The following is a 230686-nucleotide window of genomic DNA, read 5'->3' as shown; positions in this document are numbered from 1 at the left end:
TCTATGCACATGGCCTCCTATAACAAATAATGAGAGTGGTGTTAAATCTCTCCTATCTATCTAAAAAATTCAGCCTGATAATATTTCCTATTCTGAATTTTATTTATATAATAAAAAGTGGATTAATTATATATGAACTGGTTTTGACAAGGGTTTTGACACTTGTATGGGATGTTATTATATTTTTACCTGGGAGTGAAATTGACAACAATGGAATTAAAGAATATTGAAGCATTCCTAATGGTAATAGAAAAAGGTAGTTTTTCTGCTGCAGCTGATGCCCTGTATATTACCCAACCATCTATCAGCGTTCGGATTCAACAACTTGAAAAAGAATTAAATAGTATTTTATTTAAAAGAGAAAATGGGAGGAAAACAACAGAGTTAACCTATTCTGGCAGGGAAATTTATCCCTGTTTTCATGAGGCCTTTCAACTTATCGAGAAGGGAAAAAATATACTTGTAGATAAACCAGTAACTCCCAAGCAAATAAAAATATCTTGTACCCATCATATGGGTGTAGAGATCATGCCAGAAATATTGAAAATCTTATATGAATGCTTTCCCGGGATTGAATTCCCTATAGAAATTAGATCGACAGAACAAATAATTGAGGATATTAAAACTGGTGAAATTGATATTGGATTTGCTAACCTAGATCCGAAAGAGAATCATCCTGATCTTTCAGTAATTAAGATGGCCGAGGTGCAAAATATTCTTGTTTGTGCACCTGATCATCCTCTTACAAAACTAGATAAAATTCTACCGTCTGATTTGGAGAACCAACGTATTATTGTGTACAATCGAGAATTTGTTACCTCAAAGATTTTAGGTGAATTTCTAGAGAAAAATCATTTAAGAGAATATAAAGAAGTGGAGATTAGTAATGTAGGCTGGTTAAAAATGATGGTTCGTAAGGGATTGGGGATTGCATTCTTACAAGAGATTATAGTAAAAGAAGAACTAAAGAATGGAAAACTTAAAAAAGTTTCTCTTCGTAAATCTCTTCCATCAACCTCTATTTACTTTTTTTCACATTCTAAAGTACCTCAAAATATCATAGAATCGATTATACAAACTTCGAACAGAATTTTTTAATAACATTGATATTTTGCAAACGAATTCAGTAGTCAAAAAATGTTGCCAAGTTCACACTTTCAGGATCGACCTGTAAACAAGCTTCACAATGCTAAAGGCGGACTAATTTTGTTGCTTGGCAACGATTATGAAAACTTAGATGCACCCATATTTAGCATAGAGTGTATATGATCAACCTAGGCCAGATATATCCTTCACTTGTTCCTCAAAATATCGACCACAACCATTATTTATTGTGTGTACCCCGTACTCATCCTCGATTCTGACACCATAAAAAACCTCTAATTCCGTTAGATATTTCATAACATTATATAGGTGGACCTGTTATAGAAGATTTATATAAAGTATATAAATAAATTCAATTTGAAAATCAAAAATATTATCCATATACTGATTGAGAATTATCAAAGTATTATTACATTTATGAGGACAAAGGATAGTGAGTAAATCATGTATATGGTAAAGTTACTGCGACTTTCAAGAGCATTTATTTTCAATCTACTATTTTTGGTTTATATTATTCAACTATTTATATCTTTTAAACAATCAGGATTAATTTTGAGTATTTGCAGTTTGTTTGCATTTTTATTCTCTTTATCAGGTCTTCAAGTTTTTTATCAATTAATCATATGTTTATCTTTTTCAATTTCTCTAATCGTGATGTATTTAAATGATATGTTTACATGGCAAGCTTTAACTTATTTTTCTGGGATGACAAATATTCTTGTCCTACTAACGTACTCCTCATTTTTTGCCATTCCAGTAATATTAGGTGAGTATCCGCAAAAAATATATAGTTTTTTTAAAACAAAACTAACTTCATTTAAAGGTTTGTATACAACATTTTCAGTCGTTACTTTTATTATATGTTCCGTGATGGCAGCTTCGGCTATTCCTACTATACAGACATCATTATCTAATTTCTTAAAAAAACTCCCTCCTTCATTTGTTAATAAATTTCAATCTATTACTTTTGTTAGACCATTTATTATGACATTATTTTGGACTCCTATTGCTGCTGCCCCGACAATTGCTATTTCCGGAACAGGAGCTAAGGCATCAGTTGTATTACCAATTACTTTTTCTTTGGCGATTCTACTTTTATTATTAGATATTTCAACTAGTTATTTTCGATTAAGAGGCGAGGTTAATAAAGAGTTTTCAGTTGATGAGAGTGATCGAGAGCACTTAATTACAAAGAAGGAAAAAACAAGTTTATTATACTTTCTTTTAAATTTTTTGATTTTTATTGGATTGATTTTATTTATAAGCCATTGGTTTTCTTATTCCATACTTGATTCGGTGATTATGATAATTATCCCTTATTCCTTTATTTGGTCGTTGACATTAAAAAAAGGGGCACAATATTTCAGAAATCTAAAGATTCGATTACTAGTAAATGTTCCTCAAGTTTATCCACAGGTAGCACTTTTTATCGCAATTTCTGTCTTAATCAATATTATTGATCATTCGGATGTAAGTCATATGATTAATAATATTGTACAAATAATATGCCTATCGATTGGACCATTTTTTTTATTATTTATTAGTTTCATTGTATTTATTTTGACTTGGACTGGTATTATCCCTCAATTAGTCGTTGTTTTAGTAACACAGACATTGAATTTACACTTTATGAATGTTTCACCGGAATGGTTAGCGTTAGCGATACTTGGTGGTGCTTTAGCGGGGTCAGCTTCAAGTCCGTTTACAATGAATGCAAACATAGTAGCAGTAACAATAAATGAAAGTCCGATGAATGTAGTAAGGCATAATTTGATATTTGCTTTACTTATATTCTTTGTAACTTCCTTTTTGGCTGTTTTTTTACAAATATATTTCGGATAATTATTAATAGAGTGAGGAATTTTTAGATAAAGTTAAAATCCAAAAACGTTAACAATGAATGCAATACGGGGAGTATTATCCTTAAAAATAAAAATGCATGTAGAGGAAAAATATCATTTCTCTACATGCAGTGTTGAGTAACAAAAATTGACCTTAAAGTTATTTTGTAATATCCAACCTTACCAGACTTGAGCTACCTGGGCCAATTCCGCTGCCTCCCAAACCGGTAAAACAGTGAAACCATCTTGTTTTGCCAACTCCCAATTTTCATCACCAAGTCGAAGACCAATAACTACATCAATTCCATGACTTCTAAGGAAATTTGCTCGTTGCTGTCCCCCATTTTCTTGATAACCAAGAATCGCAACTGTTTTGTTGCTATAACATTTTAAAATTAATTGTTCATGTTCTTTATTATTCATATACTTTAACCTTCCTTCCTAAATATTTTTAAAAATAAAATGACAAATTAACATTTTTGAATTTTCTTTTAATTATATAGTTGAAACTACCAGTAGACAAATTGATGATTTTAATTCAACCTATAAAGAATATTAATAAGTTAATACTATTAGTAAGCTATTAATGTTTTCTATGTTTCAGATAAAAAGAATCAATTTGAAAACGCTTTATTTATATATGAAAATATAAAATATAAATGAAACCTAGGAGGGGCATCATATGTTATCTACTAAAGATAATGAGTTATTAACAAGAACTGGACCTGAAACATCGATGGGGAATTTGCTTAGACAATACTGGATCCCAGCACTTTTAGCAGAGGAGCTTCCTCACCCGGATTGTCCGCCGGTACGAGTTAAGCTTTTAGGTGAGGAATTAATCGCGTTTCGTGATACAAATGGAAAACTAGGAATCGTGGATGAATTCTGCCCACACCGTAAAGTGTCTCTCTTTTTTGGCCGCAACGAAGAATGTGGACTTAGATGCGCATACCATGGGTGGAAGTTCGACACTAACGGAAATTGTGTAGACTTGCCTTCTGAACCACCAGAAAGTAAGTTTAAGGATAAAGTTAAAATTAAGTCCTATCCTTCTGAAGAACGTGGTGGAGTTATTTGGACATATATGGGACCACCTGAATCTAAACCGGGATTACCAGAACAAGAGTGGATGCTAGTTTCTGATAGTCAACGCTATCTTTCTAGAAAAAAGCAAGAATGTAATTTTTTCCAGGCGTTGGAGGGTGGAATTGATTCTAGTCATGTATCTATTCTTCACTCTGGTTCCGTGGGTGGTTTAGGAGTTTCTAAAAAAAGTAACAGCACATCACTCTTAGCGAAGGATTCTGCTCCACGCTTTGAAGTAGCGGATACAGATTATGGATTATTAATCGGTGCAAGAAGAGAAGCGGATGAGGACCACTTTTATTGGAGGATTACACAGTTTCTAATGCCATTCTATACAATGATCCCTCCGTTTGGGGGAGCTCCACGAGGAGGGCATGCCTGGGTGCCTATTGATGACGAAAACTGTTGGGTATGGAGCTGGAGTTGGACACCTGATCGTGATTTGACAGAAGAGGAAATTGAGCAAATGAAGTCTGGAGCTGGAATTCACCCATTATTGATCCCTGGTACATTCCGTACACAAGCGAACAAAGAAAATGATTACCTTATTGATCGAGAAATGCAAAAAAGGGGCGAATCGTTTGCGGGAATATTTGGGGTAGGAATGGAAGATCATGCCGTTCAAGTAAGTGCGGGATCTATCGTTGATCGATCTCAAGAAAAGTTAGGTACTAGTGATACAGCTATTATTAAAGCAAGACAATGTTTGTTAAAAGCAGTAAGGGCTTTAGAAAATGGAGAAAAGTTACCGGCTCTGGATCCTATTAGCCATAGAATTCGTTCTGCTTCTGTTTTACTTCCAAAGGGTATGCCATTTCAAGAAGGTGCAAAGGAAGCTTTTGAATTAAGAGAAAAGGACTTTGAGGCTGTATAACAGGAAACGTAACAATCAATATTTACAATTCTAAAAAATTTTGAGTAGAAAAATTCCATTTGAATCAAGTTTTTGATAAATATTATTTTATATAAAATAATAGGAGGAATAAGAAAAGATGAATCCAAAGTTGAAAACAGCTTTTATCGCCTTATCGATTGCATGGTTGGCATATTTACTTTCATATGTAAGTAGAGTGTCGTGGTCTCCGATTATTCCTCTAGCGTCTGGTGACTTGGGTATAAACGCTGCTCAAGCGGGAAGTTACATGACAGCTTTTTATATCGGATATGTTGTTACACAAATTCCTGGTGGTTTTTTAATTGACCGATTTGGTTATCGGAAAGTTTTATTAGGATGCTTTTCTATACTTGGCGTGTCTACACTTCTAACAGGAGCTGCACCTAGTTACGAAATGGGAATGGTAACTAGGATAATTTCAGGGATTGGTTCAGGGGCTATTTTTTCTGCTGGAATTGTTGTAATAAATGATTGGTTTCCTGAGAAGAGACGTGGACTTGCTAATGGGATATTTATGACATCTACTTCTTTTGCTGTTTCATTGGTAAACTTGTATGTCCCTGCCATTTCTAGTGGATTTGGGTGGAGATCTGCATTTTATGTTTCAGGTATTCTTCCTTTGATAGGACTAGTGGTCGCATTCTTTTATTTAAAGGAATTCACTCCCGCTTCTCAAAAGGTAAAAGAAGGTAATAGGGATAAGGCATCCGGTCGTGAGATTTTGTCACTATTGAAAAATAAGAATCTCATTTTAACAGGCCTAGCTGGTTTTGGCGGGCAATGGGCCACTACCGCAACTTTCACATGGGCAAATTCGTATTTAAATAAATCATTGCATCTTTCTCTTGTACAAGCTGGTCTATTTATGTCTATCTTTGGATTTGCAGCATTACTATCTAAACCAGTTACAGGAATTTTGTCGGACTATCTTGATCGTAAAATTCTCACATGTTGGATTCTAATATTATTAGGCCCAGTGTTACTATGGTTTGGACTTAATGAAAATGTATCGTTGTTATATTTGATCATTCCAATGATGGGGATTTTAGGCTACGCATTTTATCCTGTTTTGAATACCGTAATTGGACAATCGGTAGAAAAAAGACTATTGGGAACAGCATCAGGATTAGTAAATGCAATTTGGCAATTAGGTGCTATGCTATCACCATTAGCTGTTGGTGCTGTAATTGATACGACGGGTAATTACTTTTATTGTTTTGCTACAATGGCTATTGGTCCATTTTTAGGAGGTTTAGTATTCTTATTTGTTAAATTAGAGAAAAAGACTGTTAGGATTAAGAAAAATACTGTAGAAGAAGTTCCAATGGTCAATGCAAAATAAAACAATCGCTGGTAGATTAATGAGGGTGATCCTGTTGTCATGAGGAGTATATCCCTTTTGCCAATGTGTACTTTGTGGGAACGCTTTATACTGTTCTTTGGGTCTAGTGATGGACTTTCTTACAGTCTCACAACAAGCAGCGATTGCCGCTTATCCTTGGATCGGTAAGGGATATAAAATCGTGGCTGATGGGGCTGGCACGATTGCGATGCGTGACCGCATGAACCTTATTGATATGCAAGGAATAATTGTCATCGGTGAAGGCGAAATGGATGAAGCTCCAATGCTGTACATTAATGAAGAGCTCGGAACCGGAATGGGCCCGGCGGTTGATATCGCTGTCGCCCCTGTTGAAGGAACTACACTAATGTCAAAGGGTCAAGAAAATTCACTTGCAGTTATCGCTGTTGCCGAGCGAGGAAGTCTATTACATGCCCCAGATATGTACATGAAAAAGATTGCTGTCGGCCCGAAAGCAAAAGGGCGTATCGATATTGAGTTATCGTTAACGGAAAACATGAAAGCTGTAGCGAGCGCACTTGGTAAGGATATAAATGATTTAACCGTCATGATTCAGGACCGGCCGCGTCATGAAGGGTTAATGAATGAGGTAATGGCAGCTGGTGCCCGTTTGAAGTTGTTTTCGGATGTCGATATTACAGGTGCTATTGGAACCGCTATTGATGAAATTGATGTTGATATATTAGTAGGAACAGGTGGTGCACAAGAAGGAGTCATTGCTGCCACAGCCTTAAAATGCCTTAATAGCCATAATTGTTTTATCTGTCACTTCCCATATTGCTCCTAAACTTTTTGTTGAAACGTGAAATGGATCCTTTTTGTCAGCCAAACCATTCTAGGGATCTTTATTGTCGACAAATTAATGATGACGAATATGGCAATCTTGGAGACCGAAAAAGCTAGGGCATTAGTTAATCCAGAATTTATCCAAAACCAAACCATTCGGCAATATGCAATTATGATTCAAGTAGCCATAACGATTTTCATTTTCTGCATCTCAGTATTCAAGCCTTGGAAAAAGAAGAAACTTGTAGTGAAGCGCTCTAGTTAAGGTAAGTAGGCAACCTCTAAAAAGATTTACTCCAGTTAACTAGAGATATAAACAAGGGATACTGTTATTTCGACAGTACCCCTTGTTTTATAACATCCATCTTCCCTTTTGTTTTCTACTGGAACCTATCCAAGTTCTTAAAAACAATGTTTACAGTTGTCCAAATACAACTTTTCCTTTAAAAATAACTGCTTCGCGCTCTGGTGTTCTAGCAACTGCTTCAGCAGAACATGATGCTTTTACAAGAACAAAATTTGCTTCATCGCCTACCAGAGGCCAGGTCACTTCACCGTCTTTCGTTAATGGGGTAGGTCCCCCAGTAGCATACTTTAGTGTCTGAGCTAATGCACGTTCGTCACTTTTCCGGTACAGCTCACTATATCGGGTTACCTTTTCTAAAACATCTCCTGTTCCATATGGCCCCCAAGAGTCATAGAACCCATCACACCCTAAATACACGTTTACTCCCCTTCGATCTAATAAATCAATTGGAGGCAGAGTTTTTGTAATTGGAATTGTAGACATAACCGAAATTCCTAACTTGCTCAATTTATCGGCGATTTCTTCCTGTTGTGGAACTGGTACTTCTCCTAGACTAAATGCATGGCTTACAGCCACGCGATTGTGCCATTTCGCTTCTTCTACCATTTCTGTCAATTTATCTATCGTATAAAAACCAACATGGCCGCTGTCATGCAAATGGATATCTACATCTGCATCAAATTCTGTTGCTAGATTCATCACTTCATAGAGTGATTTTTCGATATTGCGGTCAATTCCAGCTGGGTCTAACCCACCAACTAATTGGGCACCTGATCTCATTGCCTCTTTCATAAGTGGAATGACATTTTCAGTTAATAATCCATGCTGCGGGAAAGCAACAATCTCGTAGGTTAGCTTATCAGTGTAATCCTCCAACGCTGCTTTTACGCCTTCTAAATTTTTCAGACCAATATAAGGGTCAATATTTACATGGGTGCGGATGTGTGTGGATCCTTGTGAAAGCAGTAAGTCAATCATGGTACTAGCACGCTGTTTTGTTGTTGGCGCCAATTCCTCAAGTTCCATTGCCTCCATACGTAATCGGTCCTTCAAATTTTTTGCAGGTATAGGAGCCTTCCAATCAAGTGAAAGATAGGTTTTATCCAAATGGTTGTGCATTTCTTTAAAGGTAGGTAACGCCAAACAACATTTTCCGTCCACAGTATACTCGCCCGATGGAATGTTATAACGCAGCTTTTGCTTTTCAGCAATTTTCCCACCCTGAATTTTCAAATGGAAAAGCTCTGTCTTTGTTTCATAGACTCCTTTTTCATCTTGTACATAGCCTGTCTCTAACCGAACATTTGTCAACCAATATGAGGTAGTCATTCTTTCTCCTCCTTTATAAGTTTAAACACTCACTAGGTCTGTGTCTTCTAGTTTACTTTCAACCTTTTTTCCTTTAAAAAACAAAGCTTCTACCGGTGCTCTTCTTGCGACTGCTTCTGCTGAACAAGTTGCCTTTACTAGCATCATCGTTGCATCATCGCCAACCTTTGGCCAGACACGCTCACCTTTTTCATTCAGTGGTGTTACACCGCCAGTGCCGTATTTTAGGGCAGCTGATAATGAATATTCGTCACTCATGCGGAATCTTTCAGCAAGAACCCCTAGCTTTTGGATCGAGTTTCCAGTTCCAAATGGAGACCAGTGGTCTGTAATACTGTCATGTCCAACAGATACTTGAATCCCTAATTTATCAAGAGTTGGTATCGGAATTGTCGCCCGATTTATAGGAACAGTGGTGGTAACATCCATCTCTTGTTCTTTTAGAATAGCAGTGATTTCATTAAGTTCCTCACCATCCAGGTCACCTAATGCAATCCCATGGCTAATCGTGGCTCTACCTTTAAGTCCAGATTCCTTCGTATAATAAGCCATGCGTTCAAATGTAAATGCTCCTAATGTATTCGGATCATGTAAATGAATATCTACGCCCTTATTGTTTTCAACAGCAATATCAAAAATAGTGCTTAAAGATTTTTCAATGTTCCGATCCACAGTCGCAGGGTCGACGCCTCCAACTAATGTCGCGCCATTCTTCATCGCATCACGAATGAGCTGAACTGAGTCACTTTTTAATAAACCGTGCTGTGGAAAGGCAACAATCTCATAGGTAAGAACATCCTCATATTTTTTCAATGCATTGACGGTTACCTCAAGATTTTTAAGTCCAATCACTGGGTCAACATTACAATGGGTGCGAATATGGGTATGGCCGTTTTTAATAAATAGTTCAATCATTTTCTCTGCACGCTCTTGGGCTGTCGGCAGGAGCTTTGGCAGCAGTTCTTTTTCTTCTTCTAATCTGGTAAAAATGCCTTTTGTGATGGGCGTACATGCTTTCCATGGTCCACCATAATAGGTTTTATCGATATGAATATGCATATCCCTTAAGGATGGCAGCAATAGCTGACAATAAGCATCATGCTGCTTAACCTTTGTATTAGGAATTTCATTTGTAATTTCAGTAATTTTACCGCCTTCAATTTTCAAGTGGCAAATTTCTGTCTTGGTTGCGACAATTCGATCATTTTCATAAATGAAACCTTTTTCTAAGCAGACATTCGTTAACCAAAAAATTGTCATTCCTATTCCCTCCTAAGTTATAGAACTAGGAAAAGTACTTTTTTCACAAAAGTACTTTTCCTCCTTGAACACTATTCATTTCTTCATAAAATCACTTATTTAATTACTACATCATCAATCATTAGATAGTTGGCAGCATTTAACCAAAAACCACTTACATTTTTACTATAGGCAGCCAAATGTTCATAATTTCGGATTGGAACATAAACCGCATCGTCAATCTCTTTCTGCATTACATCTTCATATAGCTTTAATCGTTTTTGCTCATCTGTTTCTTTTCGTGCTGATTCAATCATTTTGTCTACATCTGGATTACTATAGTAGAAATGGTTCCCTGCAGCTCCCTGTGATGCTGAATGGAATAAGTTATACTGGTTGTAATCTCCGTCGCCGGTTGCATTTCCCCATCCACCAATAGCCATATCGTGCTCACCTTTTTCAATCATGTCGATATAAGCACCATATTCCATTACCTGGATTTTCACATTTACTCCAATCCCTTTTAATTGCGATTGCATCACTTCAGCCATGTTAATACGTTCTTTTCGGTCACTTGTTAATAAGGTGACATTTAATCCTTTTTCATAGCCAGCTTCCTTTAACAATTTCTTTGCTTCGTTCAAATCATAGTCATATGCTTTAACCTTATCACTGTATCCAAGCACCTTAGGGCTCATTGCTACATTGGCAAGGGTACCAACGTTATTATAAACGCCTTTAATAATTGCTTCTCTTTCAATGCCGTGGCTGATTGCCTTACGAACTCTTACATCATCAAACGGTTTTTTCTTTGTGTTAAATCCAAGATATTCAACAGCTAGTCCTTCTGTACGATAGAGTCCCATTTTGTCAGAAGCTTCAATGCGCTCAATCTCGGTTACAGGCACTTGGTCATTAATATGCGCCTCACCTGTTTCAATCATAGCTAGGCGGGTTGCATCTTCAGGAACGACTTTGAATACTACTCTATCAATATTAGGTTTCTTCCCCCAATAGTTTTCATTTCTCTTTAATGAAATTTCTTGTCCAGTCTTCCATGATTCAAACACAAATGGACCTGTACCAACTGGGTGCTGTGATAATGTATCCGGGTTTTCTGTAAGTGCTTTGGGACTAATAATACTACCTTCTTGGCTGGCCAAAATAGATAGCAGTGGAGCATAAGGATATTCAAGTAATAATTGAACTGTATAATCATCCACAACTTTTACTTCCTTAATCATGGAGAACTTCTCGCGTTGCGGTGATTCTGTTTTCGGATCTAACATACGATCAAATGTTGTTTTAACAGCTTCAGCATTGAATGGTGCTCCATCATGGAATTTAACGCCCTCTTGTAATTTAAATTCCCAAGTTGTGTCATTTACGACTTTCCATTCTTTCGCTAACAGTGGTTGAATTTTGAAGTCTTTATCTGGTGCAATTAGTGTTTGATAAACTTTTTGATAAATGATATTCGCAGAAGGAATATCTGTGATAAAATGCGGATCAAGTTTTGTAGCATCTGAAAGTCTTACAACTGTTAATGTACCGCCTTGTTTGGATGCTTCCTTTTTGCTTGCCGTATCAGTTGAAGAAGTTGATTTTGTAGAACAAGCTTGAGCAAAAATCATCATTAAGCCGATTAGAACAAATAGTAGTCCCCTATTAATACTGCGTCCTTTTTTCTCCATTTTTTTATGCTCCCTTATTTTGTTATTTTGTAAATTCTGACCTTTCATTCGTGTATCCACCTTCCCTCCGCTAGTACATATCTGCATTATAAAAGACAATCGACAATAATATTTACAGAATATTTACTTAAATTTTAACTATATTGACATATTATTTAAAAAATATTTACTTTTCACCTAATTTTGATAATTTGTACTTAACCCAATAAAAAGTCTGAAGGTTTAGAAGGGGGTCCACAGCAACGATAAATTACACCTTATCTTTCAAAAAAATTAAAATAAGGAGGGTTTTACATGTCAGTTGAAGTAAACACTGAAAAACCAATTGTAATCACACAAACAATTAATCTACCGAAACAATCTAAATTAAAAGACTTCCTTTCTATTTTAATGGTTAATAAAGCAGCGATGGTCGGTGCAATTATTATCCTCTTTTACATTTTTATCGGATTATTTGCACCGCTCTTAGCCCCATACAATCCATATGAAATTATATTAGAAGATAAATTACTGCCTCCATCGAGTGATCACTGGATGGGAACCGATGATAAAGGGAGAGATATATTAAGTCGTATTCTGTATGGCTCGAGACTTTCGATGGGTGTCGGTTTTGCTGCTGTAGCCTTTGGCTCATTCTTCGGAATCATTTTTGGACTAGTTGCTGGCTATTATGGAAAATGGGTTGACTCGTTCATTATGCGATTGATGGACGTCATGCTCGCCTTTCCTGGAATCTTACTAGCATTAGCCATCATAAGTGCTCTAGGACCAGGTCTGATTAATGTTACGATTGCGGTTGGAGCATTTTCAGTTCCTTTATTTGCACGAATTGTCCGCGGTTCTACATTGGAAGTGAAACGTCTCGAGTATATCGACGCCATTCGGTCGCTTGGCGCAAATGATTTTACAATTATTTTCAAACATATTTTACCGAATATTCTTTCTCCAATTATTGTCCAAGGGACATTACGTCTTGCGACGGCGATTTTATCAGCTGCTGGCTTATCGTTTCTTGGTCTTGGCGCACAGCCTCCTTCTCCGGAATGGGGAACGATGCTAAGTAATGGAAGGGATTTCTTATTCTCTGCGCCATACATTGCGATTTTTCCAGGTTTAGCGATTTCTATCCTCGTTTTAGGTTTTAATATCTTTGGTGATGGATTACGCGATGCTTTTGATCCAAGAATGAAAAAGTAAAATTTAAGGAGGTTAGCAGATGTTGATGTTTATTTTACGCCGTTTAATACAAACGATCCCAGTAGTAATTGGGGTAACTTTTGTCGTATTTTTTATCATGCAACTAGTTCCCGGTGATCCTGCTGTTTTGCTTGCAGGTGAAGGAGCATCAAAAGAAACAGTTAATGCCCTTCGCGAGCAATTGGGGTTAAACCGGCCATTACTGGTTCAATATTTTGACTACCTTTTGAATGTTTTTCAAGGAGACTTTGGTAATTCACTTAAGAATAGCCAGCCAGTACTTGATGAAATAATGGTTAGACTACCGATCACAATGGAGTTAGCATTTTTTAGTATCATTATCACAATCGTTTTAGGTATGGCAGCGGGAATTATTTCAGCGGTTAAACCTTATTCACTTACAGACACAAGTGTTATGTTAGTTGCCTTACTTGGAATTTCCTTACCGAGCTTTTGGTTTGGTTTAATGATGATGTATTTCTTCTCCGTAAAACTGCAAATTCTTCCGGTTGCAGGATGGGATAGTATCCTTCACGTCATCCTTCCTGCTCTAACATTAGGAGCAGGAGGTGCAGCAATTGTTGCCCGGATGACTCGTTCCAGTATGCTTGAAGTCATCAGGCAAGATTATATCCGTACAGCGCGAGCAAAAGGACTGCGTGAACATGTCATTATTTATAAGCACGCATTACGGAATGCCTTAATTCCAGTAATAACGGTTGTTGGTTTACAGTTTGGTGCTCTGCTTGGCGGAACTGTATTAGTTGAATCCATCTTTGCGATTAACGGACTTGGCAGAATGATAGTTGATGCTATCCGAATGCGGGATTTACCAGTGGTTCAAGGGGGAGTTTTAGCTGCCTCGCTAATCTTTGTTATCGTGAACTTATTTGTGGACGTATTCTATCGGTTCTTTAATAAACGAATTGAACTAAATTAACGGGTGGTGAATAATGGTGAGAGAGAAAAACAATCCAATTTTAGAAGTAAAAGGATTAAAAACACATTTCTTTACAAAACATGGTGTAAGTAAAGCCGTCGACGGTATTGATTTTACCCTTCGAAAGGGAGAGACTTTAGGTATTGTCGGAGAATCAGGCTGTGGAAAAAGTATGACATCTCTTTCCATATTACGACTAATCCCCTCCCCTCCAGGGAAAATTGCCGGCGGGCAGGTGCTTTATAAAGGGAAAGATTTAGTAACACTCTCAGAGGATGAAATGAGGAAAATCCGAGGAAACGAAATCTCGATGATTTTCCAAGAACCGATGACATCATTAAATCCGGTAATTCCTGTCGGAGAACAAATTGCTGAAGCATTAAGATTGCATCAAGGTATGAGAAAAAAGGAAGCGTGGATTAAGGCCGTTGAAATGCTTAAGCTTGTGGGAATACCATCTCCTGAAAAAAGGGCAAAACAAGAACCATTCCAATTAAGTGGCGGTATGCGCCAGCGTGTAATGATTGCGATGGCACTTGCCTGTACTCCAGAAGTGTTAATTGCCGATGAACCAACAACAGCCTTAGATGTAACCATTCAAGCACAAATATTAGAGCTGATTAAAGATTTACAAAAAAAGATAGGTATGGGCGTTATTATGATTACACATGATTTAGGAGTTGTTTCTGAAACATGTGATAAAGTTGCAGTTATGTATGCTGGCAATATAATTGAACATGCGCCTACTGAAAAGATTTTTACAAATCCAAGGCACCCCTATACACAAGGATTGTTAAATTCTTTACCGAAGATCCATGAGGACCAAGAAGAATTGCAAACGATCGAAGGGAGTGTACCAAGTCCGTATAATTTGCCGACAGGCTGCCGTTTTGCTTCAAGGTGCCCCTATCAGAAACCTTTGTGTCACTTGCAGAAGCCTGATTTAATTGAACAAAATGATGGTGTTAAAGTACGTTGTTGGATGTACACGGACGAATGGACGAGACCTGTGGAAAAAGTGGGGGCTGTTAAATAATGGTGACTGCTACAGAGAAAAAAGTATTATTAAAAGTGGACCATTTGAAACAATATTTCCCTGTTAAATCAGAATCCATTTTTAAACCTAAGGCATTTGTAAAAGCAGTTGACGACATTTCTTTTCACCTATACGAAGGAGAAACACTAAGTATTGTTGGTGAATCTGGCTGCGGTAAATCAACTACAGGACGAGCGATTTTACGGCTCGATGAACCAACAGACGGGAATGTATACTACTCTGGTAAAGACATTTTAAGCCTTAATAATAAAGAGATGAGAAAGCTTAGAGGAGACTTGCAAGTAATTTTCCAAGATCCTTTTGCCTCACTTAACCCCCGTCAAACGGTAAAGCATATTCTAAATGAAGCAATGGCCATTCAAAATGTCGTTGAAAAACCGAAAAGGATGGAAAGAATGTTAGAATTACTGGGGTATGTCGGACTACCCCAAGAAGCACTTGATCGCTATCCCCATGAATTTAGTGGAGGGCAGCGTCAGCGAATTGGGATTGCCCGTGCACTTGCAGTCGATCCTAAATTAATTATTTGTGACGAAGCAGTATCTGCTTTGGATGTTTCCATCCAAGCCCAAATCCTAAATCTATTAAAAAAACTACAAAATCAGTTTCAGCTTACCTTTTTATTCATCTCACACGATTTGAGTGTAGTAAGGCATATCTCTGACCGGGTAATGGTTATGTATTTAGGAAAGATCGTTGAGATTGCTGACAAAAAGGAGCTATTCGATTCACCGCTTCATCCATATACAAAGGCATTGTTATCATCAATTCCGGTACCTAATCCAGTCCTAAAAAGGGAACGTGTTATTTTAAAAGGAGATGTCCCTTCCCCTATTGACCCTCCCAGCGGATGCCGTTTCCATACACGCTGTCCATTTGCGACGGAGAAGTGTAAATTAGAGGAACCTGCCTTAAGAGAATTAGCTGAGAATCATTTTGTCAGCTGCCATTTTGCAGAGCAACTTTCGCAATAAAGTTATATTAGAAATAAAAAACTTTATAAAATATCATATTAATAAAGGGAGTATTTATAGACTCCCTTTTTCTACATCTAAAGGAGAATCTCGTTTAATGCTTAATATTGAAGCTTTCTCCATCTACATTATGCTATGTGTCTTAGCCCCTTTACTAGGTGCATTTACTTTGCTGTTTTTATTTATATTTGAAAAACGAATTGATCTTTTAGAAAAGCAAACACGGGAAATTGCTCTCGAGAAAGAACTGCAAACAGCCCTTTATAATCAATTAAATCAGGAAATCCAACCACATTTCCTCTTTAATACATTAAATTCCATTTTAAGCCTTGCAAGATTAGAGAGAAAAACAGAATTAATTCACTCGATTGAAACCCTTTCAAGATTGCTTAAGTTTAAATATAAGACAAATACACCTTTAATAACAATTAATGAGGAATTATCCTATATAAATTATTATTTGGAAATACAAAAAATAAGGTTCCGAGACAGACTTCATTACGAAATATCCATAGATTCAACAGTAGGACAGGCTGTTATCATCCCTTTTTTAATTCAAACTCTTGTCGAGAACGCCTTTAAGCATTCATTTGACAGACATATTGGTGAGGCTTTTTTAAAAATAATCATTGAAAAGAACGAGAAGGAAGTTTATGTAACTGTCTGGAACAATGCCTTAGAAGGGCAGGTGGTCCAATCTCATAAAGATGGACTTGGTTTAGATAATATTGCAAAAAGGCTTGATCTTCTCTTTCAAGGGGATCGGACTTCAGTAAACTTAATACCTTCAGAAGATGGTACCAGTGTTTTAGCTGTTTTCCCATTTGTACTAGGATAGGAGGTGCATCCAAATGAATATTCTTTTAGTAGATGATGAACCACTTGAATTAGAACTGCTCGAATATTTAATTCAAAAAAAGTTTCCAAACTGGAAGTTTTTTAAGGCTCTAGATGCTTCACAAGCCATTCAAATCATCAAACAACATGAAATCTTTCTAGCATTTCTTGATATCCAACTCCCAGGTAAATCAGGTTTGGAATTAGCGATGGAACTCACACGCTCTTATTCAATGGATATTATCATGGTTACTGCTTTTCAGAATTTTGAATATGCTCAAATCTCGATAAGAATTGGGGTTGTTGATTATATTACGAAGCCTGTCATTGAAGAAGAGCTTTTGAACGTATTAAGCAGGTATGAGCGATTGGGACGATATACGGAGCAAATCGTAAACGCCTTACAAATTATACATCAGGAATATAGTGAAAAATTAACATTAAATTATTTAGCTTCAAAGATTCACATAAACCCTGCATATTTAAGCAGAAAATTTCACGAAGAAGTAGGGATGGGCTTCTCTGAATATTTAAATGATTATCGTTTAAAGGAAGCTCAAAAAATGTTAATTAATAATCCTGATTTAAGCATTAGCACGATTTCAGAAAGATGTGGATTCAATAGCCAGCATTACTTTAGTCAAATCTTTCGGAAATTGACTGGACAATCACCGAGTGACTATCGATTAAAGGAGACATACCGTTGAATAGAAGTTCTTATCAATTATATATAAGCGGTGCGATAAAATTGGGGGTAAGCTTTGGGGTTGTTAGTCTATTAGCGAGGTGGATAACTGGCAATACGATCCTCTCTTCTCCAGAAACATTAATTAAATACGGATTAACTGGTGGAATTGGCTATTCTTTAATGGGGGCTTTAGCGCTCATATTGTTTGGATTTTTAGCCAAAGTCATTAGAGAAAAATTTCCCGATGAGCAAACGATTGGAGATGTACTGAGAAAAAAATTATCACCAAGCGGCTACTGGTATGTCATTACAATTCTTCTCATTACCAGCCTGCATTCCTTATTTATCCAAGCAATGGGAGCGGGAATCCTCATTCATATCCTGTTCCCTATGCCTGTTTTTATAGGAATGCTATTGTTTTTAGGCTTTTGTTTTTTTGTAGGCGGTGTTGGTGGAATGCAGCGGCTGCACCAGTTATCAGGTGTTAATGTCTCATTGATCTTCGGCGCTGTTTTAGTCATTCCTGTCTATTTTTATATTCAGGAAGGTGTCCACCCTGTTTATGAAGGAATTAAACTTTTTCATCCTTATATTTTATTCTATAAAAATACAGATTCGATTTGGTTTATTTTCACAGCGATTTTGATTGGCTTTGGACAGGTCATAATTGATCGAGCAACATGGCAGAGATTATTTATCATCAAAAAGGAAAAAGTTCAAATGACCTTTACTCTAGCAGGAGTAATATGGGCCACAATCCCATTAGCTCTAACCTCCCTGCTAATGATTATTATGTTTGGCAGAAGCTATAAAGATATTTATTCGTTACTGTTTGAACTTGTTGATAAAATACAATCAACCATGCTAATTGTTTTATTTGTTTTATTTTGCTTTAGTGCGATTTCGTCAGCAATTAGTGCAGAACTACATGCGACGACTACCTTGGTTGTAAAAAATATTATTGAATTATTTCGTCCTTTATCTGACCATGAAAGATGGAAATTCACTTATATTTTTTCAGGAAGTATTTGTATATGTTTACTAATAATCGTGAGTATTTTTAAACCTACTCCGCTGCAATTATTGTTTTTCTCTGGGAATATTTACGCTGCCATCATTGTTCCGATGTTATTTATTATTCTAAGTAACAAATCGATTCCAGCAATCATCCCCTTTTCCTCTTTGATTGGCGCCTTGGGGGGCTTTATATTTATTCCGATGAATAATAACTTAACGATCATCTGGATAAGCTTCATAATTTCTGGTGTTGTTTGTCTATTGGTTTTTATTTTCCAAACAGTATCCACTAGGATAACGCATTAATAGAAGATTGGAGGGAAGCAACATTGGGAGAAAAGCAAGTCATCCTTGATGATTCATTCTCGGATAACACAGATTTATTACCAACAAAACTGGAAGCTAGAACATGGAAGTTTAGCCATTACTTCTCCATTTGGATAGGTTCGGTTCATAATGTGCCATCCTATGTTACCATTGGCGGTTTCTTTGCGTTAGGATTATCCATATGGCAGGTATTTTTCATCATTATGATTTCATCGATAATACTCGCCGGAATGATGGCATTGAATGGTCATGCAGGGGGGAAATATGGAATCCCTTTCTCAATCCTACTCCGTACCAGTTTTGGTCGCAAAGGAGCAATTATTCCAGGGGTATTAAGGGGGATAATCGCAGCCATTATGTGGTTCGGTCTGCAAACGTATGCTGGAAGCCTTGCCGTAACTATTTTAATTGCAGAATTTTGGGAGCCCTATCCAACGTTAGGAGCAGATTGGAGTTTTTTAGGATTATCTTTAGCCAACCTTATATCCCTTCTCCTCTTTTGGATGATTAATGTCTTTTTTATTTTTGCAGGGGTAGATGCCTTAGGAAAGTTAACTAAGCTACTCTCTCCATTGGTATTTGTCGTTTTTGGCGGAATGTCCATTTGGGCCATTAATTTAGCCGGTGGAATCATCCCAATCTTAAACTTTAGCGAGAAAGGTGTAGAAGGAAATAGTATTTTGATTATCCTAAGCTGTATTTCAGCAATATTAGCAACATGGGTGGCACAAATACTAAGCGTTTCTGATGTTACAAGGTATTCTCGCACCAATAAAGGCCAGTCATGCGGACAAATTGTTGGACTTCTAATTACCTATTTATTGTTTGCTGTTGCAAGTATTACCATCATCGTTGGGTCTGAAATTGCTTTCGGAGTTCCAATCTGGAATGTACTTGAAGTGATTAATCGATTTGATAGCAAATTTGCCATTATCCTTTCTCTACTTACCATTTGTTTAACGACATTATCTGTAAACATTGTAGGTAACATTATCCCTGCAGGGTATCAGCTGGCCTCCTTATCCCCGAAAAGATTAAACTTTAAATCTGGTGCCTTCATTGGTACCATTATTGGATTACTGATTATGCCCTGGAAGCTGATGGAGAGCCCTACAAGCATTTTTACTTTTTTAAATATGATTGGTGGAATGTTAAGCCCTGTAATTGGTGTGATGCTTGCGGATTATTTTATTATCAAGAAAAGAGAAATCAATTTACAAGAATTATATTTTCCAAATAGTAAGGGCCGTTTCTCAAACGGAGTAAACTGGCCTGCGCTGCTTACCACTCTATTCGCTGGGTGTATTAGCATGATTGGTAGATTTATTGATATCCTTGAGCCGATTTATAATATTTCGTGGTTTACTGGGATAATCGTTTCAGTCGTCCTGTATTTACTATTTATTTATTTGAGCAAACTGTTACACATCGGTAGAACAGATAAGGATTTGGCAAGTATATCAAAAGGGGGATGATATTTTCATCCCCCTTTTCTATTAATATCTAGCTAATGGAACCTGAAACCAAGTTACCTTGATAAAAGACTGCCTTACGGTTTGAACGTCTGGCAACTACTTCGGCAGAACAACTTGCTTCTACTAAAATCATATTGGCCGGATCCCCTTCTTTTGGCCATTGCTTTCTGCCATCTTTGTCTAAAGGTGTCAAACCACCAGTAATATATTTTAATGCTTGAGAGAGAGAAACTTCATCTGTCCATCGACACCGTTCAATTAGTCGGCCAACCCTTTCAAGAACGTCTCCATTTCCAGTCGGCCACCACGAATCAAAAATATTATCGTTTCCTACGGCCACATTAACACCACATTCTGATAGCAGGCTTACTGGAGGTATGTTTCTACCAATTGGGAGGCTCGTAACAATCGAAATACCTGCCTCCCTTAATAACTCTGCCATTTCTATGGCCTCTTCCCTTGATACATCTCCAAGCCCAAAGGCATGACTGATTGCTACTCTTCCTTCCCAGCCTGCTTGCTTCGTTAAATAGGCAAGACGTTTCATTGTAAAAGTACCTAAGTGACCAGGATCATGTAAATGCAAATCAATATCGGCATCACCTTCAACTGCTAAATCCATTAACTGTACCAATGATGCTTCAATATTATTGTCGACCGTTGCTGGATCGACAGCTCCGACAATCCCTGCTCCATTTCTCAAGGCTTCCCTTACAAGCTCTACTGTTCCTGGACGGAGCAAGCCATGCTGGGCAAACGCAACAATTTCAGAGCTTATTTTATTGGAATAAGATTCTAGAGCGTGCTGAACACCTTCTAAATTCTGCAATTTCACCTCAGGATATATATCAACATGCGTTCTGACATGGGTGGATCCGTATGATAGTAATACTTCAAGCAAGGCTTCAGCACGTTTTTGTGTGCTAGATGAGATAGAAGCTAGGATATTCTTTTCAATATCACAGCGTTCAATTACGCCTGAAGCAGGGATACAAGCCCGCCATTTATCACCCATATAGGTTTTATCGAGGTGAACATGCTTTTCGATGAAAGAAGGAAGCAAAAGCATTCCTTTTGCATCTATTACAGGTAACCCAAATTCAAATGGCTCAGAAGGTTTTATTATTTTTGAAATTTTCCCATCCTCTATTAATAAATGACACATCTCAGTCATAGTTCCTACAACTCTTCCATTTTCTTCATTGTACCCTGTTTCTATATGTGCATTCTTTAACCAATACTTGTTATTCATTTCAATTCATCCTTTCATTGTTAACTACCACGATAAAAGAGGTTACCCAAAATGGATATCCCTCTTGTAAGCTGTATCTTATTGGATTGACACATCATTTATTTCTAAATAGCCTGATGGACTAATAGAAAAACCTTTTACGTCTTTTCCAACAGCCGCTAAATTTTCAATAACTCGAACAGGAATATAAACTGCCTCTTTCATTTCTATTTCTTGTGACTGCGCATATAGTTCTTTTCGTTTTTCTTGGTCTTTTTCACTGCGTGCATCTTCTATTAAACTATCGACCTCTTTATTACTATAAAAGAAGGTATTCCCCGCTCCACCCTGCGAGCTTGTATGGAAAAGGTTATACTGATTATAATCAGCATCACCGGTAGCATTTCTCCAGCTAAGGATAAACATCTCAGAGTCACCCTTATTTACTTGGTCAACAAACGTACCGTACTCCAACACCTGTATTTTTATTTTGACACCAATACCTTTTAACTGTGATTGCAGTACTTCAGCCATGTTCACTCTTTCTTTGCTATCCATCGTTTTAAGTGTAACTTCAAAACCATTTGGATAACCTGCTTCAGCCAGTAATCTCTTTGCTTCATTTAGGTTATATTTATACGATTCCATATTAGGATGGTAACCGAAAACCTTTGAGCCTAATAAGGAATTAGCCCTTTTTCCCACATTATTATAGACACCTTTCATAATGGAATCCATTTCAACCGCATGAGCGATGGCCTTTCGAACCTTTTCATCATTAAATGGTTTCTTTTGAACATTAAAGCCAATATACTCTGTTCCATATCCTTCACTACGGTAAACATCGATTGCTTGGGAAGCCTTTACGGTATCCATCATTGGTACAGAAAGGGGTTCAGCTATTTGAGCTTCACCTGTTTCTAGCATGGAGATTCTAGTTGTTTCCTCAGGTACAACCTTAAATACGACTTTATCGACCTTCGCCTTATCTCCCCAATAACTATTGTTGTTTGTTAATACAATTTCTTGTCCAGGTGTCCATGATTTGAAAACAAATGGACCTGTCCCATTTGGTTCTTTAATAATGCTTTTCCCGTATTTCTCGATCGTTTTTGAACTAATAATCCCGCCTTCATGACTAGCCAAAATAGAGAGTAATGGAGCAAACGGCTCTGTTAAAATAAAATGAACGGTGTAGTCATCAATTACCTTTACTTCTTTTACCATTTTAAAAACAATAGCTCTAGGAGATGCCACCTTTGGATCTAAAAGTCGATCAAAGGTAGCTTTTACAGCATTGGCATTAAAAGCTGACCCATCATGAAATTTAACACCTTTTCGTAATTTAAACTCCCATGTCGTATCATCCAGTTGTTCCCACTTTTCCGCCAGCAATGGCTGGATTTCAGCATTATGATCACGACCAACTAACCCTTCATAGATTTTGCGATGGGTCACACTTGCGGCATTGATGGTTGACATAAACTGTTGGTCTAAGTTTTCAGCATCTGACAATCGGGCAATCACTAATGTACCCCCATCCTTAGACTCTGTGTTTTTACCATTGCTTTTTGTGCTGACATCTTTACTTGTCGAACAGCCGGTAATGACAAACACCATCAATATTACTAAAAATAATCGTCCAAGCCCCTGCCTAGCTTTCATAATCACTACCCCCTGAATATTTTTATTATTTTACATCTGTTTGTCTAATTATAAAAAATATTCAGATAATTTTATTTCGAAAATTTTTACTTTATTTTTCAATATCTTTACTACTTTTGTTGATTTCAGATAGAATCCACTATTTTGAAGGACGGAGGAAATAATTCTCTTTCTGTCAATTGCTGATAATCTCTTTCTAAATATCCTTTTCTCATTTTGTTAAAATATTGTTGTCCCTTGGTTTTCATTTCTTCTAAATCAAAATTAGGTATTTTTTGATCCTTCATTACAACCCTTCCATTAATAATGGATAGTTTCACGTCTCTTCCTGTTCCGCTCACAATCATAGTTCGGATTGGATCGTCGAGAACTCCCAGATGATATCCACTTAAGTCAATTGCAATAATATCTGCTTTCGCTCCAACAGCTAAACGGCCGAGGTCATTTCTCCCTAGGAACGTAGCTGCCCCAAGTGTCGCCGCCCGGAAGAAATCGGCGTATGTTGAACCCTCTACTTTTTTTTCAATGAATCGGGAAAACATGCTGCCTGTTCGAATGTTTTGAAATATGTCTGGAGGATAGGTATCTGTTCCTAACGCTAAATTAATACCTGCCCGTTTATATTTAGCAAATGATTCTAATGCCGAAGCATGCCTGCCAATGATTAAAGGACAATGAATGACCGTTGTATTTGTTTCTTTCAGAAGTGCTATATCATCACCTTTACCTGAATGTGCTTCACTATATCCAGCAATAAAGTGAGCATGCGGAATTCCTGTTTTTGACCCTAAAAAACCAAGGTCATATAAATAGCGAATAGGAGTTACACCGTGCTTTTCAACAATAGTATGATATTCATAGGTTCCTTGTGCTGCATGAAGTTTAATTGGCACTCCTAATTTATCACTATAGTATTTTGTTTGTATCAAACTTTCTGACGTTTGACACTCAATTCGTTCGGGTGCCAGCATCCCCCTAACTAATCCATCATAAGCTCCGTCAAATTCTTCTACAAACCTTACAGCATCATTTAATCCAGCTTTTCCTGCTTCTTCATCCCAGTACAGCTGGATAGTACCATCAGGTTTTACCACCCTGATTCCAGATTGGTAGCTTGGCCCAAGATAGATTCTTAATCCCAAACTTCCAGCATGGTTTACTGCAGCAGCAAGCTCCTCATACGTTTCTGCCCATTCTTTATAAAGTACCGAAGTAATTGGCATCGCAGTAGTAACACCATGGAGAATCAGTTGTGAGTAGGCATAAAGGGATTTGAAATTTTCTTCTTTAGCTGTCATTACTTCATGATGTCCGTTTTTTATATATTGTTCAGACCAAAGCAGGTTATTCTGTCTGTTTGTCCTTGCCTCTAAATGTAAAATATCATGGTCAATATCACCTAATGCATTTAAATCGATAAACCCTGGACTAATGACGGAGTTCCCCATATCGATTACCTTATTCACTGTGCCAAGGTAATTTTTGCCGACAAAGATTATCTTATCATTTTCAAAAACAACTTCCGCGTTTTCAATTAAGACGTGGTCTTCTCCATCGTAACCAATAACGTACCTTCCCTTTAATTTGGTTTTCAATTCAATTAACTCCTTTCATTATTCAGAAGTAAGCTTATTTAGACTCCCATAAGTATCATTATAAAAAAAATTACTATTTTATATATTCGAAATCATTACCCTTTTTTATAATATTTCTACTTCTTAGTGATTAAATAAAGATAGTAAGCTACAATTTTTTTTATAAACTTCGTCTTGCAATCTCCATTTTAATTTATTTTCACTGACAAAAAAATTTCGTCCACCGCATACGTAGACGAAACTTTTGGGGTATCGTGTAAATTTAGCTATTTCTAATCAACAAAATTAGGCTGATTCTTCAATAGTTGTGGTGTTTTTGTCCTCTTTTGCTTTAGCCTTATAATCCATCATATATTTTATGATAAATAATCCTCCTACCATGAGATAAGAATAGAAGAACGGCATTAATGCAGGCTGAGCGAATCCGACTGCCCCTGAATGGATAATTCCAAATAGAGACAATAGAGCCGCAATTCCAGCAGCAATGGCAGCACGGATTGGTTGATCTTTAATGGAAAATATCGCTAAACATCCCCACAACAAACTACTTATTGGAGCACCGTTACCTAAGTGAATCATACCGTTATAATACACACCGTGGTGAGACATAGCTTCAGCGGTAACTTTAGCTCCTGTAGTTCCTGCGGAAGTTAAAACATTATTTGCAAGGGATAATGCCCAGTTTCCGATCCATGGGAACAAACAAACAAATATTACTGGGACTTCGAGTTTAGGTGTTTCACGAACAACTTGGTTTGCTGTTACGATACCAACATATACCAATATTGGTACAATTGCAGCGACAGGAATGATAGCTAATAAGAATGAGCCTAATCCAAAGAGAGAAATAATTAACATTGATAAACCAGTGGCGATAGAGTAACCAAGTCCTGCTCCCATTGACTTCCAGCCTGCATGTCCAATATATACAGTTACTGGATATGGATTACCAAAACAAGCTCCAATCGAAGAGGAAATACCATTTGCTAACATTACTTGACGAGTTTTATATGGGTCCCCCGCCGCGTGAGCACTTTCAATATTTTCTAAATCAAAAATATAGTTTGCTAGTCCAAGTGGGACAGCAGATGCTAAATAAGGAAGCGCATGTGGAATGCCAGAAATCCAACTATCAATATGCAAGGTAGGAGGATTAAATCCTAAACCGTGCAATGATGCGGTAATCGCTTCAGGACTTTGTAATCCAAAGACCCAGGCCAAAATTGTACCAGCAGCTAATAAAAGAAAACCGGTAGGGATTTTTGCGAATATTGGCGATTTACCAAACCAGTTAATAAAAATGATAATAAGTACAACAAAAGCTACCAACGGAGTTTCAAAAGATTGTAACATCGGGTTCATGGCAAGCAATAATAAACCAAGACCAGATAAACACGATAAAAGTACCGTTCTTGGAATAATTCTTCGAAGTGTATCGCCTAAAAACGCGCCAATAATTAAGATCATTGCTTCAAATAAGCACCAAACAAGTGCAAGTGAGAAGGCAAATTCCGCATTCTGTGTTTCCGTAAATACTGGAAGGATTACTAAAAAAGTAACCGTAAAGATGGAAGGCGCACTAGGGCCTGACGGCAAAGCAGTTATGTCATTTCTACCTGTCTTTTTAGCTAAAAAATATCCAAAGACAAAGTAACAACAGCTTGCTAAGAAGATGCCAAGACCAAAACCTGGAACGATTCTTCCGTATACAATTTCTTCAGGAAAACCAACTACAAAAAGTAATAATGATATCATTGTTAAAAGATTTGTTAAATTGTTAGCAAGTAAACCAAAGTATGCAGCCCAGTCACCCTTATACCATAATTTTAGACTTTGATCCATTTCGTTTCACCTCTTATTTTTTGTAATAGACTGTTGGCTATAATATTTATCGATTACCTCACAATATGAGTTCCTGCGCCTTCATTGATTGCTTCTTTTAAGCTTTCTGGGTTTGTGATAATGACCCTCGAACCATTTTTTTCTAAAAAGCTTAAGCTAGCCTCAATTTTAGGAAGCATGCTTCCTGGAGGAAAGTGGTTTTCAAGTACATATTGTTTGGTTTCTTCAACCGTAATCTTTTCAAGTGCCTTTTGATTTGGCTTGCCAAAGTTAATACAAACTCTTGAAACACCCGTGGTAATGATCAATGTTTCCGCTTGAACCTGTTCTGCGAGTAGACTCGTTGCAAAATCCTTATCAATGACAGCGTCAATTCCCTCAAACGCATTGTTATTGTTCCTTACTACAGGTATCCCGCCGCCTCCAACAGCGATGACCACAAACCCAGCTTCGATTAATGTTTTAATCGCATCTTTTTCAACAATGTTAATTGGTTTTGGTGAAGGGACCACTCTTCGATAGCCGCGGCCTGAATCTTCTATGAAACTCCAGTCTGGATGTTCTTTTTTCATTTCTTCAGCCTGTTCTAGTGTAAAAAATGCCCCTACAGGTTTTGTCGGATTTTTGAAATTGGGGTCATCAATACTCACTTCTACCTGTGTAATAACCGTAGCGACCTTTTTGTTAATACCCCTTCTGGCAAATTCATTGGTTAAGGCCTGTTGAATTTGATAGCCAATCCCACCTTGCGTATCTGCTCCACAATTGACCAGCGGTATCACCGGCATACCGGCTACTTCGTTGGCAATTTCCGATCTTCTTAGGCCAAAGCCTACCTGTGGTCCATTGCCGTGTGTGACTACAACATTGAAACCTTCTGCTACCATATCTGCAATATTAACTGCGGTTTCACATACTGCTTCATATTGGTCATTGACAGAGTCAAGACCATTTTCTCGGACTAATGAGTTTCCTCCAATTGCAACAATCACTAATTTTTTCATCATTTTTTCCCCTTGGTTTAATTTGCTTATTTCTTTAGCAATTCAAGAGATTGGTCCTTATGCAAATGATATAACGGGTTAGCTGGATCATTTGCAATCGCATTCTCTATTGCTTCAATTGCTTCTTGATGTTTACCAAGCGACCTAAGGCTATTTGCCTTATGAAATGAAAAATCGTAGCGATTTGGCTTTAGTGCCAGCAATTTATCCATTTCAATAACTGCTTCTTCGTGTCTGCCTAGTTCTCTTAAGTAATTTGATTTATGATAACGATAAAAAGTCTCAACAGGGTTTAATTCACAGGCTTTATCGTATTCTGATAGAGCCTCATCTGGTTTCCTCATTGCTCTTAAACAGTTGGCTGTATAGAAATAGAAGTCTAGATCAATAGGGTCTTGTGATAATGCTTTGTAGTACTCCTCTAGCGCTTCCTCGTATCTCTTTTGTTCTTGTAAGAAATAGCCTTTGTAGTAAATCAAATCAAGGTTATGATTATCATCTTCTAGACCTTTTTCTATTTCTGAGATGGCCTCTTCATACTTATCAACTCTGGCAAGTTTTTTTGCCTTTTTGATAGATTCACTTTTTACGATATATTCTTTATTCAAGATGTTTACAATCTTTTGGTGCCCCATTTCTTGAGCATGCTCCAGCGCTGACTTCCCGTCCCTATCTGGAAGATTTACATCTGCTCCTGCTTCCACGAGCTCTTGAATAATATCAGAATAAAGCCTGCCGCCATTACCTAATATCACAGACTCTAGAAGGGCGGACCAGCCTAAATTGTTCACATGATTTACTGGAACCCCAGCATCTAAGCAGACTTGGACCGTCTTTAAATAGCCTTTTTCACTAGAAGGTAACAATGCCGTACCCCCAAATCGATTAACACTGTTTAGGTCTGCACCAAACTTAAGCATCATACTTAAAATTTCATGAAATCCGTTCGCACCAGAACATATAAATGGAGTTAATTGGGTAATATCTCTCGTATTGACTTCGCTTCCAGCCTCTAGTAACAATTTCACTACAACAATTTGGTTTTTTTGTACAGCCGCCATTAAGGCTGTCCGGCCGGCCGCATCCTTATAATCAATGCTGGCTCCTTCATGTAAGAGCTTTTCTACAGCAACATAATCCCCCTGCTCACTTGCATGAATAAGTTCTCTGTCCATGGTATTACTTTCCAAGTTCATTCTCTCCTTTAGCTGTATTTAAACAGGAAGTTATTAAAATACTAAAGTATCAGTTCTGGTCCCAAACAAATTAGGACCAGAATTAATTATTGAATGTTTTGACTTAAAGTAAGCAGTGCCTTTTCAAAAGCTTCAACTGGAGGATTAGTGATTCCTGCTCCAATCATTCCAATTCCAGCTTCCTTATGGGCTATTGCTGTATTAATGATTGGCATGATTCCAGTTTGAACAACCTTCCGAACATCGATTCCAGTCGGAATACCCATGAAATTTAGCAATGGAATCGTTACGTTTGGATTTTCTGCTGTTGTAATTTCTTTCATCTTTTTAGAGTAGCCTATTGCATCATCTATTGTTCCGCCTACAAGGGCAACAATTGCAGGAGCTGTAGCCATTGCAAATCCACCAATGCCATATGTTTCTGTGATTGCGCTATCCCCAATATCCAATCCAGAATCTTCAGGTTTATACCCGGCAAACATTGGACCAATTACTTTTTGCGCCGGACCTGTAAACCATGTATTCCCTGGAATTCCACTTACACGGATACCGAATTCAGTACCATTACGTGCCATAGTTGTCACAATCGTACTATTTTCAATGCCATGTGCTGCGTCAAGAGCACATTTTGCAAGGGCCATCCAAGTTGGACCAGAGAAATAATCACTGCTCGCAACAAACTCAAAAACTTCTCGCTTTTGTTCAAGTGTAAAATCTGTTTGAATAATAAAAGGTGTTAACGCTTGGATTAAAAGCGTTGTTCCGGCAACGTTACGGTTATGACACTCATCACCCATATGAAGGGCTTGTGCCAGCATTAAACGCAAGTCAATTCCATTCGGATTTAACTTCATCGCTGCGCTTAGGATTGGACCGAAAACATCACGCATCCAAACTAAACGGTCAATAACACTTTGGTCATTAGCACCCATTCGAAGGATTTTTGACAGCTGCTCACTTAAGTTTGTGTAGGCAATATTGCCATAGGTTTTATTCTCTACAATGTGCATGTACATCGAAGCAGATGTTACACCAGCCATAGAGCCGACACAGTTGTGCTCATGACACGGGGAGAAGGTAATTTCGCCAGATGCAGCAAGCTCAGCAGCTTCTTCTAAATCCCTTGCAAGGCCTTCAAACAAGATTGCCCCAGTCACAGCCCCCCTCATTGGACCATTCATTTTATCCCAAGTTATTGGAGGTCCTGCATGAAGAATCGTTGTTTTCGTCATACCTGGTACACAATCAATTGCTTTTTCAAAACCAATTAATACTGGTTGTGATTTAATAATTCTTTCGACAGCTACCTTATTTGCCACTTCAATCTTTTCAAGAATTGTTGGATCCTCAAGCATGTCTAATGCTGCAATAAGTTCTGTGTTCCCTCTGCCTGGCGGAGTCCACTCTAGATGAGTTACTTCTGTATTTTGCTTTACTAAATCACCCTTAAAGGACTCGATTCCCACATTAATAACATTAAGTTTTTGATTAAAAAGCTCATTTATTTTACTCATTGATTATTCTCCCTTCACGACAAATTCTCTTGCCAAAAGACCTGCATTCTGACTGCTGCTGGCATGTGTTGCACCTGCAGCTAACAGCTTTTCTACCTGTTCATCAAGGTTTTGAGGATCCAGTTCAGTTCCAAGAACGTATCCGATAATTTCAAGATGTCTTCCTTCTTGTTCGGCATTTTGCTTTGCTTCTATTATTGCAGGAAGCATTGCCCCAACTGGATCTTCGTGTGCACCATACCCTAAAACAAAGTCCATGACGATTACACCAACGGATGGATCTTTCGCTTCTTGGATAAATCTCGAAATTCTTGTGGACGGATCAATCATTGGATGTGGCTTCCCTTGTGTGAACTCATCATCACCAAAATCAATAAATGTGTGTTCTTGGCTTATATTTTTATCTTTTAAGCGATAGTTAGGGTCTCTTTGGATATTGCTATAGACATTATCGAACTTCTCCATTGCGGCATGCATAGCCTCATCACAAAGGGTACCGCCGCTGAATAGTCCGCGAATATATTTTTGTTCTGGTGTTAATTTGGTGCGAACCTCTTCAATTAGTGGAATGTTTAATGCCCGTTTATTAATTTTGCTTTCATCGGCACCAGCCAATAATACCGCTTTAAGTGCAGCCTCTTTAGACATTTTCGCAAAATGGCCGCCAGCTTGTCTGACCTTCCCTTCATCTCCGCCAACAAACCAAACAACTACAGGTTTCTTGCATTGTTTGATTTGCGCTAATACTTTCTCTTCAACACTTGCAGCAGGTGGCTTAGAAATAAGGACTATCACTTTAGTTGCCTCATCGTCTTCCAGAGCCTTGATTCCATCAAGCATCATGATTCCGCCAATTTCCTCTTTTAGATCTCTGCCGCCAGTTCCAATCATCTGTGTGATTCCGCCGCCGAATTCATGAATGCGGACACTTACCTCTTGACTCCCGGTTCCAGATGCACCCACAATACCAATGCTGCCTTTTCTTACAGCATTGGCAAAGCATAAAGCAACATTGCCAATAATCGCTGTCCCGCAATCCGGACCCATCATTAATAAGCCTTTTTCATGGGCCAATTTCTTTAATTCGATTTCATCTTCTATGCTTACATTGTCGCTAAATAGCATGACATGGAGATTGTTTTCAAGAGCTTTTCTCGCTTCTCTAGGTGCATACGCTCCGTTTACGGCAATCACCGCTAGGTTAGCTTCAGGAATACCTTGGGCAGCTGAAGCAATCGTTGAATACTTGACTTCACCTTTCTCAGTGGAGGTATCCTTTTTTGTCAATAATTCATCAATACCAATGAACGCGCTTTCACATATCTCAAGATTAGCAGCATTAACAACAATGATTAAATCACTTGAGTTTGCCTCTTCCACTTCTGGTGTTATTAATCCAACATTTTTCATTACCTCTTTATTCATTTCTGTACCCATTGTGATAATGGCCTGTTCAACGCCCTCTATTTGGTTCGCTTTTGTTGATAGTGACATCAAAGATACAGAATCGAAATAGGTGTTCTCTTTTACAATAGCTTTTACAGTCATAATTGACCTCCTACTTTAAGATTGGCTTTCACCCCAGAGACAAGACCTAAGGCTATATCTGTTCCTGATGAAGAGCCGATATTTAGTACTTTATTTAAAGAGAGATATAAGTCGTCTTCTTCTCCATTAAGTATGGAATGAACTAAGTGAATGATTGACTCTCTTACTTGACCAATGGATGCCTTTTTTAATGCCATATAGCTTATTTCATTCGTTAAGGTTTTTGCTTTCTGCAGCACTTCTCCACAAAATGATTGATGTGAATAGAAAGGGCTATTCCTCAAATTAATGATCGTAAATAATCCAACTAGGTAGTCATCTCCAGAGGGAGTTAGTCCTGGACCAAGACCTATTAACGAAACAGCATGATGCAAGGCACTGGTCATTCGATTACTTAATAATTCGTTTAATAATAACTTGGTTCGTTCTTCGAGCATTCTAGACATTTCTATGTCAAAAAGACTTGGGGCATCTACTTTCTTTTTCATTCCCCCAGCTTTTCCGTGGATATCGATGTATTCTATCATTCTTTTTAAATTTCGAGAGATGTTTTCGGTGTTTGCAGGGTACTCCGGTAAAATACCTGCCCATTTCTCAGCTTGATTCGTAGATATGGCAAGTTTATTTGAAATGTGCAGCATTTTACTTTTTACATACACCACATCATTGACATCGATATTTAATTCCTCAAGGCTGGCAGAATTAATCAAAAGCGTATTAGGTCCATTATCAATTTGGCTGCTGGCAATCGTAAATAATTCGCCATTTTCATTACAATGAATATTAATTGTATTTTTAAATGTGCTATGAACAAAACCAGTTAGGACAGAATTATTAATTCTTTCAATAAGCTCAAGATCACCAGAAATTGCATTCCTCAATTGTGATACATCATTGATCTGGAACGTCTGTACATGCAGCCCCTTTCAAAGGATAAATTTGTAAGGTACAGTATAAATAAAGCACCAACTTCTGTTCATTTCTGTGAAAGGAAAAATTCGTTTAACCCTTATTTTAGTTTGACAAGATATGACCTTACATGTTTATTTTAGATAAATTGCATAAAAGCATCATCGTTTAAGCAAACCAAAAAAAATAGATATCATTTGTGCATGTTATACAATTAAATGTGTAGATTTTTTGACAAAGGAGTGATAATCTTGCTGACCGTTAAGGATTTATTTGAAATACAAGCGATTGATGGATTAAAGATTGTTGCTGGGGAAAAAGGAATTGATAATGAAATCTCAATAGTCAATATCATCGAAAATCCCGAGGCATTTGACTGGCTTTCACCTAATGAACTCCTATTATCAACGGGTTATATTTTTAAAGATAACGAGGATTTGCAAATTAGAATACTTAACGAACTTTCAGCTATTAATTGTGCAGGACTAGTTGTCAAAATGAAACGATACTTTGAAAAACTCCCACAGAAAATGATTGATCATGCAAATGAATTGGGTTTTCCACTGATTGAGTTACCCTTTGAATATACCCTATCAAAGGTCATTTCTATTATTAATGAGAAAGCATCTGGCCGTTATGATTTATTAAATAGAAAGACCTTAGACATGCATAATTTATTTTTTCGAATTACACTTGAAGGCGGCGGGATTGAAAGGATTTCTTCCATGTTATCGGGATCTATTAATAATCCAATTATTTTCGTTGACCAGGATTGGAAGCTGCTTCACTTTACAGAACACCTAAATAATAAGGTACCACTTTCATACTGCTTTACTCTGGTTAAAAATCGACCTATTTTCAATAAAGAGTTTATTAATTCTGTCCCTAAAGAAATAAATGAAATGAAAAAGAGTATTCAACGCATTTATTACTTAGAAGGAATGGAAATAAAATGCCGCATCCTTCCTGTCGCAGTTGCAAATAATATTTATGGATATATTGTTGTATGGCAGACTGTCCAAGATTTAACGGAGTTTGACTTACTTATTTTAGAGCAGGCGTCAACTAATATGGCACTGGAACGTATAAAAGCAAAGGACATCGAGGAGGTAAAATTAAAAATCAAACAGGATTTCTTTGATGATTTGCTGACTGGAAAAATAACATCCGTCGATACAATTCACACCTTTAGTGAATTGCATGGATTAAATCCAAGTTACAGTTACTACTGTATAGTCATTAATTTAGAATCGGAGGAAGATGACGGTTATGATGATATGGTAGCAAGGAGGGTTCGACTGGAGAACAAAACCAGAAAATGTGTGGACTTAGTCTATAATCTTTCGAACTATTCAAACGCTGAGGTCACATGCTTTCATAGAAACAATCGTATAATTATAATGATTGGTCAAAATGACAATAAACCTTCTCTATCGGTAAATGAGGTAAAACAATACGGAAATACAATTTACAATGCATTTGAAAAGGAAATAAATAACACAACCTTCTTAATTGGAATTGGCCGTCAGTACGAAACCATTCATTCCCTTCACAAAAGCTTTTCTGAAGCAAATGAATCTATTCGACTCATGGATAAATTTAATATCCGAGGGGGAGTATCTCACTATGAAGATCATTCCATCTATCACTTTTTAGACAGTAATATCAAAGACATAGAATTAGAAGAGTTTTTCATGAAAAGCCTTGGGAAAATCTATGAGCATGACCATTTGCATGGGACGAGTTATATCATTACTTTAGAGAACTATTTTATTAATAACCTTAATATTAGTGAAACAGCAAAAGCGATGTTTTTACACAGAAATACGCTTATTTATCGAATCGATAAAATCAAGGAAATCTTAAATACTGATTTAAAAAACTCGGAGGAATTGCTGCAAATCCAATTAGCTTTAAAGATATTTAGACTCTTAAATAAAAAACTTCCAATCAATTCTTAAATCAGATGGGTCCCGTTCTCTATGAAACCTCGGGACCCGTCTATTTTATGTGAAAAGAAATCGATAAGCCCTTATTCCGTTAAATGATATTGAAGGAATTCAATCACTTGTTTCAATGCATTTTGGATAACTGGATTATCAAAATCCTTATCAAACACATGCTCTCCATTTGGAATTGTGATTAACCTGGTTTCAACCTTTTCTTTTATCAATGCACCTCTCATAAATACTGATTGTTCATAGGGAACATCCTCATCCTTTGTCCCGTGTAACAGTAAGGTTGGTGGATAATCGCTAGTGATATTTTGCTTTGGGCAAAACTTTAAGAGTGCATCCTTATGCATTATTGGATTTATCCCCGTAATCTCTTGGATCCATACCCCTTGCTGTCTAGCATAAACATAATAAAGAAACCGCTGATCAATCGATGCCTCTGTAATCACTTGGTCGGAGATAAGCCTTCTAGCAAGTTCTTTAGGGACATTGTCCTTTTGTAAATAGAAACTGCTTGGATTTGTTGCCCATTTACCAATGATATCTCCATATCCGTAAAAAGAGACAATTGCACGTGGCTTATTAGTAAATGAACCCGTACAAAGCGCCAAAAAACCACCTGCAGAACTACCTACAACAGCTATTCTTTTTGGATCAATGGAAAATTCCTGTGGCCCTTCTGATTTTAACCACTGAAGTGCGTCTTGAACATCCTCTAGGATCTCTGGCAATTTTGTCTCGGGTGCTAGCCTATAGTCAATTGAAAAAACTGCAAATCCATTATCATTATAGAGTTTTATCATCTCTTCACTTATTTCTTCTCTTGTTCCCCAAACAAGCCCACCACCATGAATATAAACTATAACAGGTGCATTATGATTGCTATTTCCATAAAAATCAGCCTTTATGGAAAAACAATCATTATTCTTATAAATAACTGTTTTCTTCATTTGTACTCTGCACGTCCTTCATGAAATTAAATTCGAATTGTTAGTTTGTAGATAAAGTTATTGTTTTTTAGTCTAACAAAACCCAAAGGGTAAACCATTAACTTGAACGAGATATTCCCTACTCTAATTTACGACATATTTTGCGCATATTGAATTGTACAACATGCCTAATTAATACCCTATATCTTTGGTATTGGTAAACAATAAAGTTATTAGAGTTTCCTACAAAGTAATAATATGGAAATTATAAAGGTGCACCATAATGAGAAATAGAACCTAAGACTTAGAGTAAATTACATCTGCGGATGATATTTAATAACCTATTATCTTGATAAACTATAAAAGCGGGATATTCCAAAACAACCCCAAGATAATAGGAGGTACATCAGTGAAAAAGCTAGGTCCAGTTGGGATGAAGTGGTTAAAGATCATTCATATTATATTAGTTGCTCTATTTTTTGGCGGAATCATGAGCTCCTTAGCCTTAAATTTCGGGGTTAAGCTAGCGACCTATGATGAAACGTTTGAAACATATAAAAGGATCATTATTATTAGTGATCAAATCATTAGAATCGGCGCTGTCGGAACGTTACTCGTTGGGTTTTTATATGGAATGTTTACCAATTGGAGGTTTTTTAAGCATCGATGGGTTACGGTGAAATGGATTCTTTTTGTCGGCCAAACCATTCTAGGGATCTTTATTGTCGACAAATTAATGATGGCGAATATGGCAATCTTGGAGACCGAAAAAGCTAGGGCATTAGTTAATCCAGAATTTATCCAAAACCAAACCATACGGCAATATGCAATTATTATTCAAGTAGCCATAACGATTTTCATATTCTGCATCTCAGTATTTAAGCCTTGGAAAAAGAAGAAACTTGTTGCGAAGCACTCTAGTTAAGGCAAGTATGCTACCCTTAGTATAATTTTGTATAAACACTTGAAATTTTCCAACTATTTGTTTACCCTTTTGAAGAGTAAGGGGGAATTCGATATGATTAGAAAGCTTACAGACCAAGATCATGATCAGGTATTCGCTTTTTTAAGTGAGGAACCTTCTATTAATCTATTTATCATAGGGGATATAGAGGCCTTTGGATACACTTCGGAGTCTCAGGAAATTTGGGCCGAATTTGATGAACACAACACGATTAAAGCCGTTCTCCTAAGGTTTCATCAATCCTTTATTCCTTATGCAAAGGGAGAATTCGATACAAGCGGTTTTGTATCGATTATGAAACACTACAGACAGCCCATTCTTCTATCCGGTAAATCCGATATTGTAGCAAAATTCGAAGCTTATGATGACCTGCATCTTGGTAAAAAGCAAGTTACTTACTTTGCTGAATGTAACACGGATGAATTCCTGTCTCCGGATGATGTCGTATATAAAAAGGCTAGTCTGGAAGATATAGATCAAATTTTACAACTCCGCCAAACCATTGAGGAATTTCATGTCAGAAGTGATGCCAGGGACGTATTAATACAGTCAATGGAATCCAATACATCTAGAACCTATTTTACTGAGGAAAATGGTATCATTACTTCTTGTGTTTCAACCGCAGCGGAAAATTCTATTTCAGCGATGATTGTTGGGGTTTGCACAAGGAAGGAATATCGCAGTAAAGGCCTGGCAACTTCCATCATGCAAAATCTTTTTCAGGATGTCCTAAACGAAGGGAAAACTCTCTGTCTTTTTTATGATAACCCTGAAGCTGGACGAATTTATAAGCGCCTTGGCTTTAAAAATATAGGAATGTGGACCATGCATCGCTGATGGTCCACAGGCGTTGGACTACTAAATTATATTGAAGAATGCATAAAAGGGCATTCCCAAAGGCGAACAGTAACAGTTGCTGTTCGCCATTTTAAAATAATGGCGATCCGGAGTTACCCTTTCGATCAATGCTCATCCCGCCGGTTGAATGATCAGCTGTCGCAACCACAATCGTATCCTCTCTATTGAAGGCGAATTGAATTGCATCTTTAAATGCGATTTCAAAGTCTTTAATCTCACTCATTGCCCTACAATATCATTGTCATGTCATGTCATGCCCTGCCCTGCCCAATCAGCGTTTTTTTTACTATACAGAATCTTTACATTTTATTAACAGAATCTTAAGAAGATTGGTTTCCTTTATTTAATACAATAAAGGGGAGTTTATAATTTGGAGGGAGTAGATGAGAGTGACGTTTAAGTATCTAAAGTATCCCCAATACGGTAGTTCAATATTGGTCAGAGAGGAAAGGTTATGAGGATCGCCATTTTCACTGATACCTATGACCCGGATATCAATGGAGTTGCTCGGACGCTTAAATATTTCATTCACTACTTGGATAATAAAAAAATCTCTTACAAAGTCTTTGCACCTGATTCACTTTCAAACGAATATGTTTCTTCAAACGTTCGCCGCATTAAAAGTCTCTCTTTTTTCTTATATCCTGAGTGTCGCCTGGCTTTTCCCAATCTTTCTCGTATTAAATCAGAATTAGAAGAATTTTCCCCGGATATCATCCATGTCGCTACACCATTTAACATGGGACTTTGTGGTGTCTATCTTGCAAAAAAACTAACTATTCCACTTGTCGGCTCCTATCACACTGATTTTGACCATTATTTGAAATTTTATGATCTTAGATTTTTTTCAAAAATCCTTTGGAAATATATGAATTGGTTTCATAAACCCTTTAAAAAATTATTTGTCCCTTCTAATGAAACGTTAACTCAACTCAAATGCCAGGGATTTGTTTAATTTAGAAGTTTGGCCCGGTGGAGTTGACTGTCAGCTTTTTCACCCTTATTACGAAAAACAAGCTATTCGTGAGCAATGGGGGATTTCAAAAAAGTACCTCTTAACCTATGTAGGCAGGTTAGCCCCAGAAAAAGATGTAAAGACACTCTTAGCTGTAGCAAAAGCACTGCCGGCTGAGATCAATGAAGAAGTTCAATGGTTTGTTATCGGGGACGGTCCCCAAAGGGAAGAACTTCAAATAGAAGCGCCTGCGAACATGACATTAACAGGATACTTAACTGGCGAACAATTAGCGGAAATCTACTCTGCATCAGACTTATTCGTTTTTCCCTCTCCTACTGAAACGTTTGGAAATGTTGTGATTGAAGCACTTGCAAGTGGTACACCCGCAATTACCGCCAATTCCGGAGGCGTAAAAAATATTATTAAGGCAGGAGTAACAGGTTATTTGTGTGAAACCGGCAATGTAATGGAGTTTACGAACGCCATCTTGAAGTTATTAGAAAATGATGACCTGAGAAAGCAATTGGGGATAGAAGGGAGAAATTATGCGCTAACACAAAGCTGGGATAAAATCTTTTCCAATTTACTTTGGCATTATCGAGCCGTTATCGATGAACCAAAGATACAAAAATATGCATGATTTGTTGTACGATTTTTCCCCAATATATTAATAAAGTAGAGGAGTGATAGAGTGGATACTTTTTCGCATATTGTTATAGGGTTTGGCATTGGTGCTCTTGCTCAAATCGACCCTGCCGTATCATCTAATCAGACCCTATCACAGGCGGTCATGTTAGGGGTGGTAATAGGTTCAATTGCTCCTGATTTTGATATCATTTACAGATTAAAAGGAAAAGGTAGCTATTTCAGGAATCACAGAGGCCTGTCACATTCCCTTCCAGCTCTTCCTTTATGGGGATTACTGGTTTCAGGCTTACTTTACCCACTCTTCCCCGTTTCAGAATTTCTTCCTCTCTTTTTATGGACGTTCTTAGCAGTAATTCTTCATGTCTTTTTTGATTTATTCAATGTCCATGGAACGCAAATCCTTCTGCCTTTTTCCCAAAAATGGATTGCCTTTGACGCTATCCCATTATTGGACCCTTACATTTTAACACTCCATTTTCTAGGGTTTGGATTACTCTTTTTCTACCAGGCAGGGATTATCTTTTTAATCATTTATGTATTCATATTTTTATACCTTGCTGTTCGAACTCTGTCAGCATTATTAACCAAAAGGCACCTACAGCAACATTTTATTAGAGCTGACCGTATAAAACTAATCCCGCGCATCACCCTATTTAAATGGGATATTTTTATCGAGACGAGGGAGGACTTTTTATTTGGAGTTTATTCAGATAATACACTCGACATAGAACATACTCTTGCCAAAAATAATGACTTTCCAGTATTGGTTTCTGAGAGTACAAATGACGAGTCCGTGTCAGACTTTCTTGCCAGTACATCGTTCGCTTATCCTTTTGTTGCTGTTAGAAAAAACGGCTACTTTGTTTATTGGAAGGACCTTCGTTTTCGTACCAAAAAATTCTTCCCGTCCCTTGCCATCCTGTTTATTTCCTCTGATTTCAAAAGAAAGAATAGCTATATAGGCAAGGTAAGCTCTTTAAAACAATACAAAAAAGTGCTTCGCAGCTTAACGAATTCCTCGTCATCAATCAAATAAAAGTTTATAAAAAATGACCACGGTTCAAATACCGTGGTCATCTTTTAATATAAGGGGACGCATTTATTTCTTAGTTGCATCTTACCTGAACGATTCGGAGGTCAACGAAACAATAACGTTTGCATAAAATAAGGATCCCTCCGTGAAGGGATTCCAAGCTAACTACATTACTTCCTTCTCTTTCCTAATGGTAGGAGAAGCAACGGTGATCCCTGTTGTCTCTTCAAAATTAAATAGGCTAGTTGGGATATCGGTAAAACGCTCTAATTCATTGTAAGCAGGAATACCGTGATAAGACATATCTAAGCCCTCGTCCTCTTCCCGTTCTGTTGCTCGGAAACCAACTGTCTTTGTGCATACCTTCGCAATAAAAGTTCCAGCAATTAACCCCCAGACAATGACCACCACCGCACCCAGTAGCTGCACCTTTAGAAGCGAGAAATCACCAGTCGTTAAAAAGCCTTGGGACCGATCAAACAATCCAACAGCAATCGTTCCAAACACTCCGCCGAATCCATGAACAGCCACAGCGCCTACAGGATCATCCACCTTTAAATAATCGACTAACAGAGTAGCATAAATAACGAGCAAGCCACTTAAAGCTCCAATCAGGATTGCGCTCCATTCAGAAACATAAGCACAGCCTGCCGTTATTGCTACCAAACCAGCTAATACACCATTTATCGTCATACTCGGATCGGCTTTTCCGAACTTTCGCATCGTCAAAAAGAGAGCTGCCGACCCACCGCTTGCTCCAGCCAACATTGTATTAATAGCAATAGGCGCTAGCGCTGAGCTAGAAGCATCTAATGTACTTCCTGCATTAAAAGCAAACCAACCGAACCACAATATAAATGCTCCTGCTGATGCTAAAGGAATGTTACTTGGGGCAAAAACATTAACGCTGCCATCCGAATTAAACCTTCCTTTTCTCGGTCCCAATAGCTTTGCCATAGCCAAAGCAGTAAACCCACCAAGTGCATGAATTGCGGCTGAACCCGCAAAATCCTTCATTCCTAACTTTGCTAACCATCCTTCGCTGTTCCAAATCCAATGTCCAGAAAGAGGATAGATAATCATACAAATGAGCGCCGCAGTGACTACATAGGCTTTAAAATTCATCCGTTCTGCTACTGCACCCGAAATAATCGAGACACATGCCACAGCAAACCCCATTTGAAAAAGAACAAAAGCAACACTTGGCAATTCAAGAGAAAGTACAATTTTCTCTGGACTTCCAAGAAGGCTGGTCCCAATGAACCCAAAGGCATCTTTTCCAAACATTACCCCAAATCCGATAATCCAAAACGCCAAAGCTCCAATCGTTAAGTCCACAAAAATTTTCATTGTAACATTAACCGCATTTTTCGTTCGGACAAATCCAGCTTCCAGTAAACTAAATCCACCTTCCATAAACAAAACCATAGCTGCAGCAAGGACAACCCATACAGTATTTATATACATTAGCTCCATAAGATCACCCCTTATCATTCGCTAGATCATCAATATCATAGTCAATTGTCCCGGTCCGAATATTATAAGCTTCCAGAATTGGATAAATATATATTTTGCCATCTCCATCTTCACCGGTCTGGGCAGAATGAACGATGGTCTGGATCGTAGACTCTACCAAATAGTCCGAAAGAACAATCTCCATTTTTACTTTTGGATGGAGTGTCACTTGATAATTTTTTCCGCGATACACACCTTGCGTATCTTTTTGTTTCCCTCTTCCAACCACCTGTGAAACAGTAAAACCCGTAATTCCTAATTTTTTCAAACCCTTAATCGTATCTGTGAGCCTCTCCGGTCGAATGATTGCCTCAATCTTTTTCAAAGAATCAGCTCCTCGTGTCATATTTCCTAACATCAATATGTTAAAATATATAACAGCTAGGTATTCTCCGTCAATATTAATTTTTGGAAATCGGAAAATTCTAAAAAGATTCGGATTTATAAAAAAAGAAGGAGGCGGTTACATAACCGGCATCCTTCTTTTTCTAGACTTATAATTTTAATTTAGCCTGAGCCATTTTACGTTTTTTATTTCATTTCCCTCTTAGATTCCGTTAATTCCTTTATCTTAACAATCCAATCCTTGAAACTCCCATATTCACTTGAATCGAAGCCAAAGTACGACTTTATGAATTGGATGGTTTCGCTTTCTTGATCATGAAAAACTCCGTCTGAATAGATGAGTTGAAGGAGTTCGGTTAAGACGATGTTTTTTGAGCGTTCATTCTTAAATACTTTAAGGATTTCCCCAATTTCGAGACCCTTTATTTTATAATCCTCAAGTCCCATTTCCTTTTGGTACCTGATAAGTACGGAATTCTCAAATATAGATATTTTTCCATCAATTTTGGCAATCAGAGCAGCAAGTTCAAGAAACGCCTTCCTCTCCTCTGGCTGAAGTTCTGCTAGGAACATTCCTTCACATCTCCTTTAAGGGTTTGTTCTAAGTATACGAAAAAAGTAGGAGAAAGTTTCAAATTGTTGTTTCTCCATTGAATAATTACATCCATACTACATATACTACTCTTTGTGTTTAGGAGGTGAAGATCATGCCAAATCAACAAAACGACCAGCAAAAAGGGAAATCCAATCCTAATCAACAAGGTTCAGGGTCACAGTATCACAAAGAGCATGCGAGCAATGTTCCAGATTACGGAGCAAACACGGTCGACCCTAATGCATTTACTAATACCACTGAAAACAATGAACAGTAATTATGAATTTTTTAGACGCCCTATTGTGGCGTTTTTCTTTTTTACCACCCTTTAATTCACTTTTTTAGTGATTCAAGGATCTCCTTAATCTTTTTTAAATCTTTCATGTTTGCTCGCTTCATCATTGGAGCCATAAACGGTGCAAATACTTTTGAAAAACCGGTTGGATTTCCTTTGTTCCTTAAGGTCATTCGTGTTTGATTGCCTTCTAACGCTTCCCAAGTATAGGTCGTTTCCATTGGAAAAGGTCCCTGTGCGGTCTTCATAACCAGCTTTTTTTCTGGAATAAACTCTGTAATTTCATAGATATAGGCAAGTTCTCTCCCGAGGAATTGTGCTTTAAAGGCCACTCTTGAACCCAAGGTTAATGGTTTTTCGGTTTGCCATTCGGCTGATTGAATATTAACATACCATTCTGGGGCGTTGTCAGGATTGGCTGCATATTTTGAGACCTGCACAACTGGGCGTTCGATAATTATTTCTGTAAAAACATCAACCACATGTTTGACCTCCGTAACCTTCAACTTTTAGGATCTATTTTTTTCTTCTTTTTTTGAGCAACGTACCAAGCAAGTAATTCCATCTCTCGGTAGGGGGTAGTTAATTCTCCTCCAGTTTACATTTAGTTAAATATTACCACAATCATTTTTCCTTTAGTCGTGCCCATTTTAAATAGGTTCCATTACCCAAGATTTTGTTCATCTTAATCTTAGAGGATGGAAGTTTGTACTACTTAAGTGGTATAGTTAGATAATACAGTTAATTTCAATTCGGCTTCCCCATTTGGAAAACTTTGCTTTCAAAAGTTCAAAATAGCCTACTTTTCAACAATGTAAAGTAGAGAATCGACTAGAGGTGTAACCATGAAACAAGAAATTGGATTTGTTCAAAGAGAAGTTTTAAAAGAAAAGCCTGATTTTGCTTCACTTGGTTTTGGTAAGTATTTTAGCGATTATATGTTTGTTATGGATTATCAACATGAAATCGGATGGTATGACCCGAGAATTACTCCATACGAGCCATTAACACTCGATCCTTCTGCGATGGTTTTTCACTATGGACAAGCAATCTTTGAGGGGATGAAAGCCTATAAGGCAGCAGATGGAACGATCCAGCTCTTCCGCCCTGAAAAAAACATGAGGCGATTAAATGATTCATGCGAAAGACTGTGCATTCCCCAAATTGATGAGGATTTCTTATTGAATGCCATTAAACAATTGATTTTAACAGAAAAGGATTGGATTCCTGATGGAGAAGGGACTTCTCTATACATTCGTCCGTTTATTTTCTCAACCGAACCTTATCTTGGTGTTCGTCCTGCGAAACAATATAAATTGCTAGTCATTCTCTCTCCATCGGGTGCATATTATGGTGACCAATTAAGTCCTGTGAAGATTTATGTGGAAGAACAGTATGTTCGGGCGGTTATTGGCGGAGTGGGCCATGTGAAAACTGCTGGAAATTATGCGGCTAGTCTTAAGGCACAGGAAAAAGCCGATGAAAATGGATTTGCTCAAATCCTCTGGCTTGATGCAAAAGAGAAGAAATATGTCGAAGAAGTTGGCAGCATGAATATCTTCTTCAAGATCAATGGCGAAGTGGTAACACCAAGATTAAACGGAAGCATTTTACCAGGTGTTACCCGTGATTCGGTTATTGAATTACTAAAATATTGGAATATTCCTGTACGCGAAGAGAAAATTTCAATTGAAGAGGTTTTTGCAGCACATGCGCGCGGTGAGCTTGAAGAAGTTTTTGGTGCAGGAACAGCTGCTGTTATCTCCCCTGTTGGCGAATTAACTTGGAATGACCAAGCGATTACAATAAATGACCATCAAATTGGTGAACTCTCTCAGCGCCTCTATGATGAAATGACCGGAATCCAACTTGGAAAAAAAGAAGATCCATTTAACTGGACAGTGAAAGTTGCCCAGGTGGAAGTTTAAGAATAAAAACCGGGCACAGCCCGGTTCTTTTTTGTCTACTGAATTTACCTCTTCACGGACATCAGTCAATTCCTCTAGTTACCACCAAACTGTTTTTTCCCTCTTCAAGAGCACTATACGCTTCCTATGATTACCGCTGAACCTTTTTTCCACTGTCTCGGGCTCTATACGCTTCCTATGATTACCGCCAAACCGTTTTTTCACCTTCTCGGGCTCTATACACTTCCTACGATTACCGCCAAACCGTTTTTTTCACCTTATCGGGCACTATACGCTTCCTATGGTTACCGCCAAACCGTTTTTTTCACCTTCTCGGGCACCATACGCTTCCTATGGTTACCGCCAAACCGTTTTTTCCACCTTCTCGAGCACTATACGCTTCCTATGGTTACCGCCAAACCGTTTTTTTCACCTTCTCGGGCACCATACGCTTCCTATGATTACCGCTGAAACGTTTTTTCCACCTTCTCGGGCACCATACGCTTCCTGTCCTTACTACCGAACCAATTTTGGCGGACAGTGCCATTCACTGTTCGCTTATTTTTTTAAAAAAAGTGAAATTACTCTCTTTAAAGTGTTGAAAAATATCTTTGTTACACAAAATACTTAGGAGAGGAGACATGAAATGGAATTTTTTCTACTTACACTTTTATTACTCGCTGTTATCGGCTTATCTAGTTTCATCCATCATTTTATGCCATACATACCAGTGCCGCTGGTTCAAATTGCACTAGGGGTTTTACTTGCGGCACTCCCAATAGGAATTCATATCCCGATGGAGCCGGAATTGTTCTTCGTTCTATTTATCGCTCCCCTGCTTTTTCATGATGGAAAAAATGTTTCACGACACGCATTATGGAAATTACGAAAACCAATCCTATTGCTAGCTCTTGGGCTTGTGTTTGTCACCGTATTCGCAATTGGATACTTAATCTATTGGCTCATCCCGTCGATTCCATTGCCTGCTGCTTTTGCGTTAGCGGCCATCCTTTCTCCTACTGATGTCGTTGCAGTGAGTGCCATTTCAAGCAGGGTAAAGATACCGCAAACAATTATGCATGTCCTTGAAGGAGAAGGACTCATGAATGATGCCTCCGGTTTAGTAGCGTTTAAATTTGCCGTAGCCGCCACTGTGACGGGCGTTTTTTCATTGGCTGAGGCAAGCTGGAGCTTTTTAGTTATTTCCATTGGAGGTTTAGTAGGTGGTGCCATTCTTGCCGTCCTTATTATCCAATTGAAAATCTTTATTCGACGGCTGGGAATGGAGGATGTAACGATTCACATGCTCATCCAACTCCTCACCCCTTTTGTGATTTTTTACCTGGTTGAGCACTTCCATCTCTCTGGCATTTTATCTGTCGTAGCCGCAGGCATTGTTCATACCATCTATCGCGATCGTGACCAATCCCCTGCAATGCAATTGCAAGTGGTTTCTCAAAGTACCTGGACCGTACTTATCTATATTCTAAACGGATTGGTATTTGTGCTGTTGGGCTTACAAATACCAAGTGTCATTAGTGAAATTTTTCAAGACCCATTGTTTAATAATTGGGAAGTGAGTAAGTATATTTTCATCATTTCTGTTTCACTTTTCGTCCTTCGCTTCTTGTGGATCGGGGCTGCCTGGCATTGGGGCTGGCTGAAAAAGCAAATCCAAATGCCTTCGATGAGAGCGATTGGCATCATTACGATTTCAGGTGTACGAGGGGCTGTTACACTAGCCGGTGCATTTACGATTCCCTATGTACTGGCGGATGGAAGTCCCTTTCCTCAGCGCTCGTTATTTATCTTTATTGCTGCCGGGGTGATACTTGTAACACTAGTAGCAGCGAGCATTTTCTTGCCGATTCTCGCCAAGCCGGATAAAGGAAATACGGATAAACTTAAGGAGGAAATGGAACAGGTTGCTATGCTCCGGACAATTGACTCCGCGATTCGTTCGATTCGAGAATTGATGAATGATGAAAATCGTGGAGCAGCTGTCTCCGTTATTTCAGCATACACTCAAATTCGGAATCGCCTTACTAATCTAAGTGATGAAAACTCCGAGCGACTAAAATTAGTAGAAAATGAAATTCGGATGAAGGCCCTTGATGCCGAAGCCAACTACATCGAAAAATTGAAAAAAGAGGGACAAATTGACCGTGAAATGACTTATATGTCTGAAGAACATATCCATCGGATGAGGCTCGCGGTTACAAACCGAATCCACTACCGTAGGTTATTTATTTGGACCTTGGTTAAAAGAAGTTTGTACCAGGTTGTTCATCTTTTTCTGCCAAATAACAAAGAACGGCTTAAACATCGCCAAGCACAAATAAAAAAGATCATCCGACTAAAAGTAAACATGGCGAAAGCAGCTATTCAGTATTTGAAGAATCAAATGACTTCTGAAAATGCCAATATTTATTTAGTCATTATCGGAGAATATAGCGAATTGATCATGAAATTAAAACTAGCCAAAAAAGGCGCAGATTCTACTCACTACACACAATTACAAAGAGAATTACGAGTGAAAGCATTTCAAGCAGAAAGAGATGAAATTCAGAACTTGTACGAAGAAGGTGAAATCACTATTGATGTCACCCGGAAAATTCGTAAGCAGATCAATATACGGGAAGCTTATTGGATAGAAGAAAGTAGTTTGCATTCTCATTAACGGTACAGAACATATGCTAAGGCGGCAGGAACCATATCCCTGCCGCCTCTTTCTTTGGAAAACAAAAATTATCCACCTAATCCGGAGTAATAATCTCCAGCTTACCTTCCTCATCGGTTACCACGATCAACTTTTCTGCATAGAGATAAGGAGTATCAAACCTGTCGTACTTTTTGAAATCAACATAGCTATTATTGGCAGTCGATACCGGGAAGAATGCGAACAGTTTCAGTCACTATTCGCCGATCTACCACATTTCCCTTTTTTGGTATTTTTCTCCAAAAATGACTTCTTCTTGAGGAAAACAACACCTAAGGTAAAAAAGTGACAGGCACCACGTATGGACAAATGTCCTTTTGTGGTGCCTGTCACTTCTTTGTGTGGATAAGTATATTATGTGAAATAACAAGTAAACTGGCTTGATGCCTATTCTTTATCAATGGGTGAAATAATATGGTCCTTGTATGTATCAACATAAATATTACCATTAGCAGCCAGAACAGCATAAACTACCTCTTTTTTGCTTAATTTACGTTTATCTAATTCTAATTGCAACCATTTATGTGAAAGATTATTTTGTTTTAGATTTTGCTCCATCACTTCTCCATCCATTATTAGTTCAATAGCTAGCCTTTGTTCTTGCATTTCCGGAATCATTAAATCTTGTCTTGTAACGTACCGATATTGTGGTTTCTTTAATACGGTTAATGTTCCATTTGTCTCTATAATTGCATATAGAACCTCTTCAATATTAAATATATCTTTTTCTCTTAATTGTTGGTTTAAATAATCTAAAGTATAGCGCATCTTCCTCATGTTATTTTCTAATATTTTTCCATTTTGTAAAACGATCGTTGGATCTCCTGCAAAAAATTTTCTACCTCGTTTACTTTTTAGCGAAATAACCGCAGTCAAGAATACCACAGCAACAAATATGCTAAATGAAAGGAGAGTAAGATGAAATGTTATAGAAGTATTAAAGGCTAAGTTTGCTGCAATTGCTCCCATTGTAATGGAAGCAATAAAATCAAACATGGTCATTTTTGAGATAGTTTGTTTGCCTAATATCCGCGCACCGATAAGTAAAAGACCAAAGGAAGTGATTGACCTAAGAATTACTTCATATTGTTCAGGCATATTCACACCCCTTTCAAACCTGTTTTTATTATTTTTATCTTTTACTTGTTAGCTTTAGAAAATTCTTTTTTAGAGTGAATGAATATTTATAGAACCGCAATTAATTCGTTATATGAGATGATGTTGAGTTTACGTCTAATCGCTAAATAATACGAAATAAAGTTACTTCAATTTGTAAGAAAACATCAAAAGAAGCCTTTGCAATTGATAAATTTTGTATATAGGATGGCTTAATACCACACCCCATCATGCCTTATTTTGAATAACTGATTTAATAAATTGTCTAACTCTTGACTACATTGAATGGTTTTGGAATGAAGAAATCCATACCACTTATTAATATCAAATAATTCATTTCTCTATTCCTCTATCTCTTTTGTTACCTGTTTTAATAAAGTAGCCATCCCTTTACCTCTCCATTCGAATAACTCTCCAGTAAGAATTCTATCTTGATGTGACTGCCGAAATTAGCGGCCCTAACCACCTTTGTATGCATCCTTTAAATCAGGGTGATTATAGTCAATCCCAGTATCAAGAACAGCTACTTTTACGCCTTCTCCGGTAATGCTTTCCTTATGTAACTTTTCAATCTTAAAATAAGGAATACTCTCAACAGAAGTTGTGATTTCTCTATCAACATCTGTTGGAAGATCTTGCTTAATAGGATCAACAATAGGATCAACCTTACTTTTCTTAAAATTCTGAATTTACAACCCTGACCATGCCTCTTTTTTAGAGTAATATTATCAGTATGTCCAAGAGTTAGAGATTCATTGCAATTGCTCTAAAGTTATTGCACCAGAACCTGTTCCACCTGTCATAACGTTACCTCCCCACTAATAACGGTGTAATATCACTACTAAAAGAATATCGTTCGGCTTTGTTACTCCATAGTAGAAATGCTATTCCAAATTTTTTGGATTACATTAATAAAAGATTGAATTGTTACTACGTTTTCTTTTTCCTTCAACGTAATGATAGAGGTTTTTACTTTTACCTTGTTCTCAGTAACTAGGATCGGGACTAAATCACCATTGCTAATTTCTTTTTTTATGCAGCACTGATTCCCAACCCTACCCCGATTTTATTCAATACGGCCTTTTTGATACCATCTAAACTTCCAAATTCTATTACGTTTTGTGATGAGAGATTCGTTTGCCTCAAATATTTACTCATCATCGTTTCAAAATATCCGTCAGCTTGATATTTAATTAAAGGAAATTTCGTCAGTAATTGGTCTTCCGGGTATCTAGCATATAAATCTTTAGAAACCACTAGAACCATGTCGTCCTCTGCAATCACGATGTTTGTCATTCCATTTTTACTTAGCTCGCCCGAAATAATCCCTATATCGTATTTGTTTGATTCTATCCCTTTTATAATTTCATCCCTTTTGCAGGAAATCAACTTAATCTGTACATGGGGATATAGCTTCAGGTACTCAGATATGACATAAGGAAAATAATTCGCACAATAGCTTTCACCAGCTGCAATCGTTACATTGCCATACGAATTTGAAAATTCGGTGAATGATGATTCAATCTCCTCTACTATGGAAAAAAGCTGATCCGTATATGTTTTAAGGATTTCACCTGCAGGTGTCAAAAAGTTCTTCTTTCCAATCCGTATAAATAGCTCCTGATTCAATTCTTGTTCGAGCGTCTGAATTTGTACAGTTACAGCAGGTTGAGTAAAGTTTAACTTTTGCGCAGCCTTTGTAAAATTTAAGTACTCTGCTGCGAATTTGAAAGTTTTCAGATGTCTTAATTCCATAATAGTTGCTCTCCATACTATCAAATTTTTTTGGACTGGTGCATATTAGTATAGTGCTGAATATCAATAAAATAATGTTATGGTTACCATAATGTCTTTTGATTTTACATTAAAATCCCCTTCATTAGTATTTTGGGAATGTTATTACAATCTTGTACTGTTTGTATCACTTTTGGCGGTTTGTAATATTTAGTTAATAATAGAGTTACAACAAGACCAACGCCTCCGATATTATAAAACATAACGCGCCAGCCCCAAGTATCTGCTTTTAAACCAGTAAAGTATAAAGTGAGAGCCGACCCTATTAACTGAGCAACAAATAAAATTGACTTCGCTCTTGCATGAACTTCTCTTTTGAAAATTTCTGTAATAGCTACACCAAAAAAAGGGTGTTTAAATTGACAATCCTCAATTTTAACACCCTCCATTTGAGTGGCTTTTTATAATAATTAATTGTTAAATTCGATAACTGCTCTTCCTACATTTACACAATTGCAGTCATGGAAAGAATCAAATGCTTGATTAATATTTTCTAATGCAATCCGATCCAACACGAGATCATCCAATTTGAATTTTCCATCTAAATACATTTGAGCAATGATTGGGAAGTCACGGAATGGTTTTGCATTACCGTAAAAGCTTCCTTTCAATACTTTTCCGACTCGATGGAATCCTCCCGCTGGAATATTTAACGTTTTTTCAGGATTGAACGCTCCAACCACAACGACAGTTCCACCTTTTCTAGTACTCTTCCATGCACTTTCTGTCGCAACGGTATGACCTGAACAATCGATTGCAAAATGAACTCCAACGCCATTTGTCAGTTCTTTTAGTGCTGCTTCTACATCAACTTCAGAGGAATTGATTGTATGGGTTGCGCCAAACTGTTTGGCAATGTCCAAATTAGCAGGTTTTACGTCACAAGCAATAATTTTAGAAGCACCAGCAATACGCGCTCCTTGAATCGCATTTACGCCCACTCCGCCAATGCCGAAGATCGCGACGGTAGAGCCAGGTGTCACACCTGCCGCATTCACTGCTGCCCCATAGCCTGTTGCAACGCCGCATCCAATCAAGGAAGCTTGTGCCAAAGGCATTTCATCCGGCAGCTTTATACATGACATTTCCGGAACAACTGAATACTCTGCAAAAGTGGATAATAAAGAATTGTGATAGACTCTTTCTCCATTTTGGCTCAATCTGGTAGTACCATCTAACAGCGTTCCTTCAAACATTGGACCAAATGCAGATTCGCATAAGTGAACTTCCCCGGTCACACAAAACTCACATGTCCCGCAATATGGAACCCAGCTTAAAGCTACTTTATCGCCTACTTTGACGTTGGTGACATTAGCCCCAACGGCTTCAACAATTCCCGCTCCCTCATGTCCAAGAATCGTTGGTGTCGGCGTAGTCGGATCATTTAAAGAGTTTAAATCACTGTGGCACACACCCGTTGCTTTAATTTTCACTAGAACTTCATTCGCTTTTGGTTCACTAAGTTCCACTTGTTGAATGGATAAAGGTTCGCCGATTTCAGTCATTACTGCTGCGTTCATTTTCATTGTCTTTTCCCTCTTTCTGGTGAATTTTTAATATGCAAACCAAATGGCTTTTGATTTTGTAAATGCTTGTAATGAATGAATCGCATACTCTTTGCCCCAGCCGCTTTGCTTTAATCCTCCAAATGGACTGGCAAAATCATAGCATCCATATCGATTGACGAAGACCATGCCCGCTTCAAGCTGATTGGCTACACGATGAGCACGGGAAGTATCTCCGGTCCACAGCCCTGCTCCAAGACCATAAATCGTATCGTTGGCCATCTTGATTACTTCTTCTTCTGTATCGAATGGAATGATGGATAGAACAGGCCCAAAAATCTCTTCCTGTGCAATTTTCATGTTATTATCCACATCGGCAAAAATCGTCGGTTCGACAAAATAGCCTTTCGCATTGTCACCCGTTGTGTCCCGTTTTCCACCGGCGACGATACGTGCACCTTGATTTTTACCGCTCTCAATGTAATTTAATATGGATTCCATATGCTGCTTGGATACCTGCGCCCCTTGATCACTGGCAGGATCAAACGGATCACCGCACTTATAATTTTTCGCGTACTCCGCTATTTTCTCGACCACTTCATCATAGATTTCACGTTGCGCAAATAACCGGGTCGGTGCTGAACATTTTTCACCCTTATGGGTAAATAATCCGTAAAAAGAACGCTCAATAGCGGCATCTAAATTTGGGAAATCACTAAAAATAATGTTCGGCGACTTACCGCCCAGTTCTAATGTGACTGGTTTTAAATTGCTATCAGCTGAGTCTCGGATTAATTGTTTTCCGACATGTGTACTGCCTGTGAATGATAGTTTATCAATGTCCATATGACGGCTAATATAAGAACCAACCGTACCATCACCTAAGACCAGGTTAATAACACCCTTTGGTAATACTCCAGCTTCGTCAATGATTTCGAATAATCGAATCGCGGAAAAAGAAGTTTTATCAGCTGGCTTTAAGATGACCGTGTTCCCCATCGCTAAGGCAGGTGCTAGTTTTAAAACAGCCATTTGAATCGGGAAGTTAAATGGCACAATTTGCCCGCATACACCGATAGGGTCCCTTGTTGTGACACTTAAGAAATTGCCTTCTACTGGATTGTTTTCGCCGTAATATTTATCTGTCCAGCCTGCGTAATATTCGAATAAGTCTGCTGCTTCTTGCACATCATCGTTGTACGCTTCTTTATATAATTTTCCGTTATCAAGAGCCTCTAATGTGGCAAGCTCCGCATGATGTTCATGGATAAGTGCGCTAATTTTCCGTAAAGCCTTTCCTCTATCCTTGCGGCTCATCTCTTTCCATGGACCCTGTGTGAAAGCAATCCTTGCTGCTTGGATGGCCGCATCTACATCTTGCTCTTCCGCACAATGGAAATTCCCGATAGCTCCTCCATTCGCTGGATTGATAGAATCGATTACTTTATCTCCAGAACTGTCTACCCATTCGCCATTGATATAGAGATTTTTCGTAGTTTTAAGCCATTCATGGGCCCACTGTAATTTGGGCTGTTCAATGCCCTCAAAATGCTTGGTTTCTAAGGTCACGATCCATACCTCCATTATTCTAGTAAGTTTTTGATAGATTCACGATCATGTTCTTTCATTAATTTTGAAACGGCCGAATACCCCATTCGCTCCTTCAATTCCACGACAACCGGAATCAAGGTATTTGAGAGTGATTCACATCTTTCTTCATTCGGCGTGATATCCTTAAGGCATCTTTCTGTAAAGGAATGAGCAGAGTTCGCCAGCATATGTAATCCGTTTAAGATATTGGCACCTGCTAAACCTTCAAAGACATTTAAGTCAAGCTCACCATGTTCTAGTGCTGCTTGAACAGCGCGGTCACACCCGAGGACTTGAAAACAGCTTTGTATCATGGTTTCAGGGATAACTGGATTCACTTTTCCTGGAAAAAAGGAAGAACCAGCCTGAACAGATGGCAAAGTAATTTCAGAAAATCCTGCTTCGGGTCCGGATGAAAGCAATCTTAAATCCTTCGCCACTTTGATGAGTGATGTTGCTAATAAGCTGATTTCCTTTGACACATGTGCTAAGTCATCGATGTTTTGTGCAGCATCAAATAAATTGTTACGTAAGGTCACATTCATTTGCGATACTTCACGGAGCTTCTCCATGATTACCGCTCTATATTTTTCAGGTGCTCCAACGCCGTTTCCAATAACGGTCCCGCCTAGGTTAACGTTAAGTAATGACAGGACTGCTTCCTTTAATGAACGGTGGCGCCTTTTCAGTAAAGCTGCATATCCACTGAAGACTTCTCCAAGCTGTACTCTCATTGCATCCTGTAAACACGTTCTGGAGATTGTCGTTATGCCCATAAACTCTTGAGATTTTTTCTCAAGGATGTTAGCCATTTTTATCAACTCTTGATCTAATTGATCAAAACAACGGACAATCGCGAGACGAATAGCTGTATGGCATACATCCGAAGTCGATTGAGAAGCATTTACATGGTCTACGGGATGAACTGACATGTAGGTGCCTAGAGAACCTCCTAAAGTTTGATTAGCTAAATTTGCTAACACTTCATTTACATTCATATTTGTACCGATACCACCGCCGCCATGCAGAATATCGACAATGAACTGGTCCTGGTAATTCCCTTGTATTAATTGACCACAAGCATTTAAAATAGCGTTTCCAATAGAGTCATCGAAAACATTGGCTTCAAGATTCGCCAGCGCTGCCGCTTTTTTCACCAGCGCTAAAGCCATGATATATTCGGGATAATTTTTTAATGGCTGGCCCGAAAAGGAAAGATTTTGTACCGTTCGAACGGTTTGAATTCCGTATAAAGCAAATTGAGGAATCGTAATTTTACCGAAGTTGTCTACTTCTGTCCGTGTTCCAACCTGGTTTTCCTGGCTAATTGAAATCCCTCCTACCATACTTATAAAAGCAAAATGCATCATCATCTCCATAGCCTCTATTCCATGAAGATTGCGATCATTAATTTGTTCACATTACGAACGTAATGTTCACATAAAGAACTTACAGTTATTATACGACCGAAAAAAATAGGAATCAATACAATTTTCAAAATTTTTTCGGAAAGGGTGAATTGACATTTAATGATTTGATTACGATATAATAAAAACATGGAAAATAATAATCAAATCACATCAAAACAATCGATAAATAAAGATAGTTCTTCTGTACAAGCCGTTGACCGTGCGTTGATGCTCCTAAAGCTGATTGGGGAAAGTGCGACACCCATTTCGGTGGGCGATCTGGCCAAACAAGCGGATTTGAACCGTACCACAGCTTGGCGTTTGATCGGAAGTCTCGAAAATCAAGGATTTGTTGAAAAAGACCCTGTATCAAAGGGGTATCAACTCGGATATGCCATTCATATTTTGAGTACGCAAACTGGTGATCCATACGGGTCACTCAAACGAAGGGCCTACCGGACATTGGAAGAACTAAAAGGTGAAATCGGTGAAACTGTCCTGCTTAGTGTTCCGAAGTATGACGGAACACTTACGATTGATCAAATAGACACCGATCATAGTGTAAGATTAAGAGACTATTCCAATACGATTTCACCTTTACATTGCACATCTAACGGAAAAATATGGTTAAGCTTGCTGTCCGAGAAGGAGTTGGATATTTTTTTAGAGCAGCCGCTTAAATCGTATTCCAAGTATACAATTACAGATCCCGAAGAACTGCGTAAGGAACTGCTTAATATCCGTGTTCAAAAGGTGGGAACAGCGATTGGCGAACTAGATGAAAGTGAAAATGCGATTTCAGCTCCTATCTTCGATAAGAAGAAGAATTTAGTCGCATTTGTTACGGTCGGCGGCCCAAGTTTCCGCCTGCCAGAGGAAGCCACTTTGGCATTACGTAATCGAATGCTGGAAGCAGCAAAAAAGATCGAAGAACAGTTAGACTAATCTAAAAAAACATTTGGATAAAAAAAAAGAGGATAACATTTTACGATGCTATCCTCTTTTTTTGTGTGTAATCGATTCTACAACAAATTAAAAAAATGGTTTGACAATAACTAAAATAATAGATAATAATTAAATAACATTCACATAATGGACAATAAGTTCACAATAAGAACAATCCTTGTTTCACCCAAAATGAAATCGCTTTCCTCTATAAGCAGTTTCATACATGTAGATTAGGCTATAAGTATCCTTAAGGCGGAACAAATTATGGAGGAGGTTTTACTTTGGAAAATTTAAAGATGGTAAGTACCAATAATAGAAATACAATTAAGTTAGATGACGCTCCCTTAAACAAATTTCATATCAAAATTGCGGGTCTGACATTCGGTGCTCATTTCACTGACGGATATATTTTAGGTATTATCGGATTTGCCCTTTCATTGCTGACACCGCAAATGCACTTATCCCCTTTCTGGGTCGGGCTCATTGGAAGCTCTGCTCTCATTGGTCTTTTCCTAGGCAGCCTCGTTTTAGGATGGGTATCTGATTATGTAGGCAGGCAGAAGATCTTTGTATTCAGTTTTATCGTCATAACGGCTGCATCTGTTTTACAGTTTTTTGTTACCAGCCCTTTAGAACTTGCCTTATGCAGAATTTTGCTTGGCATTGGGCTTGGCGGCGATTACAGCGTTGGGCATACGATGCTGGCTGAATTTTCGCCTCGTAAACATCGCGGAGTATTATTAGGGTCATTTAGCGTCATCTGGACGTTTGGTTATGTAGCAGCAAACTTGATTGGAATATTATTCACTGATTCTTCTCCTGATGCTTGGCGATGGATGTTAGCCTCATCAGCTATTCCAGCTGTCATTATATTATTCGCGCGAATGGGTACACCTGAGTCACCTAGATGGCTCATTAATAAAGGTCGAAAAGAAGAGGCACTTGCCATTGTCCAAAAACATGTCGGTCCAAATATCGTTCTTGATGATGAAGCACCAAAGCAAGTAAAAAACAGTTTTGCCACATTATTTAGTAAGGAATTAAGAAAACGCACTGCATTCAATTGTATATTCTTTGTTTGTCTCGTTATCCCTTATTTCGCTATTTACACGTTCCTGCCTGATATTTTGAAAGCAATCGGATTAAGCGAAGGGTTTGGAACAGATTTACTATTAAATGGACTTCTTATTGTTGGTGCACTTCTTGGCATTTGGTTCACGATTAAATTTTCTCGAAGGGGATTTTTGATCAATTCTTTTATCGTATTGATCATTACACTCGCTCTTCTCAGCTTTTTACCTAGCGGTGCCAAAGTACCGATGATTCTTTCTTTTGCGGTCTTTACTTTGATTATGTCTGCTGTTAGTAATCTAGTTGGTGTGTTTCCTGCTGAAAGTTTCCCGACCGAAATTCGTTCTTCTGGAGTTGGACTTGCTACGGCTGTAAGTCGATTTGGTTCGGCGATTGGTACATTCTTACTTCCAATAGGGATTGCCAATATAGGGGTACAATCTACTATGCTTTTAATCACCGTCGTACTTGTTATCGGAGCTGTCGTATCCTACGCCTGGGCTCCAGAAACGAAGTCACTATCGCTTAGTGAAGCAAGTCATACTAAAAATAAGAAATAAAAGATCTTTCGTTAAGTAAAAGGTTTATTAACGAAATGAATCAAGAGATAAAAAGAAGCCAAGCTCAAAAGCCTGGCTTCTTTTCATGTTTATAATTCTCGTATTCTAAGAGTAGACAAGAATTCAGCTTATCCTGTAGCGGTTGCTTTTTAAAAAACCACCCCTGAAGTACTTTGGTTCGTAACTGACAATAAAAGCTTGCGGGTCTGCTAATAATATATCTTGATATAACCGGGATTGCAGCTTTCTGGCGATTATAATAGTAAGTATGAACCTCTCACCTTCCAACCCCTCAGCCAGCCAGCCTGTTACACCGTAGCCTTTTTGACGAAGCCCTGCAGCCATATCTGCATTATTTCCATTTGTAGTAACCTGAACAGTGACGAATCCAAGTGCCAGCCATTCTTCGATTTTTATTCCTATAAGGATACCGATTCCATAACTTAAACAATAAACTAAAAGGTTTATGGGTTTATCCAGGTTATCAAGGACAAGCTTAAGTCCAATCACATAAATCATTATATCGATACAACTTACAACCGCAGCAACATATCGGTAGCCCTTTACTGTCAGGATCATGCGAATGGTTATTAACGAGACATAACAAATCTGCAGTAAAAAGATTGTGCATATTGTCAATAACATATTTTCCACCCGATATTTTCTGTTATAGGATAAGAATCTCCCCGCAAATTCAGATTTTACCTGTATTCACTGGAAGATTCCTTGTTTCTAGATTATTCACCTATTAAACGATGACGGTCGAACTTTCACCAACATAAAAATGATTAATTTCATATTTTTTCAATGCCTCTTCATCTAATTCAATACCTAGCCCAGGTTTTTCAGGAGCAACTAAATAACCTTCAGAATCGATCATTAAGTGTTCTTTTTGGATATAGTCACGACGGTCGGTGGACCATGCCGGCGGGTCATACGGGAACTCCAAGTACGGACAATGACTAACGGCTGCTGCAAGATGCAGGTTTGCAAGTAACCCGATTCCGTTTGACCAGGTATGCGGACTAAACCATGCGCCGCTTCCCTGTACAAGCTCAGCAATTTTCTTCACTTGTGTAATTCCCCCTGACAGGGCAACATCTGGTTGGTATACGTCAAGAGCATTCACTTTATTCATTTCTCTAAAATCGTACCAGTTACGATTCATTTCTCCACCTGCAATGCGGATTCCAGCCATGTCACGCAATTTTGCCATTAATTCAAATTGGTGTGATGGGAGGGGCTCCTCAAGCCAGAAAACATTTAACTGTTCCAGCTCTTTCGCTACTTGAAACGCCATTTTCAAATCCCATGTACATTCAACGTCCCATGGCATCTTCCATCCCTGGTTAGCATCGACCATAATCTCAAGTTTATCGCCAACGGCTTTTCTTACAGCTTCAACGACTTTTATATCATCCTTTACATCTTCGTGATGAAAACGAATTTTCATCGCCTTAAATCCTTGATCCACAAATCGTAGTGCACGCTCAGCTCGTTCTTCAGGAGTTACGATTTCACCAGTTGATGCGTAAGCAAGAATTTTATTCGATTTGCCACCTAGTAATTTATACACAGGCTGCCCTGTCGCTTTCCCCATTAAATCCCAAAGGGCTAAATCAAGTGGCCAGCAGCGGCCATAATGGAAGTTGATATTGTCTATAACCTGTGCATGTCGTTCAATAGCAAACGGATCATGCCCAATAAATAAATTCTCATGACCTTCTAATCCCATTAACAAATCGCCCGAGCCAACTCCTGTGATGCCTTCATCTGTATGAACGTAAACGACAGTTGAAGCAAAGTTCTTCCTTGGCTGAGGGTCCCATGCCGCTTTGAATGGCGGCTCCAGTGGTTTTAAATACTGTTTAATTTCAATGGAAGTAATCTTCATTTTTATGTGCTCCTCACCTTAATTTATTTGTTAATCAAACCTGTTTTTTCTAGGAATTCCTTGGCTACATCAGCCGTATTTTTCTTATCCTCATCTACTTTGGCATTTAATTCCGCCATCGTTTTATCATCAAGCTTCCCTGAAAGTTGGTTTAGGAAGTCAGCTATTTCTGGGTGTTTCTTCACAAGATCTTTCGAAACAATTGGAGCAGCAAAATACGGAGGGAAATATCCCTTATCATCTTTTAAAGGAACTAAATGAAGGGCAGGTATATTTCCAGCTGTAATATACGTTACATAAACATCAATATTTCCTTCAGCAACTGCGGAAAAGCCTAATGCGATATCCATTTCTTTATGATCTTTAAACTCAAATCCGTACACTTTTGCTAATGGTTTATATCCGTCTACACGATCATAGAAGGCTGGGTCCATCCCAATAACAAGTTTATCTGCATGGGGGACCAAATCTGAGTATGTTTTGATGTTAAGCTTTTTTGCCATATCTTCTTTCATAACTAAAGTAAACGTATTGTTGAATCCGAAAGGCTTAAGCCATGTAAGTCCTAATTCTTTTTCATACCCTTTTTTCGTCTTCTCATAAACTGATTCAGGCGTATCATTTGGTTGTAATGTGTTTTTCAGTACATTCATATACCCTGTTCCTGTATAATCAGCTGCTACTTGTAAATCCCCATCTTTTAAGCCTTGATTTAGTATAGCGGAGGTTGCAAAGCCTCCTTCTTTAATGGTAATGTTGTGATCCGTTTTATTCTGAAGTAGTTGACCCATAATTTGGGCAAGCAGATACTGCTCTGTGAAGTTTTTGCTTGCTACCACTAAATCGAGTTTTTCTTTTGAACCACCAGAGGTTTGTGATGAGTTACTCGAGCATGCAGCTAAAAGCACGATAAATATTGAAATACTTATCAACCAAATTTTCTTCATCTTATATTCTCCTTTTATATAATTTTTGTTTATGCAACTTTGTCTTTTTTATTGGAATCATTCTGTTTCACTTTCTTCGTATGGCTCTTCTGGTTAAAAGGAGTAACTTTTCTTTCCAGTTTCTTTAATAAGAATTCTGTTAGGATTGCTAAAAATGCTGCCGGAATAGCTCCCGCTAACACTAATTCAGGACGCATCAAAGCTACACCACGGAATATGATTTCCCCTAATCCTCCAGCTCCAATAAATGCCGCAATCGTAGTAATACCAATGGTCCATACAGTTGCAGTTCGGATTCCGGCCATAATAACCGGAAGAGCAAGTGGGATCTCAATAATCCATAAAATTTGCCAGCTAGTCATCCCCATGCCACGACCTGCATCGACGACAGATTGATTCACTTCCACAATTCCCGTATATACATTTCGGATGATGGGGGCTAATGCATAGAGAACCAAGGCTATCACTGTAGGTTTCACTCCAATCCCTACAAACGGCATTAGAAAACCGAATAGGGCAATACTAGGTATCGTTTGAAATACACCTGCAAACCCTATGATGCTATCAGCCAATTTCTTATTTCTACTGAGGTAAATTCCCAAAGGAATAGAGATGAATAAGGCAATGATGATCGAGAGGAGTGAGATGTAGATGTGTTGCCCTAAACTCACTAAAATCATATCCCAGCGATCCGTATAGATTTCTAATAAACTAGTAAATAAATTTGATTGTTGAGTCACATGAATACCTCCTTTAATCGCGATTTAAAGCGCTCTCATTACGAACAAACCCTGTCTCTTTGTTAAAAACAAATCGGCCGGCCAAGCTTTGCAAAACTAGCAGAATTACAATTTTGCAAAAAGTGACATTCCTGCATTTAATCGCTTTTCTCCAATAAACCCTTTAACAAAAGAATTGGCTGGCTTTTCAATGATTGCTGTTGGAGTATCGTATTGAATAATTCTTCCTTCGTTCATGATGACAATTCGATCAGAAATCTTTAACGCCTCATCAATATCATGAGTTACAAAAACGATTGTTTTATTGATCTCCTTCTGCAACCGAACTAGTTCTTCTTGTAGTTGTTCACGAGAAATTGGATCCAATGCACTGAATGGTTCATCCATTAAAATAATAGGAGGCTCTGCAGCCAATGCCCTTATTACCCCTACACGTTGTTGCTGTCCACCACTTAATTCGAATGGGTACCGATTCCGAAAAATCTTAGGTTCCAATCCAACCATGCGCAGCAATTCGTCAATCCTATTGGAGTATTCCTCTAACTTCTGTCCCTTTAATTTTGGAACTAATCCGATATTTTTTCCAATGGTCATGTGTGGCAACAAACCAACTTGTTGAATGACATAGCCAATATTTCGCCGTAGTTCGACCGGGTCTGTTTTAGAAATATCCTGACCATCAATCAATATCTTTCCAGAATTAGGATCAATAAGGCGATTAATCATCCGCAACGTAGTTGTTTTCCCACATCCACTTGGTCCAATAAGAGCTACTAACTCTCCTTTTTGAACCTCAAAGTTAAGATTGTATAGCGTTTGTACATCCCCATACACCTTGTTTACATTTTCAAAACGGATCATATCTATACCCCCTCTTTTGATGATTTGTTTTACTAAGTAATATTGCAAGAACCATGCCAACCGTAATAGCGGGATAAAAAGGTTGAATATTAGCAGTTTTGCTAATCTTTTCAGGGCGAAACTGTACAAAAATTCTCTAATTTGGTAGAGAATTTTTGTACAGTTTCTTAAAAAGCCTCAAAAAAAAGAACATCTAAAAGATGCTCTTTCTTTTCAATTCCTTCTTATTTACTCTTAATCAATCCAGTGTCAATCAAAAATTCCTGTGCTACAACAGAAACATCTTTATGTTCCATTTCGACTTGATCTATCATTTCCATAATATTCTTCTCATTTATCTTTTCAACTAGGCGATTGAGCAGCTTTGATATTTTCGGATAACGTTCTAATGTTTCTTCATCTACCACCGGCGTAGGATTATATGGGGGAAAAACATGCTTATCATCCTCCAATATAGTTAAATTGTATTCTTTTATATAGCTATCCGATGCGACCCCTACGGCAGCATCTACTCTGGAGTCCTTTACCGCTTGGGGCAGGAGCATAGACTCGACGGAAATAATATTTTTTTTATTAATTGCAAAATGATAGATTTGTTGTACATGTTCCAAACCATCTTTTCGAACCAAAAATTCCTCATTAGTGGCCAATTTAATATCGTGTTTGTTAGCATATTGGACGAAATCACTAATCGTCTTTATTCTGTTTTGCTTTGCCAGTTCACTTTTTATAAGAATTGCCCACGTACTATTTAGGTCTAGACTTTTAAGCCATTTCACACCCTTTTTTTCATCCTCTTTAGAAGCACTTTGAAGAGCTAATTTTGAATCATATATCGGTGGCTGATGATGATAAAACACCCTTGCCGTATTAGGGTACTCCCAATATTGATCGATGATTCCTTCTTCGAGGGCAGCACGAATGTTTAAGCTTCCTCTAAAGCTAATCTCATTGACAGAAAATCCATTTTCACTTAATAGTAAAGATGTCATTTTCATAAGCAGCCGCTGCTCGGTTGGAGATTTAGAACCAATGGTTATTTCTGGCTTGGCTGAGGATTCCGGTGAACTACGTGTTATTTCTTTCTCCTCCTTTTCACATGAAGCCAGAATAAAAATGAACTGGAAAAGGACCAGGAATATAACCGTTCTGCTCATAGAGATACCTGCCCTCACTTCTCTGTCCCCATTTGTATTTTCTTGATTTTATAAACAAGTGTATGCCTAGCGATTCCAAGCATATCCGCAGCCTTAGAACGGTTTCCTTTCGTTGCTTCCAACGCTTTCTTAATTAATTGCTCTTCCACATTTTCTAAAGCTTTTTTTAAATTGACCTCTGACAGGCTAAACAGGGGGTCATCTTTTTGATCTAGGTTTTCACTGAAATAAAATAACTCTCGGTTTAAGTCCGATTCTTCAATTTTTCCATTCATTTTCAATATATGTAACCGTTCTATGACATTCAACATCTCACGGATGTTCCCAGGCCATTCATAAGAGGAAAGTAATTGGATCATATCTTCGGAAATACTTACATCTTTAGTATATTTCGAATTTAACGATTCAATAGATTGTTTAATGATAATCGGAATATCTTCCTTTCGTTCTCGTAAAGGGGGGATTTCAACCTCGACTAAGTTTAATCGATAATATAGATCTTTGCGAAACTTCCCTTCATTAACTAACTGTTTGATATCCTTATTGGTGGCTGAAATAATCCGTACATCAACTTTACGGTAAGTATTACTCCCCAGTCTCATAAAGCTTTTCTCCTCAATAACATGGAGAAGCTTAGCTTGCATCGATAAAGAGATTTCTCCAATTTCATCTAGAAATATCGTACCCTTATCTGCCGATTCAAATTTACCCACTCTTGTTTCGGTTGCACCTGTAAATGCTCCTTTTTTATAGCCAAATAATTCACTTTCTAACAGATTCTCAGGTATTGCAGCACAATTGATGGATACAAACGGCTTCTCACTTCTTTTGCCTCTCTTATGAATCCACTTCGCCATTGCTGTTTTTCCCACACCACTCTCACCAAGAAGCAGTATACTTGCATCAGTGTCTACTACTTTTTCAAGGAAATCGAAGATAGATTTCATTTTCTTATTTTCATAAATCAGTTCTTCCTGTGAACAGTTTTGTCTAGCTTGATATTTTAACAACTGATTTTCTTGTTTTACTCGCTTGTTTTCGCAAATCTTTGCGACAATCTCCTTTAAAATAGCCAATTCAACTGGTTTATTCAGATAGTCTGCAGCCCCTAATTTCATAGAGTTTACAGCGCTCTCCACATTCCCGTAAGCAGTCAACATAATAACCGATATGTTTGAAGACTCTTCTTTTACCTTCTTTAACACATCTAGTCCAGTCATATCTGATAACATATAATCCAGAATCATAACATCGATCGGCTCCCTCTTAAGCAAATCGATGGCATCTTGTCCTGTATGGGCTTGATGAGTGATAAAGCCTTCACTTTTAAGCCACAAGCTTATATTCCTACATAATTTCACTTCATCATCTACAACTAATACAGAATAGCTCATAATTAGTTCCCCCTATATTCCTATTTTTGTAGTGATTGGAAACTTGCATTGAATAGATGTTCCTGCATGAATCGTGCTTTGGATCTCCATCTCCCCGTTATGTTCATTAACGATATCCTTGGCTATTGTTAATCCAAGCCCAGAGCCATTTGGCTTGGTCGAAAAAAATGGATTAAATAGCCAGTCAAGATCCTGTCTAGAGATTCCCTGACCGCTATCTTTTATTTCCACTACCAGCCATTCCTGGCCCCCTGAGTTTTTTTCATAAATATGTATTTGCAATATTCCCCCTGCAGGCATCGCTTCAATACTATTTAAAATTAAATTAAGGAACACTTGCATTAGTTTTTCGGGCTTAACTTTGATTTTTCTACTATTAACTTGGTATTCTTTTAAAACCTCTACTTTTGCTTCATTTAATTTAATTCGAAGAAGATGAAGAACTTTATCAACTAATTTGTTCATTTCTGTCCATTTTTCTTCTTCATTTTTCATTCGTGTAAAGGATAAAAATTCACTTACAATTCCACTCATGCGTTTTACTTCATCATATATATCGTTAGACAACATATCTACCAGTTCATGGTTAGCAGGTTCTTGTAACACCTTTTTTAACAATTCAGCAGAACTTGACAGGATTGCAAGCGGATTTTTCAATTCATGAGCAATACCTGTTGTAACTTGTCCGATTGAGGCAAGTTTTTCACTCTGTCTAATCTGCTCCTCGAACAACTTTAGTTGTGAGATATCTTGGAGAACAGAAATATAACCAATACTTTCTTTTTTTTCATTATAAAATTTAGAAGTAACCACCTTAACAATCCTTTTTCGACAATCGGCATCAATAATGTAGGTTTCCATTTCTTCAATGGGATTGTCTATATGTAAACGATTTAATGATAGAAAATCAGCTTGCCCGTATTTAAGCGGTAATGAAGACATATGTTTTCCCTTAAGTTCTTCACGAGATATCCCTGTTAATCTTTCAAAATTGATATTAGGATGGGTAATGATGCCGTCATTATCTAGTGTGAGTATGGCATATGGAATACCTTCAATGACATCATATAAATACCTTTCCTTTTCCTCGAGTATCTTCTTTTTCTCAATGTTGCTAATCCCTAAATCAATCATCTTTTTCATCAATATTCCCAATTCATCCTGAGAGTCAACTTTTACCCACTTCAATTCTTCAATTGACTGTTTTTCATAGAAGTGACTAGCTAATTGTGTTAATCGGACAATCGGAGTAAGAAGTTTTTTCGTACCTAAAACGATTAAAAATATAGATAGGGCAAGAATTCCGATAAAACTTATCGTTAAAGCAATAGAAAGTTTGGAAATGGGCAGGAATGCGATCTTTTCTGGAACCCCTAACACTAATCCCCATTGATCCCAAAGTGCTTTATAAGAGAGGATGCTTGTTTCTCCCGAGATTTCCTCTTTTATATATCCTGAAAGACCCTTGGATAATCTTAATGCAGCAGGATGAACTGAAAAATTCTTGCCTATATCTCGTACATTTGCTGAGGAGATAACATATCCATTTTTGTCTAGAATAAAGCTAAATCCACTTCGTGTGGTACTTATGCCCTTGATAATAGACGAAAGATATTCTCTACTTATTTCTGCCACCAATACGCCTTTTAACCCCTTTTCCCCATCAATAACTGGAACGGAGACGGTTACAACTTTCTTTCCTTGAAAATTTGTAGCCATATTGGAAACCACATAGTTATTGCTAACACGTGCCTGATTAAATTCGGGATAAAAATAATATTGCGATTTAAGATTTGGCGAAAAGGGAGCTTCAAAAAGGACCTGGTGGCTTTTGTCGATAAAATAAATCGATTGTACAATAGCGCTTCTAGAAATGATTCGTTCTGCACGATTGTACATTTTGGAGTTGCTTATTTCGGATTCTTCATCATTTCCCGCAATTAACTGCAGCTGTAAGACGACATCCGATAATTCAGAATTAATACGTTCAGCCAACGCATTGGTACTTAGCATATTCTTTTTCAAAATATCTTCTTCAATGAGCTTATTTGCGTAACCAACAATGATTTGAAAAATGATGAGGATAGGGATAATAAGAATAATAGAAAACCAGATAAGATATTTTTTGGTGATACTTTTAGAAATAGAATGTCGTATTCCACGGATAAAAAGTAAAAACTTCATCTGACCTCCAACTTTTTGAATAGCATGATTACAATATCTCCTCCTATTATACTAATATTCAAATTATTTTAATTAAAAAAATATTCACCTTTTTTATTTAAAAACACTAATCAAACGTTTGATTAGATCAAGTTGCTCCCCTCTAATAAAAAAGAGTGACTCAAAAATCGTTTGATGTCACGATCTTTGAGCACCCTTATCACAATAATCTATTATGCGTTTTTTGCAATGAATTCTTCTGCTTTAATGGATTTTCTAGCTTCCTTATTCACTGACATTCTAAAGATTAACGTCATGAAGATTGCGAGGATAGCCGCGCAGGCACAAAATATGAAGTACCCATTATAACCACCGTTCGGTCCGAATGTTTTAAACAACTCAATATTGACGAGAGGCATTAAAATATCTGGTAAATAGCCAATAAAGGATACCACTCCGATTGCCAGACCGAGTATCTTTTCATCGATCTTACAATCTCCGAGAAGCGACCAGTAAAGACCCCTAACGGTATAAATCATTAAGCCAATCAGTACGACTTGGATTTTAAAGTACATGTGAGGCATCGTAATCGGTAAGGTTGATATCGCAATTAAAAAAGTGGCAGCTAACCCTAAGGCGATCATTAGGATCCTGCTCTTTCCAAACTTATCCCCTAAAAATCCGCCTAACAGCCCGCCAATCGGCCGCATCCAAAGCATTAATACCGTTACTTTACCTACAGTTGCCGCATCAATTTTAATGTTTGTTTGTAAAAAGCCGCCTTGATAATATACGGCCCAGGTTACAATATAGGACATAAAGATGATGCCGCCTAACAGCCAAATAAACTTATTACTAAAGATTTGTTTGAAAGCTTGCGCATTTAATTTTTTACTGGTTCCTGCCGCTTTAGCAGAAGATTCTTCTTTAATAGAAGCTTTGTCTTCTTTAACAAAAAGTAAAATAAGTACGGACACCAATATAAGCGAACCGGAGTACATGTAAACAACAAATTGTAAGGCTTCTTTCTTATGAGCCAATGCTGTACTGTCTCCCAATACGTTTGTAAAAATAAATAATGCGATACTTGCTAAGATTGCCTCTACTAACCCACGGCCGCCATCTAAAGCACCGAAAAATCGTCCTTCTTCTTCCTTTTTAGCAATTAACTTTACAAGCTTTAAATGAGCTGCCCAAAAGGTGAAGACAGAGAAAAAGCCCCAAATCCCAAATATCACCAAAACCATTGAATAGCTAGGAACTTGAGCAAACCATAGTCCGGTCAGTCCACAAACCAAGAGTGAAATGAATAAAAGTTTTTTTGCGGAAAATCGATCAGCAAGCCAGCCACTTGGAGAATATCCTATGAGATAGGCCACACCCAAAACGGAAAATATGCCATTTAACTGTTTAAGAGTTATTCCGTAAACTTCCAAAATCGTTTCTTGATAATTTGTTTTTAAATAGATAAGTGGAAATATCGATCCTGCTGCTAAAATAATGAGGAAAAATTGAAAATACCTTTTATAATTTTTCTCTGCCACAAAATCACTCTTTTCTTAACTAAAAATAGGATAAGATAGTTTTAATATTTCATCAGTGTGAACTCTCACATTTTTAACAACAGTATCGTTAATGGTAATGTAGAGTACGTGATTTTTTTGGTTCGGTATAAACGTTTGTTGCGTTTTAACCATTTTACTTGCAGCCTCATAAAAATCTTTGTAAATCGATAGATGTTGGCAGACACATATAGCAGCTCCTAAACACGCACTACTGCTGCCTGCACGTCTGTGAACTGGCAATCCAAAAAGATCGGCAATCATTTGCATTATCACATCGCTCTTGGAGCCCCCGCCTATTACGACTAATTCTTTTAACTTTACATCAATTTCCGCTAACATATCATCGATATTGTTCTTAATATTAAAAGCAATCGCTTCCAAAATTGAGCGGTAAATATGGAATTTTGTATGGCGCTGATCAAAACCGATCATGATCCCTTTTCGATACGGTAGAGATGCTGTCGATAACCAGTCAAGGATGGTTATCAGGCCGTCACTGCCGACTGGAACATCCTGCGCTTTCCTATTCAAGTATTCCTCTTCCGATACCCCCAGCTTTGCAGCCTCTGTGACAAGTTCTTCACCGATCAGTTTTTTAAACCAGCTTACTGTCCACATACCACGTCGTATTCCATTTGATTCATACACATATTTAAAGGGAATACATGCAAGCGTTGGAAAGAAATTAACAGCATTTTCCTTATATTCATTTCTTAACAGCATGGACGAAATGAATGTTCCAAGAGAAATCATGATGGTCCCTTCATCCTTCATTCCGGAGCCCAACGCCTCTACAGCTTTATCATTGGCTGTTGCAACTACTGGTATATCTTGCTTCAAACCAAACTCATCAGCAAGTTCCGGTCTCAGTGTCCCCAGCTTTTCGCCCGGTTTGACAAGATCAAAGACCATCTCTCTTTTCAGTCCATGAGCTTTAAATACTTCCACGTCCTTGGACCAATCTAACGTTTCGCGGTCCAATGGCCAGTGAACTTCATAATTGGAGGCAGTGTCCTTGAATTCCCCTGTCAACCGAAATCCTAGATAACCGGAAGTAGTCGTTATATATTTTACTTGATCATCAGAATGGACATATGGTTTGTCCAGTCTGGAATCCATCCAGCTTATCACGGGATAAGCTAGATGGCCATCTTCCTTTAATAAAACACGACAACATCTAATGGTGCAAAGTCCAATTCCAGCAATGTCTTTAGGATTGCCCGAAAAATTGGCTAGACAATTTTTAATGGCTCCATACACACTGGCCCATAAATCATCATCGGGATGGATGACAACCCCTGGCTCAGGTGATAACGTTTCTTTTAATTGAAAGGATCCGAAAGCCACTTCATTTCCTTCAACATCATAAATGGCTACTTTTGTACTCTGCGAGCCATTATCAATCCCCATTACATACCTGCTCATATGATCACCTTATATTACCCTTTAATATATTTTAGGCCTTCTTCTTGAGGGAAGATTGTACCAAAATTCATGATCCCATTAGGGTCAAAAGCTTCTTTTAATTTTTCGAGCATATAGTAAGCAGAGCCATGCTCTTCCTCTGTCCACTCGGTACGATATTTTCCAATACCATGGTGATGACACATAGAACCGCCAAGCTTCAATGTTTCTTCAATAATAATAGAATGGATTGGGTGATGATAAATTCTCATTTCATCTTCTGGTGCACAATTAATAGTATAGTTATATACAAAGTACATATTTGTTCCATTTAGATAGCTATGAGATGAGTGTCCGCCAAGCATCGTGATATCTTCGATTCTGTCGAACTCTTCTTTAACCCTTTTGATTACATTGTGATAAATCTTTGTAATGTTTTCCCAGTCAGCTGATACTTCTGTTGTAAAACCATCATGCTTAGAGTGGTCAACCATTGTTTGGAATTCACGATCAAGATGTCCTTGCGTCCAATTCAGGTTATTAAACCAATTTTCGATTAGTTGGTCTTCTACTTTTTCAACAATTCCTTCTTGGAATTTAGCAACCGCTTCTTCAATCGCTTCATTCGTCGCTTTAACAATGCCTGCAGGTCCTTCTGCCATAAAAATCAACACACATTTGTCTTTATAGAAATGAGAGAAATGCTGTCTTGCATCTTCTTCCGAATAGACACGGGCTACGGATGGTCTAAAGCCGTTCGTAATCACTTCTCTTAAAACCTTAATACCTGTATCAACATCTTTTAGTAAATAACCATGGAAAACATTGTTTTCAGGATAGTATTTAAAAATTTTAATCGTCACTTCGGTGATGTAACATAGTGTTCCTTCATTACCGATGACAATGTGTCTGATATCCGGTCCACCGGCTCTTCTCGGAACATTTTTTATTCTAGAGATATGTCCGTTCGGAAATACACATTCTAATCCAACAACCATGTCTTCAATCGCACCGTATAAAGTGGAGAATTGTCCAATACTTCTTGTTGCCAATAATCCACCATACTGTGCAACCGGTTTTGACTGTGGAGAGTGGCCTGTAGTGTAGCCGATTTTACGCAGCTCATCTTCTAGTGTTTGCAGTTTAACGCCTGCTTGGACTGTAGCTTGCATATTATATGGATCGATTTTAATAATTTGATTCATTCTTGACCCATCGATAACCATAGCAATTTCCTTCCAGTTTTCAAGACCGCCTTCAGTAGCTGTTTTTCCACTTCTAGGAATCACATTGATCTTGTGTTTGTTACAGAACTGCAGAAGTGACTGGACTTCTTCCGTAGAGTGCGGGTATACAATCGCCATTGGCATTGGAACGTCAAGGACCTTTTTCGCCTTAGCATATTTTTTATAACGATCTGCTGATGCATCATATAGTGCTTCAAGCTCGGTATTGATTTGTTCTACTGAAATAATTGTCTGTAATTCTTTTAATAACTGTTCTTTCACCATCGTAGTTTCTTCTTTTAATAATTGTTCATTCGTCATCGCAGCATTTCTCCTTTTATCGGTTTCTATATTCCGTTATCGTACTAAGTATCCACCGTCAACATTTACGAGAGTTCCATTTACATAATTTGAAGCGTTTGAAGCTAAAAAGACAACAGTACCCATTAAATCTGTGATATTGCCCCATCTATTGGCAGGAATATGATCTAAAATTCGTTGATTCGCTGCAGGATTCGCTCTTGTCTCTGCTGTAACCGCAGTAGCAAAATAGCCAGGTGCAATACCGTTAACTTGAATATTGAATTGGGCTAATTCATCACAATATGCTTTTGTAAAACCTGCTAAGCCGTGTTTTGTTGCCGCATATGCGGGTGACCATTGACCTCCAAGGTATGAAAACAAGGAACAAGTATTAATGATTTTCCCGCTTTTTTGTGGAATCATATACTTCGCCACTTCATGTGATAATTCAAAAGCAGCCGTTAAATTGATTGAGACCATTTTATCCCATTGAAGTCGAGTAAACTTCGTCACATCAGGTTCATTGATGCAAATACCCGCGTTATTCATGAGGATATCTATTTTTCCAAATGTATCGATACATTCTTCTGCAATTTTTTGGCAAGCGCCTTCTTGCGTAACGTCTGTAACCATTAGATGGTAGCGAACACCTTCTGCTTCAATCATGTTTTTCGTTTCGCCATTGTCATCAGCGATGCTGACTGCAAAAATGTCCGCCCCTGCTTTTGCAAGTGCTAAGGCAAACCCTTGCCCTAATCCTGAATTTCCTCCAGTGATAATGGCTACTTTTCCTTTTAAGCTAAAAAAATTCATTGAGAAATCTTTTATATCGTTTTTATGAGTAGTCATGTTAACCCTCCTCTTAAATGTTTTTTATTATTTACAACGTTAATTTACTATAAATATCTCCAAATGTAAACGGATTCTTAAGAAAATTTTCTATTTTTTTTAAAAAAAAATTATATTGTGGAAAATTTTCCACTATGGTATACTTTCATTAAGCACTAAAATGAGAAGAGAGGGAAAGACCATAAATATTAATTTAAATAAATTAAATGAGCTGGAGCTTTCGGTTCATAATAAACTTTCTGAAATTATTAAAGAAAAGGATCATTTAAAAATATTAGAGGCCGCTGAGTATTGTAATGTGTCTTCTTCAAAAGTATCCAAACTTGTAAGAAAACTTGGGTTTGAAAGTTTTAAACAATATAAACAATTTTTTGGCGGTCAGCCAATCATTCAGGAAGACAAAAAAACTTCAAGTGAGCTTGAACGATTAAAACACTTTATAGATAATTTTGACCCTACATTAGTGGATGAGTTTTTAACTCTTTATAAGAAGTACAACAGAATTGTGCTATTTGGATTGGGTCCATCCTTTATTTGTGTAGAATACTTTGCTTATAAGCTTGCTCTTGTTTCTGGAAAACATATTTTAGTGAGCCAGGGAGAAGATCATGCGAAGCATTTAGTGGATGAGGACACGCTTTTAATTGTTTTTTCCGTAACCGGCAAATTCGCCTCTTTTGAAAACCTTTTCAACGGAGCAAAGTCTAAAGGGGCTGAAATATTGTTGATTTTGGAGGAATATGACAATTCTCAAACTTTACAAGTAGATAATATATTTTACTTAACCAAATCTGCTCAAAATGGAAAATTGTTACCTTATGAAAAAACTCGAACTGTATTCTTTATTTTTATTGAAGAAATTATTGTAAAATTAATGGCAGAACGAGATGCATTAAAAAAGGATGAATAAAAGAACAGACCGTCTGGCAATGAGACGGTCTGTTTTCTTATTTTATATAGTTAATAGACTGTCAGACGTATCTGCTAGTTCCTTTTGTTCTTGTGATGAAAACTCAACCACTGTTCTGCCAACGTTGATGCAATTGCAGTCATGGAAGCTGTCGAATGCTTTATTAATGTCATTTAGCTGGATACGATCAAGGACGAGTCAGGCTTCGATGAAAAGTGCAAATCTGTAAGTTTATGGTAAAAGTAGTACATACACAACTCTAAGATGATCATTTTCGCTCGTGGAATCCGGTCTTTGAAACTGCACATGTGCTGAGTGTGGAATCAAATTCTCTAATTGCAATCACCAAAAATTTCAACCCAAAAACCTCATTTACTTATGGCACGGTTCACCCTATCATAGAAAGAAAATTTTAGTAGGGACTCCAACATGGATAAAATAAAGAAAAGAATGAGCTAAAGAATACACTCACTCTCAACGATATTTATCAGCTGCTTCAATTGTTTTACACTTTGATTTAAAGAAAGTGAATAATAGCGCTGTGTACCTTTTTGTTCAATTTCCACAAGATGATTGTCGCGCATAATTTTTAAATGATGGGAAATTGCCGGGCGCGACAGGTTAGACTGTTCGGCAATTTCATTAACACTTAACCGCTCATGCTCTGCCAGCAAAAGGATAATATCCTGCCTTGCTGGATCACTAAGTGCGGTAAATAACGGTATACATGCTCTAAATACATCAATAGCTTGCTGTGCCATAAAAAGATTATCTCCTTTTTCAAAACCTAGTAATTACTTATCCCCTGCGACATACTTGGCTATTTTAGCTGCAATGTTTCTTGGCATAAATTTAGCTCCAAGTGCACCTGCCTTATTTAATCCTCCCGTAATAATTACACGTTTCCCCCTCATCAATGCTTCATAACCGCTTTTTGCTACTAGATCTGAAGCCATTGCCTTGCTGAACATTTTCGTGCCCTCGACACTTGCAACAGAACCAAAATTAGTTTTCGTTGCACCTGGACAAAGAGTTGTTACAGTAATGGAGCTGCCGGATAGCTCTTCAACAAGTGCTTCTGAAAACGAGAGGACAAAAGCCTTCGTTGCATAATACACAGCCATTAGTGGACCAGGTTGGAATGCCGCAGTACTAGCAACATTTAAAATTTTGCCGCTGTTCCTTTGTTTCATTTTTTGTAAACAGTAATAAGTTAATTCAGTCAGTGCGGATATGTTTAATTGAATCATATTTAATTCTTTTTGGATATCCAGTTCATCAAACTTACCCATTAGTCCGAAACCGGCATTATTAACCAGCACATCTATGGTTATTCCTAGATTTTCAAGTTTTTCAAATACCTCTTTAGGAGCACCAAGGACACTCAAATCCTTAGGGATGACAGTAACTTCTATATTCGTAAAAGTTCGCTTGATTTCCTCCAGTTTTTTTCCGTTCCTAGCAACTAGGACAAGATTGTAACCATCATTTGCGAACAGTTTTACAAACTCATATCCTAAACCGCTTGTTGCCCCTGTAATCAATGCCGTCTTCATCACTTATGTTCCTCCAATATTTTTTTCTATTTAAGTGTTTTCTAATTTTTATGTTTAAATAATTAAACGTTTAAATGTTTAAATGCTTAAACATATAATAATTAAAAATGCAACCAATGTCAACAGATGTAACAGAATGAACCGTAGTCGTTAAGCACTTTGTGAAATTGGACATAGTTTACTTTTCCCGGTACATCCTAAGTAAAAGACCATGTGTATGTAGGAGGAGTAACTTTGAACATCGATGATATCATCATTGCACGGGATAAAATGAAGGAAATTGTCCATATGACACCCCTTGATTATTCCAAAACTTTTAGTCATCTCGCTCACAATGAAGTTTATTTAAAGCTTGAAAATCTTCAAAAAACAGGCTCCTTTAAAGTAAGGGGCTCTTACAATAGGCTCAATTCGCTCTCAAAGGAAGAACTGACAAAGGGAGTAATCGCTGCCTCTGCTGGAAACCATGCTCAAGGAGTAGCGTATTCGAGTCAAATGCTAGGTGTACCATGCAAAATTGTGATGCCTAAAGGCGCTCCACTTAGTAAAATCCTAGCCACAAAACAATATGGGGCTGAAGTAATTTTAGAGGGGGCCACATTCGATGATGCTCTCTCCTATGCATTAAAACTGAAAGAGGAACTCGATGCGACCTTTATTCATGCTTTTGACGATGAGGCTATCATGACAGGACAAGGTACGGTCGGATTAGAAATCCTCGACCAGCTTCCAGATGTTGAGGCGGTTATTTGCCCAATTGGCGGTGGCGGACTCATTGCTGGTGTTGCTATGGCAGTAAAGGAAAAAAATCCTCATATTTCTGTTTACGGCGTTCAAGCCCTTGCCTGCCCAAGTATGAAGCAGTCCTTGTTTGAAAATAAACCTGTAATGGTTGACTCCACACCTACAATGGCTGATGGAATTGCCGTTAAAAAACCAGGGTTGAGGCCCTTTGAAATCGTTCAAAAATACGTGGATGATGTTTTTTGCGTCGATGAAATGGAAATTGCCAGGACCATGCTAATGGTTTTGGAGAGGAATAAGCTTTTAGTTGAGGGGTCGGGCGCCGTCTCACTTGCTTCCTTACTATATGAAAAATTGAATATTAAGGAGAAAAAAGTGGTTGCTGTGTTAAGCGGCGGAAACGTCGATATGAATTTTATTTCAAGAATAATTGAACGGGGCTTGGTTGAGTCTGGAAGATATGCCAATTTTACGATTACCTTAAAAGACAAACCTGGTGAACTGCAACGAGTATTGAGTTCGATAACCGAATTAGACGCCAACGTTCAATCCGTTAATCTCCACCGGATTGGCAAAGATATTTATCCCGGCTATGCCCAAATTGAAATTTCAGTCGAAACAAAAAATCACGATCATATTGACCAGCTGCATAAAGCTCTTAACGAGAAAAACTATCAAGTGGAAATGGGGAATTTCTAAAGTCATCTAGCAAGTAAGGAAACAGAGCTTGGAATAACCCAAGCTCTTTAACATTTTTTATAAAACCAAGTAATCAATAATACCCTTGTTCGTACCTTGCAAAGAAACTGGGAGATCCTCGCGATTTGAAGTTAATTGAAAATAATAAGTGACGTCTTTTTCCTGATATGATTGATAGCGTAATATGCTCTGATCACCTTCAAGTTTACTAATGACCTGTTCAAAAAATTGTCCCTGCGCCATGCTATCCTTCGTACCTAAGTGAATGATCCCTTTTAGATTATGTTCAATAATGGATCGTAGTTGTTTTGCTAACTGAACATCCAAAAGATTGTTACATACCAAATTGCTATAGACATCTATCACTTTATTATTTTTTATGCTTTCTCTAATTAAATTCAATCTTGGGGAATTCTTCCCCCAAATCGCTGGGATTCGGATCATCATCACCCGATCATCCAAAACTTCTTTTAGCATATTTTCACATGCAATTTTGAATTTCCCATAATCTGATTCAGCAATAGGCAGATCTGTTTCTGTGTGAGGTCTTGAAAAGTCCCCATCAAATACATTTGTCGTAGAAAAGTAATAGACCCGGCTGCTAGTATGTTGTAATTCCAGGGCCAATTCTTTATGAAACTTCAACTGCGGATCAAAATCTCCTCTTAGGCAAGAAATCACAATGTCTGGCTTAATTGATCTTATAATTTCCTTCAACTTATCGATTTGCTGAACTTCCAATTGGAACTGCTTCTCATTAGGAAGACTGGTTAACGAAGAAGAATATGTCCCGTAAAGGTCAAATCGATCTTTAAATTCATCGAGTAAAGCTCTTCCTACAAGTCCGCTTGCACCAAGAATAAGTACCTTTTCCATCACTATTTCCCCTTTGGATTGGTTTTCATCTCTAAACGAAATCAGTAGCTACTTTTCTCTATGAAAACAGCTAGGCTTTATACCTAGCTGTTTTCATTATTAGCCACTATAACTTCTTAACAAATTCAGATTTTAAACTCATCGCGCCAAAACCATCAATTTTACAATCAATATTATGATCTCCATCAACTAAACGGATATTTTTTACCTTTGTACCTGCTTTCAAGACTGATGAACTTCCTTTTACTTTCAGGTCCTTGATGACTGTGATAGAGTCCCCATCGGTTAAAACATTTCCATTTGAATCTTTAACAATATTTTGGTCTTCATTCTCTGTATCTGATTCTACATTCCATTCATGAGCACATTCTGGGCAAACAAAAAGACTTCCATCCTCGTACGTGTATCCGGAATTACATTTAGGGCAATTTGGCAAATTAGACATATGTTTGTTTCCTCCATTCATCCCTGTTATTCTAATACATACGTGGGTTTCTAGTCTAGGCGGTTATAATTGGTTTTAAAACACTTTCAAAAAAAGAGTGCCTGACACCAATTCGGGGATGACCGAATTGGTGTCAGGCACCATCCATTTTTCCTATTCTAAATTGCTATGTCGGCCGAAAGCTAGGGTGTGATCCACTTCGTTTAGCTTGCTGAAAAGCAGGCATAAGGTATCAAATAGTATATGAGCGCATTGATCGAATAAAGATCCAAGCGGTTGGATCGTTTTTAACTCATTCTCGCGCCGATATTTTGTCGCTGCGGGTACATGAAGAATCTGCGTTGCCGCCATAGCTAATGGAGACTCTGGGTTTGTGGTTACCGCTATTACCGAACAGCCAAGTGAATGCGTTTTTTCAGCCGTCCAAACCACATTTTTCGTTGCACCTGAACCTGAAATCGCCACTAAAAGGTCACCTTCAGCAATGGACGGAGTGATCGTTTCTCCTACAACAAAGACCGTTGCTCCCAAATGCATTAAACGCATCGCAAATGATTTTGCCATTAACCCGGACCGGCCTTCCCCAATGACAAAAATCCGCTTTGCTTTTTGCAATTGAATCGCTAACTCTTGAAGCTGCTCCTCTTCCACTTGGCTAAGGACCGTTTCCACCTCTTTTAATATAGTAGGAATGACTAACATGTTTTATTTCCCCTCCGTTTGTAAAATAAGTTGTTTAAACTGTGCTGCTGCCGCCGACGGATTATCCGCTTTCGTAATCGCTGAGCCAATAATCACAACCGATGGGTTTAAAGACCGTACGAGGTCTTCCATCGAATCTAGGGTAATCCCACCAGCTGCCGCTACCTGAAATTCTGAAAAATCACTTTGCTTTGTGCCATGATTTTGACTGCCTAATTCTTCTTGTTGGTCCTTACTCACGTGCTCGCAAAATATGGCGTCCTTGTATTTCCGTAATTCTCTTTTTTGTTGATCAGACGTATTTAACAGATCAATCATGACCTTTTTTTGATAACGATGGGCTACTTCCAGACAGGTATCAATTGTTACAAGGGGAGAGACTCCCATGACGGTAGCAACATCTGCCCCAGCATCAAAACACAGTTCAAATTCATAACGGGCATTATCAATCGTTTTTATATCAGCTACTATTTGTTTATTTGGAAATGCTTGTTTCATCTCTTTTATGCTAGCCACACCGAATTCTTTGATTAGAGAAGTACCAACCTCAATCCAATCAATGGAATCCTCTACTTTCTTTGTTAACTCGATGGCTTCAGCTATTTCCATCCGATCCAAAGCAAGTTGTATTTTCATAATCAAACTCCTTTACATGGGGTTTAGATAAATCGGTTTACTAAATCGGTTTATGAATTAATTATACTTCATTTGTAAGCGTTTTTCAATGAACAAAGTGTGCCCGAACCAGTTTTGGTGTCAGGCACTAATGAATCGTTTCTACACCAACTTGCTTGGAAAAACAAACACTCCCGGAGAAGTGTTTTCTTTATTAATCTGTTCAAATAACAGCTCTGCAGCCTTGTGTCCCATTTCTGATGCCGGCTGACTAATGAAGGAAATGGGGTCCTCTAGTAAATGAGCAAATGGAATATTATCAAATACTATCAACTCAAGCTCTTTCCCTAGCTTAATTCCCTTTTCCTTAATAAATTCTGCAACCGCGAGAAAAACACGATCATTTGCTGCAAAGATTGCTGTTGGTTTAACCTCTAATGAAAAAAGCTTTTCTAATTTGCTTTTCATCTCCGTAATACTAGCTTCTATAATGAAATCTGGATTAACCTTTATACCGGCATCCGTTAATGCCCTTTTATAGCCCTCCAGTCTATCTATTCGGGGACTAACTGTAAGTGGCTGTACCGCAAAGGCAATATTTTGATGGCCCCTCTCAATGAAACTTTGCACGGCCATGGAAGTGGAATGAGTATTATCCGTAATTACTGAAAACACATCAAGATTCTCGACTCTTCTATCTACAAACACAACAGGATAGCCTTGACGCACCATGGTTTTATATAAATCATTATTTTGTCCAGTAGGAAAAATGATCAGACCATCGACCTGCTTTGCTCTCAACATTTCAATATATTTCTTCTCTTTTTCGGGATCATCATCCGCGTTACAGACGATGGCATGCAAATCATGTTGATGACAAAAATCCTCAATGGCACGGCTGATTTCAGTTGAAAAAAAATGCGTAATATTGGCAACAATGATTCCAACCATAGAGGTCCGCTTTTGCTTTAGACTTCTTGCGATAAAATTGGGTTGGTAGCCAAGTTCTTCAATCGCTGCTTCAATTTTAAGCTTGGTTTTTTCCCCCATATATTCAAACCGTTTATTTAAGTATTGAGAAACGGTACTTTTTGACACGCCTGCCGCTTTTGCTACATCGGCCATTGTTACTTTTTCCATGCCTATCTTCCTCTTTCCTCTTGGTTCACTGACTTCATTTTAGCGGCAAATCTACTAATTATCCAGTAATGATCGATTCAAAGTCGCCCACATGTAAACGAAAGGAGGATGACCCCCTAAATGACAAAGCACTTGTTTATAACCAAGTACTCGCCACTTATGGTCATCCTCCCATTCTGCTTACCGCGCTGACTGGACTTCTTCCATTAACTTCCTTGCATTCTCGGTTATCAACCTTAGATACTCATCGGTTAATGCTTTTTTCGAATCAACCAACGAACTTCCGACACCCACAGCAACCGCTCCAGCACGGATATAATCCTTGGCATTTTCCATATCAATCCCGCCTGTCGGCATTAACGGAATATGCGGCAGCGGACCCGCTAGATTTTTAAAGTAACCAGGTCCTACACTTCCTGCAGGGAATACTTTAATTACATCGGCACCATACTCATAGGCAGTTAGAATTTCGGTTGCGGTAAATGCACCTGGGACACTAATGACCCCATACCGTTTCGTCATCTCGATCGTTTCCTTCCGTACAGTCGGTGAAAAAACAAACTTTGCTCCCGACAAAATGGCTGCACGGGCAGTCTCAGCGTCCAAAACCGTTCCGGCCCCTACAAAAATCTCATCACCAAACACATCGGCCGCTTTTTCAATAATCGCTAATGCTTTTGGGGTTTCCATCGTAATTTCAAGCGCTGTGACTCCGCCATCTTTAAGGGCATGAGCCATTGGAATGATGGTTTCCATATTAGCCCCCCGAATGACCGCAACAACCGCCCGTTTTTTAATTTCTTCTACTCCCATTTTAAAAACTCCTCTTCTCTCTATTTTATTTAAATTAGTAACAGCCTTGGAGAAATCCCAAAGCTGTTGACAGTTTTTTATGCACTTATTTTTGCATCAGCTGGTTTCTTACTTTCCTTTTTTGCCGCTTTTACCGCCCAAATGGTTAAAATAGCGGAAAGGAATAAAGATCCTGCCATGAAGATGTAAGAAGCACCGAATCCACCAGTCGAATCATTCAAATACCCTACGATATAAGAGCCAACAAACGATCCTAATGCACCCATGCTGTTAATAAGGGCCATTGCGCCGCCAGCCACGTTACGAGGGAGGATTTCAGGAATGATCGCAAAGAATGGACCATATGGAGCATACATCGCACCACCGGCAATGACTAATAAGACAAATGAAATCCAGAAATGGTCCGTTCCAATGGCATAAGAGGCATAAAATGCGATTGCACCAATTAATAGGAATGGCCAAACAAAGGCGTTTCTGTTCAATGTTTTATCAGAGAAATAAGAAGCTACTAACATAAGAATAATGGCTAAAATATAAGGTACAGATGACAACCAGCCTGTTTTTACAATATCCATATTTGGCGCGGCTTTAATAATAGAAGGAAGCCACATTACAAACCCATACACACCAATGCTCCAAAGGAAATATTGAGCGCTTAACAAAATAACTGGTTTCGATTTAAAAGCTTCGCCGTAATTTTTTACTGGCTTGATCCCTTCTTGTTCTTTTGCTAATTGTTGTTCAAAATCATTCTTTTCCTGTTCAGTTAACCATTTTGCATCTCTTGGTTTGTCATTTACAACTTTCCACCAAATAAATGCCCAAATAACGGCAGGAAGACCTTCGGCAATAAACATCCATCTCCAGCCCACAGAGTTAACTAAATAACCAGAAACAATTGACATCCATAACACGGTTGCAGGGTTTCCTAAGATTAAGAACGTATTCGCACGAGAACGCTCTGCTTTCGTAAACCAGTTACTTAAGAGTACAAGCATAGACGGCATTACCGCACTTTCCACTACCCCGAGTGCAAAGCGTATCACAAATAATAATTTAATATTGGTGATCATCCCTGTGAAAGAAGCTAATAACCCCCAAGCAATCAATGACCAGAAAATAAGGACTTTTGCACTCTTTTTCTCGGCAAAAGCAGCACCAGGCACTTGGAAAAAGAAATAACCTAAGAAGAATAGCGAACCAAGTAAGGAAGAAGTACCCGCTGTAATGTGAAGGTCCTCAGCTAATCCTGAGGCTGCACCGAACCCATAGTTAGCACGGTCAAGGTAGGCAAGACTGTAAGTGATAAAAGCAATTGGAATCAGACGTAACCATCGTTGTTTGGCAATCGTTTGTTTCATGTTATTTCACTCCCTGTAAGTTTTTTTCTATATATTTTGCTAACTCTTCTTTGGTTGGATAGCCATCGTTATCACCGGGTGATTGAACTGCTAACGAACCAATTGCATTTCCCCTTGAAACCGCATCAAGAACGTGGAGACCTTCGAGTAATCCACTGATTACCCCAACTGCAAAGCCATCGCCCGCACCAACGGTATCAACAACCTTTTCGACATGGAAACCGCGAACGGTTCCTTCTTCTGTTGCTGTTTTATAAAATGCTCCCTCTGCACCAAGCTTAATGACGACAAGCTCTACACCCTTTTCCAAGTAAAAGGAAGCGATTTCACGCGGCTCCTTGAAACCGGTTAAGATTTCACCCTCAGCGATTCCCGGTAACACGTAATCAGCTAGGAACGCCGCTTCATTAATTTCCTTCACCATTTCTTCTTGTGATTTCCAAAGAGTCGGCCTTAAATTCGGGTCAAAGGAAATCTTTTTCCCATTCTTTTTCATAAATGATAGAGCGTGTCTTGCAAAGGCTCTTGCACTTTCCGAGAGGGCTAAAGGTATCCCTGTCATATGCAAGTGCCTTGCCGCTTGAAAATACTCTTCATTAAAATCTTCGCTAGTTAGATGGCTCGCTGCCGAACCCTTGCGGAAATATTGGACCTCTGGGTCGCCTTCTACTACCATTGACTTCAATTGAAATCCAGTCGGATATTTTTTGTCGATCAACACATGGTCAATGTCAACGTTTTCATTTTTGAGCCTTTCGATAATAAATTTTCCAAAGGCATCATTTCCGACTTTACTTGCCCAACCCGAGCGAAGGCCCAGCCTGGCAAGCCCAATTGCCACATTGGTTTCTGCACCGGCAAGCTCCCGGGTAAATTGGTCAACTTCGTGTAAGGAACCCGGATGATTAGCCATAAACATTGCCATCGCTTCTCCAAATGTAATCACATCTAACTGTTGCATGATAAAGCCTCACTTTCTGTTATCATCTGAATAAACTCTTTTGTTTTCTCCTTTGGCTCGATAGGAAACTCAAGCGCCTTTGCGATTTCAGATGGCAAACTATTCATAACCTTCTCCCAGCTGTGACTCCCATCATTTTGAAGAGGCACCGTGATGAACTCGCCATGATCATCTTCTACTTGTTTCAAATGCAGATAATGGACATATGGTGAAAGCTTACTTAATGCTTCGTCCACATCCTGACCGGAATAATACCAGTTCCCTGCGTCAAATGTCATTTTTACTGGTGTGTCCTGCTCGGAGGCGCTTTCAAAAAAGGACGTTAATTGATTGATATTCCCGCCATGAAGCGTCTGGTCATTTTCAACTAGCAATTGAATTCCTTGGTGCTGGTTCAAAAAAGCATCGAGCTCCCTGATATTTGATTGACCTTTGTGAAAATGCCCTAGTGATACTTTTATCCATTTAGCTCCAAGTGCTATTCCCTCATGAAAGATCTCGTTTAATTTCTTTTCATTTAAACCGTGATCCTTTTTCCATAGCTCAATCGGAGCCGAGTACACGGTAAAAAGTTGATATTGTTCAATTTCTTTTCTCATACTATCCAGTGGAGGATCCTGCTCCGACAATAATTCACGGCGAATCTCAATTCCAAAAGCACCGGACTCGGCAATGAGTCTAATGAATGAAGTTTGCCCCTTCTTCAACACTTCAAATCTATCAAAAGCATTTATCGGGACAATTACATTTTGCATAACGAAGACTCCTTTTTAAAAAGTATTTCTGATAAACCGTTTTAGTAAATCGGTTTAGTAAATCGATTTATTCATATTATAAACCCAATGAAAGCGCTTTTGCAAGAAAAACTTTTTTCTTTAATTGATAATCCATTGTGGTGCCTGACACCATAAAAAATAGATAATCTACTCTGGTGCCTAACACCATAAAAAATAGGTAATCTACTCTGGTGCCTGACACCATAAAATGGATTCAAATTACTTTGAGGAAAATGTAGAAAAGGTAAAAGGTATGGAACCCATAAGTATAGAATCCAAAAAAAAGACCCCATATAGGAGTTAGAGACCGAAGCTTTTCAACTTCGACTTGTCGATAGATTTTTCTAGTTTCATTTCTACCTTTTCATATTCTTTACGAATGAATCCGACACCCTGTTCCATATCTCGTTGGATCAGGCGTTTGATATATGTCGCAAAGTGAATGTACTGGTTACAATGTTCTAGAAGCTCTCTTTCATAAGGGTCATCGAGGTTGAAAGGGACGGACTTGATCTTTCGATTCAGTTCATTCATCAACAAAGACCACTTTCCCCATAGAATAAAATCCGAAAGCATTGGCATATTGCGGACTGTATGCTTTGTGTCCGTTTGTCCGGTAGAGGACGGGTCTGATTAGCTTGATATTACTAAAATGCTCCTTAATATATGGCAGAAGATATTCAGCAATTCCTCCGCAAAGATAGGTCGGTTCGTATAAGTTCCACTTGCCCCGAAGTTCCGCCAGGATGGCTACTGCCATTTGTTTTTCTGTCATTTCCATGTCTGTTTCAGCACCGAAAGCAAGGGTCCCGCTTTTCCTGTCAATAAAGTAGCCATCTTCCACTCTTAAATAGTTGAAGGTACCACTTCCAGCGTCGATGATGTTCGCAATGTCCTCCGGCCTGTCTTCCATGCTGAAGTATGCCCCAGACCCTTCAGGAGCGACTTTTACTTCCTCGATGTTAAACGTCTTCCTAACATTGTTTACCGTGATCGTGTGTTCCCCTTTCAGCATGGTCTCCATACTTTCCCTGTCTTTATTCACCATTCCACGGATCGGCTGCCCAATCACTACACAGTTCCCTTCCGTTTTACCATACTGATGAACTGCCACCAGTACCCTGATCTTTGTTTCTTCGTGCGCCTTCGAAATATCTCTCGGCTCTCTTATTGCATGACATTCCCGCCATGCGATATTCCCCACAAACAGCTTCTCGTCCCCGTACTCGACGATGTAGTCGCCGGCTTCCATTTGGCTGCTATCTGCATTCACCAAATGAAGATGGCGGTAAGGTCCAATTGTTGACCTAAACTTAAACACATCGTCCCTTGTTCTTCCTTTCACCTCGTATGCGCCGGCATCAATCGCTAATATCCATTTGTGATTCATTTTTTCTACCCCTTTTAACAATATTTTGAAAGTGCACATATGTCATACAACTAATCTTTTTTCAAACTTAGTATATGAGTGAAGGCCCAAATGTGACACACACAAGTCATACAATACTGTTAATTGGAAAAAGAAAAAACAATAAAGCAGGATATCCCTCAATCATGAAAGGCTTAGATTCTTACAGCTTTGAAATACCGAAAAGGAATCTTAAAACTTAAAATTTTAACATAATCTTCCTATATAACGCGCAAAAAACAGTGTGATTCATCTGAGAAACACACTGCTTTTATAGTTGTTTTTATATTCGTCTTTTCCTATGTGGGTACCTCAAAAGATTACAGCTTACCCACAATTGTAGAGGCTCTCGTTTGAGGTGCTTCTGATTAAATTACATTAGAAATTGCAGGTAAAGGAAATCATTGTACTCCTTATGGTTACCGTTACCGTCCTTTTTCACGGTTGACGGGCATCATAGTGCTCCTATGGTTACCGTTCCAACCATTTTTCGCTGCTGGCGGGCATCATAGTGCTCCTATGGTTACAGTTACAGCCCTTTTTCATGATTGACGGGCATCATAGTGCTCCTATGGTTACCGTTACAGCCCTTTTTCATGATTGACGGGCATCATAGTGCTCCTTTTGGCGCCAGTTCCGATTGCGGAAGCCAGTTTGGTGCACAAGAACAACACCTTCTCTTTATGGAATTAATAAAATTTTCCCCATGCTCTTACGGCCTTCTAGATAGCGGTGTGCTTCTTGGCCATCCTGCAACGGGAAGACTGTTGGTTCTGAAACTACTAATTTTCCTGCCTCCACCCACCGAAACAGCTCATTTGAACGAGCTATTCGTTCTTCTCGGGACGTCAGCACATTCCATAGGTCCCCGCCTGCGAGGGTTTTTGATGTATCCATTAACATTCTCGGGTCAACCAATGCTGGGTCGCCCCCTGCCATTCCGTAAAATACGACCGTTCCACCGGTGCGAGTAACCTCAAAGCTATCCTGAAGAGTAGAACCTACTGATTCGTAGACCACATCTACGCCCTTGCCATTCGTCTCCTCGAGTACTTGTTCCTTCCAATTATCCTTATATAAAAAGACTTGGTCCGCACCCGCCTTTACTGCAGCAGCTCTTTTTTCAAAGGAAGAAGTTAAGCCAATTGCCGTGCCTCCAAGTAATTTTACAATTTGAACAAGAAGCTGCCCCACACCGCCTGCTGCAGCATGCACCAACACGGTATCATTCTTTTTCACCGCATAGCTATCCTTCGTTAAATAATGAGCCGTTAATCCTTGAAGCAATACGGATGCCGCATCTGCAAATGAAATGGTGTCAGGCACTGGTATAGCTTTTTCAACTGGAACGGCTACTTGCTCGGCGTTTGCATAAGGTACATCGGCAAATGCCATCCGGTCACCAATGCTGATACCATGGACATTGGATCCCGTCTTTGCTACGATTCCAGCCCCTTCATACCCTAAGATATAGGGTGGCTCTCCGGCTAGATGATAGTTTCCTTTTCTTCTATATATATCGGCAAAATTCAGACCAATTGCTTTCATGCTTAGCAGTATTTCGTCCGGACCAATCACAGGTTCCGCAATATCACCATATTCGAGGACTTCCGGGCCGCCAAATGTTTTAAACATAAGTGCTTTCAAATGAATTACCTCATTCTTATTTAAATTTTTATGACTCGCTTTTATTAAATAAGATAGTGAAGGGTAATGCAAATAATCGTTACCGTTATTTCTAATTTTCCGCGCTCAGGAGCACAATTACTCCCTAATTTTTACCGCTGACCCTATTTTTCCGCACTCAAGGGCACAATTACTCCCTAATTGTTACCGCTGACCTTATTTTTCCGCACTCAAGGGCACAATTACTTCCCAATCGAGTGCTTGGTTTATTATAGTTGAAAATAAACTTCAAGGGGTTCGATGTCTTCAATAACAAAAAGATTACATTAATATGTTGACATTCAAGGGATAAAGATAATAAATGAAATAGGAAAGCGTTAGGTAGAATCCACATCCACTTGTCGTAGAAAAGGAGACATTATCCATGAATAGAAACAAATTTTCAGCTATTGCCCATCGTAATCATGCATTTAGTAATCCAATCAGCGAGGCAAAAATTATGAAGATGCTCGGAATTGTATCGCCTAAAGCATCAGATAAGGTGATTGATATTGGGGCTGGTAAATGCGAATTGTTAATTCGGTTGGTGGAAAACTACCAGGTTACCTCCACTGCAATAGAATTGTATGACGGGTCCATTGAGGAAGCGAAGCGGAATGCAAGCACTAGAATTCCTGAAGGCAGTATTGAGTTTATCGTGGAAGATGCCAGCACGGCGGTTGAGAGATGTGATCCAGACGGGTATGATTTTGGGATTTGTATCGGATCTACCCATGCCTTGGGCGGACTGGAACCTACACTAAAAACACTAAAACGTCTTGTAAAGAAAAATGGCCACATTTTAATAGGTGAAGGCTATTGGAAGCAGACTCCCAGTCCTGAATATTTAGAGGCGCTTGGCGGTGCAGACGAGTCGGAATGTAAAAGCCATGCGGATACCGTTAAGGCTGGTGAAGAATTAGGTTTAATCCCACTTTGGTCTTATGTTGCTAATGCAGATGACTGGGATGATTACGAATGGCTTTATTCGATGTCAGTCGAGAATTATTGTCTTGAAAATCCAGATGACCCCGATTGTGAAGCGATGCTGCAGCGAATTCGCACATGGCGCCGGACCTATTTGACATGGGGCAGAGATACCTTAGGATTTGGTCTGTATTTGTATCGAAATAACTAATAGGAAAAAATAGAGCAATACCAAGGCTTCATCCACATTTAATCAAACGTTTGATTAGTTTTTTTTCATAAAAAATTACCCACCTCATAAAAACCTTATACACCAAGGACTCAGGCCCTTTTAATCAATCGTTTGATTATATTATCCAGAAAAAGTCTTTACCCCAAAAATCCATATACACCAAGGCCTCATCCCGTCCCAATCAAACGTTTGATTAGTATCACCCCACCTCTAACATTAGACATTTTATTATCATTTCTGTTATACTATAATAGTTACCCAAGGTAATTATTACTCTAACTAACCATTTAACAAGGGGTGTTTCAAATAAATACTTCTCAAAAATTTTTCCACCAATTACTGATGTTGTACCGTCCGTTCGAGAATAAACTTAATATTCATCTCGCCGAGCATCATCTCCATAGAGCGCAATGGTCGATTTTTTACTACTTATTCAATAATGGCTCAGCAACGCTAGTGGAACTCTCTCATTATTTATATGTAGAGAAGCCCACTGTCACCCGGACCATGAACCGCTTGGAAGAATTGGGCTATGTCGAGCAGGTTCCGAGCAATGATAAACGTGAAAAGAGAACACAGCTGACAGAGCTTGGGAGAAAAGTATATACGGAAGTCCGTGTGACGATTGATCAGTATGAAACGGACATTTTAAAAGGCATCTCAGAGCATGAACAGCTCGAGGCCATCCGCATTATGGGGGAAATTCGTAAAAATATTATTAAATAAGGGGTTTTAATAAGTGACTCAACCTAGAGCTAAACTGTGGACAAAGGATTTCACCATTGTTTCCACGGTCAATTTTTTCGTAACTTTAGTCTTTTATTTATTAATCGTAATCATCGGTGTTTATGCAGTCGATGAATTTGGTGCTTCTACAAGTCAAGCAGGGCTTGTAACAGGAATATTTATTGTCGGGTCTTTAATTGGCCGGTTGGTGATTGGCCGGTTTATTGAGTCAATTGGCCGAAAGAAAACGTTATTCATTGGTATCATTTTATTTATTTTGACGCTTCTTTTGTATTTTGTGAACTTCGGGATTACCTTCCTGCTTATTACCCGCTTACTCCACGGGATTGCAGGGGGAATGGTGGGGACTGCTACAGGTACGATTGTGGCCCAGATTATCCCGGCTGCTCGAAAAGCGGAAGGGATCGGCTACTTCAGCATGAGTGCGACACTCGCTACTGCTATCGGGCCATTCATCGGACTCTATATGACCCAACATACAGATTTCCAAATGATTTTTATATTCTCCCTTGCTTTAGGGGTAATTAGTTTAATCACAGCATTCTTTGTTGATGTGCCTCCATTAGTTGTATCTGTAAAAATAGCTGAAGTAAAAGGATTTAAGCTTTCCAACTATATTGAGCCAAAGGCACTGCCCATCGCTGTCATTACACTGGTAGTAGCTTTTTGTTATTCCAGCGTTCTATCTTTTATTAACTTCTATGCTATCGAAATTGACTTAGTTAGTACGGCGAGTTTCTTCTTCCTAGTCTATTCTATCGCAGTATTGATATCACGCCCGATCACAGGCCGCTTAATGGACCTGAAGGGTGCAAACTTTATTATGTATCCGGGCTTTGTCCTCTTAGCAGTCGGCTTGTTTCTGTTAAGTTCAGCTAGTATCAGCATCACTTTATTGCTAGCAGGTGTTCTAATTGGCCTTGGTTTCGGTAACATGCAGTCAAGCACCCAAGCAGTGGCCGTTAAAGTAACGCCTCCCCATCGGATGGGTTTGGCGACATCGACTTTCTTTATCTTTCTTGATGCAGGACTTGGATTCGGTCCATATATCCTTGGATTTATTATTCCATTAACCGGCTTTAGCAACCTGTATGTCATCTTAGGTATTGTCGCTCTGGCAACCTCAATTCTTTACTATTTTTTACACGGCAAGAAAGAACGTTCAGGAAGGACGATTATGACTGGACCAACCCCCGACCCTAATTGACTTCAGGTAACCGGCCAATCGAAGGCACGCATAAAACCGGTTTATAGCAAATATGATAAACATAAGAATCCTAATTAAAGGGGTCGGTAGACATGATAATTTTTAATAAAATTGCATTATCATTTGTTGTCTTTTTTTCCTTCAGTATTATCATAAATACTTATTTGGGAGAAAAGGAACGGGTCCAATCTAATGTTATTTATTTTGTTATGAACGGGTTTGCTTATATTGTATCTGCCTTAGAAGTTGAAAAGGATAAACTGAGTTTAGAAACGGCAGAAATATAGTGTGAATTTTAAAATAAAGTTCCAATTGCCCTTGAACCAAAGGGAATATTCTGATATATTTACTATCAATTATATATTTTCTTACTTCACGTTTTTTGAAGTGAGGATAGAGGCGCAAAGACCATGAGTACACAATAGGAGGATAATGAGGTCCAATGATGATTGTGAAAAGGGGAATTTGCCGAAGCTTCAATGAATCTCATTGGTCTTGAAGCTGGTTCTGCTATTGAAAAAATACAGAACTGTCATATAGGAAACTATATGGAGGGCTATCTTACGCACGGGAACTTATTTTTTTTATGTTTCTACTGCAACAGCGAACCCTCGTTGTTGCTTTTTTGCGTTAAATTATGAATGGCCTTACCCACCTCTAAATTTTAAAAAAAATTTTAATTAAAGGGTGAGAAATGATGAATTTTGGCCAAGTTTTAACCGCTATGGTTACACCATTTGATCAAAATGGTGAAATAGATTTTAACGCGACTAGAACACTTGTTGATTATTTAATTGAAAATGGTACCGATGGAATCGTAGTTGCTGGTACAACCGGAGAATCTCCTACATTAACAACGGAAGAAAAAGTCGCTTTATTTAAATTTGTTGTCGACGCTGTCAATGGAAGAGTTCCGGTTATCGCTGGAACTGGCTCCAATAACACGAGAGCTTCCATCAGCTTAACAAAGCTGGCTGAAGAAACAGGAGTCGATGGGATTATGCTTGTTGCTCCTTATTACAACAAACCATCCCAAGAGGGCATGTATCAGCACTTCAAAGCGATTGCTGAATCTACACCATTACCGATTATGCTTTATAATATCCCCGGCCGAAGTGTGGTCAACCTGTCGGTAGAGACCATTGTTCGACTTTCACAGATTCCAAATATTGTCGCCTTAAAAGAAGCAAGCGGTAACTTAGATGCTATGGCTGAAATTATTAGCCAAGCACCAAGTGATTTTACCCTTTATAGTGGTGATGATGGCTTAGCATTGCCGGTTTTAGCCATTGGTGGAGCTGGAGTGGTTTCCGTTGCTTCCCATGTCATTGGTAATGAAATACAAGAAATGATTAATCATTTTAAAAATGGGAATGTCCAAGATGCAGCTAGTGCCCATCGCCGTCTTCTCCCGATTATGAAAGCATTATTTGCGGCACCAAACCCAGCACCGGTAAAAGCCGCATTGAATATGAATGGAGTGAACGTTGGAGGTCTTCGCCTGCCATTGCTCCCATTAACCACCGAAGAGCAAAGAGCACTACAAGGTGTTCTACCAGCGAGCAATGTTAAAGTATTAATATAATTAATCCACCGATAAAAACAAGCTGCCACAAACCTCAATAAAACAGGGTTTGTGGCAGTTTTTTTTGATGGTCGACAAAAGTTTTACCTCTCTCCTTCCGATAAAGTAAATCCAAAGGGGCATACTATTCTTATTTACTTGGGTTAAGGAGGATTTTACTTTGCGAACGAATGATAGTACATTATCCATTTTCTCTTTAGGCGGCATAAATGAAATCGGTAAAAATATGTATGTGGTTCAATACGCTGAAGATATCTTTATAGTTGACTGCGGCGGTAAATTTCCAGATGAAAGTTTGTTAGGCATTGATTTGATTATCCCCGATATTACTTACTTGGAAGAAAATCAGGAGAAGATCCGTGCTCTAATTGTGACCCATGGGCACGAAGATCATATTGGCGGTATTCCTTATATCTTAAGAAAATTGAATATCCCTATCTACGCTACCCATTTTACACTTGGGCTAATTGAATTAAAAATTGACGAGCATCGACTTCACGGAAACACGAAGCTCATGACGATTGATTCTAATTCAAAACTTGAGTTTGGAGAAACCACTGTATCCTTTTTCAGGGTAAGCCATAGTATTCCTGATTGTCTCGGTATTGTCTTTCATACACCTGAAGGTAATGTCGTTCATACCGGTGACTTCAAATTTGACTTAACACCTGTGAATAATCAACATTCAGATATTCATAAAATGGCCGATATTGGTCAGCAAGGTGTGTTAGTTTTATTATCTGAAAGTACCAATGCTGAGCGTAAGGGACTAACACCGTCTGAGCAAATGATTGGTGACAATTTGGATGAGGCCTTTATGAAAGCTGACGGGAAAATCTTTATCTCCACTTTTGCATCGAATGTGAATCGTGTTCAACAAGTGGTTGCCGCGGCGATAAAGGCCAATAGAAAGATCGCGCTCCTTGGCCGGAGTATGGTAAATGTGGTCTCAGTTGCGATTGAGCGTGGTTATTTAACCATTCCTGATGGGATGATCATTGAACCACGCGAAGTTGATCGACTTTCTCCTGAAAAGGTGGTCATCCTTTGTACGGGTAGTCAAGGGGAGCAAATGGCTGCCCTTGCTCGTCTCGCTAGCGGAAATTTCCGCGATGTATCCGTTTATCCTGGAGACACGGTTATTTTAGCAGCATCTCCAATACCGGGAAATGAAAAGGACGTTTCTCGGATCATTGACAATTTATTTCAACTGGGCGCCAAAGTTATCTATGGATCCGGAAGTTCAACGGGTATGCATGTGTCCGGTCATGGCTATCAGGAAGATTTAAAACTGATGCTTACCTTAATGAAGCCGACCTATTTCATTCCGATTCACGGTGAATATCGAATGCTGCATCACCACCGGTTGTTAGCCGAGTCCGTTGGAGTTGAGAAGGGAAATACCTTCATTATCAAAAATGGTGATGTCGTCGATGTTGAAAACCAGGTGGCCCGTCAGACTCGGTCGATTCCAGCAGGAGATACCTATGTGGACGGGATGGGCGTTGGCGATGTCGGGGACATTGTGCTACGAGACCGTAAACAGCTTTCTGAGGATGGCATGCTCGTAATTGTAATAACCATTAATAAAGGTGACCGAAGGATTATATCCGGACCTGACACCATTACACGTGGTTTCGTGTACGCAAGAAATTCGGATGAACTCCTAAAAGAGATTAACCGCCTTGCTAAGAAAACCATAAATGACCTGCAAAGTGAGAATATCCGGCAATGGAATGTAATCAAACAAAACATAAAAAAATCAGTCGGACAATATGTATTCACCCAAACAAAGAGAAAGCCAATGATCCTCCCTATTATTATTGAAATTTAAAACAAAAAAATGGTGTCAGGCACCATGTGAAGATTTCACATGGTGCCTGACACCTTATTTTTTAACCTGTTGGTAATTTTATTCTATCTAGGATGGTTGTCAGGTAATTTCTGACTGTGCTAATTTTTGTCTTTCTCTCGGCTAGCGGTTGGAACTCTTCGATGTTCTGTTCGTTTTGGTTTGAGTCTTCATCGATTAGTTCGGGGCAGTATATTCGCTGTCCATTGATGATGCTGCGAATCGATCCTGCTAATTCCTCACTCGGGCTATCCTTCAATAAATACCCGCTTACATCCGCTTGTAAGGCCCTTCCATAATACCCACTCCTGGCAAAGGTTGTTAGGATTATAACCTTACAACCAAATGCCTTTAAAGACTCAGCTGCCTCAAGACCGCTCATTTCAGGCATCTCAATATCCATGATACAAACATCCGGCTGCAACCGGTGCACTAGTGCAAGGGCCTCTTCCCCATTGCTCGCCTGCCCGACTACTTCCATATCCTCTTCCAAATTGAGGAGAGAACCAATTGCCCCTAGCAGCATTTCCTGATCCTCAGCAATCACAATTCGAATCATATAAGTTCCCTCCTTATCTGTCAGCTTTTATGTAAGTAACAACTCCCCTTAAATTAAGGGGAGCAAGCCTTTATTGATCTAGTTAGATTTCAGGTTTAACTTGTACGGAAAACCTCTTTTTAGCTAAAGCTTTGACTTCTCTAAAGCTCACAAAATTCTTTCTTTCCTCATCCCACAAACGGAAACGTAGTGACTTTAAGCTTGTAGCAAGAGAAATGGTTGGTACGTTTTGTAACGGAGGCGTATTATTATGTGCTTCCTCCAATTTATAGTTAGGCACCCGTGGGCTTAAATGATGAACATGGTGGAAACCAATATTCCCAGTGAGCCATTGCAAAACTTTTGGAAGCTTATAGAAAGAGCTACCCTCTACTGCCGCTTTTACATATTCCCACTCTTTGTCCTCTTCAAAATAAGAATCTTCAAAAGTGTGCTGTACGTAAAACAACCAAATACCAGCAGCTCCGGAAATCATAAAAATTGAACCTTGTACTAGTAGAAACGCCTGCCATCCGATTGCCCAACAAAGCAAGGCAATCAAAGCAACGATTAGAACATTCGTTAAATAAGTGTTGTTACGTTCCTTCTGTTTTGCACCTTTCCGGTTAAATCGATTTTTAAGAAGGAACACATATATCGGACCTAATCCAAGCATTACCAGTGGATTACGATAAAAACGATAGGCTAGACGAAGTCTAAGTGGTGCAGCTAAATATTCATCTACTGTAAGGGTCCAAATATCACCTGTTCCGCGTTTATCCAAGTTTCCACTTGTCGCATGATGGACAGAATGCTCATGTCCCCATTGATCAAATGGGAAGACCGTTAACACACCCATGGCAGTCCCGACGATTCGATTAGCACGACGGCTTTTAAAGAATGAATGATGGGTACAATCATGAAATATGATGAAAATCCTCGTTAAAAATCCTGCGGCTATCACAATGGGAACTAATGCTAACCAATAGGAAACGGATAGGCTTAAATAGGCTAGGTACCACAAGCCAATAAATGGCACGACAGTATTTATTATCTGCCATACACTTTCTTTTGAAGTTGATTGTTCAAAGGGAGCAACTTGTTTTTTTAGAGTTTTCGTATTTTGTGTGGTCATTTTATTGAATTCCCTTCCTTCGTTTCATTAATAACCAAAGTATAACTGAAGGAATTTGTCCTTGTTAGTAGCAGGTGTCATGTACAGGGTATGACAAATGTCACATTTCATGTTATTTTTTTAAAATGCAATTTGCGTTACTGATTTTTGTCTGCTATAAAAGATGGTGGCTTTGTGATAATATAATCTATTTCAAGAAACTTTATAGATATATCCATCCTAAAAATCAATTACAAGCAGGTGTACATATTGGATATCAAACATTTACAATATTTTATTGAAGTGTCGAATTTCAACAGTTTTTCCCGAGCAGCTGATCATTTATTTATTACCCAACCAACCATTAGTAAAATGATTAAAAACCTTGAGTCGGAGTTGGGCGTTGCTCTTTTTGATCGTTCCCGTAAGCAATTAGCCTTGACCGATGCAGGTCTAATCATATTGGAACAAGCAAAGTTAATTGACAAAGCATTTAAAAATTTAGAAACGGAATTGGACAACCTTACAGGATTAAAAAAGGGGCATATTCGTATTGGATTGCCTCCCATATTTAATGCGCACGATTTCCTCAAAATTGTTGGCAGCTTCCACGAAAAGTACCCTGGGATTACTTTTCAATTAGTAGAAGATGGTTCAAAGAAAATAGAAGAAGATGTGGGCAAAAATCTTCTGGATGTTGGAATCATTGTTCTTCCGACTAAGAACGAACTCTTCAACCATTTCTCTTTTATGGAAGAAGACCTAAAGCTCATCCTTCACCCATCACACCCACTAGCAGAAAGAGAGGAAGTCCAGTTAGCTGAATTGGCTAACGAATCCTTTATTTTGTTTAATAAGGACTTTGTCTTAAACGATCGAATTATTCATTCTTGTAACAATGTGGGCTTTAATCCACACATTATATCTGAAAGTTCACAGCAGTCTTTTATTGAAGAAATGGTTTCGTTCAAACTTGGAATTTCCCTTTTGCCGGAGAGTATTTGCAATAATCTAAATAAAAATATAAAGTCAGTTAAAGTAGTAAACCCGTCCATCAGTTGGAACCTAGCCATTATTTGGAGCAAAGATCAATACTTCTCCTTTGCTGCAAAAGAATGGCTGAAGTTCACTAAAGAACAGCTTACAAAGGGATTTCAAGATTAATTTTATATGCCCTATACTAGTCAGACGGTTCATAATAATGGAACCGTCTTTTATTATCTAAAAATTCACTATTTATATAATGCATAATTGAAAGCATTTACATAGATAAAAGCTATGCTATAGATAAAATATAACCATTTTACTAACTCAACAATGCGGCGTACACTTGTTTCAGGCAAGAAAACACCTTTTAACAACGTGGATATAGTATTAAATAGCTAGAATCCAATCATGAAAGGAAGCAACTTAATGAAAGCAAAAAAAGCGAAAGAAAGCCGCATTATTAATACAGCTCAAGTATTATCATGTGATTTAAATAATTACAATACATTGTTTGGCGGCGTTTTGATGAAAAAACTGGATGATGCCGCAACGTTATCAGCCCGCAGGCATTCTCGAGTTAAAGAATGCGTAACTGCATCTACTGACCATATCGACTTCTTATGCCCTATCCATCAAACTGATTCAGTCTGTGTCGAATCGTTTGTAACATATACAGGTAGAACTTCTATGGAAGTTTTTTGTAAAGTTATTGCTGAAGATATGATGAATGGCGAGCGCCGCATTGCAGCTACGGCATTTTTGACTTTTGTAGCTTTAGATGAAAATAAGCGGCCTGTTGAAGTTCCAAGTATTATCCCTGAAACCGAGGAAGAAGAATTCCTCTACACAACAGGCAAAGAAAGAGCAGAAATTCGTAAATTAAAAAGACAAAAAAGTAAAGAATTAGCTGAGTTTATTTCACTAGAAAAACCTTGGGACAATTAAGAGGAGGAAGAATTTATGATGATAACATTATCTAGCATTGATGAATTAAAAGCTGCCAACGAAGCCCTTGAGAAATTTCAAAAAGACTATCCAAATCTTTTTAAAAAACTGTTGGATATTGTGAATCTTACCCGAGCATTCCAATTTAAATATCAATACATGGGATGTTTAATTATGGATGAGGATCCTGGTCAAAATACCCCTAATTTTGTGTACGGATCTGTTCTGCGTTTGTATAAAAAGGAATTACAAAAATTAAAAGATGACCAAAATTCCCAAGTATTGAAACAAACTTTTTCTGAAATCAAAAATATCGGTTACGCAAAAATCAGCCTTTTAGTATCCGGTATGACACCAGAATCATTAGTAGGAGCTTCTAGTATTAAGTAGATTAGTCGATAGCCTTTCAACTGCCATTAATAACCTAATATTAGAAGTTACTATATATTGTCACTAACGTCTCCCCCATTACGCCACTTTTACAGAAGAAGCAGAAATCATTTTCATGGTTCCTGCTTCTTCTTTTTGCATTAATGGTGCGAACAGTGCTAGTCACTGTTCGTTTTTTACATTATATCAAGTATAATGGAGCATATTCAGATTATGCATACGATATTTCTTTGCGAGAAATCCTATAGATAAGCCGGATAATACAAAAAAACGAGGTTAATACATGAGCGAAAAAAGTTTTACGGATTATAATTTAAGTGAAGAAATCACCAGAGCACTTTCCATTTTAAAATACGACACTCCTACCGAGGTTCAAACGGAAGTCATTCCATTAGCTTTGAATAATCAGGACCTAGTCGTGAAGTCGCAAACAGGCAGCGGCAAGACCGCCTCCTTTGCGATACCTATTTGTGACATGATGGAATGGGAAGAAAGAAAGCCACAGGCCTTAATTCTTACCCCAACTAGAGAGCTTGCAGTACAAGTTCGTGAAGATGTAACCAACATCGGCCGGTTTAAGCGAATTAAAGCGATGGCCGTTTATGGAAAAGAACCCTTTTCGAAGCAAAAAGAAGAATTGCAGCAAAAAACGCATGTCGTGGTTGGTACACCAGGACGTGTCATGGATCATATCGACAGAGAAACTCTCGTTCTAGACGAAATAAAGTATCTTATTATTGATGAAGCGGATGAGATGCTGAATATGGGTTTTATCGACGAAGTGGAAGCCATCATAAAAGAACTTCCTTCAGACAGAGTCACGATGGTATTCTCGGCTACCTTACCAAAGGATGTTGAAAACCTATGCCATAAATATATGAACAATCCTGTGAATGTCGAGATTGCCTCTACTGGAGTCACGACAGATACGATTGAGCATCTGTTAATTGAAGGAAAAGAAGAAGACAAGCTATCGCTTCTCAAAGATGTGACGATCGTTGAAAATCCAGACAGCTGTCTTATTTTTTGCCGAACAAAAGAACATGTCGATACCGTGTATTCGGAATTGGAAAGCTCCAATTATTCTTGTGAACGACTCCATGGTGGATTGGAACAGCAAGATCGATTTGCGGTTATGGATGGCTTCAAAATGGGGAATTTTCGCTACCTCATCGCAACGGATGTTGCCGCACGAGGAATTGATATAGATAATGTAACCCTGGTCATCAATTATGACGTCCCTATGGAAAAAGAAAGCTATGTGCACCGAACAGGAAGAACCGGCCGTGCGGGTAATGAAGGAAAAGCGATTACGTTCGCCACACCGTATGAAGGAAAATTTGTCCGAGCAATTGAAAGATATATTGGCTTTGAGATTCCTAAAATGGAGGCTCCAAAACCGGCTGAAGTGGCTAGAGCAAAAGAAGCCTTCGAGGAAAAAATCAGCGGCAGACGTGTTGTGAGAAATAATAAAACGGCCCGGATTAACCAAGGCATCACGAAACTCCATTTCAACGGTGGAAAAAGGAAGAAGATGCGCGCGGTTGACTTTGTTGGAACGATCGCAAAAATCCCAGGAGTCACAGCCGATGATATTGGCATTATCACCATCCAGGATCAAATGACCTATGTCGATATTCTTAATGGCAAGGGTTCACTCGTATTACAGGCGATGGAGAATGCAACGATTAAAGGAAAAAAGCTAAAGGTTAGCAAGGCGCTTAAATAATGATGATTAAAACACAGGACGATTATAGTTATCATAATCGTCCTGTGTTTTATATTTGACCAATTGTACCCCTTTTTTTAGTAGGCATTGTTATGTTTTCATTTACCGCGACGGAACTTTTTTTCTCTTATCGGTAAATGAGGCACTCGTTCATTTAATAGACCCCTGGAAAGGCCTTGTGTCTCCAGACTTCAAGTCAATTCAATCAAACGTTTGATTAGTTTTTTATCGAATCAGCCATTCAGGAGATTATACACAGAATTTCTTCAAATGCGGAGGAAGAAAATAGACATCGAGAAACAGTAAAGATGAACTTGAAAAATGCATCACTAAAATAAAGGAAAAAATGATAAAAGGAATAATTATGTTAACTTCTCCAGCAAATGAAGACTTTTTCAAACAATTAGATGTTTTTAACATTCCAATTGTAGTGATCGGAAAAGTAGACGGGGAATATACCAATATTTTGTGGATACGAATAACTACCAAGATAGTTATAATTTAACTAAATTTTTAATTGAGCAAGGACATAGAGATAATGCTTGTCTTCACTCACCACTTGATTACCATATTTCAATCGATCGATTAGAAGGATATAAAGACTGTATAAAGGAATATTGACTACCATTAAGAGAAGAATGGATCATTTAATAGTGGCTACACAGTAAATACTGCATACGAATCAGCTACGAGCCTGCTTCTTTCTCCTAACCGACCCTCTGCTGTTTTTGCGACAGACGATTTAAAGGTATTGAGTCTTTATAAATCGTCGTCAGATCATGGTATTTCTATTCCAAACGACATATCCATTGTTGGATACAGTAATTCTAACATTTCAGCATTTCTGTCACCATCGTTAACAAGGATAGAAATCCCAGTAAAAAAATTAGGTGATGCTGGTACTAAACTTCTTTTTGATAAAATTAAAGAAAACAAAGCCATAAATAGTCCAATAATAGTGCACTCGAAATGATCATTCAGAACTCCGCAGCAAATGTTATCGAGTCTAATAAATAGTGAAATGGGATACCGTTATCAGACGGTATCCTTTTTTTACAGGTCACAATTAGTTACTTTCCTATTTTGTAAACCACAATTTCATCTCTAAATACTACCAGTAACACATACAGGTAAAGGTACACATCGAAAACCCTGTCCATTATAAACATAAAAAAATTATAGGGTCTATTGAAGTGAGTAAATATTAAAGAGTAGATATTGGAAGAATATATGGTAAAGGAATAAAAAGTTAGGAGGTTAGGTATGCAGAGAAGATCTTTCTTCAAATCACCCTTGATTGTAATGTTTCTATTTGTTGTGCTTATAACCACTAGCGAACAAAGTAAAGACGTACAAGCATTCACAAGCCAAGTGTTGCAAAGAGGTTCCACTGGCGATGACGTGATTGAGTTGCAGTCACGGCTCAAATATAACGGTTTTTATACGAGTCAGGTAGACGGTGTATTTGGCTGGAATACATACTGGGCCGTACGCAATTTTCAAGATCAATTCGGTCTGCCTGTTGATGGTGTTGTCGGGGCAAAAACAAAAGCAGCTATTGTTAAAGCGACTAAGTATGAGCCAGGATCATCAGGTAATAATAACAATTCCGCTAATGTACCTAACGGTTATTCTCAAAATGATATTCAATTGATGTCAAACGCTGTATACGGGGAATCACGCGGAGAGGAATACATGGGGCAAGTCGCTGTTGCAGCTGTTATTTTAAACCGAGTCAGCCACACATCGTTCCCAGATACGGTTGCAGGTGTCATCTATCAACCGGGGGCCTTTACTGCGGTTGCGGATGGACAGATTAATTTAACTCCAAATGCAACTGCGAAAAAAGCGGTCCTAGATGCCATTAACGGCTGGGATCCTAGCGGTGAAGCCATTTACTATTTTAATCCTGATACCGCGACAAGTAGTTGGATCTGGAGCCGGCCACAGATCAAAAGAATTGGTAAACATATCTTTTGTAAATAGTTGTTTTATCTATAACAAAAAAAGACTTGAAAGCTATTTAAAGCTTTCAAGTCTTTTTTTATGGATGTATTTGTGATGGGCCTAAATGGACTCGAACCATCGACCTCACGCTTATCAGGCGTGCGCTCTAACCAGCTGAGCTATAGGCCCAAAATGAATTGAATTGGAGCGGGTGAAGAGAATCGAACTCTCATCATCAGCTTGGAAGGCTGAGGTTTTACCACTAAACTACACCCGCGTTGAAAAAAATAAACAAAATGGCTGGGCTAGCTGGATTTGAACCAACGCATGTCGCAGTCAAAGTGCGATGCCTTACCGCTTGGCTATAGCCCAATATTAAAAATAAATGGGGCGACTGATGGGAATCGAACCCACGAATGCCTGAACCACAATCAGGTGCGTTAACCACTTCGCCACAATCGCCAAAATCTATAAATTAATAGCAGGTACTCTACTAGAAAAAAATGGCGGTCCGGACGGGACTCGAACCCGCGACCTCCTGCGTGACAGGCAGGCATTCTAACCAACTGAACTACCGGACCATATTGCGGGGACAGGATTTGAACCTGCGACCTTCGGGTTATGAGCCCGACGAGCTACCGGACTGCTCCACCCCGCGACAATAGAAATAATATAGTTTTGTCCATGCTCAATGTTCCATGGACTGTATCAATCTCAGTAAGCATATACAAGCAGCAGCTCGATTGATACAACTCGCAGATTATTCATGAAGCAATGCTCGTTGCTCCACCCCGCGACAATAGAAATAAAGTAATACTATGGAGGAGGAAGAGGGATTCGAACCCCCGCGCGGTATGACCCGCCTGTCGGTTTTCAAGACCGATCCCTTCAGCCAAACTTGGGTATTCCTCCAGATAAAAATTAGCAAAAACATTTGGTAGCGGCGAAGGGAGTCGAACCCCCGACCTTTCGGGTATGAACCGAACGCTCTAGCCAGCTGAGCTACACCGCCAAAAAACAAATATTATAATGGTGGAGGATGACGGGCTCGAACCGCCGACCCTCTGCTTGTAAGGCAGATGCTCTCCCAGCTGAGCTAATCCTCCACTATATTGAAAGTATTGAAAGTTATTTTACGCAAACTCGTAAAAAACTTTGGTGACCCCTACGGGACTCGAACCCGTGTTACCTCCGTGAAAGGGAGGTGTCTTAACCGCTTGACCAAGGGGCCATCTATTAATATTAAGCAAAAATAATAGCCCCAATTGGGGCTAGCCCGGCAACGTCCTACTCTCACAGGGACGCGTGTCCCAACTACCATCGGCGCTGAGAAGCTTAACTTCCGTGTTCGGTATGGGAACGGGTGTGACCTTCTCGCCATTGCTGCCAGACTATATGAGGGTTTCATTCCCTCAAAACTAGATAACTGACAATCATCATATAAAATTTTGGTTAAGTCCTCGAACGATTAGTATCAGTCAGCTCCACATGTTACCACGCTTCCACCTCTGACCTATCAACCTGATCATCTTTCAGGGTTCTTACTAGCTTGCGCTATGGGAAATCTCATCTTGAGGGGGGCTTCATGCTTAGATGCTTTCAGCACTTATCCCGTCCGCACATAGCTACCCAGCGATGCCCTTGGCAGAACAACTGGTACACCAGCGGTGCGTCCATCCCGGTCCTCTCGTACTAAGGACAGCTCCTCTCAAATTTCCTGCGCCCACGACGGATAGGGACCGAACTGTCTCACGACGTTCTGAACCCAGCTCGCGTACCGCTTTAATGGGCGAACAGCCCAACCCTTGGGACCGACTACAGCCCCAGGATGCGATGAGCCGACATCGAGGTGCCAAACCTCCCCGTCGATGTGGACTCTTGGGGGAGATAAGCCTGTTATCCCCGGGGTAGCTTTTATCCGTTGAGCGATGGCCCTTCCATGCGGAACCACCGGATCACTAAGCCCGACTTTCGTCCCTGCTCGACTTGTAGGTCTCGCAGTCAAGCTCCCTTGTGCCTTTACACTCTGCGAATGATTTCCAACCATTCTGAGGGAACCTTTGGGCGCCTCCGTTACTCTTTAGGAGGCGACCGCCCCAGTCAAACTGCCCACCTGACACTGTCTCCCACCCCGATCAGGGGTGCGGGTTAGAATTTCAATACAGCCAGGGTAGTATCCCACCGACGCCTCCACCGAAGCTAGCGCTCCGGCTTCTCAGGCTCCTACCTATCCTGTACAAGCTGTACCAAAATTCAATATCAGGCTACAGTAAAGCTCCACGGGGTCTTTCCGTCCTGTCGCGGGTAACCTGCATCTTCACAGGTACTATAATTTCACCGAGTCTCTCGTTGAGACAGTGCCCAGATCGTTACGCCTTTCGTGCGGGTCGGAACTTACCCGACAAGGAATTTCGCTACCTTAGGACCGTTATAGTTACGGCCGCCGTTTACTGGGGCTTCGATTCAGAGCTTCGCTTGCGCTAACCCCTCCTCTTAACCTTCCAGCACCGGGCAGGCGTCAGCCCCTATACTTCGCCTTGCGGCTTCGCAGAGACCTGTGTTTTTGCTAAACAGTCGCCTGGGCCTATTCACTGCGGCTCTTCGAGGCTATTCACCTCAAAAAGCACCCCTTCTCCCGAAGTTACGGGGTCATTTTGCCGAGTTCCTTAACGAGAGTTCTCTCGCTCACCTTAGGATTCTCTCCTCGCCTACCTGTGTCGGTTTGCGGTACGGGCACCTTTTATCTCGCTAGAGGCTTTTCTTGGCAGTGTGGAATCAGGAACTTCGGTACTAAATTTCCCTCGCTATCACAGCTCAGCCTTCGCGAGAAGCGGATTTGCCTACTTCTCAGCCTAACTGCTTAGACGCGCATATCCAACAGCGCGCTTACCCTATCCTCCTGCGTCCCCCCATTGCTCAAACGATAAAGAGGTGGTACAGGAATATCAACCTGTTGTCCATCGCCTACGCCTTTCGGCCTCGGCTTAGGTCCCGACTAACCCTGAGCGGACGAGCCTTCCTCAGGAAACCTTAGGCATTCGGTGGATGAGATTCTCACTCATCTTTCGCTACTCATACCGGCATTCTCACTTCTAAGCGCTCCACCAGTCCTTACGGTCTAGCTTCAACGCCCTTAGAACGCTCTCCTACCACTGACATCTACGATGTCAATCCACAGCTTCGGTGATACGTTTAGCCCCGGTACATTTTCGGCGCAGAGTCATTCGACCAGTGAGCTATTACGCACTCTTTAAATGGTGGCTGCTTCTAAGCCAACATCCTGGTTGTCTAAACAACTCCACATCCTTTTCCACTTAACGTATACTTTGGGACCTTAGCTGGTGGTCTGGGCTGTTTCCCTTTTGACTACGGATCTTATCACTCGCAGTCTGACTCCCACGGATAAGTCTTTGGCATTCGGAGTTTGTCTGAATTCGGTAACCCGATGAGGGCCCCTAGTCCAAACAGTGCTCTACCTCCAAGACTCTTACTACGTGAGGCTAGCCCTAAAGCTATTTCGGAGAGAACCAGCTATCTCCAAGTTCGATTGGAATTTCTCCGCTACCCACACCTCATCCCCGCACTTTTCAACGTGCGTGGGTTCGGGCCTCCATCCAGTGTTACCTGGACTTCACCCTGGACATGGGTAGATCACCTGGTTTCGGGTCTACGACCACATACTCATACGCCCTATTCAGACTCGCTTTCGCTGCGGCTCCGTCTCTTCAACTTAACCTTGCATGGGATCGTAACTCGCCGGTTCATTCTACAAAAGGCACGCTATCACCCATTAACGGGCTCTAACTACTTGTAGGCACACGGTTTCAGGAACTATTTCACTCCCCTTCCGGGGTGCTTTTCACCTTTCCCTCACGGTACTGGTTCACTATCGGTCACTAGGGAGTATTTAGCCTTGGGAGATGGTCCTCCCTGCTTCCGACCGGATTTCTCGTGTCCGGCCGTACTCAGGATCCACTCAGGAGGGAACGAAGTTTCGACTACAGGGTTTTTACCTTCTATGACGGACCTTTCCAGATCGCTTCATCTACCCCGTTCCTTTGTAACTCCATGTTGAGTGTCCTACAACCCCAAGAGGCAAGCCTCTTGGTTTGGGCTATGTCCCGTTTCGCTCGCCGCTACTCAGGGAATCGCGTTTGCTTTCTCTTCCTCCGGGTACTTAGATGTTTCAGTTCCCCGGGTATGCCTTCCATACCCTATGTATTCAGGTAAAGATACTGTTCCATTACGAACAGTGGGTTCCCCCATTCGGAAATCTCCGGATCAAAGCTTACTTACAGCTCCCCGAAGCATATCGGTGTTAGTCCCGTCCTTCATCGGCTCCTAGTGCCAAGGCATTCACCGTGCGCCCTTTCTAACTTAACCGAAGTTAATTAGTAAAAGAACTTACTTGTTTATATGATGTCTTGTCAATTGCTATCTAGTTTTCAAGGAACAAGTTTCGAGAGATAATTCTCTCAAAACTAAACAAATACAGAAACGTCATTTTAATGAAGTATCTAGTACCTCATATTATCCTTAGAAAGGAGGTGATCCAGCCGCACCTTCCGATACGGCTACCTTGTTACGACTTCACCCCAATCATCTGTCCCACCTTAGGCGGCTGGCTCCTTACGGTTACCCCACCGACTTCGGGTGTTACAAACTCTCGTGGTGTGACGGGCGGTGTGTACAAGGCCCGGGAACGTATTCACCGCGGCATGCTGATCCGCGATTACTAGCGATTCCGGCTTCATGCAGGCGAGTTGCAGCCTGCAATCCGAACTGAGAATGGTTTTATGGGATTGGCTAAACCTCGCGGTCTTGCAGCCCTTTGTACCATCCATTGTAGCACGTGTGTAGCCCAGGTCATAAGGGGCATGATGATTTGACGTCATCCCCACCTTCCTCCGGTTTGTCACCGGCAGTCACCTTAGAGTGCCCAACTGAATGCTGGCAACTAAGATCAAGGGTTGCGCTCGTTGCGGGACTTAACCCAACATCTCACGACACGAGCTGACGACAACCATGCACCACCTGTCACTCTGTCCCCCGAAGGGGAACGTCCTATCTCTAGGAGTGTCAGAGGATGTCAAGACCTGGTAAGGTTCTTCGCGTTGCTTCGAATTAAACCACATGCTCCACCGCTTGTGCGGGCCCCCGTCAATTCCTTTGAGTTTCAGCCTTGCGGCCGTACTCCCCAGGCGGAGTGCTTAATGCGTTAGCTGCAGCACTAAGGGGCGGAAACCCCCTAACACTTAGCACTCATCGTTTACGGCGTGGACTACCAGGGTATCTAATCCTGTTTGCTCCCCACGCTTTCGCGCCTCAGCGTCAGTTACAGACCAGAAAGCCGCCTTCGCCACTGGTGTTCCTCCACATCTCTACGCATTTCACCGCTACACGTGGAATTCCGCTTTCCTCTTCTGCACTCAAGTCCCCCAGTTTCCAATGACCCTCCACGGTTGAGCCGTGGGCTTTCACATCAGACTTAAAGGACCGCCTGCGCGCGCTTTACGCCCAATAATTCCGGACAACGCTTGCCACCTACGTATTACCGCGGCTGCTGGCACGTAGTTAGCCGTGGCTTTCTGGTTAGGTACCGTCAAGGTACCGGCAGTTACTCCGGTACTTGTTCTTCCCTAACAACAGAGCTTTACGACCCGAAGGCCTTCATCGCTCACGCGGCGTTGCTCCATCAGACTTTCGTCCATTGTGGAAGATTCCCTACTGCTGCCTCCCGTAGGAGTCTGGGCCGTGTCTCAGTCCCAGTGTGGCCGATCACCCTCTCAGGTCGGCTACGCATCGTCGCCTTGGTGAGCCGTTACCTCACCAACTAGCTAATGCGCCGCGGGCCCATCTGTAAGTGCCAGCCGAAACCGACTTTCAGCTTTTCCTCATGAGAGGAAAAGGATTATCCGGTATTAGCACCGGTTTCCCGGTGTTATCCCAGTCTTACAGGCAGGTTGCCCACGTGTTACTCACCCGTCCGCCGCTAACCAACAGGAGCAAGCTCCTATTGATTCGCTCGACTTGCATGTATTAGGCACGCCGCCAGCGTTCGTCCTGAGCCAGGATCAAACTCTCCAAGAAAGTTGATTAGCTCATTTTGTTACGTTGGCTTAGCTTCACTTTCTGACGAAAGATTCACTAATAAAAAATTTGTTGACGTTTCTGCTTTGTTTAGTTTTCAAAGAACTATTTCGTGACAGAATAACATTGTATCATCTCGCTTCGATAAAGTCAAATATTATTTTGAAATAATTTTATTTGAATCAGCGAGGTTTTTATCATATCAATCTATATCATTTTTGTCAACTGGTGAAGGATTATTTTTTAAGAAGATCATATCCTCTTTCGCAATGCCCTCATCAGATTTACTATATTACTATCGTATCCTTCCAAAGTCAACTACTATTCTACTAAAAATCTAATTAATTATTTAGATCATGAAAATACCACCTCCCTGTTACTTAGTCGATTAGCATTTGGCTAATCAGGTGTCAGGTACCTTTCGTTATTATAGTGATTCCATCAATGCACTTGTTGTCGTCCACTGATACTACAAAACATCCTGGTTATATTATACAATTATGCAAAGATTAACTGAAAAACGCGGGATTGCAATGGTGTCAGGCACCGCTAAGGAAGGTACTTGTATGACAAACATTAAAGATGTGGCGAAGATGGCAGGCGTATCTGTAACAACTGTTTCTCGAGTGTTAAATAATCATCCTTATGTAAGTGAAGAAAAACGGGGTGCAGTTTTAGAAGCGATTAAACAGAGTAACTACCAACAAAATATTAATGCCGTCCATTTAAGTATGGGGAAAACCTTTCTTGTTGGTGTGGTTGTTCCTTTTATCGATCACCCTTATTTTGCACTATTAATTAAAGGGATAGCGAATGAAGCGTTACAAAACAACTACAAGTTGGTTTTATTTCAGACCAATTACGTGGAGACCAGGGAATTAGAAGCCCTTCAAATGCTCAAACAAAAGCAGATTGATGCGTTAATTATTTGTTCGAGAATATGTACTTGGTCAACAATCGAAGCGTATTTGCCTTTTGGGCCCATTGTTTTATGCGAAGATACTAGAGGGAAAAACGTATCCTCCATATTTGTGGATCACTATAAAAGTTTCCATTTCGCCTTAGATTACTTGCATCAAAAAGGTCATCATAAAATCGGTTATTGCATCGGACGGAAATCAGGAACAAATAGTAGAAACAGGGAATTAGCGTATATGCATTTTATCAAGAACTATCATTTGCCTTTTGACCCTTCCTATATTTTCGAGGATTGTCTTCACTTTGAGGATGGAGAAAAGGTAATAAATCGGATTAAACAAATGTCTAATCCTCCGACAGCATTGCTAGTGACGAGCGATGAGGTCGCGGCAGGGATTGTAACCTGTGCGCAAAATTTAGATGTTAGGATACCAGACGACCTCGCACTAATTGGTTTCAATAATCAGCCCATTGCTAAAATGATGAATATCACGACAATTGAAATCCCCCTTGAGGATATCGGCAGGAAATTATTTTTACAAGGAATCATCAAAAATGAAGAGATTGCACAAAATGAAATTCCTGTGAAATTAATTGAGCGAAAAACGGTGTAATCTCAAGTATCAATTGTCCTCTCCCTTCGAATTCTTACATTAAAGGAACTGCTAAAACAGAATTTTTTTTACAAACCACTTGACCTGAAACGCGTTTCATAAAATATTCTGTTTTTGCAGGAACTCACAACACGATGTCGGCGTGATCGGAATCCTCTGAGCGTAACGACCGTGTTGTGTTTTAACGGAGGGGTAGAAAATGACAAAGCCTATTGTTTTTTTTGATATTGATGGTATGCTGCTTGACGAGGATAAAGTGATTCCGGATTCTACAAAGAAGGCCGTTCGTTTACTTCAGGAAAAAGGAGTTCACACAGTTATCGCCACTGGTCGTGTACCGAAAATGTTTTATTGGATTCAAAAAGAATTAAATATCGACTCTTTTATTTCCATGAATGGACAATATGTCGTGTTTGAAGGGCAAGAAATATACGCGAATCCAATCAATGATGAGCTGCTTCAATCCATCACCACTATGACAGCAAGTAAAGGGCATGCCCTTGCTTACTGCAGCCACGATGATTATAGGGTCAGCGAAGGAAACCATCCACTAATTGAATCTAGTTTTGATTCATTGATGATGTCCTATCCTAAAGTTGATGAAGGATTTTATAAAAATAGGCCTATATATCAAGGACATCTTTACTGTAATAGCGGGGACGAGGATCTATATATCGACCGTTTCCCTGATTTCCACTTCGTCAAATGGCATGATCATGCTTATGATTTCCTTCCAAAAGGCGCCTCAAAAGCGGTCGGTATTCACAAACTGCAAGAGTACTTAGATATCAATAATGAGAATTGTTTTGCGTTTGGAGATGGTTTGAATGACTTGGAGATGTTAACAATGATTGGAACGGGGATTGCTATGTGTAATGGGGTTCCTGAAGCAAAGGCTGCAGCCGATTTAATCACGACGAATTCTTCTAATCACGGGATTCTCAATGGTCTTATCCAGGTGGGTCTTTTAGAAAAAGAGGCAGCCGATGAGTATGAAAACAAAGGATAGCAGCCGTTGAAATTGGTAGTTTTTTAGAAAGTTAGAAGTCATTCAAATATCTTATGAGGGACAGTGTCAAGCACTGTCCCCCATAAATCTATTCTTTATATACTAGTGGGATATGAATCATAAATGTACTTCCTTTGCCAAGTTCACTCGAAACTTTAATGGTTCCTTTATGTGTGTCAACGATCCACTTGGCGATGGAAAGCCCCAAACCATGCCCTCCCATTTGCCGGGAACGAGATTTATCGGACCTGTAAAAACGTTCGAAAATACGCTGATAATCCTCTGGCCTAATTCCGATTCCTGTGTCCTGAACAGAGATACAAAGCTGTTGTCCTACTATTGATAATGAGAGCTTAACTTCACCGCCCTGCGGGGTGTATTTTATCGCATTGTCTAAAAGTATATATAATAGCTGTGATAGTCTTTGCGGATCGCCGACTGTAATCAGCGAACCAAGTGTATTCAAGTGGAGCTTGATTTGCTTGGAAACTGCCAGCGGACGAACGGACTCAATTGCAGTTTCTGCCTGAGGACGGAAGTCAAAGGTCTCTAGACTAAGTTGGATTGTATTTGAGTCGGAACGGGCTAAGGTTAATAGATCGCTCACCAAATGTGTCATCCGCCTCACTTCTTGCCTCATATTCGAAAGTATTTTCTCTACCATGTCTCTCTGTTGAGGTTCGATTGTCATTTCCACCGCATCGATCGATGAGAGCAAGACACTTAATGGTGTTCGTAATTCATGTGAGGCATCTGCCACGAATTCGCGCTGCCTTGTAAATGCGCCGCTAATCGGAATCATCGCTCTTTTTGACATTACCACACTCATATAGATGGCAATACCCAAAAACAAGATGCCTATTGCTATCAGAATCAGCAATAGAGAACGGAATAGCTGATAAGTAAATGTAATGTCTTTTCCCACATACAACTGCCCAATAAATTGACCTTTGTCGTAAATGGCTCGACTTGTAATTATTAGCCGAATATCTTTAGGTGCCTCACGCGGATGAAAGCCCCCCTTCATTCCCCTTCCGTTTGAATTTCCTTCATCATGCAGTGTTTCCTTTCGAATTTCTCTTTCGCTTTGAAATCTTCCATTTATTAGCTGCAGTAAATCAGAGCGCAAGCGGGGATCCGATTCATTCCCCATGATGATTTCTCCCTTAGAATTAACCACATAATAAAAGAACTGATTGACTCCAGCAAACACCAACTCCTGGTCATCCATTCCTTGGAGATCATTCTGTTCATCTTTTAATAAATAACTCTCAATGAAGTTTGCTTCCTGATTCACTAATGATTGAAGTTCTCGTTCCTGATTGTTTAGGATAACAACGTGTAGGACGATATAAACGATCGCAATAAAAAAGACAAGAAAGAGCATGAGCAGTCCACTATACATGCGTGTTAATCGGCCTTGTGTGCTCTTAAAAATATCTTTTTCACCTAGGTTCGTGAATGTCTGTATGAATGAGCTGAATTTAGTTACCAAACTTATACCCTACCCCTCTGATGCTTTGAAGCAAATTTTGTTTTCCGAAAGATTGGAGTTTCTTTCGGATTAATTTGACTGTCGCATCTATGGTTTTAGGGGCTACCTCTGAATCAAAGCCCCAGATTCGCTCAAGAATTACCTCACGCGGCAGGACCTGTCCCTTATTTTTCACCATTAAATCTAATAACTGAAATTCACGAGGGCTCATTTGAATTTCCTCTCGATCCAAACGTACAATATGGCTCTTCCGATTCAGAACCAATCCATGAATTTGGATCTCGTCCTCCAAAATTGGTGCATAATTCCGTCGGGAAAGTGCACGCAGCCGAGCTAAAAGTTCGTCAATTTCGAAAGGTTTGACAAGGTAATCATCCGCACCAGAATCTAATCCCTCGATTCGGTCACCAACGGTATCTTTGGCGGTTAACATCAGAATCGCCCCCGAATAACCCTGTTTCCGCAATCGGCTGCAAATTTCTACACCTGTCCCATTTGGCATCATCCAGTCCATGATTACTACATCGTAGTGAGCAGAGGTGGCGTAATAGTAGGCATCTTCCCCGTCTACTACCCACTCAACCTGGTATCCGCCCTTCTTTTTTAGCATATAAACAATCAGCTCTCCGAGACGTATATCATCTTCTGCTAATAATATATTCATGGTATGAACCCCTTTTGAGATTGATTTTTAGATGAATCTATTCATCTCTAGTAACACAAATCTAGCATCGTAATCTTAAAGTTTGCTTAAGAAAAGATAATGATATAAAAAAAGAAGCACCATAAATAAATGGGTGCTCCTTTCTCGTCCTATTTTACGATTTCTTCTAATTGCATTACTTTTTCATTTTTTAGCTTTTCAAGTTCCTTATTCAATTCTTCTTCGTTTACAAAGTTGCTGTACGCCGCATCATTCTGAGCTAACGGTGCGGAAAACTGCTGACAAGCATGTACCTCTGCTTCTATCATTAAAATCCGTTCTTCCGCACGGGCCACACCTCTTGTAATGTTGTCAGTTTGGAAGGACACTGTTGCATTTTGAATCTGCTTCATCGACTGCGCCACATTCGCACGGGATGCTAAAAGGATTTTCTTATGCTGCATTTGGTTATAGGTCTCTTTCAGCTCATTTAATTTTTCGATAAGAATTTGAGTTTGAGCTTTAACCGCTTCATATTGTTGCTTGTAAAGCTCTAGCTGCTTTTCATGGACTAGTTTCTCTTGCACCGCTAACTTCGCGATTCCATCCTCACCCTGTTCAATCGCTAGTTTCGCTTGACGCGTACGCTTTGCTACCAATCCTTCGGTTTCCAAAATGATAGCAGCTTGTTTATTCTCCACAAAAATTTGACGAGACAAGGCTTTCTGGCCTTTTAGAATTTCTTGCTCCATTTCTCGTGAATATTCATTTAACATTGCAATTGGATCCTCGATTCCATCTAGTAACCCATTGATTTCTGCCATCGTTATCGTCTTCACTCTTTTAAAAATACCCATTTTACACATTCTCCTTTTTATTGGTTAAATTTTTTTCCCATGTATCTAAAATACTTGTATTTTGATTTATTACCGGTATATGTGAACCCACTGGTGTGTTAATAAATTGTTTCATCGATGAGGCCTTTGCCTTCTTTCTAAACCATCTTACTAAGAGAACCACAACAGCTAGTCCAATGAGAAGACCGAGCCAAGGAAATCCTCCGCCGTGGTGCGGTCTGTTCATAACCTGGTGAGAACCAAAACCACCTTGTTGCCCCACAGCGCTTCCTGGGCCATGGCCATGGCCATGCTGTCCGGCTGCATAACTACTATGACCTCCAAATAAATAGTGGAGTACATTGACCACCAAGATCATGACGGCGATTGTCGCGCCCCAGAAAATACCTTTTTTCACTTTCGTATTCATCTCTCTTTCCTCCTTTCTACTTGATACCTGAAGTCTAATAGAGAATAGTGAAAACTTGGTGAAAGCCTGTCCTGTTATTTAAAATTTCTCAAAAAAATAGAAAAGGTGTCAGGCACCATGTGAATTTTTCACATGGTGCCTGACACCTTTCATTCTACTTTTTTATCAGGGCATAAATTTTTTTAGCATTTCCTTTGTTTCGGAATCGGCAAAGCTTGCTTCGACACTATTAAGGTAAATTTGCTTATAGTCATTTTCATTAATATTAAATTCTTTAAATACGATGTTACATTCATTCGCCATTGTAGTATCTGAAACGGTTCGGTTGTCCGTATTAACTGTTACCTTGATTCCATCCTTATGAAACTGGTAGATTGGATGTTCACTAAACTGGTCCACTGCTTTTGTTTGTACATTACTGGTTGGGCACATTTCAAGGACGACATGTTTTTCCTTCACAATGTTGTATGCTTCAGCACAATCCTTTATGAATACGCCGTGTCCAATTCTCTCTGCACCTAAAAGCTCAACTGCCTCTAATACGTTTTTCCCTATGCCTGTTTCACCCGCATGGATCGTTACTCTATAACCATATTCTCTAGCTAAGGCGATCGGTTCTACGAATCTTCCACAAAATCCTTCCTCTTCCGATGCGCATAAATCGATGGCCACTACACCTACTCCAAGGAATTTCTTCCCCTTCTCAACGACCTCAAAAGCACGGTCAGCAGGCATCGTTCTCATACAAGAAAGAATCAAATTTCCCTTTATCTCATATTGCTTTTCGGCATCCTTCATTCCAGATAAGACGCTTTGAATGATTTCTTCAACGTCTAATCCCCCTGCTGTATGAAGGAGTGGCGCAAATCTTACTTCCATGTATTTTACATTTTCCCGGGCTGCATCCTCAAAAAGTTCAAAGGTAATTCTTCTTAGATTTTCCTCTGACTGCATAACTAAATTAGGAATAGAAAATTTCTCTAAATATTCATCCAGGGATTTGCAATCTAATGGAGCAATCAGCTCCCTTTTAATCTCGTCTATTTTCATAGAGGGTAAACTGATACTCTCTCTCTTTGCGATATCAATGATTGTTTCAGGTCTTAGACTCCCATCTAAATGGCAGTGAAGTTCAATTTTGGGTAAGGTTGCGAAATTCATGTTGGATCTTTCCCTCCTAATTTTTGTTTGGTAAAAAAGTGAAAAAAAAAATTCCTGATTACGAAGAAAATACACATCCATGTATCTTCTTCGTAATCAGGAATTATTGGTTCCTGGTAGAGACCTCCAAACCATATCATTGGAGTTATACGAAATTTTTATTAAGTTACTATTGCTCAAGAATAATAAATCCTATTTTTATTGTCAAGAGTTTAAGTTTCGATTAAACCGGCAATATTCCCCTTTTTATTTGGAAGTACCTTATTTATTTTTATAAAAACGATCTCTTACTCTTTTCAACCGGGCGTGATAATTTAGAATGTCCAGTCTAGCTTTTTCTGCTTCTGGTGCAATCGGTCTTAATTTTTCCAATTCCCAATAATCAACAATCACATCTAGAACTTGATCAAAATATTCCAATGGGCCGTAGTTTGCCTCTTTTGCAATAATGGCCATGCGATCTTCAAAATCAGGCATTACTGTACCAGGCATTTGAAAATTCTTAATGACATGTCCTAAATGATAACAGTAATTGGGTTCCAATTGGAGATGAAATTTAATCACATCTCGATAAAAGGCATAATGCAACGTTTCATCCTTTGCCAGACGGCGAAGCAGACTAGCTAAATCCTTATCATGCGAACCAGCTACTTTGGCAACATTATTATAAAAAACCATGGTTGCGAGTTCTTGTAACGAGGTATAAACCATGGTTTCAAAAGGCGTATGGTAATCAGGATTCCAGCCATTCTCAACCGTTTGTTTGTGTAATTGGTGGAGTCGCTTCGGATCTACATTGCGTGTAATTAATAAATACGTTTCAATCAGGTTTGAATGCTGATCTTCTTCCGCAGTCCAAGTATGGACAAAATCTTTAATAACCGTTAAAGAACCTTTAAACGTTTGATCGAGATGAGAGGTAAACCATGGCAGGTTTACTTCGGTTAAAAGAGCCGTTTCAACCGCAGTAATAATGGATGGAGGCAGTGCGACCTGGCTTTCATCCCAGGGAACACGTCGAAAATCCATTGCCTTATCCCATGGTAAGAAATCATGGTAACCCCAATCTATTTTTTCAGACCGTTTTTTATGTTCTTCGTATAAATCAATAAGTTTAGGCTCTAACCTAAAGTCCAAATCATTTGTTAACATCATAATCCCCCGTTGTTGTAAAAGTTTGTTTAGGTTTCCTGACAAGCGCTCATTCCAAATTCGAAAAATAGGACCACTTATAAATCACTTATAAAATCTGGAAAAACAGTTATTTTAATATCTGATATTAGTACCTACTACCAACCAAATTATAGCACACTATTCTGAATTTATCTAATGAAGGGATTTTTAATATTCTCAGGTGTCAGGCACTCTATTCATGATGAAGATGCTGAATCTTACAATTTCTTTACATTCTTTTAACACCAGCTTAAGAAAAAATTCTCTATTCCCTTATACAATAAAGTAAATAATATCAATTGGAGGGATTGGATGAAGATTACCGTTGCTGGAGCAGGATATGCAGGGCTGGTCACAAGTGCTTGCTTAGCAGAATTAGGGCATATGGTGACATGTATAGACATTAAGAAAGAGAAAATTGACATGCTCCAAAATGGTCGTTCTCCAATTTTTGAGCCTGGTCTTGAGTCTCTTTTAGAAAAAAATCTCCATAACGGTCAACTGAAATTTACAGTGAGCCATCATCAAGCCTATTCAGAGGCTGAAGTCATTTTTATCGCGGTCGGAGCACCAAAAAAACATGATGGGTCACGGGATCTAAAATACATCCATGTAGTTTCACACACGATTGCTCACTATATCGAAAATGATGTAACCATTTGTACAATAAGCAAAGTCCCAGTCGGCACAAACGATCTTATCCAACAAATTATTAATAGAAGCAAGCCCCCTAACCTACTCGCAAACGTTGTCACCAATTCCGGGTTTCTTCGGGAAGGTTCTGCAATCCAAGATTTTTTCCACGGTGACCTAATCGTAATTGGAACCAATCATCCTGAAGCAGCAACAATAATCGAAAAAATTTATCAACCATTGAAAATCCCAATAATAATAACGGACATCCGAAGTGCTGAAATAATTATATAAGCATCGAATGCAAAGGGGAATAGACAATGATAAAAATGCTACATGTATTTTATGGTTTTGAATGCAGGGTCCTGCAAAAGGTAAACAGCCATTTTGATAAAAAGCTATTAAATCTTTTTTTCCGCACGGTTACACACCTTGGTGGAGCTAGAATAACTATTGCGGCCACACTTTTTCTCTTAATCTTCTCGCCAAGGGAAATCAGATTGATTGCCATTGCTAGCGCACTTGCTTTATCAGCCAGTCATATACCTGTGCATTTTGTAAAGTTGCTATTTCCTCGTAAAAGACCCTATTTAATGATTGAAAAAACAAAGTTTCCTGCTAACCCATTACAAGATCATTCTTTTCCTTCAGGGCATACGACGGCAATATTTTCTCTTGTGACGCCATATGTCTTATTCATACCTCTACTTTCTTATGTCCTAATCCCTTTAGGGCTATGTGTAGGCATATCTAGAATTTACTTAGGTCTTCACTATCCTTCCGATGTGATTGCGGGAGGAATTCTAGGGACCCTATCCGGGAGCCTATTCTTTTATTTATTGTGGGTTTGAGAGTTCAATTAGGAGGGATTATATGAAAATTGCTATTTTCACAGATACCTTTTATCCAGACACCAACGGGGTTGCTGGGACCCTTAAACGATTGACTACCTATTTTGAAGATCAGAATATTGATTTTAAAATTTTTGCACCCGATTCAAATTCTAACGACTATAGTTCTACGAATATTCATCTTTTTAAAAGCCGTTCCTTTTTCTTATACCCAGAATGCCGCTTAGCTTTTCCAAACCTTCTTCAAATCAAGTCAGAGTTACAACATTTCTCTCCTGATTTAATTCATGTTGCAACCCCTTTTAATATCGGCCTTTGTGGTATTTATTTTTCTAAGAAATTAAACATTCCCCTTGTTGGTTCCTATCACACCAATTTTGATCATTATTTACACTATTATGACCTTCATTTTCTTTCAAAAATCCACTGGAAATACATGCTCTGGTTCCATCGAACATGCAGCAAACTTTTTGTCCCCTCAACTGAAACATTCCTACAGCTTAAGCACCATGGATTTTCAAACTTAGAACTATGGCCTAGAGGTGTGGACTGCCAGCTTTATCACCCCTATTATGATAAAAACGCTGTTCAAAGACATTACAGCACACAAGGAAAATACCTGCTTACCTATGTTGGCAGATTGGCACCAGAGAAAGATATCAAAACACTATTTGCCGTCGCAAAATCAATCCCAGCTGAAATAAATGAAAAATTACATTGGTTAATCGTCGGTGATGGCCCATTACGCGAGGAACTGCAAGCCCAAGCAGGAGCTAATATGACCTTTACAGGATACTTATATGGAAAAAGCTTAGCCGAAGTCTATTCAGCATCTGATCTATTAGTTTTTCCCTCACCAACTGAGACCTTTGGAAATGTTGTTCTAGAGTCCCTTGCGAGTGGAACACCTGTCATTGGTGCAAAGTCTGGAGGTGTTAAGAATATAATTAAAGCAGGGATTACAGGTGAATTATGTAAACCAGGTAATGTTCAGGAATTTAGAGATGCCATTATTCAGATTTTAACGGATGATGGATTGCGAGAACAGATGGGAAACGCCGGAAGAGATTACGCCTTAACACAGAGATGGGATCGGATTTTTGAAAATCTGACTTGGCATTATACGAATGTAATCGAAGAACAAAACGGGCAAAAGTATGCATGATTAAGAAAAATAAAAAAAGTGAAATGGAAGGCCCGTCCTTCCATTTCACTTTTCGCAATTTTATGGATTAACTTTAGTGTTAAACACTTGCTTACCGTCTTTATATTCTAAAACAGTTGCTGATTTAATTGGATTGTGGTCTTTATCGATAGTGATCTTACCTGTAATCCTAGACAAATCTTTTGTTTTCTCTAATGCTTCTTTAATTTTTGTAGTATCCGTACCGCCAGCACGCTCAATCGCATCAGCTAATAGATAAACAGTGTCATAGCCAAGTGCATTAAATGCATTAGGTGATTCACCATTGAACTTTTCTTTGTAAGTCGTTACGAATTTTTGAATATTTTTATCTGGATCTTCAGATGTGTAATGGTTCGTGATAAATGTATTGTTTAATGCGTCCGCTCCAGCCAATTCCACTAACTTCGGTGAATCCCAGCCGTCTGCACCCATTAATGGAACAGTGATACCCATTTCACGAGCTTGTTTCACGATTAAACCAACTTCTTCATAGTATCCAGGAATAAAAATGAATTCTGGATTTTTGGCTTTAATTCGAGTTAAGGTTGCACGGAAATCAGTATCTTTCGCAACATATGCCTCTTCGGCAACCACTTTACCGCCAGCCTTTTCATATGTCTCTTTGAATGAAGCTGCTAAACCTTTCGCATAATCACTAGCACTATCTGCAAAAATAGCTGCATTTTTTAAATTTAATTCCTTCGTAGCGAAATTCGCTGCAACGATCCCTTGGAATGGATCAATAAAGGAAGTACGGAAGACGAATTCGTTCAATTTTCCATTATCGCCCACGGTTACGTTTGGACTTGTTCCCGAAGGAGTTAAAAGAATTGTTTTTGTATCATTCGCGATTTGAGCCTGTGCCACCGTATCACCACTTGTAGCTGCACCAATAATGGCTGTTACTTTGTCTTGACTTGTTAATTTAATGGCACCGTTTGTAGCTTCTGCTGCTTCGGATTTGTTATCCACTTTAATAATCTCTAGCTTTTTACCCTTTACTCCACCAGCTTTATTAATCTCATCAACTGCAATATCGATACCGTTTTCGAGTGACTCCCCGTAAGAAGCAACCCCACCGGATAACTCTAAGTTAACTCCAACTTTAATCGTTTTACTGTCACTGCCTGAACTCTTTGGTGCTCCTGAACAACCTGCAAGTATTCCAGCTAATAAAGTGGAAGCCATAAACATTTTTGCCCATTTTTTCTTCATTATAATGACCTCTTTCTTTTTTTCTGATTTTTCTGACATAACAAAGCGTAGATTGATAGCCTTTTATGATTCAAAATACTTTTGTTTACTGTCTTAACTAATTGATAAATATTATTTTAAAACAATTTTCTCGATTCGTCTAGTATATTATTCGATTTATTTAAATATTTCTGATTTTTTTGATTAATATTGTTTTTGGTATCGCTTTCTTTTGCGTATCACCAATAAATGCTATTCAAATCATGTTTTTTGGTTCACAAAACATTATACTTAAATTTTATCGACGTATGAATAATCCGATTATGGTTCTTATTATTCATTCGAAAAAATAATATGGTATATGAGGTCTCATTCTAAAGGTTATGGGGGTGCTTGCTCTGAAAATATTACGGCTTGGCCATGCCATGTACGTTCTAAAAAGTAAGGTTGGGAAAAAGTATCTTATTGATCCGTTCTTTGATTTAAATCCTGGCTTTCCTCCGCAATTAAATACTGCTGATTTCTACCAATCTATTGATTGTGTATTTTTAACCCATGGCCATTTTGATCATACAAGCGGTCTTACGAAGTTGGTTGAACATAAACCTGATATTATGATTGTGGCACAATACGAGCTGGCACTCATCCTTTTGCAGCAAGGAATTAAAAATGTCCTTCCCATTAATTTAGGAGGTTCTGTTTCCTTTGAGGATGTAAATGTAACCATGGTCCAGGCAAAACATACATCTTCTTACGGTGAAACCCAAGGCCAACCAGTATATGCCGGTGAGTCAGCAGGTTATATTTTTGACTTTAAAGATGATTATACCCTTTACCACTCTGGTGATACGGCATTAATGTCAGATATAAAGTTGATTCAAGATGTATATGAGCCGGAAATTGCAATCCTTTCTTCAAGCGGCCATTTTACAATGGGACCAAAAGAAGCCGCCTATGCTGTAAAAAATTTATTAAAAGTTAAATATGTGATTCCCAGTCATACCTTTCCGACACATGAAACAGCTGCCTCTCCTGAATCATTAACCCAATTATTAAAGGCCTTCCCTGTTGTTGATTTTATGATTGATAAAGATAACGAGTTAAAGGAATTATTAAAGGATTATCCAAAGACAGCCGTGATTACACTCTCTTATGGAGAAGAAACAGAGTTCGATAAAAACCTTTGGTCAGAAGCTTTAGTTAATAAGGAATTCTCATGATGAGACGGGGCACCCTTTGAGAGGGTGCCTCCTTTTTAAATAAAAGAGTGTCAGGCACCGTTCGTGGACAAATGTCCACGGGTGGTGCCTGACACCTTTAGCTCTGTTCTCTTCCAAGCACTACAGCTGTGGTATTTTTAGTATTGAAGGAAGAAATCCGAAATGAAAGGGTAAAGTCTTCGAATTTACAGCGATATTTTTCGAGCTGGTCTTGGCCGCAGGAGTTGCTGCCGAGACCATTTTGTTTGTAGTCTATATTCAAGACTACGTAGTCACGCGGCTTTAAATCGACCGTATGCTTGGCAAGTTCTAGGTCACTAACTTCATAGTGTGAAGCACTGAAGTCAAATTGGTCATCAGCGATGAAAATGAGGCCATTAGACTGACGATCTGTTATGCTTACCCAGTCACAATCAGAACGGTTGCCGTTTTCTTGCGGTTTCACGTAGTTTGTGAACAACTCATCAACTGTTTGACGGTAAACACCTAAGTGATTTGCTTGCTTCGAATCCACATAACTTTCACCAGGTCCTCGGCCGCGCCACTGACTATTGGTAAACTCCTTATTCAAGCGCATATTCACACCGAGACGCGGAATCATGACCGGTGCATTTTCTTTCATACCGGATGCAATTCCATTTATGCTGCAAAGAATATCACCATCCGGATAGATTCTATATTGATAGTTTAATTGATAGTACCAAGAACTGTTTGTTGTACCGTACAGTGCATCTGTATCCCATTCGAATACTCCGTTTTTCAACTCATAGCGGATATCCTCAACAATTTCATGTCCGAGATGCATAAAGTATTTTGTTCGATAATCATTTAGCAAGTACATATCATTGTCAATCGGTGCACGCCAGAAGTTGAACTTCGGACCCTTTTCAATCTGGATTTTCCCATTTCGGGTAACTTGTTTTAGTGTTCCTTTGACGCAATCGAACGTGATGGTAAAATCAGTGCCACTAACGTTTAGTAGCGCTCCCTCTTTTTTAATGAGGAGCTCGCCATCACCGTGAGCTTTTGGTGATTTTGACTTTCCTGGGAGCACAAAGGAAGCGATCGCTAATTCATGTCCTTTCGGTGCCCAAGGTGTATCCTGATTTAATTTATATGAAAATACAAAATAGTAATGGGCTCCACTAACTTTTTCTATGTCCTGTCCAACTGGCAAATGAATCTCTGCTGTTTCACGCCCAGCTAGTTTTGGAAGCTCTACATCAAAGGAATCAACCAATCGATCATCCTCAAATAACGAACATGTTAAATCCAAATGAGCTAATGATAAGAAATCATATCGATTCATCAGACGGAAAAGGCCCTTCTCGATATCAATACATTCTGTTTGAACTGGTTCAATCACTTTTTTATACTCATATAGACTTGGGGAAAGTGAACCATCCGGCATGATTAACCCATCGATACAGAAGTTTCCATTCGTCGGGTCATCACCAAAATCACCGCCATACTGATAGTAAACTGTACCATCCTCTGCTACAGCTTCAATTCCGTGGTCAAACCATTCCCAAACAAATCCGCCTTGGAGTTTATCATACTTATAAAATAAGTCTTGATATTCTTTGAGATTTCCAGGCCCGTTCCCCATAGCATGGGCATATTCACAAAGAATATGTGGTTTTTTAGACTTTTCAATAACCTGATCCATTGTCCTTCTTTCCTTATGTTCAAGCCATGTATACATCGTGCTGTATACATCGGTCACCTCTGCTTCAAAATCTCCCTCATAATGAACAAGGCGCGTTGGATCCATTTCCTTTGCTCGCTTGGCCATAGCTCGGAAATTATCACCAAATCCAGACTCATTCCCTAGCGACCACATGATAATACAAGGATGGTTTTTATCACGCTTAATCATCCGCTCAATCCTCGAAACATATGCCGTTTCCCAGTCTGAATCATTACTGATCCAATCATACCTTCCTGTCAATTCAAACCCGTGACATTCTAAATCCGTTTCATCAATCACATACAGCCCGTATTGATCACAAAGATCATAAAGGTATGGGGCATTCGGATAATGAGCCGTACGTATGGCGTTGATATTGTTTTGCTTCATTATCTTGATGTCGCGCTCAATTTCCTCTCTCGTCACCACTCGGCCTGTCCTCGGGTTGTAGTCATGACGATTCACGCCCTTGAACTTAATGGCCACATCATTTACGAGGAATGTATCCTCTGCCATGACTATCGAGCGGAATCCTACATGCTGATGTACCACCTCAATAATTTTTCCATCTTCCATTACTGTCATATAGAGGTTGTATAAATAGGGCTGCTCTGCACTCCATTTTAAAGGTGACACTATATACCTGCTTAAAGGCTCGTTTGCCTTTTTTTCCTCGATAAAAACTGGCTTACCTTCTGGATCAATTAATTCATAAGTAATGATTTGGTTGCGCTGTTCCGTCAGTTCAGCCAAAACAGTTAAGGTCGCATTCTTCCATTCTCTATCAAACTCTGTCGTTACGGTAAAGTCATATACGCCAGAAACCGGCCGGGTATATAGTTCAACATCACGGAAGATCCCGCTCAGCCACCACATATCCTGGTCTTCAAGATAGGACCCATCTGACCACTGGACGACGCGGACAGTCATGGTGTTTGCACCTTGTCTGCATAGTTTCGTAATATCAAATTCTGATTGAATCCGAGCCCCCTTACTATAACCAGCAAATTCTCCATTTACATACAATTCGAAAGCAGAATCGACACCATTAAAACGAAGGATTAATTGTTCTTCATCCAAATTCCGATCGAACTCAAACTCTCGACGATAAATGCCCGTTGGGTTTTCGGTTAGGACACGGGGCGGAATAATCGGAAAATTGTACCACAGATCAGAATAATGCATCTTCCCGTAGCCTTGCATTTGCCAGTTGCCAGGAACAGCAATTTCGTCCCAAACTTTCGTATCCAAATCATCATCATAAAAGCCATCCGGCCAATATTCGGGAGCTTCGAGGAATACAAATTTCCATATTCCGTTAAGGTTTTGATAGTAGTGACTATTGGCCACATCATGTGTTTCAGCCGCACTAAGTGAAGGATAGCTGATAAAATGAGCACGGGCACTTAAACGGTTTATGCCATCTGTATGGATGTTTTCCCATCTTTTTAGTTTTTTCATCATTTAACCTCTCAATCGTTAATATGTTTTTATTACAAAACGCTGTGCTTTGAGATGTAGTCGACTTACCTTCTCTTTATTCCTTTATTGAATCCTCTTGACTAAGATGTTGTCCAAGAATAAGGAATACGCTCGAGGTCCATGTAAATGCCGGATCACGAAGTCCAGATCCAGTTAGAGCGTCATAGTTTTCCGCCATGCCTGACTTGGTTGCCATTGAACAGAATTTCTCTGCCACCTCGAGAGCTAGTTTCTTTTCACCGGATGAGACCAAACCATCTACTAGAAGCATAGTTGTTGGTGCCCAGATTGGGCCGCGCCAATAACCATCTTCCCTGTAAAATGGACTGTTTGGCAGCTCGGTTGCCAATCCATATTCTGTTAAAAACCCCTTGGTCTTTATATCTTCTACCAATTTCTTTAAGATTTCCGGCGGAAGCCTATCTCCAAGAATCAGAGGAACATACAAAACTAGACTGTCAGATTCGATGATTTCATGTGTGCCTGACCGTTTTGCTACAAATCGTTGCCCGTTCCAAAAATGTTCAATCATTCTATTTAACAATGCTTGCGACTCATCCATCCATTTTCTAGCTTCCTCATTTTTTCCAAGCTTACAGGCTATTTCCGACAAAACTTCCATTTGCAGCACTAGAAAGGATGAAAGGTCGGGACTTTCAACCGGAGTCCCTTTGTGGAAAATTGTACTATTATCCCAACCACTGTCATTTCCGTGATTGTATTGCGGAATCCCGTCTTTGTCACTGTCCTGGAAAGTCAGCCACCACTCCGTCCATTTAACAAGCGGCTGATAAACTTCTAGCAGTTTCTCCGCTGAAACAAAATCGTTTTGTTCCCACATACGCCTTAGTGTCCAGCCATGGATAGGCGGTTTTGTGAAATTCCACAACGCAGACCTGTTATTGACAAAGTCTGGAAGCATTCCGGATTTATCCTGCAAATCAAAAAAGATCATAAGCTGGTCCCAGGCGAGGTCGGGGTTATTTTTTGCTAACGCCAGGGCATTAAAGCAGTGATCCCAGCTCCAAATATTTGTCATCCAGTTCTTCGACATGTACATCGCAGGCCTAGTCAGCATTCCTTCAGGCGCCACCACGCATGACCAGGTAACATAGGCCGCCATTTCTTTCCCTCGGACATACTTTTCAGGTATCTCAAGGGTATTATCGACCCATGATTCATATTCCTTTAAAACGTTATCGTGCCCTTCTGTAAAAGCCGAGTAGGAACGGGCTGTGTAAACCGTCATAAACTCCTCAATCACACCTTCCATTTCCCCCATGTCCGACTCTGGAAGAAAGTCGACAATAATTTTTTCACAACGCTGTTCAATAAAAGGTGCATCTACGACGAGGCGTCCTTTTATCGAAGTAAGCATATACCGCATTTCCTGACGGGAGTGATTAACTTCCCAACGATCATCTTCCACAGGAACCGCATAATCATAAGCTCCGGTAATTCCTGTCAGTCTGACCCCCACGCTATGACTTCTTATCTGTAAAACTCGGGCTTCTGTTATACAAAATTCTGCATAACCTTCCGCATTTTCGAGCCGGAGCATGCTCGGACTTAGTACTGCCTTATATGGCACGAGGTTCCCCTCATGAATAAGATCAATACGGAATACCTCGCCAAACTCATTGTCCCCATTTCGGATATTACGGAGGTAGAGGGGGCTGTCACCCTCCTCTTGGTGATTTCGCGAAATTGTAATAAATGAACCATAACGGCTGAAGGGAATTTTTTTTATATCAAACATAAGCTTCACTCTCTTTCAACATTCATTTGTTATCCCTTCCTGGGTGTTCTTCTGAAATTCTTGATCTGCTTCAAAGAATTTCGGTCTGATAATATAAGTAAAGTACGCATATCCGAGCAAGAGAAGCAGTCCTGCCAAAATAAATGGAAGTGTATAGTTCTTTCCAGCTAGGATGGTTCCGACTAGAAATGCGGCTAAAGCGGATCCAATGCTACGGAATACGGCTCTCATTCCCGCATACAAATCACGTTCCTCATCTTTAAATGATGACATCGATAGACTGTCAACCAGATTGGTCAGCATGGTAAAAACACCACCCCTTACTAATAAAAGTGTCGAAAAGAAATAAGGATGGATGTTTAAAAATAAAATAAAACAAAGAAGGATATTCACCATGTAAATATAAAGAAATGTCTTTTTCACCCCGAAGCGGTCAATCAATGAAGGTGAGAAAATAGAACCTATAAACAATGCCAGACCATTTAGAGCCAGCAGCATCGACACAGCCTCATTCGAGAAATCGAAACGGAACTTAATAAATAAATTCAGGTAAGGCTGGAGGCAAGATACTGCACCGCCAGTAATCAGTGCGAAGACAGCAAATAACAGCAATTTTTGCTGAAAATCACTCGAATGCTTACCTTGCCTTTGAAGGAAAGCATTCGGTTCAGAACCTGTTTCCCTTCGCTGGTTTAAATCCTCCCGTGTAACTTTTTTCCTTCGCTGCTCTGCAGGAAGCAGGCCTCCTCTTACACAGGCTAATAATAGAAACAATATTGAGGTAGTAATTAATGTATTTTGGTAGCCCTTCTCTGAAAGTTCAATCCAATTAGGCAAAAAACCGCCAATTAGTGTTCCCGCTCCCGAAAACGCAGTAAAGACTGCGAATAAAAAGCTATAGGCTTGGGTTTCTTCCCTTTTTGAACGGCTATAATGGAACAACAACTGTATTTCCGTCGTTTCCACAAGTGTTAGGCCAATGGAAACCACAAATTGAGCCAAAAAAAAGAATCCAAAGCCTTCTGCAAAAGCAAAAATGCTGCATCCAATGGCAATACTTGTTATCCCTGTAACGAGCAGCTTTTTCCGACCTGCTTTTTTAGCCAAGATGCTCACAGGAATTGCAAAGATTCCCATTACTAAGATCCCCATCGATGTGATGAGTCCAATTTGCTTTTCTGTAATACCCATTTCAATTAAATGAAGATTCAAGATCAAGGTAAACATTCCAATGCTCAGCCCGTACAGTGATTCAGTGGCCAAGAAACGTTTCACACCAGACGGCATAGTAAGAAATCTTAATGACTGTATCATAGAGTGTTTCAACCTTTCATTTTCAAAAAAATTTCTGAGGAATCTCCCCTTCAATAAACTAATCAGAAGGTGCTTATCCCTTCTGATTAGTTCCTGTTTTGCGAAACAAATAAATACTTGTTATCCCTTTACCCCTGACTTAGAAACATCCTCCACTATATAGCGCTGTGCCGCGAAGAAGAGAACAAGCGGTGGTATGCTGATTAGGAAGGTTATTGCCATGATTCCTTCCATATCAACGCCAAACATTCCTTTGAACTGCGCAAGTCCAAGCGTTAGTGTATATTTGCTCTGATCATTCAAAAACACAAGCGGTCCTAGGTAATCGTTCCAGCAATTCAACATGCTGAACACCCCAACTAAAATTAATACCGGTTTCATGAGCGGAAGGTAAATTTTATAAAAAATTTGAAAAGAGTTGGCACCATCTATTCTTGCTGCTTCATCCAGTTCTTTTGGTATGCCCATGATAAACTGGCGCATCAAGAAGATATAAAATGGGGCACCAAACCAGGCAGGAACAATCAACGGTTTCAACGTGTTAATCCAGCCAAGGAAGTTAAATTCCATATATAAAGGAATCATCGTTACTTCCCATGGAATCATCATTGTGGCAAGTAGCACCATAAATAAGAAATCTCTTCCCTTAAAAGTAAATCTTGCAAATCCATAGGCCACCAGCGATGATGAAACAATTTGGCCAAGAGTTGCCAAGATTGTTACCGTTAGTGAATTCATCAGGAATTGCGTAAATGGCTGAGAAATCCATGCTTCCTTAAAATTCTCAAAGTGAAGACTGGAAGGAATCCACTTTGGCGGGAACAGATAGAGCTCTTCTGGTGATTTTAACGATGTCGTCACCATCCAAAATAATGGTGCCAAAAATAATAGCGAGAAAAAGATTAAGAGACCGTATATAAAGGTTTTTTCAACCCTGCTTTTCATTTTCATTGTAAACCCCCAGTATCAATAGATTGGCTGCAGTTTTATTTCTTCTTCACTTCTCCTTCGTAGTACACCCAGGCAGACGAGGATTTAAACACAAGCATTGTTAAACCTAAAACAATCAAGAACATAAACCACGCATTTGCAGAAGAATAGCCCATTTTAAAATATTTAAAGGCATTTTCATAAACATACATTGCGTAAAAATAAGTTGAATTGAGCGGCCCTCCGCCCGTTAATAACAGGGCTAACGTCAATTGTTGAAAGGCAGCAATAATCGTTGTGATGACATTAAATAGAATGGTTGGCGTCAAGAGCGGTAAGGTTATTTTGAAAAACTGAGTTATTTTATTAGCTCCATCGATGGATGCAGCTTCATAAAGTTCACCCGAAATGCCTTTTAAACCTGCCAGGAAGATTAACATCATCGTACCCTGACCCCAAAGGCTTGCTATCACCATCGCGATAAGTGCCCAGCCCGTCTCATTGAGCCAGTTAGGACCTGTGATATCAACCAAGGAAAGAAAGTAATTTAGAATACCGTATTCACCGTTGAAAACCCAAGCCCAAATCATCGCAAGGGCTACGCCGGAAATGACGGATGGAAGGTAGAAAAAGGTTCGGAAAAAGGAGTGGCCTTTTACGTTTTGATTCAACAAAATAGCTAAAACTAGGGCTACAATGATATTTAAAGGGACGAACAATGCGGCGAATTTCACCGTTACCCCTAGTGATTTCCAAAACAGGGGATCATCCATAAACATGGTCTTATAGTTATCAAGTCCGATAAATGTCGCCTCACCGACAACCGGCCAATCATAAAAACTGATAAATAGTGAATATAATAAAGGTCCTAGCGTGAAGGCAAGAAACCCGATTACCCATGGGGAGATAAATAGAAGTGGGACAATCTTGTCCCACTTTATTTTCTTTTTCTTATTTATTTCCACATAGGGTGTGGGAGAAGCAGGTAAAGAATTCAACATGAACACCCCATTTATTTAGTCTACTTCTTCATGTATTTCTCAGAATCGTGAACAGCTTTATTTAGTAGTTTATCAGCATCTTGCCCAAGCATCACCGCATTTACGGCTGCAGACAGGTTACGGTTGATTTCATTCCAATTCTTATTCAAAAGAAATGCTGGTGTATCGTCAGATCGTTCAAGCATTTTATAGAACGGACTGATCAATGAGTCCTGCTCCATATTCATTTCTTTTACAACACTGATTCGAACTGGCAAATCGGCTGTACGCATTTTAATTGCTTCTGTAGAGGAATAAAACTTTACAAATTCATAAGCAAGATCTTTATGTTTAGAATCCTTCGCTACCGAAACAGCTGATGAAGCAATAACCCCTTTTGCAGGCTTGTCGCCAAATGACGGAACTTCGACCGTTCCGAAATTAATCTTAGCTTCTTTAAAGCCTTCTAATGGCCAAATCCCGCTTTCCCACATGGCGATTTTTCCAGCTTTGAAAATATCATCGCCGCTTTGCTGATTTTTCCCGCCAACAAGAACAGCGCTTTTCTCTTTAAGAAGATTACTTAAAATTTGAATGGATTCAATTGTTTCAGGGCTGTTCATATAGCCCTTAACTTCTTTCCCGTCATTACTTATGAAGCTCCCGCCATTGCTCCATACCAGCCCTTGTAGATCATAGGTATCTGGTTCTGGTACAATTCCAACACCGTATTGCTTTTTGCTTGGATCAGATAGTTTTTTGGAAATTTCTTTAAAATCATCCCATGACCAGCCATCCTTTGGATAAGGGATGTTTGCTGCATCAAATAAATCTTTGTTATAATACACAACTCGTGTTGTAAATCCAGCAGGCATTCCATAAATTTTTCCATTCATGCTCGAATAATTAAATAAACCTTGGTAAAAATCATCCATATCCATTTCTGGATCGCCTTCGATATACTGATCAAGCGGCTCGAGCGACTCATAATATGCTGGGAAATTCCACATATACATCATATCCGGTGGATTTTTCGCCCCAAAGGAGGCAGCCAACTTCTGATCAAAGCCATCACCGTAAGCTTCCACTTGAACCTTAACACCTGGATTCTTTTCCTCGAACTTTTTGGCAATATCCTGTTGAATTTTCAAGGCCTCTCCAGAGTCCCAGGTAGCAAAGCGAAGTGTAATATTGTCTTTTCCGTCCTTCTCTTCTCCAGTTCCTCCAGAAGTATTTTCCCCTGAACTGCTGTTGGAACAAGCTGCCAAGGCGAAGACGCTAACTAATAATAAAATCATTGCTAAGATACTGATTTTCTTCATTCTGAATTTCCCCCTCTGTAGAAAAAAATTAACCGCCTTCATTGTACTTCTAATGAAAGCGGTCTCATACTGAAATTCATCTTAAATTGTTCGTGATAATGTTTTAATTTTCTGTGAAGTTTATGGAATAGGGGTAAAATCGTCCGGGTGGATTCTCCTTTTTGTTTGACGATAATCAGATGGTGTTTGTCCGGTACATTTTTTAAACCATTTACTAAAATATTTACCGTCATGTACTCCGACTTTCTCCCCTATTTCCTGTAAGGTGAGAGAAGTGGTTTCAAGCAATTCGCTAGCAGCATGGAGCTTTAATTTTTCTGTAAATGTATAGAAACTTTCACCAACTGACTTACTAAAAAGGGTGCTAAAGTGGCTTCTACTAAGGCCGACCTCATAGGCAATATCAACTGAAGAGTGGGATTGTGATAAGTCTCTCGTAATCAGTTGAACGGCTTTTTGAATCGGTTCCGGCCATTTTTCATTAACCTCATTTATTACGGCTTCAGCTAGACTAGAGTCTTGTTCTTTACGTTGTGATTTTTCTATTTCATCAGAGAATTGCTTTAGGTATTCTTCAAATTCATCATCTTGAAAGGCCGTTTTTAAAATATAACCTGAAGCACCCAACCTAATGCCTTCCTGGGCATATTCGAAATCCCGGTGGCAGCTTAATAGCAGGATTTTTGTGTCAGGGGCTGCTTGTTTAATTTTCCGGGCCAGTTCTATGCCATTTTGTTCTGGCATGACAATGTCTGTAATGACTACCTCAGGGGAATGCTCTAGAAACACTTCCCAGCCTTTCTGACCATTGGAGGCATCCGCAACTACTTCCATATTGTATTTCTTCCAATTCACCGTTGCCATTAACCCTTTACGGACGATATATTCATCATCAACTACCATGACTTTGATCACTGCTCAACCTCCTTTTTGGCCAGCGTATTTTAAAAGTTGTTCCACTCTTCGGTTTTGATTCTATTGTAAGACCATATTCACTTCCAAAATGAAGCTTTAGGCGTTGATCAACATTAAACACGCCTATTCCACGGACTTTATCCTTAGGCGACTGTTCATTAAGTAAGTTTAAGGCCGTTTGTTCACTCATTCCTTTACCATTATCACTCAAGGTAAGTTCAAGTAAGTCTGATTTATCCTCAATAGTTAATTCAATTATTCCCTGTCCGTCTTCAAAGGCATGGAAAAAAATATTTTCAAATAATGGCTGCAGAGACAACCTGGGAATTAAATAATCGGAGCATTCTGGGCTGACCTTTTCATTGTAATCAAACATATGTCCATAACGGATTTCCTGCACCTTCAAATAGTGGCTTATCGTAGCCAGCTCTTTTTTTAACGGAATCAATTCATCAGAAAAATTAAGGTTTTCATGAAGAACCTCCGTCAGATGGTAAATCATTTGCTGAACTTCCTTGGCATTACTTAACCTTGCCTTCCACTGAATGGAGTTTAGTGTATTAAACAACAAATGGGGATTTATTTGGTAATGAAACGCCCTTAACTCTGCTTTCCTTTTTAACCGTTCCGTCTCACCGATTTCATCAATTAATTCATTAATTTGCTGGACCATCTGATTAAAGCTGATTGTTAATTTCCCAATTTCGTCATGTTCTTTAACAGGAATCTGAGTCTGCAGTTCGCCCACACTTACCAGTTCCATCGATTCCTTCAGCTTTCTGATTCGTTTTGCCAACGGTGCTGAAAAGACCAAAGCTAGTAGGATTGCGAGAATAATTAAAAAGAAAATGCCTAACATAGTATAGTTAAAAATAACCTCAGAGGATTGGTAAAATAGTTTTTCAGGGACTCGGATTTCAATGTTCCAGCCATAGGCTTCAATATTTTTCACCCTAACAATATCACTTGAAAGCCTCTCCACTTTTGCTTTTGTTCGGTAAAGGACTTTATTCTTTTCATTATGAATGGTTACAAAGGCGTGGACGTCTTTTTCAAGGTAGTTAATATATGAAAAAAGCTCCTCGGCATTTGTCTCAATTAACAACTTGCTTCCTTTTAAAATCCCATATTGGCTCTGGATCGGCAATACTAGACCAATCATTGGTTCAGGCGGTTTGCTGTTATCATGATGATCAGCTTTATAAAATCCGATCCATCGCTCCCCTTGTTTGATTTTACTTGCTTCCTTCCAAAACGGCATTTGAAACAGTTTTTGTGAATTAAGATGGTTTCCCCCGTAATAATAGCCAGAACTCGTTATTAGGTAGATTCCTTTTGTATTAAAAGTTCTATGGGCTTCAAGGAATCTTTCAAAGTTCTTTTTCTCTATGAATCCTTCATAGGTTCTTGGAATCTCTTCTTGAATAACAATTAAGGTAGGGTCGGATAAATATTGATGAATATCGTTTGAGACGACAAACATCTGATTAATCGTATTTTCTAATTGCTTTTCAAGCTGTGATACAGCAAAGTTTTCATAATCATTAAATTGCTTATTCACAATCGTGGATGACTTTTGATAGGAGAGATAGCCAAATAGTAGGAGAGGTATCAGTGCCACCACGATGAAAAACAGCATCAACTTGGTACGAAAGCTTCCATACAATTGATTCTTAAGATTTAAGGTAATATTTTTAATAACTTCGATCATCCTATCCCTCTTCAAGACTAGTGGTTTTCGTATGTTATCACTTTGTGCTTAACTGCAAGTCTTTTCCTTTTTATTCGTAATCGTTTTCATAAATCTCCCTAATCATAAACCAGAGTTGTTCCAATTTCCATAGACATCTCCGGAGTTTTTAGATGGTAGTTACGACCACTTTTATGAAAATAAAGGCTCTTTTAAACTTGCCTGTTGATTTCCGCTCCAGGCGCTTCGCTTTCCGCGGGCGGTCCGGGGAGCCTCCTCGTCGCTGCGCTCCTGCGGGGTCTCCCCTGCCCCGTCCTCCCGCAGGAGTCTTCGCGCCTTCCACTCCAAACAACAGGGTGCCAAAATAAAAAATGAAGCATCAAAGAGAGAAAACTTCCCTTGATCCTTCATTTAGATTCAAAAAGTTTCTATAATTCAATCCTATATTGCTGATCACTTATGCCATCCTTAGTGAAGACTCTCTCCACGTATTGAATTTCTTTATCTGACATCAACATGACGGTCGAGCTCCTCGTCCCGTAGTTTCCGCTTTTGATAAACAATGGCGAAAGCATCCTTTCCCATTCTAAAGAAACGCCTGTGTGCGGAAGAAGTTCGTCTGGAGCTTGATCTGCATTTTGAAGGACACTCAAAAGGCATTCTACAAGTTCTACCTGTTCCCCGTTAATGATTTTGGACATGCCTTCCTTGCCTTTTTGCACCTTGGGCCATTCAGTATTTAATAAATGGTTGCTGACTCCATAAATTCCTGGCTCCACCTTCAAAAGCTCCTGCCCTTTATTTGAATAATAATATAGTTCCGTTCCATCCCCTGCTAGTAAGTTATAGCCAGGATACAGATCCTTTTTCTTTACAAGACTTTGCATATAATCCTTTATATTTCCTTTATGTTTCAAGGCATCGGCCACCAACTCACCTCTCGAACGCTTTCCTTCCGTTACTTCCTTTGGGTCGCGATAATTGGTCAAAGCCGCAAAACGTCCAGATGTGGTAACTCCCATCCAAGTGCCCATTTTTTCTAAATCTCTACCGGCAAGGATGTCAGGTCTTTCTTCCCAATAATGAGCAGGAGTAGTAGGCCGCCCGTAAAATTCATCTCGGTTTGCCGCTACAAGGAGCTTGTAGACCGGATGGACTCTGTAGGCAAAAACGATTAAACACATATACAATCACAGCCTTAAAAATAATTTAACCGGGGGTTTTTTATTGGATTAATGTCGTTCATCATCGAAACTAATTTACTAACCTCCAGGCCCAAACCGTCTTTTTGATCTATTAGTTATAATGTATCCAAATTCACTCCACAACCTCCATATGGAAAAATAAACCACAAGGTATTATTCGCCATGTCTCTAGAAAATCCTTTTAACATAGTGGAATCCCGAAGCGTTTTGTATCTTTTAAGTGCTAAAATGCATAAGGAAAATAAATCTAATCCTGATTTTAATCGCAAGGTTGGAAATAATAATAGCTACGACCTAATTTAATTTTGGAGGTGTGTTTCCATGTCAGAATTAGAGCCTTTAGAATACGAAACAGGGACTGCTATCCGCGAATATGACATTATTGATATTACCCAAACAGCCAACGGGTATGAAGTAGTGCTTGATATAGAATTAGACAGCGGCTATTCCTTAGCAAGAACCAAATTAGAAGTTACCAATGAGGACTTATTAGGGTATGAAACAAATGAAATTGAGGAAGGGATTAAATTTGCGTTAGGGTTTTTCAATCATTAACAACAAACTAATATTTTTGAGGGCAAATCACCATGAACTGTGGTAAACTAACCAACGACGTTAGAAGAACGTACATTAATAGTGGAGTGGTTAAATGAGTAGTGCGAAAGGGAAAGGCGGAACAGGCAGAGGAACCGGCAAGAAGGGCTGGACTCGTTGGCAAGCAGGTGTCAAAAAAGCGAAAAGCGCCAAACCATATGTCAGTAAAGGTGTTAAAAAAGCAAATGACGGAAACAACACCAGCAATAATAAAGGTGACACATCCGAAAAATAATAATAATAATAATAATACAAAGACTCAGGGGCCCCCATCCCCCGAGTCTTTTTTCCCAGCAAACGACCTTTTCAAAAAAAATGGTAGTCCACCACAGGAGGACAAATGTCCACGAGTGGTGCCTGACACCTTATAGCATCTTTATCCCTTCCTATTTGCTGGTTTCCCTCCGAACGACTGGTGCTACTTCTGTTGCTAATCGCTCGATGCTTTCGGCGACTTGTTTAAAGGGCATTCCGCCGATGTCCATTTGGGCGATAAATCGCTGGTGTCCGTAAAGCTCGTATTGTTGGAGGATTTTTTCAATGATCTGCTGGGAACTGCCAACAAATAAAGCCGTTTCTGGTCCGGCCATCTGTTCAAAATCTGCTCTGGACATTCTTGTATTCATCCCACGCTGGCGATTAAAGTATCCCCAATAATTAGAATGATACGGATAGAACTCATCCTTTGCCTTTTGGGTTGTTTCCGAAATAAATGCATGACCAGTCACTGCAACCTTCATCGACTCAGGATCATGGCCAGCTTGACTGGCGGCCTGGCGGTATATATCTACAAGCGGCTTAAACCGAATATGTTCGCCTCCAAGTATCGCTATTGCTAAGTTAGTCCCTAATCTTCCTGCTCGTGCTGCGCTTGACGGAGTGCCCCCAACACCTACCCACAATGGAATATTTTCCTGTAAAGGTCGTGGAGCAATTTCCGCATCCTGCAACGGAGAACGAAATTGACCATTCCAGGTCACTCGATCCTGTGCATTCAGCTGCTGAAAGAGCTTGATATTCTCTTCAAAAAGCTGGTCATAATCGTCTAACTCATATCCGAACAGCGGGAAAGATTCTATAAATGCTCCGCGCCCCGCAATAATTTCTGCCCGTCCGTTTGACAGGAGATCAAGTGTCGCAAAATCCTCAAAAAGACGAACGGGATCGACGGTGCTTAAGACAGTTGTAGCACTTGCCAGTTTAATTCGCTTTGTAACTTGTGAAATGGCGGACAAGACAACGGGCGGTGCTGACACCGCATAGTCGAGGCGGTGATGCTCACCAACGCCCACTACATCTAATCCTGCCTCATCAGCCATTTTCGCTGCTTCAATAATTTCTTCAAGTCGTTGTCTTGCGCTGATTGTCTTCCCTGTTCCCCAATCCGGAACTAAATCCCCCAATGTATAGATCCCTATTTCCATACCTGAATGTTCGTCTTTGGAATCTGGCTTCATCTTCATATCCTCCCTCAATCATTATAAAACTAATCGAATTTGATTTCCTGAAGGATCTTCCGTTACAAAGAAATCAGCTTCTTCCGATATCTGCGCACCTAATTGCTTTAGCTGTTTCATCACATTCTCTCTTGCTGCTTCATCAGGGAAAACGAGCGAGTACCAATTTAAGCCGACACTATTTTTCGGTGGCGTCGCTGCCCCTTCACCTTGCCAAGTGTTGATAGCAATATGATGATGATAACGGCCCGTGGAAAGGAAGGCCGCTTGTGGATAGTAACTAACAATTTCAAAACCAAGCCCTTTTGTGTAAAATTCTTCTGCTTTTTTCAAATTAGATACGTGAAGGTGAATGTGGCCCATAACTGTGCCCGCCGGGAGACCGCTCAATTCCGCATCACTCTCCGCGATAATTCCATTTCCATCAAGCTCTTCTGTTGCCATTTCTACTAAACCGTTGTTCCATCTCCATTCTGAAGAAGGGCGATCTCGGTACACTTCAATCCCATTTCCGTCTGGATCGTTAAGGTATAACGCCTCACTTACATAATGATCTGCAGCACCGAGTGGATATCCCGTTTGAATCATATGCCGTAAAAAGACAGATAAATCAGCCCGTGATGGGAGCAAGATCGCAAAATGATACAAACCTGAACTACGTCCTGTTTTCGCAACCACATCTTTCGGCTGCTCTAGCGTTAATAATGGGTTTTTTCCGTCTGTCGTTAAGACTGCTTTACGATCTGATTTCTCCAATATTTGAAAGCCCATTATATTTTGATAAAACGTGAGCGCATAATCTAGGTTTTTTACTTTTATATTGACCTCACCGACATATATATTTGGTGCGTGATGAAATTTATCCATTTTCTCCTCATCCCTTCATTATTCATTTGTAAACGAATGTTATAAAAATTAATCTTTTTATTAATATGGTTATTTTACATTCCATTAAACCGATTACTATTTCCTATGCTTACAGTGTACCTCTAATTTATCTTGAATTCAAGCATTTTAAATTCATAGTATATGGAAGACCAGCCTATTTTTTACCCTTGCAACAGAAAAAGGACTCTTCCGCTAAGCGAAAAAGCCCTTGAACCTTGCTCCTCGTTTTTTATGCTTCGACGATATTAGGCTGCTCGTAAACCTCGTTTTCAAACTCGCCTGTTACTTTACTAGTAAGTATGCCTGATGTCATCGCTCCGCTGACATTTAGGGCTGTACGTCCCATGTCAATGAGAGGCTCAACTGAAATAAGCAGACCAACAATCGCAATTGGGAGATTCATCACTGATAAAACGATTAAGGCTGCGAAGGTTGCACCGCCACCTACACCAGCAACACCAAACGAACTAATCGCAACCACAAGAATGAGCGTTAGAATAAAGGATATACTTGTTGGATCCACACCTGCCGCTGGAGCTACCATCACAGCTAACATCGCAGGATAAACGCCTGCACATCCGTTTTGACCGATTGTTAGCCCAAACGAACCCGCGAAGTTGGCGATCCCTTCGGATACACCAAAGTCCTTTGTTTGTGTTTTAATGGTCATTGGCAAGGTTCCTGCACTTGTCCGGGAGGTGAAAGCAAAGGTTAAGGTTGGCAGCCCTTTTTTTACATAATTTATAGGACTTAGTTTCGCAAATGATAAAAGAAGAAGATGGACAATAAACACAATAATGAGCGCCACATACGATGCAATCACAAATTTACCTAGTTTTGCTATCGCGGCATAGTCACTCGTTGCTGTCACCCTGGCTATGATTGCTAAAATACCATATGGCGTTAAACGAAGAATCAGTGTGACGACCCTCATGACAACAGAGTAGAAGGTATCAATGATCTTTGCAAAAAATTCACCATGCTCTGGGTCCTTCCGCTTCACTCCAAGATAAGCAATACCGATAAATACGGCAAAAATAACAACCGCAATCGTCGATGTTGCGCGGGCCCCTGTTAAATCCTGAAACGGATTGCTTGGGATTAACTCAATGATTTGCTGTGGGAGTGTCATATTTTCGATCCCTGCAGCTCTTTCCTCTAACTGGGCATTCCGGGCTGCTTCTGCATCTCCTTCAGTTAGCTGAACCCCGTCAAGACCAAATCCTAAAGCTGAGCCAATGCCAACCGCGGCAGAAACGGCCGTCGTTGCAAGAAGGATGCCGATGACAAGAAAACTGATTTTCCCTATATTTTTCGTTAATTTTAGTTTTGTAAAGGCCCCGACAATCGAAACAAAAATGAGTGGCATAACGACCATTTGTAATAGCTTTACATAGCCATTCCCGACTATGTTAAACCAATCAATCGAACCTGTCGTTACTTCATGTGTCGTACCATAAATGAGATGAATAATAAAACCAAATAAAATTCCTAAACCCAACGCACTAAAAACACGCTTGGAAAAAGAAACATGCTTTTTTTGCATCGTAAATAAACCAAACATGAGTAATAGAAGCACCGCGACATTTACAATGATAAGAAAGGTATTCATGGAATTCCTCCTCTTTATTTTTCGGAAAAATTGAAAACCAAATATTCCAATGCATTAAGTCGGAATTAAATTTGTCTTCGTCTTCATCGTCATCGGTAATTTCTGTACCTTTATACTTTAAAACAATCAAACGTTTGATATGGTAAATAATATGACATGGCGACCCTATATATTCCAAGCCCATAAATTATTCAATCAAACGTTTGATTAGTTTTTCAATCTTCCAAAATGTTACGGGTACTATTAGGACTGCAAGTCAGATAAATTCATATCATTTCATTCGGAATCGGATGGATAGCATCCTTTAGTGCGGTTTCTAATTCGACTTTGAAAGCGGCCTTCTCCTCCAATGTCCATCCAAGAGCATCTTCCATAAAGCCAATGATTGGTTCCTTCCACTCAAGTACCCATTGAATATCAAAAAATAAAGCTCCCGTTCGACGGATAAAAAAGTCCACTGGTTTTACTGCCATTTCTTCCTCTAGGGAATAAACGATTTGAACATACACCTCCAGCGGCAAGGCAAATTTGTTATTTGGGTCATACGTTTTTGCAATTTCAAAAATACGATCAATATTGGAACCATAGCGATGGACTAATTTTCGGAATTGGTCCTTTGAAAATCCACTTAACTTGCCTTCCTTTTCCTTTTTTTCTATAAATGAAGCAAAGTTACGAGACCCATCAATATGACCTCCTGAAATAGGTAAATGTTTTGTTCGGCAAGATCCAAAATGGCGTGCTTCGCCGCACTGTTTCGCGATCAAGTCTACCACCGTTTCTGCCATTTTTCTGTATCCGGTCAGTTTCCCGCCCGCGATTGTAATCATGCCAGAATTTGATACCCAAATTTCATCTTTTCGCGAAATTTCAGAGGGATCCTTGTCTTCCTCATAAATAAGTGGTCTTACCCCTGCCCAGCTTGATTCAATCTCCTCCGCCTTAATAGCAACGGTTGGAAACATATAATGAATTGCATTAATAATATAATCTCGGTCAGCTGCCGTCATTTTCGGATGAATCGGATCGTTGCCATAATAGGTGTCTGTTGTCCCCACATACGTTTTCCCATCCCTTGGAATCGCAAATACCATGCGGCCATCAGGTGTATCAAAATACACCGCCTGTTTAAGGGGAAATCTCGACTGATCCATAACCAAATGGACCCCTTTGGTAAGCCGCAGTTTTTTTCCAGATAACGACTGATCTTTGTCTCGGAGCGAATCGACCCAAGGGCCAGTGGCATTAATGATGTGTTTTGCGTAAATATCATAAACGGTACCAGTTAATAGATCCTCAACTTTAGCACCAATCACCTTACCATCATGATAAAGAAGCTCAATCATTTTTGAATAGTTTACAGCTTTGACACCATGAGCGACTGCTTCTTTTATAACTTCGATGGTTAACCGGGCATCATCGGTCCGATATTCCACATAATATCCGCCGCCTTTTAATCCCTCTCTTTTAATCAGCGGCTCTTTCTGAATGGTATCATCCGGAGAAAGCATTTTTCTTCGTTCACTTTTTTTTACGCCTGCTAAAAAGTCATAGACTCGTAGTCCAATTGATGTACCGAATTTCCCAAACGTTCCACCTTTATGCATTGGCAGGAGCATCCATTCTGGTGTAGTTACATGCGGGCCATTTTCATAAACAATCGACCGTTCCTTCCCTACTTCCGCGACCATCTTCACTTCAAATTGTTTTAAATACCTGAGACCACCGTGAACAAGCTTCGTTGATCGGCTTGATGTCCCAGCAGCAAAATCTTGCATTTCGACTAATGCCGTTTTCATTCCCCTTGTTACGGCATCTAATGCGATTCCAGCTCCTGTAATTCCCCCACCGATGACAAGTACATCAAATTCTTCTGCGGCCATTTCCTTTAGGATTGTGTTTCTATTTGAACTCGAGAATTTTAACATTTCCACTATGGTTACCTCCATTGGGGATAAAAAGAGAGTACAATTATTTAAAAGCCCTTGCTGCGTTTACAGCCTTTTTCCAACCTGAATATAAATTGTCTCTATCCTCTTCAGCCATATTTGGTGTAAATGCTTGATCCATATTCCATTGAGTCGCGATTTCTTCTTGGCTTTCCCAATAACCTACCGCTAATCCTGCTAAATAAGCAGCTCCTAATGCTGTCGTTTCTTTTATTTCTGAACGTTCCACTGGAACAGCTAACATATCGCTTTGGAATTGCATTAAGAAGTTATTAGCAACAGCGCCGCCGTCTACACGCAAGGCTTTAAGCGAAATACCTGAATCCGCTTCCATAGACGTTAAGACATCCTTTGTTTGATATGCTAGCGATTCTAACGTTGCGCGAACAAAGTGTTCTTTCGTAGTACCACGTGTTAAGCCAAAGACCGAACCGCGTACATCACTATCCCAATAAGGTGTTCCTAAGCCGACGAATGCTGGAACGACATAAACACCGTCTGTAGATGTTACACTAGTAGCAAATTTCTCGCTCTCTTCAGCGCTTCTAAACATACGGAGCCCATCACGAAGCCATTGGATTGCAGACCCTGCAACAAAGATACTTCCTTCTAATGCATATTCCACTTTTCCGTTAATACCCCATGCAATTGTTGTTAACAAACCGTGCTCTGATTTTACTGCTTGTTCTCCCGTATTCATTAACATAAAGCAGCCAGTTCCATAAGTATTTTTCGCCATCCCTTTTTCATAACACGCCTGACCGAATAATGCTGCTTGCTGGTCACCTGCAACTCCGGCAATTGGCACATTATAGCCAAAGAAATGGGAATCAACTGTTTCTGCGTATACTTGTGATGATGGGCGTACTTCTGGAAGCATCGAAGCAGGAACTGAAAGAATTTCTAATAACTCTTCATCCCATTTAAGGTCATGAATATTGTACATCAATGTTCTCGATGCATTGGAGTAATCTGTTACATGGGCTTTTCCACCAGATAGTTTCCAAATAAGCCATGTATCAATTGTTCCAAAAAGCAGTTCTCCACGGTCTGCTTTTTCTCTCGCGCCTTCTACATTATCTAAAATCCATTTCACTTTTGTTCCAGAGAAATATGCATCAATTAAAAGGCCTGTTTTATCCCTAAATAATTGATCATGTCCTTTTGCTTTTAATTCTTCACAAATCGCTGCTGTTTGACGGGATTGCCAAACAATCGCATGATATATCGGTTGGCCTGTTTCCTTATCCCATACAACGGCTGTTTCCCGTTGGTTTGTAATACCGATTCCGGCCACTTGTTCTGGTATTACGTTAGCCCCTGCCAAACAGGAAGCCATTACCGCTAGGATCGAACCCCAAATTTCATTTGCATTATGTTCTACCCAACCTGGTTGAGGGAAGAATTGTTGAAATTCCTGCTGAGCGACTTGGACAATCTTTCCTTCTTTATTAAAAAGAATGGCACGTGAACTTGTTGTACCTTGATCTAAGGATAAAATGTATTTTTCCATATATGAACTCTCCCTTTAATTAAAATTATGCACTGATTTTTCTACCCGGACCATTTTCCTGAGGTTTCTTTCTAATTACGGAAGTTATTGCAAGAACAACTACTATTGCCCCTATTATAAACTAAAGACTCGTTTCTGTTTCACCTAGGAAGGCAGCTTTATAAAACAAGGCTCAAACCGATACTCACAATCAGGACGCCTACAACAAGTGGATATAGTCTATCTGTAAATTTATTTGTACCAATCGCTATTATTCCTACAACAAGAATAATTTTCGCAAAAAAAAACCATAAAAACGCATAGGAATAGTAATAATCATTCCCAAGGGTTTTTATGGCTTTCTCCAAGTCTCTAAGCCTGCTATTATATTTTCTACATAAGCATATGCCAAAAATATTTCTTTGCAGAGAAATGGCATGTCAAAATTGAGAATTTTATTGAGGTATCTGAGGTAAAAGCTCGTATTTTTTATTTGATTACTTTTCTAATGCTTGGATGTGGTAAATACTCGAGGTGAAATCTCTTTTTATCAGTGGCAGCATTAATCCAATTTTCATTAGCTCATCGCCCACATATTCCTGTTCTCCTCTATTTACTCTATATATCTCATCCGACTTTAGCCCACGCAACTTCAGCCGGAAAAACGGTGGATTTGGTGTTGCCAACGTTTTAAAGTAAAAAATAGCAGCCCTTTCCTGATTCGGTGAAACATACATCCACGCCGAATCCATTCCATCAAACGGACTTAACAGCCTGAATAAGTCACCAAAACAGACGATATCCTTGATTTGATGATATCGTTTGATTTGCTCCATTACCACCTCCTTATCATCACTACTCAGCTTGTCGATATTTAATTCAAACCCCAAATTTGCAGCCATCGCCACATGGCATCTCATTAAAAGCGGTGTGGTTCTACCGACCTGGTGATTCGGCACATCTGATACATGTGCTCCCATTGTAATGGCAGGATAAATGAGACTTGTTCCGTATTGAATTTTAAGCCGTTCAACAGCATCAGTATCATCACTCGTCCAGGTTTGCGGCATATAATAGAGCATTCCAGGATCAAAGCGACCGCCTCCTCCGGAACAGCTTTCAAATAAAATCTTAGGAAATCGTTCGGTCAGTTTTTCTAGAATTCGGTACAAGCCAAGCATATAACGGTGCGCGGTTTCTTTTTGCCTGCGAGGTGAAAGCGCAGCCGAACCCACCTCCGTCATATTTCGATTCATATCCCATTTCACATAGGAGATCTTAGCACTTCTAAAGACTTCGGTCAGCGTTTCGATTAAAAAATTACATACGTCTTCCCGGCTTAAATCAAGAATTAATTGATTTCTGGACTGTGTTCGGTTCCGTCCCGGCACATGGATACACCAATCGGGATGCTTCCGATACAAATTACTGTCAGGAGAAACCATTTCCGGCTCGACCCATAACCCAAATTGCATCCCCTTTTTTTGGATATAATCAGCCAATCCGTTTAAACCATTCGGAAGTTTTTTCTTAAAAACAAACCAATCACCCAACGAACTTTTATCATTGTCACGATGCCCAAACCAGCCATCATCCAATACAAACAGTTCGATACCCAACTCTTTTGCTGCATCCGCAAGGTCGATAAGTTTTTTTTCATTAAAATGAAAATAGGTGGCTTCCCAATTATTAATGAGAATTGGGCGTGTTTTGTCACGGTATACCCCACGACAAATCCTTTCCCTCAGAAATTTATGATAAGTCCTGGACATTCCTCCAAGCCCGTCCGAGGAATAAACCATTAAAGCCTCAGGAGTTTGAAACGTTTCCCCCGGCTTCAGCACCCATGTAAAATCAAAGGGGTTTATGCCGATGCTAAGTCTGGAAGTTTGATAAGGGTCCACTTCGATGGAAGCTTGAAAATTCCCACTGTAGACCAAACTGATGCCAAATACATCCCCATATTCTTCGTTGGTGTCTTTTGAAAGCAGCGCAACAAAAGGATTATGTTGATGGCTGCTTGAACCCCGAGCTGATGAAATCGTTTGAGTCCCGTGGTTGAGTGGCTGCCTTTCGATGTGACGCTCACGCCCCCATGTTCCATAAAGGTGCAGCCAATCCCAATCTGATTGATGAATGTCGACTGACATACTCATACACTTATGTATTTCCACATCATGGCTGCCAAGGTGCTCAAAGGAGACCGATCTCGTTATCACATCAAAATCACGATAAATTGTATAATGTAGATTCATCCCGATCCCAAGCATGGAATCTACCAGTGTTAGCACTAATGTTTCAGCATCAGAATTATCCTCGACATAAGCAGACGGTAATCCCTCAAGCGTATGTTTTCCTTGAAAAATTTCATGAGAATCAAAGACAAAGTCCGTTACCGTATTTCCGTCAGCAGAACGGATTTGATAAGCCGGCGAACGAAAGTCCCCGTTCCCAAAAGCAGGATATTCCTGTGGTAGCGTATCAAGTGAAAATTGCGGAAGAGAAGGTTGGGTAGTCGGCGAAAAAGCCCTGCCTTTAAACGCCAGAATGGAAGAAGGATGCAGCGTCTTAACCATCTTGCCCCAATACAAATGAGCAGGATATTTACCATGGACAATTTGAATCAAATAACTAATCTTGCCATTGTATAAATGAAAAATCCTATCCTTTCCATCCCAATCAATTGGCACGAGCGCTCATTCCTCCATTGTTAGATAACTTAAATTACTTACTTATCTTTCTATAAATATGATTTTCCCTATGTATATCAGAACAATAAATTTAAAAAGGGTGTCAGGCACCGTTCGTGGACAGTTGTCCACGAGCGGTGCCTGACACCCAAAACAACACAAAAATGGCTTTTATAGTGTAATGGTGAAGGTGGTCCCCTTCCCTTCTTCGCTGTCAACACAGATGGTTCCTTCGTGCATTTCGATGATTTTTTTTACGATGGATAGTCCTAAACCGCTGCCGCCTTTTGACCGGTCCCTTGCCTTATCTGCTTTGTAGAATCGTTCAAATACATGGACCTGGTCTTTTTTCGAGATGCCAATCCCCGTATCGGAAATTTTCACGATCGTTTTGTCATCGACCTGCTGGAGATGGACACGAATCCTTCCGCGCTTTTCAGTAAATTTAATACTATTGTGAATCAGATTGGTCCATACCTGGCTCATCAAATCTTCATCCGCAATGATAATGACCTTCTCTAGGGACACATCCAGTTCCAGTTCCTTTTCTATCCAATGCGGTTCACAGGCCAAAATAATCGTTCGTAATTGTTGGTCTAACCGATAGCTATGTCGCTCAAAGGGATGATGCTTGGATTCTAGGGAGGTTAGTTTTAAAAGATTATCACTTAATTTCGATAATCTTTTGCTTTCTGTTTCAATAATACTGAGATAATGACTTCTTTCATCGCTCGAAAGCTGGCCATATTGAAGTGCTCTTGCAAAACCCATGATCGACGTCAGCGGCGACTGAATTTCATGTGAGACGTTAGAAATAAACTCCTGCCGCATCTCTTCCAATTGCTTTAATTGCTTAGCCATATGATTAATATGGTCAATCAGACTTGTGAATTGATTTCTTTTACCAGCCTTTAAATCGAGGTATACATTAAAATCACCTTTAGAAATCCTACTTAACGCATCCAGTACTTCATGAAAGAGATTGCGTCGCCTTGAACGAGTGAATAAAGATATAAGAAAACCAACTAAGCTCATCGTCAATAAACCAGTAATTACCGATGCCATATGACGAAGGTAATCGGATGTATGAAAATCGAAAAATCGATAAGTTCCGGAGACAATGAAATAACCTGCTGAAAAACCAAAAGAGACAAATACAAAGAAAAAGACAATCCCAAATAGATGTTGGAAAAAGTGCTTGATTTTCATGATTTTACCTCAAAGCGGTAGCCTAATCCCCATATCGTCTGAATCCGGAACGGGAATTCTCCTTCTGGAAAACGCTCTCTTAACCTTTTAATATGAACATCGACCGTTCGTTCGTCTCCTTCATAGTCATAGCCCCAAATGTCTTCAATGAGTACCTCTCGTGAAAACGTTTTTCCAGGATAGCTGGCCAGTTTAAACAACAGCTCGAATTCTTTCAACGGAATCGTATATTCCTTATTTTTAAAAGAAATTTCATGTGTTTTTCGATTCAACTTAAATTCATTAATCGTAATCGTTTGTGAAACCGTTATATTATACCGTTTTAATAATGCTTTAACTCGAGCGGTTAACTCCATTGGGTCAAAGGGTTTAACTAGATAATCGTCCGCTCCCAACTCGAATCCTTTCAGCTTTTGTGAGGTTTCCCCTTTGGCGGTCAGCATTAAGATGGGAATATCACTAAACTCCCGCAGCTCTTTGCATAATTCCCAGCCATCCATATTTGGCATCATAATATCAATGATCGCTAAATCCATCTTTACTTTTTCCATCAGTTGTAATGCCATTACACCATCTGATGCATCATAAAGTTCGAATCCTTCTTTTTTTAAAAAAAGTTGGATTAGTTCGCGAATATTGGCATCATCATCGACCATTAGAACTTTTGTCATTCATCCTCATTCCTTTCCTTCTATCTAAGCAGGTTCGTTGATCCGTAATTGCTGCTCGGCAAATTCACGATACAAGGAGTGAGTTCTTAAAAGTTGTTCATGTGTACCGCTTCCGGTAATTTTCCCTTTATCCAAAAAGATAATTTGATCAGAATCGATCACCGTTGACAGACGATGCGCAATTACGAGGGTGGTTCTTCCCTTCATTAAATTTTGCAATGCCTGTTGAACAACACGTTCTGATTTGCTATCAAGACTGGAAGTTGCTTCATCTAACATTAATATTTTGGGATCCCTTAAAAAGGCACGAGCAATCGCAATCCGCTGACGCTGCCCACCCGATAACTTTATTCCTCTTTCACCAACTTCTGTATCATACCCGTTTGGCAGCTCCGCAATAAATTGGTCCGCATAGGCCATTTTTGCCACCCTTTCGATATCTGCTTGCTCAATTTTTTTATCCATTCCGTAACAAATATTATCACGAATCGTTCCCACAACAATCGGGCTTTCCTGTGATACATAGCCAATTTGACTTCTCCAGGAAAACAGGGAGAATTGATTAATCGGTTCTTGCCCCAGACGAATAGCGCCTTGTTGCGGTTGATAATAACGCTCCAATAAAGAAAATAGGGTCGTTTTTCCGCTCCCGCTTGGACCGACAATCGCAGTCACCTTGCCTGCTTCAGCGGAAAAGCTAATATTCTTAAGTACGTCTTCCCCATTTTTATAAGAATAGTTCAGATCCTCTACAGTGATCGATTGATTCACATTATGAATATCCTGATTTGAATGGTCTTCTTCCTCGTTCATATCCATGATGGCGATAATTCGTTCTGTGGCACCGGTTGCTTTTTGAAATTGGGTAAAGAAGGCGGCTAATTGCCCCATTGGCATGACGATTTGAAACAGATACATAATAAATGCAACTAAATCACCCGCCATTAATGCACCTGATGATACCCTCATTCCACCGTAACCTAGAATGACGACTAGTAATACCATGATCACTAAACCAATCAGGGGAGTGATTAATGCTTGAATCTTTGCCTCTTTGAACCCATATTGAAACAATTGGGTGATCCCGTTTTTACCATTCTTATACTCGATAGCCTCGGCGTTGGAAGCTTTGACTAATCGTATTTCTGATAAAACTTGCTGGAGAACTGAGGTAAAACGTGCTGTTTCGGTTTGCATCCCTTTTGACACCTGATGCATCTTTCTTCCAAGTGTCATTAATATTACTGCTGCAAGCGGCAGTGCTATAAACATGAGCAAAGCCATTTTCCAATCCAATAGCAGCAAAACAACAATCGAACCAATGATGGAAATCGTTCCTGATAAGAAATTGGCGAGATGATCGGTAATTAATCCTTTGACCACGGCTGTATCATTGGTCATTCTACTGACGGTTTCGCCGGTTTGATTTTCATCATAAAACGGTACCGGTAAGACGAGCAGCTTTTTCCATAAACGGTCTCGAATCCCGGCCACAACTGATTGGCCGAGATGATTTAATAAATAGATGGATATTCCGCTAGCCACTGCTTGTAGTAAAAGCGCAGTAACAAGAAGAATAATCCTACCCGTACTTAAAGAACTAATCGAAAAATCATTAATAAGATTTTTTGTAAACAGCGGGACCAATAGCCCCACTAATGTGGTACCTACACTTAATAAAAGGGCGAAACCAAGGAGCAATTTAGATGGATTGGTATGTTGGACCAATCGAATAAATTGGCGCCAACCCTTTTGACTCTTTACTTCAGACATTTATATTTACATCCCTTCTATAGGTCACGTTAATTTCAAGTCTACATTCTCGATTACAAACTCGATTATATAAAGAATATATGAATTGAATATGAACTATCGAAAAGCGGAAACGCATAAAAAGGTGTCAGGCACCGCTCGTGGACAAATGTCCACGGGTGGTGCCTGACACCCAAATAATCATACTCAACTTGCAGATGGTAATTTTATTTCGACCATAGTACCTTTTATGCCATTACTTATAAAAGTAAGACTTCCTTGGTGTTGTTTGATAATTTTATGACTAATCATAAGTCCGAGGCCTGTTCCCTTTTCTTTCAATGTATAAAACGGCTCTCCTAATCGAGGCAGGAGTTCTTCTGGAATCCCGCAGCCTTGGTCCTGAACAGTTATTATACACTCATCTTCTGGCCCTTTTCGAAGTTGGATTTGAATTTCTCCCCCTTCTTTCATAGCCTCCATGGCATTCTTTAGGATATTAAGGAAGACTTGCTTTAATTGATTTTTCTCACATGTAATAAAGTAAGAGCATTCTTCAAACTTGAGTTTAAATTGGATATTACTCATCATCCCCTCAGGGGCTAAAAGCACAAGTGTCTCTTCAATCAATTCTAAGACATTCGTCCGGTTTAACTCCACTGCTTGTGGTTTTCCCAGCGTAAGCAGTTGGCTTGTAATGGTTTCAATGCGATCCAGTTCACTTAGAAGCAATTCATCAATCGAACTATCGTCTCTTTTATAAAGCTGCATGAAGCCTTTTATGGTTGTTAGAGGATTTCGTATTTCATGAGCCACACCTGCTGCTAATTCCCCGACAACCGATAACTTCTCAGAGCGCAAAAGAATGTCTTCCGCCTTTTTCCGTTCAGAGACATCCCTGCTAATAATAACAATATTCTTAATAGAATCGTGTTCTCCTTTAACAGGCATACAGCGTGACTCAAATTCAATCCAATGCTCTTCTTTGTGTTTTAAGCGGAATTCCATCGATTGTGATTCTTTATTTTCATACATCATTTGGATTTTACTTCTGAACATATTCACATCGTCCGGATGTACTAGCGAGTCTAATTCGAAACTTTCAAGCTCACAGCTTTTGTACCCTAAAACAAGCTCGTGTGAAGGGGAGAAGTAACTGATCGCCTGCTTTTTATCGATAACCAGGATGAGGTCTGAAGTATTCTCAGCAATGAGGCGGTATTTTGATTCACTTGCCTCTACCATCTTATACATATCTGTTAAACGATTATTCAATCTATGGAGATTTACATAAGACTCAATAAGTAATCCTCCTATGAATACTCCTATCATTACAAACACTATATATTGAAAATGAAAGATAGGTTCATTCATAAATATTTTGAACGTGAGAACAGTGATCCCATAAATCACCATATAGGCAGCAAATAAAATAAAACTTCTTTTTAAAGCTGTGAGACGTTTAATATAGAAGTGGATTACTGAAAAACCAATCATCAAACTTACCCACCCGATAATGGCCGGGTACCAATGACCACTTGTCATCAGTCTTGCGAGTAATGAAATCAGCCCAGTAATGAATCCTGCGAGTGGTCCAAGATAGGCAAAAACAAGAATAACAGGGGCATACCTAATATCGTATGAATACCCCTGTTGTTGAAATGACAGCATAACGAGGAGAAAGGAAACCACTCCCGCATACACGGATCCCCAAAGGCGAACTTGCTTAAATGGTTTATGCTTGATGAACGAGAAGATGACTAAAGGTGTACTTACCAGCAGTGAAAAAATTGCGAGATTAACAATATAGTCTAACAGGATCAAGTTACTTCCACCCATTCTAAACAGTTTTCTTAATATTCTATCTTATCATAAACTAGTGTTATGCCTATTACCATAGTAATAATTTTCATTTTAAAATAGGAATTTTAAATAGTTTTATATAGATAATTTTTACTATTTAATTGAATACAATTTACATTTCTCATAGAAGCTAGTTTTCCCAATTTCCAGTAGTTTAGCGGCCTCCTGCTTATTGCCATTTGTCACCTCTAATGCATTTAAAATGGCTTTCTTCTCGGCATGAGCAAGTGTTTCTTTTAATGAGAATATCGGTAATAGCGGTTTTGGCGTCGTCTCAAGATTCTGGGTATTAGCTCCCTTAACAAAGTTAGTCTCCGGTTCCATGTCACGTAAGTATAATGGCAGGTGGACCATTTCAATCGTTTTCCCATCCAGAATATTGATGGATCGTTCCAAGACATTCTCAAGTTCCCGGATGTTTCCCGGCCATGAATGCTCCATTAGTCTCTCTTCTACCACAGTAGATAGCTCAATTCCTTTGCGGTAAAATTTCCCCTCTAATTTTTTCAATAAGCTTTGAGAGATTAGCGGAATATCCTCTTTTCGTTCTCTAAGAGGGGGAATTTCTATTTTGATGACATTTAATCGATAATACAAATCCTGACGAAACTTTCCTTCTTCCACCAGCTTCTCTAAATCCCGGTGTGTTGCTGCAATGATTCGCACATCTACTGCAATAGACTTTTGACCTCCGATTCGCTGAATCTCTTTTTCCTGCAACACCCTCAAAAGCTTACTTTGCATCGAAAGTGGCATGTCGCCTATTTCATCTAGAAAAATTGAACCATTATTGGCAATTTCGAACTGCCCCTTCTTTCCGCCTTTCTTTGCTCCTGTAAACGCACCGTCATCATAACCAAACAGTTCCGATTCTAGTAAATGTTCAGGTATTGAAGCACAATTTATCGCAACAAAGGGTAAGGAGGCACGCATGCTGCTATTATGAATGGCATGAGCGAATAATTCCTTACCCGTGCCAGAATCCCCGATCAGTAAAACGGATGAGTTGCTTCCTGATATTCTTTCTGCTAGTTTTTTGGTTGCTAGAAAAGTAGAGCTTTTTCCAATTAAATCCTTGAATTGGTACTTACTTTTCAGTTCTTTTTCCAGTTTGGTTTTATAGTACTTTAATTCTTCTACTAGACCCTGTATTTTTGTTCTATACATTCGCCATTCCTCAGGGGAACGAAACATGACTGTTCCCACCGCTCCGACGATTTTACCATCCTCAATTATCGGGAAACGGTTTGCTATCATTTCACTTCCATTAATCGGATGAAGAGCAGCAAGCTCTTTTTGTCCTGTTTTGGCAACGATGTGCATGCGGGTATTTTCGATGACATCCTGTACAGGCCGGTTGATCGCATCTTTAATCGTCGTTCCTAAAAACTGGCAATACGCCTCATTTATATAAAGAATAATACCATTATCATCGACGACTATGATTCGTTCCGCTAATAGATGAATCATTTGTTCATGCCAATTTTGGGGGATCTTCTCAAATCCTTGGTACATTCTTTTCCCACCTTTGCACATTAGATATTCAAATTATACCAAATTTAGACGTTTGTTTGAGCGACTGGGAGCATTTTCATACAATAATAAAATCCTATTCGATCAATCGAATAGGATTCTCTTTGGAATTATTGTGCAGTGTAGCCGCCATCTAGAATAACTGCTTGACCTGTAACGCCTCTTCCTTTATCACTTGCTAAAAAAACCGCATAATCCGCAATTTCTGTTACGGATAATAGCCTTCTTTGTGGAACCAGCGGGAAGAGTACTTCTTCAATTACACTGTCTAAGCTGACATTCCTTGTTTTAGCCAAATCTCCCAATTGGTTTCTTACGAGCGGGGTATCAACGTAGCCAGGACATAAAGCATTAACGGTGATTCCGTCGGCGGCGCCTTCCAATGCCGCAACCTTTGTCAAACCAATGACGCCGTGTTTGGCACTATTGTAGGCAGCCTTGCCAGCAAATCCGATTACCCCATTAATGGAAGCCATATTGATTACTCTTCCAAAGCCTTGTTTCTTCATGATTGGAAATACATGTTTAATCCCGATAAATGGTGCGGTTAACATGATTTTTACCAGCAATTCAAATTTCTCTGTCGGAAACTCCTCAATTGGTGATACAAACTGCATACCTGCATTATTGACTAAAATATCAATACTGCCAAACGCTTTATAAGCTGACTGAAGACTATTTTTAAATGCTTCCTCGTCGGTCACATCACATGGCGCCGATAATGCTTCAAATCCTTGCTCCCTTAATTCAGCAGCCACTTCTTCGCTTTTACTAGCATTTAGATCTGAGATCACCACTTTTGCGCCTTCCTGCGCAAAGGTCTTCGCGATTTCTAATCCAATCCCACTTGCAGACCCTGTAATAAATGCTGTTTTTCCTTCTAATGACTTGCTCATACGAGCATCCTCCTTAATAATTAGAAACCTATTTTTCTATATTTATACGCAACGATTTTAGATAATCCCAAATAAGGTGTAGATACCAATGATGACGAAAACGGCTAATGTTTTAATAACTGTAATAGCAAAAATGTCACGGTATGATTGTTTGTGCGTTAAACCTGTGACTGCAAGCAAGGTAATGACGGCTCCGTTATGTGGAAGTGTATCCATACCACCTGATGCCATCGCGACGACACGGTGCATTACTTCTGGTGGAATATTCGCTGCTGCAATCGCCTGATTGTATTTATCAGCCATCGCTCCTAGCGCAATCCCCATACCACCTGAGGCGGACCCAGTAATACCTGCAAGGGAACTAGTTGTAACCGCACCATTTACAAGTGGATTCGTAAAGGTACTAGAAATTCCATCGCTGATTTTTGCAAAACCCGGAAGTGAGGAAATAACTCCGCCAAATCCGTATTCGGCCCCTGTATTCATCGTTGCAAGCAAGGCTCCGGCAATACTTAGGTTTAATCCTTCTTTAAAGTTTACCGTTACTCGCTTCCAATCAAAGGCAAGTGATGTGATAATTCCAACGACTAGCGCCATTTCAATTGCCCAAATCGCTGCAACAACCGGTACATCTACTGTATATGCTTTTAAGCCAATCGCAGAAAAATCAAATCCATTCGGATACCATTTTGGTATATAAGTAATGAAGAGTTTATTCGTAACCGCTACCAATACAAGCGGCACAAACGCCATAATTTGTTTTAAAACAGATTGATTAGTTGTTAAATCTGGAACAGCTGCGTCCTTTTGATTTGATTCGGCCAGGTCTAAAGCAGCGGCAGTTTCGGCTTCAAACCCATAATAACCTTCACCTGCTTTTGCTGCCTTCTTCCTTCTCATCTCTAAATAAAGCAAGCCTAGCGTTAAGACGAAAATAGCCCCGATAATTCCAAGAGTTGGAGCCGCATAAATATCTGTTTTAAAGAACGGAATTGGAATAACGTTTTGAATTTGCGGTGTTCCCGGTAAAGCATCCATTGTGAACGTGAATGCACCAAGGGCAATCGTTCCTGGAATAAGGCGTTTTGGGATATTTGCTTCTCTAAACATTTGAGCTGCAAATGGGTAAATAGCAAATACAGCTACGAATAAGCTTACGCCGCTATAAGTTAAAATGGCGCCCAATAGGATGATGGTTAGCATCGCACGTTTCGCACCGAGCAGACGGACGATCGTTTTCGCAATCGATTCTGCAATCCCTGACATTTCAACCACTTTTCCAAAAATGGCTCCTAATAAGAAAACTGGGAAGTATGATTTAATAAATCCGACCATTTTTTCCATGAACACGCCGGAAAAGAACGGTAATACATGGCTCGGGTCTGTTAGTAAAACAGCTAAAAGAGCACAGAGTGGAGCAAATAAGATAACAGAAAAACCACGGTAGGCAACAAACATTAACAGGCCAAGCGACAAAAGAATAATTAATAATTGCATTTAAATCCCCCTTTTTATTTTTTGTATGAGCTTCAGCATCCCCCTTAGTAAGCGTTTACAGGCTGAAGTTCACTTAATAAAAATGCAAGTTCCGTGCCAAAATCGGTTATTAATTTCTCAAAAATGTAAATTTCCTTTATTATCATACAAGTATTATACTAAATTAAAAGTTTATAACTATACCTTGCCAAAAACCACCTTTTATTCTCTCGTTTATGATTCCGTAAATTCGGAAAATTCAGTGCGATCAGATTCCGAGTATCCGGAATTTTCCGTTTTTTCGGAATCGGTTTATTTAAAACACTAGCTTTAACAGCATTTGATAAATGCCTAATCCCTCGGAATCTATGAAACTCGATTTACTTTTCATTTTCTATCATCAGAACTAGGGCAGCCGCGCCATCGAAGAAACTTCAATAGGCAAACCCGCTTTGATGGAAGCTTGACGGGCAGGACCTTGACCAAGACCAGCTTGAAGCACGTTTCCCATGGTGACTTCATCCACTTGTTCACCGGTTACACCTGCACGATTTAAGGCTTCTTTGATCACAATTGCACCTAATTCTGGGGCGGGGTGTTACTTAATGCCCCCATAAAACTACCAATCGCTGTACGAACAGCACTTACAATTACAACATCACGCATAAACCTTTCCATCCTGAACTAATAAGTTGTAGGTTGCTTTATTTGCAAAAAATCGAATACTTTTCCGCATTAATTAACCGTTTTTTGCTTTTAAGATAGCTGGATTGATCGTAAACGCAGCTTCTGTTTTTTCCTTAACGGTATCAAGTTTGACACCATCTTGAAGTTCTTCAAGCACCAATCCCTCAGCTGTTACACGAAAGACCGCTAGTTCCGTCACAATCAGGTCCACTACGCCCTTTCCAGTCAAAGGCAATCGACATTGTTCTAATATTTTGGATGATCCGTTTTTGGCCATATGTTCCATTGCTACAATAACTTTCTTGGCTCCAGTAACTAAATCCATTGCTCCACCCATACCAGGCACCATTTTTCCAGGAACCATCCAGTTAGCAAGGTTGCCTTTCGCATCAACCTCTAGTCCTCCTAGAACCGTTACATCCACATGTCCTCCACGGATCAATTCGAATGAAAAAAGGCTATCGAAGAATGCACCTCCTGGATTAATACCCGAAGGCTGCCCACCCGCATTAACCAAATCCGGATCAATATCTCCGTCTACAGGCCCGAGTCCAATATATCCATTTTCAGATTGGAGAATGACGTTAACATTTTCAGGCAGGTAGTTTGGGACCATAGTCGGCAGTCCAATCCCCAGGTTAACTACATCTCCATCTTGCAATTCCCTCGCAACACGAGCAGCGATCACTTGTTTTGGATTCACGAGTGTATTAATCATTATCGACTACCTCCCTGAACGAAAATTTTATCAACCAAGATTCCGGGTGTCATTACTTCATCCGGGTCAATTTCTCCAACTTCAACGATTTGTTCTACTTGAACAATCACGAGATCTGCTGCTAGGGCCATCAATGGGTTAAAATTCCGGGCCGAACGATGATAAATCAAATTGCCTGCTTTATCTGCTTTAAATGCTTTAAGAAGGGCAACTTCAGCGCGAAGCGGTTTTTCGAGTAAATATTCTCGGCCATCGACGATGATTTTTTCTTTACCTTCTTCGACAACAGTTCCAACACCGGTGGGAGTCAACACTCCGCCAAGGCCAGACCCTCCGGCACGAACACGTTCAGCAAGTGTTCCCTGGGGAACTAGTTCCACTTCCAGTTCACCTGCAATCATTTGTTTGCCGGTTTCAGGGTTTGTGCCAATATGTGATGCAATTACTTTCTTTACTCGTTTGTTTACAATTAATGGTCCTACACCCGTTTCGACGAAAGCGGTATCATTTGCGATTAGCGTTAAATCCTTCACATCTGCTTCAAGCATGGCAGTTACCAGTTCTTGTGGTGTACCTACCCCCATAAACCCACCTGCCATAATGGTCATTCCATCTGTCAGAATGGAGGAAATTTCCTCTATTGAAATAATTTTATTCACTTTGATGCACCTCCTGAAAGAATTAAATGAAATTAGTGTTAGTTACACTCATTTAATATGCAAGAAGTGTGCCAAAATTAGAGTCCTAAGGCGATATCCGAAGTTTTTTGAAAATCAAAATTACGAGGAGCAAAATAAAAAGCGAAGTGCATCCAAGTGCCCCTCACTTTTTGTCCAAACTGTAATATTATTCCTATAAATTAACGATAAGTGTCCACACAGGGTGGATAAATCGAGGAAGTGTCCACGGACGGTGCCTGACACCCTATTTTAATACCCTATTCCTTCCCAACTTTAATATAGCCAATCTCTTCAACGAGCTCCTGCCCTTGTGGCCCCTGCATCCATTTCAGGAACGGTTGGATTGTTCGCATTTTTTTGTTGTCCTTCACTGTGATTGCGTAAAGGGAGGCGGTGAATGGGTATTTACCGCTCGCGATGTTTTCAGGAGTTGGTTCAATCCCATTAATAGCAAGTAGTTTAATGTCAGTGTTCGCCTTCATTCCGGTTGCAAAGAAGCGAAATGAAAAACCAATCGAGTTGTCGTAGTTTCGGTAATCAGCAACCTGTTCAATAATCCCGCCCATCCCTTCAGGTACATCTTCTTTCAGGGGCTTCATAATTGGCGTATCGCCCATTATTTTCTCCAACAGGGTTTGGCTTCCTGAATTTTCGGGGCGTTGAAAGGCAATAATTTTTTCGTTCTTGCCGCCGAATTTTGACCAGTTTTTTATTTTTCCCGAGTAGATGTCTTTAATCTCTGAAACAGCTAAGCTATCAATCTTATTGTAGTGATTAACAAAGAAGACAAACGCTTCCTTACCAATCGGGGTCATAACCAGTTCTTTTCCTGCCTCTTTCGCCATTTGCTGCTGTTGTTTCGATGGCTCTGCTCCAAAGTATATATCGACATCTCCTGTTATAAGCCGTTCATAAGCATAAATCGTATTGGTGAAGGTGACGACCTCCCCGTATTCTTGATAAACCTTTTCGATATTTTCATAGGCTGCATTGGCAAAGGCAGAATAAACCGGGAACGCCGCTTCCGCTCCATCTAAAATAGGCATTTCACTCGGGTTTTTGATTGTAAAGGTTGAGGCAGTTTTCAGCTTTGGCAGGATATTATCTGGGTTGTTAACATCATAAGGATAGAGATCCGTACTAGAATATCCCCCTCCATATTTAAAACCATACGATGGCAGGACCGTTTGACTACGGTGCCATTGAACAGCCGCACCCGTACCCATTGCAAGCACAAACACCAACACTACAGACAGAAGTTGCTTTTTATTAAAGGCTGGGCGCGTCCTCCTTTTCAACACGGCAAACAATACTCCTAAAACAAAGGAAAATTCATAGGCTAACGGTGCCCACAGAAATAATCTTCCTTCCCCCAAAAGGATGGCCATAAAATAGATTGGTGCGAAGGCCAGATGAAAAACACTATAGTACAACCAAGCATCACCTCCGTAAAACCCGCTGCTTATCAGCATAAATACAGCCCACAATACTGCTGTATAGGCAAGAGGAACAAGGACAAGGATCAGATAGTCTTTCAAGTTGGCCTGCTTAAGGAGTTTTTTACTAGCTAGAAACCCAGCAAGGCATCCGAAGATAATCAAGACAGGCAATGATGCTAAAAGGATATGATCAAACTCCATCAGTATTGCTAATTCTCCAAATGAAACTACAAGCGGCACAATCCCAAAATACAACAATATGAACTTTACTTTTTTCCCCATATCAACGCTCCTTTTTACCAACAAAGTAGTTACACCGTTAATATATAATAGTGTAATTTTACACTTTACTGGCAAATTTTACAATACAGAACTTTTTTAAAAAAAGATCACCAAAAAAAAAAGAGACCCTTCCGCATCACGAAAAGGTCCCTTTAAAGCTAGCTTATTTAATTAAAAACTATTTTGCTAACATCGTTAAAACCGTATCTAATAAAACATTGATCCCTTTTTCGCAATCTTCCCAAGTGGTTAACTCTTCTTCACAATGGCTTTTGCCGTTAATACTAGGGACAAATAGCATAGCCGTTGGAACAAAGCTAGCAATGAATTGTGCATCATGGCCGGCACCACTTACCATTCTTCTATTAGAGTAGCCGAGCGACCGTGCCGATTCTTCTAAAAGTTGGCAGACTTCTGGTTCGAACCAAACCGTGTCCCGATCCCATAATTTTGTTGTTTTTACCTCACAGCCTTCAATTAACGACTTTAAATTCGGAAGTGCTTCGATGATGTTTTTAACCGTGCGGACAATTTCCATGTCCTTGTGGCGTGCTTCAAGAGTAAAGACCACCTTGTTCGGAATGACCGTATGGATGCTTGGGTACACGTTTACTCTGCCAATCGTGAAGACTAAATCTTCATCTAAAACTCCTAACCGCCTGCGGATTTCATTGATTAAGTTATTAGTGGCAAACAAGGCATCTTTTCTCATATTCATTGGAGTTGTGCCAGCATGGTCAGATTCCCCTGTTACTTCAATCTCATAGCAAGCCATTCCCACTACACATTCGACGACACCGATTGTGAGTGCTTCCTTTTCAAGGATTGGGCCTTGCTCAATGTGGAGCTCTAAAAGGGCCGATGCCTCTTTCAATCGATTCTCCACATCGCCTTCGTACCCGCTCGACTTTAAAGCCTCCCCAAAAGTAACTCCCTCTGAATCTACCTTTTTTAACATAACTGACTTCTCAAATTTACCAGAGAGTACACCAGAAGCCATCATTGAAGGCTCAAACCGCGCACCTTCTTCATTCGTAAAGTTAACAATCGTGACTGGAATTTGTGGTTTAATTTGATTCTCGACCAACGTTCGAACCACTTCTAAACCTGCCACAACCCCTAAGACGCCATCGAAACGGCCGCCTTTTTTCACCGAATCCAAATGGGATCCAATAAGAATTGGAGGCTTATCTTCTGTTCCAGCCAGTGTCGCATACATGCAGCCCATATCATCAACCTTGACAGTTAACCCTAATTCCTCGCAGCAGGAACGGAAGTAATCTCTTACCCGAATATCTTCCTTTGATAAAGACAACCTTGTGACCCCATTGTTTTCTGTCCGGCCAAAGTTTGCAAATTGTTCCAATGTCGTCTTCAGTCTTTCTCCATTAATCACTAATTTTTGTCGTTGCATGATTAAACACTCCCTTTTTTATCTGAGATTAAGTGCATAATTCATTGTTAAAAATCTCGTGGAGGATAAAAACAGAAATTTGCGGACTTTTGATTTTTAAGCTGTTCTGGGGTCCAAAGTAAGCTTATTGCTAAATTTATGTAAATATTCAGTCAATAACCTAATTATACACCACTGCCTAGACCTGTCATTAGACAAAACATCAAATCTTACACACAAAATGTTTTATAGTTTGTATGTATTGGTAACATCACAAAATATAAAAAGGTGTCAGGCACCGTTCGTGGACATTTGTCCACGAACGGTGCCTGACACCAAATTTTTAATACTAATCTACTTATTTTTTCTTTGCGTGTTTGCGCATGTCGAAGGCTACTGCGACGATGATGATTAAGCCTTTTACGATGAATTGAATGTATGGGCTTACGCCAAGGAAGGCTAAACCGTAGTTGATGACTTGGAAAATCAGTACCCCTGTGATAACACCAGGGACGGTTCCAATTCCACCTGATAGTGATACACCGCCGACTACGCAGGCTGCGATTGCATCTAGTTCATACATGTTACCTGTGTTGTTTGTTGCACTACCTACACGTCCAGCTTCCAGCGTACCTGTTAAGCCGTATAGAAGACCTGCGATCGTGTAGATGATAATCAGGTTTCTTGCTACGTTTACACCCGAAACCTTAGCAGCTTCTGGGTTTCCACCAATGGCATACATATTTTTTCCTAGCTGTGTTTTATTCCAAATCACCCAAATGATAAGTGATACTACAATGGCATAAATAATGAGATATGGAAATTCATATTGGCCAATTTTTATTCCGCGTTGCGCAAAAGTTGTAAAAGCTTGGCTTAATCCGCCAATTGGCTGCGCACCATATGGCGGGCGGTCAAAATAAATCGAAGTTAGTCCGTAAACACCAATCATCATACCTAAGGTAGCAATGAATGGAGGAACGTGAAATTTTGCTACAATGACACCGTTTAATGCTGAAATGAGACCTGTTGCTACCATCGCAATGACAATCGGAACAATTAACGGTAATTCCGGCAGGTTTGGATACATTCGATAAGCATAATCCCCTGCTTGCAGCATCGAGGCTGATATGACGGCTGCAAGTCCAACCATCCGGCCCGCTGAAAGGTCAGTACCTGCAGTAATTAAGATACCAGCTACCCCAAGTGCGATAATAATACGTGAGGATGATTGACTTAAGATATTAATTAAGTTCGTCATCGATAAAAAGTCCGGAGAAGCAGCGACAATCCCGACGACAAGAAGGATTAAAACTACATAAATTACGTTATCAACAAGCCATTTTGATACGCTTGATTTTTTTGAAGCTTGAGTATTCATATCCATTCCTCCTAATACAAAGCTGCTAATTGCATAATTTCTTCCTGAGATGTTGCGTGAGTCTCAACAATTCCAGCTGCTTTTCCATTACTCATGACTAAAATTCGGTCGGTTACACCCAAAAGCTCAGGCATTTCGGAAGAAATCATGATAATTCCTTTTCCTTCCGCAGCTAATTGGTTAATGAGTTGATAAATTTCAAACTTTGCCCCGACATCAATTCCCCTAGTTGGTTCATCAAGCAATAAAATATCTGGTTTTGTTAGCAGCCATCGGCCAATAATTACCTTTTGTTGGTTACCACCTGATAGACTTCCAATCGATGTCTTTTGAGAAGGTGTCTTTACCTTCATGGAGTCAATTACCCACTGGGTATCATCGGCGACTTTGCGGTCAGATAAGAATCCGCTTTTTGTTTTATATTGCTTCATGTTAGAAATGATTGAGTTAAAGCTAATGCTTAGTTCTGGGAAAATACCGGTTGATCTTCTTTCTTCCGTCACAAGGGCAAATCCATTTTTGATGGCTTGCTGCGGTGAATGGTTTTTAACTACCTTGCCATTTAATTCAATCGTTCCTGATGTTAGCGCCCTCATCCCGAATAATGCTTCAACCACCTCGGTACGTTTCGAGCCAACCAATCCGGCAATACCTAAGATTTCGCCTTTTCTTAACTCGAAGCCGACATTAGAAAAAGAAGGCTGTGTTTCTGCAGTCAAATCAGATACTTTCAATATTAATTCCCCTGGTTTGTTTATTTTTTCAGGGAACCGTTGTGAAAGGTCACGTCCTACCATCAATTTAATAATTTCATCGGTTGTTAGGTCCTTCGAACTTTTTGTTCCTATATACTGACCATCACGCATGATTGTTACTTCGTCAGAAATCTTTAAGATTTCCTCCATTTTGTGTGAAATATAGATAATCGCAACGTTCTCACTTTGAAGCCTTTTGATGATTCTGAACAGATGATTTACTTCCGTCTCTGTTAGAGAGGAGGTTGGTTCGTCCATTACTATAATTTTAGAATGATAGGAAACAGCTTTTGCAATTTCCACCATCTGCATTTCGGAAACAGAAAGCGTGCTCACCTTACTACGTGGATTAATACTGATATCAAGACTTTTAAAAATAGCTGCAGTATCTTCGTACATTTTCTTCTCATCGATGAAAATGCCCTTTTTCGGATAACGCCCCAGCCAAATATTGTCCATAACATTCTGTTGACGTACCTGATTTAGTTCTTGGTGCACCATGGAAACTCCGTTTTCGAGGGCTTGCTTCGAATTGGCAAAGGAAACTTCTTTCCCACCAAAGAGAATTTTTCCTTCATCCATCGAATAAATGCCGAATAAGCATTTCATTAACGTCGATTTTCCTGCACCGTTTTCGCCCATTAAGGCATGTACCGATCCAGGCTTTACTTTTAGGGAAACATTGTCTAAAGCGAGTACCCCTGGGAACCTTTTTGTTATATTCAGCATTTCTAGTAAATTCGTTGTACTTGATTCTGACATGAGCGAACCTCCTCTGAAACCATTTAAAAAAGGATGAGAGCTCCATGGGATGCTTCTCAAACTTTTAAAGAGAGTAATAATTATTTTACGGTATCCAGCTCCAAATATTTGGAGTCTTACCCCGAACGAAGGAAAAGCGTCCGCTTTTCCTTTGTTCGAAGAGCGCCTAAGGGCTGATTCCAGCCCCTGGACAAGGCGCTTCTGCTTTTCTTACTGTCTAGCTCCAGCGCCTAGGGGCTCGGGGTCATATGCCAATCCGTCAAGAAGGGCAAAGAGCAACCTTCTCGCCGGCTCGTCTTATGCCTGTCGCCCCTGGACAGGCGCTTCTGCTTTTCTTACTTATAAGCGTCTCTACCAACTTGGATATTATCTTTTGTTACTTCGATGTAAGGAACACGAACTGCTTTATTATCGTCTAGCTTCCACTCAGTTCCGTCTAGTACATCTTTGCCATTTGCTGCATTTGCTGCTAGCTCGATCGTTGCGCTACCTTGGTTTTTCGCATCATTTAAGATGGAACCAACCATTTTACCATTTTCAATCATTTCAAGTGCTTCTGGAATCGCGTCAACACCTACAACAGGCATGAACTTGTCGCCGGAGAAGTAGCCTGCTTTTTCAAGAGATGCAATTGCACCTAATGCCATACCATCGTTGTTGGCAATAACAAATTCGATTTTGTCATTGTATTTTGCAAGCCAAGCATCCATTTTTTCAGTTGCTTTCATTGCATCCCACATCGCCGTATCCATAGCTAATTCTTCCACTTGAATTCCTTTTTCTTTGACAGTATCCACTGCAAATTTTGTACGAGCTTCTGCATCTGGGTGTCCTGGTTCACCTTTTAGTAAAACGTATTGAAGCTTGCCATCTTTGTTTTTGTCATATTTATCTTTGTTAGCTTCCCAAGCTTTTGCAATCAGTTCACCTTGAAGTACACCTGATTCTGAAGATGTTGTTCCAACATAATAAGCTTTATCATAGCCTTTTAATACACTTGCATCAGGCTCTTTATTAAAGAAGATAACAGGAAGATCTTTTGCTTTTGCTTTGTCCACAATGGTTTGCGCTGCTTTTGGATCAACCAGGTTAATTGCTAGAGATTTTGCTCCTTTAGCAATTAGGGTATCAACTTGTTCAATCTGTTTTGCTTGGTCGTTTTGGGAGTCATTTAGCATGAGCTTTACTTTATCTTTTGCTGAAGTCTCCATTGCACGGCGAACATAGGACATGAAGTTGTCATCAAATTTGTAAATAGTTGCGCCAACTGCTGGAAGACTGTTGTCCTTGCTCTTTCCAGAATCTGTACCGCTTGTTGAATCACTGCATCCTGTTGCTAATAGAATACTAGATGCAACTGTTAAAGATAGAATTAGACCTTTTTTCTTTTTAAACATGTTGTCATTCTCCTTTTACTATTTAGTAAAGACTCTGGTAAGGCAGCAGAACCGCTCCACTTAACCTTGGTGTAAGCCCTTACACTTATGTTAGCATGGGGGGATTCGCTTCAATAGGTCAAAAGTCTAGCATTAATTTGTGATTACCTAGACTTTTTTGCAAACGCTTTATTTTTTATAAAAAAAATGAGAACAATCCACTACGACGGATTGATCCCATTAGAGAAATAATATTAACCTACTGTTACTTTACGAAATTCTGTTGGCGATAAGCCTGTATGCTTTTTAAACACGCGGCTAAAATAGTTTGGATCCTTGTAGCCAATCGAATAGCATATTTCCTTCAAGCTTTTTCCTGGGTCAACCATTTCAGCTTTGGCATGCTTGATTCTTATTTCCGTCACATAATCAATAAAGGTCATCCCAAAACGATCTTTAAATAATTTGCTAAAATAATAGGGACTAAGCTCCACATATTCTGCCACTAATTCCAATGTAATCGAAGCTGCATAATGGTTTTCGATATATTCCTTTGCCTTATGGAGCATGCCCTTAGCGTGATTGTTTCGCCACACCTGGACATGTTGAACGACGGCTAATAAATGGGCCTTTCCTTTTTCAAAAATCGCCATAATATCCTCAGACTCATCCACTGCAGGTGTTCGTTCATAGCTTATACCTAAATCATGGAGCATTCGGGAAATAAGAATAAACAATTCATCAAATGACTTTTTAACTAGTGACCCTTTTATTTTCTTATCATCTGCCAGCATCGTTGCAAACGATTCAAAGATGAATAAGACCTGATTGACATCTCCCTGCCGGACAGCTTCTAATAGTTTCTTCTCAATCTCTAACACCCCTGATTGAGAAGGGAGTTCAGTAGACCCTTGTTTAACTGCAAATAAATATTTTCGATTTGGAGTTTTTACAAGGTGCTGCAGGGCCATTAGCGCTTCATGATAAGATTTATTTAGTTCATGTGCATGGTTATAAGGAAGACCGACCCCAATCCTTAGGTCCGCAGCCAAGTATTTCTTTTCAAAAAGACTGTTCAGACCATCGATGACCGCCTGCGCATTGGTTTTAAATTGGACCTTTTCCGTCGCTTTTTTACAGAGGAACAAAACAGGTACCTGTGCGTCAGTTAACGGCCCAACCATCATTTCCTGTTTCTTCACGACAGAATTAAGGGTATCCTTAAGCCATAAATACCAGTTCTGTTTTTCAACTGCTGAAAATTCCGGCATGCCTCGAGGCCGCAGTGAGAAAAGCATGATATACCCTGAAGTAATTTCAACCCCAAGCAGCTGCCCCCATTCATCAAAGGTAATATCCTGGACTTGATTAACTAATACCGATGATACCCATTCTTTTTGCGCGATCGATACGGCACGGTCCAGGTTTTGGCGCAAATTTTGCTGCTCTTCCCGCTGTTTACTCTCCTCTAGGATTTCACTAGAAACGCGCTCTAATGCGGCAAGAATATCTTGTTTTCTGCTGGGTTTTAAGATGTATTCCTTAACCCCCTGCTGCATTACTTCCTTTGCATATTCAAACGTATTAAAGGCGGAGACCATAATAAACCGAATTCCAGGGTCGATTTTTTTTATCGCTTTGACAGCTTGAACGCCATCTATTCCCGGCATTTTTATATCCATAAAAATGATATCAGGCCGACGTTCCATGGCCATTTCAATTGCCTTTCTCCCATTAGGGGCTTCTCCAATGACGATTACGTCCATGGATGAACGGTTAATGATCTTCGTTAATGCCGTCCGCTCCAAGACTTCATCATCCACAATAAGAATTTTCAACAAGGCCTTTTCCCCCTTTGGTAACGTCAGGAATCGTAAGTCTAAAATTGGTTCCATGGTCCACTTCTGATTCAATTTCAACAATGTCATTTCTTTGATAAAAGAGCTGCAGCCTTCTGATCACATTTTTCACACCAATACCCGTTGACTGACCTTTTGATTTTTCAGCTTCGTATCGTTCTTCTGGTTCGATACACTCTACATATTTGAGCAATCTATTCTTGGTGATATCGTCCATTCCCGTACCGTTATCAATGACTTCGACGTAAATCTGATGATTATGCCTGTATATATGAAGACGGATGATCCCATTTTCTTCGTAGGATTCTACCCCATGCATGAAAGCGTTTTCGATTAACGGCTGAAGAATTAAACTAGGAATTTCAATATCTAAACAATCATCCTCGATGTCGGTCACAAATTGAATCCGTTCCCCAAAACGTGTTTGTTGGATATAAAAATACTCTTGAACAATTCTCACTTCTTCTCTTAGCGTTGAGGCCTTGTCGAAATCACTCAAGTTATACCTTAGTATGGCAGCAACAGCTTCTATTAATCTTGTAGTCTGCTCCGCTTCTTCCAAATAGGCCATTTTTGAAACTGTATTCAATGTATTGAATAGGAAATGAGGATTGATTTGATTTTGGAGACTCTTTAACTCCAATTCTTTTAAGAGCTTATCTAATTCCGACTTTTGTTTAATTTCTGTAACGAGCTGCCGTAAGTTTGTACGCATTTGGTTGAAAGTTTCCGTTAAAGGCTTTAACTCATCTTTTGTCGTGATTTTAATATCTTCTCCAGTTAAATTCCCTTTCGAAATTTGCTTTGCCGCTTCTGATAACAGGCTAATTGGTTTAGTAATCCCGCCCGAAATCCACAAAGCGATTAGCGTACTAAGAAAAAATGCTGCTGCAAATAGAGAGATGGACAATAACTTATAGTAATGATTTTGCGTTTCCATTTGTTCATAGAAATTTTGATAATCAGTCAGTTTATTATTTAACAGTGCTAGGGTACTTTCTTGTAGGAAGGCAGCGATTTTCAAGACTCCATTAAAATGATTGGAATAGCTGTTAATATCGTCCTTTTGGAATGCCCCTACGGTTGCATCGCACTCGTCTAAGAAGCTGTCAATCATATTTTTATAATTCGTAAGTGTGATATCATTGCTGTTCAATTCTTCATTAAGTCGCTTTTGGTCATTAATTAACTTAAGCTTTTGTTTTTTATAATCTTTTAGATAGGAAGTTTCCTTATCTAAGAGATAGCCACGAAGATTTTCTGTAACTAAATTGGTCCTCTTTGAAATATCATTCAGCAGCAGAAATCGTTCAAAGCTATCCTCATATTCAGTGACTAGCTTTTCACTGCTGTTATAGAAAAAGAATCCAACCGATGTTAACAAAACAACCAGGACGATAAAATAAAGGAGTAGTTTCGATTTAATTCTAAATAATATCAATTACTCTCCTCCATTCTGTACAGATGGCTTACGGGTAAATCCCCGATCCTCATAATTCTGGTGTTCGTGTGGACGATGGGTTCGACAGGTTTCCCTTGGATGAGGTTTATCATCATTTTTACCGCACGATACCCCATTTCATAGGGCTCCTGAACCACTGTAGCCTGGATGGTTCCCTTCCGAATGTACTCAAGTGATTCCGGTAATGTATCAAATCCAACAATATAAATCTTTCCTGGTTTAACAAATCTATCGACCACTTGGGCAATGCCAATTCCGTCTAACGCACTTGTCCCGTAAAAGGCATTAACCTCTGGATGATCCTTTATGATCTGGTAGGCCTTTTCTGCTGCTCGGACTCTACTAATTTCGGATTCTACAATATCGATAATATGGATTCCTTTTTCACCTTTAACCGCATCCTGAAATCCCTTTACCCGCTGCTGCTGATGGTTTGCATAAAAACTACCAGTAATGATCGCCACATTGGCTTGTCCCTTTGTATCTTGAATCAATGCCTTACCTGCTAAAAATCCAGAATAATAATTATCCGTTCCAATATAGGCCATCCGTTTACTATTCGCAGCATCGGTATCGACGGTAATCACTGGAATCCCACTCGCTACGACACGATCAATTAATGGTGTAAATTGTTCATCACTCAATCCCTGTGTCAGGATTCCATCGACTTTGGACGCCGCTGACATTTCAATAGTCTTTAAATGATCATCAATATTTGCTTGCTTAGGACCGGCATATTCTAACATCACACCATAGTCCTTGGCAGCTGCCTTTGCCCCTTGCTCTACAAGTCGCCAATATTCATTATCGAGTTCTTCTGGGACTAGAACAAAATGATAATCATACTTTTCAACTGGCTTATTTTCTACAGGCAAATCATGAGTAAGGACCTTATATCCGTAAAATACTGCAAAAGAGCAACTTACAAGAAAAAAGACAGCACCAAAAATATACGCCATAACCGATAACCTGCTCATAAAACCGCTCCAATCCCTACAACACACTAGATAAGGATATTATACGAAACATCCCATTATTCGACAATGGGATATGGTGTCAATGGTGTCAGGCACCACAAAAATACACTTCCGTCATTTTGTCTACTCCAGGCGTACACACGCCGAAAAAACTCACCAAATTTTTTTGGTGAGTTTGCTTTAAAAACTACTATTTCTTATCACTAACTCTGTTGCAATGAATATTTTTTTGGCTGTTTTTCTGCCTGCGATTCTCTCCAAAAGGGTGTCAACGGCGGTTTCTCCCATGATTTCGGTATACACCTTAACCGTGCTTAACGCTGGATAGACATATTTGGAGATACTGATGTCATTCACACCGATGATGTTAACCCGTTCTGGAACAGAAATTCCTGCCTCCAGTAAAGCCCGCAATGCCCCAACTGCAATCGAATCATTACCTGCAAAAAAGGCGGTTGGCAGGTTGTCCCCATGTTCATCAATCGCCTTTTTCATCATGGCATGACCATCATCGGCTGAGAAGGTTCCTACGTACATAAAAGTTTCATAGGGCATCCCTTTACCTGTTAAATAGCGCTTGAACGCCAATTCCCTTGGGTCTTCTATGATGGAAGTTTTATCTTTAAACACTTCTCTTCCGCCGATATAGCCGATTTTCTTATGACCCTTCTTCATAAAATGATCAAGTACCTTTATTGTTGCCCTTTCAAAGTCAATGACGATCGAATCAAACCGATCTTCGTCTGGTGAGGTGTCCACAAAGACAATATTTTTGGTTATCTTAAGCAGCTCATTCACTTGCTTCTTGCTAAATTTCCCAATCGCAATCAGCCCTTGAATATCGTCTTCCTTCAAATCCTCATAGTTGTCTTGAAAATATTTGGCCACTTGAATCCCTTGCTGTCGGCATTGGTTTTCAACCCCAAGCCGGATCGACATGTAATACAAATCTTCCAGTTCTTCTTTTTCGGTATACCATTGCAGGAGAGCAATTTTCCCCGACTCCTGCTTGCGGGCTGGTTTCTTTTTATACGATAATTCCTCTGCCACTTCGAAAATTCTTTTTTTGGTTTCATCGCTGACAGAAAGTGTCGTATCATAATTCAAAACACGGGATACAGTGGCGATCGATACCCCTGCCATTTGTGCAATATCTTTGATGGTAGCCATAAATCAATCTCCTAATGTATTAGCAAAAAACCGATATACTGTTTTGGAATAGTATACTTCCTCCGGGTTTAAAATGACAGAGGGGAACGCCGGATGATGGATAGCATCAGGAAATCCTTGCGTTTCGAGACAGACACCCAAATAGTTTCTTGACCTGACACCTGCTATAGAATAGGGACCTTCTAATTGGTTCCCTGTATAAAGGACGACGCATGGCTGGTCTGTCGAAACAAGCAGCGAACGGCCGCTTTCCTCATCGCTAAGCATGATGGTATTTTCTCCCTTTTTGGTAAAAACAAGTGGGTGGTCATACCCATTACCAACAAGCACATTTTGTGGATGAGTCGAAACCATCCCAGAGCGTAACCTTCTGCCATGCTTAAAATCAAATGGGGTATTTTTGGTATCTATCATTTTACCAGAAGGGATAAAACCTTGGCCCAGTTCTAAAAACTGATCACTTTCTAATTGGAGAATGTGTTCAGAACAATCTCTTTTTACATTTCCACTCAAGTTAAAATACGAGTGATTCGTTAAGTTGACAACTGTTTTTTGATCCGTTTTTCCTTCAAAAGTAATATCGAGTTCATTTTTATTGTTTAGAATATAGGTCACAGTGGTGTCTAAATTACCAGGATAGCCTTCGTCTCCGTCTGGACTATGATAAAAAAACTTCAAACCGACTGAATTTTCTTCCTCTATTATTTCGGTTTTCCAAATCACAGAGTTAAAGCCCTTCTTGCCCCCGTGTATATGATTGGGATAATCATTGTCTGCAAGATGGTATTCTTTTCCGTCCAACTCAAAGCTGGCACCATTAATTCTTCCGGCTACTCGTCCCACAACTGCGCCAAAGTACGGGGACCATTCTGTGTAATCTTCGAAGTTTTCAAATCCAAGCACTACATTTTCAAAGTTTCCATGACGGTCAGGGACGATGATTTTAGTAATCACACAACCATAATTAAGGCAAGAGATCATCATGCCGTAATCATTGACTAAGGTATACTCAGTAACGGACTCGCCCTCGTAACTGCCAAATATTCTATCTACTATTTTCATCGATTTATCACTCCATATTTTTCAGAAGGTATCTAATTTATTTCTTTTTAAAAAGCTCGGGCAATCAACAAAGTTCTCGGCCTATTATGTTTTTATAACGTACTGATAAACCGCTGGAACCCAGCTGCACCCACTTCATTCCGCTTAAACACTCCTGCATCTTCCAAGCACCTTAAAAACTTCTTTCCTACTTCTTCTCTTACCAGACCATGCACATTCGCTTCATTGGCAATAGCTTGATAGCGTGTTTTTAACGCTTCCGCCCAGTCTAAATGATAGTCTGCCACTGCCGATGATCGACCTAGGATGAAATTTTCCACTTCTCCTAGTTCATCCTTTAACCGTGCTGGTAAAACCGCCAGCCCCATCACTTCAATCAGGCCAATATTTTCCTTCTTAATATGATGTACATCGGCGTGAGGATGGAAAATGCCAAGCGGATGCTCATCACTCGTCCGGTTGTTACGCAGTACCAAATCTAGTTCATATACATCCCCATTTTTGCGTGCAATGGGTGTAATTGTATTGTGCGGGGTTTCGCCAGTCCTCGCCTCAATTCCTAAATCTTCATCACTGTACTTTTTCCAATTGTCTAAAATATGTGAACCGGCTTCAACGAGCGTACTAATTTGATCGGAACGCAGGCGAATAACGGACATAGGCCATTTAACAACCGCACACTCTACATCCGGATATCCAGCCATTTTAAATGCCCAGTCATCCCCTGCCTTCGCCATCGCAAATTGATAATTCCCGCCTTGATAATGATCATGGGATAAAATTGAGCCCCCTACAATCGGCAGGTCCGCATTAGAGCCGACAAAATAATGTGGAAATTGCTCAACAAAGCTTAACAGCCGTAAGAAAGTCGTTGGACTAATAACCATATCGGTATGTTTTTCTGCTAACACGATACAATGCTCGTTGTAATAGACATATGGTGAATACTGCAAGTACCATGTGTTTTCTAATAGATTTACACGAATCATGCGGTGATTGGAGCGGGCAGGGTGCCCGATTCTTCCCGCATATCCTTCATTCTCCACACAGAGCAAGCATTTCGGGTAGTCCGTTTGCTTCACCGATCGCTCGAGTTCAATACTTTTGGGATCTTTTTCTGGTTTGGATAGATTAATGGTAATATCAAGTTCACCATATTCTGTGGCGGTTTTATATTCAATGTTATTGCGAATGCGTTTCATCTGAATGTAGTTGCTATTTTTACATAACTCATAAAAATACTGTGTTGCTGCTTTTGGATCCTGTTTATATTTTCCATAAAAAACTTGATTAACAGCTGATGGCCGGGCGATGAAACAGTTCATAATTTTACTTGAAAAAATCTCTTTTTCATCAAATAATTCTTCAATAATCCCTTGATTGCAGGCATAATCTACAATTAAATCGAGTAAATCAGGGATATCAAAGTTACTTTCCCCTGCTGCGTCCACTTCCTTAAACTCCGTTAGATGGAGAAGTGACAATATTTGATTGCGTGCATAGATTTCATCTTCCCGCTCAATTAATTGAGTGGCTATTGCTTGATTGATTAATTGTTGTATTAGTTGATAAATCATCATGTTCACCTCTATTTTTGATATCCATTCGGGTGGTGCTGATGCCAGTTCCAGGCATTGCTAATCATTTGATGAATCGATGTTCTCGTTGGATTCCATCCCAATATCTTTTTTGCTTTTTCCGAAGAAGCAATTAATGTACTTGGGTCTCCAGCTCGTCGTTCACCGATTTTTACCGGGATATCAATTCCTGTAACCTCTTTAGCTGTCTCAACAATTTCTTTTACTGAGAATCCTTGACTTGAGCCAAGATTGAAATGATTACTCTCCCCGCCATTTTGTAGATAACGGAGGGCTAATATATGGGCATCAATTAAGTCTTCTACATGAATATAATCACGAACACAAGTACCATCTGCTGTATCATAATCTTCCCCAAATATCGTAACGGCAGGCCTTTTGCCTAATGCTGCTTCTAATACAACAGGGATGAGATGCGTTTCTGGGTTATGGTCCTCGCCAATTTGTCCGTCGCTTCTTGCCGAAGCTACGTTAAAATAGCGAAGGGAAACATAGTGAAGATCAAAGGCTTTTTCGCACCAAGCCATCATTTTTTCCATTGCTAGCTTGGTCTCGCCATAGGTATTCGTTGGAATTGTTGCCGCATCCTCTGTAATCGGTACAACCTTCTGCTCCCCATAAACAGCTGCTGTCGAAGAAAAAACGATGTGCTTGACGCTAAATTCCTTCATCATTTCAAGGACAACTTGTGTCCCATAAACGTTGTTATCAAAGTATTTTAACGGTTCAACCATTGATTCCCCGACAAGGGAATTGGCGGCAAAATGCAAGATTGCTTCAATGTTTTCTTTTTCAAAAACAGAGCGCATAAACTCACGACTGCGGATATCCCCTTCATAAAAACTTGCCTTTGGATGAATTGCAGCGCTATGGCCTGTTTGCAAATTATCAATCACAACCACCGTAAACCCCTGATCAATCAACTGGTAAACAGCGTGCGAACCGACATAGCCCGCTCCACCTAATACAAGGATACTCATTTAGATCGCCGCCTCCATTTGAATTTCTTTTGCCCCGTCACCAATGCTCGCTGCATAAAATTCTGCCTTGTAGCCAATTTTCTCGAGATAGGCTGACCCAACATTTGCAATAAAGTTTTCAACCTCGTCATTTTCTACGATTGCAATAGCACAGCCGCCGAATCCTGCACCAGTCATCCGCGCCCCTAGAACTCCCGGTTGTTTCCATGCAGCCTCTACTAAACTGTCAAGTTCCACTCCAGTCACTTCATAATCATCCCGTAAAGATACGTGTGATTGGTTAATCAATTGTCCAAATGCCTCTAAATTTCCTGCCTTCAGCTCTTTTAGAGCCTTAATTGTTCGCACGTTTTCATAGACAGCGTGCTTTGCACGTTTGCGGACCGTTTCATTGGTAATTAGGTATTGATTTTCATCAAACTCCGCTTCAGATAACTGACCTAGAGCCTCAATCGGAAGTTTTTGTTGCAGTTCCGCTAGCGCCTCTTCGCATTCTCCTCTTCGCTCATTGTATTTCGAATCAGCTAATTCCCTGCGCTTGTTCGTATTCATGATTAAAATTTTGTAATTATCAAGATGTATGGGTGCGTATTCATAGCTTAGAGTCTGGCAATCTAGTAAAATTCCAGCATCTTTCTTCCCCATGCCAATCGCAAACTGGTCCATGATGCCGCTGTTCACACCAATAAATTCATTCTCTACCTTCTTACCAAGCTTGATGAGATCAAGCCGAGGAATTTCTAATTCAAATAGGCCGTTTACTAGCACTCCGGTTAACAGCTCAATGGAGGCTGACGAAGAAAGTCCTGCACCATTCGGTATATTGCCTTGAATAGCACAATCAAATCCCGATGGAATTTCATATCCCGCCTCGATAATGTAACGAATCATCCCTTTCGGATAATTGGCCCAATTGTGTTCTTTCTCATAATTTAGCTGGTTTAAATCTAATTCAATGATTCCTTTTTCAGGGAAGTTCGTTGAGTACAGGCGAATAACTTGGTCTTCCCGCTTCCTTGCTACAGCATAGGTACCGTATGTGATTGCACATGGAAAGACATGACCGCCATTATAATCGGTATGCTCGCCAATTAAATTAATCCTTCCAGGAGCAAAAAAGGCTTTTCTAGGTAAAATATGAAACATATCTAAAAATACTTTATTAAGTGTGGTAACGTTCATTTTAATTCCTCCAGAAATTCTGTTTCTTGTAAGTAAATTATTAATTTCAACTTAATTTTATAACGGTTAGTAAAAATATTCAACTATTTTTACTAAAAGTTTACTTAAAAATATTAAGAAAAGCGCATGAGATTTTCATGCGCTTTCACAGCTCCCTTTCTTTCATCGAGAGAAGCCTTATTTTTTCGAATTATCATGCTTTACAATAATCCGATTGGATTGGATAACCGAAATTCCGGCATGATCCCATGCCTCATAGGTTACAGTATAAACCCTGTCACCGCTGCCACTTCTCTCTGCTCTTAGCAGAAAATCAGTATCAAAGGTTTCAAAGTCTGCTCTCTGTATATCATCGACTGTGTTCCCATCAGCTTTTCCATTTTCGGGTTGATTACTTTCGATTGATATTAGTTCTACTCTATTAATCCCTGAAAGGGTGTCTTCACCATCAACCGCAGCTTTAATTGGAATGAGGGCATGGTTACGATCGATTAGGACGCTCGAGTTAAACGAAACATTCAAGGTCGGAGCCGTTTTATCAATTTTTATTGAAACAGATTTTGCCTCCTCAATGTTCCCTACGTGGTCTATACTTCTGTACTGAACCACATTTTCCCCTTCAGCCGTTACATCAAATGGCCCTTGATAGGTTTGCCAACTACCGTCAATAACTTTATATTCTGTTTTTGCTACACCCGATTTACTCTCCAACTGAGATAAAGGAACCACGGAGAGCGTAAGCGCATTCGTGCTTGACACTTATCGTAGGGCGGAGAGCGAAGTACACTAGCCGCTGGGCGCTGGAGCTGGATTCAAAGAACTATTTCAAAGTTATCCACAATTAATTATTTTATAATTTCCTAATCGATAAAAAAAGGTATACTACCTTCCAATTAGGAGAGGTACTATACCTTTTTCTCTAGTGGACTTCTTCAATGACTAATCGTTTCCCGTCCTGATTTTATTCTATTAACCTTCGGTCTTTTGCAAATAAAAAACCTGGGACTGGAAGTCGCCGCCACGCTCGGCGCTCCCGCCATTGACACCGTTAAACTCCGTTGGAAGCGGCAGCCCCACGTTCATGAGCTCGTCGCCATAATACGTTCGTTCGCTTCCAGCCACTTTATACATATTCGATTCAGCTAGTCCACTGAGACGAAGCGTTTGCTTCTTCTTAGGATTCGGCGTCGCCAATACCTTATACCAGCCAATTAAGGCTTCTGATTGGTCTTGGCTCACGACCATCCACGCCGTTTCATTATTCGAAAACGGGCTTAAGCAGCGATAAAAGTGACCATCACGAATCAACGCGCGATGTTGTTTATAAAAAACTACCTGCTCTTTAATTTCTGCGCGCTCTTCTTCGGTTAATTTCAGTGGATCTAATTCATAGCCAAATGTCCCAAAATAAGCAGTATTCGCCCTGGTTTGTAATGGTGTAGTCCGCAATGTTTGGTGATTCGGAACTGCCGATACATGAGATCCCATGCTATAGACTGGATATGCAAAGGATGTGCCGTATTGAATTTTTAACCTCTCAATCGCATCCGTATCATCACTTGTCCATGCTTGCGGTGCATAATACATCATCCCTGGGTCGAATCTTCCCCCGCCTCCTGCACATGATTCAAACAACACATGCGGGAATTCACCTGTTAACCGTTCATAGAGATCATAGACCCCTAAAATATAGCGATGGAAGAACTCTCCTTGCTGATGAACGGCTAGTTTTTGTGAGAATGCTTCGGTAATGTTCCGATTCATATCCCATTTAATATAAGCAAGGTTTGTTTTTTTAATAATTGCGGACATTTTTTCATAAAGATAATCAACAATTTCTGGTCTTGAAAAATCAAGAACCAGCTGATTGCGTCCCAATGTATAGTGCTGACCTGGAACACCAACGGCCCAATCTGGGTGTTCGCTAAATAATTCACTGTTCGGACTGATCATCTCCGGCTCAAACCAAAGCCCAAATTTCATTCCAGTTGCAGATATTTTCTGGGCTAAGCTTTCTAAGCCACCCGGAAGTTTATCTAAGTCTACATGCCAATCTCCAAGGGAGGAGGTATCATCATTCCGTTTTCCAAACCAGCCATCATCAAGGACCAGCAGTTCGATTCCTAATTCACTTGCTGATTTCGCAATATTGACGAGTTTCTCCTCATTAAAATCAAAGTAAGTAGCTTCCCAGTTGTTTATCAAAATTGGGCGCACGGCCTGCTTCCATTGCGCTTGAATCAGGTGCTCGCGATAAAGACTATGAAAGGCCTGACTCATCCCATTTAAGCCTTGGTCGGAATACACCATCACCACTTCCGGGGTTTGAAATGCAGCTTGCGGCTTTAAATTCCACTTGAAACCAAACGGATGAATACCAACCGTAAGTCTTGCCGTGTCGTAATGATCCACTTCTATTTGCATCAAAAAATTACTGCTATATATAAAATTAAAGCCATATACTTCACCTGTATGTTCCGTTACATCAGGACGCTTTAGTGCCAAGAACGGATTATGGTGGTGCGAACTGGCACCGCGCAGACTGGAAATCGACTGAATACCCGTTTCTAGTATTCTCTCTTTCACATGACGCTCTCGTGACCATGCACCGGCTAAATGGGTAAATACAAAATCTTTATCTGGCAGGTCAAGCGATGCTCCCATTAATCGATCAACAACCAATTCCTCTGACCCCTCATTTATTAAAGATGCACTTCTCGTTATGACGGGTTTGTCACGGAAAATCGTATAAGTTAACAGCAATTTTGCTTGGAGGAATTCATCTTTTAAGATGATTTGAAGAGTACTAGCTTCATGCTTTTCTTCTACATAAGTTGCCGGCAGACCTTCAAGACGAGGCTTTCCGTCTACCAGTTGATACGAATCGTATTTGAAATTAGGAACATGATTAGCCGTCGTTTTACTCACACTGATTGCCGGTTCGCGAAAATCAGAATTTCCGTAGGCAGGGTATTCTTGACGGAGCGTTTCCAAACCAAAAGCAGGATCATCTGCATACACGTGTGTAGTAGCCCCTGTTGGCACATCATACGTCTGTAAGTGAGAAAAATCTTCTCTGTGGTGCAATGCCTTTCCATAATAAAGATGGCCTAATTGTCCATTTTTCATCACGTGAAAAATATAACTAACTTGGCCATTTGTTAAATGAAACTGTCTGTCCTCTTGATTAACATGAATAAGCATAACCTTCAGCTCCTTAAGTTTGTCATGTAAAGGAAAGAGCCTGTCTATTTCAGGCTCTTTTCTTGTAAACGCTAAATTTCAAGCTTAGATTCGATCAATGATAAACTCGAATTCCATGTCTCGATTGGCAGGAATGAGGTGTTCATCATGCACCGGAGCACCCCAGCTGTCGTCTCCGCCGACGCCCATCTGCTTGCCTGCGATCGTCACAACGGTGTAATGGACATTTGGAAGCTCGTAATGATGCTGGGCATTCTCGAGTTCAAAAGCCGTATAAGGAGAAAAATTGCACTCTAATGGTTTAGTCGCAGCTGAAATTTTTATTCCTTGTCCTTCCTTGTTGGTCAGAATAACTCGGCGCACTCCCGTCCGGTTGCCCGATTCTTGCGGCATGACATATCCGGATAAATTCTCAATTACTTGATTTTTAAATATTCCAAGTCTTGCTCCTTGCGCCCGGTCTGAGTAATTTTCTTCAGGACCCATCGCATACCATTCCAGTTGGTCATAATCGGCAGGCAATTTGAAGGATACTGCAAAAATCGGCAGCTGCGGGAGATTTTCCGCCCCCTGATAGACCGACTTCACACGAACACTACCATTGGCAAGAACGGTATAATTTACTTTCACCACTACTTTTTCACTAATCGATAATTTATAAGTAAAAGCAATGCTCACCTGGCCATTTGCCTGTTCGACATCCATCCCAATGCATTGGCGCGCAAGACTGGCTGCATACCAAAGACCCGAATGATAGCCTTGAGAATAGCCTCGGTCATTATCCGTCGTCGCCCGCCAGAATAACGGTGCCGGCGGAAGAGCAATCATCTCTTTCCCTGCATAGTTAAGTGAAACCAGGCTGCCCGCCTGTTTCGAGAACAAGATGGTGAAGTCAGGGCCGTGGACACCAACATTGACATCGCCAGTGACAACCCGTAATTCCCCGTGAGCTGCCGACTGCTCGACAAACGCCTCCGTCCTGAACACATATTGTCCGAATGCGATCTCGTAGCCAGCGTCCGCCCAGAGATTACTTTCCTTCAGCTTAAAAGAAGTTTGTATACAATATTCGCCAGAAACGCTGGTGATTTCAGCAGGCAATTTAAATTCGATGCGCCCTTCACTCTGCGGTGCCACCACCACATCGAGCTGATTCCGATACAACTCTTTACCTTCAAGGTAGAGAGTGTACTCCAAATCATAATCGGACGTATCTACGAAAAGACTTTCATTCTGAATTATTACCCCCGTACGATCCGGACTCAGTTTGATATTTTGATATAAATACTTTACTTCCTGCATCTTAGGCGACAACTCTCGATTGGCATACACAATCCCATTTGTACAGAAGCCATAATCCGTTGGGCGATCGTCAAAATCACCGCCGTAGGCCAAAAACTCCTTGCCATAACGGTCTTTTTTAATAATTGACTGATCAATATAATCCCAAATAAATCCACCTTGATACATCGGATATTTCCGCTCTAAATCTGTATATTTATTCATACCGCCAAGGGAATTCCCCATGGCGTGCATATACTCACAGCTAATGTATGGCTTTGACGGGTTATCGTTCAAATAGTTCTCAATGTCTGCTGGCTTCGCATACATCCGGCTTTCCATATCACTCGTATCATTGTAATCACGGGCATGGAAAACACCTTCATAATGAACCAGGCGACTTGAATCAACACGCTTAAAATACTTAGAAACATTCAGAATCACTTCACCCGCATAGGATTCATTGCCACATGACCAAATGAGGATCGACGGGTGATTTTTGTCCCGTTCAAACATGGATACCGCTCTGTCCATAACGATGTTCTCCCATTCCGGCTTATTCCCGGGGATGTTCCATGACGGCTCGACTGCCCCCATCTTTTGCCATGAACCGTGCGTTTCAAGGTTCATTTCATCGATGACATAGACGCCGTATTCGTCACACAACTCGTACCAATAACTCTGATTCGGATAATGGGACGTCCGGACAGCGTTAATGTTGTTGCCTTTCAATGTTTTTATATCCCAAAGCATGTCTTCCTTTGTAATCGCGCGGCCAGTACGGCAATTAAATTCATGGCGATTGACACCTTTGAATACAATTCGTTCACCATTAAGGCGCATGATTTTATCGGCCATTTCAAATCTTCTGAAGCCGACTTTCTGCGGAATAACCTCTACCAAATGACCTAACTCGTTATATACCTGAATATAAAACTGATATAAATAAGGATTTTCCGCACTCCATAGCTTTGGATTATTGACCATCATTAAAACTGTCCAATTTCCGTCTGTGAAATCACCGTTTTGTGCCGCTACTAAGTGCCCCTCGGCATCGTACAATTCAGCAACTATTTTTGCTGGAGAAACCACATCAGATAAAAGCTTTAGGTCTGCTTGAAGCGTCCCTTTCGTAAAAGTCGGATCCAGCTCTGCGCGAATACCGGCGTCATAAACATGAATTTCCGGTACTGTGTAGAGGTAAACATCACGGAAAATACCAGAAAAACGCCAGAAATCCTGGTCCTCGAGCCAGCTGCCCGTGCTCCGTTGGTAAACCGCGACGGCAAGCTTATTCTCACCTTCTGTAAGAAATGGGGTAAGCTCAAATTCTGCAGGAGTAAACGAGTCTTCACTATAGCCGACGAACTCCCCGTTTAACCACACATAAAAGGCCGACTCCACACCTTGAAAGGATATATACAGCGGCTTGTTTTCCATTTGAGGGGGAACGGTAAACATCTTCACATAGCTTCCAACCGGATTATGGTCGAGTGGAATTTCTGGCGGACGGATCTCGTTAAGCCCGTCCCATGGGTACATCGTATTCACATATTGTGGTTTCCCGTAGCCTTGAAGCTGAATGTGACCTGGGACGGTGATGTCCCCCCAGCCCATGCAATTAAAATCCAACCGGTGAAAATTCTCCGGACGATTGTCTGGATTCACGCTATAGTTAAATTTCCAGTTACCGTTTAATTCATGGCGCATTGCCATTGGGCCTGCCATTTTTGCCTGCTCCAGTGTTTCATAATATCGGTGGTCTGAATGTGCTGGAAGTCGATTAACGGCAAACACATCTAAGTCGGTAAGCCATTCTATTTTTGGAATGGTTGTCATCACTATCACTCTTCCTATCTACATTTTTCCAAAATTTTATTATTTAACTGAACCCATCATCCCTGCAACGAAATGCTTTTGCATAATGAAGAAAATAAGTGCTGCCGGCAGGGTGGCAATCACAATCGCTGTCATAATCATTCCAAAGTCGGGTGAGTAGCTTGAACCGAGGTTTGAGATTAACAGCGGAATGGTCTGGTTCTCGGGTGACTGCAACACAACCAGCGGCCATAAATAACTGTTCCAGCTAGCCATGAAGGTAATGATGGCAGCTGCTGCATAGGTCGTCTTCATTGTAGGAACATATATCCGGAAGAAACATCCCAATTCGGACAGACCATCAATTCTTCCCGCTTCAAGAATCTCCTTCGGGAACATCTTTGTGCTTTGTCTAAAGAAAAAGATAAGATAAGCAGTTGTAACTGTTGGTAAGATGACGGCTGTAAGCGTATCGATTCCGATCATTGGAAGGGCTTGAGAAATGGTGGCAAACATTCTAAAGAGCGGTACCATTAAAGCCGCAAAAGGAATCATCATAGAAACCAGTAAAATATTAAACACAAAGTCCTTCGACTTACTTTTGTAAATTTCAAATCCATATCCTGCCAAGGAGGCGATAAGCATGGCAAGTACTGTTGTGAGAATCGAGATTTTCACTGAATTCATTAATGCTGGTACAAGCTCAACTGTGTCTAATAGATTGTGAAGGTTTTCTATAAAGTGACTGCCAGGCAGCATCCTTCCTTGCGTCACATCTACAGACTTGTTTGTTGAGCTCACAATCATCCATAGAAACGGAAACATAGAAACAATGGAAGCGATGATAAGGACTGTATAGCTGAATGAGCGTTTAAGGTTATTCATTTTTATCACCTGCCACTTTGAACTGAATAATAGAGAAGATGACGATCATAATGACGATGGCATAAGAGACAGTAGCCGCATATCCGAAGTCAGGGGTATACTTAAATGATAAATTGTAAATGTACTGAGAAATTGTCATGGTCGCATTTCCCGGTCCACCCTTGGTAATATTCATAACCTCATCAAACAACTGAAGCGTACCAATCGTTGAGGTAATCGATGTAAATAGGATAATCGGTTTCAACATTGGAATGGTTATTTTGAAAAATTGTTGAACTGCCGAAGCACCATCTATTCTTGCCGCTTCATAGATCGATTCATCAACATTTTGAAGAGCGGATAAATAGAATATCATGTTATAGCCAGTCCAACGCCATGTGATGGCTACAATAATCGCTATTTTTGCCCAGAAGGGATCAGTAAGCCATTGAATCGGTTCCGAAATTAGTGAAACTTTCATTAGCATGATATTAATCATGCCATCTTGACCAAACAAATATTTGAAGATGACGGAATAGGCAACAAGAGAAGTTACACAGGGTAAGAAGATGGCTGTCCGAAAAAATCCCTTTAGCTTCAACGTCTTATTATTTAATAAAACGGAAAGAAACAAAGCCAGTAAAATCATCACTGGTACTTGAATGATTAGATAAATCACTGTATTTTTTACTGTTGTAAGGAACGTTGGATCCTTAAACAATCGTGTATAATTATCGATGCCAGTAAACGTTAGATTTGCACCGACTCCTGATTGAAAGGACAAAATAAGTGCCTGAACCATTGGGTAGAAATAAAAGGAAAAGATCAATACAGCTGCGACAATAACGAAGGACCAGCCAATGACAGCATTTTTCGCCCGAATTTTCCGGCCTGATTTTACTGAACTCAGGGTCTGATTGTGATTTACTTTAGAGGTTATCAACTTGAGTCAACTCCTTACACTTTTAATTAAAAAGATAGCCTCTGAACTTCGCCTGACACATCAGATACCTCCGTTTAACCTTAATGGAGAAGCCGGCGAAATACCGAGGCTTAATTTCTTATAGATTTGTTACTTTTCAACTTGTTTTTTTATTTAATTTGTTCTTCAGCTTGCTTTTGAGCATCTTCTAATACTTTATCTAGATCTTTACCCTTAAGGTAGTCCTGCATTCCAACAGCTAAAATGTCCTCAATTGCATACGTATGCATACCATAGTTTACTTGAGGAATTTTCTCTGTCCAGGCAGCAAAGTCACTAACGACCTTTTGACCTCCGAAGAAATCGTCCGCAGCCTTATACGCTTCGCCTTCAGCAGCTGGCTTGTAAGTACCGATCGCTCCCATTTCCTTATTCAAAGTCTGATAAAAATCAGCATTAGAACCAAAAGTTTTTGCTAAGAAGTCAGCAGCCTTTTCTTTACCAGGAATGTTAAGCACGTACCAAGAGCTTCCGCCTAAGTTAGAGGCGTTCACGGAACCTGAAATTCCAGCTTGTTTTGGCATCGGAACAACTGCCCACTTACCTGCTTGTGAGCTTTCCGCTTTGATGGATGGAGTAATCCAGTTACCCGTAGGAACCGTAGCAACATCACCACTGTTAAATCCTGCTACAAATTGGCCCCAATCAGAGACAGGTTTCACTAAATCCGCATCTAAAAGCTCTTTATATGTTTGGAATGCTTCCTTTAAAGAAGCGTTGTCCGCTATGTCAGGTGTAACCCCGTCATTCTTTAAATACCATGAACCGCTCGTTTGAATCATCATACGAATTAGACCTAGATCTTTTGGATCCTGTGTAAGCATTGATTTACCTGTTGCTTCTTTAACCTTTTTACCTACTTCAATGTACTTGTTCCAGTCGATATCTTTTAAATCCTCAACTTTGTATCCAGCTTTTTCCAAGTAATCCGTTCTAACATATAGTCCTGTAACACCAGTATCGAATGGAAGACCGTAGTTTTTGCCATCCAAGCTGGTAGGAGCAATTTTATACTGAGCGAAATCATCCGCTTTAAAAGAGCCAGTTAACTCTTGGAACATATCTGGATACGCTTTAAGGAAGCTTTGTGCCCGATAATCTTCAATTAAAACAATATTCGGAAGTCCTTTTGTAGTTCCAGAACTTAAGCTCGTATTAAGCTTTTGAATAATGTCATCTTGAGCATGTTCAATAACTTTAATGTTTACATCTGCGTTTTCAGATTTATAAGCTTCTTTTGCTAAATTCATTGCTTTAATGTTAAAATTCGGGTCCCATGCCCATACTGTTACTTCATTTGTATCTTTGCCGCTGTCGGAAGTCTCTTTATTTGATCCCGAAGAACAGGCAGTTAGCATCAATATACTAACTAAAAAGAGTGCTAGTACTTTTTTCATTGATATTCCCCCAACATTCTATTTTTGTAAGCGTTATCTAACTTACAAATACAATGTTATCACCTGTTAAGAAGTAACCGTTAGGACGATATTTTTAATGGTTGGTAATATTTTTATAACATGAACACGCTTCCAATTGATTTATTTGGATTATTTTTAGATTTTATGACTATTTTCACTTAGTTGAAACTGGAAGTGTCATCCGGACCTTTGTCCCTTCACCCAACTCGCTAGAAATTGTCACCCCATACTGTTCCCCGTAAATCAGTTGGATACGCTCATGGACATTCCGCACACCAATCCCAGAAAACATCTGTTGCTTACGCTTTGTAGTCGGGAGTTTATTCTCTGAAGAGACTTCCATTCCATCTCCGTTATCCACGACTTCACAAATCAACGTATTCTCCTCTTTCCAGACAAGTACATTAATATAGCCACCAGTCTTACGATTGAAGCCATGAAAGAATGAATTTTCCATAAAAGGCTGCAGGATTAGCTTTGGTACGTGATATTCCAAACAATCTGGCGCGATAAAATAGTTAACATTAATCCGGTTACCGTACCGCTTTTGATTAATAAGGACGTAATTTTTTAAATTATCCACTTCTTGGACAATGGTATTCGTCTCGCTGACATTGCCAATTGTATTCTGAAGCAAGGATATTAAAGAATTAATTGTTGCTTCGGTTTCTTCTTTTCCACCTTGCTGCACCATGAATTTTATTGAAGTTAACGTGTTGTATAAAAAATGAGGATTAATTTGCTGCTGAAGCGCAGCCAATTCCGCATTGCGCTTTTGCTTTTGTGATTCCACAAGCTGTTCAACATACAAGTGGAGCTCATCGAGCATGGAATTAAAGGCATTGCCGATTTTCATGGTTTCATATGTGCCGGTTGCAGTAACATATTGGTGGAATTCATGTTTTGACGCATCTTCTATCTGCTTAACAAGACTCGATAACGAATTTGTCAATCTCCTCGTCGCTAGTAAGACAATGATTAACGCCACAAAGACGATACCCATTGAGATGAGCACGATATCTTTCTTATCAATTAGGTCTCCAACTGCTTTTTGCTTATCAATTATATTAAATAGGTACATGTCAAACGATGGAAGGTATTCCATCGAGATAATCTGATCCTTTCCCATAAAATTATCAATGATATAATGGTCTGAACTCTTTTCAATTTTTCCTACATAGCTAAGCAAGCCTTTTGGTGCTTGACCTATGAGCTTTGATTGGTTGCTAGAAACAATAACTCCCTGCTTGTCTACGACAAACACATTATTACCAGGTCCTGTATAGCTTGTGAAGAACTGTCTAAATTGACTTTCATCAAACGCAAAGAACATCGATCCATAAACAGTACCGTTGATCCGTTCCATTAGTACCTTTGATGCCACAATGAACTGGCGATTCGTTCCATCATTTCGCTTGTCCAATTGGTACACCAGTTTCTTTGGTTCCTTAAACGTATTACTAGTAAGTCTGCTAGCCCTTAATTCCTCATCCGTAATTGGCCAGTACGTCCGATCCGTTGCAAAACTGAATCCATTTCTACCCATGACTAGAATGCTTTCTTCATATGCATCTAAATTAGTTTCAATTCGCTTTAACTGTTGGCCCGCATTAAAATAGGCATTAAGTTTCTCTTTATTGCTATATTGCTCCTTCGTAAGAATTTTTTTAAACGTATTGCTTTGAAGGAGATTGTTAGATGCTAGGACGACCGAATAGTTAAAGGATTCGAAACTTTCCTTTACCTGACTCATTACTTTGGAGTTCGTAATGCTAAACTTTTTAATAAAAAATTGCTCCGACATCCGAATCGTTGTCCATGTAATAGTGATCGAAACTGTGATAATCATCATAACCGTAATGAAAAACATAACGATAAAGAATCCGTTATATTTAAAACGTTCGGGAATAAATCTCATAATTCACCATCTCTTATCTTAGTTTTTGCTTTCTTTTGTATTGGCTTGGAGACAATCCCTTTATTTTCTTAAAAACTTTACAGAAATAACTGTGGTCCGAATAACCGACCATTCCACTAATTTCTGAGATAGATTCCATTCCCTCCATGAGCAGTTTCGTCGCTTCTTCGATCCGCATTCTATTGAGATATTCGATGAATCCTTCCTTATTATGCGTTGAAAAATAGCTTGAAAGATAAGATGGATTAAAATGAAAGTGCTTTGCGACCCCAGTAAGGGTAAGCGGTTCGGCATAATGTTCTCTTATATATTCCATCAGTTTTTTCATATTTATATCTTCTGGCTCACTCTGCACCAAAAATATGCATTTTTCCGCTTCTTCAATAAAGCGATTCATTAGTTCAACCGTGGCCTCCGCCGAAGGTGCTTCATCAATCGACCTAAAATATGAATACTTGGCTTCTTCCAATTCTGTTACGTCAAACTTCATATTACTTAGGAGAATGGTAATGTTAAAAATAATGTTGCCAAAAAAAGCTTTATATTCAAAGACATCCATCGTATAACAAGAAGACATTACCTTTACATGGTCTTGTAGATATTTGAAAGCGGAATCAAAATGTTTTCTCTTTAATTCTTCTGTAAACCAATCCAAATTAAAATTTTCGGGTTTGGGCGGCACTTTTGGAAGATTCACTTTCATTAAAAACGGTTGATTTGGAAAATAAAAGCGATAATCTAACAATTTTACGAGACTTTCTTTGTAGTTGCTTTCTAGTTGAGAAAGGTCTGAAAACTCATCCGTCAAAGCAATACTTATTCCTGGTATAGACTCTGCAAGTTTGCTGGTCAATTTAATAAACTCTTTATCATTCTGCTTGTTTATATTAATTAAGTATCCAATGATATTCTCTTCAACGCTTAAGGGCTCGTAAACAACTTGATTTATGATATGTTGCAATGCCTCTTCGATTTTCGCCTTGATACTTGTTTGAAATTCTGCACTATTTCTAGACTGGTGATTCCTTAAATCAGCTCCAATTAAACAATAAATGCTGTATGGCAAAGCTTTGGATACTAACTCCGAATCATACTTCACTTCATATCCTGAAATCAGTTTATTGATAATCCGCCCAATTGGGAGATTGCCTGTTAATCTTTGATCCACTTTCTGAAAGGAAGGAATTCTGCTTGCGGCATTTTTCAGCGCCTTTAAGAGACCGTCTGCATTGAGCTTCGGCTTTAAGATATAATCAACGACACCACTTTGGAAGGTGGAGCGAACATAATCGAATTCTCCAAAACTACTTAAAATAATGATTTCAATTTGAGGATATCTATCCTTCACAATTCTTGTTAATTCTTCTCCATCCATGATTGGCATCACGATATCTGTAATAATGATGTGTGGTTTGGTTGCTTCGATTAACTCCAGGGCTTCTTGACCGTTCGAAGCCTCACCAACAATCATAAACCCCTCTTGCTCCCAATTGATATAATGCTTAATCCCTTGTCTGATTAACATTTCATCGTCTACAATAAGTGTTCGGCATAGTTCCCCGACTGTCAACGCGATCCCTCCAGAATACGACCTGCACAATTAGAAATTTCAGTATTTTTATTATACTATATCCATAATGAATACCCTCTCATAAAAATTGTACCAATATGTTGCACAACCTCGGAACACAAATAGGGCCCTATCCCAATCATGGGTAGGGCCCTGATGTCCTTCCGTTTCTTCCAGAGAGGTACAATTACTCAAGGTCTTTATATATTCGTAAAAATTTCAAACTGGCCAAAGGGTGTCAGGCACCGCTCGTGGACAAATGTCCACGAGTGGTGCCTGACACCTTTTTATTCTCCATTAAAAATCAAGTTGGATTTTTTGTGCTTCCTCCAGCCTTTCGTGTTTATCATTAAACACGTCACTGGTAAGAAGACTAATCCATTCCGTTTTTTTGCTGCCAGCTTGGTCAACTATAAAGCCTAGACTCCCCCGTTTGATTTGATTTCCTTCGATTTCTCCATTCAAATGTTCAAGATACATATCCTGTTTCCAATCCATTTTCACACCTGTATTCGTTTCAAAAAGGGCGACTGGAGCAAAATTCCGTTTTTCTTTGGATTGATTTTTTATATCCACACTTAATTTAATAAAATCAAATTCCTCAGCTTCCGTTAACGGATGGAAATAGTCAATTAAACTATAATCAGGTCGGTAGTGAAGTAGTTTCATTTCTTTGATCGTGTACTCAATGTCTCCGAAATGATATACCTTATTTATATGTTTGATCGCTTTTAAAGTGGCCTCCCCTTTTTCATCCGTAACAGACTGGCCGGGTTTTTGTAAGGTTGAATCATCCGTAACCTGAGGGCTATTATAATAAGCGTCATGATCATCTTTCGAGATCTTTTTGATAGCTGTGGAAGTATTCTCTATTTTTGCATCAGTTTTCTCATTAGTTGGCTGAATTGAAACAAATGAACAGCCCGTAAGTAGAAAAACAAATAAAATAGTTATCATTGCCTGTTTCACATCGATTCCTCCCATCAAGTAAAACTCCTTTTTAGAAAGATATCCCGCTGCTGCAAAGGCAACGGGATATCTTATTTTCCAATCCTAATCTACTAAATTTTTGAAACTTACTTGTCTTCGATGACTATTTTTTTGCTACCTTTTTCAAGAATATCAAAGATGATTTTGGCATTGTCTGTATTATCAATTTGACCGGCAAAACGGTCGCTAGCGGGACCAAATGCATATACGTTTACATCTTCACCCGTATGCCCGCCAGTCGTCCACCCAGTGAATGAACGGATATCAATAATTTGTTCGATCGCATTATCGATATCCACTACTTTCTTCGTAGCAGCAGCATCTTTAACAGACTGAATCTCTTTATCTGTTAAAGGGAGATTAATATATTTAGACAAAGTTTCTTTCACATCTGCCCCATTAGCAATTTGCTCTGCCATAAAATCAGGGGTGCGTTTTGTTGCATTGATTGGTGCACTAAACCAGTTGTACTCTCCGCGGGCACCGATCGAGTAACCGCCAGTTGAATGGTCAGCTGTTGCCACTACTAATGTATGTCCATCCTTTTTGGCAAAATCAATCGCTGCTTTGAACGCTATTTCGAAATCTTCCATTTCACTCATCGCCCCAACAATATCATTATCATGACCTGCCCAGTCGATCTGGCTTCCTTCCACCATCAAAAAGAACCCTTTTTTATTTTGATTTAAGCGCTCAATAGCAGAAGTCGTCATATCTGCTAGGGAAGGCATCTCTGCCGTCCGGTCAATCATTTTTGGCATGCCTCGTTTCGCAAATAAACCGAGTACCTGGTCATTTTTGTCTTTTTTCAATTCTTGAAGATTTGAAACATAACTGTATCCGTCTTTTTTGAATTCATCTGTAAGGTTACGGTCTTGACGGATAAATAAATCCGAGCCGCCTCCCAAAAGAACGTCAATTTTGTGTTTTCCGTTCACCATCTCATTATAATAATCATCCGCAATGGCATTCATGTTATTACGGTTTACATCATGAGAACCAAACGATGCAGGTGTGGCATGTGTGATTTCTGACGTAGCAACCAGTCCGGTTGATTTCCCCTTCTCTTTCGCTGCTTCAAGGACTGTTTTGACTTCAGATTTGTCATTGTCAACCGCGATGGCAGCATTATAGGTTTTGACTCCCGCAGCCATGGCCGTTGCTGCAGATGCTGAATCCGTTACATTTTGCTTCGCATCCTCTGGATATGTAGTCTGTTGTCCAACTAGAAATTTATCAAACTCAGTTGGCTCTACTCTTTTAGTAGACGGGTTGTCTTTTAAATAACGGTAGGCCGACGTATATGAAACACCCATTCCATCCCCGATTAGAAAAATGACATTTTTAATTTCCTCATTGTTTTTAGTTGTATTTTCTGATTCTGCGTTAGCGGTGCCTGTTCCAACAAGACTGCTAAAAGCTATGGTTGAAAGGACAGCAACTGGAAGAACCTTTTTCATAAGTTTTTTCTTAAACAATTCGATTTCCCCCTCAAATAAACTTGAATGTGTTGTTTTACGATTTTCATTATAGAGGGGGTTTATTAAGCAAATGTAAACAAATGTAAAGGCTAATAAATCGGAAGTGCTAAAATATAGGTAATTCGTATGAGAACAAATTACTTTTGAACAGAAAAGCTACATTTTCCAATATATTCCGGACCCATTTTTCCTAAAAAAGGCCTATTTTTCTTTATATTTTCTTAACAAAAATTGAACATTAATGTAAGAGCGGATCCTCCAGATAAACAAGATGCCATTAGTTCACTAGTGGTGCCTGACACTGTTTTCTGATAGTATTTTGAATAGAATTATATTTTCATATGGATATGAATAGAGGATTGAGGACACAGTTTATGTTTAGGAACAAGAATGTTTGGATTTTGTTAACAGGGGAATTTATTGCCGGTCTAGGTTTGTGGCTCGGCATTATTGGTAATTTAGAATTCATGCAAGAGAAGCTGCCTTCGGACTTTTTAAAATCGCTCCTTCTAGCAGCGGGACTGCTCGCTGGGATTGCGGTTGGGCCCTATGCTGGCAAACTTACCGATCAAGCAAGTAAGAAAACAGTTATGCTGTTGGCTGGATTTGTAAGGGCTATCAGTGTTGTCTTTATGTTAATAGCGATTGCAACAGGATCCATCTGGTGGATGGTTGTATTTTTAGTTCTGCTGCAGATTTCAGCTGCTTTTTACTTTCCTGCTCTTCAAGCAGCACTGCCGCTGATTGTCGCAGATAAGGATTTGCTCCAATTGAACGGTGTTCATATGAACGTATCGACCTTGTCGCGCATTGTTGGAACAGCCGTGGCTGGAATTTTGTTGGTTGTCCTGCCCTTAGCGATGCTTTATGTCGGTTCACTGGTAGCGTATATCGGAATATTTATTCTCACTTTTTTCTTGAATATAGATGAATCAAAGGATCATCAGACCGCAAAGAAAGGCCCATCAGAAGAAACAAGTTTTAAAGACGTTTTTCCGATTATTAAAGGTCTGCCGATTGTCTTTATGACGCTGATCATGACATTGGTCCCCGTCCTGTTTCTGGGCGGCTTTAACCTTGTCGTCATTAACATTAGTGAACTCCAGGATAGTTCAGCCATAAAAGGCTGGATCTACACGTCAGAGGGTATTTCCTTTATGATTGGCGCTTTTTTCATTAAATTAATTAGTGACCGCACTTCACCTTACATCATCTTGTTTGCCTGTTCCTTTTTGATTGGTGGATCTCAGCTGCTTCTTTATTTAGCTGATATACCGCTGCTGACCATCGTTGCTTTTGCATTATTTGGATTTTCTGTTGGCTGCTTTTTCCCAACGGCCGCCACTATTTTCCAAACAAAGGTACCGAAAGATTTTCACGGACGATTCTTTTCTTTCCGGAATATGCTGGACCGGATTACCTATCAGATTGTCCTGCTCATTAGCGGCTTCTTCCTCGACCTAATCGGCCTGCAACTGATGTGCGTCCTATTCGGAGGTTTATCAATCATCATGACAACGGTCTTCTATTCAAGACACAGATACCTTCAAACCCGGACCCGAACAGCAAAACAAGATACCTAATCACAAAAAGGCACGGACAGGTGTCCACGAGTGGTGCCTGACACCACTTTTTGACTTCCTCTATAAAATGACACCAGCTCAAAAGTGGGTCGTCGAGTAAATCGGCTTTAGTTCTTTTTCGGGTTCTATGTAGGCTTTGGCGCTGTTTACTGCAGTGGGTCCTTCTGAGAATCCGCCTGCGATTAGGTGTAATTTATTTGGGTAGTTTGCGACGTCGCCAGCGGCAAAAATTCCTTCGATGTTGGTTTGCATCCTGTTGTCTACTTTGATGTTTCCATATTCGAATTCTAAACCCCATCCCTTGATCGGACCTAGATCAATACAGAAGCCATGATTGACAAGAACTTCGTCTACTTCAATCACTTGAGTCTCGTTAGTTTCGATGTTTTTGACGCAAACACTCTCGATTCGATCATTCTCCCCATGTAAGGCGTCTAAAACATGCGGGGTTAGGATGGTCGCAGCAGATTTACGTAAATTACTGATATTTCGCTCCAGTCCTGAAAATTCATGTCTGCGATGCACCACTGTAATATGTTTGGCAATCGGCAGCAGCTCGTTGGCCCAATCAACGGCCGAATTGCCGCCACCGGAAATGAGCACATGTTTATCTTTATAGTCACTCAGCCTTTCAACCCCATAACGCAGGTTCCGTCCTTCATATTTCTCAGCATTTTCTACGTCAAGCTTTGCACTTTTCAACGTCCCAAAACCGGTTGCTAGAATAATGGTACGTGTATGATGCTTCTCACCGTTATGACTTGTTAAAAGAAAAGTCCCATCCTCTAATCTTTCCAATCCGACAACCTGTTGATTCAAAGCAATCGTCGGGTTAAAGGTTAGTGCCTGATCCGCCAACTGTTTGATTAGATTTTCTCCTGAAATAGCCGGAATCCCGCCAATATCTCGGATGACTTTTTCGGGATAGAAGTAGGAAACCTTTCCGCCTAAGTATGGAAGAAATTCTATTACTTTCGTTTCCATCTCTCTCATCCCACAATAAAATGCGGTGAATAAGCCAATTGGACCCCCGCCGATAATGGTTACATCATAAATTTTCATATCATTCCACACCCAATCCCGCTTCTAACTAGAAATTCATGACTTTTCGTTTGTCGAAACTATGATCTTTCTGGATTAAATCATAGCAAAGACATACCGGCTTTTTCGTCCGTGGATCTTTTACAATTTCTGCGTCGATTTGAAAAACAGTTTTTAAAACTTCCGGGGTCATCACTTCTTCTGCCGTTCCCTCTTTGACCTTTTTACCAGCACGGAGGGCAACCATGTGATGGGAAAAACGCGACGCATGATTTAAATCGTGAATGACCATAACAATTGTCCGGCTTTGTTCCTTATTCAATTTTTCAAGCAGCTGTAAAATCTCCAGCTGATGTGCCATATCGAGGTACGTTGTTGGCTCATCTAGCAGCAATAGGTCCGTTTCTTGTGCGATTGCCATTGCAATCCATGCCCGCTGGCGTTGTCCACCAGATAGTGCATCGACAGGATGGTCAGCGAATAAAGTAAGCCCGGTAACCTCTAAAGCCCAATCAATCATTTTGCGATCATTATCCGACAGCCTGCCGAATCCGCTTTGATGCGGGGAACGACCAAAGGAAATCAATTCATAGACGGTTAATCCGTTCGGTGCCTCAGGACTTTGCGGAAGGACGGCCATTTTCTTTGCAATTTCCTTTGTTGGGACTTTGTGAATCATCTTTCCATCTAAATAGATAATTCCAGATTTAGCTGCATGGACACGGGCTAATGTTTTTAAAATGGTAGATTTCCCGCAGCCATTGGCGCCGATAATAGTGGTAATTTCCCCTTTGTTTATCTGTAAATTCAAGTTTTCAACGATCGTCTTGTCTCCATAGCCTATTTGAAGATTCTCGGTAGAAAGTGAAACCACAATCCGTTCCCCCTTATTTTGCTTTCATTAGTAAAAAGATAAAATATGGTGCACTAAATATTGCTACAACAATTCCAACCGGTATTTGTGTAGGCGCGAGAAGGTTTCTGCCAATCGTGTCTGCCAATAAAAGCAGGAACGACCCTAACACTGCTGTTATTGGCAGAAATAGTTGGTGCTTTGGACCAATTAATCTTTTGGCAATATGAGGTGCTACTAATCCCAGAAAAGCAATTCCTCCCCCGGCGGCCACACTAAACCCTGCGAGTGCTACTGCTGCTAAAAGCAATAGCCGTCTTTCTTTCTCTACCCGGATGCCGAGACCCGTCGCGACTTGATCACCTAAATTCAAGATATTTAAGGTGTGTGCTTTATATAAGACAAAAGGAAGCAGAAGCAGGATTAAGGGTGCAAGAATGGAAACAAACTTCCAATTAGCTCCCCATATATCACCTGATAGCCATACAGCCGCCTGCATAAAGTCCTGCGGATTCATTTTTAACTGAAAAATAACAATCGCAGCGCCAAAGCCAGCATTCACACCAATTCCTACTAAAATTAACCGGACTGGGTCAATTCCTTTTTTCCATGCCAATACGTAAATCAGGAATGCCGCAATTACTGCTCCTACTAAGGCGAATAGCGGCATTAAAAAGATGCCTAACGTACTCACACTGTTCATAGAGCCTTGAAAGAAGTAGATAAATAGGATGACCATGAACCCTGCCCCTGTGTTAATTCCTAAAATCCCAGGGTCCGCTAAATCATTTTTCGTCACACCTTGCAAAATGGCCCCAGAGACCGCTAATCCTGCACCAATCAATAATGACAGAATCATTCTCGGCAGCCTAAAGTCAACTAAAACGAGTTGATCCCGGGCTGTTCCCATCCCAACTAATGTCTTAAACACATCCAGTGGGGCAATCCGGACCACACCAAGGTTTAAGCTTATGATAAAAGTGATAATCGTTAGGATAAATAATAGACTAATTACGAAGATAAATTTTTTCTGTTTTACTTTCCTTTGAGTCATCACAGCCCTCTCCTTTCCCCACGAGCTAGGTATAAGAAAAAGGGAACACCGATGATGGCCGTTATGGCTCCGACCGGAGTTTCAAACGGGGCATTCACCATTCTTGCTGCAATATCGGCGAGCACCAGTAACAGCCCGCCTAATATAGCAGAAATTGGTATAATCCAGCGGTAATCGGACCCAATGATAAAACGAGTAATATGTGGAATCACCAGTCCAATAAAACCAATGGCGCCAGCAACGGATACTGCGGCACCAGTTAGCACCAATACAACAATCACGCCAAGTGATTTTACTAAAAGTGTATTTTGACCGAGCCCCTTTGAAACTTCTTCGCCTAAGCTAAGAATGGTGATTGACTTTGAGATGTACAGGGCGAGCAATAGCCCAAGTCCACCAGAGATGAGTAAAATCTTAACGGACCCCCAAGAAGTTGTCGTTAATCCACCTGCATACCAGAAACTCATGTCCTTTGCGACTTGTGTATGAAGCGCAATGGCGCTTGAGAATGCACTGAGCATTGAGCCAACAGCCACTCCGGCAAGTGCAAGCTTTACTGGTGTCAATCCTCCCTTTGAAAATGCCCCGATTGTAAAAACAAGGATAACACCTAATCCTGCTCCTATAAAGGATGAAAAGGTTAAACCCAACATGGTCGCTGTCGGAAAAAAAGCAAGGGTAATGACTAACGCAAACGCAGCCCCATCGGTCACTCCCATGATGGATGGAGATGCGAGCGGATTCCGTGTCAAACCTTGCATCACGGCACCTGAAACGGCAAGTAATGCTCCGACTAAAACGGCTCCAATCGCCCTCGGCATGCGGATTTCTTGGATGATTTGATGGGAAGTAAGTTCAGGGTTAAAATGTGACACAGCCTCCCACACCGTTGCCAGCTTTATATCCGCTGCACCGTAGGCAATGGATAAACCCATCGAGATTAAGATTAGTATCAATCCCACAATTAATACCAAAGTTGCTTTAATGGTTGTTTTTAATCTGTTTTTATGAAGTACTAAAGAGTCTCCGTCTTGTTGCTTTGCATTTCCTTTCAAATCTTACACCTCTTCTAGATAAAAAAAGAACATTTGGGTATATTACTAAATTGACAAGTATAATTGAATCGCTAAAAAAAGAATGATAATCATTATCATTAAGTATAGATATTTACCCTTGATTTTTCAATATAATAGTAGGATAAAAAGTGTTTCCATAAATATCCTTCAAATTCCCTTCACAAATTAGCACCAATCCACTTGTTTTGTTTATTGACATCATAAATGAAAATGATTATCATTACCATTATAATAGGTATTCACTATCTTAGGAGGTTTATATATGCTTAAAAAGCGCTTTTATTTATCTTTTACTTTATTGCTGATGTTATTTTTAGTAAGTGCTTGCAGTAATTCCGATAATTCAGATACGGACAAGAAAACAGAGAATAAAAATACCGAGGTGAAATTAACTGATGCGATGGTTGAAGTGGTTATACCCGCTAATCCGAAACGAATCATCGCTCCTTATTTAGAGGATTCATTGGTAGCATTAGGTGTAAGACCAGCAGCTCAATGGTCAATTGGTGACACAGTTTTAGATTATTTGCAGCCCGAGTTAAAAGACGTTCCCAAAATCGGCTGGGACCTTCCACTTGAACAGGCAATCAGTAACAACCCTGATCTAATCATATTCAGCTCTCAATCTTCCATCCAAAAAGGACAATATGAGGAGTATAAAAAAATTGCTCCTACCTATGTCTATAAGGACGAGGTAAGTGCCGATTGGCGTAAACAACTGACTCAAATGGGCGAGATCCTAAATAAACAGAAAGAAGCCAAAGAAGCCCTAGCGAATTACGATACCAAAGTAGCTGATGCAAAAGCAAAAGTCCACGATTCAATTGGCGATGAATCTGCCGCAATCCTTTGGGTAATGGCCGATAAGTTTTACTTGATGGAAAACAACCGTTTCAGCGCAAACGTTCTTTACGGCGATCTAGGCATTAAGCAGCCTGCTTTCGTTGAAGGTCTTGGCGGAGCTGCCGTTCAATGGGATCCAATTGCTCTTGAGAAATTGCCAGAAATCAAAGCAGATCATATCTTCCTTGTCAGCAAAAAAGGCGAAGCGGGCTTAGACCTTTTGGCGAAGAGTTCCATCTGGAATGGTCTTGATGCAGTAAAAAATGGCCACGTATATGAAATGAACGACCCAAGCAACTGGACAATCAACGGTTTAATCGCCAGTGAAAAAACAATTGACGAAGTGGTAAAATCCCTTAAAAAATAATAGCTAAAATTTCAAAAGGCGTCATCCTATTTTTAGGATGACGCCTTTTCATCAATATAGCTTATGATACGGCAGGAGATGTCCTTTTGAAGGTCATTAACGTTGTACAAGACAAACTAAGTTGGTGTGTTATTAGGTTTATTACTGCCACTAGGATTTAATCAAACGTTTGATTAGTATTTCCCCCTTTCTTAAAAAGCCAGATGTATCATAGCTTCAATTCAATTTAATCAAACGTTCGATTACTTTTACACTTTGCTTTAATACTCAAATGAACTTCTGTTGCCTGATCCTGTTTATAATCAATCGTTTAATTAGTTTTCCTACTTTGCTTAAAAAGCCAGATGTATCATGGCCTCGACACGATTAATCAATCGTTTGATTAGTTTTTCCACTTTGCTAAATAACAAGATCTATCATGTCTTTAATTCGATTTAATCAAACGTTTAATTAGTTTTTCCATTTCCCTAAAAAAATTAAATCTATCATGGCCTCAAATTCATTTAATCAAACGCTTGATTAGTTTTTTCATTTTCATTAAAAAGACCAGATCTGCCATGGTTTCAGTCCCATTTAATCAAACGTTTGATTAGTTTTTTGCCAAGTGTAAAAATCAATTTCTTAACTTTATTATAAGTTAAGAGATTATGTTAAAGAGGTTGCTAATGTGGAGATAATATAAAATAAAAGAGGGTGTCAGGCACCGCTCGTGGACAAATGTCCACGAGTGGTGCCTGACACCTTTTTTGATATCAACAACAAACTTAAATGTAAAATAGTATCAATTGTTGTTTTTGTAACTAAAGTAGTCAAAATCTGCATGCAGGTTTTGGCCTGATGTGTCTTGGCATTGCATGCCCACAAATGCGCCGGTGAAGAAGCCGCCGCCTTGAATATAATCGTCCGACAACTTGTAGGAGTGGAATGTTACTGGAATCACTGACCAGTTCTCACCATCGAAAGAGTAGGAGTATTGATATACATCCGTCTTCACATCCACACGAAGATACACATATTCAACATCCTCTGGAATGACAATTTCTTGACCTTGAAGCGGTTGGTCAAAGGTAAAATTTTCACAGGTCATGAGTTCAAGGATTCTCCCTTTGTCCTCGTTCCAGGTGACCTGGCATGATGTCCAGTTCTGTGTATTATAGTAATTCACCAAGCCTGCAGATTGCTGGAAGGTGTTCGGGTTAAAGGCAACTTTTGTCTCCACGCTAAAGGTAAAATGCTGCCAACGTCTTGCCACAAATGCTTGTGTGAATTTAGAAGTTAACGATTCTTTCCCGTACAGGCGCAAGTGACCAGGGTTATCTTTCAATGAAACGATTTTCTCCCCTAATGGGATCCGTAAGCTCTGAAAATGAGGGTTCAACATTTCTGTATCAAATTCGTCTTTCTCAGGGAAGTCCCTGTCCCACTTCACTTCCTCCACCCTTGGCCCTTCTATCTCAACAGATGGCTGGTTTCCTCCGACAACATATGGCCAATCATTTTTCCACTCTAGTCTCTGGATCGCAGTTTCCCTTCCAAGTGGACAGTAGCCACGGGGATCTAACAAAGGCTGTCCTTCTCTGGACAATGGTCTTCCAGTTAAATGAACAAGGAACCACTCACCTGTATGGGTATGTACAATAGAAGCATGACCCGCTTTTTGAAGAGGAATCCTCGGGGCATGGAACGACGTGATCAGCGGGTTCTCCGGATGCACTTCGTATGGACCCCTCAGTTGTTTAGAGCGCGCAATGGTTGCTTGGTGATCAAATTTCGTGCCGCCTTCAGCCGTTAATAGAAAGTAATAGTCACCAATTTTATATAAATGCGGCGCCTCCGTTAGTTTAATATCTGTTCCTTTAAAAATAATTTCAGCCTTACCAACTAGCTTTTGTTCTACCGGACTGTATTCCTGAAGTGAAATCCCGTAAAAATTGTGATGACCCATACGATGATCCCAATTCATGTTGAACAAATATTTTTTACCATCTTCATCATGAAATAATGAGGGATCAAAGCCTGAGCTATTCAAATAAATTGGGTCTGACCACTCGCCATCAATCGTTTCACAGGTAGCAAGGTAATTATGGCAATCCTTCCATTGACCTTCAACCACCTTTACATCCGTATAAATCAGCCAGAACTGACCATCACGGTAGGTTAGTGCCGGTGCCCATATTCCTCCCGAATCCGGATTCCCCATCATATTCAACTGGCTTAACCGGTTTAGCGGCCTCGCTGCTAAACGCCAGTTTTTTAGATCCTTGGAATGGTAAATCCTCACCCCTGGAAACCATTCAAATGTCGACACCGCAATATAATAATCTTCGCCAACCCGGCAAATACACGGATCTGGATTGAAACCCGTTAAAATGGGATTTTGAATTGTAGCCATTTTTTTAACACTCCTGTTCATCAACTAATATTCATGCTCGTTTTAGCACTTACCATATCTGCCAGCACTACTTACCTTCTTTTGTCTTGCCCCCACCCGGTTAAAGCAATAATTCCCTCCAAACATCAGTATCCAAGCAATCGTTGCAGCACTAAAAAATGGGATGAAGCTTGTTTGGTACAAATTCAAGAAAATGATCGCTCCTGAAGCTACCAGCATCAATATGGTCATGTGCAAATTAAGTACGCTTAAGAAAAAGGCATTTTTTATATAATCCAAAGTTTTTAATTCAAAATGGACATAGACTGGAAAAATATAAGCAAGGGTAAGTACGTAAAATCCTGTGATAATCAGTAATGGGATGAACAAGGTAAATTGGAGCGCTCCCCCTACTGTTCTCAAGTAAAGAAAGTCAAAAATGATAAATACCCCACTCAATCCGATACATATACCCAATCCATTTGATTTTTTGAATTCTTGTTTGTAAACGGAAAGAAACGTTTTCCAAATGGGGAGGTCGGTTTCTTTTAACTGCCATTTTCGGACGATCGTAAAAAGAGCCACCGTTGCCGGCATGATTCCCAGCAGAACCAATCCTGCTAGGGAAAAGAGAAACCATAACAGATTGACGTATGCAAGCCTCATGATCCACTCACAAAAAGTGAACAGTTTCCCCATCGTTTTTCCAAATTGCACGGTTTTTCACCTCTAATCCCAAGTTTCCCTCAATACCTTCCATCCTATTTTCATAGGTTGCTAGATTATAATAAATCAGCCTTTAACTGAACCCGAAGCAATTCCTTCGACAATTCGGTTGCTCAAGATTAAGAATGCAATCAGAATTGGCAGGATACTAATAACAAGTGTTGCACCAATTGCACCCCAGTCCGTTGTATATTGACCGATAAAGTTCTGAATTCCAACTGTCAGCGTTTTAAAGCTGTCTGAACTAATAAATGTGTTGACGAAAACAAATTCATTCCAGTTGTAAATCATGTTAATAATCGCTGCTGTTGCAATAACTGGTGCAGTCATTGGCAGGGTAATCCGGAAAAATATATGATTAATCGAAGCTCCGTCCATAACAGCAGCCTCTTCTACCTCTCTTGGCAGTGCCTCATAAAATCCAAGCAATATCATAATTGTGATTGGCAGATTAAAGGCAGTATAGGCGAAGATGACAGAAAGCGGATTATCAATCAGGTTTATTTTTGTAAAAGTATTAAATAAAGGAATCAGTGTGGAATGGACCGGAATCATTAGTCCTACCATGAATAAGCCCAACACCAATTTACTGCCCTTCCAGTTCATTCTCGTAAGAGCGAATGTTACCATACTTGCTAAAATAACAGTCAATACAACCGCTACTACCGTGTAGGTGATACTGTTGAAAAAGTATTGGCTAATGTTCCCCTCTGTCCAAACCTTTTGGTAATTTTCCCACTTTGGCTGTGCTGGCAAGGAAAATGGAGACATATTAAAAACTTCTTGGTTATTTTTCAATGAGAAAAGAAATAACCAGATGATCGGAAAGATTTGAAAAATTGCTACGATAATAAGGAATAGGTACATAATTCCATAGGCTGCGCGATTAAGGAATGGGCTCTTCGCTAGATTCGATTTTTCCTTATTTATGATTACCGGAGATCCAGTCGTTTTCACCGTATTCACCTAAATCCCCCCTCTTTTAATAAATATCGTCATTCTGTGTGGTAAGTTTCCTTATGATATACGTAACAACTAAACAGATGATTAATAAGAAAAAACCAATAGCACTTCCGTACCCAAAGTCAAAGCCCTTAAATGCTTTATGGTACATATATGAAGCCATAACCTCACTGGAATTGTTTGGACCTCCATCAGTCATAACATAAATCAAGTCGAAATATTTCAATGATCCGACAACTGCAAGAACAATCGTTACCTTGATTACATTCATGATTAATGGAATTTTTATTTTTAATGCAATTTGAAGTGGCGTAGCTCCATCAATTTTCGCAGCTTCTTCAAGGGAATCCGGGATGTTTTTCAATGCTGCATAATAGATCAAAATATAAAAGCCTGCATATTGCCAGATAATCGGGACGATAATCGCGTATAGCGCGATGCCTGGTTCTGCTAGCCATGCGGGTGGATTTTCAACTCCAAGTGAAACCAGAACACTATTTAGAATTCCATTTGTAGGGTGGTAAATTTTCAGCCAGAGTTGCGCAATGGCAACAGATGCAAGCAGCATGGGAATCAGATAGATTTTTCTAAGCAAATCTGCTCCTTTTATTTTGCCTGCCAATATCATCGAGATGAATAAATAACCAATCAAGCTAAGTGTTGAAAAAACTGCCAGTATTAAGGAGTGGTAGGCACTCTTCCAAAACAAGGAATCCTGTATCAGATGGGCATAATTTTTTAAGCCAATGAATTCCATCTTTCCGATTCCATTCCATTTCATTAAGCCGAAATATCCGGTTTGCACAATTGGGACATAAATCAAGGCAAGGATAAGAAAAAGCGCTGGTGCGATATACAGAGCAACTATCTTTTTATTGGACATAACTCTATTCATTACGGTTCAACTCCTTTGCAAACAGGATAAAATGAAGGGGCACATACCAAAAGTAAAGATATATGCCCCTTTTTTCTAAGTTGCGATTATTTGCCTTCGTCAGCCTTTAACGCATCTTCGTGTTGTTTAGCAAAATCTTTTGGATTCACTTCGTTCCCGAACAGTGATTGAATTAGATTCAAATGTGTTTCAGCAACAGATGCACTCATTTGAACATCTGCGAATAATGTTAGATTGCTAGCTTTATTCAATTCGTTTAATACATCAATATAAAGTTGTGGCAATTTAACTTTGGCAGTATCAACTTTAGTAGCTGGAATTACACCTGCTTTTTCAACAGATTGCTCTCCCCATTTTTCAACAAAGAATTTAACAAATTCTTTTGCTTCAGGCTTAACCTTTGAGTTTTCAGATACGAACAAGCCAACCCCAGGACCGCCAACCCAACTGTCGATGTTCCCTTTACCGCCTTCAACTGTTGGGAATTTAAAGAATCCAACATTGTCACGGAATGCTTGTGGAATTTCTTCATTTGTCGTGAAGTTCGGAAGTTCCCATGTCCCCATTAGGTACATAGCAGCTTTTCCATTTAAGAATTCTGATTTTCCTTCATCATTTGACAAACCATTAAATCCTTTATTGAATGCATTTTCTTTTACAAGTTTTTGAATTTCATCTGCAGCTGTTACTAAGGCAGGATCTTCAAATGAACCAGTACGATCGATTGCTTTGTTTAAAACCTCAGAACCACCTAAACGGTCTGCAAGGTACATATACCATAGAGATCCAGTCCAACGATCTTTATTTCCAAGTGCAATTGGTGCTACACCTTTACTAGCAAGTGTTTTCACAACATTTGTGAATTCACTGTAAGTTTGTGGTACTTCGAGATTAAATTTTTTGAAAATTTCTTTATTGTAATAAATAGGAGCGATGTTTAATTCTAGTGGAAGACCATAAGTTTTGCCGTCTAACGCATATGCTTCTGTTGTTCCACTAATGAAAGAATCTTTCAAACCGCCAGATAATACATCATCAAGTGGTGAAAAAAGCTTTCCTTTAACGAAAGGAGTCATATATCCAGCTGCCCATGTAAAACCTACATCTGGAAGCTCGTTAGATGCGGAAAGAACTTTCATTTTGTTCTTGTATTGTTCATTTTCAAGTACTTCAACCTCAATTTTTACATCCTTATGATTTGCCTCGTATTGCTTGATAATATCTGACACGATCAAATTTTGTTGTTTGGAGCTTCCGGCAGGCCAAAGATGCATGAATTTAATCGTTTTCTTGGAACTGCTCTCATTGCTAGCCTTGTCAGAACCACTGCAGCCCGCAAGACCAGCTGTAAGAAGCAGTGCAAGTACTAGTAACAATGTATACGCTTTCTTAAACATTTCAAAACCCCCAATAAATTGTTTTCGCTTACATACTGAATTTTAGCACTAATAAAAAATCACGGTAAGGTAACCGCGATTGGGGGAAATTCCACTATTTTTGGATAGGTGCTTCGTCAAGGACAGCCACTTTTCTGTATTTGCTTGGTGTAATTCCCTCATAATCCTTAAAGATTTTAATGAAATACTTAGCTGTCTGATAGCCTGCCTGCTGGGCGATATCTTCGACATGTGCATCCGTGGTTAATAAAAGGTTTTTGGCCATTTGCAGCCTTTTTCTCGTCAAGTATTCACTAAATGTCAAACGGGTTTGCTCTTTAAACAAAACACTGAAATAACTGGCATTTAAATGGACAGTATCAGCCACTTCCTTTAAGCTGACCTGCCTATTTAAATTTTTATTTATGAATGTAATTGCATCTTTTATTAGAGAATTCAAGAGGTCTTTCCGAGCATCCACATTCAGTAGCTTTTGATCGGCAACTTTTTCTAGATGGTCTGCCCTTTCGATGTTAGCTTCTGTTTCCAATGCCTGCTCAACTGCTTCAATTAGTTTTTGTTTACTTAACGGCTTCAGGAGATAATTAATTACTCCCAAACGAATTGCTTCCTGAGCATATTCAAAATCAGGATGTCCAGAAATAATCATCACAACGGGCTTATATCCTCTATCCTTAATGTTTTTCAACAGTTTCAAACCATCCATCTCAGGCATGCAAACATCTGTGATTAGAAGATGAATTTTATGTTTGCCAAATAGCTCATATGCCTCAGGTCCATCAGTAGCACTTATTATTTCATATTTTCCCGCGGACCATATTTCCAGTGTTTTTTTCAAGCCTTGTCTTGTTGTTTGCTCATCATCGACGATTAAGATAGTCTTGGTATCCATCTGTTATTTACCTCCTCAGCTCTGGAATTTCAAATGTAACCTTTGTTCCCTCGCCTTGTTCACTATCTAGGTATAGATGCTTCAAATTGTATTGATCATAATAAAGTCGAATTCTTTTATTCACATTGGTAAGAGCCATCCCCATTCCTTTAATGGAAGACTCACCATCCATTTCTATCGCGTGATTAATTTGTGAAAGCATTTCCGCCTCCATTCCTGAACCATTGTCCTTTACGGTTATCGTGATATTTGAGGAGTCGTCCACTTTTTCAACATGGATAAAGACGGTACCTTGCTTTCTCTTTTTCTCAATTCCATGGATTATTGCATTTTCAACTAAAGGCTGAATGATAAGCTTTGGTATTTTTATATCTATGAATTCTGGCCGCACCGATATAGACCATATCAATCGGTCCCCCAGCCTCATTTTCATCAGCTGTAAATAGCGTTCAATATGTTCAAGTTCATCGTGAATGGTTACCCATTCGCCACTATTTTTGTTTCCAATTGTATAGCGAAAAAGCTCTGACATCGCAATGACTGTCCCTGCCAAATCCTCTTCTCCCTTTTCTTCTAATGACCAGTAAAGGGCATTTAATGTATTGTAAAGAAAATGGGGATCAATTTGGGATTGAAGCGCTTTCAATTCAGTTCTACTCCGCAACAGTTCCTTTTCATACACCTCTTGTATTAGGTGATTCGTGTTTTCGACCATTTGGTTGTACGTATTATTAAGTTCAATAATTTCCAACGACGCGGAACTTCCAGGATTTATCTTTAATTCATCCATTTTAGCTTTCTTCATTGTATTGGTTAGTCGCTTAATAGGCCTCGTGATCATCGTCGCCAAAAAAATAGAAGAGACAAAGAAAATGATATATCCGATTACACCCGATAGTAAAATAAAGGGACGTACCGCTGAGACACGTTCTGAAAGGAAACTCGTCGGCTTTAAGATAACCAATGTCCAGCCCGTCAGTTTGGACGATTCCTTTACTATCATGAACTCTTTTTTATTAATAGTAACGGCTTTTTGTCCTTCTAAAAGCATATTCTGAATATCAATTCCATAATTATCAGTAATTGGAGCTAAGTCTCGATCAAGGAGCATCATATACCCCTTTTCTCCATGTTCCTCTATGTTCTCTTTTACTTGAAAATAGCTGTTAGAGATCCGAACGACCAAATATCCCCCGTTTGAAAACCAACGGTCTATTAAACTCACTCTTCTAATGGCATAAGAATAATTGGTATTGGCCGGGTCTTTTCCTACCCATACTAATCGTCCTTTTTCTTTATCCGCTACCTCTATCCATCTCGGTTGAATGCGGTTAGATAATTACTTATTATCAAAAGGATAAATTCTTTTCCCCTTAGATGTAAATAGTTCAAAGCTGGAAATCCCATCCGAGTAGGCGTAGAAATTATTGATGACTTTGATTAACGATTGCTGCTTGGCGAAATCCATGATATCCCCGTCAACGATCCCTAACAGTAGCTGCTGGACGGTACCATTCGTCGCCAATTGGTTCGACAGTGTGTCCACTTGTCTATATAATGTTTCCATTCTTCCATTTGCTTCAACTGCTGTTTGCTGAATTTGTTCCTCTGCATTGTCCTTCATTAAAGTTCCGACCTGGTTGTATACCATAATGGAAACAATCGCAAGAACAATCATCATAACAAACAAAAAAACAGCTAGAATCTGATTACGCAGGGTATTTAAGCTTCTCAATCGTGACCTGATGATTGTAATCACCCATTCTGTAATAACTTCTATCAATATATAAATCCATTATTCCTGAATTATATCAAAATGCCCTTGTAAATTATATGTGTTACATCCGAATAATCTAAAAATTTCGTATCAAGCAATTACTTCGAAAAAAGGTCACAAAAAGGGTGTCAGGCACCGCTAAAAGACAAATGTCCACGAGCGGTGCCTGACACCCTTAGTTTGTTTATAACTTGATGCCCTTAAGAAACACGCTTTAAATGTTTAAATTGTCCTTTTGAAAGGACGGTTTTTTCTAGTCGGTGGGCCATGATTCCGGCAAGGACGGCTAAGATTATGTCTTTTGGCAGCGGAACAACCATCCATAACCAGGCCATTTTATAAGTGAATCCTTCTGGTGCAGCAGCCCAAAGCTTATAGGCAAAATACATCCAATTAGTACCGAAGAAGTAGTTTACAGCCATTCCGATTAAGGAGGCGATGATAAAGGCTGCGACAGTTTTCTTCTTCTCAACGATTTTTCCAATGATAAACGCTGTAAAAATATACGATATAATAAAGCCGAAGGTAGGACTAAAAATTGTGGATGGACCTGCCCCAAATTTAGCAAAAACAGGAACGCCCACAAAGCCAACTAGCATATAAACCGTCATCGCTATGGATCCTAACCGGCTCCCCAAAATAGCTCCTGCCAGGATAGCGAAAAAGGTTTGGAGTGTAATTGGAACTCCTCCCACCACCATAAAAGGTACAAAGGAGGTTATATTTGCCCCAATCGCCATTAATGCTACAAACATCCCCACTAGTGTTATATCCAAAGCTCTTAATTTCTTCATCATTCTCCCACCCCAATAATTAATTGTTATAATATTAAAATATATGGTTGAACACTGTATTGTCAACCTAATTTTAATTTAAGTTAACATTAGGAATGAAAGAAGGTGTCAGGTACCGAGAAAGACCACTGTTCTCTCCACGTGGACAAAAGGCAATTTTGTCCACGTGCGGTGCCTGACACCAACTTTTTGACACCAACTTTTACTTGGTTGTGATATCGGTCAGGACGGCATAGCCGTTGTTTACTTTTAGTTTGGCTAGTATTTCTCCTTTAGCAGAGGCTTTTTCCCATTCTGCCCCGGTGTTGTCCTCAAGGAAGTATTTATCCAGATTGTACTCAATGAAGGCAATTTCTTGTCCTTGGTTGTCTTTATCAATATAGTTTATTGTTCCTTTTAGGAATATTCCTTTATCGGGTTTTTCAAGGCTGACTTTAATGGGGGTGTGGACTCCGTCCTTTTTCTCCATAAGAACGAATACATCAAACTGTCCCCCCTGGTCCTGCAATCGTGAGACCACAGCCTTATCCACCAAACTTATCGGGACTTCTTCAGCTTCATATTGAAGGGTCACATAATCACCTCGAAATAGGTCGGATGGGTCCAACGGTTTGGATTGGATAATCATATCCACCCCCGTTAACATGGTATAGAGGGGCGCGAAGCACATACCTAACAAAATCAGCACCGGTACGGAACAGGCCAAAACCAACTGCTTTGCTCGCTTATTCATGCACACTCACCCCTTTTTTCCTTTGTTTTTCAAAATAAAAACCGAAACCTAGGAGCAGGAATCCTCCAATAATAAATACGAACGATTTCGGCAAAAACTCAAAGGATAAATCCAAGTAAAAACGGAAGATCATCACGCATAGAATAATGATACTGAGCAAACTTCCTTTTTTAATTAAATACAATACATAGAGCACATAGATGACCGAAAAGGGAATATACATCCAATCCATTGGCCAGGTATCTTCAAAAGATAACAATAGCGCTGAGGCACCATGAACGAGGTATCCCAAGACAACATAAATGTCTCTAATTCTCCCTCTTGAGAGGACTAGAGCCACTCCTAAGACCAAATAGATTAATCCATACACGTAAGGAAAATCAGTATATTCATAGCGGTTGACAAAAAAGCTAATGACCGTCCCGATAAATGCTAGCGATAATAAGCCAGCGACAAATCCAGTTACTTTTGAAAACCCTATTTTTTCATTAAGTAAATAAATGGCAGCAATCCAAAGCAGTGTCCAATACGGGATATTTACCCCTTCGAGATATTGTCCATCCAGCATGTATTTGAGGACAAAAAAGGAAGATGCTAATAGGATCCATTTATCCCGTAATACCCATGCTAATGGCAAAATGCCAAGCGACCACCATAAAAAAGCATTTTGTGAATTTGTTCCGAGATGAAACATTTGCTCCACAAGAAAAATCCCCGCCCCGAACACAAGAACACCTACATAATAAAGGCTTTTAGATGTCTTTGGATAGTTCCTTTCCATTTTAAATCCTGCCAGATTACTGGCAACGAACAGCGCGATGATTAACAGGAGCTTCGCTGTTTTTCCAATCTCATCCCAATTACTCGCGATAAAACTGAGTACCCCCGCGCCAATCAAAATAGAACCCACATACAAAAGTGTTTTTGTGAAAGAAAGTCTCTGTACCTCGTAAATCTCATCTATCTCATTGGCCTTTCCTGCAGGAAGAATCTCTGAATCTTCTAAGAACCTAAGCTCCCGCTTCAAAAAATTTAATTCATGCTGCTTCACAATCCGCTTCGCCATCCATCTCACCCCTTTAACATCTATTTATTTGGGACTACACTCTCACAACCACTTTAGGCTAATTGCACTACAGTTAAGTTTATTCGACAATTAGTGTTAATATCCTTTTAAAAAATGAGTGTATGATCCCCGTTGCCTGATATCACCAAAAAAAGAAAAAGGTGTCAGGCACCGCAAAAGGACAAATGTCCACGAGCGGTGCCTGACACCATTGTTTATTTATCCTGGCAGTTTTTGCAAACTTTGATGGTTTGGTTTGTTTCTGTTGTATGCGGATATAGTAGCTTGATTCTTGTCCTTTCACACAGCAGGCATGTTCCCCGGCCATTTGAAGGCAGGTAGCTGATTGTTTTCCCTCGGTTTCTCTTTGCCATTTCCATCCATCCCTATCTAGATAAAATCTCGTTTCTTTATCTAATGATGGACTGGCACAAATATTGTTAGGCAAATAATTGTTTTTAGAAAAAAGGTTGTTCCAAGGCTATTAATTTCTATATAGGGTTAGCAGATTCCATTTTCCGTTGTTAATTGAGCATAATTCAAAACCGAATCAATACTGAGCAGTCTTCGAACTGTCCTCCCAGGAAGGACAAATGAAGCGTTTGTCCACGGACAGTGCCTGACACCCTAAGGTGTCACACCCATGCATTTTTGCTCACCTATCTACATACATTTCAATAAAGATCAAATACTTTCAATGGCTGCACGACAATAAATCACTTTCCATAAGATAGGAGTAAGAGTCGAGACTAAATTTTTTAGTTGGAAAGGAAAGATGTGGTGCTTCAAGATGAAAAAAAACGGGGCTTATCACGATTTGTTTCAAAATCTTCAGGAGAATGGAATGTCGTTCGAACAGGTTTTTGAACGGATTGTAGCATTCATGAAGTTAGATCCAAGTGGGAACTATCGACTAATGGTTGGCACAGATTCTCAAGTCCATAGATCCACAACTGTTTTTATCACAGGAATTGTGATTCAAAATAAAGGAAAAGGAGTATGGGCGTGCATAAGGAAAGTCATTATTCCTAGAAAAATGACTCACTTACATGAACGGATTTCCCTTGAATTATCCTTAACTGAGGAAATTGTATCGCTGTTTAACGAAGAAAGGAAAAATGAGTTGATCAATCTTGTCCTCCCCTATATATATAAAGGAGCAACCTTCACAATGGAGGGGCACATTGATATCGGTGCTGGTAAACGAAACAAGACGAGTGAGTTTGTAAAGGAAATGGTAACGAGAATCGAATCGATGGGGGTTGAACCGAAAATCAAACCAAATGCCTTTGTTGCTTCTAGCTATGCAAATCGTTACACCAAATAAGGGTGTCAGGCACCACGTGGGACAATTGTCCCTTAATGATGCCTGACACCCTTTTTTACATCCTTATTAAAAGCATTCCAGTTCAACTTTTACAGTGGTGCCTTTCCCAGGTTGACTGTCGATTTTCATAGTACCATTATGTTCCTGGATGATTTTGTTGCTGACGGTTAGGCCAAGTCCGATTCCTTTATCCTTGGTTGTATAGAAGGGAGTTCCCAAATAGCGCATAAGTTCGCCGTCAATGCCCATCCCTTCATCCGAAAAGCTAATCTGCACTCGTTTGCCTTCTATCCTTTGCACATGAATATTCACATTTCCACCAAACGGCATCGATTCAATTGCATTTTTCAAAAAATTAACAAAAACCTGTTTCAACTGATTGGGATTACAAAGCAAATCAATATTATCCTTTTGATAATGGCTGATTATATGCACATTATGTAATAAAGCTTGTGGATGAAGTATATTAACCGTGCTTTCTAAGATTGAATTTAGATTTTCTTGATCAAATTGAATGGCTTGAGGTTTCGCCAACGACATAAATTCATTCACAATCATATCAATACGATCTAATTCGTTCATGATGATTGATAAATAATCACTTTGTTTTTCTTGGTTCCTAGTATCTTTCAAAAGCTTTGAAAACCCTTTCAACGAAGTCAACGGGTTTCGTATTTCATGAGCAACTCCCGCAGCCAATTGGCCAATAATCGAAAGCCGGTCTAAATTTCGGAGGGCATCATCATTTTTTACCCGGTCTGTAATATCCCTTCCCACCGTCACATAGGAATCAATTTCTCCTTGTTCATTAAAAATAGGAGAAAAAGTGGTCTCCGAGTATATTACTTCCTTATCAGCTGCTTGTAACTTTGTTTGCAGCAGTTGTGGTTCCTTTGTTTCTATTAACCTTTGATAAACTCTTTCAAAATGGTCTATTTCCTCAGGTATGATAAGATCGTATACGGTTTTACCTATTAACTGGTCAGGAGTATATCCAATTCCGTTTTCATGAGAAGGAGATGCATAGACTATCTTTTTATCTAACGAATAGACCTTAATCATATCCGATGTATTTTCAGTTATAAGCTTGTACAGTTCACGTGTCTTTTTTAATTCTCTTTCAATATTTATATGCTCTGTTATATCGCGAAAGATTGCAATAACAGCAATAATTTCCCCACATGAATTTCGAAAGGGAGAATAGGAAACAGCAATATCAAGTATGCTTCCGTCTTTATGGTATCTTTGGGTAACCATATCAGGATATGCTTCACCACTTTTGACTGATTCAATAATATCATGCACTATGTCAGGAGTGGAAAATTCCTCAACTCTTTTTCCGATGACATCGTCCTCTGTATAGCCAAATATCTTCGTATACACATGGTTCACTCGAATAAATCGATTCTCCATATCGACCATACAAATCGCGTCTGCGGTACAGTCAAGAAATAAGTCAATTAAATCATCTGGATTATAAACCACAGATTCATTCTCTTTCGTAAAAATCGGGAAACTCTTCGACATAGAGATCTCTCCAAACACATCAATTATACTCTTAATCTCCATTTTACAGAGTTTTTCGATAAAGAAAAGAAGTATTTTACAAAATGGTGTCAGGCACCACCGAAAGACACTTGCTAGAATTTGTCCACCTCACATGGACAATTTAGGATTGGATAAGTATTTTATTTACGCATTGGCGGGAATTCGAAATAGGTCAGCGCGCGCCACACCCATTCTAATGGGCCGAAGCTAAAGTGGCGCAGCCAAATCGCACTGAACGTTAGTTGAATGACATAAATAGCTAAACAAAAATAAAGTGAATGTAAATAAGTTATATGATCAAATAAATCCAGCATCTTCCCCGCAACTAGGATTAAGATTGTTTGTGAAACATAGTTTGTCAGCGCCATCCGTCCGTAGCTCTTTAAAGGTGACAGGACCTGCCGGACAACAGGAAAATTCAGAAGCAAAATCATCAGCCCGATATAAAAAGCAGAGACAATTGGACCAATCGTGATTCCAATCCGTAAGAATTGCTGCGTTTCTATGGACTCACCACCTGATCCAAAATCAAACGGGGCATGCTTATATTGATAAATAAGACCTGCCACACTTAAAACAAACATCCCCCCTGTGAAAACAGCTGTCACTTTCCATCGATCTGATATTCCTTCAAATAGCCGGTACTGCCCGGCGGCAATTCCTAACAACATCAATGGAACCACCATAAACATTTTCTGAGCATACAAACTTAGGACGAGCAGCATGACTATTCCAAAAACAAGATTTACAACCTTGTTCGCTTTATAAAAAGGTAAAATAATCAGACCACAAATAGCGTAAACCGTTAATGCTTCCCCTGGATGAAATTGCACATGAACTAATCCAAAGATAAACAACACGAGGATTCGCCGCAAAAACAAAACATATCCATTTTTCCCCTTCTCATTTGCCCTGGAGATAAATATATAAAACCCCACACCAAACAAAAAGGTAAAGATCGTATAAAAGCGGCCTTCTACAAATAAATATAAAAACCTCAAGTACGATGCATCAGTTGTATGGGGTATTGGTAACTTAATCGACAATAACGGAATGATGTTAACCAGGATAATCCCCATTAGTGCAAATCCCCGTAAATAATCAAGAACATCGATCCGTGTGGATATCTCCTTCGCATTCATCCTAATCAACTCCACTATCATTATAACCGTTAACAAGATATTCAACTATTTTGCAATTCTAAAAAGGCTGACAGCGTGCTTTCTGTCAGCCTTTAATATTTTTAGCTTTGCCACAATCGTTCTATCCTTATATCATTGTTCTTTAATTTTAAAAGAAACAACCATAAAAAGTCAGAGCCCTGTTTCATAGGCATCAAGTAATCGGTGCAGGGTTAAATAAGCATAAATCATTATGCAAGCCCCATTTTTCCGCATAGGTTTGCTTGCGACCACTCGCCACATCTAAAATCAGGTGAAAAATTTCCCATCCTACATTTTCAATCGTTGCCTCACCTGTTGCAATTGTTCCAGCGTTAACATCAATCAGGTCATTCCATTGCTCGGTTAAGGCATTGCGAGTTGAAACCTTAATCACAGGAGCCATAGCTAAACCATAAGGCGTTCCCCGACCCGTTGTGAAAACTTGCAAATGCATTCCGGCGGCTAATTGCAGTGTCCCACAGACAAAATCACCTGCAGGGGTAGCAGCGAAAAGTAAGCCTTTTTTCGTTGCCTTCGCACCTGGCGGAACTACTTCAACAAGGGGACTGTTGCCCGATTTCGTTACCGAACCCAACGATTTTTCCACAACATTTGATAAGCCGCCTTTTTTATTCCCAGGCGTCGGATTGGCATCCCGGTCAACTTGACCGCCTTGCAAATAGTTGTCATACCATTTCATTTCCCTTTTTAAATCGTTGCCTACTTTCTCATCAACAACTCTGGACATTAATAAGTGGACAGAATCCCTTATCTCAGACACTTCGGAAAACATAACCGTTCCACCTGCCCGAACAATGAGGTCGGCAGCATAGCCAACAGCTGGATTGGCTGTTACACCGGAGAAAGCATCACTACCGCCACATTGTACGCCAATAACAAGATCCGAAAGAGGACATGTTTCCCGCTTCCGCTCATTTAACCTTTTTAGAAATGTCTCGGCCATTTCCAAAATCTTTTCGACCATATTTATAAAGCCTGTCTGTTCTTGTAATAAGATAACATTGGAGGTATCTCCATCTGGTAATAATCGGTCAGGAACTAATTTTTCACACCCCAAGCCAACCGCCAAAACTCGGATGGGCGGCTAAATTTTGGAGGGTTCGAATCGGGATGATTGCATCGGGGGAATTAATCGCCACGCCACAGCCATAGCTATGATTGAGAGCGACGACATCGTCTACATTTGGATATTTTGGTAAAAGTTCATTATTAATCCGCTTAACTGCAAATTCCACCACTCCTACGACACATTGTACACTTGTTGAAATTCCAAGAATGTTCTTGATACCTACCGTGCCGTTCGAATTCCGATACCCTTCAAATGTATATCCCTCTAGCGGCGGCAAAGGCTGTGGCGCTTGCTCAGGTGCTAATAGTTCGTCCAGCTCGGGTGCACTTGGCAAATCAACCATGGTTTCATTGACCCAGCTTCCTTTTTTCACAGGATTTTTAACATAACCGATGATGTGGCCATAACGAATAATCGCATCCCCACACTTTAAATCATAAGTGTTACTTTATGACCTTGAGGTACTCGCTCATTCAGTTTTAGTCCATCTGTAAAAATTGCCCCCTCAGGCAATCCCCCAGTGTTGACAATGATCGCTACATTATCATCAGGGTGCACTTTAATATATAAGGGCTTTTCAATCTCAGTTACGTTCAAAGACATGATCCAGGCTCCTTACTAATAGATTAGCTTTACTCATAGCTTTTGAATAACTATTCGTTATCACCTATATTGTAAACCTGTTAGAAAAATTAACCATTAGTCAATTAAATAATTATTATGATAATTTTTTTGGACAATTGCACAACTAACATCTTGGTAAGCCCCTTACAAAAATAAGTTCACTAAGCCAGGTTAGTCTCAACACTAACTTGGTTTTTTTCCGCTATCAACAGACATCTACCTAATTGACCCATACCAAACACCTCCCTTTTTCATACCTTAATAAAAAAACTGCAACTGAGATGTATATAAAATGGAGGTAAACAGAACTATGTTGGAGGTAAGGCAATCTCAATACGGGAGAGGAATCTTTGCTACACGGGATATTAAGAAGGATGAGCTTTTAGAGGTGTCACCCGTCATTATCTTCCCTAAAGAAGAGTTTAAGTATTTGGAAAAAACAACCTTGATCGATTATGTATTCTGGTGGGGAAAAGATTTCGATGAATGTGCGTTAGCCTTAGGAATTGGGTCGCTCTTTAATCATTCCCGCACACCTAATGCCATTTTCAAAAGGAAATTAAAAAAAGGTACAATCAATTTTTATGCTTATACCGACATTAAAGAAGGAGAGGAAATCCAGATCAATTACAATGGTGACCCAGATGACAAAACAAGATTATGGTTTGAGAAATAAAGACAAATGAAACTCGAAATATGAGCCCAGTCGTTAGAATGGGCTCGCATATTTGTTGACTATTCCAATCATCATTTCTTGTTTTACTTTAAGCCATTTGTTTTTTCATGATTAATAATCTCGATAAAAAATATAATTTTCGGTTATTATTTTGGGGTACTTTGAGTAGTAGCCGCCGTACGCAGGTTAGCATTTTTTAGAGTCAAACCAAAACCTTCTGTAATCTGAATTAATTTATCACGTGCTTCATACACATTCATATTTCCGACAAAATCTGTAAGCCTGATAACTGGATAGTAGTTCCCAATTAACCAAAGAGCCTTTCCAAAAATGGAAAAGGCCCTTAATTTAATTGTTAAGATTAGATTTAAACAGTTTGTTGTTGCTGTTGGCGTAGGTTTCGTGCGGCTGACACCATATTTTTTAGCGATGCAATGGTTTCTTCTTCATGACGTGTTTTTAAACCACAATCTGGATTCACCCAGAACTGTTCTTTTGAAATAATTTCTAAACTATCGTTTAAAATCGCATTGATTTCTTCTAGACTTGGTACACGTGGACTATGAATATCATACACTCCTAAACCAATACCAAGTTCATATGGATTTTTTTTAAGAGATTGAATCAACTCCCCATGACTTCTAGACGTTTCGATTGAAATCACATCTGCGTCAAGGGCACGAATCGGCTCAATAAAGTTATTAAACTCGCAATAGCACATATGTGTATGGATTTGTGTTTCATTCTTCACACTAGAAGTTGCTAACTTAAAGGCATTTACCCCCCATGCTAAATAATCAGCCCATTTTTCTTTGCGTAATGGCAGTCCTTCACGTAATGCCGGTTCATCCACTTGAATAATGGCAATGCCTGCATCTTCTAACGCTGCAATCTCTTCTCTTAGTGCTAAGGCCAGTTGGTTGGCTACTTGTTCACGTGAAATATCATCGCGGACAAAAGACCAATTTAAGATTGTGATAGGACCTGTTAACATCCCTTTCACATACTTAGACGTTAATTGCTGTGCCGCTTCTACTTCCTTCACGGTCATTGGGGCTGTCCACTCGACGTCACCATAAATAATTGGTGGTTTTACACAACGTGAACCATAGGATACAACCCACGCTTTTTCTGTAAAGGCAAAACCTTCTAGCTTTTCTCCAAAGTACTCAACCATATCCGTCCGCTCAAATTCACCATGCACTAAAACATCCAATCCTATTTCTTCTTGAATTTGAATCCAACGAGCTGTTTCATTTTTTAGAAACGCTGCATACTCAGCGTCTGTAATTTCCTTTTTACGCCATGCTGTACGTGTCCGTTTTACTTGATCTGACTGAGGGAAGCTGCCAATGGTTGTGGTTGGATAATCTGGTAAATCTAATGCTTTTTTCTGCAAAGGCTGACGTTCTTTAAACGTCATTGAACGAGCAAAATCCTCTTGTGTTACTTGTAATACTAGCTCTTTCACACGTGCATTTTTCCTTGCCTTATGCTGTGCTAATGCTTCAGTTGCTATCATACTTTGTGAAACGCTCTTATTTCCTGTCCAAGCCTCGTCACGTACGTAAGATGCGATATGTGATAACTCAATTATTTTCTCATCGGCAAATGACAAAGCATTTGTCAGTATGGCATCCAGCTTTGTTTCTGCCTTCGTCGTCACAGGTACATGCTGTAAACTACATGAAGACTGAATCCAAGCTTCTTTTACACCGCTTAATAATAAAACAGCTTTTGTATTGAATGCTTTTTCAGCCAAATTTGCCCGCCAAATATCCCGTCCATTTACGATACCAATTCCTAATACTTTGTCTTGTGGGAACCCGTTTTTTCGAAGTGAAGCCATATTCTCTTCGGAACCATGAATGAAATCAAGACCAATCCCTGCAACAGGTAATTGAGACAGCTCTTCATACGCTGATAGTCCTTCAAAATAGGTTTGCAACATGATTTGTGCAGCCGGTACTTCTTCTGCTAACTGTTTGTAAATTTCTTGCACTAGTTTTACATCATCTGCTGTTAGTGAAAGGGTTAGTGCTGGTTCTTCCACTTGAATCCACTTTGCCCCAGCATCTACAAGTTGCTGCAATACTTGAGCATATAACGGTAAGAGTTTTAAAATAAACAATGCTTTCGATTTAGCATCGTATCCTTTCGCTAAGCTAACAAAAGTAAAAGGACCGATCATTGTAGGCTTTGTAATAAGACCTAATTCCTCTTTGGCTTCTACAAAATAATCTAAAATGTAGTTCTTCGTTAATTGTAATGACTTGCCTTCATACTCGGGCACGATGTAGTGATAGTTGGTGTTAAACCACTTTGTCATCTCACAAGCCACAACATGGCTTGCCCCACGGGCCATTTCGTAATAAGTGGTTAGATCGACTTCATCACCTGTCCACTTATAACGATTTGGAACCATACCGAACATTGCCGCATGGTCAAGCATACGGTCATAAAGGGTAAAATCCCCAACTGTTAGTAACTCTAAGTCTAATGATTGCTGGCGCTTCAAATTATTCAAACGATTCGTTTTCATCTCGAAAATAAATTGCTCCTCTGATATCGCACCCTTCCAAAAAGATTCTATACAACGTTTCCACTCCCGATTATCACCAATGTACGGGTAACCAATGGCAGTACTAACTAAATTCATATTTCATTCCTCCTTATTTAAATTTACATATTCCCAAGTAGAACAAAGGCGCAAGCGCCCGTTTAGCTGCGTATGGACTGGAGCGCCCCAACTGAGATAAAGGAAACACGGAGAGCGTAGCGCATTCGTGCTTGACCTATCGTAGGGCGGAGAGCGAAGTCCACTAGCAGTTGGGCGCTGGAGCTGGATTCAGAGAACTAGTTCACGTTATCCAAAATAAATGATTTGATAATCTCCTATACAACAAAAAAGCCATCTCCACAAAATGGAAATGGCTCTACAATCAAGTTTAAGTTTTGCTAAAAAAATATGCATAAACATAGCTACTCATAACTCGTTTGTCGTACAAAAGAATGTCACCACCTATTTCCACGTAGGTATTTGGTGTGTACTGGAAATTGGCAGGTCTCCTGGCTTATCATCATGGCTCCTCACACCTTCCCATCCTAAGACAGTGGTATTTGTGATTCACTCCGATTTACAGTTGCGGGACAGCGACGGAATTACACCGTTCTTCCCTTTTAAGCCAAGCCTTAGCTTGGCACCAATTCTTACACGATATGTAATTTTCACTAACTATAGCATATTAATAATATGAAGTACATAATTTTCTGAAAAGTAGTCAGTATGATGAGAGTTCTCTCACTCACCTTAGGATTCTATTTTGCATTCGCATCGGGTTGATGAATTCCGAATATATTGCCTTCGGTATCAATATAGTATCCCTGCCACGCCATTCCAGGCAGGGCATATTTGGCCATTGCGACTTTGCCGCCATTCTCAATAATTTTAGCTTCCGTTACATCGTAATTTTCCACTCCCATTGTACAAGCAAATGCATTCAAAGCTTGGTTTGCTTCCGGTGGAGCACTTTGCCGCTGCATCAAAGCACCATTGATCCCAAGTTCATTCTCATCGCCAGTCACTGCTCCAAAGTAAGGCATTCCTGCATACTCACTCCAATCTTGAAATGACCATCCGAATACCTCTCCATAAAACTTCTTTGCCCGTTCCATGTCATTGACATGAATTTCGAAATGAACTAATCTTCCCATGATTGCCTCCTAATTAAAAAAGTAATTATATTCGCTTCTAGCAAGTTAGTACTTATGTATATCTTGGGGTTATGATGCATTATCTTATGTTAGCAAAACTAAGGATGAAGCCAACTTTTGAATTTGAGCCAAAGCCTAATATATTTCCTCTTTATTATAGGATAATTGTTGGAATATATTCAATTTTTATAAAGATTAAATATTTTTACTTATTGTAAAAAAATATTTATTATGGCTAGACACCTTAGAATGGTTAGATGGAATGCAAATTGTTACATATGAAGGTAATTACTACTATAGAGTTATATGGATACGGAGCGAAATTGAAGAATTTAGCAAACAGTCTTAAAACATTAGCCAAAATACACTCTTACACTCCCTTCTATTTTTGCTGTTGCTAAACAATTCTGTATAAAATTCAGGATTTGTTTTTGATCCCAAGTTAAGAAATCACTTTCTGACAGAGAATCACCATTTTTATAAAATTGCTTGTAGGCATTCATAGCCTTTTCAATTTGTTGTATCGAGAAGGTAGAACTGTCGCCTGATCCACTAACTCCTGCATAGTAATTATTTGCATCAAGTAAATTATACAGTATGGTAGCATTATAATTCCCCATGCTAAAACGAGCATAAGCAATTTCTTTTCCTGCTTTATTGTGTCCTGATATATCGTGACCCATTAATTATCCTCCTTCAGATATAAATTTACTTACCAGAAATAATTAGTCTTAGGAAACTTTTAATGATAATATGCTTACATGGTTTACCTATCCTTTCAGGTCTATTTTTTTATTAAACAATTTTTCTTGAAATAACATGGAAGAAATGGGTGTTAAAGTAGAAAAATGTGAAGATTCAATAAGGAGGTTGTTCATAAACGTTTGCATAATTTCAAAGTTGGATTTATTCTTCAAGGTTTTCATAAAATCATTGTTTTGATGGGGAAAATGATGGTGGACAGAAACGCCAAAAATTGAAAAAGTAATTATTTTATTGTCATGCTTCCATTTTGCTACCTCCTCAGATAAAATAATATCACATTAGAATTCATATAAATTTAGTCTTTTCAAAAGCTTTTCTACAATTATGTGAACATATTAGTAAATCATTAAAGACCTTTAAAAGGCAACATCCAAAGTGTACTGCACCCCAAAAGTTAGAGTGAAATCTAATTTTCGGGGTGTTTTTTAGTGGCTAAATATAGTGAAGGATTTAAGTTAATGCTAGTAAAAGAGTATCTAGAAGGTAAATTGGGATATAGATTATTAGCACAGAAGTATGATATGAAAGACTTTACACGCATTTTTAGATGGGTAAAAGTTTACGAAAAATTTGGGGAGAAAGGGTTAATGAGAAAGAAGAACAAGGAAACTTATTCTGTTCAATTTAAGCTAGATGTTTTAAGCTTTATGAAAAGAACAGGTTCTTCAGAGGCAGATACCGCCATTCAATTTGGACTAACCAACCCTTCTATGATAGCTTCATGGAAGAAAGCTTTTTTGGAGGGTGGTCCTGAGGCCCTGGATAGACCGAAAGGACGGCCATCCATGTCTGATAATAATAAGAACAAAAGAAATAAAAAAATTGCAGAAGAAAAAGAAATGACGTACGAACAAAAATTGGAGAGAGAAAACGAACTTTTGCGTTTAGAAGTAGAATACCTAAAAAAGTTGCGAGCTTTTCAGATGGATCCGGAAGGCTACCTCGAAAAGCACAAGCAGCGCTATCATTCGAACTCAAAGAAACCTTCAAACTAAAAGATGTTTTAGAGAGAGTTGGTATTCCTGAATCTTCGTACCATTATCATATAAAAGGGATGAAGAAGGAAAATCCAGATCACGAACTTGAAGAATGTATTCAATCCATTTTTGATGAAAATAACGGAAATTATGGATATCGTCGTATCCAACTGGAATTGAAAAACCGTGGTAATGAAGTGAATCATAAAAAGGTGCGACGCATCATGAATAATCTCGGAATTAAAGTGGAGAAGTTTAGTAGAAAATCACGTAAATACAGTTCTTACAAAGGAACTACAGGAACAGTTGTCAAGAACCGTATAAATCGTCGTTTCCACACAAAGGTGTGTCATCAAAAATTAACAACAGATATCACAGAATTTAAGTGTTCAGACGGTGTAAAACTGTATCTGAGTCCTATTATGGATATGTTCAACGGTGAAATTCTTTCGTATGGGATAGGTATGCGCCCAACCATAGAATTAGCGCTCAGCCCTCTGAAGGAAGCTCTTGAAATAGTAAAGGATTCTAAGTTTAGGACCACTGTACATTCTGATCAAGGCTGGCATTATCAACATAATAAATGGGTAAAAACACTAAAGAAAAACAAGGTGTGCCAGAGTATGTCGCGGAAAGGAAACTGTTTAGATAATTCACCTATGGAGAACTTTTTTGGGTTACTGAAACAGGAAATGTATTACGGAGAAGCACTGTGCCCATTTGAGGAATTAAAAAAGAGAATCGAAGAATATATCAATTATTATAATAACAAGCGTATAAAGCAAAAATTGGCAGGCATGAGTCCGGTTCAATACCGTATCCACACCAGCCAAATAGCTGCTTAATATAAGACTCTAACTTTTGGGGGTCACATCAAAAGGTTAGTTGCCTTCTTTTAAGATGAGTTGCGCCACACACTCCACATGCGTGGTCATCGGAAACATATCAACCGGCTGCACTTCCACCGTTTTGTATCCACCGTCCTCCAATATCCGTAAATCTCTTGCGAGGGTGGCTGGATTACATGATACATAAACGACTTTTTTCGGTTTCATCTCAATAATCGTCTGCAGCAAGGCCTCGTCACAGCCTTTGCGCGGCGGGTCAACAACCAAGACATCGGCCACATTACCTTCCTTATACCATTTCGGTATAACAACCTCCGCTTCCCCTGCAGCAAACTCTGTATTCGTCATCTCATTTAACGCCGCATTCCGCTTAGCATCCTCTATTGCCGCTGGAACAACTTCCACACCGAATACTTTCCGGGCTTTTTGTGCTAAAAATAGAGAAATCGTTCCGATTCCACAGTAAGCATCAATGACACTTTCTTCACCGCTAAGGTCCGCATATTCTAGCGCCTTATCATATAACACCTTTGTTTGAACAGGGTTTACTTGGTAAAAGGACAGCGCGGAAATGGCAAATTTCACATCCCCGATATAGTCATAGATGACTTCATTCCCCCACCAAACGGTCGTTTTTTCCCCCATGATGACGTTTGTGCGCTTCGAATTGACATTATGGACGATTGACTTTACCTTCGGGAGCCGCGCAACAATTTGCTCAACCAGCTGATCTTGCTGAGGGAGATCCGCCGTCCTCGTGATAATTACTACCATGAGCTCTCCCGTCTGCTGACCATAACGAGCCATAATGTGTCTGAGTACACCTTTATGAGATTCCTCGTGATACGCACGAATCCTTAGCTCGCTGCATATTTCCTTTACCGTCTGGACCGCTTCATTAATTTCAGGCAATTGAATGACACTTTCATTCGTATCAACAATTTCATGGCTCCTCGGTTTAAAGAAGCCAACAATCAATTTGCCATCCTTCTCCCCAACAGGTACCTGTGCTTTGTTGCGGTAATGCAAGGGATGGTCCATCCCCAGAATCGGATGAACAACAACATCCTCCAGTTTACCGATCCGTGTAAGCACCTGACGGACCTGGTTTTCCTTATATTTGAGCTGACCTTCATAGCTGATGTGCTCGAGCTGGCAGCCGCCATATTTATGGATATCACCGCTCTCAATATCGACTCGGAACGGGCTTTTTTCATAAAGTTCGACCAATCGCCCAAAGCCGTACCCTTTGCCTGTCTTAATCACCTTCACTTTTGCCTTTTCGCCAGGCAGTCCGTTCGGGACAAATAACGGGTACCCATCCACCTTGGCCACACCCGCTCCGTCATGGGTTAAATCTTCAAAAACTACATCTATGTAATCATTTTTATTAACCGGTATTATTCTGCTCATTCGTTTCTTCCTTTGCTTGTTTTGACTAGCTAAGATTGTAACACAAAGCATGACTGTTTGTGAAACTTGCAAAGGACAAGAGCCTTTTTTCAAAAATAACCAAGAAAATTGTCAGAATTTTTTTATTTCCAAATATAATAAAAGTGTATATGATTAAAACAATCTCATTACTGGAAGGAGTGGATAATAATCAAGCTGATAAAAAACCTGTCCATTCCGTTACTCTTTGCCTTCCTTTCTTTCACCTTTAGCCACTTTTCAAATACACTTTCACACTCTCATACTGATTTCAAAGCAATCATCAACGTAGATGATGGCAAGGTGAAAGATCAATGGGGTGATAACAAAAAGCTGCCCGTTGTTATACAAACTCTCTTTATCCTTACGACCATCCTTACTGCAGCACTAACTCCACTCGTTTATTTGTTCATAAGTTTTCACAAAAGCTTTATTTTTCTCATTCCCATCTTTCATCAATCAAACTATGTGATCCACCCTCCCGAATCATAAGCTATCACCATAATAAGGGAGGAAATTAATATGTGGATCCGCTTTGTAATCATTGGCTTCTTTTCAATATCAGCCGCAAGTATGCTTACCTATCAGGGTATTGAAATTTTCCATGCCTTTGTCGATTTCTTTAAACAAAAATAACGAAGGGCAGACTCAAAAGGGAAATAACCCCCTCTTAAGTCTGCCCTTTTTTATCAAAAGAACGCCTGATCGTTACCTTTTCATTGCCTCTACCTTGTCTTTAACCTCTTCAATATTTCTCATCTTGTTATCCCAGCATTTTTGACTCAGGTCAACTGGATAATCTTCTGGATTCGTAATCCGCTGATACTCGCCCCAAAGTGCATCGAGGTTTTGCTTCAAATAATCACGGGATTCTTCCAAGCAAGGCATTTCATAAACAAGCTCGCCTTTAGAAAAGATTTCTTCATGTAATTCTTTAGCCGTAAAGTTGGTAACCACCTTATTCATGTACGTATGGGTTGGATGGAACATTCGCAGCCGCTTTTCAGGCATCTTTTCGTCTGCTAACGCAATATAATCTCCTTCGGCATGGTGGTTTGTATTATTGATGATTCGATAAACCCTCTTCAATCCTGGAGTTGTAACTTTTTCCGGATTGGATGAGATCTTGATCGTATCTTCCATTTTTCCGGTTTCATCCTCAATAGACACAATTTTATAAACCGCACCCAGTGCAGCTTGGTCGTAAGCTGTAATCAGCTTTGTGCCAACTCCCCAGCTGTCGATTTTGGCGCCTTGTGATTTCAAGCTCATTATCGTATATTCATCTAAATCACTTGAGGCAACTATCTTTGCATTGGTGAATCCTGCCTCATCGAGCATTTTGCGCGCTTCCTTTGAAAGGTAAGCAAGGTCGCCGCTATCAAGTCGAATTCCGATAAAATTAATTTTATCGCCTAACTCTTTCGCCACTTTGATCGCATTAGGAACACCGAGGCGGAGTGTATCATATGTATCAACCAAAAAGACACAATCCTTGTGTGATTCTGCATATTTAATGAAAGCCGTATATTCGTCTTTATATGCTTGGACCATCGAATGGGCATGTGTTCCAGATACAGGAATGCCAAACAGCTTACCCGCTCTTACATTGCTTGTTGATTCAAAACCGGCAAGATAGGCTGCTCTTGTTCCCCAAATCGCCGCATCCATTTCCTGGGCCCGTCTTGTCCCAAATTCCATCGCCACTTCATCACCCACAACTTGCTTAATGCGGGATGCCTTCGTAGCAATTAATGTTTGATAGTTCACAATGTTAAGCAGCGCCGTTTCAATCAATTGGGCTTCACAAAGCGGAGCCTCCACACGTAAGATCGGTTCATTGCCAAAAACAAGCTCGCCTTCTTTCATCGCACAGATTGTTCCCGTGAACCGGATATCTTTAAGATATGTGATAAAATCTTCTTTGTAACCTACTTCATTTTGCAAATACTCGAGGTCTTCCTCACTAAAGCGGAAGCCTTGAATAAACTGGATTACTTTCTCCAATCCAGCGAATACTGCATAGCCGTTCCCGAACGGAAGCTTGCGGAAAAATAGTTCGAAGACCGCGCGTTTATTATGTATCCCATCTCTCCAATACGTTTCTACCATATTAATCTGATATAGATCGGTATGCAGAGTTAAACTATCATCGTGATAAAAGTGTTTCATAATCAGACCTCCGAAATACTATTTCAGCTTTTCCTCATTATAACCAATATTACCCTCGAAAGTCTATTTAACTATCGCTCCTAGGGATTGTTCAAAATGTCCGAGGGCCCATTCATGACCCGCCTGATTAAAAGAGGCCACGGCATCCTTATATACCACAATCTTAAATCCTTTATTGTAAGCATCTACTGCTGTATGAAGAACACATATATCGGTGCAGACGCCGACCAAATGAACTTCTGTAATTCCGCGCTCTCGTAATTTGATTTCAAGGTCTGTTCCCGCGAAAGCAGAGTATCTTGTTTTATCCATAAAGGTAACATTCTCACGTTGTTCATTCATTTCAAACACTTCCTTCAGCGCACCAAACAAGACTCTTCCTGACGTCCCGCGAAGGTTATGCGGCGGAAACAATTTCGTTTCTGGATGGTATTGGTCACCCTGATCATGGACATCAATGGCGAATACAACGTAATCACCCTTCGTAATAAACTCTTTTGTCAGTTCAACCATCCTTCCTTCGATTTTTTGTCCTGATTCACCGCAGGTTAACGCCCCATCCACCGCCACAAAATCATAGGTATAATCGATATTTATTAACGCCTTCATTTCACAACGCCCCTTCTCATTTCATTACAGACATTATTCTAGGATTATTACACAATTCCCTTTTTCACCTGTAAAAAAAAGCCCGCTCCGATTGGAACGAACTTTTCACTTAGCTATATCTTTTCCCCGATTCCCAATCAGTCGGGCGATCATTCGGGCGAATATCTTCAAGAGGAACAAACACCTCTAAATGACGGTACAAGTTTTCAAACTCGGCTGGAAGCAAGCCGCCAAACTCCCCATCCAAATTCAACTGGACTTTATCTACTGCCTGGACTTTAATCCGGTTGGCCTGAGTGTAGATGATATTCGGATCATTTACATGCTCACCGCGTAGAGCCAACGTCGCAATCCGGATAAATTCAGCAAGATTCGTCTTTTTCAATATTAATAATGAAAAGAGTCCATCGTTAATAGAAGAATCCGGTGCCAGCTTTTCAAAGCCGCCAATTGAGTTTGTCAGCCCGACAAGAAAGAGCATCGCTTCACCCTCAAACAGTTTCCCATCATACTCAATCGAAACTTCTGAAGGTTTAATAGAAGGCAGCATTTCCATCCCTTTTAAGTAGTAGGCTAGTTGGCCGAGCATCGTTTTCAATTTGCTTGGAACTTCATATGTAAGCTCGGTTATTCTTCCGCCGCCCGCAATATTAATAAAATATCGATCATTGATACGTCCAATATCGACGGGAATCAAATCACCTTTAGTGATAATATCTACAGCTGGTCCAATATCTCTGGGGATATGGAGGGCTCGGGCAAAGTCATTCGTGGTTCCTGCTGGAATGATCCCTAATTTAGGACGGTAATCTTGTTCCGCCAGTCCATTGACCACTTCATGAATCGTACCATCTCCACCCGCTGCAATAACGATATCATACTGACGCTCAACAGCTAAGCGTGCTGCTTCGGTCGCATCCCCTGCCCCAGTGGTTGCGTGACAAGAAGCTTCATACCCAGCAATCTCAAGCTTTTGAAGAATCTCTGGAAGATTCCGCTTTAGAATTTCACGTCCTGAGGTAGGATTATAAATCAGTCTTGCTCTTTTCATCGTTTTCATCATCCTATTTTTGAAATCAACAATCGGCATTCGTTATCTGCTCAATTCAATATTCTACCAATTATTATCCTAGCTTACAAACTTATAACCAAGCCTATAAACTATTTTCTTCAAACATCCAACTCCTATCATAACGTTTTTTTATTTTTTTGCAAAAAACTAGACAAGTGGATTTAGCCATGTATGCCTATATCACTTGTCTATATATTTATTCATTCGTAGTAAGACTGACATCAAAGGCATTGGCAATATTGATATGGTATTTTCCTTCACCAGATTGAAAAACCGCATTTTTCCTGCCATTATCGATACCATTGAGATCCTTTTCCGTTGACACCTTCCAGTCGCCATCTTTCCCTCTTACCTCTTGGGCACCTACTGCAGCAACCTTCAAATTGCTAGCCGCGGCCACATCGACAACGACCGATGCGACACTTTCAATACTCCAGTCGTTCGCTATCGAGCGTGGCTTTAAGGTTAACGCATTATCACTGCCAATTACCTCAAGCTTCACATGATTTGGAACCAAAAGCGTCGCCGCAACCTCTCCACTTGCATTAAACGGACTCATTTCGTTTGGCAGTGACTTCATGTTTAAATAGAGTGTATCACCCTTTTGGTTTGCTGAAATCACATCATCCGCACTTTGGAGTAACTTCTCCTTTTTGGCTGTTTGCACCCGGTATGTACCGAACAACGATACCTCCTTTTCCTCCGTTGACTCCACTGTCATCTGATGGCCCACCGTCCTGACCACCACCCGTTTGATGCTGTCATCCACTTGGTAGGAAAAAGCAGGCAGTTCAAACGAGCGCTCTTCCCTCGCCATCACTTCTTCCACCTTACCCATAACCCCCGTTGTGCTTAAAATTGCAAACGCAATCCCGGCAGTTCCAATCACACCTACAAAGAAAATACTAAGAAAATCATATTTTAAGACCGGCTTTTCCTGTCGTGACAAAAACAAATAAAGGAGAATTTCAATTCCGAGAACAACCAATAAAAGCGGCCACCAAGCCGTCATAACTTGTACAAGGTCTAACCCTAAAAACGTTGAAAAAAAGAGGAAGAGGCCAAGGAAAACGAGTGAGGCCCCCATCGAAAACGTCCCAACACGCCAAGTTCTCATGCTTCTTCTCCTACCTTTCTTTTTCTAAAAAGGAACCCAATCCCGAATCCGATTATTGCTGCCCCTGCAATAGTTTTTCCCCACTTACTCATGCTTCTCAGCCCCCTGCTTTTGTTTGCTTCCAGATAGAAGTTTAATTCCCCCGCCAATCAACAGCAGACAAACAAGTCCCGTTTGAAAATAACCTTGAACCCAATACATCACATCGATATCAATTAACCTGCTTAACATCGGTGAAAAAGCTGGAAGCAGGACGTTCATCACTAGATAGTAGAGTCCCATCAAAACAAGTCCAATGCCGACCCATTTCTGATGATTAAGGAAATAAGCAATAATCGGAACATCCTCCACCGTTTCTTCCCCGTACTTTGAAACCTTTTGCATCGCATCGAAAAAGCTGTAAAACCAAATGATCGGGATTAAGAACAAGAAGATACCAAGCCGTAAGATATCTAAAATATAGATAGAAAAGAGAAAGGCTGCCATTAACTGAATGCCCCGGCGCTGTAAGCCTAAATAGAGGTGGCCTGCCCCTGGGAAGATTGAAAGAAAGGTCGCAATCGACTTACTCTTTTTCCCGTCCTCGCGGCGCATTTCAAAGTCTTCAAAAATCGTTCTGTCGACAAGCTCCTCACCGCGCTGCTTTTTATTTACCTGTTGAACCGCATCAAAGAATCCGTAGACCCAGATAATCGGCAGGGCTGCCATAAAGACCATAAATTCGCCGCGATTGGAAAGCGCAGTTACAAATGTAACCATAACCCCCAGCCCCAAAAAAGTTGCCAAAAGTGTTAAGCCCCTGTTCATCAGTCCAATTTGGAAATGCCCTAGGCCAGGAATAAATGACAAAACGATTGTATAGAAGCGTTCTGAATCTTGGGAAGCCTGTAGCTGCGGTTCATCCGGGTTCGCTGTCTTCTGCGCTTTTTTATGTTTAGAAACCTGCACACCCATGTCGATAAAACTAATTAGGTAAATGAATAGTCCTAACATAAAGGTAACAATGCCAACTTCCTCATTATTCGTTACTAACCCAATGACAGTGACGAACGCCAACCCCATTACGGTCAGTAGATATAGTACTCCGCGAAACATGTTGCCGAAATATATATGACCAAGACCTGGAAATAAGGATAAGGTCAATGCTTTTGTCGGATTTTTCATTTCTTAACTGCCTCCTTTTTTTCTAGTGAATCAATCCATGCAAAAGTTTTATTAATAACACCCTCTGTGACCGAATGCTTCTTTTTCTGAACTTGCGGTTGCGGGCTTTCTAACGCATTCGCATACGTAGCGAGCGACTGAAAAGCACCCGTGAAAGTCAACAGAATCGTCGCCGCTGCAGCCAGCAGATAATGGAATGCCGCTTGCTGATAAAAAGGTTTTTTCTCCATTTTGGTTTTGGCGTCATTTTTGATGTCATTTTTGGTGTCAGGCACCGAAGGAACTATCAACATAGTGTTTAGGTTTCTAACGGTGTCAGGCACCACGATTTTTTGTTTCGAAACCTCTGCCATGACCAAATCGGTAAACTCGCTCATGTCGGAGAGAATTGGAAGCGATGATTCATTTGCTTCCATCGCCATTAAGTAATTGTTGAGACATTGGTCGCACGAGTATAAATGGCCTTCTAATTCCTGCCTTGAATTCTCATTGATTTCGTCATTAACGTATTGCAACCACTCATCATAAGTGTAATGCTTCATGAAAAATCGTCCTCCTTCCAATTCTTTTTCATCCAATGGCGAGCCCGGTATAGCTTTGTTTCAATCGTTTTCACTTGTACATTTTGTTCGTCTGCCAATTGCTGATAGCTTTTTTCCGCTATGTAAAATCCGTAGATCACATCACGGTAATTTTCGGGCAGTTCATCAAGCTTCCTCCTGACGAGCGTTCTCCGGTCGGTATCCATTATCTCTTTTTCAATACTATCTTTCGGTGTCCCTACTAACTGCAACTCGAGGTCTTCCGCCACTTCCTCTTTTCTTCTCACTTGTTTTCTTTTGATATCTATCGCATGATTAACGGCAATTCGCGTCATCCACGTTTTGAAACCTTGATTTTGATATTGGGGGAGAGAGGTATAGATTTTCATAAAAACTTCCTGTGCCGCGTCTTCTGCTTCCTTTTGGTCGCGAAGAACAGCAAAGATGGTCCGGAACACATCATTGCGGTACTTCTCTACCAAAAGGCGAAAGGCGTGATCATTGCCTTCCAACACATTTTCTATTAAGGCTGCATCGCTAATTGCTCTCTCCCCCTTTCTTTGTTGTATCTCACTTTAATAGACGACAGGTTATTGAAAAAACCCTACACTAATTTAAAAAATATTTTTTCGATTCTTTTTTATCATACCATGCTAATTTTCATGGCAGAAAAATCCCACAAGAAAAAACCGTGCGACGGCGGCCGCACGGTTTTAGCAGATATATAGTAGATTATTCTTTAATTTCCAAACCTAATAGCCTCGCAAATCCTAGCGCCTGGTCTGCAGAAACCGTGCACCCTGCAACACTATCAAGTGAGAGATTTAAGCGGTTAAAGTTACAGGTGCTGAGGTCCACTCCTTTAAGAGTGGTTCCCGTAAAATTCGCATCATCAAGATCACAATTTTTAAATTCAATTTTTTTAAACTTGGCATCATAGTAATCAGCATTGCGAAGGGAACAATTTTCAAATTTCATTTCCTTCAAATCGGCATATCCAAACGAGCCCATATTCAGATTACAGCTTTCAAACAAGACATTACGAAGTGTAGCATCTGCAAGATTTAATCCTAATAGTTTAGAATCGCGAAACTCGACACGGTGGATAATTCCATCGGTAAAATCCACATTGGATAGATCGCATCGATCAAAAATGACATCGGTTAATTGAATAAACCGAAATGATCCATCGAGAAAGGTTACATTTTTAAATACAACCTCCTCAAAAATTAGCTTTTCAATTTCCTCTTGTGATATCGAGCAGTCGCTGATGATTGCCATGTTAATGTAAGAATCTTCTCTATCGTTAAAGTCTAATGGTGTTAAACTTGATGGAATTTTTGGCTGTTGAATTTTAAGCTTCTGACTCAAATTGATCATCCTTTTCATAAGGCGATGTTGTTTCATCATGTGATGAGTTTATCTTTTAAGTTATTATAACGTAAATAGTAGAAGGTCTACTCTCCAATTCTTAAAATACAAACATTACATTCATGTGGAATGACAAAGGATTCTTGATCTGGTATTGAACTGGCTAACTCCTCCAATGCCGCTTTTCGAACATTTACATCTATTCCTGCCAGCCATGAAATCGACTCCATTCGCTCGATCCATTCCTGCTTTGTAAAGTTGACCGTGTAATTTAACTTATAAAAATCTCTCAGTTCGAAACCATTTGTCTGCCATTCAGCAAACCACTCGACGGGAAATCCGTTCATCCGCATCTGGGACTCTGCCTTCGAACCTGCTGGCAATAAGCCGCCTTCAACGTATTTAGCTAGAACTGCAAAGGTTTTTTCAACGGCAGGCGTGCCTGATAGAAAACCAGAATCAATAACAATTAACGTCCCTTTTGCTTTTAATATCCTTTTCATTTCTTGGATTGCCTTAGGACGATCAAACCAATGCCATGCCCTTATTACTGTGACAATATCAAACTGTGAATCTTTTAGACCTGTATCTTCTGCACTGCCCAATTGATACGGAATGGTAAAATTCTTCGTAAGATTGAAAGCCTTTGCCTGTTCTAGCATTTCCTTTGATGGCTCAATGCCAATAACATCCGCTTTTCGTAAGGCCACTTTTCTTGTTAACACACCAGTTCCCGAGCCGATATCAGCGACTTTTTTTCCTTCAAAAAAAATATTGCGGAGATAGAGGCTATCCATTAAGGTTACGGGAATATCTTCTCTTGCGCATGCATAGCTATTAGCAACTTGACCAAAATCAATTTGTCTCATGTTGAGCGCTCCCTTTTCTTACTAATAGTGAGAATTCAACAAAATAATACCACTGAAGTGTGATAGAATCTATAAATAAAACGAATTTAATAAAATAATAGATGGGGGAAGGGTGCTTATGTTCTGGCTGTTGCTTCTAGCTTCCTACTTAATTGGAAGCGTTCCCACCGCCTTAATTGTAGGCAGGTTGGTCTTTGGTGTAGACATCCGGGATCATGGCAGCAAAAATCCTGGTGCAACCAACACATTGAGGGTTCTTGGTAAAAAGTCAGCTATTTTCGTCCTGCTTATTGATCTTGCGAAGGGCGCTTTGG

Annotated in this window: 190 protein-coding genes, 10 tRNA genes, 3 rRNA genes, 8 pseudogenes and 3 riboswitches (2 of these 214 running past the window's edge); of the genes and pseudogenes, 55 read left to right on the top strand and 156 right to left on the bottom strand. The window is 39.7% G+C overall.

Translation table 11 applies throughout. The annotated features are described in order from the left end of the window. From CCK98_RS03745 to CCK98_RS03735, 3 genes are all read left to right on the top strand, one after another. Positions 1 to 64, top strand: the final stretch of a protein-coding gene (locus CCK98_RS03745; protein WP_088085338.1) for an amidohydrolase family protein. It extends 875 nt beyond the left edge of the window; the window shows 64 of its 939 coding nt (coding positions 876–939); its start codon lies beyond the left edge, outside the window; the stop codon is at positions 62 to 64. 146 nt (positions 65 to 210) lie between these two features. After that, the gene (locus CCK98_RS03740; RefSeq protein WP_256942522.1) at positions 211 to 1098 is read left to right on the top strand and encodes a LysR family transcriptional regulator; all 888 of its coding nucleotides are present in this window, start codon (positions 211 to 213) and stop codon (positions 1096 to 1098) included. A gap of 450 nt (positions 1099 to 1548) precedes the next feature. Further along, the gene (locus CCK98_RS03735) at positions 1549 to 2946 is read left to right on the top strand and encodes a hypothetical protein (RefSeq protein ID WP_088085336.1); all 1398 of its coding nucleotides are present in this window, start codon (positions 1549 to 1551) and stop codon (positions 2944 to 2946) included. 179 nt (positions 2947 to 3125) lie between these two features. Here the strand turns inward: CCK98_RS03735 and CCK98_RS03730 are convergent, their stop codons facing one another. Continuing rightward, positions 3126 to 3368, bottom strand: coding sequence for a hypothetical protein (locus CCK98_RS03730; RefSeq protein WP_088085335.1), 243 nt, complete (start codon positions 3366 to 3368; stop codon positions 3126 to 3128). A 259-nt stretch (positions 3369 to 3627) separates the two neighbouring features. Between CCK98_RS03730 and CCK98_RS03725 the strand changes: the two genes are divergently transcribed. From CCK98_RS03725 to CCK98_RS34670, 4 genes are all read left to right on the top strand, one after another. Continuing rightward, on the top strand, positions 3628 to 4908 hold the full coding sequence (locus tag CCK98_RS03725) for a Rieske 2Fe-2S domain-containing protein (protein WP_088085334.1): 1281 nt from the start codon (positions 3628 to 3630) through the stop codon (positions 4906 to 4908). Positions 4909 to 5026: 118 nt separating this feature from the next. After that, positions 5027 to 6271, top strand: a complete 1245-nt coding sequence (locus CCK98_RS03720; protein WP_088085333.1) for a nitrate/nitrite transporter — start codon at positions 5027 to 5029, stop codon at positions 6269 to 6271. A gap of 109 nt (positions 6272 to 6380) precedes the next feature. Next, complete coding sequence (gene glpX, locus CCK98_RS03715; RefSeq protein ID WP_088085332.1) at positions 6381 to 7079, top strand: class II fructose-bisphosphatase; 699 nt, start codon at positions 6381 to 6383, stop codon at positions 7077 to 7079. 15 nt (positions 7080 to 7094) lie between these two features. After that, positions 7095 to 7343 carry a hypothetical protein gene (locus CCK98_RS34670; protein WP_142292120.1) on the top strand — a complete coding sequence of 83 codons (249 nt, stop codon included), beginning with the start codon at positions 7095 to 7097 and terminating at the stop codon, positions 7341 to 7343. Between the two features lie 150 nt (positions 7344 to 7493). Here CCK98_RS34670 and CCK98_RS03710 read toward each other — a convergent pair whose 3' ends face one another. The 3 genes from CCK98_RS03710 to CCK98_RS03700 form a co-directional block, all read right to left on the bottom strand. Then, positions 7494 to 8714, bottom strand: a complete 1221-nt coding sequence (locus CCK98_RS03710) for an amidohydrolase (RefSeq protein WP_088085331.1) — start codon at positions 8712 to 8714, stop codon at positions 7494 to 7496. Positions 8715 to 8735: 21 nt separating this feature from the next. Then, a complete protein-coding gene (locus CCK98_RS03705) occupies positions 8736 to 9974 on the bottom strand; it encodes an amidohydrolase family protein (RefSeq protein WP_088085330.1) in 1239 nt (412 codons plus the stop codon). 95 nt (positions 9975 to 10069) lie between these two features. Then, positions 10070 to 11647 (bottom strand): glutathione ABC transporter substrate-binding protein, encoded by a 1578-nt coding sequence (locus CCK98_RS03700; protein ID WP_088090292.1) that lies wholly within the window; start codon positions 11645 to 11647, stop codon positions 10070 to 10072. Positions 11648 to 11941: 294 nt separating this feature from the next. Here CCK98_RS03700 and CCK98_RS03695 point away from each other — a divergent pair, with 294 nt between their 5' ends. The 8 genes from CCK98_RS03695 to ncs1 all read left to right on the top strand — a co-directional run bounded on the left by CCK98_RS03695 (position 11942) and on the right by ncs1 (position 20159). Then, entirely contained in the window at positions 11942 to 12844 is a 903-nt protein-coding gene (locus CCK98_RS03695; protein ID WP_088085329.1) for an ABC transporter permease, read from the top strand. 19 nt (positions 12845 to 12863) lie between these two features. Beyond that, the gene (nikB, locus tag CCK98_RS03690) at positions 12864 to 13784 is read left to right on the top strand and encodes a nickel ABC transporter permease (protein WP_088085328.1); all 921 of its coding nucleotides are present in this window, start codon (positions 12864 to 12866) and stop codon (positions 13782 to 13784) included. 13 nt (positions 13785 to 13797) lie between these two features. Next, positions 13798 to 14820, top strand: a complete 1023-nt coding sequence (locus tag CCK98_RS03685) for an ABC transporter ATP-binding protein (RefSeq protein WP_179195700.1) — start codon at positions 13798 to 13800, stop codon at positions 14818 to 14820. Beyond that, positions 14820 to 15815 carry an ABC transporter ATP-binding protein gene (locus CCK98_RS03680; RefSeq protein ID WP_088085327.1) on the top strand — a complete coding sequence of 332 codons (996 nt, stop codon included), beginning with the start codon at positions 14820 to 14822 and terminating at the stop codon, positions 15813 to 15815. The genes CCK98_RS03685 and CCK98_RS03680 overlap by 1 nt, the downstream gene beginning before the upstream one ends. Positions 15816 to 15912: 97 nt before the next feature. Continuing rightward, positions 15913 to 16653, top strand: a complete 741-nt coding sequence (locus tag CCK98_RS03675) for a sensor histidine kinase (protein ID WP_088085326.1) — start codon at positions 15913 to 15915, stop codon at positions 16651 to 16653. A gap of 13 nt (positions 16654 to 16666) precedes the next feature. Continuing rightward, the gene (locus tag CCK98_RS03670) at positions 16667 to 17359 is read left to right on the top strand and encodes a helix-turn-helix domain-containing protein (RefSeq protein WP_088085325.1); all 693 of its coding nucleotides are present in this window, start codon (positions 16667 to 16669) and stop codon (positions 17357 to 17359) included. After that, positions 17356 to 18663, top strand: a complete 1308-nt coding sequence (locus CCK98_RS03665) for a hypothetical protein (protein ID WP_088085324.1) — start codon at positions 17356 to 17358, stop codon at positions 18661 to 18663. Before CCK98_RS03670 ends, CCK98_RS03665 begins: the two co-directional genes overlap by 4 nt. 23 nt (positions 18664 to 18686) lie before the next feature. Beyond that, on the top strand, positions 18687 to 20159 hold the full coding sequence (gene ncs1 / locus CCK98_RS03660) for an NCS1 family nucleobase:cation symporter (protein WP_218780143.1): 1473 nt from the start codon (positions 18687 to 18689) through the stop codon (positions 20157 to 20159). A gap of 28 nt (positions 20160 to 20187) precedes the next feature. Here the strand turns inward: ncs1 and CCK98_RS03655 are convergent, their stop codons facing one another. The 9 genes from CCK98_RS03655 to CCK98_RS03615 all read right to left on the bottom strand — a co-directional run bounded on the left by CCK98_RS03655 (position 20188) and on the right by CCK98_RS03615 (position 32635). Continuing rightward, on the bottom strand, positions 20188 to 21411 hold the full coding sequence (locus tag CCK98_RS03655; RefSeq protein WP_088085323.1) for an amidohydrolase: 1224 nt from the start codon (positions 21409 to 21411) through the stop codon (positions 20188 to 20190). Between the two features lie 78 nt (positions 21412 to 21489). Next, on the bottom strand, positions 21490 to 23055 hold the full coding sequence (locus CCK98_RS03650; RefSeq protein WP_088085322.1) for a glutathione ABC transporter substrate-binding protein: 1566 nt from the start codon (positions 23053 to 23055) through the stop codon (positions 21490 to 21492). A 125-nt stretch (positions 23056 to 23180) separates the two neighbouring features. Further along, positions 23181 to 24650 (bottom strand): amidohydrolase family protein, encoded by a 1470-nt coding sequence (locus CCK98_RS03645; protein WP_088085321.1) that lies wholly within the window; start codon positions 24648 to 24650, stop codon positions 23181 to 23183. Positions 24651 to 24935: 285 nt separating this feature from the next. Beyond that, complete coding sequence (locus CCK98_RS36040) at positions 24936 to 26492, bottom strand: xanthine permease (protein ID WP_088085320.1); 1557 nt, start codon at positions 26490 to 26492, stop codon at positions 24936 to 24938. A gap of 53 nt (positions 26493 to 26545) precedes the next feature. Further along, positions 26546 to 27496, bottom strand: coding sequence for a carbamate kinase (gene arcC, locus CCK98_RS03635; protein ID WP_088085319.1), 951 nt, complete (start codon positions 27494 to 27496; stop codon positions 26546 to 26548). A 26-nt stretch (positions 27497 to 27522) separates the two neighbouring features. Further along, a complete protein-coding gene (locus tag CCK98_RS03630) occupies positions 27523 to 28686 on the bottom strand; it encodes an ankyrin repeat domain-containing protein (RefSeq protein ID WP_256942249.1) in 1164 nt (387 codons plus the stop codon). A gap of 92 nt (positions 28687 to 28778) precedes the next feature. Then, positions 28779 to 30206 (bottom strand): DUF1116 domain-containing protein, encoded by a 1428-nt coding sequence (locus CCK98_RS03625; RefSeq protein WP_088085318.1) that lies wholly within the window; start codon positions 30204 to 30206, stop codon positions 28779 to 28781. A gap of 3 nt (positions 30207 to 30209) precedes the next feature. Further along, positions 30210 to 31754 (bottom strand): acyl-CoA synthetase FdrA, encoded by a 1545-nt coding sequence (gene fdrA / locus CCK98_RS03620; RefSeq protein WP_088085317.1) that lies wholly within the window; start codon positions 31752 to 31754, stop codon positions 30210 to 30212. Beyond that, complete coding sequence (locus CCK98_RS03615) at positions 31751 to 32635, bottom strand: DUF2877 domain-containing protein (protein WP_088085316.1); 885 nt, start codon at positions 32633 to 32635, stop codon at positions 31751 to 31753. Before CCK98_RS03615 ends, fdrA begins: the two co-directional genes overlap by 4 nt. Before the next feature lie 279 nt (positions 32636 to 32914). Here CCK98_RS03615 and CCK98_RS03610 point away from each other — a divergent pair, with 279 nt between their 5' ends. Then, positions 32915 to 34624: a PucR family transcriptional regulator gene (locus tag CCK98_RS03610; RefSeq protein ID WP_088085315.1), complete on the top strand. Its 1710-nt coding sequence runs from the start codon at positions 32915 to 32917 to the stop codon at positions 34622 to 34624. Between the two features lie 71 nt (positions 34625 to 34695). Here the strand turns inward: CCK98_RS03610 and CCK98_RS03605 are convergent, their stop codons facing one another. Next, complete coding sequence (locus CCK98_RS03605) at positions 34696 to 35568, bottom strand: alpha/beta hydrolase (RefSeq protein ID WP_088085314.1); 873 nt, start codon at positions 35566 to 35568, stop codon at positions 34696 to 34698. Between the two features lie 388 nt (positions 35569 to 35956). Between CCK98_RS03605 and CCK98_RS03600 the strand changes: the two genes are divergently transcribed. Together CCK98_RS03600 and CCK98_RS03595 are read left to right on the top strand one after the other, a co-directional pair. Then, the gene (locus CCK98_RS03600) at positions 35957 to 36472 is read left to right on the top strand and encodes a DUF2269 family protein (protein ID WP_088085313.1); all 516 of its coding nucleotides are present in this window, start codon (positions 35957 to 35959) and stop codon (positions 36470 to 36472) included. Between the two features lie 93 nt (positions 36473 to 36565). Further along, complete coding sequence (locus tag CCK98_RS03595; protein ID WP_088085312.1) at positions 36566 to 37348, top strand: GNAT family N-acetyltransferase; 783 nt, start codon at positions 36566 to 36568, stop codon at positions 37346 to 37348. 115 nt (positions 37349 to 37463) lie between these two features. Here CCK98_RS03595 and CCK98_RS34665 read toward each other — a convergent pair. Beyond that, positions 37464 to 37615 (bottom strand): annotated as a pseudogene (locus tag CCK98_RS34665) (alkaline phosphatase); the annotation flags it as partial. A 208-nt stretch (positions 37616 to 37823) separates the two neighbouring features. On the opposite strand from CCK98_RS34665, the pseudogene CCK98_RS03590 reads away from it, so the two are divergent. Then, positions 37824 to 38967: pseudogene (locus tag CCK98_RS03590) on the top strand (glycosyltransferase family 4 protein). A gap of 51 nt (positions 38968 to 39018) precedes the next feature. Then, positions 39019 to 40011 (top strand): metal-dependent hydrolase, encoded by a 993-nt coding sequence (locus CCK98_RS03585; protein ID WP_088085311.1) that lies wholly within the window; start codon positions 39019 to 39021, stop codon positions 40009 to 40011. A gap of 162 nt (positions 40012 to 40173) precedes the next feature. Here CCK98_RS03585 and CCK98_RS03580 read toward each other — a convergent pair whose 3' ends face one another. The 3 genes from CCK98_RS03580 to CCK98_RS03570 form a co-directional block, all read right to left on the bottom strand. After that, the gene (locus CCK98_RS03580) at positions 40174 to 41484 is read right to left on the bottom strand and encodes an ammonium transporter (RefSeq protein ID WP_088085310.1); all 1311 of its coding nucleotides are present in this window, start codon (positions 41482 to 41484) and stop codon (positions 40174 to 40176) included. A gap of 4 nt (positions 41485 to 41488) precedes the next feature. Continuing rightward, a complete protein-coding gene (locus CCK98_RS03575) occupies positions 41489 to 41848 on the bottom strand; it encodes a P-II family nitrogen regulator (RefSeq protein ID WP_088085309.1) in 360 nt (119 codons plus the stop codon). Between the two features lie 206 nt (positions 41849 to 42054). Further along, on the bottom strand, positions 42055 to 42441 hold the full coding sequence (locus CCK98_RS03570; RefSeq protein ID WP_088085308.1) for a hypothetical protein: 387 nt from the start codon (positions 42439 to 42441) through the stop codon (positions 42055 to 42057). A 134-nt stretch (positions 42442 to 42575) separates the two neighbouring features. Here CCK98_RS03570 and CCK98_RS35110 point away from each other — a divergent pair, with 134 nt between their 5' ends. Beyond that, the gene (locus CCK98_RS35110) at positions 42576 to 42740 is read left to right on the top strand and encodes a hypothetical protein (protein WP_179195699.1); all 165 of its coding nucleotides are present in this window, start codon (positions 42576 to 42578) and stop codon (positions 42738 to 42740) included. A 56-nt stretch (positions 42741 to 42796) separates the two neighbouring features. On the opposite strand, the gene CCK98_RS03565 is transcribed toward CCK98_RS35110, so the two are convergent. Beyond that, positions 42797 to 43240 (bottom strand): SRPBCC family protein, encoded by a 444-nt coding sequence (locus CCK98_RS03565; protein WP_088085307.1) that lies wholly within the window; start codon positions 43238 to 43240, stop codon positions 42797 to 42799. A 363-nt stretch (positions 43241 to 43603) separates the two neighbouring features. On the opposite strand from CCK98_RS03565, the gene CCK98_RS03560 reads away from it, so the two are divergent. Together CCK98_RS03560 and CCK98_RS03555 are read left to right on the top strand one after the other, a co-directional pair. Continuing rightward, positions 43604 to 44686, top strand: a complete 1083-nt coding sequence (locus tag CCK98_RS03560; RefSeq protein ID WP_088085306.1) for a branched-chain amino acid aminotransferase — start codon at positions 43604 to 43606, stop codon at positions 44684 to 44686. Positions 44687 to 45311: 625 nt separating this feature from the next. After that, a complete protein-coding gene (locus CCK98_RS03555) occupies positions 45312 to 47345 on the top strand; it encodes a Na+/H+ antiporter (RefSeq protein ID WP_088085305.1) in 2034 nt (677 codons plus the stop codon). Between the two features lie 426 nt (positions 47346 to 47771). Here CCK98_RS03555 and CCK98_RS03550 read toward each other — a convergent pair whose 3' ends face one another. From CCK98_RS03550 to CCK98_RS03520, 8 genes and pseudogenes are all read right to left on the bottom strand, one after another. Continuing rightward, entirely contained in the window at positions 47772 to 48482 is a 711-nt protein-coding gene (locus CCK98_RS03550) for a DUF421 domain-containing protein (RefSeq protein WP_088085304.1), read from the bottom strand. Between the two features lie 230 nt (positions 48483 to 48712). After that, positions 48713 to 48829 (bottom strand): annotated as a pseudogene (locus tag CCK98_RS36035) (Spo0E family sporulation regulatory protein-aspartic acid phosphatase); the annotation flags it as partial. A gap of 132 nt (positions 48830 to 48961) precedes the next feature. Beyond that, a pseudogene (locus tag CCK98_RS36940) lies at positions 48962 to 49069 on the bottom strand (S8 family serine peptidase); the annotation flags it as partial. 463 nt (positions 49070 to 49532) lie between these two features. After that, positions 49533 to 50255 (bottom strand): LysR family transcriptional regulator, encoded by a 723-nt coding sequence (locus CCK98_RS03540; RefSeq protein ID WP_256942248.1) that lies wholly within the window; start codon positions 50253 to 50255, stop codon positions 49533 to 49535. Positions 50256 to 50359: 104 nt separating this feature from the next. Further along, the gene (locus tag CCK98_RS03535; protein WP_088085303.1) at positions 50360 to 50683 is read right to left on the bottom strand and encodes an MFS transporter; all 324 of its coding nucleotides are present in this window, start codon (positions 50681 to 50683) and stop codon (positions 50360 to 50362) included. Between the two features lie 21 nt (positions 50684 to 50704). Continuing rightward, positions 50705 to 51820: a Zn-dependent alcohol dehydrogenase gene (locus tag CCK98_RS03530; protein ID WP_088085302.1), complete on the bottom strand. Its 1116-nt coding sequence runs from the start codon at positions 51818 to 51820 to the stop codon at positions 50705 to 50707. A gap of 27 nt (positions 51821 to 51847) precedes the next feature. After that, positions 51848 to 53368: an aldehyde dehydrogenase gene (locus CCK98_RS03525; RefSeq protein WP_256942247.1), complete on the bottom strand. Its 1521-nt coding sequence runs from the start codon at positions 53366 to 53368 to the stop codon at positions 51848 to 51850. A gap of 14 nt (positions 53369 to 53382) precedes the next feature. Continuing rightward, positions 53383 to 54762, bottom strand: a complete 1380-nt coding sequence (locus tag CCK98_RS03520) for a lyase family protein (protein WP_256942246.1) — start codon at positions 54760 to 54762, stop codon at positions 53383 to 53385. Between the two features lie 183 nt (positions 54763 to 54945). Between CCK98_RS03520 and CCK98_RS03515 the strand changes: the two genes are divergently transcribed. Together CCK98_RS03515 and CCK98_RS03510 are read left to right on the top strand one after the other, a co-directional pair. Next, the gene (locus CCK98_RS03515; protein ID WP_088085301.1) at positions 54946 to 55743 is read left to right on the top strand and encodes an IclR family transcriptional regulator; all 798 of its coding nucleotides are present in this window, start codon (positions 54946 to 54948) and stop codon (positions 55741 to 55743) included. Positions 55744 to 56027: 284 nt separating this feature from the next. Then, entirely contained in the window at positions 56028 to 57377 is a 1350-nt protein-coding gene (locus tag CCK98_RS03510; RefSeq protein WP_256942245.1) for an MFS transporter, read from the top strand. A gap of 123 nt (positions 57378 to 57500) precedes the next feature. Here CCK98_RS03510 and CCK98_RS03505 read toward each other — a convergent pair whose 3' ends face one another. From CCK98_RS03505 to CCK98_RS03450, 12 genes and pseudogenes are all read right to left on the bottom strand, one after another. Further along, entirely contained in the window at positions 57501 to 58022 is a 522-nt protein-coding gene (locus tag CCK98_RS03505) for a DUF2179 domain-containing protein (protein ID WP_088085300.1), read from the bottom strand. Between the two features lie 103 nt (positions 58023 to 58125). Continuing rightward, positions 58126 to 59271 (bottom strand): mandelate racemase/muconate lactonizing enzyme family protein, encoded by a 1146-nt coding sequence (locus tag CCK98_RS03500; RefSeq protein ID WP_088085299.1) that lies wholly within the window; start codon positions 59269 to 59271, stop codon positions 58126 to 58128. A gap of 23 nt (positions 59272 to 59294) precedes the next feature. Continuing rightward, positions 59295 to 60218, bottom strand: coding sequence for a glycine betaine ABC transporter substrate-binding protein (locus CCK98_RS03495; protein ID WP_088085298.1), 924 nt, complete (start codon positions 60216 to 60218; stop codon positions 59295 to 59297). 29 nt (positions 60219 to 60247) lie between these two features. Further along, on the bottom strand, positions 60248 to 60898 hold the full coding sequence (locus tag CCK98_RS03490; RefSeq protein WP_088090284.1) for an ABC transporter permease: 651 nt from the start codon (positions 60896 to 60898) through the stop codon (positions 60248 to 60250). A 198-nt stretch (positions 60899 to 61096) separates the two neighbouring features. Continuing rightward, a pseudogene (locus CCK98_RS03485) lies at positions 61097 to 61819 on the bottom strand (ABC transporter ATP-binding protein); the annotation flags it as partial. A 224-nt stretch (positions 61820 to 62043) separates the two neighbouring features. Continuing rightward, positions 62044 to 62976, bottom strand: coding sequence for a glycine betaine ABC transporter substrate-binding protein (locus CCK98_RS03480; RefSeq protein ID WP_142292118.1), 933 nt, complete (start codon positions 62974 to 62976; stop codon positions 62044 to 62046). 14 nt (positions 62977 to 62990) lie between these two features. After that, positions 62991 to 64370: a sigma-54 dependent transcriptional regulator gene (locus CCK98_RS03475; RefSeq protein WP_088085295.1), complete on the bottom strand. Its 1380-nt coding sequence runs from the start codon at positions 64368 to 64370 to the stop codon at positions 62991 to 62993. Between the two features lie 12 nt (positions 64371 to 64382). Continuing rightward, positions 64383 to 66554: a PAS domain-containing sensor histidine kinase gene (locus CCK98_RS03470; RefSeq protein WP_088085294.1), complete on the bottom strand. Its 2172-nt coding sequence runs from the start codon at positions 66552 to 66554 to the stop codon at positions 64383 to 64385. Between the two features lie 212 nt (positions 66555 to 66766). Then, the gene (locus tag CCK98_RS03465) at positions 66767 to 68077 is read right to left on the bottom strand and encodes a nitrate/nitrite transporter (RefSeq protein WP_088085293.1); all 1311 of its coding nucleotides are present in this window, start codon (positions 68075 to 68077) and stop codon (positions 66767 to 66769) included. A 15-nt stretch (positions 68078 to 68092) separates the two neighbouring features. Beyond that, a complete protein-coding gene (locus tag CCK98_RS03460) occupies positions 68093 to 69523 on the bottom strand; it encodes an FGGY-family carbohydrate kinase (protein ID WP_088085292.1) in 1431 nt (476 codons plus the stop codon). Positions 69524 to 69537: 14 nt separating this feature from the next. Further along, positions 69538 to 71049 carry an FAD-binding oxidoreductase gene (locus CCK98_RS03455; protein WP_256942244.1) on the bottom strand — a complete coding sequence of 504 codons (1512 nt, stop codon included), beginning with the start codon at positions 71047 to 71049 and terminating at the stop codon, positions 69538 to 69540. Positions 71050 to 71085: 36 nt separating this feature from the next. After that, positions 71086 to 71880, bottom strand: coding sequence for an SDR family oxidoreductase (locus CCK98_RS03450; protein WP_088085291.1), 795 nt, complete (start codon positions 71878 to 71880; stop codon positions 71086 to 71088). A 115-nt stretch (positions 71881 to 71995) separates the two neighbouring features. Here CCK98_RS03450 and CCK98_RS03445 point away from each other — a divergent pair, with 115 nt between their 5' ends. Next, the gene (locus CCK98_RS03445; RefSeq protein ID WP_142292117.1) at positions 71996 to 72790 is read left to right on the top strand and encodes a MurR/RpiR family transcriptional regulator; all 795 of its coding nucleotides are present in this window, start codon (positions 71996 to 71998) and stop codon (positions 72788 to 72790) included. Beyond that, a complete protein-coding gene (locus CCK98_RS34650) occupies positions 72783 to 73019 on the top strand; it encodes a hypothetical protein (RefSeq protein ID WP_142292116.1) in 237 nt (78 codons plus the stop codon). Before CCK98_RS03445 ends, CCK98_RS34650 begins: the two co-directional genes overlap by 8 nt. A gap of 226 nt (positions 73020 to 73245) precedes the next feature. Here CCK98_RS34650 and CCK98_RS03440 read toward each other — a convergent pair whose 3' ends face one another. Together CCK98_RS03440 and CCK98_RS03435 are read right to left on the bottom strand one after the other, a co-directional pair. Then, positions 73246 to 73551: a helix-turn-helix transcriptional regulator gene (locus CCK98_RS03440; RefSeq protein ID WP_088085289.1), complete on the bottom strand. Its 306-nt coding sequence runs from the start codon at positions 73549 to 73551 to the stop codon at positions 73246 to 73248. 33 nt (positions 73552 to 73584) lie between these two features. Next, positions 73585 to 74346 carry an SDR family oxidoreductase gene (locus tag CCK98_RS03435; RefSeq protein WP_088090282.1) on the bottom strand — a complete coding sequence of 254 codons (762 nt, stop codon included), beginning with the start codon at positions 74344 to 74346 and terminating at the stop codon, positions 73585 to 73587. A 270-nt stretch (positions 74347 to 74616) separates the two neighbouring features. Here CCK98_RS03435 and ilvA point away from each other — a divergent pair, with 270 nt between their 5' ends. Then, the gene (ilvA, locus tag CCK98_RS03430) at positions 74617 to 75789 is read left to right on the top strand and encodes a threonine ammonia-lyase (protein ID WP_088090281.1); all 1173 of its coding nucleotides are present in this window, start codon (positions 74617 to 74619) and stop codon (positions 75787 to 75789) included. Between the two features lie 57 nt (positions 75790 to 75846). On the opposite strand, the gene CCK98_RS03425 is transcribed toward ilvA, so the two are convergent. From CCK98_RS03425 to CCK98_RS03370, 12 genes are all read right to left on the bottom strand, one after another. Then, complete coding sequence (locus CCK98_RS03425) at positions 75847 to 76665, bottom strand: sugar nucleotide-binding protein (protein ID WP_088085288.1); 819 nt, start codon at positions 76663 to 76665, stop codon at positions 75847 to 75849. Between the two features lie 106 nt (positions 76666 to 76771). Then, positions 76772 to 77110 carry a zinc ribbon domain-containing protein YjdM gene (locus CCK98_RS03420; protein ID WP_088085287.1) on the bottom strand — a complete coding sequence of 113 codons (339 nt, stop codon included), beginning with the start codon at positions 77108 to 77110 and terminating at the stop codon, positions 76772 to 76774. A 153-nt stretch (positions 77111 to 77263) separates the two neighbouring features. After that, positions 77264 to 77812, bottom strand: a complete 549-nt coding sequence (hxlB, locus tag CCK98_RS03415; protein ID WP_088085286.1) for a 6-phospho-3-hexuloisomerase — start codon at positions 77810 to 77812, stop codon at positions 77264 to 77266. A gap of 3 nt (positions 77813 to 77815) precedes the next feature. Then, on the bottom strand, positions 77816 to 78448 hold the full coding sequence (hxlA, locus tag CCK98_RS03410; RefSeq protein WP_088085285.1) for a 3-hexulose-6-phosphate synthase: 633 nt from the start codon (positions 78446 to 78448) through the stop codon (positions 77816 to 77818). Positions 78449 to 78589: 141 nt separating this feature from the next. Beyond that, on the bottom strand, positions 78590 to 79567 hold the full coding sequence (locus tag CCK98_RS03405) for a LacI family DNA-binding transcriptional regulator (RefSeq protein WP_088085284.1): 978 nt from the start codon (positions 79565 to 79567) through the stop codon (positions 78590 to 78592). 180 nt (positions 79568 to 79747) lie between these two features. After that, positions 79748 to 80380 carry a bifunctional 4-hydroxy-2-oxoglutarate aldolase/2-dehydro-3-deoxy-phosphogluconate aldolase gene (locus tag CCK98_RS03400; RefSeq protein ID WP_088085283.1) on the bottom strand — a complete coding sequence of 211 codons (633 nt, stop codon included), beginning with the start codon at positions 80378 to 80380 and terminating at the stop codon, positions 79748 to 79750. Between the two features lie 77 nt (positions 80381 to 80457). After that, positions 80458 to 81741 carry an MFS transporter gene (locus CCK98_RS03395; RefSeq protein ID WP_088085282.1) on the bottom strand — a complete coding sequence of 428 codons (1284 nt, stop codon included), beginning with the start codon at positions 81739 to 81741 and terminating at the stop codon, positions 80458 to 80460. Position 81742: 1 nt separating this feature from the next. Continuing rightward, a complete protein-coding gene (locus CCK98_RS03390; RefSeq protein ID WP_088085281.1) occupies positions 81743 to 82702 on the bottom strand; it encodes a sugar kinase in 960 nt (319 codons plus the stop codon). Continuing rightward, positions 82690 to 83457 (bottom strand): sugar phosphate isomerase/epimerase, encoded by a 768-nt coding sequence (locus CCK98_RS03385; protein ID WP_088085280.1) that lies wholly within the window; start codon positions 83455 to 83457, stop codon positions 82690 to 82692. The genes CCK98_RS03390 and CCK98_RS03385 overlap by 13 nt, the downstream gene beginning before the upstream one ends. Before the next feature lie 321 nt (positions 83458 to 83778). Continuing rightward, the gene (locus CCK98_RS03380) at positions 83779 to 84012 is read right to left on the bottom strand and encodes a hypothetical protein (RefSeq protein ID WP_088085279.1); all 234 of its coding nucleotides are present in this window, start codon (positions 84010 to 84012) and stop codon (positions 83779 to 83781) included. Next, positions 84005 to 84868, bottom strand: a complete 864-nt coding sequence (locus CCK98_RS03375) for a ParM/StbA family protein (RefSeq protein ID WP_088085278.1) — start codon at positions 84866 to 84868, stop codon at positions 84005 to 84007. The genes CCK98_RS03380 and CCK98_RS03375 overlap by 8 nt, the downstream gene beginning before the upstream one ends. Before the next feature lie 699 nt (positions 84869 to 85567). Beyond that, the gene (locus tag CCK98_RS03370; protein WP_088085277.1) at positions 85568 to 86533 is read right to left on the bottom strand and encodes a quinone oxidoreductase; all 966 of its coding nucleotides are present in this window, start codon (positions 86531 to 86533) and stop codon (positions 85568 to 85570) included. 403 nt (positions 86534 to 86936) lie between these two features. On the opposite strand from CCK98_RS03370, the gene CCK98_RS03365 reads away from it, so the two are divergent. The 6 genes from CCK98_RS03365 (at position 86937) to CCK98_RS03340 (ending at position 93083) form a co-directional block, all read left to right on the top strand. Continuing rightward, on the top strand, positions 86937 to 87689 hold the full coding sequence (locus tag CCK98_RS03365; protein ID WP_088085276.1) for a cyclopropane-fatty-acyl-phospholipid synthase family protein: 753 nt from the start codon (positions 86937 to 86939) through the stop codon (positions 87687 to 87689). Between the two features lie 327 nt (positions 87690 to 88016). Next, on the top strand, positions 88017 to 88436 hold the full coding sequence (locus CCK98_RS03360) for a MarR family winged helix-turn-helix transcriptional regulator (RefSeq protein ID WP_088090280.1): 420 nt from the start codon (positions 88017 to 88019) through the stop codon (positions 88434 to 88436). Positions 88437 to 88449: 13 nt separating this feature from the next. Continuing rightward, positions 88450 to 89664, top strand: coding sequence for an MFS transporter (locus CCK98_RS03355; protein WP_088085275.1), 1215 nt, complete (start codon positions 88450 to 88452; stop codon positions 89662 to 89664). A gap of 92 nt (positions 89665 to 89756) precedes the next feature. Continuing rightward, positions 89757 to 89951, top strand: a complete 195-nt coding sequence (locus tag CCK98_RS03350) for a hypothetical protein (protein WP_088085274.1) — start codon at positions 89757 to 89759, stop codon at positions 89949 to 89951. Positions 89952 to 90050: 99 nt separating this feature from the next. Beyond that, a riboswitch (Lysine riboswitch) is annotated at positions 90051 to 90231 on the top strand. A 130-nt stretch (positions 90232 to 90361) separates the two neighbouring features. Beyond that, positions 90362 to 91249, top strand: a complete 888-nt coding sequence (gene dapA, locus CCK98_RS03345; protein ID WP_088085273.1) for a 4-hydroxy-tetrahydrodipicolinate synthase — start codon at positions 90362 to 90364, stop codon at positions 91247 to 91249. Between the two features lie 226 nt (positions 91250 to 91475). Beyond that, on the top strand, positions 91476 to 93083 hold the full coding sequence (locus tag CCK98_RS03340; RefSeq protein WP_373408520.1) for a ribonuclease J: 1608 nt from the start codon (positions 91476 to 91478) through the stop codon (positions 93081 to 93083). 61 nt (positions 93084 to 93144) lie between these two features. Here the strand turns inward: CCK98_RS03340 and CCK98_RS03335 are convergent, their stop codons facing one another. Then, on the bottom strand, positions 93145 to 93660 hold the full coding sequence (locus CCK98_RS03335; RefSeq protein WP_088085271.1) for a response regulator transcription factor: 516 nt from the start codon (positions 93658 to 93660) through the stop codon (positions 93145 to 93147). Positions 93661 to 93742: 82 nt separating this feature from the next. Continuing rightward, entirely contained in the window at positions 93743 to 94774 is a 1032-nt protein-coding gene (locus tag CCK98_RS03330) for a fatty acid desaturase (protein ID WP_088085270.1), read from the bottom strand. Between the two features lie 249 nt (positions 94775 to 95023). On the opposite strand from CCK98_RS03330, the gene CCK98_RS03325 reads away from it, so the two are divergent. From CCK98_RS03325 to sleB, 6 genes and pseudogenes are all read left to right on the top strand, one after another. Continuing rightward, positions 95024 to 95917: a LysR family transcriptional regulator gene (locus CCK98_RS03325; protein ID WP_088085269.1), complete on the top strand. Its 894-nt coding sequence runs from the start codon at positions 95024 to 95026 to the stop codon at positions 95915 to 95917. Between the two features lie 249 nt (positions 95918 to 96166). Then, on the top strand, positions 96167 to 96685 hold the full coding sequence (locus tag CCK98_RS03320) for an acyl-CoA thioesterase (RefSeq protein WP_088085268.1): 519 nt from the start codon (positions 96167 to 96169) through the stop codon (positions 96683 to 96685). 15 nt (positions 96686 to 96700) lie between these two features. After that, on the top strand, positions 96701 to 97075 hold the full coding sequence (locus tag CCK98_RS03315) for a hypothetical protein (protein ID WP_256942243.1): 375 nt from the start codon (positions 96701 to 96703) through the stop codon (positions 97073 to 97075). 283 nt (positions 97076 to 97358) lie between these two features. Beyond that, on the top strand, positions 97359 to 98804 hold the full coding sequence (locus CCK98_RS03310; protein ID WP_088085267.1) for a DEAD/DEAH box helicase: 1446 nt from the start codon (positions 97359 to 97361) through the stop codon (positions 98802 to 98804). A gap of 676 nt (positions 98805 to 99480) precedes the next feature. Next, positions 99481 to 99777: pseudogene (locus CCK98_RS36935) on the top strand (substrate-binding domain-containing protein); the annotation flags it as partial. 290 nt (positions 99778 to 100067) lie between these two features. Further along, positions 100068 to 100790, top strand: coding sequence for a spore cortex-lytic enzyme (gene sleB / locus CCK98_RS03300; protein ID WP_088085265.1), 723 nt, complete (start codon positions 100068 to 100070; stop codon positions 100788 to 100790). Positions 100791 to 100866: 76 nt separating this feature from the next. On the opposite strand, the gene CCK98_RS03295 is transcribed toward sleB, so the two are convergent. The 13 genes from CCK98_RS03295 to CCK98_RS03235 form a co-directional block, all read right to left on the bottom strand. Continuing rightward, positions 100867 to 100940 (bottom strand) — tRNA-Ile (locus CCK98_RS03295). 14 nt (positions 100941 to 100954) lie between these two features. Beyond that, positions 100955 to 101028: transfer RNA gene (locus CCK98_RS03290), tRNA-Gly, on the bottom strand. Positions 101029 to 101048: 20 nt separating this feature from the next. Continuing rightward, positions 101049 to 101123: transfer RNA gene (locus CCK98_RS03285), tRNA-Gln, on the bottom strand. Positions 101124 to 101137: 14 nt separating this feature from the next. Further along, positions 101138 to 101213: transfer RNA gene (locus CCK98_RS03280), tRNA-His, on the bottom strand. Between the two features lie 42 nt (positions 101214 to 101255). After that, positions 101256 to 101332: transfer RNA gene (locus tag CCK98_RS03275), tRNA-Asp, on the bottom strand. A gap of 3 nt (positions 101333 to 101335) precedes the next feature. Continuing rightward, positions 101336 to 101409 (bottom strand) — tRNA-Met (locus tag CCK98_RS03270). Between the two features lie 161 nt (positions 101410 to 101570). Further along, positions 101571 to 101663 (bottom strand) — tRNA-Ser (locus CCK98_RS03265). Positions 101664 to 101686: 23 nt separating this feature from the next. Further along, positions 101687 to 101763: transfer RNA gene (locus CCK98_RS03260), tRNA-Met, on the bottom strand. Positions 101764 to 101781: 18 nt separating this feature from the next. Then, positions 101782 to 101857, bottom strand: a tRNA-Val gene (locus tag CCK98_RS03255). 50 nt (positions 101858 to 101907) lie between these two features. Then, positions 101908 to 101982 (bottom strand) — tRNA-Glu (locus CCK98_RS03250). A gap of 43 nt (positions 101983 to 102025) precedes the next feature. Then, positions 102026 to 102142 (bottom strand): 5S ribosomal RNA (rrf, locus tag CCK98_RS03245). A gap of 57 nt (positions 102143 to 102199) precedes the next feature. Further along, positions 102200 to 105134, bottom strand: a 23S ribosomal RNA gene (locus CCK98_RS03240). Between the two features lie 157 nt (positions 105135 to 105291). Continuing rightward, positions 105292 to 106841, bottom strand: a 16S ribosomal RNA gene (locus CCK98_RS03235). Together the 16S, 23S and 5S rRNA genes with 10 tRNA genes alongside form the textbook arrangement of a ribosomal RNA operon. A gap of 566 nt (positions 106842 to 107407) precedes the next feature. Here CCK98_RS03235 and CCK98_RS03230 point away from each other — a divergent pair. Together CCK98_RS03230 and CCK98_RS03225 are read left to right on the top strand one after the other, a co-directional pair. Continuing rightward, a complete protein-coding gene (locus CCK98_RS03230; protein WP_088085264.1) occupies positions 107408 to 108373 on the top strand; it encodes a LacI family DNA-binding transcriptional regulator in 966 nt (321 codons plus the stop codon). Between the two features lie 199 nt (positions 108374 to 108572). Beyond that, positions 108573 to 109382, top strand: a complete 810-nt coding sequence (locus tag CCK98_RS03225) for a Cof-type HAD-IIB family hydrolase (RefSeq protein ID WP_088085263.1) — start codon at positions 108573 to 108575, stop codon at positions 109380 to 109382. An 88-nt stretch (positions 109383 to 109470) separates the two neighbouring features. Here CCK98_RS03225 and CCK98_RS03220 read toward each other — a convergent pair whose 3' ends face one another. The 6 genes from CCK98_RS03220 to CCK98_RS03195 form a co-directional block, all read right to left on the bottom strand. After that, positions 109471 to 110877, bottom strand: a complete 1407-nt coding sequence (locus CCK98_RS03220; RefSeq protein WP_256942242.1) for a cell wall metabolism sensor histidine kinase WalK — start codon at positions 110875 to 110877, stop codon at positions 109471 to 109473. Next, positions 110867 to 111541 (bottom strand): response regulator transcription factor, encoded by a 675-nt coding sequence (locus CCK98_RS03215; RefSeq protein WP_088085262.1) that lies wholly within the window; start codon positions 111539 to 111541, stop codon positions 110867 to 110869. Before CCK98_RS03215 ends, CCK98_RS03220 begins: the two co-directional genes overlap by 11 nt. 149 nt (positions 111542 to 111690) lie before the next feature. Further along, a complete protein-coding gene (locus CCK98_RS03210) occupies positions 111691 to 112377 on the bottom strand; it encodes a PspA/IM30 family protein (RefSeq protein WP_179195697.1) in 687 nt (228 codons plus the stop codon). 1 nt (position 112378) lies between these two features. Beyond that, positions 112379 to 112786 carry a hypothetical protein gene (locus tag CCK98_RS03205; protein WP_088085260.1) on the bottom strand — a complete coding sequence of 136 codons (408 nt, stop codon included), beginning with the start codon at positions 112784 to 112786 and terminating at the stop codon, positions 112379 to 112381. Between the two features lie 165 nt (positions 112787 to 112951). Then, positions 112952 to 113947 (bottom strand): adenosine deaminase, encoded by a 996-nt coding sequence (gene add / locus CCK98_RS03200; protein ID WP_088085259.1) that lies wholly within the window; start codon positions 113945 to 113947, stop codon positions 112952 to 112954. A gap of 73 nt (positions 113948 to 114020) precedes the next feature. Then, positions 114021 to 114120, bottom strand: a riboswitch (purine riboswitch). An 88-nt stretch (positions 114121 to 114208) separates the two neighbouring features. After that, entirely contained in the window at positions 114209 to 115099 is an 891-nt protein-coding gene (locus tag CCK98_RS03195; RefSeq protein WP_088085258.1) for an acyl-ACP desaturase, read from the bottom strand. 333 nt (positions 115100 to 115432) lie between these two features. Here CCK98_RS03195 and CCK98_RS03190 point away from each other — a divergent pair, with 333 nt between their 5' ends. From CCK98_RS03190 to CCK98_RS03180, 3 genes are read left to right on the top strand one after another with little or no spacing between them, the layout of a single operon-like run. Next, entirely contained in the window at positions 115433 to 116047 is a 615-nt protein-coding gene (locus tag CCK98_RS03190; RefSeq protein WP_088085257.1) for a UDP-glucose/GDP-mannose dehydrogenase family protein, read from the top strand. Between the two features lie 35 nt (positions 116048 to 116082). Next, entirely contained in the window at positions 116083 to 116604 is a 522-nt protein-coding gene (locus tag CCK98_RS03185) for a phosphatase PAP2 family protein (RefSeq protein WP_256942521.1), read from the top strand. Positions 116605 to 116626: 22 nt separating this feature from the next. Continuing rightward, positions 116627 to 117769, top strand: a complete 1143-nt coding sequence (locus CCK98_RS03180; RefSeq protein ID WP_088085255.1) for a glycosyltransferase family 1 protein — start codon at positions 116627 to 116629, stop codon at positions 117767 to 117769. Between the two features lie 60 nt (positions 117770 to 117829). Here the strand turns inward: CCK98_RS03180 and CCK98_RS03175 are convergent, their stop codons facing one another. Beyond that, positions 117830 to 119005, bottom strand: a complete 1176-nt coding sequence (locus CCK98_RS03175; RefSeq protein WP_179195696.1) for an ABC transporter substrate-binding protein — start codon at positions 119003 to 119005, stop codon at positions 117830 to 117832. 368 nt (positions 119006 to 119373) lie between these two features. Here CCK98_RS03175 and CCK98_RS03170 point away from each other — a divergent pair, with 368 nt between their 5' ends. After that, positions 119374 to 120204: a metal-dependent hydrolase gene (locus CCK98_RS03170; RefSeq protein WP_179195695.1), complete on the top strand. Its 831-nt coding sequence runs from the start codon at positions 119374 to 119376 to the stop codon at positions 120202 to 120204. Positions 120205 to 120301: 97 nt separating this feature from the next. Here the strand turns inward: CCK98_RS03170 and ebgA are convergent, their stop codons facing one another. From ebgA to CCK98_RS03120, 9 genes are all read right to left on the bottom strand, one after another. Beyond that, positions 120302 to 123358, bottom strand: a complete 3057-nt coding sequence (gene ebgA, locus CCK98_RS03165) for a beta-galactosidase subunit alpha (protein ID WP_256942241.1) — start codon at positions 123356 to 123358, stop codon at positions 120302 to 120304. A gap of 73 nt (positions 123359 to 123431) precedes the next feature. After that, positions 123432 to 125135 (bottom strand): amylo-alpha-1,6-glucosidase, encoded by a 1704-nt coding sequence (locus CCK98_RS03160; RefSeq protein WP_088085252.1) that lies wholly within the window; start codon positions 125133 to 125135, stop codon positions 123432 to 123434. Between the two features lie 15 nt (positions 125136 to 125150). After that, on the bottom strand, positions 125151 to 126449 hold the full coding sequence (locus tag CCK98_RS03155) for an MFS transporter (protein WP_088085251.1): 1299 nt from the start codon (positions 126447 to 126449) through the stop codon (positions 125151 to 125153). Between the two features lie 120 nt (positions 126450 to 126569). After that, entirely contained in the window at positions 126570 to 127400 is an 831-nt protein-coding gene (locus CCK98_RS03150) for a carbohydrate ABC transporter permease (RefSeq protein ID WP_088085250.1), read from the bottom strand. 35 nt (positions 127401 to 127435) lie between these two features. After that, on the bottom strand, positions 127436 to 128380 hold the full coding sequence (locus tag CCK98_RS03145) for a carbohydrate ABC transporter permease (RefSeq protein WP_088085249.1): 945 nt from the start codon (positions 128378 to 128380) through the stop codon (positions 127436 to 127438). A 20-nt stretch (positions 128381 to 128400) separates the two neighbouring features. Beyond that, positions 128401 to 129681: a sugar ABC transporter substrate-binding protein gene (locus CCK98_RS03140; RefSeq protein WP_088085248.1), complete on the bottom strand. Its 1281-nt coding sequence runs from the start codon at positions 129679 to 129681 to the stop codon at positions 128401 to 128403. A gap of 120 nt (positions 129682 to 129801) precedes the next feature. Beyond that, entirely contained in the window at positions 129802 to 130596 is a 795-nt protein-coding gene (locus CCK98_RS03135) for a response regulator (protein WP_306298914.1), read from the bottom strand. Then, the gene (locus tag CCK98_RS03130; RefSeq protein WP_088085247.1) at positions 130574 to 132307 is read right to left on the bottom strand and encodes a sensor histidine kinase; all 1734 of its coding nucleotides are present in this window, start codon (positions 132305 to 132307) and stop codon (positions 130574 to 130576) included. The genes CCK98_RS03135 and CCK98_RS03130 overlap by 23 nt, the downstream gene beginning before the upstream one ends. Positions 132308 to 132714: 407 nt before the next feature. Further along, entirely contained in the window at positions 132715 to 133470 is a 756-nt protein-coding gene (locus CCK98_RS03120; protein WP_088085245.1) for an NRDE family protein, read from the bottom strand. A gap of 342 nt (positions 133471 to 133812) precedes the next feature. Between CCK98_RS03120 and CCK98_RS03115 the strand changes: the two genes are divergently transcribed. Next, a complete protein-coding gene (locus CCK98_RS03115) occupies positions 133813 to 134046 on the top strand; it encodes a hypothetical protein (protein ID WP_088085244.1) in 234 nt (77 codons plus the stop codon). Between the two features lie 94 nt (positions 134047 to 134140). Continuing rightward, positions 134141 to 134320, top strand: a complete 180-nt coding sequence (locus CCK98_RS03110; RefSeq protein WP_088085243.1) for a DUF3934 family protein — start codon at positions 134141 to 134143, stop codon at positions 134318 to 134320. A 151-nt stretch (positions 134321 to 134471) separates the two neighbouring features. On the opposite strand, the gene CCK98_RS03105 is transcribed toward CCK98_RS03110, so the two are convergent. From CCK98_RS03105 to CCK98_RS02915, 40 genes and pseudogenes are all read right to left on the bottom strand, one after another. Beyond that, positions 134472 to 135542 (bottom strand): LLM class flavin-dependent oxidoreductase, encoded by a 1071-nt coding sequence (locus tag CCK98_RS03105; protein WP_088085242.1) that lies wholly within the window; start codon positions 135540 to 135542, stop codon positions 134472 to 134474. Positions 135543 to 135563: 21 nt separating this feature from the next. After that, a complete protein-coding gene (locus tag CCK98_RS03100) occupies positions 135564 to 136409 on the bottom strand; it encodes a VOC family protein (protein ID WP_088085241.1) in 846 nt (281 codons plus the stop codon). Between the two features lie 250 nt (positions 136410 to 136659). Continuing rightward, on the bottom strand, positions 136660 to 138042 hold the full coding sequence (locus CCK98_RS03095; protein ID WP_088085240.1) for an L-cystine transporter: 1383 nt from the start codon (positions 138040 to 138042) through the stop codon (positions 136660 to 136662). 266 nt (positions 138043 to 138308) lie between these two features. Next, positions 138309 to 139970 carry a glycerol-3-phosphate dehydrogenase/oxidase gene (locus CCK98_RS03090; RefSeq protein WP_088090275.1) on the bottom strand — a complete coding sequence of 554 codons (1662 nt, stop codon included), beginning with the start codon at positions 139968 to 139970 and terminating at the stop codon, positions 138309 to 138311. 43 nt (positions 139971 to 140013) lie between these two features. After that, positions 140014 to 141504, bottom strand: coding sequence for a glycerol kinase GlpK (gene glpK / locus CCK98_RS03085; protein WP_088085239.1), 1491 nt, complete (start codon positions 141502 to 141504; stop codon positions 140014 to 140016). 158 nt (positions 141505 to 141662) lie between these two features. Continuing rightward, complete coding sequence (locus CCK98_RS36930; protein ID WP_373408478.1) at positions 141663 to 141851, bottom strand: hypothetical protein; 189 nt, start codon at positions 141849 to 141851, stop codon at positions 141663 to 141665. A gap of 129 nt (positions 141852 to 141980) precedes the next feature. Beyond that, on the bottom strand, positions 141981 to 144173 hold the full coding sequence (locus CCK98_RS03080) for an alpha-galactosidase (RefSeq protein WP_088085238.1): 2193 nt from the start codon (positions 144171 to 144173) through the stop codon (positions 141981 to 141983). Between the two features lie 171 nt (positions 144174 to 144344). Continuing rightward, positions 144345 to 145382: a cell wall metabolism sensor histidine kinase WalK gene (locus CCK98_RS03075; protein ID WP_218780141.1), complete on the bottom strand. Its 1038-nt coding sequence runs from the start codon at positions 145380 to 145382 to the stop codon at positions 144345 to 144347. Then, on the bottom strand, positions 145379 to 146053 hold the full coding sequence (locus tag CCK98_RS03070; protein WP_088085237.1) for a response regulator transcription factor: 675 nt from the start codon (positions 146051 to 146053) through the stop codon (positions 145379 to 145381). Before CCK98_RS03070 ends, CCK98_RS03075 begins: the two co-directional genes overlap by 4 nt. Positions 146054 to 146077: 24 nt before the next feature. Then, positions 146078 to 147826 (bottom strand): ABC transporter ATP-binding protein, encoded by a 1749-nt coding sequence (locus tag CCK98_RS03065; protein ID WP_088085236.1) that lies wholly within the window; start codon positions 147824 to 147826, stop codon positions 146078 to 146080. 186 nt (positions 147827 to 148012) lie between these two features. Continuing rightward, positions 148013 to 149629 carry an ATP-binding protein gene (locus CCK98_RS03060; protein WP_088085235.1) on the bottom strand — a complete coding sequence of 539 codons (1617 nt, stop codon included), beginning with the start codon at positions 149627 to 149629 and terminating at the stop codon, positions 148013 to 148015. A gap of 132 nt (positions 149630 to 149761) precedes the next feature. Continuing rightward, positions 149762 to 151183 carry a sigma-54-dependent Fis family transcriptional regulator gene (locus CCK98_RS03055; protein ID WP_088085234.1) on the bottom strand — a complete coding sequence of 474 codons (1422 nt, stop codon included), beginning with the start codon at positions 151181 to 151183 and terminating at the stop codon, positions 149762 to 149764. Positions 151184 to 151311: 128 nt separating this feature from the next. After that, positions 151312 to 152097, bottom strand: a complete 786-nt coding sequence (locus CCK98_RS03050; RefSeq protein ID WP_088085233.1) for a 3-hydroxybutyrate dehydrogenase — start codon at positions 152095 to 152097, stop codon at positions 151312 to 151314. 57 nt (positions 152098 to 152154) lie between these two features. Then, entirely contained in the window at positions 152155 to 153594 is a 1440-nt protein-coding gene (locus CCK98_RS03045; protein ID WP_088085232.1) for a GntP family permease, read from the bottom strand. Between the two features lie 400 nt (positions 153595 to 153994). After that, positions 153995 to 154239 (bottom strand): annotated as a pseudogene (locus tag CCK98_RS03040) (acetyl-CoA C-acyltransferase); the annotation flags it as partial. Between the two features lie 73 nt (positions 154240 to 154312). Beyond that, positions 154313 to 154978 (bottom strand): 3-oxoacid CoA-transferase subunit B, encoded by a 666-nt coding sequence (locus tag CCK98_RS03035; protein WP_088085231.1) that lies wholly within the window; start codon positions 154976 to 154978, stop codon positions 154313 to 154315. Then, positions 154978 to 155637 carry an acetate CoA-transferase subunit alpha gene (gene atoD / locus CCK98_RS03030; RefSeq protein ID WP_088085230.1) on the bottom strand — a complete coding sequence of 220 codons (660 nt, stop codon included), beginning with the start codon at positions 155635 to 155637 and terminating at the stop codon, positions 154978 to 154980. Before atoD ends, CCK98_RS03035 begins: the two co-directional genes overlap by 1 nt. Positions 155638 to 155915: 278 nt before the next feature. Beyond that, positions 155916 to 157379 (bottom strand): PstS family phosphate ABC transporter substrate-binding protein, encoded by a 1464-nt coding sequence (locus tag CCK98_RS03025; RefSeq protein ID WP_088085229.1) that lies wholly within the window; start codon positions 157377 to 157379, stop codon positions 155916 to 155918. A 178-nt stretch (positions 157380 to 157557) separates the two neighbouring features. Then, on the bottom strand, positions 157558 to 158793 hold the full coding sequence (locus tag CCK98_RS03020; protein WP_088085228.1) for a Zn-dependent hydrolase: 1236 nt from the start codon (positions 158791 to 158793) through the stop codon (positions 157558 to 157560). Positions 158794 to 159130: 337 nt separating this feature from the next. Next, positions 159131 to 160153 (bottom strand): galactose/methyl galactoside ABC transporter permease MglC, encoded by a 1023-nt coding sequence (gene mglC, locus CCK98_RS03015; protein WP_088085227.1) that lies wholly within the window; start codon positions 160151 to 160153, stop codon positions 159131 to 159133. A gap of 11 nt (positions 160154 to 160164) precedes the next feature. Beyond that, the gene (gene mglA, locus CCK98_RS03010; RefSeq protein ID WP_088085226.1) at positions 160165 to 161670 is read right to left on the bottom strand and encodes a galactose/methyl galactoside ABC transporter ATP-binding protein MglA; all 1506 of its coding nucleotides are present in this window, start codon (positions 161668 to 161670) and stop codon (positions 160165 to 160167) included. Between the two features lie 335 nt (positions 161671 to 162005). After that, positions 162006 to 163067: a galactose/glucose ABC transporter substrate-binding protein MglB gene (gene mglB / locus CCK98_RS03005; RefSeq protein ID WP_088085225.1), complete on the bottom strand. Its 1062-nt coding sequence runs from the start codon at positions 163065 to 163067 to the stop codon at positions 162006 to 162008. Between the two features lie 233 nt (positions 163068 to 163300). Further along, a complete protein-coding gene (locus tag CCK98_RS03000) occupies positions 163301 to 164887 on the bottom strand; it encodes a response regulator (RefSeq protein ID WP_088085224.1) in 1587 nt (528 codons plus the stop codon). Beyond that, on the bottom strand, positions 164862 to 166346 hold the full coding sequence (locus CCK98_RS02995; RefSeq protein WP_256942240.1) for a sensor histidine kinase: 1485 nt from the start codon (positions 166344 to 166346) through the stop codon (positions 164862 to 164864). Before CCK98_RS02995 ends, CCK98_RS03000 begins: the two co-directional genes overlap by 26 nt. Further along, positions 166343 to 167344: a sugar-binding protein gene (locus tag CCK98_RS02990; protein WP_088085223.1), complete on the bottom strand. Its 1002-nt coding sequence runs from the start codon at positions 167342 to 167344 to the stop codon at positions 166343 to 166345. Before CCK98_RS02990 ends, CCK98_RS02995 begins: the two co-directional genes overlap by 4 nt. Positions 167345 to 167524: 180 nt before the next feature. Next, positions 167525 to 168514 carry a LacI family DNA-binding transcriptional regulator gene (locus CCK98_RS02985; RefSeq protein WP_088085222.1) on the bottom strand — a complete coding sequence of 330 codons (990 nt, stop codon included), beginning with the start codon at positions 168512 to 168514 and terminating at the stop codon, positions 167525 to 167527. 3 nt (positions 168515 to 168517) lie between these two features. After that, a complete protein-coding gene (locus CCK98_RS02980; RefSeq protein ID WP_088085221.1) occupies positions 168518 to 169576 on the bottom strand; it encodes an aldose epimerase family protein in 1059 nt (352 codons plus the stop codon). Positions 169577 to 169668: 92 nt separating this feature from the next. After that, positions 169669 to 171153, bottom strand: coding sequence for a UDP-glucose--hexose-1-phosphate uridylyltransferase (galT, locus tag CCK98_RS02975; protein ID WP_179195997.1), 1485 nt, complete (start codon positions 171151 to 171153; stop codon positions 169669 to 169671). Positions 171154 to 171164: 11 nt separating this feature from the next. Then, on the bottom strand, positions 171165 to 172154 hold the full coding sequence (gene galE / locus CCK98_RS02970) for a UDP-glucose 4-epimerase GalE (RefSeq protein WP_088085219.1): 990 nt from the start codon (positions 172152 to 172154) through the stop codon (positions 171165 to 171167). Next, entirely contained in the window at positions 172155 to 173336 is a 1182-nt protein-coding gene (locus CCK98_RS02965) for a galactokinase (RefSeq protein WP_088085218.1), read from the bottom strand. Between the two features lie 177 nt (positions 173337 to 173513). Next, a complete protein-coding gene (locus tag CCK98_RS02960) occupies positions 173514 to 174047 on the bottom strand; it encodes an OmpL47-type beta-barrel domain-containing protein (RefSeq protein WP_142292114.1) in 534 nt (177 codons plus the stop codon). Between the two features lie 258 nt (positions 174048 to 174305). Next, on the bottom strand, positions 174306 to 176540 hold the full coding sequence (locus tag CCK98_RS02955) for an alpha-galactosidase (RefSeq protein ID WP_088085216.1): 2235 nt from the start codon (positions 176538 to 176540) through the stop codon (positions 174306 to 174308). 84 nt (positions 176541 to 176624) lie between these two features. Then, positions 176625 to 179660 carry a glycoside hydrolase family 2 TIM barrel-domain containing protein gene (locus tag CCK98_RS02950; protein ID WP_088090272.1) on the bottom strand — a complete coding sequence of 1012 codons (3036 nt, stop codon included), beginning with the start codon at positions 179658 to 179660 and terminating at the stop codon, positions 176625 to 176627. Positions 179661 to 179699: 39 nt separating this feature from the next. Continuing rightward, entirely contained in the window at positions 179700 to 180524 is an 825-nt protein-coding gene (locus CCK98_RS02945) for a carbohydrate ABC transporter permease (protein ID WP_088085215.1), read from the bottom strand. Continuing rightward, positions 180517 to 181413, bottom strand: a complete 897-nt coding sequence (locus CCK98_RS02940; protein ID WP_179195996.1) for a carbohydrate ABC transporter permease — start codon at positions 181411 to 181413, stop codon at positions 180517 to 180519. Before CCK98_RS02940 ends, CCK98_RS02945 begins: the two co-directional genes overlap by 8 nt. Before the next feature lie 182 nt (positions 181414 to 181595). Beyond that, entirely contained in the window at positions 181596 to 182882 is a 1287-nt protein-coding gene (locus tag CCK98_RS02935; RefSeq protein ID WP_088085214.1) for an ABC transporter substrate-binding protein, read from the bottom strand. 175 nt (positions 182883 to 183057) lie between these two features. Then, on the bottom strand, positions 183058 to 184821 hold the full coding sequence (locus CCK98_RS02930; protein WP_256942239.1) for a sensor histidine kinase: 1764 nt from the start codon (positions 184819 to 184821) through the stop codon (positions 183058 to 183060). A gap of 13 nt (positions 184822 to 184834) precedes the next feature. Continuing rightward, a complete protein-coding gene (locus CCK98_RS02925) occupies positions 184835 to 186391 on the bottom strand; it encodes a response regulator transcription factor (RefSeq protein WP_088085212.1) in 1557 nt (518 codons plus the stop codon). Between the two features lie 297 nt (positions 186392 to 186688). Further along, positions 186689 to 187360: a hypothetical protein gene (locus CCK98_RS02920; RefSeq protein WP_373408519.1), complete on the bottom strand. Its 672-nt coding sequence runs from the start codon at positions 187358 to 187360 to the stop codon at positions 186689 to 186691. Positions 187361 to 187467: 107 nt separating this feature from the next. After that, entirely contained in the window at positions 187468 to 188841 is a 1374-nt protein-coding gene (locus CCK98_RS02915) for an alkaline phosphatase (protein ID WP_179195995.1), read from the bottom strand. A gap of 395 nt (positions 188842 to 189236) precedes the next feature. Between CCK98_RS02915 and CCK98_RS02910 the strand changes: the two genes are divergently transcribed. Continuing rightward, a complete protein-coding gene (locus CCK98_RS02910; protein WP_088085210.1) occupies positions 189237 to 190445 on the top strand; it encodes an MFS transporter in 1209 nt (402 codons plus the stop codon). Between the two features lie 78 nt (positions 190446 to 190523). On the opposite strand, the gene CCK98_RS02905 is transcribed toward CCK98_RS02910, so the two are convergent. The 4 genes from CCK98_RS02905 to CCK98_RS02890 are packed head-to-tail and all read right to left on the bottom strand — an operon-like array spanning position 190524 to position 194379. After that, complete coding sequence (locus CCK98_RS02905; RefSeq protein ID WP_088085209.1) at positions 190524 to 191519, bottom strand: NAD(P)/FAD-dependent oxidoreductase; 996 nt, start codon at positions 191517 to 191519, stop codon at positions 190524 to 190526. A gap of 16 nt (positions 191520 to 191535) precedes the next feature. Further along, positions 191536 to 192360 carry an ABC transporter ATP-binding protein gene (locus CCK98_RS02900; protein WP_088085208.1) on the bottom strand — a complete coding sequence of 275 codons (825 nt, stop codon included), beginning with the start codon at positions 192358 to 192360 and terminating at the stop codon, positions 191536 to 191538. A 13-nt stretch (positions 192361 to 192373) separates the two neighbouring features. Beyond that, positions 192374 to 193393 (bottom strand): iron ABC transporter permease, encoded by a 1020-nt coding sequence (locus CCK98_RS02895; RefSeq protein ID WP_088085207.1) that lies wholly within the window; start codon positions 193391 to 193393, stop codon positions 192374 to 192376. Then, positions 193393 to 194379 (bottom strand): iron ABC transporter permease, encoded by a 987-nt coding sequence (locus CCK98_RS02890; RefSeq protein ID WP_256942520.1) that lies wholly within the window; start codon positions 194377 to 194379, stop codon positions 193393 to 193395. The genes CCK98_RS02895 and CCK98_RS02890 overlap by 1 nt, the downstream gene beginning before the upstream one ends. Before the next feature lie 352 nt (positions 194380 to 194731). On the opposite strand from CCK98_RS02890, the gene CCK98_RS02885 reads away from it, so the two are divergent. Beyond that, a complete protein-coding gene (locus tag CCK98_RS02885; RefSeq protein WP_088085206.1) occupies positions 194732 to 195679 on the top strand; it encodes an iron-hydroxamate ABC transporter substrate-binding protein in 948 nt (315 codons plus the stop codon). 781 nt (positions 195680 to 196460) lie between these two features. On the opposite strand, the gene CCK98_RS02880 is transcribed toward CCK98_RS02885, so the two are convergent. The 12 genes from CCK98_RS02880 to CCK98_RS35105 all read right to left on the bottom strand — a co-directional run bounded on the left by CCK98_RS02880 (position 196461) and on the right by CCK98_RS35105 (position 207667). Continuing rightward, entirely contained in the window at positions 196461 to 198071 is a 1611-nt protein-coding gene (locus CCK98_RS02880; protein ID WP_088085205.1) for a glycoside hydrolase family 43 protein, read from the bottom strand. A gap of 42 nt (positions 198072 to 198113) precedes the next feature. Next, positions 198114 to 198767, bottom strand: a complete 654-nt coding sequence (locus CCK98_RS02875) for a YesL family protein (protein WP_256942238.1) — start codon at positions 198765 to 198767, stop codon at positions 198114 to 198116. A 75-nt stretch (positions 198768 to 198842) separates the two neighbouring features. After that, positions 198843 to 199643 carry a carbohydrate ABC transporter permease gene (locus tag CCK98_RS02870; RefSeq protein WP_179195994.1) on the bottom strand — a complete coding sequence of 267 codons (801 nt, stop codon included), beginning with the start codon at positions 199641 to 199643 and terminating at the stop codon, positions 198843 to 198845. Positions 199644 to 199758: 115 nt separating this feature from the next. Beyond that, positions 199759 to 200634 carry a carbohydrate ABC transporter permease gene (locus CCK98_RS02865; protein ID WP_088085203.1) on the bottom strand — a complete coding sequence of 292 codons (876 nt, stop codon included), beginning with the start codon at positions 200632 to 200634 and terminating at the stop codon, positions 199759 to 199761. 86 nt (positions 200635 to 200720) lie between these two features. After that, positions 200721 to 202031 carry an extracellular solute-binding protein gene (locus tag CCK98_RS02860; protein WP_088085202.1) on the bottom strand — a complete coding sequence of 437 codons (1311 nt, stop codon included), beginning with the start codon at positions 202029 to 202031 and terminating at the stop codon, positions 200721 to 200723. Positions 202032 to 202125: 94 nt separating this feature from the next. Next, complete coding sequence (locus CCK98_RS02855) at positions 202126 to 202923, bottom strand: response regulator (protein WP_088085201.1); 798 nt, start codon at positions 202921 to 202923, stop codon at positions 202126 to 202128. Between the two features lie 7 nt (positions 202924 to 202930). Continuing rightward, positions 202931 to 204109 (bottom strand): sensor histidine kinase, encoded by a 1179-nt coding sequence (locus CCK98_RS02850; protein ID WP_256942237.1) that lies wholly within the window; start codon positions 204107 to 204109, stop codon positions 202931 to 202933. A 153-nt stretch (positions 204110 to 204262) separates the two neighbouring features. Further along, a complete protein-coding gene (locus CCK98_RS36030; protein ID WP_256942236.1) occupies positions 204263 to 204706 on the bottom strand; it encodes a hypothetical protein in 444 nt (147 codons plus the stop codon). Between the two features lie 194 nt (positions 204707 to 204900). After that, positions 204901 to 205497, bottom strand: coding sequence for a biotin transporter BioY (locus CCK98_RS02845; RefSeq protein WP_088085200.1), 597 nt, complete (start codon positions 205495 to 205497; stop codon positions 204901 to 204903). 199 nt (positions 205498 to 205696) lie between these two features. Next, positions 205697 to 206227, bottom strand: a complete 531-nt coding sequence (locus CCK98_RS02840) for a GDYXXLXY domain-containing protein (RefSeq protein WP_088085199.1) — start codon at positions 206225 to 206227, stop codon at positions 205697 to 205699. After that, positions 206220 to 207293: a DUF2157 domain-containing protein gene (locus CCK98_RS02835; protein ID WP_088085198.1), complete on the bottom strand. Its 1074-nt coding sequence runs from the start codon at positions 207291 to 207293 to the stop codon at positions 206220 to 206222. Before CCK98_RS02835 ends, CCK98_RS02840 begins: the two co-directional genes overlap by 8 nt. Positions 207294 to 207508: 215 nt before the next feature. Continuing rightward, positions 207509 to 207667, bottom strand: coding sequence for a hypothetical protein (locus CCK98_RS35105; protein ID WP_179195693.1), 159 nt, complete (start codon positions 207665 to 207667; stop codon positions 207509 to 207511). Between the two features lie 416 nt (positions 207668 to 208083). On the opposite strand from CCK98_RS35105, the gene CCK98_RS02830 reads away from it, so the two are divergent. Further along, a complete protein-coding gene (locus CCK98_RS02830; protein ID WP_088085197.1) occupies positions 208084 to 208620 on the top strand; it encodes a ribonuclease H-like YkuK family protein in 537 nt (178 codons plus the stop codon). 66 nt (positions 208621 to 208686) lie between these two features. Here the strand turns inward: CCK98_RS02830 and CCK98_RS02825 are convergent, their stop codons facing one another. The 3 genes and pseudogenes from CCK98_RS02825 to garD form a co-directional block, all read right to left on the bottom strand. Then, positions 208687 to 210147 carry a PAS domain S-box protein gene (locus tag CCK98_RS02825; protein WP_088085196.1) on the bottom strand — a complete coding sequence of 487 codons (1461 nt, stop codon included), beginning with the start codon at positions 210145 to 210147 and terminating at the stop codon, positions 208687 to 208689. A 161-nt stretch (positions 210148 to 210308) separates the two neighbouring features. Then, complete coding sequence (locus CCK98_RS02820; RefSeq protein ID WP_088085195.1) at positions 210309 to 211310, bottom strand: DUF418 domain-containing protein; 1002 nt, start codon at positions 211308 to 211310, stop codon at positions 210309 to 210311. Between the two features lie 193 nt (positions 211311 to 211503). Next, a pseudogene (gene garD, locus CCK98_RS02815) lies at positions 211504 to 213024 on the bottom strand (galactarate dehydratase). A 331-nt stretch (positions 213025 to 213355) separates the two neighbouring features. Between garD and CCK98_RS02810 the strand changes: the two are divergent. After that, positions 213356 to 213721, top strand: a complete 366-nt coding sequence (locus CCK98_RS02810) for an SET domain-containing protein (protein WP_088085194.1) — start codon at positions 213356 to 213358, stop codon at positions 213719 to 213721. A 367-nt stretch (positions 213722 to 214088) separates the two neighbouring features. Here CCK98_RS02810 and metE read toward each other — a convergent pair whose 3' ends face one another. The 3 genes from metE to CCK98_RS02795 form a co-directional block, all read right to left on the bottom strand. Further along, complete coding sequence (gene metE, locus CCK98_RS02805; protein WP_088085193.1) at positions 214089 to 216380, bottom strand: 5-methyltetrahydropteroyltriglutamate--homocysteine S-methyltransferase; 2292 nt, start codon at positions 216378 to 216380, stop codon at positions 214089 to 214091. A 382-nt stretch (positions 216381 to 216762) separates the two neighbouring features. After that, positions 216763 to 216944, bottom strand: a riboswitch (cobalamin riboswitch). Between the two features lie 95 nt (positions 216945 to 217039). Continuing rightward, positions 217040 to 217435, bottom strand: coding sequence for a VOC family protein (locus CCK98_RS02800; RefSeq protein ID WP_088085192.1), 396 nt, complete (start codon positions 217433 to 217435; stop codon positions 217040 to 217042). A gap of 353 nt (positions 217436 to 217788) precedes the next feature. Beyond that, positions 217789 to 218118: a hypothetical protein gene (locus CCK98_RS02795; protein ID WP_179195692.1), complete on the bottom strand. Its 330-nt coding sequence runs from the start codon at positions 218116 to 218118 to the stop codon at positions 217789 to 217791. A gap of 510 nt (positions 218119 to 218628) precedes the next feature. On the opposite strand from CCK98_RS02795, the gene CCK98_RS02790 reads away from it, so the two are divergent. Next, positions 218629 to 219195 (top strand): helix-turn-helix domain-containing protein, encoded by a 567-nt coding sequence (locus tag CCK98_RS02790; RefSeq protein ID WP_088085191.1) that lies wholly within the window; start codon positions 218629 to 218631, stop codon positions 219193 to 219195. Further along, positions 219096 to 220022 carry an IS3 family transposase gene (locus CCK98_RS02785; RefSeq protein WP_256942518.1) on the top strand — a complete coding sequence of 309 codons (927 nt, stop codon included), beginning with the start codon at positions 219096 to 219098 and terminating at the stop codon, positions 220020 to 220022. Before CCK98_RS02790 ends, CCK98_RS02785 begins: the two co-directional genes overlap by 100 nt. Before the next feature lie 36 nt (positions 220023 to 220058). Here the strand turns inward: CCK98_RS02785 and rlmD are convergent, their stop codons facing one another. The 10 genes from rlmD to CCK98_RS02735 all read right to left on the bottom strand — a co-directional run bounded on the left by rlmD (position 220059) and on the right by CCK98_RS02735 (position 230372). Continuing rightward, a complete protein-coding gene (rlmD, locus tag CCK98_RS02780; RefSeq protein WP_088085189.1) occupies positions 220059 to 221438 on the bottom strand; it encodes a 23S rRNA (uracil(1939)-C(5))-methyltransferase RlmD in 1380 nt (459 codons plus the stop codon). 726 nt (positions 221439 to 222164) lie between these two features. After that, on the bottom strand, positions 222165 to 223628 hold the full coding sequence (locus tag CCK98_RS02775) for a nicotinate phosphoribosyltransferase (protein WP_088085188.1): 1464 nt from the start codon (positions 223626 to 223628) through the stop codon (positions 222165 to 222167). A 63-nt stretch (positions 223629 to 223691) separates the two neighbouring features. Then, positions 223692 to 224237 (bottom strand): cysteine hydrolase family protein, encoded by a 546-nt coding sequence (locus CCK98_RS02770; protein WP_088085187.1) that lies wholly within the window; start codon positions 224235 to 224237, stop codon positions 223692 to 223694. A 109-nt stretch (positions 224238 to 224346) separates the two neighbouring features. Continuing rightward, entirely contained in the window at positions 224347 to 225288 is a 942-nt protein-coding gene (locus tag CCK98_RS02765) for a diacylglycerol kinase (RefSeq protein ID WP_088090266.1), read from the bottom strand. 217 nt (positions 225289 to 225505) lie between these two features. Next, positions 225506 to 226426, bottom strand: a complete 921-nt coding sequence (locus tag CCK98_RS02760; RefSeq protein WP_088085186.1) for a hypothetical protein — start codon at positions 226424 to 226426, stop codon at positions 225506 to 225508. A gap of 84 nt (positions 226427 to 226510) precedes the next feature. Continuing rightward, the gene (locus CCK98_RS02755) at positions 226511 to 227590 is read right to left on the bottom strand and encodes a DUF6677 family protein (protein WP_088085185.1); all 1080 of its coding nucleotides are present in this window, start codon (positions 227588 to 227590) and stop codon (positions 226511 to 226513) included. Further along, a complete protein-coding gene (locus CCK98_RS02750; protein ID WP_088085184.1) occupies positions 227587 to 228132 on the bottom strand; it encodes an anti-sigma factor in 546 nt (181 codons plus the stop codon). The genes CCK98_RS02755 and CCK98_RS02750 overlap by 4 nt, the downstream gene beginning before the upstream one ends. Further along, positions 228129 to 228647 (bottom strand): sigma-70 family RNA polymerase sigma factor, encoded by a 519-nt coding sequence (locus tag CCK98_RS02745; RefSeq protein ID WP_373408477.1) that lies wholly within the window; start codon positions 228645 to 228647, stop codon positions 228129 to 228131. The genes CCK98_RS02750 and CCK98_RS02745 overlap by 4 nt, the downstream gene beginning before the upstream one ends. Before the next feature lie 217 nt (positions 228648 to 228864). Beyond that, on the bottom strand, positions 228865 to 229512 hold the full coding sequence (locus CCK98_RS02740; RefSeq protein ID WP_088090265.1) for a pentapeptide repeat-containing protein: 648 nt from the start codon (positions 229510 to 229512) through the stop codon (positions 228865 to 228867). Between the two features lie 77 nt (positions 229513 to 229589). Next, the gene (locus tag CCK98_RS02735; RefSeq protein WP_088085182.1) at positions 229590 to 230372 is read right to left on the bottom strand and encodes a class I SAM-dependent methyltransferase; all 783 of its coding nucleotides are present in this window, start codon (positions 230370 to 230372) and stop codon (positions 229590 to 229592) included. Positions 230373 to 230490: 118 nt separating this feature from the next. Between CCK98_RS02735 and plsY the strand changes: the two genes are divergently transcribed. After that, on the top strand, positions 230491 to 230686 hold the 5' portion of the coding sequence (plsY, locus tag CCK98_RS02730) for a glycerol-3-phosphate 1-O-acyltransferase PlsY (protein ID WP_088085181.1). It continues 425 nt past the right edge of the window; only the first 196 of its 621 coding nucleotides appear in the window; it begins with the start codon at positions 230491 to 230493; its stop codon lies beyond the right edge, outside the window.

The organism is Bacillus sp. OV166 (genome assembly GCF_900177675.1).
GTDB lineage: Bacteria > Bacillota > Bacilli > Bacillales > Cytobacillaceae > Neobacillus.
Note: the sequence above shows the minus strand (reverse complement) of the source record. Positions and strands in the feature narration are given on the sequence as shown.

What these genes read in the sequence shown, in the direction of transcription:
- CCK98_RS03740 (WP_256942522.1), top strand. Translation starts at nt 211, where the DNA reads ATGGAATTAAAGAATATTGAAGCATTCCTAATGGTAATAGAAAAAGGT.
- CCK98_RS03735 (WP_088085336.1), top strand. Translation starts at nt 1,549, where the DNA reads ATGTATATGGTAAAGTTACTGCGACTTTCAAGAGCATTTATTTTCAAT.
- CCK98_RS03730 (WP_088085335.1), bottom strand. Translation starts at nt 3,368, where the DNA reads ATGAATAATAAAGAACATGAACAATTAATTTTAAAATGTTATAGCAAC.
- CCK98_RS03725 (WP_088085334.1), top strand. Translation starts at nt 3,628, where the DNA reads ATGTTATCTACTAAAGATAATGAGTTATTAACAAGAACTGGACCTGAA.
- CCK98_RS03720 (WP_088085333.1), top strand. Translation starts at nt 5,027, where the DNA reads ATGAATCCAAAGTTGAAAACAGCTTTTATCGCCTTATCGATTGCATGG.
- glpX (WP_088085332.1), top strand. Translation starts at nt 6,381, where the DNA reads ATGGACTTTCTTACAGTCTCACAACAAGCAGCGATTGCCGCTTATCCT.
- CCK98_RS03710 (WP_088085331.1), bottom strand. Translation starts at nt 8,714, where the DNA reads ATGACTACCTCATATTGGTTGACAAATGTTCGGTTAGAGACAGGCTAT.
- CCK98_RS03705 (WP_088085330.1), bottom strand. Translation starts at nt 9,974, where the DNA reads ATGACAATTTTTTGGTTAACGAATGTCTGCTTAGAAAAAGGTTTCATT.
- CCK98_RS03700 (WP_088090292.1), bottom strand. Translation starts at nt 11,647, where the DNA reads ATGGAGAAAAAAGGACGCAGTATTAATAGGGGACTACTATTTGTTCTA.
- CCK98_RS03695 (WP_088085329.1), top strand. Translation starts at nt 11,942, where the DNA reads ATGTCAGTTGAAGTAAACACTGAAAAACCAATTGTAATCACACAAACA.
- nikB (WP_088085328.1), top strand. Translation starts at nt 12,864, where the DNA reads ATGTTGATGTTTATTTTACGCCGTTTAATACAAACGATCCCAGTAGTA.
- CCK98_RS03685 (WP_179195700.1), top strand. Translation starts at nt 13,798, where the DNA reads ATGGTGAGAGAGAAAAACAATCCAATTTTAGAAGTAAAAGGATTAAAA.
- CCK98_RS03680 (WP_088085327.1), top strand. Translation starts at nt 14,820, where the DNA reads ATGGTGACTGCTACAGAGAAAAAAGTATTATTAAAAGTGGACCATTTG.
- CCK98_RS03675 (WP_088085326.1), top strand. Translation starts at nt 15,913, where the DNA reads ATGCTTAATATTGAAGCTTTCTCCATCTACATTATGCTATGTGTCTTA.
- CCK98_RS03670 (WP_088085325.1), top strand. Translation starts at nt 16,667, where the DNA reads ATGAATATTCTTTTAGTAGATGATGAACCACTTGAATTAGAACTGCTC.
- CCK98_RS03655 (WP_088085323.1), bottom strand. Translation starts at nt 21,411, where the DNA reads ATGAATAACAAGTATTGGTTAAAGAATGCACATATAGAAACAGGGTAC.
- CCK98_RS03650 (WP_088085322.1), bottom strand. Translation starts at nt 23,055, where the DNA reads ATGAAAGCTAGGCAGGGGCTTGGACGATTATTTTTAGTAATATTGATG.
- CCK98_RS36040 (WP_088085320.1), bottom strand. Translation starts at nt 26,492, where the DNA reads ATGGATCAAAGTCTAAAATTATGGTATAAGGGTGACTGGGCTGCATAC.
- arcC (WP_088085319.1), bottom strand. Translation starts at nt 27,496, where the DNA reads ATGAAAAAATTAGTGATTGTTGCAATTGGAGGAAACTCATTAGTCCGA.
- CCK98_RS03625 (WP_088085318.1), bottom strand. Translation starts at nt 30,206, where the DNA reads ATGAGTAAAATAAATGAGCTTTTTAATCAAAAACTTAATGTTATTAAT.
- fdrA (WP_088085317.1), bottom strand. Translation starts at nt 31,754, where the DNA reads ATGACTGTAAAAGCTATTGTAAAAGAGAACACCTATTTCGATTCTGTA.
- CCK98_RS03605 (WP_088085314.1), bottom strand. Translation starts at nt 35,568, where the DNA reads ATGAAGAAAACAGTTATTTATAAGAATAATGATTGTTTTTCCATAAAG.
- CCK98_RS03595 (WP_088085312.1), top strand. Translation starts at nt 36,566, where the DNA reads ATGATTAGAAAGCTTACAGACCAAGATCATGATCAGGTATTCGCTTTT.
- CCK98_RS03580 (WP_088085310.1), bottom strand. Translation starts at nt 41,484, where the DNA reads ATGGAGCTAATGTATATAAATACTGTATGGGTTGTCCTTGCTGCAGCT.
- CCK98_RS03570 (WP_088085308.1), bottom strand. Translation starts at nt 42,441, where the DNA reads ATGTTCCTAGCAGAACTTCAGCCAGAGGAGAGGAAGGCGTTTCTTGAA.
- CCK98_RS35110 (WP_179195699.1), top strand. Translation starts at nt 42,576, where the DNA reads ATGCCAAATCAACAAAACGACCAGCAAAAAGGGAAATCCAATCCTAAT.
- CCK98_RS03560 (WP_088085306.1), top strand. Translation starts at nt 43,604, where the DNA reads ATGAAACAAGAAATTGGATTTGTTCAAAGAGAAGTTTTAAAAGAAAAG.
- CCK98_RS03555 (WP_088085305.1), top strand. Translation starts at nt 45,312, where the DNA reads ATGGAATTTTTTCTACTTACACTTTTATTACTCGCTGTTATCGGCTTA.
- CCK98_RS03550 (WP_088085304.1), bottom strand. Translation starts at nt 48,482, where the DNA reads ATGCCTGAACAATATGAAGTAATTCTTAGGTCAATCACTTCCTTTGGT.
- CCK98_RS03540 (WP_256942248.1), bottom strand. Translation starts at nt 50,255, where the DNA reads ATGGAATTAAGACATCTGAAAACTTTCAAATTCGCAGCAGAGTACTTA.
- CCK98_RS03535 (WP_088085303.1), bottom strand. Translation starts at nt 50,683, where the DNA reads ATGGAGGGTGTTAAAATTGAGGATTGTCAATTTAAACACCCTTTTTTT.
- CCK98_RS03530 (WP_088085302.1), bottom strand. Translation starts at nt 51,820, where the DNA reads ATGAAAATGAACGCAGCAGTAATGACTGAAATCGGCGAACCTTTATCC.
- CCK98_RS03520 (WP_256942246.1), bottom strand. Translation starts at nt 54,762, where the DNA reads ATGATGATGCATTTTGCTTTTATAAGTATGGTAGGAGGGATTTCAATT.
- CCK98_RS03515 (WP_088085301.1), top strand. Translation starts at nt 54,946, where the DNA reads ATGGAAAATAATAATCAAATCACATCAAAACAATCGATAAATAAAGAT.
- CCK98_RS03505 (WP_088085300.1), bottom strand. Translation starts at nt 58,022, where the DNA reads ATGTTATTGACAATATGCACAATCTTTTTACTGCAGATTTGTTATGTC.
- CCK98_RS03500 (WP_088085299.1), bottom strand. Translation starts at nt 59,271, where the DNA reads ATGAAGATTACTTCCATTGAAATTAAACAGTATTTAAAACCACTGGAG.
- CCK98_RS03495 (WP_088085298.1), bottom strand. Translation starts at nt 60,218, where the DNA reads ATGAAGAAAATTTGGTTGATAAGTATTTCAATATTTATCGTGCTTTTA.
- CCK98_RS03490 (WP_088090284.1), bottom strand. Translation starts at nt 60,898, where the DNA reads ATGATTTTAGTGAGTTTAGGGCAACACATCTACATCTCACTCCTCTCG.
- CCK98_RS03480 (WP_142292118.1), bottom strand. Translation starts at nt 62,976, where the DNA reads ATGAGCAGAACGGTTATATTCCTGGTCCTTTTCCAGTTCATTTTTATT.
- CCK98_RS03475 (WP_088085295.1), bottom strand. Translation starts at nt 64,370, where the DNA reads ATGAGCTATTCTGTATTAGTTGTAGATGATGAAGTGAAATTATGTAGG.
- CCK98_RS03470 (WP_088085294.1), bottom strand. Translation starts at nt 66,554, where the DNA reads ATGAAGTTTTTACTTTTTATCCGTGGAATACGACATTCTATTTCTAAA.
- CCK98_RS03460 (WP_088085292.1), bottom strand. Translation starts at nt 69,523, where the DNA reads ATGAGCAGGTATGTAATGGGGATTGATAATGGCTCGCAGAGTACAAAA.
- CCK98_RS03455 (WP_256942244.1), bottom strand. Translation starts at nt 71,049, where the DNA reads ATGACGAATGAACAATTATTAAAAGAAGAAACTACGATGGTGAAAGAA.
- CCK98_RS03450 (WP_088085291.1), bottom strand. Translation starts at nt 71,880, where the DNA reads ATGACTACTCATAAAAACGATATAAAAGATTTCTCAATGAATTTTTTT.
- CCK98_RS34650 (WP_142292116.1), top strand. Translation starts at nt 72,783, where the DNA reads ATGAATAAAAGAACAGACCGTCTGGCAATGAGACGGTCTGTTTTCTTA.
- CCK98_RS03440 (WP_088085289.1), bottom strand. Translation starts at nt 73,551, where the DNA reads ATGGCACAGCAAGCTATTGATGTATTTAGAGCATGTATACCGTTATTT.
- CCK98_RS03435 (WP_088090282.1), bottom strand. Translation starts at nt 74,346, where the DNA reads ATGAAGACGGCATTGATTACAGGGGCAACAAGCGGTTTAGGATATGAG.
- ilvA (WP_088090281.1), top strand. Translation starts at nt 74,617, where the DNA reads ATGAAGGAAATTGTCCATATGACACCCCTTGATTATTCCAAAACTTTT.
- CCK98_RS03425 (WP_088085288.1), bottom strand. Translation starts at nt 76,665, where the DNA reads ATGGAAAAGGTACTTATTCTTGGTGCAAGCGGACTTGTAGGAAGAGCT.
- CCK98_RS03420 (WP_088085287.1), bottom strand. Translation starts at nt 77,110, where the DNA reads ATGTCTAATTTGCCAAATTGCCCTAAATGTAATTCCGGATACACGTAC.
- hxlB (WP_088085286.1), bottom strand. Translation starts at nt 77,812, where the DNA reads ATGTTAGTCATTCCTACTATATTAAAAGAGGTGGAAACGGTCCTTAGC.
- hxlA (WP_088085285.1), bottom strand. Translation starts at nt 78,448, where the DNA reads ATGAAAATACAACTTGCTTTGGATCGGATGGAAATAGCTGAAGCCATC.
- CCK98_RS03405 (WP_088085284.1), bottom strand. Translation starts at nt 79,567, where the DNA reads ATGGAAAAAGTAACAATGGCCGATGTAGCAAAAGCGGCAGGCGTGTCA.
- CCK98_RS03400 (WP_088085283.1), bottom strand. Translation starts at nt 80,380, where the DNA reads ATGGGAGTAGAAGAAATTAAAAAACGGGCGGTTGTTGCGGTCATTCGG.
- CCK98_RS03395 (WP_088085282.1), bottom strand. Translation starts at nt 81,741, where the DNA reads ATGAAACAAACGATTGCCAAACAACGATGGTTACGTCTGATTCCAATT.
- CCK98_RS03390 (WP_088085281.1), bottom strand. Translation starts at nt 82,702, where the DNA reads ATGCAACAGTTAGATGTGATTACATTTGGAGAAGCGATGGCAATGTTT.
- CCK98_RS03385 (WP_088085280.1), bottom strand. Translation starts at nt 83,457, where the DNA reads ATGCAAAATGTAATTGTCCCGATAAATGCTTTTGATAGATTTGAAGTG.
- CCK98_RS03380 (WP_088085279.1), bottom strand. Translation starts at nt 84,012, where the DNA reads ATGAATGAACTGAATCGAAAGATCAAGTCCGTCCCTTTCAACCTCGAT.
- CCK98_RS03375 (WP_088085278.1), bottom strand. Translation starts at nt 84,868, where the DNA reads ATGAATCACAAATGGATATTAGCGATTGATGCCGGCGCATACGAGGTG.
- CCK98_RS03365 (WP_088085276.1), top strand. Translation starts at nt 86,937, where the DNA reads ATGAATAGAAACAAATTTTCAGCTATTGCCCATCGTAATCATGCATTT.
- CCK98_RS03350 (WP_088085274.1), top strand. Translation starts at nt 89,757, where the DNA reads ATGATAATTTTTAATAAAATTGCATTATCATTTGTTGTCTTTTTTTCC.
- dapA (WP_088085273.1), top strand. Translation starts at nt 90,362, where the DNA reads ATGAATTTTGGCCAAGTTTTAACCGCTATGGTTACACCATTTGATCAA.
- CCK98_RS03340 (WP_373408520.1), top strand. Translation starts at nt 91,476, where the DNA reads ATGTATGTGGTTCAATACGCTGAAGATATCTTTATAGTTGACTGCGGC.
- CCK98_RS03335 (WP_088085271.1), bottom strand. Translation starts at nt 93,660, where the DNA reads ATGATTCGAATTGTGATTGCTGAGGATCAGGAAATGCTGCTAGGGGCA.
- CCK98_RS03330 (WP_088085270.1), bottom strand. Translation starts at nt 94,774, where the DNA reads ATGACCACACAAAATACGAAAACTCTAAAAAAACAAGTTGCTCCCTTT.
- CCK98_RS03320 (WP_088085268.1), top strand. Translation starts at nt 96,167, where the DNA reads ATGAAAGCAAAAAAAGCGAAAGAAAGCCGCATTATTAATACAGCTCAA.
- CCK98_RS03315 (WP_256942243.1), top strand. Translation starts at nt 96,701, where the DNA reads ATGATGATAACATTATCTAGCATTGATGAATTAAAAGCTGCCAACGAA.
- CCK98_RS03310 (WP_088085267.1), top strand. Translation starts at nt 97,359, where the DNA reads ATGAGCGAAAAAAGTTTTACGGATTATAATTTAAGTGAAGAAATCACC.
- sleB (WP_088085265.1), top strand. Translation starts at nt 100,068, where the DNA reads ATGCAGAGAAGATCTTTCTTCAAATCACCCTTGATTGTAATGTTTCTA.
- CCK98_RS03230 (WP_088085264.1), top strand. Translation starts at nt 107,408, where the DNA reads ATGACAAACATTAAAGATGTGGCGAAGATGGCAGGCGTATCTGTAACA.
- CCK98_RS03225 (WP_088085263.1), top strand. Translation starts at nt 108,573, where the DNA reads ATGACAAAGCCTATTGTTTTTTTTGATATTGATGGTATGCTGCTTGAC.
- CCK98_RS03215 (WP_088085262.1), bottom strand. Translation starts at nt 111,541, where the DNA reads ATGAATATATTATTAGCAGAAGATGATATACGTCTCGGAGAGCTGATT.
- CCK98_RS03210 (WP_179195697.1), bottom strand. Translation starts at nt 112,377, where the DNA reads ATGGGTATTTTTAAAAGAGTGAAGACGATAACGATGGCAGAAATCAAT.
- CCK98_RS03205 (WP_088085260.1), bottom strand. Translation starts at nt 112,786, where the DNA reads ATGAATACGAAAGTGAAAAAAGGTATTTTCTGGGGCGCGACAATCGCC.
- add (WP_088085259.1), bottom strand. Translation starts at nt 113,947, where the DNA reads ATGAATTTCGCAACCTTACCCAAAATTGAACTTCACTGCCATTTAGAT.
- CCK98_RS03195 (WP_088085258.1), bottom strand. Translation starts at nt 115,099, where the DNA reads ATGTTAACAAATGATTTGGACTTTAGGTTAGAGCCTAAACTTATTGAT.
- CCK98_RS03190 (WP_088085257.1), top strand. Translation starts at nt 115,433, where the DNA reads ATGAAGATTACCGTTGCTGGAGCAGGATATGCAGGGCTGGTCACAAGT.
- CCK98_RS03185 (WP_256942521.1), top strand. Translation starts at nt 116,083, where the DNA reads ATGCTACATGTATTTTATGGTTTTGAATGCAGGGTCCTGCAAAAGGTA.
- CCK98_RS03180 (WP_088085255.1), top strand. Translation starts at nt 116,627, where the DNA reads ATGAAAATTGCTATTTTCACAGATACCTTTTATCCAGACACCAACGGG.
- CCK98_RS03175 (WP_179195696.1), bottom strand. Translation starts at nt 119,005, where the DNA reads ATGAAGAAAAAATGGGCAAAAATGTTTATGGCTTCCACTTTATTAGCT.
- ebgA (WP_256942241.1), bottom strand. Translation starts at nt 123,358, where the DNA reads ATGATGAAAAAACTAAAAAGATGGGAAAACATCCATACAGATGGCATA.
- CCK98_RS03160 (WP_088085252.1), bottom strand. Translation starts at nt 125,135, where the DNA reads ATGTTTGATATAAAAAAAATTCCCTTCAGCCGTTATGGTTCATTTATT.
- CCK98_RS03155 (WP_088085251.1), bottom strand. Translation starts at nt 126,449, where the DNA reads ATGATACAGTCATTAAGATTTCTTACTATGCCGTCTGGTGTGAAACGT.
- CCK98_RS03150 (WP_088085250.1), bottom strand. Translation starts at nt 127,400, where the DNA reads ATGAAAATGAAAAGCAGGGTTGAAAAAACCTTTATATACGGTCTCTTA.
- CCK98_RS03145 (WP_088085249.1), bottom strand. Translation starts at nt 128,380, where the DNA reads ATGTTGAATTCTTTACCTGCTTCTCCCACACCCTATGTGGAAATAAAT.
- CCK98_RS03140 (WP_088085248.1), bottom strand. Translation starts at nt 129,681, where the DNA reads ATGAAGAAAATCAGTATCTTAGCAATGATTTTATTATTAGTTAGCGTC.
- CCK98_RS03130 (WP_088085247.1), bottom strand. Translation starts at nt 132,307, where the DNA reads ATGATCGAAGTTATTAAAAATATTACCTTAAATCTTAAGAATCAATTG.
- CCK98_RS03120 (WP_088085245.1), bottom strand. Translation starts at nt 133,470, where the DNA reads ATGTGTTTAATCGTTTTTGCCTACAGAGTCCATCCGGTCTACAAGCTC.
- CCK98_RS03115 (WP_088085244.1), top strand. Translation starts at nt 133,813, where the DNA reads ATGTCAGAATTAGAGCCTTTAGAATACGAAACAGGGACTGCTATCCGC.
- CCK98_RS03110 (WP_088085243.1), top strand. Translation starts at nt 134,141, where the DNA reads ATGAGTAGTGCGAAAGGGAAAGGCGGAACAGGCAGAGGAACCGGCAAG.
- CCK98_RS03105 (WP_088085242.1), bottom strand. Translation starts at nt 135,542, where the DNA reads ATGAAGCCAGATTCCAAAGACGAACATTCAGGTATGGAAATAGGGATC.
- CCK98_RS03100 (WP_088085241.1), bottom strand. Translation starts at nt 136,409, where the DNA reads ATGGATAAATTTCATCACGCACCAAATATATATGTCGGTGAGGTCAAT.
- CCK98_RS03095 (WP_088085240.1), bottom strand. Translation starts at nt 138,042, where the DNA reads ATGAATACCTTTCTTATCATTGTAAATGTCGCGGTGCTTCTATTACTC.
- CCK98_RS03090 (WP_088090275.1), bottom strand. Translation starts at nt 139,970, where the DNA reads ATGTTAAAATTCTCGAGTTCAAATAGAAACACAATCCTAAAGGAAATG.
- glpK (WP_088085239.1), bottom strand. Translation starts at nt 141,504, where the DNA reads ATGGAAAAATACATTTTATCCTTAGATCAAGGTACAACAAGTTCACGT.
- CCK98_RS03075 (WP_218780141.1), bottom strand. Translation starts at nt 145,382, where the DNA reads ATGAAAATCAAGCACTTTTTCCAACATCTATTTGGGATTGTCTTTTTC.
- CCK98_RS03070 (WP_088085237.1), bottom strand. Translation starts at nt 146,053, where the DNA reads ATGACAAAAGTTCTAATGGTCGATGATGATGCCAATATTCGCGAACTA.
- CCK98_RS03065 (WP_088085236.1), bottom strand. Translation starts at nt 147,826, where the DNA reads ATGTCTGAAGTAAAGAGTCAAAAGGGTTGGCGCCAATTTATTCGATTG.
- CCK98_RS03055 (WP_088085234.1), bottom strand. Translation starts at nt 151,183, where the DNA reads ATGTACCAAGGATTTGAGAAGATCCCCCAAAATTGGCATGAACAAATG.
- CCK98_RS03050 (WP_088085233.1), bottom strand. Translation starts at nt 152,097, where the DNA reads ATGAGCAAGTCATTAGAAGGAAAAACAGCATTTATTACAGGGTCTGCA.
- CCK98_RS03045 (WP_088085232.1), bottom strand. Translation starts at nt 153,594, where the DNA reads ATGCAATTATTAATTATTCTTTTGTCGCTTGGCCTGTTAATGTTTGTT.
- CCK98_RS03035 (WP_088085231.1), bottom strand. Translation starts at nt 154,978, where the DNA reads ATGATTAATACACTCGTGAATCCAAAACAAGTGATCGCTGCTCGTGTT.
- CCK98_RS03025 (WP_088085229.1), bottom strand. Translation starts at nt 157,379, where the DNA reads ATGGGGAAAAAAGTAAAGTTCATATTGTTGTATTTTGGGATTGTGCCG.
- CCK98_RS03020 (WP_088085228.1), bottom strand. Translation starts at nt 158,793, where the DNA reads ATGCAACGACAAAAATTAGTGATTAATGGAGAAAGACTGAAGACGACA.
- mglC (WP_088085227.1), bottom strand. Translation starts at nt 160,153, where the DNA reads ATGAATACTCAAGCTTCAAAAAAATCAAGCGTATCAAAATGGCTTGTT.
- mglA (WP_088085226.1), bottom strand. Translation starts at nt 161,670, where the DNA reads ATGTCAGAATCAAGTACAACGAATTTACTAGAAATGCTGAATATAACA.
- mglB (WP_088085225.1), bottom strand. Translation starts at nt 163,067, where the DNA reads ATGTTTAAAAAGAAAAAAGGTCTAATTCTATCTTTAACAGTTGCATCT.
- CCK98_RS02990 (WP_088085223.1), bottom strand. Translation starts at nt 167,344, where the DNA reads ATGAGCAGGTTATCGGTTATGGCGTATATTTTTGGTGCTGTCTTTTTT.
- CCK98_RS02985 (WP_088085222.1), bottom strand. Translation starts at nt 168,514, where the DNA reads ATGGCTACCATCAAAGATATTGCACAAATGGCAGGGGTATCGATCGCC.
- CCK98_RS02980 (WP_088085221.1), bottom strand. Translation starts at nt 169,576, where the DNA reads ATGAAAATAGTAGATAGAATATTTGGCAGTTACGAGGGCGAGTCCGTT.
- galT (WP_179195997.1), bottom strand. Translation starts at nt 171,153, where the DNA reads ATGATTTATCAACTAATACAACAATTAATCAATCAAGCAATAGCCACT.
- galE (WP_088085219.1), bottom strand. Translation starts at nt 172,154, where the DNA reads ATGAGTATCCTTGTATTAGGTGGAGCGGGCTATGTCGGTTCGCACGCT.
- CCK98_RS02965 (WP_088085218.1), bottom strand. Translation starts at nt 173,336, where the DNA reads ATGAACGTTACCACACTTAATAAAGTATTTTTAGATATGTTTCATATT.
- CCK98_RS02955 (WP_088085216.1), bottom strand. Translation starts at nt 176,540, where the DNA reads ATGCTTATTCATGTTAATCAAGAGGACAGACAGTTTCATTTAACAAAT.
- CCK98_RS02950 (WP_088090272.1), bottom strand. Translation starts at nt 179,660, where the DNA reads ATGACAACCATTCCAAAAATAGAATGGCTTACCGACTTAGATGTGTTT.
- CCK98_RS02945 (WP_088085215.1), bottom strand. Translation starts at nt 180,524, where the DNA reads ATGAATAACCTTAAACGCTCATTCAGCTATACAGTCCTTATCATCGCT.
- CCK98_RS02935 (WP_088085214.1), bottom strand. Translation starts at nt 182,882, where the DNA reads ATGAAAAAAGTACTAGCACTCTTTTTAGTTAGTATATTGATGCTAACT.
- CCK98_RS02930 (WP_256942239.1), bottom strand. Translation starts at nt 184,821, where the DNA reads ATGAGATTTATTCCCGAACGTTTTAAATATAACGGATTCTTTATCGTT.
- CCK98_RS02915 (WP_179195995.1), bottom strand. Translation starts at nt 188,841, where the DNA reads ATGAAAAAGGTTCTTCCAGTTGCTGTCCTTTCAACCATAGCTTTTAGC.
- CCK98_RS02910 (WP_088085210.1), top strand. Translation starts at nt 189,237, where the DNA reads ATGTTTAGGAACAAGAATGTTTGGATTTTGTTAACAGGGGAATTTATT.
- CCK98_RS02895 (WP_088085207.1), bottom strand. Translation starts at nt 193,393, where the DNA reads ATGACTCAAAGGAAAGTAAAACAGAAAAAATTTATCTTCGTAATTAGT.
- CCK98_RS02885 (WP_088085206.1), top strand. Translation starts at nt 194,732, where the DNA reads ATGCTTAAAAAGCGCTTTTATTTATCTTTTACTTTATTGCTGATGTTA.
- CCK98_RS02880 (WP_088085205.1), bottom strand. Translation starts at nt 198,071, where the DNA reads ATGGCTACAATTCAAAATCCCATTTTAACGGGTTTCAATCCAGATCCG.
- CCK98_RS02870 (WP_179195994.1), bottom strand. Translation starts at nt 199,643, where the DNA reads ATGTACCTATTCCTTATTATCGTAGCAATTTTTCAAATCTTTCCGATC.
- CCK98_RS02865 (WP_088085203.1), bottom strand. Translation starts at nt 200,634, where the DNA reads ATGAATAGAGTTATGTCCAATAAAAAGATAGTTGCTCTGTATATCGCA.
- CCK98_RS02860 (WP_088085202.1), bottom strand. Translation starts at nt 202,031, where the DNA reads ATGTTTAAGAAAGCGTATACATTGTTACTAGTACTTGCACTGCTTCTT.
- CCK98_RS02855 (WP_088085201.1), bottom strand. Translation starts at nt 202,923, where the DNA reads ATGGATACCAAGACTATCTTAATCGTCGATGATGAGCAAACAACAAGA.
- CCK98_RS02845 (WP_088085200.1), bottom strand. Translation starts at nt 205,497, where the DNA reads ATGATGAAGAAATTAAGAGCTTTGGATATAACACTAGTGGGGATGTTT.
- CCK98_RS02840 (WP_088085199.1), bottom strand. Translation starts at nt 206,227, where the DNA reads ATGAATAAGCGAGCAAAGCAGTTGGTTTTGGCCTGTTCCGTACCGGTG.
- CCK98_RS02835 (WP_088085198.1), bottom strand. Translation starts at nt 207,293, where the DNA reads ATGGCGAAGCGGATTGTGAAGCAGCATGAATTAAATTTTTTGAAGCGG.
- CCK98_RS35105 (WP_179195693.1), bottom strand. Translation starts at nt 207,667, where the DNA reads ATGGCAAAGAGAAACCGAGGGAAAACAATCAGCTACCTGCCTTCAAAT.
- CCK98_RS02830 (WP_088085197.1), top strand. Translation starts at nt 208,084, where the DNA reads ATGAAAAAAAACGGGGCTTATCACGATTTGTTTCAAAATCTTCAGGAG.
- CCK98_RS02825 (WP_088085196.1), bottom strand. Translation starts at nt 210,147, where the DNA reads ATGTCGAAGAGTTTCCCGATTTTTACGAAAGAGAATGAATCTGTGGTT.
- CCK98_RS02820 (WP_088085195.1), bottom strand. Translation starts at nt 211,310, where the DNA reads ATGAATGCGAAGGAGATATCCACACGGATCGATGTTCTTGATTATTTA.
- CCK98_RS02810 (WP_088085194.1), top strand. Translation starts at nt 213,356, where the DNA reads ATGTTGGAGGTAAGGCAATCTCAATACGGGAGAGGAATCTTTGCTACA.
- metE (WP_088085193.1), bottom strand. Translation starts at nt 216,380, where the DNA reads ATGAATTTAGTTAGTACTGCCATTGGTTACCCGTACATTGGTGATAAT.
- CCK98_RS02800 (WP_088085192.1), bottom strand. Translation starts at nt 217,435, where the DNA reads ATGGGAAGATTAGTTCATTTCGAAATTCATGTCAATGACATGGAACGG.
- CCK98_RS02795 (WP_179195692.1), bottom strand. Translation starts at nt 218,118, where the DNA reads ATGGGTCACGATATATCAGGACACAATAAAGCAGGAAAAGAAATTGCT.
- rlmD (WP_088085189.1), bottom strand. Translation starts at nt 221,438, where the DNA reads ATGAGCAGAATAATACCGGTTAATAAAAATGATTACATAGATGTAGTT.
- CCK98_RS02775 (WP_088085188.1), bottom strand. Translation starts at nt 223,628, where the DNA reads ATGAAACACTTTTATCACGATGATAGTTTAACTCTGCATACCGATCTA.
- CCK98_RS02770 (WP_088085187.1), bottom strand. Translation starts at nt 224,237, where the DNA reads ATGAAGGCGTTAATAAATATCGATTATACCTATGATTTTGTGGCGGTG.
- CCK98_RS02765 (WP_088090266.1), bottom strand. Translation starts at nt 225,288, where the DNA reads ATGAAAAGAGCAAGACTGATTTATAATCCTACCTCAGGACGTGAAATT.
- CCK98_RS02760 (WP_088085186.1), bottom strand. Translation starts at nt 226,426, where the DNA reads ATGAGAACTTGGCGTGTTGGGACGTTTTCGATGGGGGCCTCACTCGTT.
- CCK98_RS02755 (WP_088085185.1), bottom strand. Translation starts at nt 227,590, where the DNA reads ATGAAAAATCCGACAAAAGCATTGACCTTATCCTTATTTCCAGGTCTT.
- CCK98_RS02750 (WP_088085184.1), bottom strand. Translation starts at nt 228,132, where the DNA reads ATGAAGCATTACACTTATGATGAGTGGTTGCAATACGTTAATGACGAA.
- CCK98_RS02740 (WP_088090265.1), bottom strand. Translation starts at nt 229,512, where the DNA reads ATGATCAATTTGAGTCAGAAGCTTAAAATTCAACAGCCAAAAATTCCA.
- CCK98_RS02735 (WP_088085182.1), bottom strand. Translation starts at nt 230,372, where the DNA reads ATGAGACAAATTGATTTTGGTCAAGTTGCTAATAGCTATGCATGCGCA.